Below are 230,686 nucleotides of genomic sequence, written 5' to 3'. Positions count from 1 at the left end.
CAGGGTCGATGAGACCACCGCGCGCACCGCGCGGGAGCGCGCGCTCCAGCGGGGCATGAGCGTGAACCGTTACATCGAGGACCTGGTCCGCAAGGACGCGGGCGAGGTCGGCCATACGTTCGTCGAGGCCGCGGCCGACTTCATGAAGCAGTACCGCGACGTGTTCGCGGAGGAGTTCGGACAGCAGGGCGACGTACGCCGTTGACGCTCCGCATCGATCTGGCCTGGCTGCTCATGATCGCCGAACGCAACATCCCCGGCGATCCCCAAGTCGCGGACTACGGCGCGCTGGTGGCCGCCGTGGCGCGCCATGAAGCCGAGATCTTCGGCACCCCCATCTACCAGGACCCGCAGGCCCGCGCCGCCGCCCTGCTCCAGCTCCTGCTGCTGGTGCCCGCCCTGGAGCGCTCCAACGCCCTGTTCGCGTGCGCCGTCGCCTACGCCTACCTCGTGGCCGGCGGAGTGAAGGTCACCACCTCGCCCGAACGGGTCCGGGACCTGGCGCGCTTGGTGAAGGACGGCTCCGCCGACGTACGGGTCATCGCCGAGTACCTGCGAGGCTGGAGCCGCCCCTCCGACTAACCGGCGCCCGGATTCCCCGGCCATCGGCCCGGCGCTCGCCGAAGGGGCTTCGGCCCGGTGTTCGCCGAAGGGGCTGGGGAACACCCCCGGTACGCCTCAGCCCTGGGCCGCCGCGAACGCCGCCGCGTCCCACGTGCCGGCCAGCTCCGGGGCCAGCCAGTCCGCCGCCTCCTGGCGGAACCGCGCCGGCGGCAGCGCGGCCGCGCCCTCGGGGACCGCGCCCAGCAGCGGGGCGCCCGCGGCCTCGGGCAGGTCGGCCAGGTTGCAGCGGTCGGCCAGGCCAGGCGCGGCGGGCCAGCTGCCGATGACCACCCCCCGGCAGGCGAGGCCACGCGCGCGCAGCGCCTCCGCGGTCAGCGTGGTGATGTTGAGCGTGCCCAGCCCGGCCTGCGCGACGACCAGCACCGGCGCGTCGAGCAGGCCGGCCACGTCGGCGAGCGTCGCGCCCCGGTCGTCTAGGCGTACCAGCAGGCCCCCCGCCCCCTCGACCAGGACCAGATCGTGCTCGGCCGCCAGCCGCTTGACCGCCGGCTCCACATCGCCGGGGCGCACCGGGGCCACCCCGGCCCGCAGCGCGGCCCTGTCGGGGGCCAGCGGCTCGGGGAAGCGGGCCAGTTCCACGCCGGTCACCGCGTCCCCGGCGAGCCGCCGCACCTCCGCGACGTCGCCCGGCTCGCCCTCCGCGACGCCGGTCTGCGTGGGCTTGACCACGGCCACCGACCGCCCCTGCGCCAGCGCGGCCGCCGCCAGCGCGGCCGTCACGACGGTCTTGCCGATCTCCGTGTTCGTACCCGATACGACGAGTACCGACATCGCTCTTCCACGTCCTTCGTGTTCTCGGTGGCTTACGTTCTCGGCACGCGCGGCCCGACGAGCCCGTGCGGGCGTCCCCAGGGAACGTCGCCGGCGTCAGTCGGCCGCGGCCGCGGCGCGCACCGCCGCGCAGATCCGCGCCAGGTCCTCGTCGCCGGTGACGAACGGCGGCATGGTGTACAGCAGCTCGCCGAACGGACGCAGCCAGACCCCTTCCCGGGCCGCCGCCCGCGTCGCCGCCGCCATGTCCGCCGGGTGGTCCAGCTGGACGACGCCGATCGCGCCGAGGACCCGCACGTCCCGTACCCCGGGCACGTCGGCGGCCTCCGCCAGCCCGTCTCGCAGCCCGGTCTCGATGCGCTTGACCTCGCCCTGCCAGTCTTGCGACAGCAGCAGGTCGATCGAGGCGTCGGCGACCGCGGCCGCGAGCGGGTTGCCCATGAACGTGGGGCCGTGCGCCAGGACCGGCACCTCGCCGCTGGAGATGCCCTCCGCGACCCGTGTGGTGCACAGCGTCGCGGCCATCGTCATGTATCCGCCGGTCAGGGCCTTGCCGACGCACATCACGTCGGGGGAGACCCCCGCGTGGTCCGCCGCGAAGAGCGCGCCCGTACGGCCGAAGCCGGTGGCGATCTCGTCGAACACCAGCAGGACGTCGTGCTCGTCGCACAACTCGCGCAGCACCCGCAGATAGCCGGGCGAGTGGAACCGCATGCCGCCCGCGTTCTGCACCACCGGTTCGACGATCACCGCGGCCACCTCGTCGGCGTGCCGCGCGATCACCTCCCGCAGATGCGCTACGTACGACGCGTCCGGCTCGGCGTCGAAACCGGTCGGCGGCGCGTCCGCGAAGACCTGCCGGGGCAGCACCCCGGACCACAGGTCGTGCATGCCGCCGTCCGGGTCGCACACCGACATCGGCTGCCAGGTGTCGCCGTGGTAGCCGCCGCGCCAGGTCAGCAGCCGCTGCTTGCCCGGCCGGCCCACCGACCGCCAGTACTGCATGCACATCTTCACCGCGACCTCGACCGAGACCGACCCGGAGTCCGAGAGGAAGACGTGCCGCAGGGGCTCGGGGGTGATCTCGACCAGGCGGGCGACGAGCCGCACGGCGGGCTCGTGCGTGAGCCCGCCGAACATCACATGGCTCATCCGCTCCAGCTGGTTGCGGGCCGCGTCGTTGAGCACCGGGTGGTTGTAGCCGTGCACGGCCGACCACCATGACGACATGCCGTCGATCAGCTCGGTCCGCCCCTCCACCGGGGCGGCAAGCCGCAGCCGCACCCCGGCCGCGGACTCCACCAGGAGCGGCTCCTGACGGCCGGGCATCGGGCCGTACGGATGCCAGACGTGTTCGCGGTCGAGTGCGAGCAGTTCACTAGGCGTCAGGTGCTCAGGCATTGGGCGGCAGCTCCGTCCCCGCGCCCCGGCGGCGCACGGCGACCAGGTCGGTGCGCGCCTCACCGGCGTCGGCCGGTACGGGCGCGTCGGCGGTCGTGGCTGCCGTGGAGGCGTCGGCGGAGTCGTCCACCTCAGCCGCGGCAGCCGGCTCCCCGCCGCCGCACGGCCCGCAGCCGCCGTCGCCGTGACCGCCGCAGCCGGACCCGGCATCGACGTGGCCCCCGCAGCCGGACCCGGCGCCGGCCGCGGCGTCGGCGCGGTGCGTGGGCAGCGTCGTGGTGCCGGTGCCCTCCACCTCGAAGCCCGCGTCGGCGATCATGGCCAGGTCGTCCTTGCCGGCCTGGCCCTCACTGGTCAGATAGTCGCCCAGGAAGATCGAGTTGGCCAGGTGCAGGGCCAGCGGCTGCATCGAGCGCAGATGCACCTCGCGGCCGCCCGCCAGCCGTACCTCCACGTCCGGGCAGACGAACCGGACCATGGCCAGGATGCGCAGCGCCCGCTGCGGGGTGAGGTTCCACTCCTTGGCCAGCGGGGTGCCCTCGAACGGGATGAGGAAGTTGACCGGCACCGAGTCCGGGTCCAGCTCGCGCAGCGAGAAGACCACGTCGACCAGGTCCTCGTCCGTCTCGCCCATGCCCGCGATCAGCCCGGAGCAGGCGGACATGCCCGCCGCCTGCGCCTGCTGCACGGTCTCCACCCGGTCGGCGTAGGTGTGCGTGGTGGTGATGTCCCCGTAGGTGGCCTCGGAGGTGTTGAGGTTGTGGTTGTACGCGTCCGCGCCCGCGTCCTTGAGCCGCGACGCCTGGCCGTCGGAGAGCAGGCCCAGACAGGCGCACACCTCGACGCCCTCGTTCTCCTCCTTGACCGCCGCGATGGTCTTCGCGACCCGATCCACGTCCCGGTCCGTCGGACCGCGGCCGCTCGCCACCAGGCAGACCCGCTTCGCGCCCCCGGCGACCCCCGCGCGCGCGGCGGCCGCCGCCTCGTCCGGCTTCAGCCAGGTGTACTTCAGGATCTCGGCCTTCGAACCGAGCCGCTGCGAGCAGTACGAGCAGTCCTCGGGGCACAGCCCCGACTTGAGGTTGACCAGATAGTTCAGCTTCACCCGCCGCCCGAACCAGGCGCGGCGCACCTTTCCGGCCGCGGCCACGACGTCGAGCAACTCGTCGTCGGAGGTCGCCAGGACGGCGAGCGCCTCTTCGCGGGTCGGCGACTCGCGCCGCAGCCCCTTGTCCACCAGCGTGTTGAGCAGGTCCATGGCGCTGATCCTTTCCTACGGCACCGCCCCCGGCCAATGGAGACTTCGCACAAGTCGGCCTGCCAAGGGTGTGTCTATTGCCACACGCTGACCCCGCATGGACACCGCTACGTTCTAGCCAGTGCATACAAAGGGCCCGCGGGCCCGTGGCGAGACGCGTGAAGGACGGCCCATGCCCCAGGACCGCCAGGACGGCCCGGTCGACAGCCAGGACGACCCGTTCGGCTGGATCGACACCGACCGCGAGCGGCGCCGCCGCGCCGGGCTGGTCCGCGAGCTGCGGCCCCGGTCGGCCGACTCACCGCTGCTGGACCTGGCGGGCAACGACTACCTCGGCCTGGCCCGCCACCCGCGGGTCACGGCCGCCGCCGCCGAGGCGGCCCAGCGCTGGGGCGCGGGCGCGACCGGCTCCCGGCTGGTCACCGGCAGCACCGAACTCCACGCTGAGCTGGAACGCGAACTCGCCGCCTTCTGCGGCTTCGAGTCCGCGCTGGTGCTGTCCTCCGGATACGCCGCCAACCTCGCCGCCGTCACCGCCCTGAGCGGCGCGGACGCGCTCATCGTCTCCGACGCGGGCAACCACGCCTCCCTCATCGACGGCTGCCGCCTCTCCCGCGCCGAGACCGTCGTGGCCCCGCACGCCGACCCCGCCGCCGTCGCCAAGGCACTCGACGGGCACGAGGGCCGCGCGCTGGCCGTCACCGACTCGGTGTTCTCCGTCGACGGCGACGCCGCGCCGCTGGCCGACCTCGCCGACGTCTGCCGTGCCGCCGGCGCCGCGCTCGTCGTCGACGACGCGCACGGCCTGGGCGTGCTCGGCGCCGGCGGCCGAGGCGCCCCGTACGCCGCCGGACTCGCCGGGGCCCCGTACGCCGTGGCCACCGTGACCCTGTCCAAGGCCCTCGGCAGCCAGGGCGGCGCGGTCCTCGGGCCCGCCCGGGTCATCGAGCACCTGGTCAACACCGCCCGTACGTTCATCTTCGACACCGGCCTCAACCCGGCCGCGGTCGGCGCGGCGCTGGCGGCGCTGCGCCTGCTGCGCCGCGAACCGGAGCGCGCCGAACGCGTCAGGGCGGTGGCGACCGCCCTGCACACGGGCCTGACCGCGGCCGGCCTGACCGCCGTGCGGCCCGACGCGGCGGTGGTGTCGGTACGCGCCCCCTCGCCGGAGCGTGCGGTGCGCTGGGCCGCGGACTGCCGCGCCGCCGGACTCGCGGTCGGCTGCTTCCGGCCGCCGTCCGTCCCCGACGGGATCTCCCGGCTGCGGCTGACCGCCCGCGCGGACCTGACGGACCAGCAGGTCGCCCAGGCGGTCGAGGTGATCACGGGGACCGCACCGCGAGACTGAACGGGAGCCGATGCCCTTGACCGCGGCGCCGCGGAACCGGCCCGCCGAGCGGACGACAGCCTTCCGTACCCCTGGTGACGGCCTTCCATAGCAGAGTTCACCGCATCGGGCGACAGGTATATGCATATCTTGGAGGATCGCCGGGGACCCGGGCAGCATCGGTGGCACTCTGACGCGAAGAGCCGTCCGGGTCCGTCGGCGACTTCTCCGCAAGCCGCGCCACACGTCGGCGCCCGGTCGGTGGAAAGGGAACAGGGCCACCATGGCAGACCATCAGGAAGCGTCCGTCACTCTGCCGAGCGCTCCCGCCTCCGTCGCCGAGGCCCGCAGCTATGTGACGGGCGTGCTCGCCGACTGGGGGCTTCCGGCGGCCGCCGAGGCCACCGACACCGTACGGCTGATCGTCTCCGAGTTGGCGACCAATGCCGTCCAGCACACTTTCGGCCAGTCGCCCACCTTCACCGTCGACGTGCGGCTGGACCGCGACCGGCACCTGCGCATCGGGGTCACCGACAGCCACCCTCGGTGGCCGAAACGATTGCCCGCCGCCGTCCAGCAGGACAACGGCCGCGGCCTGGTGATCATCCGCAGTCTCACCGCGGAATCGGGAGGCAGGTTCTTCGTCACCCCGACCCCCGAGGGCGGCAAGACCGTGTGGATCGCACTGCCCTGGACGGCGCCGGCGGCCTGATCGGTCAGCGGACCCCCCGCCGTTCCCGCGCGCCCGTCCCCGACCCGGCCTTCGGCAGACTGTGGGCCATCCAACGGGGCAGCACGCCCCACAGCCCGGCGCACACCGCGAACGTCCCCGCCGCCGCCGCGATTCCGGCCCCGCGCCCCAGCACCACGTCGACGACCAGCAGCACCGACGCGGTGAACGCCAGTGCCAGCACCACCAGCCCAGCGCTCGCCAGCCGGGACGAGACGTCCACGATGCGGCGCTTGACGTGTTTGCGGAACAACGCGCGGTGCAGCGCGGCCGGTGCGGTGAACAGCGCGGCGGCCAGCATCGACAGCAGCAGGGCCGTCACGTACGTCCCGCGCTGCCACTCGTCCAGCCGGGGGAAGCGCGGCAGGAAGGCGAGCGTCAGCAGGAACGCGAAGAGGATCTGCACACCGGTCTGGGTGACCCGGAGCTCCTGGAGCAGCTCCGCGAAGTTCCGGTCGGCGCGCTCCAGAGGTGTCTCATGACGGGCGGCGCGGGGCACGTGATCCAGCCTACGACCCGGTCAGGCCGCGCTCCACCGCGCTGCGCTCCACACAGAACTCGTTGCCTTCCGGATCGGCCATCACCACCCATCCCAGCCCGTCGCCGGTCCGCCGGTCGTCGACGACCCGCGCGCCCAGCCCGAGCAGCCGCTCCACCTCGGCGTCGCGGGTGCCCGTGGGCGGCTGTATGTCCAGATGCACGCGGTTCTTGACGGACTTGGAGTCCGGCACGCGCAGGAAGAGCAGCCCCGGAACCCCCGGCCGGCCCGCCTCGATCAGTACCTCGTCGTCACCCGGCGCGTCCTCCGGGGTGATGGTGTAGCCCGTCAGGGCGGCCCAGAACCGGGCCTGTTCGTACGGGTCGTGCGCGTCGAAGGAGATGTGCCGGACAGGGTTCAGATAGGTCATGGCCGAACGCTACCGCCGGGCACTGACATCACCGAGTGCCCACGAGCGCCGGCCGGCATCCGGCGGTGCGCCCAAGTACCAGCCGCCGTCCGGCCGTTCAGTGGACGCGTCCGTAACTCACGCTCTGGGTCCAGATCCGTTCCAGCCGCACCACCGCGCCCGTCTTGGGCGAGTGCCAGATCCGGCCGTGGCCCGCGTAGATACCCACGTGGTAGACGTGGCTGCCGGCGTGGAAGAAGACCAGGTCGCCGCGCCGACGGGCGGACGCCTTGACGTGCCGGGTGTGGTTGTACTGCTGGGCCGCCGTGCGGGGCAGTTGCTTTCCTGCCCGTTTGAACGAGTACAGCGTCAGGCCGGAACAGTCGAAGCGGCGCGGGCCCACGGCGCCCCACTGGTAGGGCGCGCCCTTCTTGGAGGCCGCCACCTTCAGGGCGCGCACCGAGACCGCGGCCGCCTCGGCCTCCGGTGCGAACCCGGGCACCAGCAGGGTGCCGCCGAGCGTGGCGGCGGCGAGGGCCGAGACGGTGCCGGCCCGCACGAGCCCGATGGGAACTGATGTGCGCGCAGTCATGCGCACCCCTTCGTCAGCCGCCTGTGAAGGGAGTCCTGTCGGGTTCGGGCAGGCGAAGATGCCCGGCCGCCGCGGCGGCTTCACCCCAAGGGCGGCCCGTGATCCCGAGCCTGCCCGGCGTGCCTGGGTCCTCCACTCCCGCCGGTCCTCATGTCGACCAGACGCCCGTGCGGCGGCGGGACTCGGCGTCCGCCCGGACCGCCTCGCCGCTGCGGCGAGGGCTTGTCGTCCCACGGATCGTCACGCACGAAATTGGTAATTTTGGGTAGAAACGGCGGTATGTGATGTTCGTCACGCTTGCATCGTTAGGGGCGTTATCGCGGCAGGGGTGGGTGCGCCGGAGCCGGCGCGGGACCCGTACCAGCGGCGACGCGGCACCCAGCCCGCCGCCATCGCCTGTGCGGCGCAAGTCGGGGCTCGCGCCGGATCGTTGCCGCGCTGGGCTGTTGGGGCGAGCCCGTACGGAGGACCCCCGGCGTGCCGGGGTGCGCCAGCGCCCGAGGGCTATGAGGGAGGTACGGCCACCCGGCCTGCGCGCCGCTCCCCGTCCAGCACCCGCAGCGCGCGCCCCAGCGTCGCCGCGTGCAGCTCGCTCTCGCCGCGCTCGTGCATCAGCGCCAGCGCGTCCCGCAGTGCGGTGGCTTTGACCGCCAGTGCCTGCGCGGCGCGCAGCCCGCTGTAGGTGTCGCGGCCGCGCGCCGGATTGATCCGTCCCAGCAGGTCGACCACCTCCAGGTAGCGGTCCACCAGTTCTCCTTCGGCGCGTGTCAGCGCGGGCAGGGGAGGCAGTTCGGGTACCACCGCGGCTCACCGCGCCCCGAGCGGCGCCAGCGGGCCCTTGCGGCTGCGGGTGACGCCGTCCACGAGGCCGTATGCCACCGCGGCCCGCGCGTCGAAGATCTTGTCGCGCTCGATGTCGGCGCGCACCTGCTCGGCGGGCTGCCCGGTGTGCGCCGTCAGCATCTCCTCCAGCAGGGCCCGGGTGCGCAGCATTTCCTCCGCCTGGATGTGCAGATCGCTGATCTGGCCCTCCATGGGTTCGGCGGCCGACGGCTGGTGGATCAGCACCCGCGCGTGCGGCAGGGCGAGCCGCTTTCCGGGCGTCCCGGCGGCGAGCAGGACCGCGGCGGCGGAGGCGGCCTGACCCAGGCAGATCGTCTCGACGTCGCACGACACGAAGCGCATCGTGTCGTAGATCGCGGTCATCGCGGCGAACGAGCCGCCGGGGGAGTTGACGTACAGCGAGATGTCCTGCTCCGGCGCGGCGTGTTCCAGGTGCATGAACTGGGCGATCACGTCGTTGGCCGAGGTGTCGTCGATGGGCGTGCCCAGGAACACGATGCGCTCGGACAGCAGCTTGGAGTACGGGTCCATCGTGCGGATCCCCGTGCTGGTCCGCTCGGTGAACTCGGGCAGGACGTAGCGCGCGGTCGCAGTCGGTCGGGCCATCACAGCACCTCACATCGCCATCTGTGAAAAATGTACAGGACGTACATCTCGTTATGATGGGGAGCATGGCCTATGAGATTCCGGTGACGCAAGCCCGGGCAGAGCTCGCGGAGCTGATCAACCGCGTCGTCTACGGCGGTGAACGGGTGGTCGTGACGCGCCACGGGAAGCCCCTCGTGGCCCTGGTGTCCGCGGCTGACCTGCAACGACTCGAAGAGGAGCAGGCCGAGGCAGAGGAGCAGGTGATCAGTACGGTCTCGAGCGTGCGCCCCACGGCGTCCGCTCCCGGCGAACGGCGGCGCTTCGGTATCGCGGCGGAGCACCGCAGCCCGGCCGCCGGGGATCGGCGACCGGGCTGCGAGAGGTGACGGCGGGCAGGGCCCGCGTCACGTGCTGAGTCGGTCAGGCACTCAGTCGGCAGGCTTAACCGTCAGCTGCTGAGCTGCCAGATGGCGTGGGCGATGGCGTCGGTGTTGGTGTCCAGCGCCTTGTCGTCGATGTTCTTCGGGGAGTCGCAGGACGAGTGGTAGCAGGGGTCGAAGGACTCGCCCGCCTTGCCGCCCCACTTGTCCGCCTGCGCCTGGCTCTTGGTGGCCTCGGCGCCGGTGAACAGGCCGCCGACCGGCACGCCCGCCTCCTTGAACGGGGCGTGGTCCGAGCGGCCGTCGCCCTCCGTCTCCGGCTCGGTGGCGATGTTCTTGGTGGCGTAGTAGTCGGTGAAGACCTTCTCCAGCGCCGGGTCGTCGTCGTAGACGAAGTAGCCCGGGTTGGGGGAGCCGAGCATGTCGAAATTCAGGTACGCGTCGAGCTTGCCCAGTTCGCCGGAGCCGAGCTCGTTGACGTAGTGCGTCGAGCCGACCATGCCGTACTCCTCGGCGCCCCACCAGGCGAACCGCAGGTGCTTCTCCGGCTTGAGGTCGGCCTTGGCGACCGCGAGTGCGACCTCCAGGACGGCGGCCGAGCCGGAGCCGTTGTCGTTGATGCCGGGACCCTCGTCCACCGAGTCCAGGTGCGCGCCGGCCATGACGACGTTCTCCGCGTCGCCGCCCGGCCAGTCGGCGACCAGGTTGTAGCCGGTGGCTCCGCCGTGGGTGAACTCCTGGATCTTCGTGGTGAATCCGGCGGCGTCGAGCTTCTTCTTCAGGTGGTCCACAGACGCCTTGTAGCCGGCCTGGCCGTGGGCGCGGTTGCCGCCGTTGGCGTCCGCGATGGACTGGAGCTCGGCCAGATCGGCCTTGACCGCTGCGATGTCGATGTCGGGGGCGGCGGCGCTGTTGGCCGCTCCCGCGCCGGTGGCGCCGCTGATCAGCAGCGAGGCGACGGCGGTGCAGGTGCCGGCCGCGAGCGCGGCACGACGCCATGGTGCTATTCGGGACATTTTGGCTCCGTAACTGATGTGGGGGGTTGGTGCGGAGCGATGTATGCACGCGGTCAAGAGGATCGGCGGTTTGTCGGCTGATCGTCAAGAGCGAATACCGGACGAGGTGTTCCGGCATCCGGTACCGGGCGTCCGATACCGGGCCTTCGGTACTGGGCTTTCGGCCGGGCCCGGCCCGGGAGGACGGCGGCGTCATGGGCGGGCAAAGCGCCAGTTAACGCGTTGGAAAAGCTTCGGCTCTAATCTGCAATACCTTGCGGCCCAGCGGAGAACCGCAGGTCACATGCGTGCGGACGTCGACTAGGGTCCGGCGACGGCAGACGACGAGGATGAGGTGGAAGCGTGCAACTGACCCCGCACGAGCAGGAACGGCTGCTCATCCATGTCGCGGCCGACGTAGCCGAGAAGCGCCGGGCCCGCGGTGTGCGCCTGAACCACCCCGAGGCCATCGCGCTCATCACCGCCCACATCCTCGAAGGCGCCCGCGACGGCCGCACCGTCGCCGAGCTCATGTCCTCCGGCCGCAAGGTCGTCACCCGCGACGAGGTCATGGACGGCATCCCGGAGATGATCCACGACGTCCAGGTCGAGGCGACCTTCCCCGACGGCACCAAGCTCGTCACCGTCCACGAGCCCATCGCCTGAGGAGGCGCGTCCGTGATACCCGGAGAGATCCTGCACGACCAGGCGCCCGTACGCCTCAACGAGGGCCGGCCCGTCACCCGCCTCACCGTGCTCAACATCGCCGACCGGCCTGTCCAGGTCGGCTCGCACTACCACTTCGCCGAGGCCAACCCCGGGCTCGACTTCGACCGCGCCGCCGCCCGCGGCAAGCGGCTGCACATTGCCGCGGGCACCGCCGTCCGCTTCGAGCCCGGCATCCCCGTCGAAGTCGCGCTCGTGCCGCTCGCCGGCGCCCGCGTCGTCCCCGGCCTGCGCGCCGAGACCGGAGGCCCCCTCGATGACTGAGACGACCGACGACATGACCGCACTGAGCCGCCCCGCCTACGCCGCCCTCTTCGGCCCCACCGCCGGCGACCGGATCCGGCTGGCCGACACCGACCTGCTGATCGAGATCGAGGAGGACCGCAGCGGCGGGCCCGGCCGGGCCGGGGACGAGGCCGTCTTCGGCGGCGGCAAGGTGATCCGCGAATCCATGGGCCAGTCCCGCGCCACCCGCGCCGAGGGCACCCCCGACACCGTGATCACCGGCGCCGTCGTCCTCGACCACTGGGGCGTGGTCAAGGCCGACGTGGGGCTGCGCGACGGCCGGATCACCGGCATCGGCAAGGCCGGCAACCCCGACACCATGGACGGCGTCCACCCCGACCTCGTCATCGGGCCCGAGACCGAGGTCATCGCGGGCAACGGCAAGATCCTCACAGCCGGGGCCATCGACGCCCACGTCCACTTCATCTCCCCGACCATCGCCGACGAGGCCCTCTCCGCGGGGATCACCACCCTCGTCGGCGGCGGCACCGGCCCCGCCGAGGGCACCAAGGCGACCACCATCACGCCCGGCCCCTGGCATCTGGCCCGGATGTTCGAGGCCCTGGAGGCGTACCCGATCAACATCGGGCTGCTCGGCAAGGGCAACACCGTCAGCTACGAGGCCATGTGGTCCCAACTGCGGGGCGGCGCACTCGGCTTCAAGATCCATGAGGACTGGGGGGCCACCCCCGCCGCCATCGACGCGTGCCTGGGGGTGTGCGAGGAGAGCGGCGCCCAACTGGCCATCCACACCGACACGCTCAACGAGGCCGGATTCGTCGGCGACACGCTGGCCGCCATCGCCGGGCGCACCATCCACGCGTACCACACCGAGGGCGCGGGCGGCGGCCACGCACCCGACATCATCACCGTGGTCTCCCAGCCCAACGTGCTGCCGAGCTCCACCAACCCCACCCGGCCGCACACCGTCAACACCGTCGAGGAGCACCTCGACATGTTGATGGTCTGCCACCACCTCAACCCCGCCGTCCCCGAGGACCTCGCCTTCGCCGAGTCCCGCATCCGGCCCAGCACCATCGCCGCCGAGGACATCCTGCACGACCTCGGCGCGATCTCGATCATCTCCTCCGACTCGCAGGCCATGGGGCGCGTCGGCGAGGTCGTCCTGCGCACCTGGCAGACCGCGCACGTCATGAAGCGGCGGCGCGGCGCACTGCCCGGAGACGGCCGCGCCGACAACCACCGGGCGCGGCGCTACGTCGCCAAATACACCATCAACCCGGCCATCGCCCAAGGGCTCGACGGCGAGATCGGCTCCGTGGAGCCGGGCAAGCTCGCCGACCTGGTGCTGTGGGACCCGGCGTTCTTCGGCGTCAAACCGCAGCTCGTCATCAAGGGCGGCCAGATCGCGTATGCGCAGATGGGCGACGCGAACGCCTCCATCCCCACCCCGCAGCCGGTGCTGCCACGCCCCATGTTCGGCGCCATCGGCCGCTCCCCGGCCGCCAACTCGGTCAACTTCGTCACCGCCACCGCCCTGGAGGACGGCCTGGCCGAACGGCTCGGCCTCGGCAAGCGGTTCGCCGCGATCCGCGGCACCCGCGGCCTCACCAAGGCCGACATGCGCGGCAACGACGCCCGGCCGCGGGTCGAGGTCGACCCCGACACGTTCACGGTCACCATCGACGGCGAGGCCGTCGAACCGGAACCGGCGGCCGAACTGCCCATGGCCCAGCGCTACTTCCTGTTCTGACCATGGAAAGGGGTACGGAGACGAACGGCTCACCCGCCTCGGCGGGCCAGCGCGGTCCTGCGCAGCCACCGCCGGGCGGGGCCGAGCGACCGCCCGCCGCGGCCGGGCCACGGCCAGGCGGGGCGGCGGGCGGCAGGACGCCCGCACCGTACGCCGGTGCGGCGCTGCCCGCCGCCTCCGGGACCGAGGCACGGCACGCCGCCGCACGCCAGGGGGCGCCGGCCGGCGCCCGTCCGTGCCCCGGTGACCACGCGCCCGGCGGCGCACCCCACCCGTCCGCCGACGTGCCCGGCACGGTCGCGTCGGTCCGCACGCCCGATGCCCCCGCCGCCGCACCCGGGACGCGCCCCGAGCCCGAGCCCGGCGCGGTCGCCGGGCCCGCCGACCGCCAGGTGCACGTGGCCGCATCCCAGCCGTCCGCGGATGCGCCCGGTTCCGCTGGCGCCGCGCCGCGCGAGATGCCGCACGGCGCCGACGCGCCCGGGGGCGGCCACGCCCCGGCGCGGGCAGCCGATGCCCCTGCCGCCGTAGCGGGGGCGCGTTCGGGGCCAGGGCCCGGCGCGGCCAGCGGGGCCGCAGACCAGCCCGGCAGCGTCGGCACTCCCGGACACCGCGAAGCGCCCGCCTGCGGCGCCGCGGCCGGCTACGGTGGCGAGCCCACCGCCGACGTGCCCGCCGCCCACACACTCGGACCGGCCCACACCTCCAGCGCATCCAGCCCCGCCGACGCGCCCGGCGCGTCGGCGGCCCGTGCCGCGCTGCTCGTGCTCGCCGACGGCCGCTTCCCGGCCGGTGGGCACGCGCACTCCGGTGGCGCGGAGGCCGCGGTCAAGGCGGGCCGGATCCACGACGCCGCGTCCCTGGAGGCGTTCTGCCGCGGGCGGCTGCACACCGCCGGGCTCACCGCGGCCGGGCTCGCCGCCGCTGCCGCCGCCGGGGTCGACCCGCTGCTGCTGGACGAGGCGGCCGACGCCCGCACCCCGGTGCCCGCGCTCCGCGCCACCGCCCGCCGCCTCGGCCGCCAGATGACGCGCGCGGTACGCGCCGCCTGGCCGTCCCCCGAACTCGCCGCCCTCGCCGCCGCCCGCCCCCGCGGCGCCCACCAGCCGATCGTCCTCGGCCTCGCCGCGCGCGCCGCCGGACTGGGGCCCCTGGACGCCGCCCACGCCGCCGCGTACGAGGCGGTCAGCGGCCCCGCGACCGCCGTCGTACGGCTGCTGAGCCTCGACCCGTTCGACGCCACCGCCGTCCTGGCCCGCCTGGCGCCTGACCTGGACCAGGTCGCCCGGCGCGCCGCCGACGCCGCCCACCGGGCCCGCCACGAGGGCGTCGACGCGCTGCCCGCCGCCTCCGCCCCGCTGCTCGACATCGCCGCCGAAGCGCACGCCACCTGGCCCGTACGCCTCTTCGCTTCCTGACCCCGACCTGACCCCGACCTGACCCCGAACGTAAGCGCTCCCGACCACAAGCACTGCCGACACCACCAGCACTCCCGACGCCCGTACCCCGACCCACCCGCGAGACCACCCCTCACCAGAGCCGGAGCCGCCGCCATGCACCTGGACCACGCGGAGACCTTCCCGCACCGCCACACCTACAGCGCCGCCGACCCGCAGCGCCCCGACGGCACCCGGCGCGCCCTGCGCATCGGACTCGGCGGCCCCGTCGGCTCCGGCAAGACCGCCACCGTCGCCGCGCTGTGCCGCGCGCTCCGCGACGAGCTGCGCATCGCGGTGGTCACGAACGACATCTACACCCGCGAGGACGCCGAGTTCCTGCTGCGCAACGCCGTGCTGCCGCCCGAGCGCATCACCGCCGTCGAGACCGGCGCCTGCCCGCACACCGCCATCCGCGACGACATATCCGCCAACCTCGAGGCGGTGGAGGACCTGGAGGACACCGTCGGGCCGCTCGACCTGGTGCTGGTCGAGTCCGGCGGCGACAACCTCACCGCCACCTTCTCCAAGGGGCTGGTCGACGCGCAGGTCTTCGTCATCGACGTCGCTGGCGGCGACGACATCCCGCGCAAGGGCGGGCCGGGCGTCACCACCGCGGACCTGCTCGTGGTCAACAAGACCGACCTCGCCCCCTACGTCGGCTCCGACCTGGACCGCATGGCCCGGGACGCCGCGGCGCAGCGCGGCGATCTCCCCGTCGCCTTCACCTCGCTGGTCGCCGAGGACGGGGTGAAGCCGGTCGCGGACTGGGTGCGCGAGCGGCTCGCACGGTGGGCGGCGGGCACGCCATGACCGTCACCGCGCACGCCGCCGCCGAGCCGGGCTCGCGGGGCGGCGGCCTCACCGCCATCGCCCGCCTCGTCGCCGCTCCCGACGGGCGCGGCGGTACCGCGCTGCCCGTCCTGGAGGGGGCGGGCCCCTTCGCGCTCCGGCGCGTCGGTGGGCGCGGCACAGTGGCGTACCAGGCGCACGAGACACACCAGGTGGACGAGGCGCACCACGCCCACCAGGCACCGGGCGCGACCGAGGCGCACGTCGCCCTCGTCGGCGCCATGAGCGCGCCCCTTGGCGGCGACCGCCTGCGGCTGACCGCGGCCGTAGAGGACGCCGCCGCACTGCGGGTGACCAGCACGGCGGCCACCATCGCGCTCCCCGGCCGCGACGGCGCGCCCGCCACGTACGACACGCTGCTGAGCGTCGGTGACGGCGCCCGGCTGCGCTGGCTGCCCGAACCGCTGATCTCCGCCCGCGGCAGCGACCTGACGATGACCACCCGGGTCACGCTCACCCCGACCGCACGTCTGGTGCTGCGCGAGGAACAGGTCCTGGGCCGCGCCGGCGAGCCACCCGGCAGGCTCACCACCCGGCTGACCGTCCACCGTGCCGGACGCCCGCTGCTGGACCAGGAGTTGGCCTACGGGCCCGGCGCGCCCGGCTGGGACAGCGCGGCCGTGCTCGGGGGCCACCGGGCCGTCGGCCAACTGCTCGTCGTCGACCCGGCGTTGGCGGGCCGCACGCCGCGCCCCGTGCTGCTCGGCGAGACCGCGGTGCTGACCCCGCTGGCCGGACCGGCGCTGCTCGTCACGGCCGTCGCGGGCGACGCGCTCCGGCTGCGCCGCTTGCTCGACGACGCTGCCGAGCTCACGGCTTGGTAAAAAAACACGGCTTTGACCTGTACTGATCGGCAAATGAGAAGCGAGGATCCTCTTGACCACCGCCGCCGCGAGCGGCGCACCCAGCAGGGGGAGTTACCTACGTGAGACGTACAGCTATCTTCGGCGCCACCGGTGGCGTCGTGACCGGCGTACTCATAGCCGGGGCGCTGGCCGCGCCCGCGGCCAGCGCCGGCCAGCGCGCGCCCGGCGGCGACGCCGAGGCCCGCGGCGTGAAGCTCGCCGCGGCCCGTGCCGCCAAGGCGGGCATCGACTGGCGGGACTGCCCGGCGGACTGGGGACTGGAGAAGCCGATCCAGTGCGGCTTCGTCAGCGTCCCGCTGGACTACGCCAAGCCCAACGGCCGCAAGATCAAGATCGCCGTCGACCGGATCGGCAACACCGGCACGGCCGAGGAGCGCCAGGGCTCGGTCCTGTACAACCCGGGCGGACCGGGCGGTTCGGGCATGCGCTTCCCCAAGCGCGTCACCACCAAGAACCCGCTGTGGGCCAAGACCGCGAAGGCGTACGACTTCGTCGGCTTCGACCCGCGCGGCGTGGGCCATTCGACCCCGATCTCCTGCGTGGACCCGCAGGAGTTCGTCAAGGGCCCGAAGCTCGACCCGGTGCCGGACAGCGAGGCCGACAAGCGCGTTCAGCGCAAGCTCGCCAAGGACTACGCGGCAGGCTGCAAGAAGCGCAGCGGCTGGATGCTGCCGCACATGACCACGCCGAACACCGCCCGCGACATCGACGTCATCCGTGCCGCGCTCGGTGAGAAGAAGCTCAACTTCATCGGCGTGTCCTACGGCACCTACCTCGGCGGCGTCTACGCCACGCTCTTCCCGACCCACGTGCGCCGGATGATCGTGGACAGCGTCGTCAACCCCGCGCAGGAGAAGATCTGGTACCAGGCCAACCTGGACCAGGACGTGGCCTTCGAGATGCGCTGGAACGACTGGAAGAAGTGGGTGGCCAAGTACGACGCCGCCTACCACATCGGCGACACGCCCGAGAAGGTCCAGAAGCAGTGGGAGACGCTGCGCGCCGCCGCCAAGAAGAAGCCGATCGGCGGCAAGGTGGGGCCGGCCGAGCTGCTCGCCTTCTTCCAGAACGCCCCGTACTACGACTCGGCGTGGACCGAGGTGGCCCAGGCGTGGAGCGCCTACCTCGCCGGTGACGAGAAGCCGCTGATCGAGGCCGCCGCACCGGACATGTCCGACACGAAGGGCAACATCGCCTCGGAGAACGGCAACGCCGTCTACACCGCGGTGGAGTGCGCCGACGCCAAGTGGCCGACCAGCTGGAGCCGCTGGAACCGGGACAACACCCGGCTCCACAAGGACTATCCGTTCCTGACCTGGTCCAACGCCTGGATGAACCTGCCCTGCGCCACCTGGGGAGCCCCGCAGCAGACCCCGCTGGACGTCGGTGCCGACAAGGGCCTGCCGCCGGTGCTCATCGTGCAGGCCGAGCGTGACGCCGCCACCCCGTACGAAGGCGCCGTCGAGCTGCACAAGCGCCTCAAGGGCTCGCGCCTGATCACCGAGAAGGACGCGGGCTCGCACGGCGTCACCACCGAGATCAACCCGTGCATCAATGAGCGGGTGGACGCCTACCTGCTCAAGGGCAAGGTGGACGCCAAGGACGTGACGTGCGGCCCGCACGCCACGCCCAAGCCCGAGGCCAAGAAGTAACCACCGCTCACCGCACCGCGCCGCGCCCCGCTTCGTACCCCGGAGCGGGGCGCGGCACGTCGCCAGCCGAACGTGTCAGCCGAACGCGTCCGCGAAGGCGGCCCTCGTCGGTGAGTCCGTACGGCGGTCCAGCACCGCGAACACCACCCGCTCGAAGCGCCCCGCGAACCGCCCCGCCCCTGTCAGCTCGCCCGCGAACGCCGCCGCCACCTGCGCCGGGTCGTTCTGGAACACCCCGCACCCCGCACCCCCACGCCCCCAGCACCAGGGCCCGGTAGCCGTGCGCGGCCGCGACCTCCAGCACCCGCCCGGCGCGGGACGCCAGCGCCGCCGGGATCCGCGCGACCGCCGCCGGGTCGCGCCGGGCGATGACCCCCGCGTTCGGCGCGGGCGAGGTGAGGAAGCCCACCGTGTACGGAGCGGCCAGCAACTCGCCCCGGTCGTCCCGGAAGACCGGCACGGCGGGGGAGTGGATCACTCTGTCGCTGTAGAACGGGCTGGGGTCCGCGCGGTGCGCGGCGTAGAACTCCGGCACCTGACGCAGACACGCGTACAGCGCCGAGGACCGGCACAGGGCCTCTTCCTGCGCCTGCGCGCCGTTGAGGAACCCGCCGCCGGGATTGCGGGCCGACGCGAAGTTGAGCACACCGACGGGATCTCCCTCGGGTACCAGCCTGCGCGCGGCCGCCAGACTGCTCTCCGCCGTCACCTCGAAGGCGGTGGTACGGGCCGGGGCGCCCGGCTCGTACGCCACCGGACCCGGACCGTACCCCCGGGTCCCCGCCCTCGCCTCGGCGACGGCCTCGGCGATCACGACCTCGCCGCCGCCCGGCGCGGGGTAGCGCCCGGCCGCCACGATCCCCTCGGTCTCCTTCGCGATCTGCCGCAGCCGCGCGCTCATCCCCGTACCCCCGTATCGTCCCTCGTCAGGGAATGTCCCTCTTTCACGGCCCCGAGGCTACGTGCGCGATGATCACCGCGCGACGGAATATCCCTGCCCGGCCAGCCAGGCGTCCTCCGCCGCGTAGTCGAAGAGATCCAGGTGCGGGTCGTACGCCTTCGCCATCTCGGGGAACGCCGCGCGCCAGTCCGGCTCCTCGGCCAGTCGCCGGGCGAGCCCCTCGGCGGTCTCCGGCAGGGACGCGGCGTAGTCGGTAACCGGCCGGTAGCCGAGCTCGCGCTGCGCCGCCGACATGTCGCACACCACCGGCCGCGCGGCGCTCCACGGCGTCTGCCCCACCGGGCCCGTCTCCGGCGCGCCGTCCATCAGCACCAGCTCGCTCTCCGGGGCGCCCAGGGCCGCGTCCACCGCCGCCGAGATCTCCGCCACCGTGGGCGCCTGCGGATCGGCCGCGTTCAGTACTCGCGAACCCGGCCGCCGTGCCGCCAGCCGCACCAGCTCCGCGATGTTGGCGACATGCACCGGATGGAACCTGCTCTCGCCGCCGTGGGCAAGGATCCGCGCCCGGCGGCCGTCCACGACCCGCTTGACGAAGTACAGCTCGCGCGGCGTCCTGCTGTGCGGGCCGTGGATCGCCCCCGCGCGCAGCAGCGTCGCCGGCAACCGGCCGTCCGCCAGCAGCTCCCGCTCCAGTGCCGCCTTGCGGGTGGCGTAGGTCCCCTCACCCGGCTCGACCGTCGGCTGCGACTCGGGGATCGGCACCGGGTACGCGGGGGACCCGTCCGGTTCGTTCTGGGTGTCGAGGCTGCGGCCCTGCCCGTCCTCGTACACCGCGACGCTGGAGATCACGACGGCCGACCCGATCCGGTCCGCCAGTCCGAGCAGCTGCCGCGCCTCGTCGCGCCCGTACGCGACGCAGTCCACCAGGACGTCGCAGCCCTCCCCGAGGGCGCCCGCCAGGGCCGCGTCGTCCGCGCGGTCCAGCCGCACCGCCCGTACCTCCGCGGGCCAGCTCTCGTCGCGGCCACCGCCGCGCGACGCCGCCCGCACCTGGTATCCGTCCGCCGCCAGGGCACGCACGGTCGCCCGTCCGACCTGCCCCGTCGCCCCGATCACGAATGCGCTCTGCTGAGTCATGCTCGGGACGCTACGGGGCGCCGTGCCCCGCGCCCGCGGAGTTCGCCCTGCGCTAATACGCCGTCGGCTTAACAGGCGCGCCCGAACGGCGCTCAGGTCCGGGTCGCCAGCACCCCGAGCGTCAGCAGCCCCAGCACGACCCAGGTGAACCAGAGCCAGCCGCTGCTGCCCAGGGTCACGGTGTACGCGGTCACCGCGACCAGGCTCCCCACGGTGAACCCCGCCATCGCTTTCACGGATCCGGGCATTCCGGGCATCCCCGCAACCTCCTCGACGAGGCCAGGCGGCGCCCCGCCCGGACCACGGTTCAGGAGGCCATCGTCCCCCGTCGAGCCCCGCGCCGCTAGCGGCTGCGTGCCTGCAGTGAGGCGAGGTAGGCGTTGTAGGCCTCCAGCTCGCGGTCGCCGTCGCGGTCCGCGACCCGGTCCTTGCGCCGGGCCTGGCGCTGCTCGGACCGGTACCACTGGTAGACCAGCGCCAGCAGCACCACCACCGACGGGATCTCGCTGAACGCCCACGCGATACCGCCCGCCGCGTTCTGGTCGGACAGCGCGTCGATCCCCAGCGACGCCGGCGGGTTCTTGTACGTGTCGATCATCGGTTCCGACGCCATCATCAGCGAGATCCCGAAGAACGCGTGGAACGGCATGCCCGCGAACAGCTCCAGCATCCGCATCACATAGCCGGGCCGGTGCGGCCCCGGGTCCACGCCCATGATCGGCCAGAAGAAGACCAGGCCCACGGCGAGGAAGTGCACCATCATCGCGATGTGCCCGGCCTTGCTGCCCATGAGCGTGGAGAACAGCGGGGTGAAGTACAGCGCGTACAGGCTCGCGATGAACAGCGGGATCGTGAACGCCGGGTGCGTGACGATCCGCATGTACCGGCTGTGCAGCAGCGCGACCAGCAGCTCCCGCGGCCCCTTGCGGCCCCGCCCCGCCGCCGGCAGCGCGCGCAGCGTCAGCGTCACCGGGGCGCCCAGCAGCAGCAGGATCGGGGACAGCATGCTGATCACCATGTGCTGCACCATGTGCACGCTGAACATGACCATGCCGTAGTCGTTGAGCTTGGTGCACATCACCAGCGCGACCGACAGCACGCCGGTGACGAAGGCGATCGTGCGCGCCACCGGCCAGGCGTCGCCGCGCCGCCGCAGCCGGAGCACGCCCCAGCCGTACAGCGCGATCCCGAGCGAGCAGCTGATCAGGAAGAACGGCTCCCCGCTGAACTCCAGCCCTCGCGACAGCGTGAACGGCGGCAGATCCATCATCATGCCGTGCCCACTGTGCCCGCCGTGTTCCATCGCTTACGCTCCCTCTTTGCACCTAAACCGGCGCCGCTCTCGCGGACCTGGTTGCTCGCCGTCGTGGTTGCGCAATTGATGGTCGCGGTGCAAACCGGTCGTTTCTCACCTGTGGGGCACTACAGTACGCACTCGGACTCGGTGTACCGCTCGGCGGGTACCGTCTTGAGCGTCTCGACCGCCTCGGCCAGCGGCACCAGCGTGATGTCCGTGCCGCGCAGCGCCGTCATCATCCCGAACGCGCCCTGGTGCGCGGCCTCCACCGCGTGCCAGCCGAACCGGGTGGCCAGCACCCGGTCGTACGCCGTCGGGGTGCCGCCGCGCTGCACATGGCCCAGGATGACCGGCCGCGCTTCCTTGCCCAGCCGCCGCTCCAGCTCGACCGACAGCTGCCGGGCCACCCCCGCGAACCGCTCATGGCCGTAGACGTCCTTGCCGCCGGTGTCGAACTCCATGGAGCCGGCCCGCGGCTTCGCGCCCTCCGCCGCGACCACGATCGCGAACTTCTTGCCCGCCGCGAAGCGCTGCCCGACCACCTCGGTCAGCTCGTCGATGTCGAAGGGCCGCTCGGGCACCACGATGGCGTGCGCGCCCGCCGCCATGCCCGAGTGCAGCGCTATCCAGCCGGTGTGCCGCCCCATGACCTCCACGATCAGCACTCGCTGATGGGACTCCGCGGTGGTCTTGAGCCGGTCCAGCGCCTCGGTCGCGACCCCGACGGCCGTGTCGAAACCGAACGTCACATCGGTCGCGGCGATGTCGTTGTCGATGGTCTTCGGTACGCCGACGATCGGCAGCCCGGCGTCCGACAGCAGCCGGGCGGCCTTCAGCGTGCCCTCGCCGCCGATCGGGATGATGGCGTCGAGGCCGAGCTCGGCGACATGGCCCCTGGCGCGCTCGACCCCGTCCCGCAGATGCGCGGGCTGGACCCGCGAGGAGCCCAGGATGGTGCCGCCGAGCGCCAGGATGCCGCCCACCGCGTCGAGGTCGAGCTTGCGGTAGTCGCACTCCAGCAGGCCCTTCCAGCCGTCCTGGAAGCCGATGACCTCGTCGCCGTGATCGACCACGGCGCGGTGCACGACCGACCTGATGACGGCGTTCAGACCGGGGCAGTCGCCGCCGGATGTGAGTACACCAATTCGCATGTGTACGGGTACCTCTGCAACTCAACAAGGCGTGCCCGGACCCCGTCGTCCGGTCGGATCCCGGTCACCCTAAACCAGCCCGTCCAGCGGTCGGGGACGTGCCCGCGTGCTGGACGGGCCGTCGTCTCCCCTTCGGCCGCCGGGCCGTCAGGACGACGACTGCGTGGCCGCGGCGATCCGCTCCGCGCGCAGCGCGTCGTACCACTGGTCGTTGACCGGCGGCAGCGCGTTCACGTCCAGCGCCAGCTTCAGCAGCAGGTCCGCGATGAGCGGGTTGCGGGCCAGCACGGGGCCGTGCATGTACGTGCCGAAGACGGTGTCGTTGTACGCGCCCTCGTAGCCGTCGCCCGTGCCGTTGCCGTTGCCGAACCGCACCCGCGCGAACGGCCGCGCGGTCGGGCCCAGATGGGTGACGCCCTGGTGGTTCTCGAAACCGGTCAGCGGCGGCAGCCCCAGCCGCTCGTCGATGTCGGCCAGCACGTCGCCGACGCACCGGGCGCCCTCGCCGCGGGTGCTGACCACGTCCAGCAGGCCCAGGCCCGGCTCGCGCTGCCCCAGGTCGTTGATGAACTCGTGGCCCAGGATCTGGTAGCCGGCGCACACAGAGAAGACGATGGCGCCGTTGGCCACCGCGCGGTTCAGTCCGCCGTCGCGCCGCAGCCGCTCGGCCGCCAGCCGCTGCGGCCGGTCCTCGCCGCCGCCGATCAGGTAGATGTCACCCGAGGTGGGGATCTGCTGGTCGGAGCGGACGTCGACGCGGGAGACGTCCAGACCGCGCTGGCGGGCGCGGCGCTCCACGACCAGGGCGTTGCCCTGGTCTCCGTACGTGCTCAGCAGGTCGGGGTAGACCCACACCAGCCGCAGGCTGCCGTTCTGGCTCATGCTCGCAATCCTTCTCCGTACTGCGTACGGGCTCGTACCTCGTACGGGGGTCAGTTGCCGACGCGGCGGCGCAGGTCCTGGAACGCCGTGTAGTTGGCGATGGTTTCGATCCGGCCGGGCGGGCACATCGCCACGGCCTCGTCGACGCTCTCGCACACCCGGAAGTCGAGCCCGGCGACCTCCAGCCGGACCGCGAGGTCGAGCTTGCGGTCACCGATGACGCAGATCGGGTGCCCGGCGAGCCGGGTGTAGTCCACGTCCCACAGCCAGGAGGTGTCCGTACCGTCCGCGCCGCGCGCGTTCACCGACAGGATCACGGGCGCGGGCGGCCCGTCGATCAGGGAGAACGTCTCCAGCCAGCCGGCCGGGTTCTTGGCCAGCAGCAGCCGCAGCTCCCGGTTGTTGAAGGTCACCACGTCGTACCGGCCGGCCACCGCCTGCACCTGGTACATCCGCTCCAGCGCCACCTGCGGCGGCACCCCGAAGACCGCGGCGACGGCGGCGGAGGTGGCGGCGTTCGCCTTGTTGGCGCGGCCCGGGAGCTGGAGGTGGATCGGCCACGCCGAGCCCTGCGGGTCCAGGACGTAGTCGCCGTTCAGCGCCCAGCTGGCCTGGGGGCGGCGGAAGCCGCACGCCTGGCAGCCCCAGTCGTCGCCCGGGCGGGACAGCACGCCGCCGCAGGACGGGCAGGACCAGGCGTCGTCCTTCCACTCCTGGCCGGCCGCGACCCAGACCACGTTGGTCGAGGAAGACGCGGCCCACACGATCAGCGGGTCGTCCGCGTTGGCCACCACGACGGCCTTGGTGCCGGCCAGACCCTCGCGCCACTTCTCGGCGAGCATGCGGGTCTCCGCGGCCCGGTCGAGCTGGTCGCGGGAGAGGTTCAGCAGTGCGATGCACTTGGGCTCGGTGTCCCGTGCCACCCCGGCCAGGTACTTCTCGTCGACCTCGATGACGCCGAACCGGGCGTCGGAGCCCCCGGCGAGCGCGGAGGTGATGCCCGCCGGCATGTTGGCGCCGAGCGCGTTGGAGACCACCGGGCCCGCGGCCCGCAGCGCCTCGGCGATCAGCCGGGTGGTGGTGGTCTTGCCGTTGGTCGCCGAGACCAGGGTCACGTCCAGGTGGTGCGCGAGCCGACCCAGCAGATCCGGGTCGAGCCTGAGGGCCACCTTGCCGCCGATCACCGAGCCACTGCCGCGGCCCGCGGCCTTCGATACCGCTGCCGCGGCCTTGCCCGCCGTCACGGCCAGCTTGGCCCGTGGCGACAGCGGCGCCGAATTGCCTGCCATCGTCCTAGATCCTCCTTGCGTCCAGCGCCGCGCCCTCCCCCTGGGCCGCCGGTGGATACGCCCCCTCCGTGCCCATTGGCTTGTCGGGAGGCATCGGTCGTGGATCAGCCTATCGAGATCCGGCCGCCGACCCGAATCCCGCCACCTGTGAACATGCGGGCGGGGGAGGTTCCCCACCCCGCGGCCCGTACCCTGGCGGTCATGCGAAACGGCACGATTCCCGGCAGCACCGGCGTCGTCCACCCGATGCGGCTGCTGGGCGATCCGGTCCTGCGCGCACCGTGTGCGGACGTCACGGACTTCGACGCGACGCTCGCCACACTGGTCGAGGACATGTTCGCCACGATGTACGCGGCGCAGGGCGTGGGCCTGGCCGCGAACCAGATCGGGGTGAACCTGCGGGTCTTCGTCTACGACTGCCCCGACGACGAGGACCGGCGGCACCTGGGCCACATCGTCAACCCGCGGCTGGCCGAGGCCGACGGCGTCACCGTCGCCGGGCCAGAGGGCTGCCTGTCGCTCCCCGGCATCGAGGCGGCCACGCCCCGCTTCGACCGCGCGGTCGTGACGGGCGTCACGGTCACCGGGGAGCCGGTGCGGGTGGTGGGCACCGGGTTCTTCGCGCGCTGCCTGCAGCACGAGTGCGACCACCTCGGCGGCGGGTTGTTCGTCGACCGGCTCTCCGGGCTGCGGCAGCGCCGCGCCCTGCGCGCGGCCCGCCGCGCGCCGTGGGCCCGCCGGTCCGGGGCGTCCGAGGACTGAGGCCCCAAGCTCGGGCCCGGGGGGCGTGGCCGGTAGCCGGGGCGGGCCCGGGGCCGCGTCAGAAGCCCGGCCCGTCCGCCCGGTCGCCCGCCGCGGCCAGCTGGCCCCACAGCAGGTCCGTGAGGTGGCGTACCAAGTCCTCGCGCGGGCAGGGGCGTTCGCGCAGCCACCAGTCGCCGGCCGCGTACATCATGCCGACGATGCCGTGGCCCCAGGCGCGGGCCAGGTCCATCCCGCCCGGTCCGAGGTCGACGCGCTCGGCGATCACCTCGGCCAGCTCCTCGCCCATGCGGCGCAGCAGCGGCGCGGAGTGCCGGCCGACGTCGAACCCCTGCTCCGCCTCGACCTGCTGCTCGGCGTCGGCCGGGTGCATCAGGAACCGGTACACCTGCGGCCGTGCCTCGATCGCCGCCAGGTAGGTGCTCAGGGTGGACTCCACCCGTTCGCGGCGGTCGGCCGGGGCGTCCAGCGCGGCGCGCAGTGAGGCGAGCAGGGCGTCAGTGTGGCGCTCGGCCAGGGCCCGGTACAGCCCGCCCTTGTCGCCGAAGTGGCGGTAGAGGATGGGCTTGGTGATGCCCGCCTCGGCGGCGATGGCGTTCATCGAGGCGCCCGGTCCGTCGCGCAGCACGACCCGGTCCGCCGCCTCCAGCAGTTCTCTGCGGCGCTGCCGCGCGGCCTGGCGCTGGTCGTCGCGCTGGCTGGTCCCGGTGTTCATGAGTGCCTCCCCGCCCCCTGGTGCTTCTGTGCCGCCCGTTTCGCGCCGCCGCACCTGTCCACGGCGCCGCGCGCCTGCGAAACGTAACACTCGCCGCAGGTCGCAGGCTTCTCGGCGGTGGGAGTTGACATTCGATACTCGCCGGTAACAGACTCGTGTTACCGCTAGTAACAAGTGTCTGGGAGGGGCCGTGGCAGAGTTCGCGTTCGAGCTCAACGACGACCAGAAGGCCGTACGTGACTGGATTCACGGCTTCGCCGCGGACGTCATGCGCCCGGCCGCCGCCGAGTGGGACGAGCGCGAGGAGACGCCCTGGCCCATCATCCAGGAAGCGGCCAAGATCGGCCTCTACTCTCTCGACTTCTACGCCCAGCAGTTCTTCGACCCCACCGGGCTCGGCATTCCGATGACGATGGAGGAGCTGTTCTGGGGCGACGCGGGCATCGGCCTGTCCATCGTCGGCACCAGCCTGGCCGCCGTCGCGGTCCTCGCCAACGGCACCGAGGAGCAGATCGGCACCTGGATCCCGCCGATGTACGGGGACGCCGACGACGTGAAGGTCGCGGCGTTCTGCTCCTCCGAGCCGGACGCCGGTTCCGACGTCTCCGCCATGCGCACCAGGGCCGTCTACGACCAGGCCAAGGACGAATGGGTGCTGAACGGCACCAAGACCTGGGCGACCAACGGCGGAATCGCCCACGTCCACGTCGTCGTCGCCACCGTCGATCCGGAACTCGGGGCCCGCGGCCAGGCGTCCTTCGTCGTCCCGCCCAACACGCCCGGACTCTCCCAGGGCCAGAAGTTCAAGAAGCACGGGATTCGCGCCTCGCACACCGCCGAGGTGGTGCTGGAGGACGTCCGCGTCCCCGGCCACTGCCTGCTCGGCGGCAAGGAGAAGCTCGACGAGCGGCTCGCCCGCGCCCGGGAGCGGGCCCGCAGCGGTGGCGGGAGGGTGAAGAACGCCGCGATGGCCACCTTCGAGGCGTCCCGTCCGGCGGTCGGCGCCCAGGCCGTCGGTGTCGCCCGCGCCGCCTACGAGGTGGCCCTGGACTACGCCAAGACCCGCGAGCAGTTCGGCCGTCCGATCATCGACAACCAGGGCGTGGCGTTCCAGCTCGCCGACATGCGAACCCGCATCGACGCCGCACGCCTGCTGGTGTGGCGGGCCTCCTGGATGGCCGCCAACGGCAAGCCCTTCGAATCGGCCGAAGGCTCCATGTCCAAGCTCTTCGCGGGCGAGACCGCGAAGAGCGTCACCGCCCAGGCCGTGCAGATCCTCGGCGGAAACGGATTCACCAGGGAGTACCCGGTGGAGCGCATGCACCGGGACGCCGCCATCTTCACGATCTTCGAGGGCACCAGCGAGATCCAGCGCCTGGTGATCTCCCGCTCGCTTTCCGGAATGCACATCCGCTGACGGGGTAGGGCCTTTGACCAGGCGGGTTCCACGGCTGTGGGGGCCGTGGGACCCGCCTTCCGCCCCGCCCTCACCGTTCCCGGTGCCACAGGTGGTGCATCGCGTACGACCGCCACGGCCGCCACCCCTCGGCGTCCGCCGCGGTCGCGCCGGGCTCCCGCATCGCGCTCCGGATCGCCACATCCCCGGACAGCAGCACATCCGGATCACCCAGCGCCCGCATCCGGACGTAACCGGCCGTCCACGGGCCGACGCCGCGCAGCTCCAGCAGCCGCCGCTCCGCCTCGTCCCGGTCCACGCCCGCGTCCAGACGCACCGTGCCGTCCGCGAGCGCGGTGGCGACGGTGCGCAGCGCGGCACGCCGCGCCCCCGGCATCCCGATGTCCTCCAAGGACGCCTCCGCGAGCACCTCGACGGACGGGAAGAGCCGGGTCGGCCCGCTCCCCGGCGGAGTCGGCCCGCTCGGTCCGTCGCCGTCCGACCGGCTCGGTGCGCCGCCGTCCGGCCCTCCCCCTGGGGGCACCTCCCAGCGGTAGCTGGGGGACTTCGGCCGGGGGGACCCCCATCTCGCTTCGCTCTCCGCGCCGGGCAGCGGTTCGCCGTACGCCGCCACCAGGGCGGCACCCAGCCGCCGCCCCGCGGCCACCGAGACCTGCTGGCCCAGCACCGCCCGTACCGCCAGCTCCCGCGGATCGGCCGCACCCGGTGCCCGCATCCCCGGACGGCGTGCCACCAGCGGGCCCAGCACCGGGTCGCCCCCCAGCCGCTCCGCCACCGCGTACGGATCGGCGTCCAGGTCGAACAGCCGCCGCACCCGCTGCGTCGCGGTCGTCAGATCCCGCAGCTCGCTCAGGTGCAGCCGACACAGCAGCCAGCCGCGGTCCTCCGGCCCCTCGAAGACCTCCGCGATGCCCGTGCCGTGCGGCAGCCGCAGCGTCCGCCGGTACACCCTCCGCCCGGGTTCGCCGGTCACCTCCTCCACCCCGGGCACCGCCCGCCGGCCCAGGTAGCCGAAGACCTCCGCGGCCCCGTACCGGCCCCGGTAGGCCAGCCGCAGCGGCACCCCGCCGATGCCGCCCCCGGTGCGCTCCGCGGCGCGTCCCGCCCCCGGTGGGGCGGCCCGCAGCTGGCTCGGCGTGGCCGCGTAGATCTCCCGGACGGTGTCGTTGAACTGCCGTACGCTCGCGAAACCCGCCGCGAACGCCACGTCGGCGGCCCGCAGCCCGGTCGTCTGGAGCAGCACCCGCGCGGTGTGCGCCCGCTGCGCGCGGGCCAGGGCCACCGGCCCGGCACCCAGCTCCGCGTTCAGCTGCCGCTGCACCTGCCGGGCGCTGTAGCCCAGCCGTGTCGCCAGCCCCGCCACGCCTTCCCGGTCCACCACGCCGTCGCCGATCAGCCGCATCGCGCGCCCGACCACGTCGGCGCGGGCGTTCCACTCCGCCGAGCCGGGCACGGCGTCGGGGCGGCACCGGCGGCAGGCCCGGAAGCCCGAGCCCTGCGCGGCGGCCGCGGTCGGGTAGAAGCGCACGTTCTGCCGCTTGGGGGTGACCGCGGGGCAGCTCGGCCGGCAGTAGATGCCGGTGGTGGAGACGGCGAAGAAGAACTCGCCGTCGAACCGCGCGTCCCGGCTGCACACCGCCTCGTACCTGCTCTCCTCGTCCATCACGCCTCCACTGTGCGGCACGGCGGGCCCCGGTGCTGGCGGAAATCGGACATGGCGCCGCTGCTGATGCGGGCCGCGGTGACCTGGAGGAACATGGGACAGCGGCCGGGCACGAGGCGGCCGGGCACGAGCGGGACACGGAGGCTGCTATGGCCGGAGGGCCGGGGGAAGGCCACCGGGACCCCGGCGGCCTGGACGAGCGCGCGGTGCCGCCGCTGCTCGGCGCCCCCGACTGCGAGTCCCTGCTCGCGGCGGCAATGGACGCCGTCGACCTGGGGCCGGGCACCCGTATCGAGGTGGGCGCGCTCTACCGGCTCGACGACGACGGGCTGATCCGACTGGCCGCCGCGATCGGGGCGCACGAAGACCTGGTGGAGCGCTACCGGGTGGTCTCCGCCGCGGCCGACCTGCCGTTCGCCCAGGTGATCCGCGACCACGAGCCGGTCTACGGCCCGCCCCGGGAGCCGCCCGGAGAGGGCCGGACGGCGCCCGGGCCCGACGAGCGCGCGGGGTCCGCCGGCGAGCCGTCCGCGCCGGCGGGCGCGGCGCACGGCACCGCGCCCGCCGAGTACGCCGTACTGCCCCTCCTCGTGGGCTCCCGCTGCGTCGGGTCACTCGCCCTGACCCTGCCCGGCGGCGTACCGCTGAACGCCGCCCGGCACCGCGCGTTCCTCACCGTGGCGGCCCTGTGCGCCCACCGCTTCGACGAACTGCTCGCCCGTACGCCGAGGGGGCGCGGACCGGGCGGCGGATCCCGCCCCGGCGACCCGATTCGGCTGCGGACCCGCGACCGCGCCACGATGCTGGAAATGGCCATGGCGAACGCCGGCATCGGCTCCTTCGACTGGGACTTCGCCTCCGGCCGCCTCATCTGGGACGAACGGCTGTGCCGGCTGTTCGGTATCGCGCCCGAGGAGTTCGACCAACGGATCGAGACCTTCCGCGCCGCCGTCCTCCCGGAGGACCTCCCGCGCGTCGAGGAGGCGGCGCAGGAGAGCCTCGCCACGGGCAGATACCACGCCCGCTACCGCATCGTGCGCCGCGACGACGAGGCGGTCCGGTGGATCGACGCCGAGAGCCGCGTCCTGTACGACACCGCGGGCACGCCGCGCGGAATGATCGGAGTCGCCCAGGACTGCACCGAAGCGCAGACCCGCGAGGACGAACGGCAGGCGCGCAAGGACTTCGTCCTGAACATCACCCGCGCGTTCACCGCCGCCTCCTCCATCGAGGACGTCGTCGCCACGGTGGCCGACACGGTCCTGCCCGCGCTCGGCGGCCAGCGCATGGTGATCTACGTCAGGGAGGACGACGGGCGGATGCGGCTCATCGGCTCCCACGGCTACGAGCCCGAACACCAGGAGCGGCTGCGGCACATCGCCGACATCGGGATCGAGAGCCCGTTCCTGGCCGGCGTGCGCGGCGGTGAGCCGATGTTCATCGGCAGCCGCGAGGAGTACCGCGAACGCATCCGCGACGAGCGGCTCACCCCGCTGCCGGGGCTCCACGCGTGGGCGATCCTCCCGCTGGCCACGGCCGACGGACTGGTCGGCGGCTGCCTGATCATCTACGACCATCCGCGCACCTTCTCCTCCGACGATCAGTTGGTCGTCGCGGGGGTGGCGGGCATCCTCGCCCAGTCCCTGGCCAGGGCCCGGCTCTTCGACGAACGCCGCGCGCACCTGACCGAGCTGCAGCGCATGATGCTGCCGGCGCGGCTGCCGTCGCCGCCCGGACTCGACGTCCTGGTGCGCTACCGGCCGGGCTCGGACCGGCTGGACGTCGGCGGCGACTGGTACGACGCCCTGCCCATGCCGGACGGCCGGATCACCGTCGTCATCGGCGACGTCCAGGGCCACAGCGTGCGCGCGGCGGCGGTGATGGGACAGCTGCGGATCGCGATGCGGGCCCACGCCGCCGAAGGACACGAGCTGTCGGCCTTGATGGCGCACGGCAACCAGGCGCTGTGCGACATGGACACCGACCTCTTCGCCACCTGCTGCATCGCGGACATCGACCCCGCCGACGGCGCGCTCCGGATCGTCCGCGCCGGACACCCCCACCCCCTGCTGATCGCCCCGGGCGGCGGCGTCGCCCTGCTGGAGAGCCCCGGAGGCCTCCCGCTGGGCTGCTTCGACGACGAGGTCTACCCCGTCACCGAGACGGTCCTCCCCGAGGGCGCCACGCTGCTGCTCTACACCGACGGCCTGGTGGAGCGGCCGGGCAGCGACTACGACGACGGGGTCGCCGAGCTGTCCGCCCGGCTCGCCGAGGGCGCCGCCGTGGCAACGGGCCCGGTCGGTCCGGCCGGCCTCGCGGACCTCGAACGGCTGGCCGACCGGGTCGTCACCCCGGCCGTCTCCGCCTGGAACGACGACGACGTCGCCGTCATGCTGGTCCGCCGCCGCCCCCGCGCCGCACCGGCGGGCTGACACCGGCACCCGCGCTCGTGCGTCAGCCGGTCAGCGCGTCGTGCAGGTCCCAACCCAGCGCTCCGGCGCACCCGCTGACGTTCCCCAGGATGGCGACGTCGGTGTCCAGCCGGGGGTAGTGGTAGAGGCGCGCGCTCACCCCGTCCTCCTCTCCGGTGTGGCCCCAGCGCACCACGGTGCCGTCGTCGTCCAGGAGGAACATCACGCCGTACCCGTACTTCCAGGTGTAGCCGCGCACCTTCTCCGCGCGCTCCAGGACCTGCGGGGTGAGCGCCCGGCGGGTCATGTCCGCGCCCAGGAGCCGGCCCGCGCGCAGGGCGCGGGCGAAGCCGACGAGATCGTCGGCGGTGCAGGTGGCACCGCCGTCGGCCGCCGCCGTGGGGGTGGTGGAGTAGACGTTGCGGCGCCAGCCGGTGCCCCGCCCGTCCGGCGTCTCCTCAGGGGGCAGATGGCCCTCGGCGACGCCCGGCACGACCTCGTCCAGCGCCACGAAGCCGGAATCCGCCATGGCGGCCCTGGCGAAGACCTGGTCGTGGATGGCGTCCGCGTACGCCTTGCCGGTCAGGGACTCCAGCAGCAGACCGAGAAGGATGTATCCCGCACCGTTGTACTGGTGGCGCTCGCCGGGCGCGAACAGCGGCTCCCTGCCGGCGAACAGCGGCAGATAGTCGGCGTTGTCGCGCAGCAGATACAGCGGATGGGCGGCGGTCAGCGCGGCCCAGTCCGCCGCCCAGTCACCGCTCTCCTCGAACCAGTCGGCGATGCCGGCCGTCATCGTCAGCGCATGACCCACCGTCACCTGCGGGGGCAGCCAGGCCCCGCGCTCCCCGAGCAGCGGCGCCAGCCGGTCCGCCAGCCCGACCCGGCCCTGCTCGACCAGCCGCAGGACGGCGACGGCGGTGAACATCTTCGACACGGAGCCCACCCGGAACCGGGTACCGACGGTGTTGGGAACCTGCCAGGCCCGGCTGGCCCAGCCGAACGCGCCGGTGAAGACCGGCTCTCCCGCCCGCGCGACCACCACGGCCCCGGAGAACCCGTGCTCCTCGGCCGACTTCCGGACGCGACGCGCCACCTCGCCTGCGTCGAACCCTGTGGGGCTACCTCCCATGTCCGAAAGGCTGTGGGGGACGGACATCGGCTGCTCCTCGCGAGATCCGGGGCCGCGGCCCACGCCGCGGCGCGCTCCATGATCCACAGGCGCGGCTCCGGCGGCGACCGAATAATCGTGGGGAACGGCACCCCCTGTCCCGTGAGAGGCACGACATGACAGGCACCATCGCCGTCGGCCTGGACGGCACCGACCCCAGCCTCGCCGCCACCGACTGGGCCGCCGCCGAGGCGTCCGCCCGGGGGATGGCGCTGCGGCTGGTGCACGCCTGGTCGTGGCACCCGCTGGACACCCCCACCGAGGCCGACACCCAGGGCCGGCGCGACTGGGCGCGCGAGGTGCTGCGCACGGCGGAGGACCGGGTACGGCACGCCCACCCGGAGCTGCCCGTGTCCGGCGAGGCGCTCTCCGACGAGCCGGTGCCCGCCCTGGTCGCGGCGGCCGCCGACGCCGATCTGCTGGTCCTGGGCTCACGCGGGCACGGCGCGCTGGCCGGCTTCCTGCTCGGGTCGGTCAGCCTCCAGGTGCTGCGCCAGGCCACCCGACCGGTCGTGGTGGTGCGCGGCGGACACGAGCCCGGCCCCGGCGGCCCGGGGGAGGTGATGGCCGGGGTGCGGGAGACCGGCGAGGACGGCGCCCCGGTGCTGGAGTTCGCGTTCGCGGCCGCCGCGGCGCGCGGCGCGACCCTGCGGGCCGTACGCGCCTGGCACCTGCCCAGCCCGTTCGAGCTGGGCACCCGCGGGCTGCGCGCGGCCGACGAGGCCGGCGGCCCGGAGCCGCTCAACCGGCGGCTGCTGGCCGACGCGCTGCGCCCCTGGCGGGCGCGCTACCCCGAGGTGCCGGTCACCGAGCACGTCGAGATCGGCGGCGCGCCGGAGGTCCTGCTGTCGGCCGGCGGCCGGGCCGGTCTGCTGGTCGTCGGACGCCGCGCCTCCGGCCGGAAGGGGATCGGCTCCGTCACCCACGCCGTCCTCCACCACGCGCCGTGCCCGGTGGCCGTGGTGCCGTATCCGTGACAGGTCGCTGCCAGCTCTGACAACCCCCTTGCGATGAATGTCGATTGACGCTTACTTATGACCCGTATGACGGGGGTGGCCGCAGGGGAGAGAGATGCGTCGTGAGTGGGCGGGGGAGTCCGAGCGGGATCAGGCCGTGGAGACGTATGTCCAGGACCAGCTGATCCGACCGTACGCACCCAGGCGACGGTTCTCCGCCTCGGGCGGCCGCCCGTCGGCTGTGACCCGGCTGGATGTCACGTTGCTGCTCGGCGCGCGCGGCAGCGGCAAGACCACCCTCCTGCGGCGGCTGGCCGACTGGGCCCGGCGCGCCCCCGTCGCACGGCTGGACCTGGCCGCGCTCGGGCAGGAGGGCGGCAAGCCGATCGACGCGCTGGCCGCCGCGGTCTTCGAACTCAACGCCCGCAAGAAGGACTTCCCCCGGCTCACCTTCCCCTCGTTCGGCCTCCTGGCCATCGCCGTGGCGACCGAGGTGGGCGGCGGCCGGGACGCCGCCGTCCGGGACATGGCCGACGCGCTGGGCGGCCCGGACAGCCGCCGCACCGAGGTGCTGGGCCGGCTGGCCGACGCCGCGGCCGCCCTCGGTGCCCCGGGCCTGGTCAACGCCGCCTTCCTGCTGCTGCCGGAGTGGCAGCGCGGCTGGGCCCGGCTGCGCACCCGCTGGCGGCTGTCCCGCATCCGGCGCGCCACCCCCGAACTCCCGCCCGGCACCTTCCTGCTGGCCCTCAACCAGCGCTACGGGGCCCAGGAGGAAGAGGAGCGCAAACGGGCCGAGGCCGTGCTGTTCGAGGCGTTCCTGGACGACCTGCGCCGGGCCTACGGGAGCCGTCGCGGCGCCCGCCGCCGCACCACCCGCTGCCTGCTGCTGCTCGACAACGTCGACAGCCCGCTCGGCAGCGACTTCCTGGAGCTCCTGCTGGAGGTGCGGCGCGGTACCGAAGCCCCCGACCCGCTGCTGGTGCTGGCCGCCGCGGGCAGCTACCCGAAGGCGCTGGAGGACCACGCCTGGGGCGGGGCGCCCCGGCACGGCGGCTACCCGGGGCGCTGGGACGGGGCCGAGGAAAGGTTCCGGCCGGAGCGGGTCGCCCGCGGCCTGCGCGTCGGGCAGCTGCGCGACCTGCACCGCCTCGAAGTGGAGCGGCAGGCCAAGGAGATCCTCCAGGAGGCGGGCCGCCGGGTGCCGCCGCCCCACGCCGACAGCGGCATGAAATGGCTGGGCTGGGCGGTCTACGAGCTGACCCGCGGCCAGCCCGCCGCGACCGCCGCCGTACTGGAGGCGCTGCTCGGCTTCGGCGAGCAGGTGGCGTGGGACGAGCGGCTGCGGCGCCTCTTCGAACCGTCCGGAACGCTGGTGGACGAGCTGCTGGAGCGGCTGCTGCCGGTCGACGCGGGCCGGGAGCTGGTCCGGGTCCTCACCCGCGCGGCCGCCGCCGCCGACCTGGCGCAGGCCGGGGCGGCGGGACAGCTGTGGGGCGAGGCGGACGCGGCGGTGCGCAGGGAGTTTGAGTCCTTCGCCACGGACGCGCTGCGCACCATGTACGCCGCCGACGGCGACCCCGCCACCGACGGCGGCGGCCGCGTCCTGCACCCGCTGCTGCGCTTCCTGCTGCTGCGCAAGCTGGCCGCCCAGGACTGCGGCGACGGCGCGAACGGAACCGCTAACGGAACCGCGAACGGAACCTCGAACGGCACCTGGGACGGTACGCACGCTGTGCTGCGGGCGCACGCCGAGGAGACCGGCGAGCCACTGCTCGTCGCCTACCACGCACTCGCCTCCGGTGACCTGGCCGCCGCCGCGGGCTATCTCAACGAGCGCTTCGGGCGCGGCACCCCGCAGGAGTGGTGCGCCGACCTGAGCCGACTGCGCAGGGCACCGGTGCACACGCCCGGCGGCGCCCTCGACGGCCCGCCGTGGGAACGCTATGAGCAGCTCGTCGCGTTCCTCGGCGAAGGCGTCATCGAGAGCCGGCTGCGCACCGTCACCCGGCTGCTGGCCGCCGCCTGGATCAGCCCCGAACCGCCGTCCGCCGCGGCCGCGGACCGCACCGGGGACCCGTACCGCAACCCGCTGGGAGACCTGTACGCCGAGCTGTACGGGGAGATCGCCGCCCGGTTCCGGACCCTGGCCGCGCACACCGACAGCGTCTCGTGGAACCCCGTGCTGCTCGGCAAGGCGGCACAGTACGAAGGGAAGCCGTGGTGATCCGCCCTCCACTCGTACCGCCCGCCCCGCCGTCGCGGTGGCGGCTGTGGGCCGTGCTCGGCGTGGTGCTGGCGGTCGCGGTGACCGCGGGCGCCGTGTGGCTGATCGACGCCCGGCGGGAGTCGGCGCGCACCTGCTCCGAAGGAGTGGTCAAGCGCGGGCCCGGGGACGAGTGCGTCGGAGTCACCGGCGGCCGCTACGTCTTCAGCGAGGCGTTGCGGGAGGTCAGCGAGAAGATCCGGGCAGAGAACCAGAGGGTGGCCGACTCCGGCGAGGACTGGGTGGCCGTCGCCTACACCGAGCCCATGACCCTCCGCGGGGACGCGGCCGCCAGCAACGACCGGGGACCGGACGTCGTCCGGCAGGCCGTCGAGGGCGCGTACCTGGCCCAGATGGAACTCAACCACCAGGGCGGCCACGGCCGCACCCCGCAGATCAAGCTGCTGCTGGCCAACAGCGGGCAGGGCGGCGGGCAGTGGCGTCCGCTGGTGGACCAGCTGATCGGCATGAAGGGCGACGGCGACCACCGGCTGGTCGCGGTCGCCGGCTTCGGGCAGTCCCTGGCCACCACCGAGTCCGCGGTGCGCGCGCTGCGCGGCGCGGGGATCCCCATGGTCGGCTCCACGGTCGCCGCCGACCGCCTGTCCACGCCGCGGCCGACGTTCTTCCGGGTCTCCTCACCCAACCGCGACCAGGCGTCCATCGCCGCCGACTACCTCAAGCAGCGGCAGCGCGACCCCGGCTACCGCATCGACGTCATCAAGGACATCAAGGACGACGACGCGTACAACGAGTCGCTCGACGAGGACTTCGAGCGCGCCGCGGCCGCCCAGAAGCTGCGCCTGGAGACCGCCGACGGCTATCCGTTCGTCTCCGGCAGCTCCTCGGCCGCCACCGCGCTCGCCACCATCGCCGAGACCGTCTGCCGCCCCGAACGCCGCCTGGACGCCCTCTATTTCGCGGGCCGGGGACGGGAACTGAAACTGCTCGTCGAAGCCCTCACCGCCCCCGGCCGCGACTGCCCCATCACCGTGCTGTCCGGCTCCAGCGCCCTGGGCATGTTCTACGACCCGCCGGTCAAGGGCACCGGGGCCGTCGGCGGCGACGTCCTGGACCGCTGGCGGGCCGCCGATGGTGTCAAGGTCCTGTACACCGCCTACGCCCACCCCGACAGCACCCCGAAGATCTACCCCGGCCGCGCCGGCAACCCCTACCCCTCCTTCCGGAAGGCGTACGACCTCGCCTTCGGCGGGGACGGGGAACTGCTCAGCGGCCAGGCCATGATGGGACACGACGCGGTCCTCAGCCTCGGCGAGGCGATCCGCGACGCGGCGGGCCCGCAGGGCAGCGACGCCGTGGACGCCGCCGGGGTACGGAACATGCTGCTCCAGGTCGGCAAACGCGAGACCCTGCGCGGACTGAGCGGCCCCATCGCGTTCGACGAGCACGGCAACCCGCGGGACAAGCCGATGGCGCTGGTGGAACTGCGCCCGGAACCGGAACGCCGCTACACCTACCGGGAGACGGTCCGGCCCTGAACGCCCGAGTCCCGCGCGGCGGGCCGATATTCGATGGGCGCCGCGCCCACGCGCGGCTAACGTCTGCAGGCATGACCGACACCCCGCCACCCCCGCGCCGCACGCGCCTCACCTTCCACGGGCCCCTCTCCGAGGCGCGCGCCGACCGCATCGTGCGGCGGCTCACCCGCACCGGCCCCGCCACCGTCCTCGACATAGGCTGCGGCTGGGGCGAGCTGACGCTCCGTATCCTCGGCACCGAGGCCGGGGCGTCGACGACGGGTGTCGGCATCGACATCGACGCCGACGACCTGGCCCGGGGCAGGAGGAACGCCGAGGCCCGCGGGCTCGCCGACCGGATGGAGTTCGTCCGGGAATCCGCCGTCGGGACCACCCGGGGACCCGCCGACCTCGTCCTGTGCCTCGGCGCCAGCCAGGCCCTCAGCGACGCCGCGCCGCCCCTGCACCTCACCGTCGCCCTCGGCGAACTCCGCCGCCTGGTCGCGCCCGGCGGACGGGTACTGCTCGGCGAGGGCTTCTGGCAGCGCACCCCCACCGAAGCCGAGCTCTCCCGCATGTGGCCGGGCGCCCACGCCGGAGAGCACCCCGACCTCGCGGGCCTCGTCGACGCCGCCGTCGCGGCCGGATTCCGCCCCGAGTGGATCGAGACGGCCGATGAGGACGAGTGGGACGAGTTCGAGTCGGCGTACCAGGCGGACGCGGAGGAGTGGCTGGCGGCCCACAGCGGCCATCCGCTGGCCGCCGAGACCCGTGAACGCCTCGACCGGCACCGGGCGAGCCGGCTCGCCTACCGCGGCGTCCTCGGGCTCGCGTATCTGACGCTGATCCCGGTGGCCTGACCGGAGGCGCGGGCCCAGCCGGAGCCGACGGGATCCGCGATTGCCGCACCGCCTCAGGGGCCGTACCAGACGGTCGTGGTGTTGCAGAACTCGCGGATCCCGTACCCCGACAGCTCCCTGCCGTACCCGGAGCGCTTGACCCCGCCGAACGGCAGCGCGGGATGCGAGGCCGTCATGCCGTTGAAGTAGACCCCGCCCGCCTCCATGTCCCGTACGCACCGCTCCTGCTCGGCCTCGTCGCGGGTCCACACATTGGAGCTGAGGCCGAAGGAGGTGCCGTTGGCCAGGGCGAGCGCCTCGTCCAGGTCGTCCACCCGGTACAGGGCGGCGACCGGCCCGAACGCCTCCTCGCGGTGGATCCGCATCCGCGGGGTGACTCCGGCCAGCACCGTCGGCTCGTAGAACCAGCCCCGCTCCAGCCCCGGGGGACGGCGCCCGCCGCATAGGGTCCGCACCCCGTGCCGCACCGCGTCGTCGACCAGTTCCTCCAGGTCGGCGCGGCCCTTCTCGGTGGAGAGCGGACCGATGTCGGTGGACTCCGCCATCGGGTCGCCGACCGTCAGGGCCGCCATGCCCTCGGTGAAGCGGGCCGCGAACTCGTCGTAGACGTCGCGGTGCGCGATGAAGCGCTTGGCCGCGATGCACGACTGGCCGTTGTTCTGCGTCCGCGCCGTGACCGCCGTCCGCGCCGCCCGCTCGATGTCGGCCGAGGGCAGCACCACGTACGGGTCGCTGCCGCCCAGCTCCAGCACCGTCTTCTTGACCTCGTCGCCGGCGATGGCGGCCACCGACCGGCCCGCCGGCTCGCTGCCGGTGAGGGTGGCGGCCGCGATCCGCGGGTCGCGCAGGATGCCCTCGACGGCCGCCGCGCCGACCAGCAGCGTCTGGAAGCAGCCCGCCGGGTAGCCCGCCCGCAGGAACAGCTCCTCCAGGTACAGCGCGGTCCGCGGCACGTTCGAGGAGTGCTTGAGCAGCCCGACGTTGCCCGCCATGAGCGCCGGCGCGGCGAACCGGATCACCTGCCAGAGCGGGAAGTTCCACGGCATCACGGCCAGCACCGGGCCGAGCGGACGGTGCACGACCCGGGCCGCCGACGCACCCGAGTCCCGGACGTCGGCCTCCGCCGGCCGCTCCTCGGACAGCAGCTCCGCGGCGTGCCCGGCGTACCAGCGCATGGCCTTGACGCACTTGGCGGCCTCGGCCCGGGCGGCGGTCAGCGGCTTGCCCATCTCGGTCGTCACCTTGCGGGCGACGTCCTCCTGGTCCGCTTCCAGCAGTTCGGCGGCGCGGGTCAGGAGGGCGGCGCGCTCGGCGAGGCCGCGGGCGCGGAAGCGGCGGAAGGCGGAGTCGGCGGCGGTCAGCCGCCGCTCGATCTCCTCGGGCGCCAGCTCCTCGAAGGTCTGGAGGGTCTCGCCGGTCGCGGGGTTCACCGTCGCGATGGCCATGGGGCGCTTCTCCCTTTCGTCGACTGGCCCCCCATGGCCCCGGCCCTCACTCCCCGGACGGGTCGGCCGGCGGTACGGCGCGGTGCTCGGGCCTGCCGCGGGTCCGCCGGCGCTCCTTCATCTCGGACTCGTAGATGTGCCGGCGGCCCGCGGTGAGCCGCTCGCGGACCCGCTGCTCCATCTGGCGGAAGGTCCGGTAGTACCCGTCGTCGTACTCCTCCACGATCTGGAAGGTCCACCGCCCCTCCAGGACGTTGCGGCCCACCAGCTCCTGACTCAGGGTGTGGGCCAGTTCGTTCTCCCCGCAGGCGCCGAGCAGGGTCAGCACCTCGTCCAGGGCGAGGTCGGCGTGGCCGGTGAGCTGGTGGAAGGCGTACAGGTGCCCGCGCGCCCGCTCGACCGCCTCCAGCGCTTCCGACAGCTTGCCCGCCGCGGCCACGGCCTCGTCGGTGACCCCGTCGGGACGGCGGTGCCGCGGGGCGGGCAGGTCGTCGGTCGGCTCCCCGGCCATGTCCGGACCACCTCGCTCTCTGTCTGCCCCGCGCTCGGACCTTACGCACCGCATTCCCGCGCTACGGGGTCGGCGCCACCGCCCGTCGCGCCCAGTCACCCGATCGGGCCGCGGCCGACGTCCCGACCAGGTGCAGCCGCGCGGCCGAAGTGCCCGGTCCGGAAGGCCCGGTGAGCGGCAGGGACAGCCCGGTCCGGTGGTGGCGCAGCAGGGCCTCCTCCGTGTAGCGGCTCACGCCGCGGTGCCACACCAGGATCCCGGCCATCCAGTTCTGCAGCTCGGTCACATACCCGTCCATCACCCTTCTGGCCTCCTCGTCCAGGCCGAAGTCGTCGTAGAGCGGGGGCAGTTCGTGCTCGACGACGTGCTGGAACTCGCGCATCCGCCCGGTCATCAGGTCCTGGATGATGGCCACCCCGGTCGGGTAGTCGCAGTCGAAGAAGTTCTGGACGACCAGGACGCCGTTGTGCACCTCGCCCTCGTACTCGATCTCCTTCTGGTACGAGAAGAGATCGTTCATCAGGCACGCGTAGTCGGCCGCGGCGTTCTCCAGGGACCGCATCGGCCCGCTGCGGTAGATCTCCGGTGGCACCTGCTTGCCGTGCCCCAGCCGGGCCAGCGCCATCGTGAGGTCGGAGCCGAACGTCATCCGCCGCATCTCGATGTAGTCCACCGGGTCGGGGACGCGGTTCTGCGCGATGTTGGCGAGCTCCCACAGCCAGCTGTCGATCATGTCCTCGACCGTCTTGCGGAACACCGCCCGGGCCTCGGGCTCCATCGGCTCCGCCGTACGCGCCCACAGGTCGGCAAGGCCGCGCTCCATGGCGCCCACCGGCACCGCCGTGACGGGGCCCTCCAGCGGCATGAGGGCGGCGAGCCGCTCGTTCGCCAGCCTCGCGCCCGCCAGGTCCCGGGTGCGTCCGAAGACGACGGGGTAGTAGTCGTCGGCGTACGTCCCCCAGGTCAGCCAGGCCGAGGTGAGGTCGAGCTCCTCGAGCGTGGCGTCCGGGTGGATGCCCGCGGAGCACAGCGGGAAGTCGAAGTCGACGAGCTTCTCCTCGGTCCAGATGTGCGACCCCGGGATGCCCGGCTCCGGTTCGAGCATGCCCATCCGGTGGGCCCACTGGACCAGGTTGCGGCGCGACGCGTTCAGATGGGGGCTGAGCGTGGTGCTGTAGGGCATGTAGAGGTCGGGCACCAGCGACGGGCCGACCCGCTGGAACGGGACGTGACTGTGGCGGCGCGCCCTGGCCGCGGCGCCCACACCGGCCGTACCGGTGATCCGCTTCAGATCGGCGGCCGAGGTGCCGAGCCCGCCGAGGGCGAAGGGCGACCAGGGGGCCGGGGCGGACCCCTGCGCCGCGCCGTTCATATAGCGGCTGGAGCGCATGTGCCACTCGTGGCCGCCCGACTGCCAGTCCTGGAGCCCCTTGACGTACGCGGCCACCTCCGCGCACGCCCGCGGGTCCAGCCGGTGCTCGACCAGCAGCGGCGGGACCTCGGTGAGCGCGGTGCTCTCGAACTGCTGGAGCCGGGAGGTCAGCAGGTCGTTGACGGAGTCCGCGGCCTCCTGGGTGGTGCAGTCCAGGAACTTCCGCAGCACCAGGACGCCGTTGCTCAGCTCGCCCTCGTCCTCGATCTCCCGCTGGTATGAGAACAGGTCGTTGCGCAGGTGCACCGCGTCGGAGAAGCACTCCTTCAGCACGCGCATCGGGCGGGTGCCGGCGATCGGCGCGGGCACCTCGGCGTGCGCGGCGAACTCGATGAGCCCGGCCGACCACGGCGCCCCGCCGACCTTCCGGCGCATCTCGATGTACTCGACGGGGTTGGCGACGCGGTCGGCGTTGATGTTGGCGAGCTCCCACAGGGACTCGTAGAGGAGGTTCTCGGTGGCTTCCGCGAACCGCGCGCGCCAGTCCATCGACATCTCCGGCACGGTCCGGGCCCACAGGTCGGCGAGCCCGGCCTCCACCGGATTGGTCGGCTCCGGGGTCCCGGCGGACAGGTCCATCGGCATGAAGGCGGGCAGCCGGTCCAGATACGCCTTGCCGCCCGCCCGGTCCTGCGTCCGCTTGAAGACCTCAAGGAAGTGGTCGTCGAAGAAGAACACCCATACGTACCAGTCCGTCACCAGTGACAGGTCCGCCGCCGAGGCGTCCGGATGGGTGTAGCCGCACAGCAGCGCGTAGTCGTGGGCGTCGAGATCCTCCCGGGTCCAGACGCCGGAGCCCTCCAGCATCCCCATGCCCGACGCCCACTGGGCGGAGTGCTCCCTGGCCTGCCTGACGTGCGGGTTCAGCCGCGCGGGATACGGCATGTAGAAGTCGGGAAGTTCGAAGGGCTGGGTCACCTGGCGCGTGCCTTTCCTGAGGTCCGCAGAACGACTGGGAGGTCTTACCCGGACCTCTGGCAGGCCATCCGAGGCCCGAAATAGTCATACGAGTACGCGCGGAGCCGGGTCCGGCTCGGGGCCGGACCCGGGTCCGCGCCCCGGACGCCCCGTCAGCCCAGGCCCGGCACCGTGGAGATCACCAGGTCGATCAGCTTGATGCCGACGAAGGGCAGCACGAGCCCGCCGAGCCCGTAGACCGCCAGGTTCCTGCGGAGCAGATCGTGCGCGGACGCCGGGGTGTAGCGGACGCCGCGCAGCGCGAGCGGGATCAGCGCCACGATGATCAGCGCGTTGAAGATGATCGCCGAGGCGATCGCCGAGGTCGGGCTGTGCAGGCCCATGATGTTGAGCGACTCCAGGCCCGGGTAGGCGGAGGCGAACATCGCGGGGGTGATCGCGAAGTACTTCGCGACGTCGTTGGTGATGGAGAAGGTGGTCAGCGCGCCGCGCGTGATGAGCAGCTGCTTGCCGATCTCCACGATGTCGATCAGCTTGGTCGGGTTGGAGTCCAGGTCCACCATGTTCCCGGCCTCCTTGGCGGCCGAGGTGCCGGTGTTCATGGCCACGCCGACGTCCGCCTGCGCGAGCGCCGGGGCGTCGTTCGTACCGTCCCCCGTCATCGCGACGAGCTTGCCCTCGGCCTGCTCCCGCTTGATCAGGGCCAGCTTCTCCTCGGGCGTGGCCTGAGCGAGGAAGTCGTCCACGCCCGCCTCGTCGGCGATCGCCTTCGCGGTCAGCGGGTTGTCACCGGTGACCATGACCGTACGGATGCCCATCCGGCGCAGCTCGGCGAACCGCTCCCGGATGCCGTCCTTGACCACATCCTTGAGGTGGATGACGCCGAGCACCCGGGGCCCGTCGCCGTCATGCACCGCGACCAGCAGCGGCGTGCCGCCGGAGGCCGCGATGGAGTCGGTGAACATCCGGGCCTGGGGCGGGACCCGACCGCCGTACATCTCCACCCAGCGGATCACCTCGGCCGCCGCGCCCTTGCGGACGTGGCACGCGCCGCCGCCCTCCCAGCGCAGATCGACGCCGCTCATCCGCGTCTTGGCGCTGAACTCCACGTACCGCGCCTGCCGCAACTCGCCCTCGGCCGGCTCCCGCAGCCCGTACTTCTTCTGGGCCAGCATGACGATCGACCGGCCCTCGGGGGTCTCGTCGGCCAGCGAGGCGAGCTGCGCCGCGTCCGCGAGCCGCACCTCGTCCATCCCGGGCAGCGGCACGAAGGCGGACGCCTCGCGGTTGCCGAGGGTGATGGTGCCCGTCTTGTCGAGCAGCAGCGTGTCGACGTCCCCCGCGGCCTCGACCGCCCGGCCCGACATCGCCAGCACGTTGCGCTGCACCAGCCGGTCCATGCCGGCGATGCCGATCGCCGAGATCAGTGCGCCGATCGTGGTGGGGATGAGCGTGACGAGGAGGGCGACGAGCACGGTGGTGGACTGGGCGGCGCCCGCGTACCCGGCCATCGGCTGGATCGTCACCACCACCAGCACGAAGATGATGGTGAGCGCGGCGAGCAGGATGTTCAGCGCCACCTCGTTGGGCGTCTTCTGCCGGGTGGTGCCCTCCACCAGGGCGATCATCCGGTCCAGGAAGCTGTTCCCGGGGCGTGAGGTGACGCGTACGACGATCGCGTCGGACAGCACCGTGGTGCCGCCGGTCACCCCCGACCGGTCGCCGCCCGATTCGCGGATGACGGGCGCGGACTCACCGGTGACGGCCGATTCGTCGACCGCCGCCACCCCCGCGACGACCTCGCCGTCGGCAGGAATCGGCATCCCGGCCTCGACGAGCACGAAGTCGAACATCTGCAGCTTGTCGGCCGCGACCATCGTCAGCTCGGCGCGGTCCACGTCCATGCCCACCCGCCAGTGCCGAAGGCGCTGCGCGACCATGGCCGTACGGGCCCGGCGCAGCGACTCGGCCTGCGCCTTGCCGCGCCCCTCCGCGACGGCCTCGGCGAGGTTCGCGAAGACGACGGTCAGCCACAGCCAGCAACTGATCACCCAGGTGAAGACGGAGGGGTGGAACACCGCGGACAGCGTCGTCAGCCCGGCCCCCGCGGCCACCACGAACAGCACGGGATTGTGTGCCAGCGCCCGCGGGTGCAGCTTCCGCAATGCCTCCGGGAAGGCGGTGACCAGCTGCACCGGCTGGAAGAAGCCGGCCGCGCGGCGGCGGTGGGACCTGCCCTGCGGCCTGCCTTGCCGGGACATCGGATCCGCAGGGGCCGGCGGGCCCGCGGAGTCCGTCGGAGCCTGGTGCGCTGCAGCGGGGAGCATCGGGGAGACCTTCTTGTGGGGTGTCGGCCGGGGACGCGAGAACCCGGTCCGCCGGCGTCCCGGCGGCCGCCCCGGAATCTAGCCCCCCACATGCCCGCATACCCCGTCTGAGCTGCGGAAATTGGCGCCCCTTTGACGAACGGCCGTTCCTGCCGTCAAGCCCGCGTCAGGATTCGCCGGGCCGCCGTCAGAACCCCGTCAACGGCGGTCCGTACGAGCGTCACCAGTGCCGGGCGGGCTTGAGCGCGTCCACGTACTCGGGCAGCCGTGCCCATACCTCGGGCGTGTAGAAGTGGCCGCCGGGCAGCCGGGTCGCATGGCATCCGGCGCCCGCCAGGGAGTGCCACCCCTCCAGCCGCGCGGCTTCCAAGTCGTGGTCGTGCTCCCCGTGGAGCACCTGGAGCGGCACGCTGACCCGCGCGTCCGGCGCGCACCGGTAGCTCTCCAGGGCGCGCAGGTCCGCGCGGAAGGTGTCCGCGGCGATCTCCACCAGCTCGGGCTCGGCCAGCAGCGCCTCCGGCAACTGGCCCACCGAGCACATCCAGTCCACCAACTCCTCGTCGGTGTCGGACAGCATCGGCGTCACAGTGCGCGGGTTGGGCCCCGGGAGCGGGGCGTGCGCGCCCGAGACCACCAGCGCCTGCGGCGGGGCGACGCCCGCCCGCTCCAGCCGCTGCGCGAGGTCGAAGGCGACCCAGGCACCCATGCTGTGCCCCAGCAGGACATAGGGGCGGTGGGCCACGGTGCGGACGGACCTCAGGGCATCGCCGAGCAGTTCGTCCCAGTCCTCCGCGAAGGGGGTGCGGAACCTCGACTCCCGCCCCGGGTAGCAGTGCACCACCAGCTCGACGTCATGGGGCAGGACGTGGGCCCACGGCCGGAACGTCCTGGTGCCGCCCCCGCCGAAGCTCATGCACACCAACGTCCGTCCGGCGTCCGGCCGGGGCAGCGGGCGGAGCAGCGATGTGGGCACCTGAACTCCCGTTGTAAAGAGGGCGAAGAGCAAGTTGTAAAGAGGGTGAAGAGCAAACCGATCGTACTTGCTCCCGCCGGGCGTCGCCGAAGCCGCCGGGATTTCCCCGAGGTTGGGGCATCAGTAGGCGACGGTGAACCTGGCCCGGTGGTGCCGGGGCCGCTCGGCCTCGTCCAGCAGCGCCACGGCCAGATCCTCCATGGAGATCGCGGAGTTGCCCTCGGCGTCGACCAGCAGCTCGTCGCCGCCCAGCCGGTAGCGGCCCGTGCGCTCGCCCGGCTCCAGCAGCATGGGCGGGCTCAGATACGCCCAGTCCACCGCCGTCTCGGCGCGGCACACCTGGTGCTGGTCGGCGCACGCCAGCGCGATGGCCCGCAAGTCGGCCGGGAAGTCCGGACCGTCGACCACGGTGAGGCCGCCGGTGCCCGGCAGGGTCAGGGTGGCGGCGCCGCCGACGACCAGCAACCGGACGCCGGTCCCGGCCAGCCCGGCCAGCAGCGCCTTTGCGGTAGCGGCGAGTTCGCGCTCGCTGCCGGGGACCGGGCGGGTCGCGCTGATCACGACGTCCTGACCGGCGCTCAGCGCGGCCACGTCCTCGGGGATTCCGGCGTCCCCGACGCGGGCGTGGGCGGCGGCGGGCAGTTCGGGGAAGCGGGCAGGGTCGCGGACCACGGCGGTGACCTCGTGGCCGCGCGACAGGGCCTCGGCCACCACGCGGCTTCCCACGGCTCCGGCCGCTCCGAACACGGTGATGCGCATGGTTCTCTCCTTCTTCTGGATGGGGCGGGGTTTTCTGGACGGGAGTTCTTCCGGACGGGAGTTCTTCCGGCCGGGGGTTGTCATGGCCGGGGGTTGTTATGGACGCGTCGAGGCGACGGGGTCACGCCGCGGCGCGACGGGCGTGCGGGGGCCGCGGGTGCGGTGGGACTGCGCCGCGACGAGGGCGGCGAGGACGATGAGCCCGCCCAGCGCCTGGACCGCGGTCAGCTCCTGGCCCAGCGCGAGCCAGCCCAGTGCGGTCGCGACCAGGGGGCTGAGCAGACCGAGGAAGGTGACGTCGGTGGGGGACAGGACGCGGATCCCCCGGAACCACAGGGCGTAGGCGACGGCGGCGCCGATGACCGTCAGGTAGCCGTACCCGGCCAGGTTCGCCGCGCTCAGCGTCGCCGGCGGCGGTCCTTCCACCAGCAGGGCGACCGGGAGCAGCAGCAGCCCGCCGGCGACCAGCTGCCAGCCGGTCGTCGCCAGCAGGGGCGCGGGCGGCGCCCACCGCTTGCTGAGGACGACGCCGGTGGCCATGACGACCGCGCCACCGAGCGCGGCCGCGACACCGAGCCAGTCCAGCCGCGCGTCGGCGCGGAGCACGAGCAGGCTGACCCCGGCCACGCCCGCGGCTCCGGCGAGCACGGTACGCCGGGACAGCCGCTCACCGAGCAACCCGGTGGCGAGCCCGGCCACCAGCAGCGGCTGGATCGCGCCGATCGTGGCCGCGACCCCGCCGGGCAGCCGGTAGGCGGCGACGAACAGCAGGGCGAAGAACGCCCCGATGTTGAGGGCGCCGAGCAGCAGCGATCGCCACCACCAGATCCCCTGCGGCAGGCGCCGGGTGACGGCGACCAGCGCGAGGCCGGCGGGGAGGGCGCGTACCACCCCGGCGAGTAACGGCCGGCCGGGCGGCAGTAGTTCGGTGGTGACGAGGTAGGTGGTCCCCCATATGGCGGGAGCCAGCGCGGTGATGAGCAGGACCCCGATTCGATTGCTTAGCACTAAGCCAATGTATCTCAGCGCTAAGCTATCTGGCGGGGGTGGGCGGGTGATGTATCTCACCGCTAAGAGATTGGGCTAGTCTGGTGTCGTGGCAGACCATGTCGACCGTGTACTGGAGCAGTGGGGCAGGCAGCGCCCCGACCTGGACGTATCGCCGATGGCGGTGATCGGACGGCTGGGGAGGCTCCACCGGCTGGTAGACGCTCAACTCGGCCAGACGTTCGCCAAGCACGGACTGGACCGGGCGTCGTTCGACGTCCTCGCCACCCTGCGCCGCAGCGAACCACCGCACCGCCTGACCCCCGCCGAACTGATGCGGTCGTCCATGGTCACCTCAGGGGCCATCACCCAGCGGCTCGACCGCCTGGAGGCCCGCGGCCTGGTGGCCCGTACCCCCAGCGCGTCCGACGGCCGCAGCGTACAGGTCTCGCTCACGGACGAAGGCCGCGCGCTCATCGACCAGGCGCTGCCCGACCACATCGCCACGGAGAACCGCCTGCTCGCCGGCCTCACGGAGCCCCAGCGCGACCATCTGGTCGACGCGCTCCGCACCCTGCTGGAGTCCCTGGACGACACCAGGCGCTGAGAGGGGCCGACCCGCGCGGATGCGCGGGTCGACCCCTTCGGATGTTGCGTCGATCAGGCCGGCAGCTTGATACGCAAGGGGCCGCAGCCCACGCGGTCGGCCTCCGCGGCCACGTAGCGGGGGAGGAGCGCGCGGATGTCGCCGGGCTGCCTGCCGTCCCTCGCCCGGACGAGGAAGGTGACCGGACCGGTCGGGCACGCGGCCTGGAAGAGTCCCAGGTCGTCCCGGATGACGCCGTGCCCGTCGCTGTCGCCGGCCTTGATCGGCTTGCCGCCGTCGAAGGCGAGGTCGCCGTAGAGCGCGGCCAGCCGGGGATCCTCGACCGTCATCAGCCGCAGCTGGGGATGGTCGAACAGCACATGGCGGTCGCAGGTGCGCACCGGCCCCGCGCCCCTGGTCACCAGGGGCATGTAGTGCGCGTAGTCCTTCCGCCCCCCGGGGAGCCGCAGTCCCTTGATGCCGCAGACGGCGTCCGTCTTCTCGTCCTGGAACCGCGCGGGCGCCGGCATCCGGTCCACGGGGTCGGCGATGGTGCCGTCGCATCCCTCGTCGGCCATGAAGTCGTTGACGAGCTTGACCACGGTCCGGGCGAGCTGATCGCGCTCCTGGGCCCTGACCTCGTTGTCGTAGACGGTCCAGCCCGTCTCCACGTCGATCACGACGGGGCCGTCGTCCTCCTCCGGTCTGCCGAGGCAGCCGTCCGGCACCGCGAGCCAGGCGCGGGTGTCCGAGGCCATGCCCAGCAACCCGCCGCTCATCGGGGTCAGCCGGGCGGACAGGAACTCGTCTGCCCACTGGTCGCCCGCGCCGCCGAACCGGGTGTCGAGCTGATGGACCTGGGCCGTGATCCGGCGGCCGCGGGGGGACTTCAGGACGCACAGCCCCGACGGGCCGTCGTCGCCGATGTGGCCCGTGGTGACGGGCACGTCGGAGGCGTCGATGTCCCGCTTGCCGCCGAACAGCGCCGCCACGTCGTCCTCGCCGAGCGCACCCCAGCAGGCCCGGTTGTCGCCGGTGAACGGGCCCACGTCCGTCTGCCAGGCCACGACCGCGCCGCCGAGCAGCGCCCCGGCCACGGCCGCGGCCAGCGCGGGCCGCAGCCGGCCGCGCGTCAGCCGCCGCCAGTGCCACCAGGGCCTGCGCGGCGTGGGAGCGGCGCCTTCGGTCGCGTCTTCGGCGACGTCTGCGGTGTGCTCGGGAACGTCCTTCTCGGTGTCGGTCATCGTCCCGAACCCCCAGGTGCGACGGGTGCGCAACCGAGGCGTTGCGTCACGGCGTTGGTGAAGGCGACGAAGTACCGCGTCGTCTCGCGGGTGCCCGGGGCGAGCGCCATGAGGGTGACGGGACGCCCCGCGCATTCGGCCCGTACGACCTTGTAGCCGCCGATGTCGGTGAAGACGCCGGTGCCGCGCCAGCCGCGCGCGGGCGGTTCGCGTCCCGGCACGCCGTCGAGGAGCGCGGCGAGCCTCGGCTGGGCGACCATCAGGGCGTCGAAGTACCGATCGCCGTCCCGCCTCAGCCGCACCGAGCACGACTGGAAGTCCCGGGTCACCGCGCCGACCTGGTATTCGAGGCCGTTCGTCCCCTTGCCGAACTCCATGCCCTTGATACGGCACGCGCGCGAGAAATAGTCCTCGTCCTTCTCGGCCAGCGTGAGCACGGGCGAGGTGACGCGCAGCGGCCTCCCGGGGGCGCAACCCGCAGCAGCCATGCCCCGGTTGGCGGCCGAGACCAGCAGCTCGGCCACCGAACGGGCGCCGCCGAGCTCCGCGCCGTCCGACAGGGACACGCCGTCGCTCCAGTCCGTCCCCGACTCGGAGTCGATGGTGACCGCCGTCGGCCGGCCGTCCGGGGTGTCGCACCGCTCGGGCAGCACGAGCAGGCCGCGGTCCTCGTCGACGGCCCCGGGGAGCCCGTCGGGCAGCGGCACGGCGCTGCCGCCGAGGTAGGTGTCCAGCCACTCCACGCGCTCCGCGGCGTCCCGGGGCGCCGGGCCGTACGTCACCGTGACCTCGGCCTTCCTGACGTAGTCACCGGTACTGCTGCTCGTGCCCTCGGAGCGGATCGCGACGGTGCATCGGCCGCGCGGCCGCTTCGGCGTCGGCGCGGTCTCCTCGGACGTACGGCTGCCGCCCCCGTCGCCCAGGAACTCGGGCCCGCTGCCCTCCTCCCAGGCGCCCCAGCAATAGCGGTCCCTGCTCTCGAACGGCCCGGTGCCCGCAGCCCACGTGCCGAGCCCCGCCGCCACCAGCGCCACGGCGGCGGTGACGGCGAGAGCGGTCTTCGGCCGGGCGCGGACGAGCCGCTTCACCCGGCCCGGCCACGCCCGGCCGCCGCCGTCGGCCGGTGAGGTCTCGTCCGTCATCCCCGTCCCCCTGTCCCCGCGTGGCGGTAGATCTGTCCACCGGGCGTGTGATCGTATCGACCGGGTGTGACGGCGGGTCCGCCGCCCCCTTTGCCGTCGGCGTCAGGCCGCGCCGGGTGCCGCCGCGGTTCTCAACGGGCCGGAACCACGTCCCCGTCCAGCGGCACCGTCGGCAGCCGGGTGTTGGTGACCAGGGCCAGTTCATGGGCGCGGTCACGGCCCGGCCGCCACTGCCCGCCGATCAACGGGACCAGGGCGATGTTCGGGGTGGGCCCGCTCGTCCAGTCGAGCGTGCCGGCCATGGTGGCCAGCCGCAGGCGGCCGATGGCGTCGGCGACCGAGCGGCGGTCCGTGGGGTCCTCGGCGGTGGCCAGGGCGTGCGCGGCCACCTCCAGCAGGGCGTGGGCCAGGCCCAGCGGCTGGAGCCACGGCTTGCCGGTGTGCCGCTCGTAGGCCTCCGCGAGCGCGGCGGCCGACGTGCCGTCCAGCGAGGAGCGGTACGGGTGGCGCGGGGACCAGTAGACGAGTGTGGCCACGCCCGCGCCGTCCAGCCCCGCGGCGGCGCCGTGCGGGTAGGCCAGCCACCGTGAGCAGGTGAGCAGCCGGGGCCGCAGCCCGCGCTCCCGGGCCTGCCGGTGGAACAGCGCCAGATCTTGGGCGGTGGACGCGCTGGTGACGATGTCGCACCCGCGGTCGCGGAAGCGGTCGATGTATGCGCCGAAGTCCTCGGCCGGTTCGCGGTAGGCGCCCGGATCGACCATGGTGTGGCCGCGCGCGGCCGCGACGGGTGCGAACCCGTGCTCCCCGTCGCGCAGGAGCCGGCCCTGCAAGCCGTCGTTCCACAGGCAGCCGACCGTCCGCGCGGGGCCGACGCGCTCCCACATCTCCGCGAAGACCTCCGCGATGTCGTCCAGGCCCCAGGCGAAGTGGTACGTCCAGCGAAACGGCCGCCCCGGGTCCGCGCCCCGCCCGTACACATACGCCTGCCAGGGGAACGTGGTGGACACGCAGGGCACCTCCAGCTCCTCGCAGGTGTCGGCCACCGCGGGCAGCACCTGCGTGCCGGCCATGGTCACCACCAGCCGCGCTCCCTCATCCCGCGCCAGCTCCCGCGCCGCCCGCCGCGCCGCCGCCGGATCGGAGCGGCTGTCGCGGCAGGCGATACGGATACGCCGGCGGCGGGCGCCGTCGCCCAGGACCGGCAGCCGCTGCCCGAGCCACCGCACGACGAACGACAGCGGGTCGCCCAGCTCCGCCAGCCGGCCGGTCCGCGGCACCACCGCACCGATGCATAACCCGCCGTCTCCCGCACCCGCGATCTCCGCCATGGTCAATCCCCTTCCGCGCTGGGCCTGGTGCCCTCAGGCCACGTTCACTCCTTCAACGCGGGCGACTTCGCCCCATGTGCCGGGTCGAGCCCCAGATCACTCGAACGGATGAACGATCAGGTCGATAAACCGGTTGCCGACCGCCCGTGTGTCGGGGAAATGTCGCGTGCATGGATGAGATGGCCTTACTTCAACGCTCCGGCGGTCCTGTCACCCGCGGTCGGCTCACCCGGGACCTGACCGCGCTCGGCCTCACCAAGGGCGACATCGTGATGTTCCACACCCGGATGTCGGCGATCGGATACGTGGCGGGCGGCCCCGCGACGATCATCGGTGCCCTCGGCGATGTCGTGGGCGAGCGGGGAACCCTGATGGTGACCTGCGGCTGGAACGACGCTCCGCCCTACGACTTCACCGACTGGCCGGAGGCCTGGCAGGAGGCCCTGCGCAGGGAGCATCCCGCGTACGACCCCGACACCAGCGAGGCGGACCACAACAACGGCCGGCTCCCGGAGGCACTGCGCCGCTGGCCGGGCGCCGTACGCAGCCGGCACCCCGACGCCAGCTTCGCGGCACTCGGCGCGGCGGCGACCGCGCTGATGGCCGACCACCCCTGGGACGACCCGCACGGGTCCGAGAGCCCGCTGGCACGACTGGTCGCCATGGGCGGCCGGGTCCTCCTGCTGGGCGCGCCGCTGGACTCCCTCACGCTCCTGCACCATGCCGAGGCGCTCGCCGAGGCCCCGGGCAAGCGGTTCGTGGAGTACGAGCAGCCCATCACCGTCGACGGGGAGCGGGTCTGGCGGCGCTTCCACGACATCGACTCGGAGGACGACGCCTTCGACTACTCCTCCGTGGTGCCCGAGGGGCAGTGGCCGTTCGAAGCCATCGCCCAGGACATGCTCGCCGCCGGGATCGGCGCCCGCGGCATGGTCGGCGCGGCCGAGAGCCACCTGTTCGACGCCGGCGACGTGGTGGACTTCGGTGTCGCCTGGATCGAGGAGAAACTGGGCGGAGGAGCGTGACCGTCACCAGGTGACGCGCGGCGGGGCGTTCACCATGGAGGCGCCGGCCACCGCACGGCCCGCCACCCCGCGGGGTCGGGCCTGTGCGGGGTGCCGATGTCGATGGAGTCGAACTCCTCAAGGCTCCCCGGAGGCTGGTGCCGGTAGGTGCAGCGGATCGGGTCCTCGTCGTCGAGGCAGACCCACACGCCCGGCCATTCGGGGTGGCGGCAGGTGACGAACCGTCCGCACACCGCGCACGTGACCACGGGGAGCCCGGCGTCGCGCAGGTGCCCGATCGCGGTGTCGTCCGCGTCCGCCGCCCCGTCGAAGCCGTACTTCAGCGCCTCGAAGAGCGGCATGAAGGGTTCGCTGAGAGCGTCCACGTCGTCCCAGGTCATCGAGCCGGACAGCGGCAGGGTGTAGCGGTATCCGAAGCGCGGCAGGGCGCCGGTCGACGCCTCGCTGACGCAGTCGATGCCGTCGTGCCACAAGGCGGCCGGCACCAGATTGGGCATGGCGCCCAGGATCACCGCTCGCGCCGCCTGGGGATCACGGTGGTTGAGCAGTCCGGTGAGGGCGGCTTCCCGCAGATCCATGTCCAGGTACAGGGTGTCCTGGACCACCGGCTCACGGCCGCTGATCAGCACGCGCCGGTGCACGGGGGCGTGCTCGTTGCTGAACGACTCGACGGACTCGCCGGCGGCGACGGCGCAGATGGCGTCGGCGACGGTGGGGAAGCCGGCGAGGAAGGCGGCCCACTCGGGCGGCCGACGCCCGATCGGCGACGGCGGTGCGGTGGCGGTGCCGAGGGCGCTCGTGTCGGCCCCGGTACGCCAGTTGACGCCCCCCGCCGCCCAGAGCGTCTCCAGCAAGAGAGGGACAGCGGTCGAGAAGAGGTGCGACCTCGAACGTGGTAAGGGGCGGCTCACGAAAGGTCCTTTCGTGGCGGGGAAATGTTTGGGATCCGCGATTCGCCCGCGGAGGATCCGACGGATCCGAGCAGCCTTTCCGTGCCCATCCTGGTAGGGGAGGAAGGCGTTCGGAAGGGGTTGACTGGTGCGGATGGGAACGCGATTGATGCCCTTGACTGTATGAACGGGATGATAATTCAACCCGGGCCTCGGGAGGCATTCTTGGCATGTTGTCCTGGCGACGGGACACGTAACCGGTGGTGCGCGCCTGTCTGAATGCTGACGCTTTCTCTCCTCGCGGTCCGCCGGTCGAGTGGAATTGGTGGCATGGAGCGCCAAATTGGCGTAGCCGTGCGCCAAATTGGCGCGGATTCACGTCGGGTGACCCTTCGTCTGACGTTCAACCACTGGGAGATGGTCGCTGTGTGCTCTTCCGAGCAGGACTGGCCGCGGGGCGGTCGCCGGTGCGGATGCTCCCCGCCCGGCGACGCGAAGCGGGTGGTTCCGATATCGGCGGCCAATGCCGTGTACGTCATTCACACCCAGAGGCCCAGGGGGACGCATGGCGTCGCCGCCGACGACCGACGACGAGCCCGCTCAGGTGTGGAGGAATGATGACGGATATACAGAGGGCCGGCCCCGCGCGGCTCGCCGTGCTCGGCGCGGGCGTGATGGGGGTGGGCATCGCGACACTCGCCCAGGGCCACGGCGTCCCGGTGGTGCTGGTCGACATACGGGAGGAGGCCTTGGAGCGGGCCGTCGGCACGATCCCGCGCCAACTGCGGCTGGCCCGGCTGCACGGCAAACTGCCCCGCGAGGCGGCACCCGCCGGGCTGCGCACCACCACCTCGCTCGCGGACGTGGCCGACGCGACCGCGGTCGTCGAGGCCGTCACCGAGCTCCCCGACGCGAAGGCGAAGGTCCTGGCCGAGGTTTCGGCGCTGATCGCGCCCGGCACACCCGTGGTGTCGAACACCTCCGCCATCCCGATCGACGAGTTGGCCGGGCACGCCGCGCGGCCCCAGGACGTCGTCGGCGCCCACTTCATGAATCCGCCCTACCTCATCCGTACGGTCGAGGTCATCCGCGGCCCGCGGACCTCCGACGCCGCGCTGGACGCGGTCCTGAGCCTGCTCGCCGCGCTGGACCGTGAGTCCGTGGTGGTCGGCGACGGACCCGGCTTCGTGATCAACCGGATCCTGCAGCGCGTGATCAACGAGGCGGCCCGCGTGGTGGAGGAGGGCGTGGCCTCGCCCGAGTCGGTCGACGCGCTGTTCAAGGGCTGCCTAGGGCACAGCACCGGGCCGCTGGCCACCGGCGACCTGATCGGCCTGGACAACGTGGTGGACAGCCTGCGCGTCCTGCGCGACCGCACCGGCGACGCCGGCTACGAGCCCTGCGACCTGCTGCTGGCCAAGGTCCGCGCGGGTGACTTCGGCCGCAAGACCGGCCGAGGGTTCTATGCCTACGACTCCCTTCACTCCTGAGACGAACCGCTTCACTCCTGAGACGAACTGCTGCCCCTGAACCCCTGAACCCTGAACCCCTGGAACCCTTGAGAGGTATCCCGTGACCGCTTCCTCCGCCCAGGTGCCGAGTGCCGCCCAGATGGAATCGGAGCTGCTGGCCTTCCTGGAGAACCGGGTGAAGATCGCCGTGGCCCCGGACACCGACCTGTTCGCGTCCGGAGCCGTCAACTCGATGCTCTCCCTTGAACTTGTCGTGCACCTCGAGACGACGTACGACGTCGCCGTGGCCGGGGACGAGCTGAATCTGGACAACTTCCGCACCGTGAAAGCCATGACCGCGCTCGTGACCCGGCTGCGCGCGGCGGACGGATCGGCCCACGCACATGAGTGACGCGCACCATCTGGTCACCCGACTGGCCGCCGGGCGGGCCGAGGAGTGGGACCTGCGCGGCGAGTTGCCGCGCGAGGTCATCCGCGAGCTGGGCGCCAAGGGCCTGTTGTGCGCGCAAGTGCCGCAGGACCTGGGCGGACTGGGCCTGTCCAGCCTGGCCAACGGCGAGCTGACCGCGCACACCGGCACGCTGTGCAGCTCGCTGCGGAGCGTGATGACCTCACAGGGCATCGCCGCCTGGACGCTGAGCCGCTTCGGCTCCCGCGAGCAGCGCGCCGACTTCCTGCCCCGGCTGACATCCGGCGAGAGTGCCGGGGTCGCCTTCAGCGAACCCGAGGCGGGCAGTGACCTGTCCGCCATGCGCACCGAGATCACCCGCGACGGCGACTCGGTCGTCGTACACGGCGCCAAGGTCTGGGTGACCGGCGCCCACTACGCCCAGTGGCTGGTGGTGTTCGGCCGCGTCGGCCGGAAAGCGGGCGATGAGCCGGGAGCGGGCGACGGCCGGACGGGTGGCGACAAGCAGGGAGCGGTCGACGGACGGGGAGTGGGCAGCGGCCAGGGAGGCGCCATCGTCGTCGTACCGACCGACGCGCCCGGTGTACGGATCGACCGCGTGCCCGATCCGCTCGGCTGCCGGGCCGCCGGACACGCGCACGTGACACTCGACCGGGTGCGGCTGCCGGCCCGGCACCTGCTGGGCGGTGCCGGCATGCCGCTGTCGATGCTGGTCGCCTCCGCACTGACCTACGGCCGGATCTCCGTGGCGTGGGGCTGCGTCGGCATCCTGCGGTCCTGCCTGAGCGAGGCCGTACGGCACGCCGGGCGGCGGCGGACCTTCGGCGCGCCGCTCGGCGAGCACCAGCTGGTGCGGCGCCATCTCGCCGAGCTGCACGCCGCCGAGCGCACGTCGACGTACGCCTGCCGGGAGGCGAGCCGCCACTGGGACGAGAACGCCGCGGAGCAGATGCACTCGGCCGTGCTGGCCAAACACGTCTCCGCGACGGCCGCGGCCCGCGGCGCTTCGGCGGCGGCCCAGGTGCTGGCCTCGGCCGGGGCCCGGGACGGGCATGTGGTGGCGCGCGCGTACCGCGACACCAAGCTGATGGAGATCATCGAAGGCAGCAACGAGATCAGCCAGTTGATGCTCGCCGACCAGGCACTGGCGGTCTGGGCATGAGGAGTCACCCCGAACGGCCGCCGGTCACCGGCGGCCTCCGCGCGGGCGACCACGTCCTCCGTGTGGGCGACCACGTCCCGGTCCTGAACACCAGCCCCGTCGCCGCCTGGGCGGCGCCCCTATGGGAGGTCTGATCATGCCGCACACCCCGGGCACGCCGCATATCCCGGGCAGGACAAGCTCTCCGGACAAGGCGGCCGACTCCGCCGCGGCACCCGTCGTCAAGTGCCTGGTGTGGGACCTCGACGGGACGCTGTGGCCGGGCACCTTGCTGGAGGACGGCGAGGCCGAGCTGCCCGAGGAGATCCGCCGCACCGTCGTCGAACTGGACGCGCGCGGCATCCTCCAGTCGGTGGCCAGCCGCAACGACCACGAGCACGCCTGGGGGTGGCTGGAGAAGCTCGGCATCGCCCAGTACTTCGTGCTGCCCAAGATCGGCTGGGGCCGCAAGTCGGACTCGATCCTCGCCCTCGCGGAGGAGCTCCAGTTCGCCGCGAACACCATCGCGTTCATCGACGACCAGCCCGTGGAACGGGCCGAGGTCGCCTACGTACTACCCGAGGTGCGCTGCTACGAGGCGAGCGAGGCCACCACCCTGACGCGGCGGCCCGAGTTCAGCCCCGCCACGGTCACCGTCGACTCCGCCAACCGGCGAGCCATGTACCAGGCCGGGTTCCGGCGGGAGGACGCCCGCACGCAGCACCGGGGCTCCGACGAGGAGTTCCTGAAGTCGCTGGAGATGGAACTGACCATCCAGCACGCCACCGACGAAGAGATCTCCCGGGTCGAGGAACTCACCCTGCGCACCAGCCAGATGAACGCCACCGGTGTGCACTACTCCGACACGCGGCTGCGCGCGCTGCTCGCCGACCCCCGCCACGACGTGCTCGTCACCACCCTGGCCGACCGCTTCGGCCGGCACGGTGCGGTCGGTGTGCTGCTGCTGGAGCGGCTGGAGCGGCGATGGCACCTGAAGCTGCTGGCGACCTCGTGCCGGGTGGTCTCCTTCGGTACGGGATCGACCATCCTGCGCTGGCTCATCGACGCCGCGGCCGCCGCCGGTGTGCACCTGACGGCCGACTTCCGGGCCACCGAACGCAACCGGATCATGGAGGTCACGTACCGCTTCGCCGGCTTCACCGACCTGTCGTGCCAGGACTGCGGAGCCCGGTCCGGCGACGCCACGGCGGCCCGGTGCCTGCACCTGCTGCCGACCCCCCAGGAGCCCTCGCCGACCATGCGGGTCGTCGCCCCCCGGTTGGGCGGCGGCGCCGAGCGCTGAACCGGCGGCGCCACCGTCGAGCCGGCGTATGCCGGTGCCTCAACGCGGCGGCACCGGCGCCCCAACGCGGCGGCACAAGTCGAGCACAGGCACAATCGCAAGCCCGACAGAATGGAGCGGCCTGAGCCATGCGGCACATCGAGTTCGAGCGTCTGCACAACTTCCGGGACATGGGCGGCTATCGGTCCGCCGACGGCCGCACGGTCGTGTGGGGCAGGCTCTACCGGTCCGACTCGCTGGGCAAGTTGCGGGGCGCGGACTGGGACCGCTTCCTGGCCCTGGGCGTGCGTACGGTGGTCGACCTGCGCTATCCGTGGGAGATCGAGGCGAAGGGCCGGGTACCCGAGCCCCAGCGCTTCCGTTACGCCAACTTCAGCATCGAGCACCGCCCCTACGACCAGGCGGAGATCGACCCGGCCCTCGACCCGTGGCGCTTCCTGGCCGACCGGTTCGCCGAGGTGGCCGAGGACGGGACGGAGGAGATCCGCCAGACCATCGAGCTGATCGCGGCCGGCGACGGCCCGGTGGTCTTCCACTGCACCTCCGGCAAGGACCGCACCGGCCTGATCGCGGCCCTGCTGCTGACGCTGCTGGACGTCTCGCGTGACCAGATCCTGGACGACTTCGCCCTCACCGAGCTGGCGACCGAGCGTCTGATCGCCGACTGGCGGGCCGCCAACCCGGACCGCGTACTGAAGTGGCCCGGCTACGGGCGGGCACCCGCCGAGGTCATGCGGCTGGTCCTGGACGACCTGACCGAGCGCCACGGGTCGGTGCGCGGCTACGTCACCGGCCACCTCGGCGTGGCGGACGACGTGATCGCGGCACTGCGAGAGCGCTTTCTCACCGGCCCTGACGGAGAGGTCGCGTGAGGGGCACCCGGCTCAACCCCCGAGCATCCCTGGCGGACGGGCCGCACCGGACGGGGGTCGTCACCACGGGGCGGAGCCGGTGATCGGACGGGGCCGCTGACCGGACGGGGCCGTCACCGGACGGGAAAGAGCAGTCCCCGCTCGGTGGCCGGTCGCGTCCCGAAGACGCGTCGCTCAGCCTCCGTGATGCGGACGTCGTTGATGCTGGCCTCTCGGCGGCACATCAGCCCGTCTCCGGTGAACTCCCACAGCTCGTTCCCGTAGGCGCGCCACCACTGGCCCGCCGCGTCGTGGAACTCGTACTGGAACCGCACCGCGATCCGGTTGCCATGAAACGCCCACAGTTCCTTGCGCAGGGCGTAGTCGAGTTCCCGGGCCCACTTCTCGCGCAGAAAGGCCGTGATCTCGTCCCGTCCGGTGACGAACCGGTCCCGGTTCCGCCAGACGGAGTCCTCGGTGTAGGCGAGGGCGACGTGTTCGGGATCGCGGGTGTTCCACGCGTCCTCGGCGGCCTGGACCTTCTCCAGGGCGGTCTGCTCGTCGAACGGCGGGGATGGAGGCCGTGGCGCCATGGTGGGCTCCTCGTGTCGTGACCTGTTCGGGAGAACGGTCGTTCTCCCGATGTCGGCTACTATAGAGAACGATCGTTCTCGGCGGTAGTGGGAGGTAGTGCGGTGGGAGGTGCCGTGGATCACGACGAGGCCCGCGCGCGACTGCTCGACGCCGCTGAGCGGCTGTTCTATGAACGCGGCATCCAGGCTGTGGGTATGGATGAGCTCCGGTCCGCCGCCGGGGTGTCGCTCAAGCGGCTGTACCAGTGTTTTCCCTCCAAGAACGATCTCGTGGAGGAGTACCTGCGCCGCCGCGACGACCGCTGGCGCACCGCGCTGTCCGACTACGCCACCCGGCATGCGGCCACACCGGAAGGCAGGCTGCTGGCGGTGTTCGACTGGCTGCAGGAGTGGTTCGCCGCCCCTGGCTTCCGGGGCTGTGCCTTCGTCAACTCCTTCGGCGAGCTGGGCGCCGTCGCGGACGGCGTGGCGCGTGCCGCCCGCGACCACAAGCACGCCGTGCGGGAGTACATGGCCGATCTCGCCCGCGACCTGGGAGCCGGCGATCCGTCCGCGCTGGCCGGGCAACTGGTGCTCCTGGTCGACGGTGCGATCACCACCGCCGCGATCAGCGGCGACCCGGCCGCGGCCCGGCATGCGCGCACGGCGGCCGAGACCCTCATCGCGGCGGCGACGGCACCTGTGCCGCCCCGCGCATGAGCACCGGGCGAGGCCGCCTTCGTTTCAGTTCTGGCCGGCCCTCTGAGCTGGAACTCTGACCTCGGGCCCCGAGTTTCGCCCCTGACCGGCGGTCACTGGCCGCTGTGTGCGAGTGGCCCATCCGTCAGGCGTCGAAGCGGCGGCGGGGCGGCCAGGCGCCGGGCGAGGTCGATGAGGTCGGGCAGGCGCAGGACACGATCTCCTGAGCCCGGTAGAGGCACATGCAGTGGCTCCGTCCAGCGAGTGGGGACGGCGTCGTATCCGTGGACGGCTCCGGCGAGGCCACCGGTGACCGCGGCGACGGTGTCAGTGTCCCCACCGAGGTCGATGGCCGCACGTACGGCGTCTTCGTAGGAGGTGGTGGAGCGCAGAGCCCACACGGCGGAGGCCAGGCACGGCCAGACCGCGCCGTTGAACTCCGTGGCCTGGTCCGGATCCCAGTGCGCGGCCAGCACGGTCGCGTACCGCTCGCGGTGGTCGGGACGCACTTGGGCGAGCGTGTCGGGAAGGGCGGCGAGGGGGTCGGCACCGTCCAGCGCCACACGCAGGAGTTCGTGGTAGATCGCGGTGCCTTCCCACGCCGCCGGGTCGCCGTGGGTGAGGGCCGCGATCCGGCGGGCGGCGTCCATGGTCGCCTGCCGCCCCTGGGAGGCGAAGTAGACGGCGGAGGTGGTCGCACGCATGAGGGCGCCGTTCCCGGCGGCGTGAGGATTGACCTGGAAGTGCGCCGCGGCGGCGAGATTCCAGGGTGCGCCGTTGGTCAGGACGTCCTCGGTCTGGAGGCCGATGTCCTTCGGCCCGGCAGCCGCCCACCGCTGGAAGCGGGCGAAGACGTCCGGCAGGTCCAGTCCACCGTGCTCCAGCAGCGATTCGCCGACATGCACGGCCATCTGCGTGTCGTCGGTGGCCTCACCGCGTTCCCAGCCGCCGCCCCCGCACATCTCACCGCTTCGGACGGAACCCGGAAACCGGGCGGAGAACGTTCCCGCGAGGCCGAACTCGAAGGGAGCACCGAGCGCGTCCCCAACGGCCGACCCGACGACCGCGCCGATGGCGCGCTGCGCATTCATCCGGCCAGCGTACCCACACCCCGTTCGCCGACCGCTCCACGTAGCCTTTCGAGCTCGGGCACTCGGCAACCGCCTGGTCATCGGCGTGCTCGGAGGGAGTTCGGCCGCGTCGACGAGGTGGGATGCCACGTGGCCGGCGGACGGACGAGCTGACGAAGATCCCGAGGGGGAGCGATGGGTGGGACCTGGACAGGGGTACGGGAGCGCGTGCTCGCGCTGCGGGACGCGCCGCGGTGGTGGGCGGTGTTCGGCGCCGACTACCCCGGCTACGGCCACGACTTCGAGCTGCTGCCCGTCCTCACCGAGGAGCAGCTGCATGCGGTGGAGCGGCGGCTGGGGGCCGGACTCCCCGAGGAGTACCGCACGTTCCTCCTGGAGGTCGGCGCGGGCGGCGCGGGCCCCGACTACGGGCTGTTCCCGATCAAGCCGCCCGAGCCCGGCGCCCCGCCCGGCACCGGTCACTGCGCGCTGCCCTTCCGCCCCGGGCTCACGGCGGAACTCGACGAGCACGAGTACGCGGAGCCGCGGCACGCCGACCACCCGGACGACGAGGCCTTCGCCGCCGCGTACGCCGCCTGGGACGCCCGCCACGACGAGCTGTACGACGCCCTGACCGAGGGCACCCTCTGCGTCAGCTCCCAGGGCTGCGCGTACTACTCGCTCCTCGTAGTAACGGGCCCTGAACGCGGCACCATGTGGGAGGACGTACGGGCCGCCGGTGAGGGCGTGGCGCCGGTCGAACTGCGTGGCAGGACGGGGCACGTGACCTTCGCGGAGTGGTACCTGAACTGGCTCGACCGCGCGGAGCGCCGCGCCTGGGACGAGACGACCGAACCTCCGCCGCGCCTCCAGTTCGCCACCCGCCAGGAAGACGCTCCATGACCGTCACCGACGATGGTCGGCGGAGGGCACCCTTGCTACTCGACGGCCCGTTCGGCATCGCTCACGCATCAACCTGAGACTCAGCTGTCACAGACGTACGGCAAGATGGCGCCCCGTGATCGATTACCAGCGCCGCCAGTCTCCGAACCAGCCGTACGCTCCACCGCCCTCGTACCCGCATCCGCAGCCGACCCCACGGCCGCCCTCCGTGCCCGAGGGGGTCGGTGACACGCGCCGCATGCTCTTCGCCGGGATCGACGGCGCGATCACGATCGTCGGCGGTATCGCCCTCGCCCCACAGCTCACGGACAAGACCGGCGGCACCTTGGCGCTCTACGGCGTCGCGTGTGTTCTCGGCGTGTCCTTCGTCCACCATGTGCTGGGAACCTTGTTGTTCCGGACGACCGTGGGCAAGTTCCTGCTCGTGACGCGCGTGGTGCGCGAGGCGGACGCGGGCCGGCCCCGCTTCTGGCAGACCGTGGGCCGCTGGCTCCTCGGGCTGACCTGGCTCCCGATGCAGCCGCTGCGGGCGTTGGTCCTCTCGGACGGCGACCCGTACGAGGACGCCTGCGGGCTGCGATACGTACGGAGCAGGGACCTGCGCCGCTGACCGGGCCGGACCTGCGCCGCTGACCGGGCCGCAGCCGGGCCGGTGGACCCCGGCGAGGTGGTCTGTCCCCCCGATCTTTGCCCGTGCACCGGCTTCCGGCATGATCGATAAGGCGCCGTGCTGCCGCGGGGGCCGTTGCGACAAGGAGAGGGGTGGGGACGGGTCATGGATGTTGATGCCGCCGTGTTCGATGTCTTCGGGACGCTGACCGACTGGCGGTCCAGCGTGGCCGACGAGCTGGCCGGCGTCGGGAAACGGGTCGGACTGCGTGCCGACTGGCCCGCCGTCGCCGACGCCTGGCGACGCCGCTACCGACCGGTCCTGGGCAGGGTCTTGGACGGAGAGCTGTCCTGGCGGCCGCTGGACGACCTGCACCGTCTCGCGCTCGACGAGGTGTTGGACGAGGGGTTGACCGAGGTGTCGACCGAACACGGGCGCGACGCCCTCGGCGAGGCCGAGCGGGACGAGCTCGTGCGGGCCTGGCACCGGCTGCGGTCCTGGCCCGACGCCGCGCCCGGCCTGGAGCTGCTGCACAACACCCCGGTGGTCACCGCGACACTGTCCAACGGTGGAGTCGGCCTGCTCGCCCGCCTCGCCAAACAGGCCGGTCTCCGCTTCGACTGCGTCCTGTCGGCCGAGCTGGCCAGGTCCTACAAGCCCGACCCCGAGGTCTACCTGATGGCCGCCAGGTTGCTGGAGGTCGAGCCGCGACGGCTCCTGATGGTGGCTTGTCACCCTGACGACCTCGAAGCGGCGGCCAAGGCCGGGCTCCGTACCGCGTACATCCCGCGCCCGCTGGAGTGGGGCCCGGACGCCGACCCGGTCGATCCGCCCGCCGGGGTCGACCTCGTCGCCGACGATGTCATCGACCTGGCCCGTGCGCTGGGCTCGCACGGCTGACACCTGCCCTTGCGGGGGCCCGGTGCGGGACCTGGGCCCCCAGGCCCCCGGCCAGCGACCGCCGGGTGGTGGTCGAGGCGGCCATCGCGTGGTTCAGCGATCGCTCTGCCGCTGATCCTGACCGGGCCTTGGACGTCGTTCTACGCTCGGCCGGTCCGCGGCCGCTGATGACCGAGTGGGTCCGCCGGTTCTGCCGGAACGGGCCGGCTGATCCGGCCCCCACCTCGGCCGCCCGCTGGCACGCGTGAGGCCCAAGCGGCTGGTCGCGGCGGTGGTGCCATGCCCTCAGCCCTCCGCCGTGTGGTCCCCCTCCAGAGCCGTGCGCCGGCGGCCGGGCAGGCGTGTCACCACGGCGAAGGCCCCCAGAGCCACCAGGCTTCCCACCCCGAAGCCGATGCAGTCGGCCCAAGCAGGGGCGATGCCCCCATACGATCCGGCACCCGCGCCCTTTGCCGCCGCCCATCCGGCGACTGACCCGGTCGCGAAGGCCGGCCAGCGATGGCGCACGCCCTTGATCACGTCGTCGAGCATCCCGAAGACGACCCCGACCACGACGATCTGCGACGACACCGCCTCCCAGCCGAGGGAGGTCGCGCCGGCCATGAGCACCAGGCCGCCGAGCCAGACCCTGGACAGCGGAACGACCGGGGCGGCGCACCGCACGCCACCCGGCGGCCACCAGAAGAACCGCCGAACATGCTCGGCGAAGCTGGGGTTCCCGACGTCGCCTCTCACGTCTGCCCCCTCCGAACCGAGCGCAGCCTCCAGCGTCGCTCACCTTCAGACTCCAGCCTCTGCTCAACGGTTGTAAGGCGCTTCCTCAAAGGGCGGCCTTCTCCCATCCCGGTCTCCCATCCCCGTCCTCGGACTGGTCGACCTCAGACGGGCCACGGGAACCCGAGGGCCTCGGCGTGCTCGCGGCTGCCGCCCCTGACCTCCGCGTAGGCCTTCGGGTCCGCTGCGGCGAGTCGCCGCAGCGCGGCGGCGGCCCGCTCCTCGGGAGGCGTGCCGTCCTCCGGGACGCTCCAGACGAACTGCAGCCAAGGCCCCTCCCTGTTCCGGCGTCCGGCGGCGAGCCCCGGCCAGAACGTGAAGGACAGCACGGCCGTGTCCGGGTCGGTGAAGTCGGTGCCGACCCAGCCCGGTTGAGCGTCCCACCGGGTGAGGAGGTCGGGCCGGTTCCGCAGTCCCGCGGCGATCAGACGCGCGGTGCTCCGGGCCGGCCACGCCCATGAGTGGTCGTTCTCGGCACGCGTGATCTCGGCGTCGTACTCGGCCGCGTCGAAGCGGTACTCGGGAAGTTCGGGCGGCGGCTGCTGAGAAGGCGGCGTGGCCGGGCGGCGCCAGTCGCGCCATACGACGTGTTCCCCGTCGCGGCAGATGGTGACATAGAGCGCTCCGCAGCAGCCCTCGGTGCAATAGGCCTCGGCGAGCCGCACCTCCCGGGGTGCGGTCGATGCCCGCAGGCGGCCGCTGTCGAGCAGGTACTCCGGGGAGCCGGCCGGGCCTCGGCCGAAGGCCTCGGGGACCAGGGGGCGGCCGTCGATCAGAAGCCGGGTCTCGACGATGTCCGGGTCCGCCGGATCGCGCACGGTGACCTCGACGCGGAGTCGGGCGGGCGTCGCCCGGCGGGCGAAGGGCTGCCGCGCTGTGCGGCGTATCCAGTGGGCCCGGCGGCGTTCGGCGGGATCGGCGGGCTCGCCGGCCGCCATGGCGGCCCAGGCCGGCGCCGTCAGTACGGACTCCAGGGCGTCCAGCAGCGCCTCGCGCTGTCCGGGCCGCCAGCCGAGGAGCACACTGGGGCCGCTGTACAGGTCGAGGGCGAGGGAGAGCAGCGTCGCGCAGTGGTCGAGGGTCGGGGGCAGCCGGGAGGCTCGGGCGATGAGCGCCTCGTACGCGGCGACGGCCTGCCGGTACGCCAGGATCTCGGCGTGGTAGTCACGCGGACTGGCCATCCTGCACAGCAGACGCCCCGCCTGGGCCAGGACGCCGATGTCGACGGGATCCGCGCGGAGGACGTCCGCGAGCCGGACGGCCTCGGCGATCCTGCGGGCGGTCGAGGGCCCCACGGCACGGGGTTCGAGGGGAACCGCCAGCAGCCAGCTGCGAGCGGCTTGGTCATCGCGTGCGGCGAGGGCGTCGACCAGGTGCCGCAGTCCCCGGCCCCCGACGCGATCGCCCAGCCACACCAGGGCCGCGGTCGGGCAGTCGAGGGCGGTGAGCGCTTGCACGGCCGGGGCGGCGAAGCCGCGCAGGAGACCGAGGAGTTTGAGGTACGGCACATCCTCCGGCTCGCCGACGCGGGCCAGGAGGCCGATACCCATGCTCACGGCCGCCGTGCTGGTCCCCGTACGCGTCAGGCAGCGGCCGAGAGCACGGGCTGTCGCCTCGTCCTCCACGGGCAACTCGGCTGCGACGGCCCGGATATGACGGTCTCGTACGCCCAGTTCCTGGAGACGGCGGTGGACTTCTTCGGCAGCCCGGGCCGTGTCCGGGTCGGCCATCAGCGGGACGAGGGCCTCTCTCACGGCCGCTTCCGCCTCGGCCCAGCCGAGGCCGCCGCGCCGGGGAGGCAGGTCCAACGGGGGACAGCCGCCCTCGGGCAGGCGGCCGTTCGGGTCCGCGCGATGGAGGCGCAGAGCGTGTTCGTAAAGGGATCGCAGGGGGATGAGCGCGCCGCGCTCTTCCGGGGCGCTCACCAGGTGGGGTGGGGCTCGATTCCGTAGTTCATACGGGGATCCTGTCAGGCCCGTCCGGCCGGGCGCCAGAGGTTTTCGGAGGCCGGGGGAGACCCGCGAGCGTCGTGGTCGACGCGCCCTTCACGCGGGCGGCGATGTCCGCTTCTCGCGTCCAGAACAACGGGCTACCTGACGGGCTACTTGATCGAATGGGCACGCCCTCGGGTGAGGAAGGCCGCGACGGTCTGCGTGAAGCGAACCCGGTCGTCAAGCCATGGGTAGTGGCCGGCGCCCGGCTGGATGGTCAGTTCGGCATGGGGGAACAACGCCGCGATGCCAGCGGCGACACGGGGGCGCGGGCCGCTGTCCAGTTCACCGGCGAGTACCAGCACCGGCGCGTCCAAGCTCGCCATGGCGGCGCGGGTCGCGGCGGGGTCGAAGGCGCCGGAGGAAGCGTAGATGCCCGCTGCCGGCTCATTGGTCTGTTCGGCCTCGGCTGCGGCATGCGCCTGGGCGGCGGCGTCCCAACGGCCGTAGAGGAAGGGGGCGGCAGCGTCGAAATCGGCGTCGGTGGGGTCTCCGAACCAGACGGCTTCATAGGCTTCATGGGCTGCCTCGAACCACGACTCGGCCGTGCGCAACGCGGTTATCTCCCGGCGGTGCTCCTCGGTGAAGTCGACACCGAGGGCGCGAGCGCGGGCTGTGATCAGGCTGAGGCTACGGATGCGCTGTGGGTATCGGGCCGCGTAGAGGATGGCGAGATCGCCGGTGCCGCGTAGGTCGAGCATGACCAGCTGGCAATGCGGACTTGTGCTGCGCCCTGCCTGCCGAGATGATCATCGGTCGTGCATCTCGATGAACTCACCCCTTGTGAAAGGCAGGTGTGGAACTCCTTCCCCAAGGGCCGCACCGTCGACGTCCGGAGCGGATCGCCGGAACCGGTCATCCGGGCCGGGGTCCTGGCGGCGTTGCTGCTCGGTGCCGTGGACGCCGCCCCGGGCGACCGCCCCGCGCTTCGCGTGACCGGCGCACTGATCACGGACATCCTGGACCTTCGCTTCGCGGAGATCCCCGTACCGGTCGTCCTGACCGACTGCCGTTTTGACCAGACCCCCCTCTTGCAGGGCGCCTCCACGCGCGAGCTGCTGCTCACCGGATGCGGCGCGCCGGGCCTCGCCGCCGACGGGGCCCAGATCGACGGCCGGTTCGTCCTGTCCGGCTGCCGCCTCACCGGCCCACTGGTGCTCAACCGGGCCCGGATCCAGGGCGACGTGAACCTGTGCGACACCGCGATCACAGCACCCGGCGCCACGGCCGTCTCCGCTGTCGGCGCCGACGTGGGCGGCGATGTGCTGTGCACGAACCTGGTCGTCGAGGGCACGTTCCGACTCTCCGGCGCGTCCATCGCCGGAGAGTTCGATCTGGAAGGCGCCACTTTGACCAACCCAGGAGGCCACGCCCTCGACGCCTACCGCGTCCAGTGCAACGGGGACTTCACCTTCCACCCCGGCTTCCGCGCCGAGGGCCGCGTCATCCTGTCCGGTGCCTCGACCTCGTCGGCGATCGGCTTCTGCGGTGCCCGGCTGAGCAATCCCGGGAGCATCGCTCTGGAGGCGGTCGACGTCGGCGTCGCCCGGAACTTCGACCTCGGCAGGGGCCTCACCGTCGACGGAGGCATCCAGCTCGACGGCAGCCGTATCGGTACGGTCCTCAGCTTCCGCGACGCCGAGTTGGCCCACTCCGGCGGAACCGCCCTGTCCCTGAACCTGACCCAGGCCCGGGAGACCGACCTGCGGACCACCACGCCGGTCGACGGCGCAGCCGATCTGCGCGGTGCCCAGCTCGGCATCCTCCACGACAGCCCGGAAACCTGGCCCGCCGACCTCCGGCTGTCCGAGACGACGTACGACTCCCTGTCCGCCCCCCTCGCGGCCACCGAGCGGCTCGAATGGCTCCGCCGCGGCACCGGCGGCTACCTGCCGCAGCCGTATGAACAACTCGTCGCGGCCTACCGGCGTCTGGGACACGAGGACGAAGCACGCACCGTGCTGCTCGCCAAGCAGCGTCACCGCCGCACCACGCTCCCCCTGCCCGCCCGGTTGTGGGGGCACGTCCAGGACGCGAGCGTCGGCTATGGCTATCGGCCGCTGCGCGCGGGCCTGTGGCTCATGGCCCTGCTCGCCGTCGGCGCGCTGTTCTTCAGCCTGCGTGCCCCCGCGCCACTCGAGGCGGGAAAGGCACCGGCGTTCAACGCGTTCTTCTACACGCTGGACCTGCTGGTGCCGGTCATCACCTTCGGCCAGGAACCCGCATTCGCACCACGCGGCGCCGGGCAATGGCTCGCCTACGGACTCGTCGCGGCCGGATGGATCCTGGCCACCACGGTGACGGCTGGAATCTCCCGGGCCCTCAGCCGGCAGTGACCAGACGGGGGCTGGAACCGAATTCCGCCTCGGCGGGAGGACCGAATCGGCAGCGCGCTTCGGGGTGAGAATCCCGCGGTGCTCCGGCGGCTGAACGCGGGATTCGCGGTGATCGGGGACGTCCAGTTCCTCCCCGGATACTCTGTACTCCTGACGGATGACCCTTCGGTGCAACGGCTGTCGGACCTTCCGAAGAGCAAACGGCTGGACTTTCTGTCCGACATGGACCGGTTGGGCGAGGCCGTCGAACGCGCCTGTCGGCGGCTCGACCCGGCATTCCGGCGGGTGAACCTGGAAATCCTGGGCAACACCGACGGGTTCCTGCACGCGCACGTGTGGCCGCGGTTCGCGTGGGAGCCCGCCGATCTCGTAGGTCTGCCGGTGTGGCTGTATCCGCGAGAGAGGTGGAACGACGAGCGGTGTGCGCTCGGTCCGCGGCATGACGCCGTGCGGGAGGCGATCGGCGCGGAGCTGGACCGGCTGTCGGAGTGAGGGTACGGGCGTCGGCCGTGCCGATCAGGCGGTCATGGCCGTGCCCACCCCGGCAGCGGCCGCCAGGCGGCTGAACTGGGCCCGGTAGGCACTCGGGGTGAGCCCCGTGCGGCGCGCCAGATGGCCGCGGAGGGAATCCGCCGTGCCGAGGCCGCAGGCTCGGGCCACCTGGTCCATCGGCAGCGTCGTGGTCTCCAGCAGTTCCTTCGCCCTCTCGATGCGCTGATGCAGAAGCCACTGCAAAGGGCTCACGCCGCTCTCGGCGTGGAAGCGGCGGGTGAGCGTGCGTACGCTGACGCCCGCGTGCCGGGCCAGGTCCGTGAGCGTGAGCGGCTCGTCGAGGTGCCGCATCGCCCAGCCGCGGGTGTCAGCGCAGGCGTTGCCGCGCTCGGGCGGGAGCGGGGTCTGGGTGAACTGGGTCTGGCCGCCGGGCCGCACAGGCGCGACCAGGGCGGCGCGAGCCACCCGGTTGGCGACGGCGGCGCCGTAGTCGGTACGGATGATGTGCAGGCACAGATCGATCCCGGCGGCGTACCCGGACGAGGTCATGATCGACTCGTCATGGACGTAGAGGACGTCGCCCTTGAGGTCGAGCGCGGGGTAGCGGGTGCGCAGCTCCTCGGCGAGCTCCCAGTACGTGGTGGCGCTGCGCCCCGCCAGTAGCCCCGCCTCCGCGAGGACGAACGCACCGCTGCAGATCGACGTGATCCGCCTGCCCGCGGCGGCGGCCTCGCGGACGGCGGCGACGGTCAGCGGATCGGGTTCGTAGCGGTGCCCGGTGCCCGCGACCAGGACGGTGTCGGCGTCGTGCACGGCGTCCAGGCCGCGGTCCACCTCCAGCGAGAGGCCTCCGGTGGTGGCGATCCGGCCGGGCACCGGCGTGCAGACGATCACCTCATAGCCGGGATGCCCGTCCACCTCGGCCTTCCCGAAGAGCATCTCGGGGATGGCGAGGTTGAACATCGACACCGGGGACGGGGCGATCACGGCGACGCGGTGCGCTCGGTGCGGCTGGGGCTGCGGCATGGCCAGAACCTCCGGATGTATGGCATTCAGGCCACTACTGTACGCCGCCGGAGATCGCCAGAGTGAGGGCATGGCTACGGACACCACCACCGAGACCCCTCAACTACCGGCAGAACAAGGCGAGTTGGCCACCAGGTCGGATACGTCCGGTGCGCATCGGCCCGGATCGCATGAGCCCGGATCGCGTCGGCTCGGATCACATGGGCCCGGCGCGCGCCGGCCGTCACCCGGCCTCACCCTGGCCGCCGCCCTGCTGGGCTTCACACTGACCTGCCTCGACGCGTCCGTGGTGAACGTGGCGCTGCCCTCGATGGAGTCCTCGCTGGGCGGCGGGACGTCGGGGCTGCAGTGGGTGGTGGACGCCTACACCCTCGCGTTCGCCGCGCTGATGCTGTCCACCGGTGCCTTGTCCGACCGGGCGGGTGCCACCCGGACGTACGCGCTCGGGATCACGGTGTTCGCCCTCGCCTCCGCGGCCTGCGGCCTCGCCCCGAACCTGCCGTTCCTGATCGGGGCCCGGGTGGTGCAGGGTGTCGCGGCCGCCGTGATGCTGCCGGCCTCGCTCGCCCTCGTACGCCAGGCGTACCCGGACGACGCCGCCAAGCGGGCGCGCGCCGTGGCGCTGTGGACGGCCGGAGGCTCGGCGGCCGTCGCGGTCGGCCCGGTCGCGGGCGGGATCCTGACCACCGCGTGGGACTGGCGTGGGATCTTCTTCGTCAACCTGCCGCTGGCGGCACTGGCCCTCGCCCTGCTGGTCCGCGCACCCCGGTCGGAGCGCCGGCCCGCACCCCTGGACCTGCCGGGGCAGCTGACCGCCGTCGTCGCCCTGGCGGCACTGGCCTTCGCGGTGATCGAGGGCGGTACGACGGGCCTGATCGCGCTGGCCGTCGCGGTGGCGGCGGGTGCCGCGTTCGTGTGGGCGGAGGCGCGCCAGCCGCATCCGGTCGTCCCCCTGGGGCTGTTCCGCGACCGCACCGTGGCGATCACGGTCGCGGCGGGCGCGGCCGTCAGCGTGGCCTTCTACAGCATGATCTTCGTCTTCAGTCTCTTCTTCCAGCAGGTGCAGGGGCGTTCGGCCCTGTCGGCAGGGCTGATGTTCCTCCCCATGACCGGCGTGATCGCGGTGACGAACGTCTTCGCGGGCAAACTGGCCGCCCGCTTCGGGCCGCGCCTGCCCATGCTCGTGGGCCAGCCGCTGGCGGCGGCGGGACTCCTGCTCCTCTTGCAGGTCGACGCGAATACCCCCGCGCTCCTTCTGGCCTTCCTTCTGGTCCCCCTGTCGCTGGGCTGCGCGCTGACGGTGCCGCCGCTGACGACCGCCATGCTGGACGCCGTGCCCGCCGAGCGGGCCGGGCTCGCGGCGGGCGTGCTGAACGCCGCTCGCCAGGTGGCCGGCGGCCTGGGCATCGCCACCTTCGGAGCGCTGGTCGCGGACGGGTTCGCGGCGGGGATGCGGGTGAGCCTGCTGATCAGTGCGGGGCTGCTGGCGGTGACGGCCGCGGCCACGGTGTGGATGCGGACGGGCGCGGGACGGGCGTGAAGTGGGGCGTGAAGTGCGGGAAGTGGGGACGGCGGGCACCCGTCAGGAAGCGGGGGACGGCGGGTGCCCGTTGGGAGCGGGGGACGGCTGTGCCCGTCCGTCCCCCGCTCGGGCTCCGCTACCGGCGCGCGGTCAGCACGGATCCGGGACCCACCCACTGGGAGCCGGTGGTCGGGTAATGGCCGGTGACGTCAATGGTCCGGCCCGAGGCCGAGACGTCTATCGCGTCGAGCGGCTTGGCACCGTCGGACGGCAGGTTCATCGACACCCACGTTCCGCCGGTGCGGCGGAGCACCGCGCTGCGGGTGTCATCCGTCCCCTTAACCACGACGACGGGGTCACCCTGGCTGACCGTGACCGATCCGAGTTCCCCGGTCCCCTTCGGCAGCGGGACGTTGGTCCACTTCTTGCCGTCGTACTTCAGCACCAGCCCCTCCGGGGAGCCGTCGGGCTTCTTGGATCCCCCCACGGCCCAGACCTGTCCGTCCGGCCCGGCGGCGACCGCGTTCAGGCCCGCGCGCGCGGCACCGAGGCCGGGAGCGGCGACCTTGCTCCAGCGGGTGCCGTCGTAGTGCAGCAGCAGCGGCTTCGCGGCGCTCTCGTTGTACGTGCTGCCCACGGCCCACACGTCATCGGCGGCGAGTGCTGCGACGCTCTCCAAGCTCCAGCCGCCCTCTCCTTCACCGAAGTCCGGGAGCTTCTGCGCCTTCCAGCGGGTGCCGTCCCAGTGCTGGAGCATCCCCACGTAACGAGAGTCGTCCTCGGTGACGGGGACCTGCGCCCAGCCCGCTCCCCAGGCGTCGTTGGGGGCGCGGGTGTCGACGGAGAGGAATCCGGCCTCCATGGTCCCGCGGGGCACCGGAGCGATCGCGGACTTCCAGGCCGTGCCGTTCCAGCGCTGCGTCACCACACCGCCGGCCTGCTCGGCGTAGTCACCGCCCAGGATGGCGTTACGCGGCGAAGACGCGTCGACGTCATTGAACCGGACGTCGTAGGACTGGGGCACGGGCGCGGTCCGCACCTGCTTCCACCCGGGGCCGTTCCGCTCGTCGCGCTCCCACAGGGTCGGCGCGAAGTCGAAGCTGTCCCCGCTGGGGATGAACCGCATGCCGGCCACCCACGTGGTGTGCGCGTCGGGCCGGGTCGAGCTGATGAGTGTGGCGTTGCCCGGCGTCACCTTCGACTCGCTCCAGCCGGAGGCGCGCTGCGAGGTCCCGGACGGCGAGGTTCCCGACGAGGTCGAGGGGGCGGCGAACGCCGACGTCGTGCCCGCGGCCACCAGGATCGCGGCGCTCACCGCGATCGCGCCGCGGACGCCGCGGCTGCTGTGCAACATCTTCACGTTACGGCCTTTCACTGGACGTCAGATACGGCTCCCGGACTGCGCTTCCGAGAAATGCCTCATCCTCAACTGTCCGCTGGAAGAGACCGGTTCCCGCTCGGGTCGGGGCGGGCGGCACGGCCGGACCGGCTCTCACGGCGAGGCGAGTGGTTCAGCCTGGTAGGCCCGGTGAAGCAACTCCAGGAAGGCGGGCGCCTCGGGCAGGGCAACCGAGCCGATCCGGTGTACGGCCACACCCGGCGTCCATGAGTTCATGACGGCACCACCGGCCAGCGCGGGCAGGTCGGCCAGCGTGACCTCCTGGTCGCGCTGGGGGACGCCGAGGCGATCCAGCTGTCGCCGGACGATGCCCATCGTGGTTCCGCCCAGCATCTCGGCCACGGGCCACACCACCGCGGCACCGTCCCAGAACGCCAGATTCCAGATCGAGCCCTCGCTGAGCCGGCCCCGGCGGTCGACGAAAGCGGCGTCGTCGAAGCCCTGGCGGGCGGCCTGGCGGAGGAAGTACGTCTTCGCCACCTCGCCGACATGCTTCACGGCCGGGAGGACCCGTTCGTACTCGACCGCCGACAGCGCCAGCGGGCCCTCCGGGCCGGTCGCCGCGGGCCCGGTACGGACCAGGACCTCGGGCTCCACGTCGGCCCCGGCCACGGTGAACTCACCCGCCGGCGAGTACACCGTGGCCATCAGCGAGAGGTCGGCCGGACCGGCCTCCAGCGCCGCCCGCAGACAGGACCGCACCCGGTCGTCGGGCAATGCCTGGCCGAACAACTCCACCGAGGCGAACCGCAGTCGCTCCAGATGGAGGTCGAGGCCGCGGACCCGGCCCCCGCGCACCTGCATGGCGGTGAAGTGGGCGTAGCCCGCGAAGGCGAGCGGTGCCAACTCCCCGGCGGTCGCCGCCCGGCCGTCACGTTGAACAACGAACGAGGTCATGTGTCACTCCAGCGGTACGGAATCGATGGGACGTGATGGCGGGCCCGGCGTCGTCGACGCGGCCGCCATCACTGTGCGCGAGCAGCGGCCTGACGCCGGGACGCCGGGATGCCGGTACCGCGGACGACGTCCGCGGAATGTCTGCTCACGGGGTGACGTTAAGGCTTCACATCGATGGGAAGGTCAACCTCAGATGGGGCGGGTCACATGCTGATCGGGGAGTTGTCCCGGCGTACCGGGGTCAGCCCGCGGTTGCTGCGGTACTACGAGGAGCAGGGGCTGCTTGACGCCGGGCGCGGTCCGAACGGCTACCGCGACTACGACGAGGGCTCAGTGCTCACCGTGCGGCAGGTTCGTGCCTTGCTGAACGCGGGCCTGTCCACCGAGGTGATCCGCTCGGTGCTGCCGTGCGCTCGGGGCGAGCGGCCGGAGTTCGACATGTGCGTGGACCTGCGGGCCATCTTGGACCGGGAGTTGGCGGCCGTGGACGAGCGCATCGACAGCCTGCAACGCAGCCGCAGCGCCCTCGCCGACTACCTGGCCCAGCCCTGAACCGGCCTGGCGCAGTCCTGAACCGGCTTGGGGTAGGCCTGAGCCGGCTTGGGGTAGGCCTGAGCCGGCCTGGGGCAGGCCAGAGCCGGTTCGGGCGAGCGTGGCGCGCGGGGTCTGAACGGCCCCGCCCACCACGCCGTCGGGGCAGGGCGGCTCAGGACACCTCCAGGACGATCTTGCCGCGGGCCCGGCCCTCCTGGCTGCGGCGGAGGGCTTCGGCGGCCTGGGGGAGCGGGAAGGCCGCATCGACCGGCACGGTCAGCTTCCCGGCGTCCGCGAGCGCGGCGAGCGCGGTCAGATCGGCGGTGTCCGGGCGCACCCACACCATGTGGCCGCCCTTCTGCGTGACCTCGCCGTCGGCCACGGACGCCACCCGGCCGCGGTCCTTGAGCAGCTCCTGCGAGACGTCCACGACACCACCGCCGACGAAGTCCAGGGCCACATCGACTCCCTCGGGCGCCAGCGCCCGCACCCGCTCGGCGAGGCCGTCGCCGTAGGTGACCGGCTCGGCGCCCAGGGAGCGCAGGAAGTCGTGGTTGCGCTCGCTGGCGGTGCCGATGACGCGGGTGCCCTGGGCGACCAGGATCTGGACGGCGAGCGAGCCGACGCCACCGGCCGCGGCGTGCACCAGCGCCGTCTCGCCGGCCTTCGTGCCGACTCGCTTGATCGACTGATATGCCGTCAGTCCGGCGAGCGGAAGCCCGGCGGCCTGCTGCCAGCTGAGCGCGGCGGGCTTGCGCGCCAGGGTCCGGACCGGCGCGGCGACCAGTTCTGCGTAGGTGCCGTGCTGGACCGCGTCCTTGCGGACATAGCCGATGACCTCGTCACCGATCTCGTACTCGGTGGCGTCGGCGCCGACCGCCTCGACCACGCCCGCCACGTCCCACCCGGGGATGAGCGGGAAGTGCGCATCCATCATCGGGTCGAGATAGCCCGCGAGGATCTTCCAGTCCACGGGATTGATCCCGGCTGCCTTGACTCTGACCAGGACCGCGTCGGGGCCCACCTTCGGGTCGGGCAGGTCGGTGTACTCGAGGCCCTCGGGGCCGCCGTAGCTCTTCGCGCTGATTGCCTTCATGGTCCGCCACAACACGTGACGGCCCGGGGTCATTCCAGGCCCTGAGGAAGGTCACCCGATCGGCGTACGGCGGCGCCGATCCCGGTTCAGCCCTGATGGGCCCCCAGGGCGCGCAGCAGGAACGGGAGGAGCTCGTGGATCGCCGCCTCGCCGGACGAGGTGCCGTCCGCGGGGGCCCGGTGCGCGGCGTCGGGGGTCAGGAAGAGGCGGCTGACCATCGAACCGACGACCAGGTCGGCCAGCACGTGCGCGTTCTCCAGCGGCGGGATGTCGCCGCGGTCGACGGCGCGGCGCACCACGGTGGCGGCCCGGTCGCGGACCGGCTCGATGATCGCGGTGTCCAGCACGCGGGCCAGCGCCTCGTTGTGCGCGGACTCGCCGATCAGGACGTGCAGCAGCCGCCCGCCGGGGCCCTCCAGCGTCTCGGCCTTGTCCCGGAGCAGCGCGGTCAGGTCGCCTTCGAGGCTGCCGGTGTCCGGCTGCGGGCCGAGGTCGCTCGCCCAGCGCACGGCGGTGCCCACGACCAGGTCTTCCTTGGAGCGCCAGCGGCGGTAGAGGGTCGCGGTGGACACCCCGGCCCGTTTGGCGACCGCGGCCGTGGTGAGCCCGCCGTACCCGCTCTCCTGGAGGACCTGGACGGTGGCCTCCAGCAGGGCACGGTCGCGTTCGGCGTCCCGCGGGCGGCCCCGGGCGGCCGCCCGCCCGGCCGCCGCGGTCTGGTTGCTCTCGGTGTGTTCGCCCACACCGGGAGTCTAACGGCCCTCCATTACGAAACGAAAAGTTTTCGTTTCCTGTAGTCTTGTGGCCATGGCATCGCACACCCCCACCCCTGACCTGGACGCGGCCGACGTCGTCGGCCGGCTCCGCACCACCTTCGCCACCCGCCGCACCGCCTCCACCGCCTGGCGGCGCGGCCAGCTGTCGGCCCTGCGCACTCTGCTCACCGACCACCGCGACGACCTCATCGCCGCGCTCGCCGCCGACCTCGGCAAGGGACCCGAGGAGGCGTACCGCACCGAGATCGGCTTCACCCTCAACGAGATCGACCACACCCTCGACCACCTCGACGACTGGCTGGCACCCCGGCCCGCGGAGCTCCCCGAGCGGCTGCTCCCGGCGACCGCCCGGGTCGTCCGGGAACCGCTGGGCGTCGTCCTGGTGATCGCGCCCTGGAACTATCCGCTGCAGCTCGCGCTCGCCCCGCTCGTCGGCGCGCTGGCCGCGGGCAACTGCGCCGTCGTCAAGCCCAGCGAACTGGCCCCCGCGACCTCGACCGCGCTCGCCCGCCTGCTGCCGCGCTATCTGGACGCCGAGGCGGTGGCCGTCGTCGAGGGTGCCGTTCCGGAGACCACCGCGCTGCTCGCCCAGCGCTTCGACCACATCTTCTACACCGGCAACGGCACCGTCGGCCGGATCGTGATGGCGGCCGCCGCCCGGAATCTGACGCCGGTCACGCTGGAACTGGGCGGCAAGAGCCCGGCCGTCCTCGACCCGGGCACGGATCTGGCCGCCGCCGCCCGGCGGCTGGTCGCCGGCAAGTTCCTCAACGCCGGCCAGACCTGCGTCGCCCCCGACTACGTCCTGGCGATCGGCGACACCGCCCGGGACATCGAGCCGCACCTCGCCGAGGCCGTACGCGAGGCCTACGGAGCGGATCCGGCCGCCGCGGCCGAGTACGGACGGATCGTCAACGAGCGCCACTTCGACCGGCTGACCGCGCTCCTCGACAGCGGCCGTACGGTCATCGGCGGCACCCATGACCGCGCCGACCGCTACCTGGCACCCACCGTCCTCGCCGATGTCTCGCCCGACGCCCCGGTGATGCGGGAGGAGATCTTCGGCCCGATCCTGCCGATCGTGGCGGTGCCCGACCTGGACGCGGCGATCGCGTTCGTCAACGACCGGGACAAGCCGCTGGCGCTGTACGCGTTCACCGACTCCGACGAGACCAAGCGCAGGCTGCTGACCGAGACCTCCTCCGGCGCGCTCACCTTCGGCCTGCCGGTCGCCCATCTCACCGCGCCCGACCTGCCGTTCGGCGGGGTGGGCGAGAGCGGGATGGGGCGCTACCACGGCGAGTACTCACTGGAGACCTTCAGCCACACCAAGGCGGTGCTGGACAAGCCGCTGGGGTGACCGAGGCCGCGCCAGGACTGCTGAGCCGTGCTTCGGGGCGGGCGGCTCGGCGGGCTTTCTTCGCGGTGCGTCCGTGACGTCCGTCAGGGACGCCAACCGGCATTGTCAGTGCCCTCCGCTGGTTTGCGGGGTGAAGCCGGCCGCCTCCAACTCTCCTCGCTCCTCTTCGCCGCTCTGGGCATACCGGAAGCGCGGCCGGCCGCGCCTGCCGGCGGCCTGGTACGTGGGCCCGGGCCGCGATAGGAAGATCGGATGAGTGGGATCCCCGTCTGCGGCCCGGAAGGGCCCATCCGTGCCACGACCGCCTCGTTAGCACCCCGTTCCGCCGTCCGAGCCGTACTCTTCGACTTCTCCGGCACACTCTTCCAGGTCGGAACGTACGCGGACAGAATCCGCGCGGCGCTGCCGCGGCCGGTGGACGACGCGGCGATGGACCTCATCCTGAGCCGGCTCGAAGCCGGGCTGTCCGACCCCGCCGTGGTGGACGCCCAGCGCGCCCGGGACGTGTCGTCGACAGCCCATCGGCGCGCCTTCACCACCTGGTATTCCTCGGTCCCCGAACTGGCGCCGGTCGCCGAGGTTCTCTACGAGCAACTGAAGGCCCCCGAGCACTGGGTGCCGTATACGGACGCCGAGTCCACCCTGAGCCAACTGGCGGGCAGTGGGGTGGCCCTGGGTGTGGTCAGCGACGTGGGATGGGATCTGCGCGCCACCTTCGCCCATCACGGCTTGGACCACTACTTCTCCTCCTGGGTGCATTCCTACGAGCACGACACCGAGAAGCCGGATCCGCTGCTGTTCCATCACGCGTGCCGCGAGCTGGGCACCGAACCGGCCACGACGCTCATGGTGGGTGACCACCCCGCGAAGGACGGCGGCGCGGCCGGCGCCGGACTGCGCTCCTATGTGCTGCCCGCGGGAGCCGCTCCCGGCTCGTATCGCGGGCTGGACGCCGTCCTGCGGCTGGCTGGGCTCCACCCCGTCCGTACTGCTCCGCGCGGGTGAATGTCGGCGAGCCGACACCGAAAGCGGAGGCTGACACGGAACCAGTCAGAGGGTGAACGTTGGCAGGGATGCTTCGCGGCGGCTGGCGCAGCAGGGATACGACCGGGCCCGCAAATGGCGGGTCCGCAAGAGCGGCTGGTACCTCCCGTTACTCGCACTCACCTTCCTCGGCGCGCTCGTCCTGCTGTTCCTGGCCGCCTTCGCCGTGATCACCCTGGTGGAAGGAGCGGACAAGGACTTCCGGTCGCCCCTCACATGGGTCGACGATCAGTGCGGTAAGAGCGGTCAGTCCTGTGCCATCCTCCAGACCGTCTCCATGCCGTTCCTCACTCTCGCCCTGGCCACGATCGCGTACCTCTTCTTCCGGTTCACCCACGTGCGCAGGACGTACTTCAAGAAGGCCCGGGAGGCTCCGCACGAGCTGGTGGAGACGGCAGGCGGCATCTTCGGCAAGGTGGTGGGCCGAGACCAGCTCTGCGAGGTCCTCATGGAGGACCTGCGGAACAGCCGGTGCCGCCGTACGCACCTCGTCGTCGGCGGCGTCGGAGCCGGCAAGACGGCCCTGGTCGTGCTGCTGACGGAGCAACTCGCCCGGCGCAACGCCGTGCCCGTGCCACTGAGGCTGCGCAGCGCCGAGAACGACCTGGACTTCCGGAAGCTGGCGTTCGAACGGTTCTCCCGCGAAGTCCAGGGGCGCATCCGCTCCGACGCCGAGGGAGAGAAGGTGTGGCGGCGGCTGTGCCAGCAGGGGCGGATCGTCGTCCTCGCGGACGGTCTGGAGGAGGCGCTGACCGGTGAGGAGCTCGCGGAGGAGCGCGATACCATCATCCGACTGGCGATCCGCCGGGCCAACGACGAGCGGCTGCCGCTCCTCATCACGTCGCGGCCGCACAACTCGCTGAGGGGGATGGAGGCGTCCCTCACCGATCTGGAGCCGCTGAGCGAGGAGGCCGCCCTCAGGTACATCTCCTCCGGTAGCGCCTGGGAGGACCGCCAGCGCCTGGACTGGATCGTGGAGAAGGCCGGCATCGCGGAGGCGCCCACCTATCTGCAGATCGCCAGCGAACTGAACGAGGAGGGCCTGCTGGAACGCGCCCTCACCGGCCACGCCCAGGAGGAGCCGGTGGAGACGCGCGGCGGGGACCGGGCCGCGCTGCGCTTCCATCTCCTCGACACCTGGATCAACGCCCTCATCAGCGGGCGCATCCGCCCTGAGGTGCCGCTCAGCGAGGAGGAGCGGCGGGGGGCGATCCACTACCTGTCGGCGCTGGCGTGCGCCGGACTCGCCGCGGACTCCTCCGAGGTGCGCTTCACCGACCTGGTGGACGAGCGGAACCCCTCGCGGCCCCGCTACCCCGAGATCATCCGGGAGCTGGCGAGGAGGGTCGAGGGAAGCCAGCTGGACATCCGCCTCGCCGCGCACTGGGGCACGCGGATGGGCCTGCTGGAGCTCGGTGGGGACCGGGTCCGCTTCCAGCACAGCGTGATCCAGGCCCACCTCGGGGCCCGGTTCATGAACGCCGTGATCCGCCCGGACGTTCCCGGCGAACCCAGGGACGGGGCCTACTTCCCCGCGGCGCTGGAGAACCCCGGGCGGGAACTGCTCATGGCCATGGTCCTGTACTCCCGTACGCCCGAAGGGTCGTGTGTCCACCCGGAGGCACACGGCGACGGGGAGCCCTGGTGTCCGGTGTCCGCGGCGCGCGACCTCCTGCTGCGTGCGGCCTGCCGGGCGCAGACAGTCAGCGGCGACCAGCCGGGACCCCCCGACGGACAGACCTCGGGTGCGCGGACTTCGGACGTACGGCGCCTCTTCGGCCGCACCCTGCACACGAAGGCACTGGAGCTGTACGCGGCGGCCCTGGAGATCGACAGCGCCGATGCCGAACCGCAGCAGCACCTGATCGCCATGCAGCTGGCCACCTCCTGGCCGGACCTGCGCGCACGCGATCCGCGCACCCTGCGAACGGCCAAGGCGCTGCTGGTGTCACGCTTCGGCGACGCCATGCGAGCCGTCGCCCGCAGGCACACCCTGCAGCCCGCCTACCTGGAACTGTTCGAGATCGCGCGGCTGGAGCCCTCGTACCCCGTCCGCGTCGCCATCGCGCAGGAGATCGGGGCCGGCGGCGACAGCGCCTTCGCGGCGCTCCAGCCCCGCCTGCGCGGACCGCAGATCGTCCAGGACCAGCGGGTGGAACGTGAGCCGGACTGGAGGGAGAGGCTGTGGGGCGGTCAGCAGCCGGAGGCCGTCGCGGATCAGGAGACCAGGACCCGCCGTCAGGCGGAGGGCGAGGTCGCGCGCACCAAACGGGAACTGCGGGAACGGGAGGAGCAAAGGCGCCAGGAGCGCCGCCAGGAGGGGGAGGAGCGCGAAGCCGAGGAGCGGGAGTGGCGGGACGACACGATGTGCGCCTGGCTGGTCCCCCTTCTGGTGGGCTCGGTCACCACCCACCGCCATCAGGACACCCCCTACGAGTTCCTCGAGAGCTGGGTGCGGCGGGTGGGTGTGCCGGAACCGGCCGACGCGACCGCTCTCGACCTCAGCTTGGAGGTGGCCCTGGCCCAGGGCTTCAAGTACGCGGCCAACCGCCGCCACAGCCATCCACACGCCCGGCCCGAGGCCCGGGAGTACCTGAGCGAGCAGGCCTGGAACATGCTCAAGCGCACCCGGTTCTGGTTCACCCGCCTCACCTTGCTGCACGCGCTGACCCTCTGGGACCTGCCCGACGGCCCCGCGGTGACGCCGCCCGAGCGCGGAAAGGGCTCCGATCCCGCGGAACAGGTCCGCCAGTGGCTCGCCCTCCCCGGCGGCGAGCCGCAGCACCCTTTCGTCGACGCGGCCGCCGAACTCTGTGTCTGGGCCATGGAGACCCGGCAGCCGGCACGGTTCCTCTGGATCGACGAGTCCGGTGTCGCCGCCCAGGTCGGGTCGCAGACGGCCCCGCGGGGCGAGGCGCGCAAGCACCGCCTGTGGATCCCGCCCTCCACGGGGTGGAGCACCCTGCACCCGCGCGCCCGGCAACTCCTCGCCGACGTGCTCCTGCTGCTCAACCTCGCCGAGCGGGGCGACTGGCCCAAGGACCGGCTCCGGCGACTTCAGCGCACCGCCCGGTCGGACCTGCCACCGTGCCTCACGCGGGACCGCGGCCCCCTCGACCCGGGCCGCAGTGTCGTGCGCACGGCGGCCTCACAGGCGGGCTCCAACTGCCGGGACGACTGCGCCTTCGAACTGTGCCCCTACCCGCCCACGGGCCTCGACAGCCACCGGGTCGAGCTGAGCGAGGCCTTCTGCCGGGCGCAGTCCACCCTGCTGTCGCGGTCGCGGTCCCTTTTCCGTCCCCAGGCCGGGTGGCAGCAGCGCACGGACGTCACTGAACTCAGGCAGTTCTGGGAGCGCATGGGGCAGCGGACCCAGAACGACGCCAGGCCCAGATGAGACGGCGCAGAAGGCGCGGCGGGCCGTGCGCCTGCCGGCAGTGGGCCGCCTGGCTCAGCGCGCCGTCTTGGACCACTTCTCGTCCGGTGCGCCGTTGCAGGTCCACTGGACCAGCTGGGATCCCTTGGTGGCGTTGGAGCCGAGGCCGAGGCACTTGCCGGAGTAGACGTTCCGCAGTTCGTGCGTGCCCGGGTCGTACCACCACTTCTCGTCGACCTTGCCGTTGCACGTGTACTGGATCATGCCCGCCCCGTTGGCGAGGCTCGACGCGGAGCCCATGCACTTGCCCGAGTACGCGTTCTGCAGGAAGTAGGCGCGTTTGCCGTTGGAGTCGGTGGTGTCCTCGAATGTCCAGCGCTCGTCCTGGGCGTTGTTGCACCCCCACTGGATGACCTTCGAACCGTCGGTGATCTTGCTGCCCGCGCCGGCGCAGAGCGCGCTGTAGTCATTGCTGAGGTAGGTGGCGCTGTCGAGCCGCCTGGGCAGCAGTGAGAAGACGACGCGGTAGCTGGTCTTTTCGTTGCTGCCCCACAGACGGCCGGACTGGGGCGCGTAGTTCAGGTTCTGGGTGAGCGGCGGTGTGCGGGTCAGCACCGTTGTCTGGCCGCCCGGCTTGGCCTGCCAGATGCAGGAGTAGCTGCCGTCGTCTCCGGGCCTGTGGTCCCTCATGTAGTCGACCGGGCACTCGGCGGACAGGTAGAAGTAGGTGCCGTCGGTGGCCACGCCCTGGAGCTGGCGGACCGGAGCGACATGGGCGGATGTGGCCTTGACCGGCGACGTGCCCCCTTCGCCGATGTGCTGGAGGGGCCAGGTGATCACGCGCGCCGGGCGCTCGTCGATGGCCTTCGGCGGATTCAGGTATTGCAATTCATCGGAGTTGTTCCGGTACTCCCCGGACACCAGGCTCCCACTGCTGCGGTCCAGGCTCAGGGAGCTCAGGCAGCCGATGAGGTAGCGGTCGCCGGGGTCGCCGCAGAACCGGGGGCTCTTGTTGGCGGACGCGCCTTCCTGAGCCTTGGTGCGCGTCGAGTAGCGGGCGACCATGGGCAGGGCCCATTGGTGATTGCCTGCCGACGAGACACCGTCCTTGATCCCCACACGGTCGGAGACGGACTTCATCTTCCACAGGTGATTCAGGTCGTAGATCTGCAGCTCGCCGCCGTTGGCCACGAACAGCCTGTTCCCGTACCACACCATGCCGTCGGCGTGGACCTTGTCGACCGCGGTGAAGTCGGGCTTGGCCCGGCTGCCGGTGGGCTTGACGAGGAGCACGTGCCCGTAGCTCCAGTCGTTGCCGGTGGACTCGAGGATGGAGACGCGGGCCTTCTTGTCCCGGTCGTCCGGCTCACCGCCCACGCCGTAGTACCAGGCCTGCATGTACAGGTGGTGGCCGTCCATCGTGCCGCTCTCGTAGGCCTCGTGCGAGGCCGACATGCCCTGCGGATGCCAGCCCTTGTGCCAGGCGCTGGTGTCGTCGTCCGTCTTGTCCCAGCAGAACCCGTTGTACTTGAGTGCGCCGTTGATACCAGTCGTTTTGCACAGCTTGCGGCCGACGTGCTGCCGTGACTGGGCGACGCTCAGCGGCGAGGCTTTGGTGACGGCGTTCGCCGCCTCCACGCCCTCGATCACCGACCTGGCCGTCTGGTCTCCGTTCGAACCGGGGTCGACTCCCGGCATCTCGCGCGGGTACAGGACGAACTCGGATTCGTCCACCTTCGCGAACGTACCGCCGTTCGGGCCGCCGTCCCCGGCGGCGGCCTGCTGGGTGCCCGTCATGACGGCCGCCAGAGAGGACACTGCGAGCAGTGCCGCCCTGAGCCGGCCCCTGCGGCGTGTGCGTATGTTTGATTCCACGAGGTGAAACAGTAATCGCCGGTCAATATGGGAACAAGCTCGGTTAATTCCGTGCTGAGTGGGCCGAATCGGATGCGTACCGGCAGCGTCCGTCACCGAGTTCTACCCAGAACCGGCCCCGGCCGTGCCGGGGCCGGTCTTCGGTGCCGGGACGGAGAACAGCGTGCGGAAGTACGAGGAATCCGCCTCCTCTTCGACCATGCGGCCCTCCGCCTCGACCCAGGCGTGCGCGCCGAACGGCGGACGGGCCCGTACGCCCACGGTCCAGGCCGGCCAGGTGCCGCCCGCGCGGCACAGCAGGACCGTCGCCAGCGAGCGGGGCACGCAGCCCTCGGGTGCGGCGCAGCGCAGACTCACCGCCACCACGGCCTCCCGGGCGGCCTGTGCCTCGGCGTAGGTCGCAGGGCGGGCGCCCTTGCGCAGCCGGGCCAGTACGACACGGATACGGGCCGGCGGCTTGCGCGCCAGTCGCTTGGCGGCGGCCACCGCGAGCAGGGTGAGCAGACGCCGCCACGGCGACAGCCGGACCCGCACGCGGTGCGGTACGACCGCGCTCACGCCTGCACCACCTTCGCGTCGATGAGCTTGGACAGCAGGCGCTCCACGTCGTCGCGTGCCCGCGCCGCGTCGACGTCGAATTCGGTGGTCAGCCGGTGGGCGGCCGCCTCCACCGTGCCGCCGTCGAGGAGGGCATGGAAGGCGGCGGACGCGGTGGCGTTGAGCTGCCAGTAGCGGCCGCCGGCCCCGTCGAGCAGCACTGTTCCGTACTCGGTGTCGGCTGTTGAGATGTCGGGGTGCAGTCGCAGTGCCATTGTCCTGTCCATGTGTCACGTCGGCTGACGGTGTCCGTAGGCGTGGGCGGTGGTGTCTCAGCGGTGGGCGGGGGTGCTCGTGGCGGCTGCTCGTGCCCACAGTTCGCAGCTGAGCGTCACCGGCATGGCTCCCTCGTGGAGTCGGGCCGTGTAGGGGCGGCGGAACAGCTCGCGCAGCGGTTGCGGACGGATCAGCCCCAGTTCGGCCAGTCGGGAGGTGTCCCACAGCGCCGCGAGTTCCCGCCGGCCGCGTTCGAAGCCCTCCGCCGCGATCATCGAGCCGGAGGCCTTGGTCCGCCGCTGGAGCAGCTCGGAGGGCATGACGTCGGCCATGGCCGCTTTGACGAGCGGCTTGAACTCCCATGGAGTCACGCGCTGATCGGGTCTGACGGCCAGGCAGGCGTTCAGGACCAGGTCGTCGAGGAAGGGCGAGGCCTGCGTGTACTCCGGCGTTTCCACCAGCTGGTGGAACTGGCGGATCATGCGTCCGGCTTCCTGGATCGCCAGCAGATCGCCGTGCCTTCCCCGGGTGGGTGCCAGCGGTTCCGCGGTGCCGGCCGCCTCGTGCAGGGTCTCGGCCAACAGGTCCGTCGCGTCAGGCGCGAGCCACTCCGGCACGCGCAGGGCCCCGCCCCAGTCGAACGTCTCGTTCCGCGGGCGGCGCGCCTGGCCGCGGGAGAGCGCGTGGACCTCGGCGGCGAGCCAGCGGCGGTAGGAGCTGCCGTCCAGCAGTGTCCGTACCGAGCTGCCCAGGGGGAACCCGGTGAGCAGACGGACGGTGCGCAGTCGCCTGACGGCACGCCACGGACGGCTGCGCAGCAGATCGTGGTAGTAGGCCGGAGTGCCCGACAGGACCTGATCGCCGCCGAATCCGTCGAGGTGGAGGCGCGCGTGGGCGATGGCCCGCTCCCGCCCGGCACGCAGGCGGGGGGCGCTGAGCATGGCTATCGACGGCTCATCGGGGACGTTGTCGACCCCGAGCAGGTCTTCGAAGAAGCCGGGGAGTTCACGGCCCGGGAAGACGACGTGGTTCACCCGCGGCAGGTGCGCCGCGGCCTTCCGTGCCCAGTACGCGTCGTCGTCGGCCTGGTCGTCGTTCTCCATGGTCAAGGCGGTCACCCGAGCCTGCTCCCGGGCGGCCAGCACGGTCAGGGAGGTGGAGTCCATGCCGCCGGACAGATCGCAGCTGACGGCCTGAGCCCCACGGGCGCGTACCGCGACGGCGTCTTCCAGCGCCTGCCGCAGCGCGGTCGCCCCCTCCGCGAGGGACAGCACCGGCTCCGGGGGCCGCCACCAGCGTGTGACCGCGTGCCGCCGCCCGTCCGGGGACAGGGTCAGACGGGAGCCCGGAGGCACCGTCGCGATGTCCCGCCACAGCGGCCGTTCTCCCAGCGGGTGCGGTACGGCGGTGAGTAGCCGCAGCGCGAGCGAGGACCGGTCAAGGGGGGCGTCGAGCAACGCGGCCAGCGCATCGGCACGGTCCGCGGCGATGACCAGTCCGCGAAGGGACGCGTGGAACACGCGGCGCAGCCCCGAGGCGCTGCCGCGGACGTACAGTCGGCCGGCCACCGAGGCGATCAGGTGGTGGCTTCCCGCCCACGACGCCCCGAGCCCGTCGAGCTGCGCTGCGTCGCTGATACGGGCGGCGGCCGCCGCCAGTTCGGCGGGCGTCGCCGAGCAGTGGCCGACGACGGCGAGCCGGGTGTCCCCGTTCTCGGCGAGGAGGACCCGCTCAGCGGCCAGCCGGCCGGCCACCCAGGGCCGGCCGGACCGGTGCCTCATGATCTGCGTGCTGCCCGCCGGAAGCCGGTCGACGGCCGCGGCCGCGGTCTCGTGATCCGGCAGAACCACGAAGTACTGCATCCCGGGACCGACCATTTCGACCTCCTTACCGGGCTCTGCACATCAGGCGGCGATTACCACCAGCTCTTCGGGAGATGGGCGATCGGCTCCACACCCGCGGCGCCGATGTAGCCGGTCTCCTCCTGGAAGGAACCGCACTCGAACATCTCCGGGGCCTCGTAGGCCTGGAGCTCACGCTCCTCCATACGCTCGTCATTTCGCATCAGATAGTCACCTCCTCTTTTTCTGGCATGGCAACACAGGGTGCAGTGAGTTCTGCAAACGGGGGACTCACGTGGAATCGAAGTACATACTCCAGCGGCCTGAAGAAAAGCAGGCAACGTCCCCCGTGATGGTTTTCCCTGGTGCTTGATCGACAATAACCACGACTGATCGCAAGGAGCAACCCCGCAATCCGCCGCGCTGCTTGAAGCATGGGGAATGCGCCATCTCACTTGTTCTCCCGTCGCTCAGCCGGCCCTTGCGGCAGTGGTGAATTCTGCAAAGAGTGGTATCGGGTGGGTCAGGTCCCACTGTCATGTCAGCGGGACATCAGCCTGCTGTCTCGCCGCTTCGCCGGCACCAGAAAACGGGGTTTCGCGGCTTCTGACTCTCCCTGTCGTGGGCACTGGCCGTGTACGGTCTTGGAAGTGGCGGCGGCCTGGAAGGGGAACTCCGCGCGTGCCATTCGTACTGACGCACCTTCATTTCCCCATTTGAGGAAGGCGGCGGCAACAGCCCGGCACCGTTGGAATTCGGCCCGTTGAAGGGAGCGGCCCATCGGGCCTGCTCCGGCGTGCGACGAACAGGAGCGGACTCAGGTGGTCCCTTGGCGCGGCACGAGGGCTGCGTGCGGTGGTCGCCCAGGATGCCGATGAGCCGGGGCTGAAGCTGTCGCTGGAGCGGACGGCCGAGGGGCGGGAGGAGTCGGCGTCCGGGAACTGCGCGGGCAGCGGGTGGAACCCGCCGAGATCGAGCGGGTGCTGATGTCGCACCCGCGGGTGCGCGAAGCGCTCGTCCTCGCCGCGGAGCAGCCCTCCGGCGCCCAGGTCCCGGTGGCCTATGTCGCGGGCGAGCGGGTGCCGGACGAGGCCGAGCTGACGGAGTGGGGGCCCGCGCGCTGCCGCGCTGCATGGTGCCCGGCCGCGTGCTCCGCCACGACGACCTGCCCAAGACGAGAGACGGAAAGCTCGACCGCAACATGATGAGGAAGAGCGAGATGCCCGACCGTGACAGGACGAACGAGATGACATCGGTGACTGCGACCCTGGCCCCGGGGGTGGTCGCCCGCGGGACCGGAAGCGATGCCGAGCGGATCCTCGGCAGGATCGGGGCCGACCTGCTCGGCCTCGCGGAGGTGGCGCCGGGCGACAGCTTCTTCCCGATCGGCGGCGACTCGATCCTGACCGTCGCCATCGCCACGCGCGCCGCGCGGGCGGGGCTGCACGTCACCCCGCACGACGTGCTGAGCAACCCCGTGCTGCGGGAGCCGGCCGCCGTCGCGGTCAAGGTCCCCGCCGCGCCGGCGGCGCCGGAGCAGCCCGTCGCCGCCGCGGACATGGAGGCCTTCGCCGACCGGCTCGTCGAGGCGTTCACCGAACTCGCCGAGCCCGCGCCCGCCGACGCCGACGGGAGGCGGTGACCATGGCACCGGCGACGACCGCCCTCAAGGCGGCGGCCTGCTACCAGCCGGACGGCGTGCTGCGCGTGGCGGAGCTGCCGGGCCTCGACGGACTCGGCGAGGCCGAGCGGGAGAGCTGCGCGCAGCTCGGCATCGACGAGGTCCGCGCCGACGACACGCTCTCCGCCTTCGACCTCGCGGCCCGCGCCGCCCGTCGCGCTCTGGCCGACGCGGGCCTGGCCGCGGAGGACATCGGCGCGTTGATCCTGATCGACGCCCGCGCCCCGGAGACCCTGATGAGCTCGGCGGCCACCCGGCTCCAGGCCCTGCTCGGCGCGCGGCGCGCGGTGACGTTCTCGGTGGGCGGCCTCGGCTGCGTCTCCCTCACTCCAGCGCTGCTCGCGGCCCGCGGGCTGCTCGCCGCCGACGGGGACCTGGAGCACGTCCTGGTGGCGCACGGCAGCAAGCCGCCGACGCCGCTGCGGTACCGGCACCCGGTGACCGTCAGCGGCGACAGCGGCGCGGCCGCGATCGTCTCCCGGCGCGGACCGGTCCGCGTCCTCGACATCGTGCAGGAGACCGACGGCGACTTCTGGGACCTCTTCCACGTCGACTACCGGGGCCGGCCCGTCGCCGACTGGCGCGAGGAGTGCCGCGACATCCCGGAGTACTCCTTCCGGCTCGCCGTGGAGACCCGCAACCGCCTGCGCGCGCTCCACGAGCGCCTGCTCGAACGCAACCACCTGCGGCCGCAGGACATTTCCTGCTACCTCAGCCACAACCTGTCCGTGGGCGCCTTCCGCTTCACCGAGGAGGCCCTCGACATCAAGATCAGTACGACGTGCTTCGACAACCTCCGGCAGTACGGCCACCTCGGCCCGAACGACGTCCTGCTGAACCTCCACACGGAGCTCGCACGCGGCGGGCTGGGGGACGGACAGCGCGCGGTGCTGCTCAGCGCCAGCCCGGTCGCCGCGTGGAGCCTGCTGCTCGTCGAGATCGGAGACGGTGCCGCCACCCACTACCTGTGAGACAGGGGAGGGGCAGGCGCCTTCGGCGAGCTGCCCGCCTCCGCCGCCACCGCGACGGAGGCGGGCAGCGGTCTTAAGGCCGCTCGGGGTCGGGGGTGACCGTCAGGACGATCTTCCCGGTGGTGCGGCCCGTTTCGCCCAACGCGTGTGCCTGAGCGGCCTGTTCGAGGGGGAACACCGCGTCGACGATCACCCGCAGGCGGCCGTCCTCGACCAGGGCGCTGATCTCGCGCAGCCCCTGGTGGTCGGGTTCGACGAGCATGAACACCGCTCGTACCCCGGCTTCCTCGGCCTGCTGGATGGGGAAGGTGTCGTCCGGCGGCAGCAGGGAGACGAGGATGCCGCCCCGGCGCAGGGTGCGCAGGGAGCGTGTCCAGTTGGGTCCGCCGATGCCGTCGAGGGCGACATCGACGTCGCGAACGGTGTCGGCGACGTCCTGGGTGCGGTAGTCGATGAGTTCGTCGGCGCCGAGCGTGCGCAGCAGGTCGTGCTTGGCAGCGCTGGCGGTGGCGATGACGTACGCGCCGTGGGCCTTGGCGATCTGTACGGCCAGGTGGCCGACACCGCCGGCCGCGGCGTGGATCAGCACGCGCTGCCCCGTCTGGACATGAGCGGTGTCGACCAGGGCCTGCCAGGCGGTGAGCGAGGCCAGTGGCAGGGCGCCGGCCTGGATGGGGCCGAGGCCGTGTGGGCGCGGGGCGAAGTGGCGGGCCGGTGCCGTGACGTACTCGGCATACGCGCCTGCCGGGTGCGGGAAGCGGGGCATCCCGAACACCTCGTCGCCGGGCTGGAAGATCGTCACGCCGGCGCCGACGGCCTCGACGACTCCGGCCACGTCGTAGCCGAGGGTGAAGGGAGGCGTCGCTCCGGTGGCGAACACGCCGCGCTCGCGGGTCTTCCAGTCGGCGGGGTTCACGCCCGCCGCGCGCACGCGGACCAGGATCTCGCCCCGGCCCGGCTCCGGTCGCTCGGTCTCGACGACCTTGAGGACGTCGGGGGCTCCGGCCCTGTCCTGGGACACGGCGCGCATGGTCGAAGGGGCGGTGACGGGCTGGGGCATGGAGGCGTTCCTTCTCCGGGGAGGTGTCTCGGGTTCTCGTGCCGGTGGTCTCGGGCACGGCGCAAGACTGTCTGGTGGGCAACGCCCCCGGTGGTGGCGTGATGGCCATGTCCTGAAAGGATCTGGCCATGCATCGTGTCGGCGTTCTGGCCCTGGACGGTGTCGTCCCCTTCGAGCTCGGCATCCCGGCCCGTATCTTCAACGCCGCCCGCGGCAGCGACGGCAACCCGCTCTACTCCGTGGCCACCTGCAGCCTGGACGGCGGGCCCGTGCGCGCCGAGGGCGACTACGACCTCGCCGTCTCCCACGACGCCTCCCTGCTGGCCACCGTCGACACCGTCGTCGTCCCGCCCTCCCACCGACTGGGACCGATCCGGGAAGAAGGCCGCCTGCCCGGCCCGCTGCGTCAGGCCCTGGCCGCCATCCGCCCCGGAACGAGGATCGTCGCGATCTGCACCGGCACCTATGTCCTGGCCGCCGCCGGCCTCCTCGACGGCCGCCCCGCCACCACCCACTGGCGCGAAGCCGACCGGCTGCAGCGGATGTTCACCAGCACCCGCATCGACCCCGACGTCCTGTACGTCGACGACGGCGACGTCCTCACCTCGGCCGGAGTCGCCGCGGGCATCGACCTGTGTCTGCACATCGTCCGCCGCGACCACGGCAGCCACATCGCCAACGAGGTCGCCCGCTCCTGCGTCGTACCGCCGTGGCGTGACGGCGGCCAGGCCCAGTACATCCAGCGCCCCGTCCCCGATCCGTCCACCGGCAGCACCGCCGCCACCCGGGCATGGGCCATGCAGCACCTGGCCGAACCGCTGACCCTGTCCGACCTCGCCGCCCACGCCAACATGAGCGTGCGCACCTTCAGCCGCCGCTTCCGCGACGAAGTCGGCGCCACGCCCGGACAGTGGCTCACCCGGCAACGCGTCGACCTCGCACGCCACTTCCTGGAGACCACCGACTGGCCGATCGACCTGGTCGCCCACCGGGCTGGATTCGGCACGGGCGCCTCCCTGCGCCAACGCCTCCACGCCACCCTCGGCGTCAGCCCCCAGGCGTACCGCCGCACCTTCCGTCCCCATCAGGCAGCCGGCCTTGGTAGGTGGCCGTCCCTGTCTGCTGAGCGATGAGGGCGAGGACTTCGTCGTAGAGGCGCAATCCTGCCCGATTCCGGGCAGGAAAGTAGAGATTCCGCGGCCCCTGGCATATGGTGACCGTTCATGATCACCATTGACGCATTGTGGACGTTCTCCTTGATGGTGGGACTTCTCACCCTCACTCCCGGGCTGGACACCGCGCTCGTCCTGCGCACTGCCGCGCTCGGGCACCGCCGTCGGGCCTGGGGCGTGGTGCTCGGCATCCAGAGCGGCACCCTGGTCTGGGGCGTGCTCACCTCGCTCGGTGTCACCGCGCTGCTGACGGCGTCTCACCTCGCGTACGAGACGCTGCGCTGGGTCGGCGCCGCGTACCTGGTGTGGATGGGTGGCAGGCTGCTGTGGGCCACCTGGCGCCGCTCGGTGGACGAGTGCCCGAAGACGGCCGGGAGCGGGGCCGAGGCCGGGACAAGGGCAGGCGCCGGCGACACCCTGCTCGGCGGCTGGCGCCAAGGGATCGCCACCAATCTTCTCAACCCGAAGATGGGCGCCTTCTACGTCGCGGTGCTCCCGCAGTTCATCCCCGCCGACGCCCCGCACCTCGCCGCGGGCGTGCTCCTGGCCGGAGTGCACATCCTTCTGGCCGTCATCTGGGCCTGCGCACTGATCGCCCTCGCGCACGTGCTCCGAGACCGCCTGCAACGGCCCTCGGCGCGCCGCTGTCTCGACCGCGTCACCGGTACGGTCATCGCCGCCTTCGGTCTCCGCCTCGCGCTCGGGGAGTGAGGGCACATCCATGCGCTCCCTCCCCACCACCGCCGAAGCCGTGGTCTTCGACTGCGACGGCCTGCTGGTCGACACCGAAGTCTGCTGGACCGTCGCGGAAACGGCCATCTTCGCCGCGCACGGCCACCCCTTCGGCCCCGAACAGAAAGCGCTGGTCATCGGCCGTACCGTGGAGGCTGCGGGAGAGGCCATGGCGGACCACTTCGGGCGGCCGGGAGCCGGTGCCGAACTCGCCGCCGAACTCCTCGACAGAGTCCGCAAGGAGCTGGCCCGGGGCGCCGCCGCCCTCCCCGGGGCAGCGGAGCTGGTGCGCGCCTGCCGGGCGGCCGTGCCCATAGCAGTCGCCAGCAACAGCCCCCGGGAACTGCTGGACACGGCGCTGGGATCGGCTGGTCTCGCCGAGTACTTCACCCACTCGTTCGCCGCCGACGAGGTGCGTTCCCCCAAGCCCGCACCAGACCTCTACCTCACGGCATGCGAGGCACTCGGCGCGGCCCCGAAGCGTTCCGTCGCCTTCGAGGACTCGGCCACGGGCATCTCCTCGGCCCGTGCCGCCGGGCTCTATGTCGCGGTCATACCGTCCCTTCCGGGCGTCGGCCTCGACCACGACTGGCTGGGCGCAGGCCTGGGCGAACCCGAATTGCTGGACTGGGTCAGGGAACTGGGGCAGGGAGCTGTCCGCTGACCCATGCGCCATCGTGGACGGGCGGCCGGGATGACGGGGCGGGTCCTGCTCAGTGGTTGAGCAGCCGCCATGTGGTGAGGGCGAGTCTGGCTCGTAGCAGTGCGGTGGGTTCGGTGAGTTCGATGCCCAGGGTCTTCGAGAGGTGTTCGAGTCGGCGGGCGACGGTGCTGTGGTGCAGGTGGAGGAGGTCGGCGGCCCGGCGCAGGGAGCCGGTGGCGCAGTAGGTGTCCAGGGTCTCCAGGTCTTCTGGGCTGTCGGCGATGCGGGCGACCGCGGCGACGTCGGCGTTGTCTCGTACGGCGTCCTGGGGTATCTCGGCCAGCAGCGCCAGCGCGCCCAAGTCGTCGTAGCCGATGACCGGTTCGCGTGGGGTGGTGAAGCGCAGGGCGGTGCGGGCCTGTTGCCAGGATCGGTCGGGGCTTTCGGCGGCGCCGATGCCCGCGCGTACGCCTGCTGGAAACCGGGCCCGGTCCACGGTGGTGGCCAGGATGACGCCCACGTCGGCGAGTGGCGCGGCCTTCACCGGGCGGGCCGGGCAGAGCAGGCCGCCGACCTGGTCGAGTGGAAGCTGTGAGCGTACGGCGACGACGTGGACGGGCAGGTCGGCGGTGAAACCCAGGAGGCGTAGCGCCCGGGCTCTGGCCGCCTCGTCGCTGTCGGCGCTGATGACCAGTTCGACGAGGGCGGGGTCGGCCATGGTGGTGCGGGCCGGGCCGTACCGCTCGGCGACGGCCGCGGCGGCGATGGCGAGCCGGTCAAGGAGCGCTTCGTCGAGGGGATTCGGCGGGCCGGGGCGTTCCAGCCACACCGTGCCGATCTCCTCCTCGTCGAGGGTGATCGGCATCGTGGTGGACGGGGACGAGGGCGGCGCGGACGGCGGCGGCGCGGAGGCTTCCCTGCCGTCGGGTGAGACGCGGATCGTCCGTCCCGTGCCGTGGAGCCGGATCCCGGCCACGCACTCGGCCAGGCCCGCCGAGGCCCGGGCGAGCGCCGGGAGATCCACCCGCCGGCGCATCAGTGTGTCGTAGAACATGACGACGCGGATCGCGCCTTCGGCTTGGGAGTCCAGTCCCGACAGCCGTACGGCCAGTGCCTCCATGACAGGAGGATAGGGCTTTCACGGCAGGAGCACAGGCGCCGATCGGTGCGTGATCCGGGCCCGATCCCCGACAGTTGGCGGATGATCCCGGGGCGGCCGACCGCGAGGATGGCCGACATGGATCCCGAACTCGAAGCATTCATCCCGCTGTTCCCCCGTGCCAACCTGACCGACCCGGCCGCCGACCGCAAGAGCTTCGCCGAGTTGGCCGCCGCGGTGCCGCCACCGGACACCGCGGGAATGGACATCGAGGACCGCACGGTGCCCGCCGATCCCGATGTGCCGGTGCGGATCTACCGGCCGCACCAGGCGCGGGGCGGCGCCGTCGTCTGGCTGCACGGCGGCGGATTCGTGATGGGTGATGTGGACACCGAGCACCCGTGGGCCACCCGGATCGCGGACAGCTCCGGCGTGGTGGTGGTCTCGGTGGGCTATCGCCTGGCCCCCGAGCACCCGTTCCCGGCCGCCCTCGACGACGCGTACGCCGTGCTGACCTGGACGGCCGAGCACGCCGCCGAGCTGGGCATCGATCCGGAGCGGATCGCGGTCGGAGGGCACAGTGCCGGCGGCGGGCTCGCGGCCGCGGTGGCATTGCGGGCGCGTGACCAGCAGGGGCCGCCGATCCGCTTCCAGCTGCTCAACCAGCCCGGACTCGACGACCGGCAGGAGACATGGTCGGCACGGAACTTCACCGACACGCCCTGGATGAACCGCGACAAGATCACCGCAGCGTGGCGGCACTATCTGGGCTCCCAGCCCGCCACGCCGTACGCCGCCCCCGCACGGGCCACCGACCTGTCCGGCCTGCCACCCGCCTACGTCGCCACCGCGGAGCTCTGCCCGAACCGCGACGAGAACATCGACTACGCGCAGCGCCTGCTGCAGGCGGGCGTGTCGGTCGAGTTGCACCAGTGGCCCGGCACCTTCCACGGCTCGCAGGCGATCCTGTCCGCCGAGGTCTCGCAGCGGCAGATCGCCGAACTCGCCGCCGTCCTGCGCCGCGCCCTGGCCGAGTGAGCCGTGGATGTCGAAGAGCACGGGGGACAGCCCCCGTCGCACTCATTGATCACGAGAGGACGGATGACGTGAAGACCCGACTGGTGGTATGCGGAAGCGTGGCCGCGCTGAGCGTTTGCGCGGGCACGGTGGCGGCAGTTCCCGCGCCCGACGAGACAAGGGCCGTACCGGCGGGCGGCACGAGCCCGTCGACCGGCTTCGATGCTGCGGGGCTGAAGTCGGCCATGGACGGTGTCCATCGCGCGGGCATGCCGGGGGTGTACGCCGAGGTGCGCGACGCCGGTCGGACATGGCGCGGCGCGTCCGGGGTCGCCGATGTCTGGACCGGCCGTCCCGTCAGCCCCGGCATGCGGCAGCGCGTCGGCAGCATCACCAAGACCTTCACCGCGGCCGCGGTCATGCAGCAGGTCGAGCGGGGCCGGATCCGGCTCGATGCGCCGATCGGCGGCTATCTGCCGCGGCTGGTGCCGGGAGAGCGCGGCCAGAAGATCACGGTTCGGATGCTGCTCAACCACACCAGCGGCATCCCCGATTACATCCGCTATGCGTTCCCGTCCCTCAAGGAGTTCCCTTCGCTGCCGGACATCTCGCCCGAGAGCCTGGACGACAACCGGTTCAGGCAGTTCAGCCCGGCCGAGCTGATCGAGATGGGGCTCACGGCGCCTGCCGCAGGCGAGCCCGGAGCCACTCCGGGGGTGTACTCCAACACCAACTACCTGCTCCTCGGCCAGCTCCTGGAGCAGGTGACCGGCACCACGGCCGAGGAGTACATCACCCGGAACGTCATCGAGCGCGCTGGGCTCCGGCACACCGGGTTTCCGGCCGGGCCGCGTATCAAGGGACCGCACTCGCGGATGTACGAGGCCTTCTACGGCTTGATCGACCCGCCGCGCGACTACAGCGTCTACAACATGTCCTGGGTGGGGCCGGCGGCCGCTCTCGTGTCGACCATGGAGGATCTCAACCGCTTCTACGGCAGGCTGCTCGACGGCGAGATCGTCAACCGGTCGTCGCTGGCGCAGATGCAGCGCACGGTCCCGGTCATCGCCCTGGACGGGACGACGATCGAATACGGCCTCGGTCTGCACAAGGTCGGCGTCCCGGGCTGCGGCACCTTCTGGGGCCACGACGGCTCGGCCTGGGGGGCCGGAACGGTGTCCTTCACCCGGGCGGACGGCAAGCGCCAGATGTCCGTCGCGATCAACCTCATGAGGTGGAACAAGCCGGACTCCTCGGGGAAGCCGCAGCACCACCCCATCGACGATGCGCTGGAGACCCTGTACCGGCAAGCGAGGTGCGGTGACGGAAACGCCCAGGCCGAGTGAGGCGGACGCGGCCGCGGCCGACCGGTCCGGCCACCGCGAATGCCACGACCCACCAGCTGAAGAATCACCACAGGAAGGACATCCCGGCATGACTGCCACTCCGATCGATCTCTTCGCGTCCTTTGTCCACCTGAAGCAAGACGGCCAGGTGCACGCCGAGCAGCCCGTGTTCGACCCCGAGCGGGACGGCTGGCAGTTGATGGCCTTCCATGTGGAGACCGACGCCGACGTCCACGGCGACCATTGGGAAGTCCACCCCGAAGCGGACGAACTCGTCTCCTGCCTCACCGGCGGGATACGCCTCTCCTTCCGCCCGGAGCGGCCGGGAGAAGAGGAGGAGGAGATCAAGCTGGCGGCCGGAACCGCGGCCATCGTGCCGCGCGGCCGATGGCACCGCATCGCGCTGGACGCCCCCAGCGACATCATGTCGGTCACCCTGCCACGCGGCAGCCGCCTGGAGAAGCGGACCGAGGCCTGGACCGGGGACTCGCACCCGACGAGGGCTTGAGAGTCCCGCAGTTCGGTGTTCGCTCCGGGGGCCGGCGGGGGTCAGTGCCAGTGGATGTTGTCGTACCTCAGAGGGAGTCCAGCCAGGCGGTCAGCCGGGCTCCCTGCCGGGCCATGATCTGCGGATCGCGGAGCGCGTTGGTCAGGAGCGACATGCCCTGGTACGCGCCCACCAGTGTGAGCGCGAGCCCGTCCGGGTCGGGCAGGCCCATTTCCCGGAACTGGCGCTCCACCCAGTCCAGCAGCAGACGGATGACATGGCCCGCCTCCGCGTCCAGCCCGCCCTCTGCGCGCTTGTCCAGTTCTGCGGCGAGCGTCCCGGTGGGGCAGCCGTAGCGTGCCGCGAGCTCGCGCTGTCCGACCCAGCCCTGCACGAGGCCCTTGAGGCGCTCGCGCGGATCCGGTAGCCGGTCCAGCTCGCCGGTGAACATCTCCAGCTGGCGCGTGTGCTCGGCGAGCGCCGCCGCGACCAGTTCGTCCTTGGTCTTGAAGTAGTAGTAGACGTTGCCCGTCGGGACGTCGGCGGCGCGCGCGATGTCGGCGATGGTGGTGCGCTCGACGCCCTGCTGGTGCACCACCTGGGCGGCGGCGGCCATCAGGCGCCGCCGCTTGGCCCCGGCGGCCCTTGCTCTCGGATTCTGTGAGTCAGTCACCCGACTGACTATAGGCGGCGCGATGTGCTACGGTCCTTTTAAGTCAGTCAACTAACTAACTCGCTCATCAACTCTTGGGGGCATCGTGATCGTCGTTACGGGCGCTACGGGCAACGTCGGCCGGACTCTGGTGCGGCTGCTGGTCGAGGCGGGCGAACGGGTGACCGCCGTGGCCCGCCGCATCACCGAGGCGGACGTCCCGCCGGGCGTGCGCGTGGTCGCCGCGGACCTGGGCGACGTCGAGAGCCTGCGTCCCGCGTTGGAGGGGGCGGAGGCGGCGTTCCTCCTTGTCGCCGGGGAGGATCCGCAGGGGATCGCGGGAGCGGCCGAGGCGGCGGGCGTCCGCAGGCTCGTCCTGCTGTCCAGCCAGGGCGCCGGTACGCGGCCGCAGGCGTACGGGCACGCCGGCCGGTTCGAGGCCGCCGTGCGTGAGTCGGGCCTGGAGTGGACCATCCTGCGCTCCGGCGGGCTGGCGTCCAACGCCCTCGCCTGGGCCGAGCCGGTCCGCCTCCACCGCACGGCCGCCGCTCCGTTCGGCGACGTCGGCCTGCCCTTCGTCGACCCGGACGACGTCGCCGCCGTCGGCGCCGCCGTCCTGCGCGAGGACGGGCACGACGGCGCGACCTACACCCTCACCGGACCTGCGGCGGTCACCCCGCGCGAGCGAGCGGCGGCGCTCGCGGCCGCGCTCGGCGAAGCCGTCCGCTTCGCGGAGCAGACCCGCGAGGAGGCCCACGCGCAGATGGCGCAGTTCATGCCCCTGCCGGTCGTCGAGGGCACGCTGGCGATCCTGGGTGAACCCACGCCGGACGAGCGGCGCGTCAGCCCCGATGTCGACCGGGTTCTGGGGCGCGCCCCGCGCGCCTTCGACGAGTGGGCCGCACGCAACATCGCAGCCTTCAGGTGAGCCAGGCCCCGTCGGCCGCACCTACGGCGTCGCGCTGAGTCGCCGAGCGCGACCACTGTTTCGGCGAGTGCTCCACCCATGAACCGGGCTACGGAGCCGTGCACTTCGGGTTTGGCTTCCGGGCCGGAGTGTCAGCTGTTGGTCAGGGTGCGGTTGAGCAGGGGGAGCAGGCGGTCCCAGTGGCGCTGCAGTGCGGCGGGGTTGAAGGCGTCGGTGTCGGACATGGTGAAGCCGTGGACGGTGCCGGGGTAGATCTCGGAGGTGTAGTCGACATCTGCGGCATCCAGTGCCTGGTTGAGCTCGCCGAGCGCCTCGGGTGTCATGTCGGTTTCGGCGTGGCCGAGGTGGACCTGGGCGGTGATCTTGGAGAGGCTGTCGGGCCCGTCGGCGCCCACGGGGCCGTGGAATGCGGCGATGGCGGCTACCTGGCCGGGGTGGGCCGCGGCGGTGCGCATCGCCAGGAGGCCGCCTATGCAGTAGCCGGTCACCGCGACCGGCCCGGCGCCGACCTCGGGCTGAGTGGTGAGGAACCTGAGGTAGGCGTTGGCGTCGCTCAGGACGCGTTCGGCGGTGTGCGCCTCGATCAACGGCATCAGCTGGGCCATGACCGCGGGCCGGACCTCTTCTCCGATGTGCTCGGGAAGTTCGATCACCGGTGCCGGGCCGTGCCGGTAGAAGAGGTTGGGGACGAGCACGTAGTACCCGTGCCCGGCCAGTTCGCGGGCCATCTCCCGCAGCACGGGCCGGATGCCGAAGCCATCCGCGTACATCAGCACCCCTGGGTGCCGCTCGCCGTGGTCGGGGAAGGCGGCGAAGGCGTCGGCCTGGCCGTCTGTGGTGGGAATCTGCAGTGTCTTGGTGGGCAAGTTCTTCCTTCCTCGGAGTTCACTCCATCGTTTATTGCACTAACGGTTTCGGCGCGAACGAACGTACATCGTTAGTCGCACTAACGCAACGAGTAGGATGGGCGCCATGACCAGAGCCGAAGCCGCGGACAGGCCCGACGACGGCGCGCCCAAGACGCCCGACAGGCTGCGTCGACGGGCGAGCCGACTGTTGTCGCAACTGTCCGCGCGGTCGGACCGGCTGATAAACGAGGGGCTGGCCCAGGTCGACGCCCGCAAGTGGCACTACGCCGTGCTCGCCTCACTGCAGGATTTCGGGCCGGGGAGCCAAGCGGCGCTGAGCGGGCGCACCGGCATCTACCGCAGCGACATGGTCGGCGTGCTCAACGAACTGGCCGAGCGTGACCTCGTCGAGCGGGCGCCGGATCCCGACGACCGGCGCCGCAACGTCATCACGATCTCCGACCGAGGCCGCCGTCGCCTACGCCGCCTCGACAAGGTCCTGGACGACCTCCACGATGAGCTGCTCGCGCCGCTGAGTCCGGCCGAGCGCGACCAGCTCGTGCAGCTGCTCACCCGCTTGTTGGACCACCACGCCCGGGCCTCCTGACCCCGCGCAGCGGCATCCGACATCACCGCGCGGGCAAGTTGCCGTCCAGTCATCCAGCGGGCGGCGGCCCGAGTCTCGGAGCGCGGAAGTCGGCCGTATGTCTGGGCTCGCCGCCTCAGGACGGCTGGGAGTGCTCGAGGGTCATGGGGAACGTCGTACCGGTGAGTTCCTCGGACATCGTCCACAGGCGCTTGGCGGCTTCGGGGTCGCTGGCGGCGGGTGAACGACCGACCAGTGTCGGGGTGCCGCGCAGCTCGGCGAAGCCCTTGGGGCCGACGTAGCAGGCTCCGGGCAGATCGTGGGTGGCGGCGTACAGGGTCGGGAGTGCGCCGGCCTCGGGGGCCTGGGCCATCAGCTTGTTGCCGATGAGCAAGGACAGGCGAGCCAGCGGATTGCCGACGTGGCCTTGCAGGTTGGTCGAGGCCCAGCCGGGGTGTGCGGCCAGGGCGCGTACGGGTGATCCCGCAAGGGTGAGGCGGCGCTGGAGTTCCAGGGTGAACAGCAGATTGGCCAGCTTGGACTGGGCGTAGGCGCGCGTCGGGTCGTAGCCGCGGGTGTGGTGGAGGTCGTCGAAGTCGATGGCGCCGATCCGGCGGTGGGCTATCGAGGCCAGGGTCACGACGCGGTCGGTTATGTGCGGCAGGAGCAGGTTCGTCAGCGCGAAGTGGCCCAGGTGGTTGGTGCCGAACTGCATCTCGAAGCCGTCTTTGGTCTGCCGCTGCGGGAGCATCATCACGCCCGCGTTGTTGATCAGCACATCCAGGGGGCCCTGCCAGGAGGCGGCGAACTGCCGCACCGAGGCGAGGTCCGCCAGGTCGAGCCGGCGGACTTCGGTGCTGCCGGTGACCGTCGCGGCGGCGGTGCGGCCCCGGTCGGGATCGCGGACGGCGAGGACGACGTGCATGCCGGCGCGGGCGAGCGCCTGGGCGGTGATGATCCCGAGGCCGCTGTTGGCCCCGGTGATGACGGCCGTGCGGCCGGAGAGGTCGGGGAGGTGGGTGGCGTTCCAGTCGGTACTCATACCTTGAATGTAGGCGTCGACAACAATGGTGTCAACGACAACAATGGTGACGTCGTCAACAATGATGGCGGCGGCAACATCCGGGGTATGCTGGCGGGCATGGTCAAACGCCCCTACCACCACGGAGACCTCCGCTCCGCCCTGCTGATCGGCGCGGAGCGCACCCTGCGGGAGAAGGGCGCCGCTGCGCTTGCCCTGCGGGAACTCGCCCGCGAGGTCGGGGTGAGCCATGCCGCACCAGGGCGCCACTTCAAGGACAAGCAGGCGCTGCTCGACGCGCTGGCGGTGGTCGGCTTCGAACGCCTGGCGAGCTCCCTGGAAGAAGCCGACAACGCCCAGGAAACGCTCGAGCGCCGGCTCGTCGCGTTCGCCAGGACCTACGTGGACTTCGCGCTCCACAACGCTGAACTGCTGGACGTGATGCAGACCCGCAAGTACGACCCGAACGCCCCGGAAGAGCTGACCGCGGCCGTCGACCGCATCATGGCGGCCTTTCTGCGGATGATCGCGGACGGGCAGGACCGGGGCGAAGTCATCCCGGGGGATCCCGCCCGGGTCTCGCTCGTCGCGGTCGCCACCCTGCAAGGCATCGCGACCCTCGTGGCACACCGCTCATTCCCGGACGCCGCCCTGGAGGGCCTCGACGAGGTCGTTCATCACCTGGTCCACGGGCTGGCGCCCCGCTGAAGCCCGGTCCGGTCCGGGGCGGTGAAGCCTGGACCGCAGGACCGTTCCTTCAGGGGACCCCTTCGTCATGCGGGTCGAGACGCTTGAGGATGTCAGCGGCAGGCCGAACCGCCGCTCGGCGATGCCGAGGGTACGCCGGTAGGCGTCTTCTCCTCAGCGTCCGCCAGCCAGAAGAGCAGCGGTGACAGCACCAGCTCGACGACTGCCAGCGCCACCTGGAACCAGTGCGGCCATCCGTGCGCGGCGAGCGACAGCAGCCGCCCGAGCGCACCCAGCAGGAACACCCCGGCCAGCCATCGCACCGCCGTCGCGGGGATCGGTGACTGCCGGGCCGCCCAGAGCCAGCCGAGGCCGTACCCGGTGAAGATCGCGCCGAAGAACCGCCCGAGGCTGTCGACCGTCGGGCCGGCCGAGCCCGCGCCCGGGATCGAGGCGTTCCCGAGCAGTACGTGGAAGAGCCCGATCGCCACGCAGGCGTACCCCATCGCCAGTACGAGCACCCGGAGCACCTTGGCCTTGACCATCACCGGCCATCACCCCTCCGTTAGTAGACGCGTGTCCATCAGGCTACGGCGGACTAGTAGACACGTGTCAAGTAACATGCAACTCGTGCCTCCCCGTCAGCGACTCAGCCCCGCCGAACGCCGCGCCCAGCTCCTCGGCGTCGCCGCGCGGCTCTTCGCCGCGCACCCGTACGACGAGGTGCTGATGGAGGACGTCGCCGAGCGCGCCGGGGTCTCCCGCGCGCTGCTCTACCGGCACTTCCCGAGCAAGCGCGACCTCTTCGCCGCCCTCTACCAGCAGGTGGCCGGGCAACTGCTCGCCAAGACCCGGCTCGACCCCGCCGACACCCTGGTAGAGCAGCTCACCGAGGGCTTGGACGCCCATATCGAGTACTTCGCGGAGAACCGCAACACCGTGCTGGCGGCGAACCGCGTGCTCGCCGGCGACCGCCTGGTCCAGACGATCATCGCCGACGAACTCGACGCCCTGCGCGAGGGGTTGCTCGGCGTGCTCCCGCTCGCCGACGACAGCACCCGGGAGGCCGTTTCGGGCGTTCTGAAGAGCTGGCTGGTGTTCGTCCAGGTGCTGTGCGTGGACTGGCTCACCAAGGAGACCTGCACCCGTGCCGAACTACGTGACGTGTGTATCGGTGCGGTACTGGGCGCCATCCGGCCCCTTCTTGACGAGGACCCGGCTCCGGACTGGCCCCGCTGAAGACGAGATCGCCGGCGGGGTTGTGTCGTCGTCGCGCGGAGCCTCCAGCGTCGCTCGCGGCTCACGTAGAGTGTCCGGACGCGCGTCCGCGCGCGCCGGGCCGTCGTACGGCGGACGCGGAGATCAACGCGGACAGGGACGCGGTGGGCAAACAGGGAAGCGGTGTGGACGAGGGCGGGAAGAGCGGGCGTCACGGCCCCGGCGGCGACGGCGGGAGGAGCCCGGGTGGCCTGCTCGCGGCGAGCCCTGGCGGCCTGCTCACAGCGCTTCTCCCTGAGGACGTGGCGGTGTCCGAGCTGTTCACCGATCCGCCGGATGTCGCCTTGTTCCCGCAGGAGGCCGAGGTCGTGGCGGGCGCCGTCGCGTCGCGGCGAAGGGAGTTCGCGACCGTACGGCGCTGCGCGCGCACCGCGCTGGCCCGGATCGGGGTGGCGCCGGGGCCGATCCTGCCGGCCCGGGAAGGCCCGCCGTGGGCGCATCGCGCGCCGCGCTGGCCGGACGGCGTCGTGGGCAGCATGACCCACTGCGACGGCTACCGCGCCGCGGCGGTCGCCCGGCGCACCGCGGTCGCCTCGGTGGGCGTGGACGCCGAACCGAACGTCCCCGTGCCGCGGCGTGTGCTGGAGCTGACCGCGCTGCCCGAGGAGCGCGACATCCTTCACCGGCTCGCCGCGGCCGCCCCCTCGATCGCCTGGGACCGGCTGCTGTTCAGCGCCAAGGAGAGCGTCTTCAAGGCGTGGTACCCGCTGACCGGGCGGTGGCTCGACTTCAGCGAGTGCGTGATCGTCCCCGATCCGGACCGCGGGACCTTCGCCGCGATCCTCAAGGTCCCCGGACCGGTGCTCTCCGGTGTGCACGTCGACCGCTTCGACGGGCGGTGGCGCGGCCTGGCCGCCGAGGGCACCGGCCCCGGCCACCTGGCCACGGCGGTCGTCGTGCGCGACGAGGGCGTGGCGCGCGTTCAGCCGACGTAGGCCGGCGGCTGCCGGTCCTGCCACGGTACGGCCTGCTCCAGCTGGGCGGCCACCTGGAGCAGGAGGTCCTCCCTGCCGTGGGCGGCGACGAGTTGCACCCCGATGGGCAGCCCTTCGACGCTCTGGCCGAGGGGCAGGCTGATGGCCGGGTTCCCCGAGACGTTGAACGTGGCGGTGAACGGGCCGTACGTGAAGATGCGGCTCAGCCATGAGCGGACCGAGTGGCCCGGGTCGTCGTAGTCCAGGGTGCCGTGCGGGGCGGGCAGCGCGGCCAGCGTCGGGGTCACCAGCACGTCGTACTCCTGGAAGAACCGGCCCACGGGGCGGGTCACCCGGTTCTGGGCCTCCATGGCGGTCATCACATCGAGCGCGGTGAACGCCTCGGTCTCCGCGAGGACGCGCCGCGACACCGCTTCGAGTGACGAGGCGTCAGGCCTGCGGGGCGCGCCCTTGAGCACCGCGCCACCCGTGGTGACGGCGGTCAGCATGGCGGCTTCGACGACCGCCTCGCCGTCGACGTCCAGCCGCGTCTCGGTCACCGTGTGACCGATCCATTCCAGGACCTTGCCGACGGTCACCGCCGTCTCGGCGACCTGCGGGTCCACGGACCCGCCCGTCCACGCCGAGGTGGTCAACGCCACGCGCAGCCGCCCGGGGTCGGTACGGACGGCCTCGGCGTACGGGCGTGCCGGGGGAGGCGCCTGGTACTTGTCGCCGACCGCCGGTGCGCAGACCGCGTCTAGCAGGAACGCCGTGTCCCGCACGGTGCGGGTGACCGCGAACTCGACGAGCTGCCCGAAGGCGACCTCGCCGCCCAGCGGGCCGCACGGGGTGCGGCCGAGGCTCGGCTTGAGACCGACCAGGCCGCAGCAGGACGCCGGAACGCGGATGGAACCGCCCGCGTCGTTGGCGTGAGCCAGCGGCACCGCGCCCGCGGCGACCAGCGCGGCCGAGCCGCCGCTCGACCCGCCCACCCCGCGACCGGGATCCCAGGGATTGCGTGTCGGACCGTAACGCACCGACTCGGTCGAGAAGCTCAGCCCGAACTCCGGCGCGGTGCTCTGCCCGAGCGCCACCAGGCCGGCCGCGCGGAACCGCGCCATCAGGTCGTGGTCGACCACCGCGTAGGCGCCGTTGATGCTGCGGCTGCCGATGGTGAACGGCACACCCTGCGCGAAGGGGCCGCTGTCCTTGATGACGAACGGAACCCCGCCCAGCGGCCCGTCGGGCTCATGAGCCAGCGACGGGTCGAACAACGGCCGGGTCAGCGCGTTGAGATCGGCGTCGGCCCGCTCCAGCGCGCGCCGCGCGGCCTCCTCCACCTCGGCCGCGCTCACCTGCCGCGACCGGATCAGCTCACGCAGACCGACCGCGTCGAAGGACGCGTATTCGTTGAGTTCCAGCGGTCCCAGCTCCTTGCTTCTGTCGCCGACGGACGGTCAGCGCCGCGCCGCCGCGGCGTCGATGTGCGCGGCGATCTCCTGGACGACGGTCTCGGCGTGGGCGGTGATGAAGAAGTGCCCACCCGTGAAGACCCGGAGACGGAACGGTGCCACGGTGTGCCGCGCCCAGGCCCTCGCCTCACCGAGCTCCACCAGCGGGTCGTCATCGGCCGTCAGCACGGTGACGGGGCAGTTCAGCGGCGGCCCCGGCCGGTAGCGGTAGGTCTCCACGGCACGGTAGTCGCCGCGCATGGCGGGCAGAACCAGGCGCAGCATCGTCTCGTCGGCGAGCACCCCGGCGTCGGTGCCGCTCAGCCGCCGGAGCTCGCTGATCAGCCCCTCGTCGTCGCGCAGATGGACCTGCTCGTCGCGATGGGTGGAGGGGGCCCGGCGCCCGGAGGCGAACAGCCCCAGCGGGACGATGCCTCGCGCTTCGAGCCGCCGCGCCACCTCGAAGGCGATGGTGGCACCCATGCTGTGGCCGAACAGGGTCATCGGGCGGTCCGCCCAGGGCGTCAGCTCATCGGCGATGAGGTCCGCCAGCGTCGGGATGTCGTCGACGCAGGGCTCGTTCATGCGGTCCTGCCGGCCCGGGTACTGCACCGCCAGGACGTCGACCCCGGGAGCCAGGGCGCGGGAGACGGGGAAGTAGAACGTGGCGGACCCGCCTGCGTGCGGGAAGCACACGAGCGAGGTGCCCGCCTCGGGGGCAGGGTGGAACTGCCGGATCCAGGCACGACTCATGGGTAATCCCCCACAATCTTTACCTCTTCTTCATATAACTGGTCGCCGGGCAGCGGCTACCCTAGGGCCTTGGTCAGGGCGGCGTGCCGTCGGAGGGGGGGCCTCCCGTCGACGCGCCAATCCGGCCATCGGTTACGATTGGCGCAGTTCGCATCTAGGGTACATTTCGGACTTGTTGCATCTTCTGCGGGCTTCCCCGTGATTCCTGCCTGGTCTCACCAGGGCGCGACTCCGTCGCATCGACGGCATCAAGATCAAAAAGTGGGAACAGTTCGCGATGGGCCGACTCGTATTCGGGGAAATGCTCGCGCGGAGTTGACCGGAACAGCCCTTCGGGGCGAGAAAGAAAGAGGGGCGTTCGGCCACGACCAAGTGCCGGGCGCGGGGGGTAGGGGGCGGACTCAGTCATGCTGCACGAGCGCAATGGTACGATTCGTCATGCCCGGCTCTCCGATATTCCGCGGCTTGTGGAGCTGGAAAAGCTCTGCTGGTCCGAGGAGCTGCGGGTCTCCGAACAGACGGTCAGGCAGCGGCTTTTCTCGCACCCCATCGGCCAGTTCGTCGTCGAATCCGAGGACGAGGTCTGGGGCATCATCTATTCCCAGCGCATCGAAAGCGCGGACGACCTGCTCTCCGTACGGTTCGACACGGCGGACCGATTGCACCGGCCCGATGGTGCCATCGCCCACGTACTCTCCCTCAACATCGATCCCCAGAAGCAGAGCTTCGGCTTCGGTGACCTGCTGCTCGAGCATCTGCTGACGTGGTGCCACGAGAGCGGGACCGCGGAGACGGCCGTGGGAGTGACCCGGTGCAGGGACTTCAGCAGACACCCGGGGATCGCGCTTCCTGATTACATACGCGCGACCAACGCGCAGGGGCGCTGCCTCGACACCGTTTTGCGCATGCATCAGCTGCACGGGGCTCAGATTCGCCGCCTCGTCCCGGGATATCGGCCCGGTGATCTCGTCAATGAAGGAAACGGCGTCCTCGTCGCGTACGATCTCCCGCGCCGTTCGGAGCGGGTCCGGCAGCTCACGCGGGACGCCGTCACGGCCCCTCGCGACATTCCTCCGGCCGACCGGGTGGCCGCCGACCTGATCGAATTCTTCGACGAGATACTCGGTGGCGCCGGTGAATACGAGGGAATTGAGCGCCCGTCGGAAAACCCGCTGGAGAGCCCGCTTTTCGAGCTCGGCTTCGATTCCGCGAGCCTTCTGGATCTACAGGAGAAGATCCAGACCCGATATGGAATCCCGCTCGAATCACTCTTCTTCTTCGAGCACAGCACCGGCGCGCGGATCATCGAATACCTCGACGGCCTGAGGGGCGAGGAGCCGCGTCCCCCGGCCACCGCCGCGCCCACCGCTTCCGGAGCCGCGCGGGACGGGGACGGGGCCCAGGCGCAGGACGACGCCCGCGACATCGCGATCATCGGCATGGCGTGCCGACTGCCCGGCGGCATCGAGGACCCCGCCGGCCTGTGGCGGCTCCTCGAAGAGGGGCGCTGCGCGGTCGGGACGCTCCCCGAAGGCCGCTGGCAGTGGCCCGACGGGACCGGCCCCGACACGCACCCCGGCATCGACCGCGGCGGCTTCGTCGCCGACGCCGGGTGCTTCGAGGCGGGCCTGTTCCGGATCACGCCCCGCGAGGCACAGCGCATGGACCCGCAGCAGCGCTGGATGCTGGAGCTGTCCTGGGCCTGCCTGGAGGACGCCGGATATCCGGCGAGCAAGGTCGCGGGCGCGCCGATGGGCGTGTTCGTCGGCGCCAGCGGCTCGGACTACCAGCGCGCCATGGACACCCAGCGGCTCCCCACGCGGGCGCACAGCGGACTGGCGACCTCCATGGCGGTCATCGCCAACCGCGTCTCGTACTTCTACGACCTGCGCGGCCCGAGCGTCCAGCTGGACACGGCGTGCTCCAGCTCACTGGTGGCCGTGCACACCGCCGTCCGCGCGCTGCGCTCCGGGGAGTGCGAGACCGCCCTGGTCGGCGGCGTCAACGTGCTGTGCCACCCCGCCAACAGCGTCGCGTACCACCAGGCGGGCATGCTGTCGCCCGACGGCCTGTGCAAGACCTTCGACGCGTCCGCCAACGGCTATGTGCGCTCCGAGGGCGGTGTCGTCCTGCTGCTGAAGCCGCTCGCCACGGCACTGGCCGACGGCGATCACGTGTACGCCGTCATCAAGGGCAGCGCCACCAACCACGGCGGTCAGGCCGGCGGCCTGACCGTACCCAGCGCCGCCATGCAGGCGAGCCTGGTCGAGGCGGCGCTGGCCGACGCGGGGGTGACCGCCTCCGACATCGGTTACGTCGAAGCGCACGGCACCGGAACCGCACTCGGCGACCCGATCGAGGTCCAAGGGCTCACCCGGGCCTTCGCCGGCAGCGGCGGCGCGCCCTGCGCGATCGGATCGGTCAAGACGAACCTGGGGCACCTGGAAGCGGCCGCGGGCATCGCAGGACTGCTGAAGACCGTGCTGTCCATGCGGCACAAGACGCTGCCCGCCTCGCTCCACTACACGCGGCGCAACCCGCAGATCACCTGGGACGGCACGCCGTTCACCGTCGTGGAACGGCTCACCGACTGGGAGCACGGCGGCCGGACGGCACGCCTCGCCGGGATCAGCAGCTTCGGCTCGGGCGGCAGCAACGCCCATGTGATCGTCGCGGAGCCGCCCGCCGGCACCCACCGGCCGAGCGCCGCCGAGGACGAGGAGCCCGGCGCGGCCGCCGCCCTCCGGCCGATCGTCGTGCTGTCGGCGGAGAGCGAAGCGCAACTCGTACGGCAGGCGGAACTCCTCCTCGCCCATCTGCGGGCCGAGCGGTCGGCAGGAACAGGACCCACCGACGCCGACCTCATGGATCTGGCGTACACGACCCAGGTGGGCCGAGAGGCCCTGACCGTGCGGCTCGGCCTGCTGCCGACGGGCGTGGCCTCGCTCGAATCGCTCCTGGAGGCCGTCGTGCCGGGAGCCGACGTGCCGCCGACCGCCGTCCTGCGCGGACGGAGACGGCCACGGCGGAACGGCGCGACGGCCCAGACCGCCGCCGTCCCGGGCGCCGATGCCGAGAAGCTGCTCGCCGCCTGGGTCCAGGGGGAGAACGTGGACTGGGAGCGGCTCTACGAGGGCGCCGCACGCCCGAGACGCGTACCGCTGCCCACCCACGCCTTCGCCAAGAAGCACTACTGGCTCGACCTCGAAACGGCCGCGGACGCACCGGGGAACGACCGGCGGCCCCCGCTGCCCCGACTGCTCCGACGCGAGCCCTCCTCCGCCACGACGCACGGCGCGGACGGCGCCGCCTTCGCCGCCACGTTCACGCCGCGCGACTTCTTCCTGCGCGACCACCGGGTGGGCGGCGAGCCCGTACTGCCCGCGGTCGCCTACCTGGAGATGGCCCGTGAGGCCGTCGCCCGCACGCTGCCCGGGGCGGACGACGGGACCGCGACGCTGTGCCTGGAGAACGTCGTGTGGTCGCGGCCCATCGTCGTCGGTGACGAGGACCGCACGGTGCGCACCGTCCTCACGCGGGAGGCGCCCGGCTCGTACGGCGGCGGGGACGGCACCGACGAACGGGTGTCGTACGAGATACGCACCGGCCCGCCCTCCGGCGAGGCGCACGTGGTGCACTCACGAGGCGTGGGTACGCGCCGACGCCCCGCCAGCCGGCCACCAAACCTGGACATCGAGGCGCTGAAGTCCCGTACGGACACGGTGGTGCTCGACATCCAGGAGTACTACGAGAGGCTGCGCGCCGCCGGACTGGACTACGGCGACGCCCACCGCGCGCTGCGGGACATACGCCTGGGCGACGGCGAGTCGCTCGCCTCCCTCGCCCTGCCGGACTCCGTGGCCGACACCCGGCACGACTTCGTCCTGCACCCCAGCATCCTCGACGGCGCCCTTCAGGCGGCGTTCGCTCCCGAGGTCCACGCGGCCCGGGAGGCCGGGACCTGGAGCGCCCCCCTGCCCTTCGCCCTCGATCGCCTGGAGGTGTTCGGGCCCACCCCGGCTTCCGCGTACGTGTGGATACGCGAGGTGCCGAGCGCATCGCGTCACGCGCGGCGGTGGGACCTCGACCTCTGCGACGAGCAGGGCGGGATCTTCGCGACTCTACGGGGCTACTCCATGCGGAAGACCACGGAGCCGGCCGAAGCTGCGGCCACGGGTGAAGTGACGGCCACGGGTGAAGTGACGCTGTTCCGGCCCGTATGGCGTGCACAGCCCGCCGTGTCGGCACCGGGTACGGACCCGGGCCACACGGTGCGCCTGGTCCTCGCCTGCGGCTTCGAGGACCAGCTGGCCGACCTCCGGGCACGCGCGCCGCACCTGACCTTCCTGGAGCGGCCCGAGGACATCGAGTCCGCCGCACACGGCGCGGAGGCCGTCACGGCCCACGCCGTGGAACTGCTCCGCGTGGTCAAGGGCCTGCTGCTCGCCAGGCCGGCCGACCCGGTCCTCCTTCAGGTCCTGACGCCCGCGCACGGCGAGCCGGCGCTGCACCAGGCGCTCTCCGGCCTGTTGAAGACGGCGCAACTGGAGAACCCCGCCCTCAACGGGCAGGTCATCGCGGTACCCGCCGACTCCCCGGCCCCGTATCTGGCCGAGAGACTGGAAGAGGACGGCCGCGCGCCGAAGGACCAGCGGATCAGCCACGGCGACGGTCTGCGCAGGGTCCTCCACTGGGAGCCGCTCGCCGAAGTCGAAGTCGAAGTCGAAGCCGGGTCGGAAGACGACGCCGGAGCCGGAGCCGCGCCAGGGGCGAAGCCGGCGCGGCCGGTGCGGTGGCGCGCCGGGGGCGTGTACCTCATCACCGGTGGTGCCGGCGGCCTGGGCCTGATCTTCGCCGAGGAGATCGCCCGCCGCGCGAAGGGCGCCGTGATCTGCCTGACCGGCCGGTCCTCGCTCGACCCGGCCAAGGAGACGGCGCTCGGCGCCCTGCGCGCCATCGGCGCGAAGGCCGAATACCACGTCCTGGACATCTGCGACGAGCGCGCCACCGAGGAACTCGTCGCCGAGCTGACCCGGCGCCATGGCGGGCTCCACGGCGTCATCCACGCCGCAGGCGTGATCCACGACAACTTCCTGCTGAACAAGCCCGTCGCGGAGCTGCGCCGCGTGCTGGCGCCGAAGCTCGGCGGGTGCCGCAGCCTGGACGAGGCGACGAAGGACGCGGAACTGGACTTCTTCGTGCTGTTCTCGTCCATCATGGGCGCGACCGGCAACGTGGGCCAGGGCGACTACGCCCTCGCCAACGCCTTCCTCGACGAGTTCGCGCGGCATCGCGGCGCGCTCGTCGACGCGGGCGAGCGCGGCGGCCGAACGGTGGCCATCGGCTGGCCGCTCTGGCAGAGCGGGGGCATGGGCGCTGACGCCGCCACCCGTCGCGCCCTGCGGGTGCGCAGCGGGCTGCTTCCCATGACGACCGAGGCCGGTGTCATGGCCTTCCACCGCGCTCTGGACAGCGGTGAGACCAGCGTGGTCGTCGGAGCGGGGGAGGAGAGGCAGCTGCGTGCCCTCCTGGCACCGGAGCACGACCGGGGCGGACCGGCAGACGCCGACCAGCGTGGGTATGGCGACCAGCGGCATGGGCAGGACGACGACCGGCGCGGGCACCACGGCGACGGGCGGGGGTCCGATCGCGCCGGGACCGCGCATGACGAGTCGGCGCCCCGCGCCGGCGCGCCGGCCCCGCGCGACGACCGCGCGCTCGGAGCGCGGACGGTGCGCTTCCTCCAAGAGGAGCTCTCCCGGCTCACCGGGCTGCCGGCGTCCGAGATCGACGCGGAGGAACCGCTCGGCTCCTACGGCATGGACTCGATCCTGGCGACCGAGCTGACGGCCGGGCTGGAGAAGACGTTCGGCTCGCTGTCCAAGACCTTGCTGTTCGAGTACCACACCCTCGCCGAGCTGGGCACGTACTTCACCGAGCATCACCGGCCCGCACTGGAGGCGATGTTCGCGCCGTCCGACGCCGCCGACGTCCCGGCCCCCGCGCCGGCCCCGGTCCCCGAGGCGGCTCCCGCCGTCGCGAGCGCCTCTCTGCCCGCCGCACCACCGCCGTCGTCCGACGCGCTGGACATCGCGATCATCGGCCTGTCCGGCCGCTACCCCGAAGCCCGCGACCCGCGCGAGTACTGGCAGAACCTGCGGGACGGACGCGACTGCGTCGTCGAGGTCCCCGCGGACCGCTGGGACTGGCGCGCGTACTACTCCGAGGACCGCGCACTGCCCGGCCGCCACTACAGCAGGTGGGGCGGGTTCATCGCCGAAGTCGACCGCTTCGACCCGCTGTTCTTCAACATATCGCCGCACGAGGCCGATTACCTGGACCCTCAGGAGCGGCTGTTCCTGGAGCACGCCTGGACGGCCATGGAGGACGCGGGCTACACCCGCCAGCGCCTGCGGCGCGCGGACGGCGAAGCGGGCCCCGGCCAGGTGGGCGTGTACGCCGGGGTGATGTGGGGGCAGTACCAACTGCTGTTCCCGGGCGGGGCCGCCGCGGGGGGCAACCCCAGCGCGATCGGCAGCAGTTACGCGAGCGTCGCCAACCGCGTCTCCTTCGCGATGGACCTGCACGGACCCAGCATGACCGTGGACACCATGTGCTCCAGCTCGCTCACCGCGGTGGAGCTGGCCTGCCGCGACCTGTGGCAGGGCCGCACCACACTGGCGTTCGCGGGTGGCGTGAACGTGACTGTGCACCCGAACAAGTACCTGGCCCTCAGCACGGGAGGGTTCATCTCCGGCAAGGGGCACTGCGAGAGCTTCGGCATCGGAGGAGACGGCTACATCCCCGGCGAGGGCGTCGGTGTCGTCCTGCTGAAGCCGCTGCGCGACGCCGAGCGCGACGGCGACCACATCTACGGCGTCATCAAGGGCAGCGCCATGTCGCACGGCGGGCGCACCAACGGCTACACGGTCCCCAATCCACGGGCTCAACAGGCCGCTGTCCAGGGCGCGTTGGGCGAGGCCGGGGTGGACCCCAGAACCATCAGCTACGTCGAGGCGCACGGCACGGGAACCAAGCTCGGCGACCCCATCGAGATCACCGGGCTGAGCCAGGCGTTCAGGGCCGCCGGCGGTGGTGCGGGCGCGGGGACCGGAGCCGGTACGGACGCGGACCGGCGCCAGTACTGCTACCTCGGTTCGGCCAAGTCCAACATCGGGCACTGCGAGAGCGCCGCGGGGATCGCCGGGCTCACCAAGGTCCTGCTCCAGCTGGAGCACGGTCAGATCGCCCCTTCGCTGCACTCCGAGACGCTGAACCCCAACATCGACTTCGCCGACACCCCGTTCGTCGTCAACCAGGAACTGCGCGACTGGGAGCGGCCCGTCGTCGACGGGCGCACCCACCCCCGGATCGCCGGAATCTCGTCGTTCGGCGCCGGCGGTTCCAACGCCCACCTGATCGTCGCCGAGCACGTCGACCGGCGCCCGGCTCCGGCCGTGGTGGCGCGCACGCCGATGCTCTTCCCGCTCTCCGCCAAGAACGAGGACCGCCTGCGGGCGTACGCGGGTGAACTGCTGCGTTTCGCGCGCGAGGCGGAGTCCCCGGCCGCCGGGCCCGGGAAGGCCACCGCGGCGGACCTGGCGTACACGCTCCAGACCGGACGCGAGGCCATGGACGAGCGCCTCGGCGTCGTCGCGGACTCCTTCGGGGCGCTCGCCGAGAAGCTGGAGCGGCATCTGGCGGGCGACGAGTCCACCGAGGGCCTGTACCGGGGCAACGCCAAGCGTGACAAGGACGCGCTGTCGCTCATCCCCGCCGAGGAGCTCGCGGAGACCGTCGAAAGGCTGGTGGAGCGCGGCAAGCTGGACAGGCTCGCCGAACTGTGGGTGCGCGGTGCGGCACCGGACTGGCAGGGACTGCACGCCCGTACGCGTCCCGCACCCCGCGTGATCAGCGCGCCGACCTATCCGTTCGCCCGCGAACGGCACTGGATACCCGAGACGGTGGCGACCGCGGCGGGCACGACCGCGTCCGTCACCACCCCGGCGGGCACGACGGCATCGGTCACCACCGCGGTGGGCACGACGGCCGGGGCACCCCCGGCCGTGGGCGGGCCGGAGCGCGCGGGCGCGCCCGGCACGGTGCTCTTCCTGACCAAGCGGTGGCGCGAGACCCCGCTCGGTTCCGCCCGGGTGCGGCACACCTCGGTCATCGTGCTGCACGACCGTGCGACGCTGCGGCTCGCCGAGGCCCTGGCGGAGCTGTTCGACGACGCCACGCTGCTGGCGGCGGAGGCCTCCGACGCCGAAACCGTCCTCGCGCGGCACATCGGGGACCGCACCGCGTGGATCGATCTCACCGGGCTCACCGAGGGCACCGACGCCGCCCCGACCCACCCGGCCGGCGACCCCGGTCCCTCCGGCCGGCTCCTGGCCCTCCTGCAGAGCGCCCTCGACGCCAAGGCGTCGAGAGACATCCGCCTGCTGTTCGTGACCCAGGGCCTGGAGTCACCGCAGACGCGCGCCCGGGCGGACGCCGGTCACCGGGTGAACCTCGCCGGTGCCGCGCGCGCCGCGCTCTACCGGATGCTCCAGAGCGAGTACCGGGGCCTCACCTCCTGCCACGCGGACCTGGACCCCGCCGTGCGCGACGACGCCGAACTCGCGGCCGTCATCCACCGAGAACTCGGCGACGACGGCGGCGCGGCGGAGGTCTGCTACCGCGCCGGAGTCCGCCACACCCCCGTACTGGCCGAGACCGCACCGGGCGCGGCGCCGACCGCGCCGCCGTCCTTCGCCGCCGGTGAAGTCCTGCTCGTGACCGGTGGCACGCGCGGCCTCGGGCTGCTGTGCGCACGGCATCTGGTCGACCACTACGGCGTACGGCGGCTCGTCCTGACGGGCCGTGAGTCCCTGCCGCCGCGCCGCCTGTGGGCCGACCCCGACGCCTGCCCGCCCTCGGCCCGCGAGAAGATCGACGCCGTCCTGGCACTGGAGGCGAAGGGCGTCGAGGTGCGCGTCCTCGCGCTGCCGCTGGACCACGCCGACGAGGTCGCCTCGGCCATCGCGACGATCGAGTCGACACTGGGACGGATCGCCGGCGTCATCCACGCCGCGGGACTGGTCGACACCCGCAACCCCGCGTTCGTCCGCAAGCCCGTCGCCGACATCGCCCGGGTCGTCTCACCGAAGATCGACGGCACCCGGAACCTGCTGGCCGCCCTCGACGCGCGGGCGCTGCGGTTCGCCGTCCTCTTCTCCTCGGTCTCCGCGGTCGTCCCCACGCTGGGCGTCGGGCAGAGCGACTACGCGATGGGCAACGCGTACATGGACTACTTCGCCCAGGCGCACGCCGCGGACCTTCCGGTCACCAGCGTCCAGTGGCCGAGCTGGCGGGAGGCCGGTTTCGGCGAGGTCAGGAACCAGGCGTACACCGACAGCGGGCTGCTGAGCATCACGAACGCCGAGGGGCTGGCGTTCCTGGACGACATCCTCACCGCGCGACGCGGCCCCGTCGTCATGCCGGTCCGGGTCGACCCCGACCGCTTCGACCCCGGCGCGCTGCTCGGCGGCGCCCGGCCGGCGCCCGCGGCGCGCACCGGTGGCGCCGCTCCCCGCACCCCCGCTCCCCATACGCCCGCCACGGCCCCCGCCCCCGCCGCTCCCGCGCCCCACGCCGCCTCCCTCCGGGAACGGCTCACCGGCTTCCTCGGCAGTACGTTCGAAGGTCAGCTCGGGCTCAGGCCGGGCCAGTTGGACGAGGACACGTCGTACGCGGATTACGGCGCCGACTCCATCCTGCTCGCCCAGGTGCTCCAGCGGATCCGGCAGGGCCTGGAGATCGAACTCGACCCGTCCACCCTGCTGGAGTACCCGACCCTGAGCGAACTCGCGGCATGGCTGCTGACAGCGTACGAGGCGGAGATCGCCGCGCGGTTCGGTGACGACCCGCAGCCGGCCGGCAGCGACGACCAGCCGCAGTCGGCCGACGGCGGCGACGAGCCGCGTCCGGTCGGCAGCAGCGACGAGCCGGTGGTGGACGCACCCGGCGTACCGGACGCGCGGCCAGCGGCCGCCGGCGGCGCCGGCGGGCGCGACACGGCCGTCGCCGTCGTCGGCATGGCCTCCCGGCTCCCCGGCGCCCCCGACGTCGGCGCGTACTGGGACCTGCTCTCCCGGGGCCGCTCCGCCATCCGCGAGGTTCCCGGCAGCCGGTGGGGGCGGGCGACGGGCTTCCGCGCCGGACTGGTCGACGACGTGTTCGGCTTCGACGCCGGGTACTTCATGCTGCACGCCGAGGACGTCCGCGCCATGGACCCGCAGGCCCTGGTGCTGCTGGAGGAGAGCCTCAAGGCGGTCCACCACGCCGGTTACCGGCCCGAGGAGCTGGAGGGCACCCGCACCGGCGTGTACGTCGGGGCCCGCAGCCGGAGCCGCACGGACGACGCCCTCGTGGGAGAGGCCCGCAACCCGATCATGACGGTCGGACAGAACTACCTGGCGGCCAATGTTTCCCAGTTCTTCAACTGGCACGGCCCCGCCATGGTCATGGACACGGCCTGCTCCTCCTCACTGGTGGCGATGAAGGTGGCCGCCGACGCGCTGGCGGCGGGCTCGGTCGACCTGGCGCTGGTCGCAGGCGTCAGCCTGCTGGCGGACCCCTCCGCCCACGAACTGTTCCACCGCCGCGGACTGCTCCGGCAGGACGGGGAGTTCCACATCTTCGACCGCCGCGCGGGCGGCGTCGTGCTGGGCGAGGGCGCCGGAGTCGTCGTCCTCAAGCCGCTGGCCCAGGCCGAGCGGGACGGCGACACGGTGTACGCCGTGATCGAGGGCATCGCCATCAACAACGACGGCCGGACCGCCGGACCCGCCACCCCGAATCCGGCCGCCCAGAAGCAGGTCATGCGCGAGGCGCTGCGCCAGGCGGGCTGCCGACCGGACCAGGTCGGCTACCTCGACGTCAACGGCTCGGGCTCCGAGATGACCGACCTCCTCGAACTCAAGGCGATCGAGGCGGTGTACGGCGAGGGCCGCACCGCACCGCTGCGCCTCGGCTCGATGAAGCCCAACATCGGGCACCCGCTGTGCGCCGAGGGCATCGCCGCCTTCATCAAGGTCACGCTCATGCTGCACCACCAGCGGACGGTGCCGTTCCTGTCGGGCGAACAGCCCATGGAGCACTACACGATCGACCCCGACCGCCTGGACTTCCCCCGGCACGCCGCCGCGGTGGACCTGCCGTACGCGGCCTTGAGCAGCTTCGCCGACGGCGGCACCAACGGGCACGTCGTCCTCGGGCGCGGCGGGCCCGGCCGCCGCGGCCCGGTGGCGCCCCCCGAGCTCGACCGCAGGGACGTACGGGCGGGCGAGCGGGCCGACGGCTCCGCACGGCCCCTGGTGTGGACCCGGCGCGTCGACGCGCGGGACGCCGTCCTCGACGGCCACCGGGTCTACGGCCGGCGGCTGCTGCCCGGGCTGGCGTGGATCGACCTGCTGTACGGCTGCTTCGCGGAGCTCGCACCAAAGGTGCCGTACGCCGAGTTGGCCCTCCGGGGGCTCTCGATCTACCGGCCGCTGTCCGTGGACGCCGACGGCGCCGTGGAGATCCGGGTCGAGGCGCGCCCCGAGGGCCCGGACACCTGGCGGATCACGGTGACCGACGCCGCGCCGCACGGCTCCGGACCCGGCTCGGCCCACGGCACCACCCGTGACACCGCGCACGGCACCGCTGTCGGCCCCGACCCGGCCGCGACGCCGTACATCACGGCCGAGATGCGGCGGACCGGGGACGCCGCCGTCTACGACGCCACGGTCCCGGCCGAGGTGCTGGCCGTCCTGCGCGCCGCCGACGGGCGGACCCGCGACCTGGAAGAGGTCTATCGCGGCTTCCGGGCCGAGGAACTCGTCCACTCGGGGCTGATGAAGGCGGTCGGCGCGGCCTACACGGCGCCGGAGGACGTCTGGCTGCGCGTGGCCGTCGACGAGCACGCCGCGAGCGGCGACCCGGACCGGCGGGAGCGGCTGTTCCACCCCGCGCTGATCGACGGCAGCGCCGTGGCCGCCAGCGCGGTGGCCCTCGGCGGGGCGACGGCGGGCGATGCCCCGGCCGGCGGGGAGCGGCGCCTGTTCCTGCCGCTCTTCTACGGGTCGTTCCGGGCCGGCGCGCCCCTGGGGCGCGCCTGCTACACGCGCGTACGACGCGACGCGGTCGAACGGCGGGGCGAACTGCTCACCTTCACCATGGAGTTCTTCGACCCGGAGGGGCGAAAGATCGGCGAGCTGGCGGACCTCACCACGAAGGCGGTGCGCGACGCCGGGCACATCGACCCCGCCCGCCGCCGCGACGCATCGGCCGGTGCCGAGGCCGAGACCGGTGACCAGGCCGGGACCGGGACCGGTCCCGGCGCCGAGAACGGGACCGGTACCGAGGCCGGAACCGGTGACCAGGCCGGAGGCGGGGCCCTCTCCGCCGAAGCGGCCACCGCGGTCGTGGCCTCGGTCGTCGCCGACCAGCTCGGCATCCCGGCGGACCAGGTCGGCACGCACACGAGTTACTACGCGCTGGGCCTGGACTCGGCCACCCTGCTGCGGACGGCCCAGCAGATCGGGGAGCGGCTCGGGTCGGCGCTGTCGCCGACGCTGATGTTCGAGCACCCCACGGTCGCCGAGCTGGCCGCGCACCTCACGCACCACCACCGGCCGCCCGCGCAGCCCCCGGCGCCCGCGCCGGCCGCCCGCGTCGTGGAGCGGCCCGCAGTACCGGCGCCCGAAGCCGACCAGGGCGACATCGCGATCGTCGGGATCGGCGGCCGGTACCCGAAGGCGGGCAGCGCCGCGGAGTTCTGGGAGAACCTCAAGGCCGGACGCGACTGCGTCACCGAGGTGCCCGAGAGCCGGTGGCCGCGCGACACCTTCCAGGGGGAGCGCACCCCGTCGGGGCGGAAGATGTCCGCCTGGGGCGGGTTCCTCGACGACGCCGACTGTTTCGACGCCGAGTTCTTCGGGATCGCGGCGGACGAGGCGGCCCTCCTCGACCCTCAGGAGCGGCTGTTCCTGGAGGTGTGCTGGGAGGCCGTCGAGGACGCCGGACACACCCCTGCCGGTCTCACCGGGGCCGGCGGGGAGGGCCCGCGCCGGGCGGTCGGCGTCTTCGCCGGAGTCATGCACAAGGACTACGTGCTGGTGCAGCACGACGCGGCGGGCGGCGGCGCCGCGGGCGGCGGGAGCGGGCACGCCCCGCTGTCGTTGAACGCCGCGTCCATCGCCAACCGGGTCTCGCACTTCTGCGACTTCCGCGGCCCGTCCATGGCCGTCGACACCGTGTGCGCCTCCTCGCTGAGCGCCGTGCACCTGGCGGTGGAGAGCCTGCGGCGCGGCGAGTGCCACGCCGCCCTCGCGGGCGGTGTGAACCTCTCGCTGCACCCGGGCAAGTACCGGACGTACGGCGCACTGGAACTGCTCGCCGGTGACGTGCCCGCCCGGTCGTTCGGCGGCGGGGGAGACGGCTACGTCTCCGCCGAGGGCGTCGGAGCCGTGCTGCTGAAGCCGCTGAGCCGGGCGCTGGCGGACGGCGACGCCGTCTACGCCGTCATCAAGGGCACCGCCGTCAACCACTCCGGCAGGACCCCCGGCATCCGGGTTCCGTCGGTCGCCGCCCAGGCGGACCTCATCGAGGACTGCCTCGACCGGGCCGGGATCGACCCCGCGTCGCTCGGCTACCTCGAAGCCCACGGCACGGGTACCGAGATCGGCGACCTGATCGAGGTCCAGGCGCTGCGGCGGGCCTTCGAGAAGCACACGGACGCCAAGCGGTTCTGCGCGCTGGGCTCGGTCAAGTCCGCCATCGGGCACGCGGAGGCGGCGGCCGGGATCAGCGGCCTGACCAAGGCGGCGCTCCAGCTTCACCACAAGACCCTGACCCCCCTGGTGCGCGCGGAGCGGCCCAACCCGTACCTCGATCTGGACGACTCGCCGTTCCGCCTCCAGACCGAGCTGGCGGAGTGGACGGTGGAGGCGGCCGGGACCGGGTGGGGAGCGCCGCGCCGGGCCGGGGTGAGCGCGTTCGGCGCCACGGGCGCCAACGCCCATGTCGTCCTGGAGGAAGCGCCGCGCGAGCCCGGCGGCGCCGCGGCGAGCGGCATGCGGGACGGCGCACCGGCGCCCGTGCTCGTACCGCTGTCGGCGACGGACGGAGAACGGCTGCGCGCCTACGCCGAGAAGCTGCTGCGCTTCCTGGAGTCCAAGGAAGGCGCGGCGGTGGACCCGGTGGCGCTGGCGCACACCCTCCAGACCGGGCGGGTGGCGCTGGCGGAGCGCGCGGTGATCCTGGCGTACGGCCTGGACGAGGTGAAGGACGCCCTCGACGCCCTGGCACGCGGTGCCGACCCCGGCGGCGACACCGTGTGGCGCGGCCGCGTCGGCGAACAGCCCCTGGAAGCACGGCTGCTGGACGAGGACGACCTGCGGGCGGAACTGGTCGGCCGTTGGTCGGCGCAGGGCAAGTGGGGCAAGATCGCCGAGCTCTGGATCGGGGGCCACGCCGTGGACTGGCGCGCCCTGAACGGGGGAGCGGCACCACGCCGCCTGCACCTGCCCACGTATCCCTTCGCCAAGCGGCGCCACTGGGTCACGGAGTCCGGGAAGAACCGGACGCCCGAACCGGAGCGGCACGCCGTGCCCGAACCGGAGCGGCACGCCGCCGACCGGGCTCCCACCGACGGCGGGCCCGCGAGCGGCGCCGTCCGCTGGCGGTTCGTGCCGGAGGGCGAGCCGCTGCCCGCCCGGCCGGGACCGGCCGAGACGGCCCGCCCCGAGCCCTCGCCCGAGGAGAAGGCGCGCGGCTTCCTGCGCCAGCTGGTCGCCGCGCGCCTGGGGCGACCGGTCCGGGAGATCGGCCCGCACACGGGTCTGATCGAGCTGGGGCTGACGTCGCTGGGGGCCGTCGGGCTCACCAGGGACCTGGCCGCGACGATCGACCCCGCGTTCCTGCCCAGCGTCCTGTTCGAGCACGGCACGATCGCCGAGACGGCCGCCTATCTGGCCGCCCGGCGCCCCGCCGCGCTGGCCCGCCTGGTGGCCACGAGCACCGAGGAACCACCACGCCCCCAGCGGGTGGACGGCCCCCAGCCGGAGGTCCTGGCGGTGCTTGAGCGCCTGCGCACCGGCGCCCTGCACCTGGACGACGCCATCGCGCTCCTCGACACAGAGAGAAACGAGAAGTGAAGCACGAGATCGACGCTCTCATCGCGGAGTACCGGGCGGGCAGGGTCAGCGGCGGCGAGGTCGCGGAGCTGCTGCGCGAGCTGCGGCAGGGTTCGCGGGGGCGGGCGCTGCCCGGCACCGCGGCGCGCACCTACGGGCTCTCCGAGGCGCAGCGGGGCCTGTGGGCGCTCCAACGGGCGTACCCGGACATGGCCGCGTACAACGTGCCGCTGTGCTTCCGCGTCGCGGACCTCGATGTGCCGCTCTTCCAGGAGGCGTGCCGGGTGCTGGTGGCACGCCATCCGGTGCTCAGCACGGTGATCCACCGGGAGGGGGACACGCCGCTCCAGTCGGTCGACCCCGCCAGGGAGCCCGACTTCGCCAGGGTCGACCTCACCGGCGTCGCCGACGAGGACGAGGCGCTGGCCGTCGTCCGGCGCGAGAGCAAGCGGGCGTTCACCATGGACGGGACGTCGGCGGACGACGCGGAGGGCCTGTTCCGGGTCCGCGTCTTCGACCGCCCGCAGGGCGAGTCGATCGTCCTGATCACCGTCCACCACGTCATCTTCGACGGCAGTTCGGCGAACCTGCTGATGAGCACGTTGTTCGAGGCGTACGGGGCGCTGTCGGCCGGGTCCGGTGCGGCGCGGGCGCCAAGGGACGGGACCGGGGCGGGCCTCCACGACTTCGTGGCCGAGGAGCGGCGGACGCTGGCCGAGCGGGGCCGGGAAGCGCTCCCGTACTGGCGCGACCGGCTCGCCGGACCGCTGCCCGTCCTGGACCTGCCCACCGACCGCCCACACACGGCTCTGGCGGACCGCTTCGCCGGCGACACCCACGTCTGCCGGGTGCCCGCCGAGCTGGTCGCGCGGATCAGGGAACTGTCGGCCGCGCGGGGGGTCTTCGTCTCGACCGCCCTGCTCACCGCCTACGCGGCGACCCTGGCCTCGTACTCCGAGCAGAGCGAGCTGGTGGTCGGGATGCCGGTGAACGAGCGCGGGGAGGCGCTCGCCGGAGCCATGGGCCTGATGATCAACATGGTGCCGGTCCGGGTGGCGGTCCCGGCGGAGTCACCGTTCGAGCGGCTGGTCGCGGCCGCACAGCGGGACGTCGCCGACGACATGCTGCACGGTTACCCCTTCCCCGCGCTGCTCGGGGAACTGCCGTCGCAGACGCCCCCCGGGCGGTCCCCGGTCTTCCAGACCGCGTTCGTCTACCAGGACGTGCTCGACGGCATCGCCGGGCCCGACCGGCCGTACCGGCTCGTCGAGGAGCTGCACCAGGAGGGCGAGTACGAGCTCTCGCTGGAGGTGTGGGGCAGTGGAGACGCCTTCACCCTGTACTGGACGTACCAGCCGGAGCTGTACGGCCGCGCCTTCGTCGAGGAGTTGGCGGAACGTTTCCTGCGCGTCCTGACGGCCGTGTGCGACGAGCCGGCGACGTCCCTGGGCCAGCTGCGCGGACGACTCGCGGGGCCGGAGACCGGCGGTGACCGCTGCGTGCACGACCTGGTCGAGGCGGCGGCCCGCCGCACCCCCGACGCGGTCGCGGTGGCGAGCCAGGAGGAGGTGCTGACGTACGAAGCGCTCAGCGGTCGCGGCGACGCCCTCGCCGCCTGCCTCGTCGCCCGCGGAGTCACCCCGGGCGACCTGGTGGCCGTCCTGCTGGACCGATCGGCCGAGATGGTCGTCGTGCTGCTGGGGATCCTCAAGGCGGGCGCGGCCTATGTGCCCCTCGACCCTGAGCTGCCCGCCGCCCGGCTGACCGACATCGTGGCGGACAGCCGCACGGCCCTGATCGTGACCCAGGCCCGCCACAAGGACCGCGCCCAGGAACTGCTCGACGGCCGTCCGCGCGGCGGAGCCGACGCTCCGCCGCCCGCCTCGCTCCTGGTGCTCGACGAGCAGCGCGCGGAGCTCGCGGCAGCGGCCCGCACCGGGCCGGTCCGCGCCCCGGTGACCGGTGACGACCTCGCGTACGTCATCTACACCTCCGGCAGCACCGGACGCCCCAAGGGCGTGATGGTCCCCCACCGCGGCTTCACCGACCTGCTGGACGCGATGCGGCGCGAGCCGGGCATGAGCGCGGCGGACACCCTGTTCGCCGTCACCACCGTCAGCTTCGACATGGCCCAGGTCGAACTGTTCCTGCCGCTGGTCGGCGGTGGGCGCTGCTACGTCTGCGACAGCCCGACGATCAAGGACGCGGAGCGCCTCAAGGAACGGATCGGCCGGGTCCGGCCCACCGTCATGCAGGCCACCCCGGCGACCTGGAGCATGCTCTTCCACTCGGGCTGGCGCAACCGCGAGGGCGTGCGGGTCCTCAGCGGGGGCGAGGCGCTGCCGAGGACGCTCAAGGAGTACTTCCGCGACACCGGCACCGAGGCCTGGAACCTGTACGGGCCGACGGAGACGACGGTCTACGCGACGGGCGGACGCGTCCGCCACGACGCGCCCACCACCATCGGCAGGCCGATCGCGAACACCCGGGTCCTCATCCTCGACGAGCGGCTGCGCCCGGTTCCGGCGGGCGAGAGCGGGGAGCTGTGCGTCGCCGGGACCGGAGTCGCCCGGGGGTATGTGAACCGCCCCGACCTCACCGCGGAGAAGTTCATCGACCATGACCTCGTGCCCGGCGGCAAGCTCTACCGCACCGGCGACCTCGCCCGCTGGACCGAGGACGGCGAGATCGACTACCTGGGCCGGATGGACTTCCAGGTGAAGATCCGGGGCTACCGCATCGAACTGGGCGACATCGAGTACCACCTGAGCAGGCACCAGGACATCGCCGAGTGCGTCGTGGTGGCGCGCGGCGAGGACGGTGCCAAGCAGCTCGTCGCGTACTACGTCCCGCGCCCGGGGCGGCCCGCGGGCGACCCCTCCGGGGTCTTCAAGGAACATCTGCGGGCGCTGCTTCCGGCGTACATGGTCCCCGACTTCTTCGTCGCCATCGACGCCGTCCCGTTGACGGGCAGCGGCAAGGTGGACCGCAACGACCTGACGCGGCGCAAGGTGTCGCTGGCCCCCGCCGCGGCTCCGGCCGCCACGGAGCCGGTGACCCGCCCGGTGCCCGTCGCCGGCGCCGAGGACGAGGTCCTCGCCTGCTGGCAGGAGGTCCTGAAGGTGCGCGACCTCGCCCCGACCGCCTCCTTCTTCGACGTGGGCGGCAACTCGCTGTCGGCCGTGGTGCTCGCCGACCGGATCAGCCGGCGGCTGGGCGTGCCGTTCGCGGCCGCCGACCTTTTCAAGTACACCACCGTGCGAGCCATCGCCGCGTACGCGAACGCCGAGACCGCCCGGCGCGCCGGATCAGCCGACAGCACCGAGTCCGCCGGGACCGCCGAGTCCACCGACGCCGCCGGGACCGCCGAGTCCGCCGACGCCGCCGCGACCGCCGAGTCCGCCGACGCCGCCGCGACCGCCACGTCGCCCGCTCCCGCGTCCCCGGCCGTGGACGTGCCCGACGACGCGGTGGCGATCGTCGGCATCGCCTGCCGCTTCCCCGGCGCCCGCGACCACTGGGAGTTCTGGGAGAACCTCAAGCGCGGCGACGAGGCCGTGCGCCGCTGGACCGAGGAGGAGCTGCGCCGGGCCGGCGTCCCCGAGCGCGTGCTGCGCGACCCGGCCTATGTGCCGGTGCGCTCCTCCCTGGACGGCAAGGAGGAGTTCGACGGAGAGTTCTTCCGGCTCTCGCCGAACCACGTGGAACTGATGGACCCGCAGTTCCGCCAGCTCCTGCTGCACGCGTGGAAGGCCGTCGAGGACGCGGGGTACGACCACCGCGACATCCCGGACACCGCCGTCTACGTCTCCACCGGCAACCACTTCTACGGCGCTCCGGCCGAGACCGCCGAGACGCCCGCCGCCGTCCTGGAGGACCCCCGGCAGTACCTGTCATGGGTCATGAGCCAGAGCGGCACGGTCGCCTCGATGGTCTCGTACCAGCTCGGCTTCGGCGGCCCGAGCATGTCCGTCCACTCGAACTGCTCCTCCTCGCTGACCGCGATGGCGCTGGCGGCCCGCGCGGTGACCTCCGGCGAGTCGGAGTTCGCCCTGGTGGCCGCGGCCTCGGCGAGCAGCGCCGACGGCCTCGGCTACATCCACCAGCCGGGCCTCAACCTCTCCGGCGACGGCCGGGTCAAGGCGTTCGACGCCGACGCCGACGGCATGGTCGGCGGCGAGGGGGTCGTGGCGCTGCTGATCCGCCGGGCGGCCGACGCCGTCGCCGACGGCGACCACGTCTACGGACTGCTGCGCGGTATCGCGACCAACAACGACGGCGGCGACGCCACCGGCTTCTACAGCCCCAGCGTCAACGGGCAGAGCCGGCTCATCCGGACCGTTCTGGACCGGACCGGCATCGACGCCCGCTCCATCGGCTACGTCGAGGCCCACGGCACCGGCACGAAGCTCGGCGACCCCGTCGAACTGGCCGCGCTGACCGAGGCGTACCGCGAGCACACGGACGAGACCGGCTACTGCGGCATCGGCTCGGTGAAGTCGAACCTCGGCCACCTCGACACGGCGGCCGGGCTCGCGGGCAGCGTCAAGGTACTGCTCAGCCTCTACCACGGGCAGCTTCCGCCGACGCTCCACTACACCCGGCCGAACCCCCAACTGCGCCTGGAGAACTCGCCGTTCGAGGTCGTCGACCGGCTGCGCGACTGGCCGGCGGGAGCGGCCCCGCGCCGGGCCGCGCAGAGCTCCATCGGACTCGGCGGGTCCAACGCGCACGCCGTCTTCGAGCAGTACACCCGCGACGGCGGCGCCCGGGCGCACGCCGGTGCCGACGACGGGCCGCAGCTGGTGCCGCTGTCGGCCAGGACCCCGGACGACCTCCTCCGCGGCGCCGCCGAACTGCTGCGGCACCTCACGGGCCCGCGGGCGGCCTCGCTGCGCCTGGCCGACGTGGCCCACACGCTGCGGGTGGGCCGGGTACCGATGGCCTGCCGGGTGGCGTTCGTCGTACGCGACCTGCGCCAACTGGCGGCCGAGCTGGAGCGGTTCGTCCAGGACCCGCAGGGCGGGGACTCGCCCCGGTGCTTCACCGGCCGGGTGAAGGACGGCGCGGAGGAGGCGACGCGGCGCCAGGCGAAGCGCGCGCGCCACCTCGCCGACGGCAGGCTCAAGAAGGTGGCCAAGGCATGGGTCCGGGGCGCGGGCGTCGACTGGCGCCTCCTGCCCGGCCAGCACGCGGGCCGGCGCGTGAGCCTGCCCGGCTACGCCTTCGGGCCCGTAGCCCACCCGTGGCCCGCGCGGGCACCCCGAACGCGGCCCACCCCGACCGCGCAGGCGGCACTCCCCGCGGCGGCACGACCCCATCCGCTGCTGCACGAGAACGTCTCCCGGCCCGACGGCCAGCGCTACCGCTCGCACTTCACCGGCGAGGAGTACCTCCTGCGCGACCATGTCGTCGGCGGCCGGAAGCTGCTGCCCGCCGTGGCCAGCCTGGAGATGGCGTACACCGCCGTCCAGCGCGCCCTGCCCGGCGCGCACCACCCGGACCGCCGCACCGTGCTCAAGAACGTCACCTGGGCGCGGCCGGTCGTCGTCGGCGACGGCGGGCGCGACGTGGAGTTCACGCTCGCTCCCGAACGGCGGCGTGCGGACGCGGCGGACAGCGCCGGGGGAACCGGGCCGCTGCGCTTCGAACTCGCCAGCGGCGACGGCGGGCCGCACGTCCAGGGCCGGGCCGTGACCGAGCCCGCCGTGACCCCGCCGCGCGTCGAGCTGGACCGGCTGCGCGCGGGCCTGCGGCTGCGCTCGATGCCCGGCTCGGAGGCCTACGCGCACATCGCCCGCGCGGGCGTCGCCTACGGACCCGGCTTCCGCCTCGTACGGGTCCTGCACCGGGGCGAGCCCGACGGGCGCCGCGAGGTGCTCGCCGAACTGGTGCTTCCGGCGGAGCTGGCGGACCCGTCGGCCGACTACGCGCTCCACCCGAGCTTCCTGGACGCGGCGATCCACGCCTCGCTCGGCCTGGACGCCGGCTACGACACGGCCCGCCCGGCCGGCACCGCCGACCCTGCCGACAGCGGCGGGCTCGGCCGCGGCGCGGACGGCGCCGTGCCGGCGCCATCGCCCGACGCGGCCACCCAGGTCCCGTTCGCACTCGACCGACTCGACGTCCACCACGCCCCCTTCGGCCGGACGATGTACGCCTGGGTGCGCCCGGCACCGTCGCAGCGGGCCGGCGCGGGGCGGGTGCTCGACATCGACCTCGTCGACGAGCAGGGCCGGGTCTGCGCCGCGCTGCGGGGACTGGCGTTCCGCGCGCTCCAGGCGTCCCGGGACGGTCGGACCCCCGCCTCCGAGCTGCGGACCCTGCTGCCCGTCTGGGAGCCTAGGCACCCCGGCGACGAGACCTCGCCGGCCACCCCGGGCGAGGTGCTCGTCTTCGACTCCGGCCGCCGGCTCGGCGCCGGCCTGGACACGCTCCACCCCGGCCACCGGGTGATCGCGCTCCCGCCGGGCGCGCAGGTCCAGGAGATCGCCGAACTGATCCGCGCGGCGTGCCCGCGCGCCACGGGCTCCGGGGCCGCGGGCCGTATCGCGCAGATCGTGTGGGCCGCCCCGGCCGAGGACCCCGACGGCATGGTCGCGGGCCAGGAACGCGGCGTCATCGAGGTCTTCCGGATCGCCAAGGCGCTGCTCTCGCTGGGCCACGGCACCCGGGAGCTGGCCTGGACGGCGTACACCTTCGGCACCCAGCCGGTCCGCGAGCGGGATCGCGTGGCGGCGACGCACGCGAGCGTCCACGGTCTGATGGGCAGCCTGGCCCAGGAGCACACGCGCTGGACGATCCGCCTCGTCGACCTGCCCCATGAGCTGTCCGGCGAGCCGTACGGCGACCTGCTGGGCGGCGAGCGGCGGCTGACCGGTGTGCGGCCCGGCGCCACGCTGGCCCTGCGCGGTGGCCGGTGGTTCTCCCAGGAGCTGCTCCCGGTCGCGAACCTGGAGCCGGCCGCCGGCCCGTACCGCAGGCACGCCGTCTACGTCGTCGTCGGCGGCGCGGGCGGCATCGGTGAGCTGTGGAGCCGCTCCATGGTGGAGCGGTACCAGGCGTCGATCGTCTGGATCGGCCGGCAGCCCCTGAACGAGGGCATCGAGCGCAAGCTCGCCGGGCTCGCCGAACGCGCCCGCGCCGTCGGGGCGGCCGCCCCTCGTTACGTCCCGGCCGATGCCGCCGACCGCGACAGCCTGCTGGCCGCCTACCGGCGGATCAAGGAGCACCATCCGCGCGTCGACGGTGTGGTGCACTCCGCGATCGTCCTGGCCGACAGAACGCTGGCGCGCATGACGGAGGAGGAGTTCCGCGCCGCCCTGACCTCGAAGGTCGACGTCGGTGTCAACCTCGCCGACGTGTTCGCCGCCGAGCCGCTGGACTTCGTCTTGTTCTTCTCCTCGGTCGAGAGCTTCGTGCGGGCGGCGGGCCAGGCCAACTACGCGGCCGGATGCACCTTCAAGGACGCCCTGGCACACGAGCTCCGACAGCGCGGGCTGCCACTCGTCAAGGCCGTCAACTGGGGCTACTGGGGCGTGGCCGGCGCCGTCAGCGACCCCTTCTACCGCGAGCGGATGGCCGCCGCCGGCGTCGACTCGCTCGATCCCGACGAGGCGCTGACCGCCCTCGAATCCTTCCTCGCGGGCGACCACGCCCAGATCGCGCTGATGCGGACCTTCGGCGACGACGCGCTGCGCGGCCTCACACTCGACGAGCGACAGGGCAGCCACCGGCCCGCCCTGCCCTCCGTACGCGACGAGATCGTGGCGGCCCACCGCGCCCCGCGCGGCGAGGTGGAGCGGCTGCGCCGCTACCTGCCGCACCCGCGCATGTGCGAACTGGCCGCGCAGCTCCTCCTCGTGACGCTCCGGGACCTCGGCCCCGAGGGCGCGGGGAGCCCGGCGGACCCGGACGGACCGGGCGGCGGCCTGGACGGCCTGGAGCGGGAGGCGCTCGCCAAGTACGCGCGATGGATTCAGGAGAGCGACCGGCTGCTCATGGACGCCGGGCTCCTGGAGTACGCGGGCGGCCGGCGCCGCGTCGGGCCCGCCGCGCACGGCTTGGAGCGCGCGGAACTGTGGCGGCAGTGGGCCGCCGAGCGCGACGGCTGGCAGCCCAACGCCAACCAGCGGGCGCAGGTCGAGCTGGTCGAGTCGTGTCTGCTGGCGCTCGACGACGTCCTCACCGGCGCCCGGCAGGCCACCGAGATCCTCTTCCCCGGCTCCTCGATGTCGCGGGTCGAAGGCATCTACCGGGGCGACCCCGTCGCCGACTACTTCAACGACCGGCTGAGCGAGCTGGTGGCCGACGCCGTGCGCCGCTGGGCCCGCGCCGAACCGCGGCGGCCGCTGCGCGTCCTGGAGGTCGGCGCCGGTACCGGCGCGACCAGCGCCAAGGTGCTGGAGGCGCTCGAACCGTTCGGCGACCGCATCGCGGAGTACTGCTACACCGACCTCTCCAAGGCGTTCCTCTTCCGCGCGGAGGAGCGGCTGCGCCCCCGCTACCCGTACCTGACGACACGGATCTTCAACGCGGAGCACGCGCCCGGGCCGCAGGGTGTGGAGCCGGGCGGCTTCGACATCGTCGTGGCGACCAACGTGCTGCACGCCACCGCCGACATCTCCCGCACCCTGCGGCACGTCAAGGCGGCCATGCGGGCGGGCGGCCTGCTGTTCGTCAACGAGATGAGCCGCAACACGATCCTGGCCCACCTCACGTTCGGGCTACTGGACGGCTGGTGGCTGTACCGGGACGCCGAGCTGCGCATCCCGGGCAGCCCGGTGCTCGCGGCCGACCGGTGGCTGGAGGTCCTGGACGACGAGGGCTTCCGCACGGGCGCGCAGCCGGACACCGAGGCCCACGTCCTCGGCCAGCAGCTGATCGTCGCCGAGAGCGACGGCACGTTCCGTACGCCGTGCGGGTTCCAGGAAACGGCCGCCCCGGTCGCCCCGGCCTCTGCCGAGCTCCCGGTCCCGGTTCCGGCGCCGCGGCGACCGGCCGGCGGTCCGGCGGTCCGCACCGAGGACCCGGACGCCGAGCTGCGCGCGCACACCACCGCCTACTTCGAGCGGCTGGTGCGCGACGCGCTCCGCCTCTCCGACGGGGAACTCGACCCGCGCAAGGACCTGCACGACTACGGGCTGGACTCCATCCTGGTCTCCGGCATGAACAGCGCTGTCGCCAAGGACTTCGAGGACGTCAGCAGCACGCTCTTCTTCGAACTGCGCACACTCGACGACCTCGTGGGGTACTTCCTGGCGGAGCGGCGGGCGGAGCTGCGGCAGCTCTTCCCCGGCGACGCCGCCCCCGCGGGCGCCCCCCTCGCCGAACGCGCCACGGCCTACGTCACCCGGCTCGTCGCCGACACGCTGAAGCTGGCTCCCGAGGAGCTGGCCGACGACGCGGACCTCTTCGACCTCGGGCTCGACTCGATCCTGGTCATCCAGCTCAACAACGCGCTCGGCCGCGACTTCGACGACCTGAGCAGCACTCTCTTCTTCGACTGCCCGACGATCCGGGACGTGGTCGAGCACGTCATGGCGGCGCACCCCGACCGGCTGGCCGCGGTCCTGTCCGACGGCCCGGTCACCCCGTCCCGGGACCGCTCGGCCGTCGAGCCCGCCGCACGCGGACCGGTCGCCGAGGAGCCGAGCCCCGCGCCCGTGGAAGCGCCCCGACGCGCCCCGGAGCCGACGCGCCCGGCGCCGCGCACCGGGGACATCGCCATCGTCGGCCTCGGCGGGCGCTACCCGGGCGCCGACACGCCCGGGGAACTGTGGGACAACCTGGCCCGCGGCGCCCACGCCACCGCTCCCTACCCGGCCGACCGCTGGTGGTGCCGCTGGGAGGGCCGGGAGCGCCCCTGGGGCGGTTTCCTGGCCGACGTCTCGTCCTTCGACGCGGACTACTTCGGCGTCTCGGAACGGGAAGCCGCGGCCATGGACCCGCAGGAGCGGCTCTTCATCGAGACGGTGCACAGCGCCGTGCAGGACGCCGGCTACACGCCCGGCGCCCTGGCCGGCCAGGGCCGCGTCGGCGTGTTCGTCGGCGTCATGAACGCCACGTACAACGGACGCACCGCCTACTCGTCGATCGCCAACCGCACGTCGTACCTGTTCGACTTCCAGGGACCGAGCATCGCTCTCGACACAGCGTGCTCGGCCTCGCTCACGGCGGTCCACCTGGCCGTGGAGAGCCTGCACAGCGGGGACAGCGACTGCGCGGTCGCGGGCGGCGTCAACCTCCTCCTGAGCCCGGACCACTTCGACGTGCTCAAGGAGCACGGTCTGCTGTCCTCCGGTGACCGGTGCCGCCCCTTCTCCGACCGCGCCGACGGGTTCCTCGCGGCGGAGGGCGTGGGCGCGGTGGTGCTGCGACCGCTGAAGGACGCGGTGGCGGCCGGCGACCACATCTACGGTGTGATCAAGGGAACCGCCGTCAACTCCGGCGGCCGCACCAGCCGGTACAGCATGCCCAGCCTCACCGCGCAGCGCGACGTGGTGGTCCGGGCCCTGGAGAAGGCCGGTGTCACGCCCGACACGATCAGCTACGTCGAGGCGCACGGCACTGCGACCCTCCTCGGAGACTCACTGGAGATCTCGGCGCTGAGCCGGGCCTTCGGCACGGGGCGCCCGGGGCAGTACTGCGCGGTCGGCTCGCTCAAGTCCAACCTCGGCCACTGCGAGAGCGCCTCCGGCATCGCCGGGCTGACCAAGGTGCTCATGCAGCTGCGCCACCGCCGGCTCGCGCCCTCGATCAACGCCGAGGAGCTGAACACCGGCATCGTCTTCAAGCAGTCGCCGTTCCACGTCCAGCGCGAACTCGCCCCCTGGACACCGACCGACGCGGCCGGACGGCCCCTGCCGAGGCGCGCCGGAATCTCGTGCTTCGGCGCGGGCGGCTCGAACGCACATCTGATCATCGAGGAACACATGGCAGACGACGCCGCGGACCGACCGCTCGACGAGCAGGCCGACGAGACCTGCCTGGTCCCGCTGTCGGCACGCACCCCGGAGCAGCTGCGGACCGCGGCCCGGCGGCTGGCCGACTTCCTGGACGACTCCGCCCGCGCCGACCACCGGGTGCCCCTGCGCGACCTCGCCCACACCCTCCAGACGGGCCGCGACGAACTGCCCGTGCGGCTCGCGCTGCCCGTCCGCTCCGCCGCCGAACTGGCCGACGCGCTCGCCGACTTCCACGCCACCGGCCGGGCGGGCGCCGACCGGTACGCCGACCTCGGCGGTACGGCCCCATCGCGCCGCGCGGACTCCGGAGCGGAGCCGGGCGTGGCGGCGGGTGTCGCCGCCGGGGACCACCGGGCCCTGGCCAGGCTGTGGCTGACCGGCGCCACCATCCCCTGGCACGAGCTGTACGGCGCCCGTCCGCCGCGCCGCGTCAGCCTGCCGACCTACCCCTTCGCCAAGAGGGAGTTCTGGTACGAGGAGGCCGCGTCGGCGCCGTCGCGGGCGCACGCGGCCGGTGGCCGGGCCGCGGCCGACCCCGAGCGGGGCCGGGGGCGGGCAACGGCTCTCGATGATCCTTCGCCGGAGCCGACGCCGGCCGCGGAAGCCGGGGCACCGCCGCGTGAGCCCGCCGCCTCGGGGGCCCGCGACTGGCTCCGGCGCGCCGTCGCCGAGCAGCTGGCGACCCACGCCGACGGCGTCCGTACCGACCAGGACTTCCCCGCCCTGGGCCTGTCGTCGATGGCCCTCGTGCACATCGCCCGGCGGATCCAGCGCGAACTCGACCCGGCGTTCGAGTCGGCGTCGCTGTTCGAGTACACGACCATCGACCAGCTGGCCCGCCACCTGGGCGACACCGCTCGGGCGGACGCCCCCGACCCCGCCGAGGCGTTCGCCGCCCACCCCCTGTCCGAGGGCCAGCGGGGCCTGTGGGCCCTCCAGAAGGCGGCGCCCGAAGCCGGTGTGTACAACGTGCCGCTCTGCTTCCGGGCGACCGGACTCGACACCCAGGCGCTGCGCCGCTCCTTCGAGCGCGTACTCACCCGCCACCCGGAGCTGGGCGGCGTCGTCCAGGAGGTGCGGGGCCGGCTGCTGCTGGCCCGGCCCGAGGCCCCCCGGCCCGCGTTCACCGAGCGGGAGCTGCCCGCGATGGCGCGGGACGAGGTGTTCGCGCTGGTGCGCGAGCACGCCAAGGCCCCGTTCGACCTCGACCACGGGCCGCTGTGCACGCTCAGCGTCTTCCACACCCCGGGCGGCGAGTCCTGGGTGCTGCTCAACGCCCACCACCTCGTCCTGGACGGCGGCTCCGCCGTGGTCCTGGTCAAGGACCTCCTCGCCGACTACCGGGCCGCGGCCGAAGGCCGTCCGTCGCCCGGCGGCCCCCAGCCGGGTGACGGACACGCCCCGTACGCGGAGTTCGTCGCCGAGGAGGCGGCCCTCCTGAGCGGCGACGAGGGCGCGGCACGGCTCGCGTACTGGAAGGAGCAACTGGCCGGCCCGCCGCCCGCCCCCGCGTTCCCCACCGACCGGCCGCGCTCCACGCCCGGCCGCGGCGTGCACGGTGCCAGTGAGACCCTGCGGCTTCCGGCGGAGCTGAGCGACCGGATCAGGGAGTACGCCCGCGACCACGGCGGCTATCCGTCGGCGGTGTTCCTCGCGGCGTACAAGGTGCTGCTGCGCCAGTACACCCGGCAGGACGACATCGTCGTCGGCATGCCGGTCAGCACCCGGCCCGGCGAGCGCTTTCGCGGCACCGTCGGCTACTTCGTGACCATGGTGCCGGTCAGGAGCCGGATCTCGGGGCGGCAGTCCTTCACCGAGCTGTGCAAGGACGTACAGAAGACGCTCTTCACCGGTATCGCGCACAGCTACCCGTTCGGCCCGCTGGTCCGCGAGCTCGGCCTGGGCGCCGCGGACGGCTCCACGCCGGTCTTCGCCCACGCCTTCATGTACCAGGACTGGCACGAGGACGTCACCGCGGACACCGACTCCTTCACCTATGTCGAGGGCATCCATCAGGAGGGCGAGTACGAACTCGTCCTGGAGATCGTGGAGCCGGACCGGCCCGGAGACGGCTTCGGCCTCACCTGGAAGTACGACCCGGCCCTCTTCGACCGGGAGACGGTCGACCGGCTGCTGCGCCAGTACGTCCACCTCTTGGAGACCGTCCCGGGCGCCGCACCCCACCTGAGCGTGGACGACTGCTCGCTGGTCTCCCCGGAGGAGCTGCACACCCTCACCGCGGAGTGGAACGACACCGCGGTGGACCGGCCGGACCGGTGCGCGCACGAGCTGTTCGCCGAACGGGCCGCCCGCACCCCGGACGCGGCCGCCCTGGTCAGCGACGCCGAAACGGTCAGCTACGCGGAGCTCGACGATCGCTCGCGGCGGCTCGCCGCCCGGTTGCGCGGGCTCGGCGTCGGCCCCGGAAGCCTCGTCGCGGTGTACCTGGAGCGCTCGCCCGAACTGGTCGTCGCCCTCCTGGCGACGATGCGGGCGGGCGGCGCGTACATCCCGCTCGACCCCGCCTACCCCCGGGACCGGATCGCCCACATACTCGGCGACGCCGCGCCCCAGGCGGTCGTCAGCCACTCGGCGCTGCGCGACCGGCTGCGCGACCTGGACGCGCCGGGCCAGGCCACCCGCCCCCTCCTCCTGGTGGACTCAACCGACCCCGAAGGACCCCGCGCGGACGACCACCCGGACAGCCGGCCGACCGGGGCCGACCCGGCGTACGTCATCTACACCTCGGGCAGCACCGGCGACCCCAAGGGCGTGGTGGTGCCGCACCGCGCGCTCACCAACTTCCTGTGCGCGATGGCCGAACGGCCCGGGATGCGCGCGGACGACCGGATCCTGGCGGTGACGACGCACAGCTTCGACATCGCCGCCCTCGAGCTGTACCTGCCCCTGATCACCGGCGCGCAGTGCCATCTGAGCGACGCGGCCACCGCGCGGGACGCCGAGCGGCTCGCGGCGCTGATCGCCCGCGTGCGGCCGACCGTGATGCAGGCGACGCCCGCGACCTGGACCATGCTGATCCACTCGGGCTGGACCAACGACGAACGCGTCCGCGTCCTGTGCGGAGGCGAGGCGCTGTCCGAGACGTTGAAGGAACGGCTCGTCGTGCTCGGCTCCGAGGTGTGGAACCTGTTCGGGCCCACCGAGACGACGGTGTGGTCCACGGTGGCCCGCGTCGAGGCGGGCGAGCGGGTCACGATCGGCCGCCCCATCGACAACACCCGCATCCACATCGTGGACGCGCACGGCCGGCTCGCGCCGATCGGCGTACCCGGCGAGCTGTGCATCGCGGGCGACGGCCTGGCCCTCGGCTACCTCAACAAGCCCGAGCTCACCGCGGAGCGCTTCCCCGACAACCCGTTCCCGCCCGGCGGCACCCTGTACCGCACGGGAGACCTGGCGCGCTGGCTCGGCGACGGGACCATCGAGTGCCTGGGCCGGATCGACTCCCAGGTGAAGGTCCGCGGCTTCCGCGTGGAGCCCGGTGAGATCGAGCACGTCCTCGCCCGGCACCCGGCCGTGCGCGAGTGCGCCGTCGTCGCGCGGACCGGGGCGACGACGACCGGCACCCAGTTGATCGCCTACTGGACCCCGGCGCCCGGCACCGAGCGGGCGACCGCCCGGGACCTCCTGCGGCACCTGGGCCGCAGCCTGCCGGGCTACATGATTCCGGCGTTCGCGCTGCCGATCGACCGGCTCCCGCACACCCCGAACGGCAAGGTGGACCGTCTGACGCTGGCGCGCCGGCCCGTCTCGCTGCCCCAGGAGCCGGCCGGCGCCGGCACCGGGACGGCGGCGGACGAGGACGGCGTACTGGACGAGGGCGGCGTACTCGCCCTGTGGCGCGAGGTGCTGGACGTCGAGGGTCTCCGGGCCACCGACGCCTTCCTGGAGGCGGGCGGCAACTCCGTGCTCGCGGTGGTGCTCGCCGAACGTGTCGCCAAGCGGTTCGGTGTCGCCTTCACCGCGGCCGACGTCTTCCGTTGCGCGCACGCCCGGGGGACCGCCGTCCACCTGCGCACCGTTGTGGGAGCCGGCCAGGGCCGCCCGGAGGGCGGCCCGAGCGGGGCCCTGGAGCCGAGTCCGCGCCCGGCGTCCGAGGCGCGTCCGTCCTCCTCGCGGCCGCCGGTGGCCGCCCCTACCGCGGCCCCCGTACCGGCGGACGGCGAACTGCCCGGCTACCTCGCCGACAGCGTCGCCGTCATCGGGGTGTCCGTCGGGCTGCCCGGTGCCGACGACCACCACCAGTTCTGGCGCAACCTCCTCGCCGGCGAGGAGAGCGTGGAGCTCTGCTCGCCGGACGAGCTGCGCCGCCTCGGCGTCGACGAGCGGCTGATCCAGGACCCGGCCCATGTGCCGGTGCGCGCCAGCATGCGCGGCAAGGGCTTCTTCGACCCCGCCTTCTTCCAGATATCGGCGCGGGACGCCGAACTGATGGACCCCCAGCTGCGCCAGCTGCTCCAGCACTCGTGGAAGGCGATCGAGGACGCCGCGTACCTGCCCGCGGACATCGAGGACGCGGCGGTCTACATGTCCACCAGCAACGCCCTCTACCAGGCACCCGTCGCGGGCCGCGGCACCCGGCGCGACTCGGAGGCCCTGGTCGGCTTCCTACAGGCGCAGCCCGGCACCATCCCGACCACCGTCTCCCACCGGCTCGGCCTGCGCGGCCCCAGCCTGTTCGTGCACAGCAACTGCTCCTCCTCGCTCGCGGGGCTGGCCCTGGCCTGCCAGGGCATCCGGTCCGGGCAGACCACGCACGCGCTGGTCGGCGGCTGCGGCATGTACGGGGAGAACGCGGTCGGCTATCTGTACGAGGAGGGCATGACGCTGTCCTCCGACGGGCACTGCAAGCCCTTCGCCGCGGACGCCACCGGCATGATCGGAGCCGAGGGCGCCGTGGTCGTCCTGCTCAAGGACGCCCTGTCCGCCGTACGCGACGGTGACCACGTCTACGCGCTGGTGCGCGGCGTGGGCATGAACAACGACGGGGCGGGCAAGGCGGGTTACTACGCCCCCAGCGTCACCGGCCAGTCCGAGCTGGTCGCCTCGGTCCTCGAACGCACCGGAGTGCACCCCGAGTCGATCGCCTATCTGGAGGCCCACGGCACCGGCACCGTGATCGGCGACCCCATCGAGGTCATGGCCGTGTCCGAGGCGTACCGGCGGTACACCGGCGCGACCGGCTTCTGCGGCATCGGCTCGGTGAAGTCCAACCTCGGACACCTCGACGCCGCCGCGGGCCTCGCGGGCCTCGTGAAGTCCGCCCTCGTGGTCGGCCACCGCACGGTGCCGCCGACCATCAACCACGACGCGCCCAACCCCCAGATCGACTTCGCGGGCTCGCCCTTCTACGTCGTGGACCGGGTCACCAGGCCGGAGCGCGGCTCCGAACCCCTGCGCGCCGCCGTGAGCTCCTTCGGCATCGGCGGCACCAACGTCCACGCCATCGTGGAGGAGGCGCCGCCCCGGGGCGGGCAGGACGCGGTCTTCACCGGACCGCACCTCGTGCCGCTGTCGGCCAGGACCCCGGAGAACCTGCGGCGGTACGCGCGCGATCTCGCGCGGCGGCTGGCCGAGGAGGGGACCACCGGGACGAGCGCACGCCGCCTCGCGGACATCGCCTTCACCCTCCAGGTCGGGCGCACCGCGCTGCCGGAGCGGGCGGCCTTCGTCGTCCGTACCGTGCCCGAACTCGTCGCCGCGCTCGAGGACTTCGCCAGCCGGACGGACACTCCCGCCCGGACGGACGCCGCCGCAACGCCGTCCCCGCTCGACGAGGAGGACCGGCGGAGCCTGGTCCGGCGGTGGCTGGCCGAGCACAGGCTCGACAAGGTGGCGCGGCTGTGGGAGGCGGGCGACCCGGTCGAGTGGCACCTGCTGTACGCCGACGGCCCGCGGCCGCACCGGGTCAGCCTGCCGACGTACCCCTTCAGCGAGGAGTACTACTGGCTGTCCGGAGAGCCGGACGGCACGCCCGCCGCGCCGCGACCGGCCACGGCGGCAGAGCCGCCGGCTCCCGGCCCGCGCGGGGCGCACCTCCCGTCCGCGGCCGACGACGCCCCCGCGCCCCGCTTCTTCGAGGAGCGGTGGGCCGCCTGCGAACCGGAGCCCGTACCCGGCGGGACCGCGTCCACCGGACGGGTCACGGTGGTCTTCCTCTCCGACCGCGCGGCGCAGGAGTCCTACCGGCGCGCGGCGCGTGAGCGCGCACCGGAGGCCGAGCTGGTCTTCGTCGAGCGGACGGGACGCCAGGCCCCCGCGGCCTCCGCCCACCCGCTGGACCCGCGCGACGAGCCGGGCTGGCGGCGTGTGCTCGGCACCATCGCCGAGGCGCACGGGCCGATCGGCGCCATCCACTACCTGTGGCCCACCGAGCACGCGGACGGCACGTCCGCGCTGCGCGAACTCACCGACGTCGGCACCCTGGTACGCGCCCTGGCCGCCACGGCCGCGGACGTCCCCGACGTCCTGGTGGCCGGTCACTTCCGGGACGCCGTGGAGCAGGCGGCCCTGGACGCCCTGGTCGGCTACGAGCGTTCGCTGTCCGGGGTGCTGCCCGGCATCGGCCTCCGCGTGGTCCTGCACGACGGCGTCGCCCCCACCGACCGCTGGGCCGATCTGCTGCTCACCGAAGAGCGCCAGAAGCGCAAGGTCAGTGCCCTGTACCGGGCGGGCCGGCGCCATGTCTGCCGGGTGGAGAGCGTGCCGCTGCCCGAGCGGGGCGGCCCGGCGGTGCTGCGGGAGGGCGGGACGTACCTGGTCACCGGGGCCTTCGGCGGTCTCGGCCGGCGGCTCGCGGAGCACCTCGCCCGGACATACCGCGCGAACCTCGTGCTGCTCGGCCGCTCCCCCCTGCGCTCCGCCGACGAGGCGTGGGCCGCGAGCCTGCGGCGGCACGGCGGCGAGATCGTCTGCCGCCGCGCCGACGTCACCGACGAGGACGCCCTCGTCGAACTGCTGAGCACCCTGCCGACCCCGGTGCGCGCGATCGACGGCGTCGTGCACGCCGCCGGTACGGCACAGCCGGTGCCGCTGACCGAGAAGACGCCCGAGTCGTTCGAGGCGGCCATCGGCGCGAAGGTACACGGGACGCTCGCCCTGGAGCGGGCACTCGAACGCGCGCCGGGCGGGCGCCCGCCGCGGTTCGTCTGCCACTTCTCGTCGACCTCCGCCACCCTCGGGGACTTCGGCAGCTGCGACTACGCGGTGGCCAACCGCTTCCAGGCGGCGTACGCCCGCGCGCTGGGCGAGCGGCGGTCGCCGCACCGGACCGTGGCCGTCGAATGGCCGCTGTGGGAGGAAGGCGGCATGGGCGCCGCGGCGCAGCTCCACCGCGACCCCGACTTCGTCACGGCGTACCTGGACGCCAGCGGTCAGCTGCCGCTCGCCACCGACGCCGGGCTCGCCCTCTTCGAGCGGCTGCTCGCGGCGGCCCCCGCCGCCCCGCTCGTCCTGCACGCGACCGCCGAGCAGGCGCGGGCGCTCGTCGGCCGGGCCGTCGCCGGCAGCGTGCCGCGGCCCGCCGCGCCCGAGCCGGCCGACGGGACGGCGGCCGCGCGGGATCTGCGCCGTGCGGAACTGGCCGGCACGGTCCGCCGGATCGTGGCGCACGTCCTGAAGGCGCCCGTCGACACGCTCGACGATGGCAGCAACTTCCTCGACCTCGGCCTGGACTCGATCCGGCTCACGCAGCTCGCCCACCGGCTCTCGGAGCGTCTCGGAGTGCGGCTGCTGCCCACCGTTCTGTACGACCACCCGTCCATCGGGCGTCTGACGGACCATCTGGCCGAGCAGGCCGTGACGTCCGGCACGACGTCTGGCACGACCTCTGCCACGGTCTCCGACGCGGCCGTCGCGGCGGTGCGGGACGCGGTGCCGGACGTCGTGCACGACGCGGTGCCGGAAACACCGGCCCCCGGTGACGCTCCGATCGCCATCATCGGCATGAGCGGCATCTTCCCCGGCTGCCGTTCCGTCGACGACTTCTGGAACGCGCTCACCGAAGGCAAGGACCTGGTCACCGAGGTGCCGCCGGTGCGCTTCGGCACCGCGCCGCCCCAGGAGGGCGACGCGGCCGAGCACTACCCGTGGCTGGGCGCCATCGACTGGGCCGACGAGTTCGACGCGGCCTTCTTCGAGATCGCGCCCAAGGAGGCCCGCAGCATCGACCCGCGCCAGCGGCACCTGCTCCAGGAGTGCTGGAAGGCCCTGGAGGACGCCGCGCTGGGCGCCGAGCGGCTCAAGGGCCGCCGCGTCGGCGTCTTCGCCGGCGTCGAGCAGGGCGACTATCGCCTGCTGGTGGGGGACGGCGGCAACGTCACCTCCAACCACGACGGGGTCCTGGCCGCACGGCTGTCGTACTTCCTCGACCTCAAGGGACCCGTGCTGGCCGTCAACACCTCCTGCTCCTCGGGCCTGGTCGCTCTGCACCAGGCGTGCGCGAGCCTGCGCCAGGGCGAGTGCGACATCGCCGTCGTCGCCGCCGCCAACTTCGTCCTCACCCCGCAGTCGCTGGCGGCGATGGACCAGGCGGGCATGCTGTCGGCCGAGGGCCGCTGCGCCACCTTCGACCAGCGCGCCGACGGGATGGTGCCCGGCGAGGCGGTGACGGCGCTGGTGCTGCGGCCGCTTGACCGGGCGGAGGCCGACGGCGACCCCGTCCACAGCGTGATCGCGGCCAGCGGCATCAACTACGACGGCAGGACCAACGGCATCACCGCGCCGTCCGGAGAGGCGCAGCGCGACCTGCTGGAGACCGTCTACCGGCGGGGCGGCATCGACCCGGAGGACATCGGCTACATCGTCACCCACGGAACAGGGACGAAGCTGGGCGACCCGGTCGAGGTCAACGCCCTGCGCGAGGCGTTCCGCGCGCACACCGGCGAACGGGAGTTCTGCGCCCTCACCTCGACCAAGACCAACGTCGGCCACACCTTCGCCGCCTCCGGCCTGGTCGGCCTGGTCTGCCTGTCCGAGGCGCTGCGCCACCGCACCATCCCGGCCAGCCTGCACTGCGAGCGGGACAACGAGTACATCGACTGGAGCGAGAGCCCCTTCTACGTCAACAAGTCGACCAAGGAGTGGACCTCGCCCCGGGGCGGGCTCCGCACGGGCGCGGTCAGCGCCTTCGGCATGAGCGGCACCAACGCCCATGTGGTCGTCCGCGAGTACCCGGGCGGACGACCGGCGTCCGCTCCGGCGCAGCCGTACCACCTGCTGCCGCTCTCGGCCAAGACCGAAGCGGCCCTGGAGCGGCGCGTCCAGGCGCTGCTCGACCGCGTCGCCGACGGCTCACTGACCGACGCCGACCTGCCGGCGCTCAGCGAGACGCTGTTCACCGGACGCCATCACTTCCGCCACCGCCGCGCCGTCGTCGCGGCCTCCCTCGACGAGGCCGTCGCGCTGTGGACCGGCCGAGGCCGCTCGCGGCCCGGACAGCCCGACCCCGCACACGCCGAGGGCACGGTGCCGCGCGGCTTCACCGCCCGTGCGGCGGACACCGAACGCATCGGCACCTGGCTCGAACGCGCCCGGGACAGCCGACTCGACCCGGCGCGACGGCGCGAGGCGCTCGTCGAACTGGCCCGGCGCTACGTCGAAGGCCACACCGTGCCGAGCCCGGCCGCCCACCCCGGCGGGCCGCGCCCCACGCGACTGCGCATACCCGTGTATCCGTTCGCCAGGAACCGCTACTGGGTGGGCGGCGAGCAACCGGCCCGGCCCGCGGCAACGGCCGCGGCCATGGCCGCCGCGCCGTCCCCGGCCGCGGCCACGTCCCCCGTGGAGTCCCCGGCCGCGGCTCCGGCGTCGCGTCCCGTCGTCGGGAAGACGGGGCCGCAGCCGCGCGCCTCCGTCGTCCTGACCGACCCGGCGGCCGTCCCGCACCGGCTGGACGCGCCCCCACTCGACCGCGGCGAACGGCCGAGGGTGTCCCTGACGCCCCTGCCGCCCCTGACACCCCCCACCCCGCAGTCACCCCGGCGTGCCCGGGCCACGATCGCGGTGACACGCGATCACGACGTCCTGGAGGACCTCAAGTCGGCGGCCGACATCGACTTCGGCGGCATGGTCGCGACCCTGAACCGCACCGGCGTCATGGTCGAGCAGCTGATCCCGTACTCCTCGGACTTCGCCGACTATGCCGGTGAGCGCGGCGGTGAGGTGCTGGACCTGGGCTGCGCCTACGGCGTCGCCAGCATCGCCGCGCTGGAGCGCGGAGCCCGGGTCGTCGCGCTGGACATGGAGCAGAAGCACCTGGACATCCTGGAACAGCGCGTCAACGACACCAGCAGGGCGCGGCTCGTCCTGCGCCGGGGCACGCTGCCCGACGTCGACTTCGAGGACGGGCGCTTCACGGCCGTGCACGCCAGCCGCGTGATGCACTTCCTCGCCCCCGACGACGTACGGCTGATGCTCCGCAAGATGTTCCGCTGGCTGGCGCCGGGCGGAAAGGCGTTCCTCAGCACGGACTCGCCCTACTTCGGGTACTGGGCCTCCAAGGCGGCCGAGTACGAGGAGCGCAAGCGCGCCGGCGATCCGTGGCCCGGCTACATCGAGGATGTCGCCGCACACTTCGACCCGGCGTTCGTCGTCGGCGGGCCGAGCCTCATCAACGCCATCGACCCCGAGGTCTTCCGCAGGGAGTGCGAGGCCGCCGGGTTCGTCGTGGAGCGGGCCGGGTTCTTCGGCGCCGTGGGCGTGGACCGGGAGTCCTACGGAGCTCCCGCGCCCGACATGGAGCACGTGGGGATCATCGCTCGCAAGCCGACGGCCGTGCCAGAGGGGCACGGCCGCGAGCACGGGCGAGAGCGGGAGCACGGGCGAGATCAGGAGCATGGGCGAGATCAGGAGCATGGGCGAGAGCGGGAGCACGTGGCCGCGTCCGGTACGGGCCCGGTGCTGAGGTCGGCCGACGGAACCCCCCTCCACTACCGGGTACGGGGCAGCGGCCCAACTGCCCTGGTCTTCATCCACGGGCTCGGCTGCGACGCGTCGTACTGGGACCGGCAGGTCCCGTACTTCGAGGAGCGGTACACCGTCATCGCCCTGGACCTCGCCGGGCACGGCGGGTCGGGGAGGGACCGGCGCAGGTGGACCGTCGAGGCGTTCGCCCAGGACGTCGCCGCGGTCGTCGAGCGGGTGGGCGCCACCGACGCGGTCCTGATCGGCCACTCGTTGGGCGGCCCGGTGATGCTGGCCGCCGCACCCCTGCTGGGCGACCGGGTCCGGGGCATGATCGGCGTGGACACGCTGCACAACCTCGATCCGAAGCCGCTGGGCGCCGAGCAGCTCGACCGCTTCGCGCAGACCTTCGTCGACCAGCCGATGAAGGCCGAGGAGCTGTTCCTCGACACCGCCCGCCGGGATCTGATCGAGCTGGTGGAGCGCACGCGCGAACAGGTGGGCCCGTCGATCGTGTCGGCCGCGTTCCGCGAGATGCTGACGTATCTGCAGGACGTGCCGAAGCACTTCGACACGCCGCTGGTCCTGGTCAACTCGACCTCGTGGATGCCGACGAACCTCGCCGCCGCGCACCGGTACGGCGTGGAGGTGGATCTGGTCGAAGGTGTCGGGCACTTCGTGATGCTGGAGGCGCCGGACGTCTTCAACGCGTCCCTGGAGCGGCATCTCGACCGGATCGCTCCGCAGGTCGGGCGGGCCGGAGGGCAGGGGACGGTCGCGGAAGGGGCTGATGGATGATGCCCGAATCACGTATTAAGATCCCGACCCGTAACGACCTGCATCGGTTCTTGCGCGAAACGTTGGCCGGCGTCCTGGGAACCGAAGCGGCTCCGGGCTCCGACGACGTGTGTCTCGTGGAGTCGGGGCTGGACTCGATCAGCTGCGCCGTGTGGCTGCGCGAGATCAACCGAACCCTCGGGCTTTCCCTCACGGTGGCCGATGTCTGCGGTCACCCCACCTTCGGCGAATTGTCTGCCCTGATCGAGGGCGCCATGGGAGATCTGATGAGTGCCATGACCCCTGGGCCCTCGGCTGCCCTGAGCGGTTCCCCCTCCGGCCACTCCCGCATCGCCGGCTACCTGCGGGAGAGCCTGGCGGCCGAGCTGGAACTGGCGGCATCGGACATCGACGACGACACCCCGTTCGTGGAGCTGGGGCTTGACTCGATCACGGGCGTCACCTGGACCCGCAAGCTGAACACGCACTTCCAGCTCTCGCTCTCTGCCACCCAGGTCTACAGCCACCCCACGGTCGACGAACTGGCGGGCCACCTCGCCGGACTGCTCGGCGAAGCCGCGCCCGAACCTGCTTCGGAGACGGAGACGGAGGCGGAGACGGAGGCGGATACGGAGACGGAAACGGCGGCCGGGGTGGAGGCGGTGACGGAGGCCGCGATCGGCGCATGGCTGCGGTCGAGTCTCGCCAGGGAACTGGAGCTGGACGAGTCGGACCTCGACGACGACACCCCGTTCGTGGAGTTGGGGCTCGACTCGATCACCGGCGTCACCTGGACCCGTTCCATCAACACCCGGCTGCGGCTGTCGCTGTCCGCTACGACGGTGTACGGCCACCCGACCATCAGCGAGCTGGCCCACTACCTGGCGGGTCAGGACGGCGTGGCGCTGCCCGTCGACCCCGCACCCGCACCCGTGCCCGCGCCCGCACCTGAGCCGGCTCCGGCTCCGGCTCCCGAACCGGCACCGGATCCGGCACCCGCCCTGGCACCCGACCCGGCACCCGCACCGGCACCGGGCCCGCGCGGCGGCGTCGAGCTCGTCGACATCGCCGTCATCGGCATGTCCGGCGCGTTCCCCAAGGCCGAGAACCTCGACGAGTTCTGGCAGAACATCCGCACCGGCCGCGACTGCGTCTCCGAGGTACCGCCCTCCCGCTGGCAGGTGGGGGAGTACTACGACGAGCGGCCCGGCACGCCCGGCAAGTCGTACAGCAAGTGGATGGGCGTGCTGGAGAACGCCCACCACTTCGACCCGCTGTTCTTCACCATCTCGCCCGGCGAGGCGGAGTACATGGACCCGCAGCAGCGCGTCCTCCTCCAGGAGAGCTGGCGCTGCGTCGAGGAGGCCGGCTACAACCCCGAGGACCTCTCCGGCACGCGATGCGGCGTCTTCGTCGGCTGCTCCGTGAACGGCTACGGCGGCGCGCTCGACGAGACCGAGTTGAGCGCCCACCAGAACCTCGGCACCAACAGCGCCATTCTGGCGAGCCGAATATCCTACACGCTCAACCTCAAGGGCCCCTGCCTCTCCATCGACACCTCGTGCTCGTCGTCGCTCGTGGCCATCGCGGCCGCCTGCGACAGCCTCTGCCTGGGCGACAGCGACACGGCCTTGGCCGGCGGGGTCTGGGTGATCCCCGGGCCCGGCGTGCACATCGCGATGAGCCAGCTGCGCGCCCTGTCACCGGACGGGCGCTGCTACGCGTTCGACGAGCGGGCCAACGGCTTCGTACCGGCCGAGGGAGTGGGCGTACTGCTCCTCAAGCGCCTGAAGGACGCCCAGGCCGACGGGGACCGCGTCCACGCCGTCATCAGGGGGTGGGGCGTCAACCAGGACGGCAGGTCCAACGGCATCACCGCCCCCAGCGCCGAGGCGCAGACCCAGCTCCACAAGCGGGTGTACGACAGGTTCGGCATCGACCCCGCGGACATCGAGCTCGTCGAGGCGCACGGAACCGGTACCGCCCTGGGCGACCCGGTCGAGGTCGACGGCCTCGTGGGCGGCTTCACGGCCCTCACCGACCGGCGCGGCCACTGCGCCCTGGGCTCGGTGAAGAGCAACATCGGCCACAGCGCGTGCGCCGCCGGAGTGGCGGGCTCCCTCAAGGCGATCCTGGCCCTGAAGCACGAGACCCTCCCGCCGACCGTGCACCACGAGCGGCTCAACGAGCACATCGACCTGGACGGCACGCCGTTCTACGTCAACACCCGGGCGCGGGCCTGGCAGCGCGGGGACAGGCCGCGCCTGGCCGCGGTCAGCTCGTTCGGCTACAGCGGCACCAACGCCCATCTCGTCCTGGCGGAACCGCCCCGAACCCCCGGGCGCCCGCACGCACAGAGGCAGGAGCACACACCCGCACGGGAGCCGGAGCGGGGTGCGCGGCTGATCGTGCTGTCCGCCCGGACCGCCGCACAGCTCGAAGAGCAGGCCCACCGGCTCGTCGTCCACCTCGACGCCCATCCCCGGGAGAGCCTGCGGGATCTGAGCTTCACCCTGCTCCAGGGCCGCAAGCACTTCCGCCACCGCCTCGCGCTCGTGGCGAGCACTCCCGAGCAGGCCGCCCGGACGCTGCGCACCTGGCTGGAGACGGGCGGCGCGCCCGCCTTGTGGACCGGCGACGGCAAGCCGAGCCGTGCGCTGAGGGATCCGGCCGGTACGGCCGGCGAACAGACCGATCCGCGCGCCCTGGAAGCGCTCGCGCAGGAATACGCGCGGGGCGAGGCCCTCGCGTTCCAGCGGCTGTTCGCGGCCGGGCGGCGGCCGAACAGGATCTCCCTGCCCACCTATCCGTTCGCCAAGGACGCCTACTGGCTCCAGCCGGCCGGCGGCGCCGCGAAGGCCGACCGGTCCGGCCCCGGCCACGACGCGGCACAGACGGACGGGTCCGGAAGCGGGCACGGCGGTGACTCCGCCGCGACCGGCCGGCCGGGTGCGGCGGACCCCGGCGGCGGGGCCGTGCTGACCCTGGAGCCGCACTGGGAGCCTCGACCCGCCCCCTCCGGCGCCGCCACCGCGCCGATCAGCCGCACCGTGTGGCTGGTCGGGCCCGGCGCGACCGGTGAACGGGCGGGCGCCCTGCGCGCCCTGCTACCCCCCACCACCGCACTGCGGACGTTCGACCTCGCCGCGGACCGTCCACTGGACGCCGAGTACCTGCGGCTGACCCAGACCCTGCTGACCTCGATCCGCACCGCGGTCGGCGAGCGCGGCGCGGCGGGCGAGGACCTGCTCCAGGTCGTGGTGCTGGGCCATGGGGCGCCGGCCGCCCGGGTCATGACCGGTGTGTCCGGGCTGCTCCGGACGGCCACCCTCGAGTACCCGTGGCTGCGCGCCCAGTGCGTGGAGTACCTCGACCGCTTCGACCACGGCGACCCCGGCTCCACCGCCGCGCTCGCCGACGCCGTCGAGGCGGGTGCGCGCGACTGCGCCGAGCAGGACATCCGCCACCACGACGGACAGCGGTACGTCCGGCGCCTGATCGAACAGCAGCCGCAGTCGGAGGCCGGGCCCACGGCCACCCCGTGGCGCGACGGCGGCGTCCACCTCGTGACCGGCGGGCTCGGCGGGATCGGGCTGATCCTCGCCGCAGAGGCGTCCCGGACACTCCGTCAGGGCACCGTCGTCCTCGTCGGCCGCTCCGCGCCCGACACCACCCGACTGCGCGCGCTCACCGCTCTGGAGAGGCCGGGCGTCACGATCGAGTACCGCCGGGCCGACGTCACCGACCGGCGGGCCGTCGACGCACTGGTCGAGGACGTCGTGGCGCACCACGGCGCGATCCACGGGATCGTCCACTGCGCCGGGGTCCTCCACGACGGCTACCTCGCCACGAAGACCGACGCGCACCTGCGGGCCGTACTCGCCCCCAAGACGTCCGGTCTGGTCAACCTCGACGAGGCGACCAAGGACCAGCCCCTGGACCACCTGATCGTCTTCTCGTCCACCGCGGCGGCCCTCGGGAGCGCGGGCCAGGCCGACTACGCGGCGGCCAACGCGTTCCTGGACGCCTACACCGAGCACCGCGGCGAACTGGCCGCGCGGGGCGCCCGGCCCGGTCGCGTCCTGTCGATCGGCTGGCCGCTGTGGGCTGATGGCGGCATGCGCGTCGACGACGCGGCGCGCACCGGGCTGCGTCGCATCGGCGTGACCCCGCTCGCCACCGAGGACGCGCTGCGCGCCCTTTCGGCCGCGGTCGCCACCGGTCGCCGCCGCACGCTCGTGCTCTCCGGCGACCGCCGGCTGCTGCTCACCCGCCTGGCGGCGCAGACCGGTGCGCGGCCGCCCGCCGCCGATCTCGCGCCCGACCCTGACCTCGCCACCTCCACCGCCACCTCCGCCTCCGCGACCCGGCAGACCTGGGAGCACCGACTCGTCGCCGAGGTGTCGGCGCAGCTCAAGGTCCCCGTCGAGGAGATCGATGTGGACGGTGAGTTCGGTGAGTACGGCTTCGACTCGATCAGCCTGACCGAGCTGGCGAGCCGGCTGGCGGACGGCTACGGGCTGACCCTGGCGCCCACCGTCTTCTTCGAGCACACCACCCCGGCACGGCTGGCCGCTCACCTGGCCCAGCACGACCCGCGGCCGGCTCCGCAGCCGGCCGTGGCGGCCACCGCCCCGGCCGCCGATCCGCGAACGGCCGCCGATCCGCGGAACCTGCGGGACCTGGCCCGGCAGGCCCTCGTCGCCGAGGTGTCGGCGCAGCTCAAGGTCCCCGTCGAGGAGATCGACGTGGACGGTGAGTTCGGTGAGTACGGCTTCGACTCGATCAGCCTGACCGAACTGGCGCGCCGGCTGGGAGACCGCCTCGGCGTGGACCTGGCGCCCACCCTGTTCTTCGAGCACCGCACCGTGGACAGCGTCGCCGCGCATCTGGCCGCCACGTACGGCGACGAGATCGCGTCGACCCGCTCCGAGCCGGTGCCCGTCCCCGCGGCCGTGCCCTCACCCACTCCCACGCCCTCAACCACGCCCGAGCCCACACCCACCCCGGCGCTCGCGCCCGCGGCGCCGATCGCCATCATCGGGATGAGCGGCAGCTTCCCGCAGGCCCCGGACCTCGCCGCGTTCTGGGAGAACCTGCGCGACGGCAAGGACTGCATCACCGAGATCCCCGAGGACCGCTGGGACTGGCGGGCCATGCACGAGGACCCGGCCACACCGCAGAGCAACAAGCATGTGCGCTGGGGCGGATTCCTCGACGGCGTCGACCGCTTCGACCCCCTGTTCTTCGGCATATCGCCGCGCGAGGCCCTCGCCATGGACCCGCAGCAGCGCCTGCTGCTGACCCACGCGTGGCAGGCCCTGGAGGACGCCGGATACGCGCCGTCGAGCCTGGCCGGCAGCGACACCGCCGTCATCGTCGGCACCGCGCCCAGCGGCTACGGCAGCCTGGTCCTGGCGGAGCGGCAGGGCGAGGACGGCTACGCGGCCACCGGAGTATCCGGTTCCGTCGGTCCCAACCGGGTCAGCTATCTGCTGGACCTGCACGGGCCCAGCGAACCGGTCGAGACCGCGTGCTCGAGCTCGCTGGTCGCGATCCACCGCGGCGTCGAACTGCTGCGCGCCGGCCGGAGCGGCCTCGCCCTCGTCGGCGGCGTGAACACGATCGTCAGCCCGGACCTGCACATCGGCTACAGCCGCGCCGGCATGCTCTGCGAGGACGGCCGCTGCAAGACGTTCTCCGCCCAGGCCAACGGCTATGTGCGCGGTGAGGGCGTCGGCATCCTCGTCCTCAAGCCGCTGGACCGGGCGGAACGCGACGGCGACCGGATCCTCGGCGTCATCCGCGGTACGGCCGTCAACCACGGTGGCCGCGCGCACTCGCTCACCGCGCCCAACCCGAACGCCCAGGCGGAACTCCTCAAGGCCGCGTACCGCGAGGCGGGCGTCGACCCCCGCACCGTGACGTACATCGAGGCGCACGGCACCGGCACCGAACTGGGCGATCCCGTCGAACTCAACGGGCTCAAGAGCGCCTTCGGCGCGCTCTACGAGGAGACCGGGCAGGCACCGGGCACCCTCCCCGAGCCGGCCCGCTGCGGCCTGGGCTCCGTCAAGAGCAACATCGGGCACCTCGAACTGGCCGCGGGCGTCGCCGGCGTCATCAAGGTGCTGCTCCAGATGCGGCACGCCACCTTGGCCCAGAGCCTGCACTGCGAAGAGCTCAATCCCTATCTCGACTTCCGGGACAGCCCCTTCGAGGTGGTGCGCGAGCAACGCCCCTGGGAGCGGCCGCGCGACGCCGAGGGCCGGGCCGTCCCGCGCCGGGCCGGAGTCAGCTCCTTCGGGTTCGGCGGCGTGAACGCCCATCTCGTTCTGGAGGAATACGACGCCCCCGTGCCGTGCGCCGAGGACGCCACCGGCTCCCCGGCCGTGGACGAGCTCTCCGCTCCGCGCCACCCGGCCCTGATCACCCTGTCGGCCCGCACCGGACCGCACCTCGTCGAGCAGGCCCGACGGCTGCGCGACCACCTCCGGAGCCCGCACCTGGGAGCGGCCCGCCCGACCGACATCGCCTTCACACTGCACGTGGGGCGCGACGTGATGGAGGAACGGCTGGCGACGCGCGTCACCTCCGTCGCGGAACTGGAGCGCAGGCTCACCTCCTTCGTCGACAGCGTCGACAGCCCCGGAGGCCACGAGGGCTGGTACCGCGGCACCGTGCCCCGGCGCGCGTCGGCGGCCGCGGACGCCCGGCCGGACGCCGCCCGGCTCGCCGAGGCGGACCGCTGGCTCGCCTCGGGGGAGTACGACCGCGCCCTCGCCGAATGGGCGGCGGGCCACCCCGTCGACTGGCGGCGGCTGTACGCGGACGGCCCCCGGCCGGTGCGGATCGCCCTGCCGACGTATCCCTTCGCCGAGGAGAGCTACTGGGCCGGACGCGACGCGTCCCGCCCGGCGGCCCCCCTGCCGGCTAGCGCACCCGATTCCGCACCCGTGCACGCGCACCCGATGCTGCACCGGAGGTCCGGTGACGCCGCCACGGCGTCGTACGACGCCGTCTTCGACGGAGCCGAGCCCTTCCTGAAGGACCATCAGGTGCAGGGGATCCCCGTCCTGCCCGGTGCCGCACATCTCGAAATGGCGCGGGCGGCGGTCCTCCACACGGCGGGCGAGGAGAAGACCACCGAACGGGTACGGCTCACCGACATCGTCTGGCTGCGGCCCGCCGCCTGCGGTGCCGACGGGCTGGAGCTGCGGCTGGGCCTTCGGCCCCTCGCCGGCGGAGCCGACGCGACCGGGCCCGGTTACGCGTACACCATCCATCGCGTCGACGCCGACGGCGAGCAGACCCTCTGCAGCCAGGGACGCGCCGGCCTGCCGCGCGCGCTCGCCGAGCGCCCGGTGCTGCCGCTCGGCGAACTGCGCGGCGCCTGCGCCGGGTCCGCCCTCTCCAAGGCGGAGCTCTACGGCCTGTACGACAGGGTGGGCATGGGGTACGGCCCGGCGCAGCGCTCGCTGGCGGGGCTGACCGTGGGCACCGACGCCGCCGGACGGCCGCAGGTGCTCGCCGAACTGCGCCTGCCGGAGCCGGTGGACGCGGCCGAGGCGGCGCTCTACGGCCTCCATCCGAGCATCCTCGACGGAGCGCTCCAGGCCACCATCGGCCTGGGCATGGGCCCCGGCACGCCAGGGGAGGGCAGCCACCCCGCCCGCCCGGCGCTGCCCTTCGCGCTCCAGGAGCTGGAGGTGTTCGCCGCCACCCCGGCGACCGCGTTCGCCTGGATCAGGTACCAGGGCGGCAGCCGCCCCGAGGACACCTCGGCCAAGCTCGACGTGACACTCGTCGACGAACACGGGCGTGTGTGCGTGGAGCTGACCGGACTGAGCGCCCGCGTGCTCCCCGGTGAGCCGGTGGCCGAACCGGCCCCGGCCCCGGCCGAGCCGGGCACGCCGGGCGCGTCGCCGCTCGCCGACCTCGCGCTGCCCTATGTGCGCCGACAGCTCGCCACAGCGCTCCAGGTCGGCGTCGAGCGGCTGGACGTCGACACGCCGCTGGAGTTCTACGGCATGGACTCCATGATGGCGATGGAGCTCACCCGCCATCTGGAGGACACCTTCGGCGTCCTGCCCAAGACCCTGTTCTTCGAGGTGCGGACCATCCGCGCACTGAGCGAGCACTTCGCCGAGGAGTACGCGGAGCGGCTGCGCACCGCGCTGGGCTCCGCCGCGGACGCCGACGCGCGGTCGGCGGAGGAGCCGCCGGCGGACGAGCCGCCGGCGCGCGAGGCGGACCGCCCGAACGCCCTGGCCGGTCCGGACAGTCCGGCCGTTGCCGACGCTTCCGTCACCACCGCTGAACCCGCCACCATCACCGAACCCGTCACCGACATCGCCATCGTCGGAGTCAGCGGCAGATACCCGCAGGCCGAGGATCTGGACCAGTTCTGGCAGAACCTCCGCGCCGGACGCGACTGCGTCACCGAGATCCCGGCGGACCGCTGGGACCACCGCGACCACGGCGCCGCGGCGTGCAAATGGGGCGGGTTCCTCGACGGCGTCGACCGCTTCGACCCGCTCTTCTTCCGCATCTCGCCGCGTGAGGCCGAGTACCTCGACCCCCAGGAGCGGTTGTTCCTGGAGTGCGTCCACCACACGCTGGAGGACGCCGGTTACACCGGTGAGCTCCTGGCCCGCCAGTCCGCCGAGCGCGGCGGTGCCGACGCGGCCATCGCCCGCGCGGGCAAGGTGGGCGTCTTCGTCGGGGTGATGTACGAGGAGTACCAGCTGCACGGTGCCCAGGCACAGGCGCGCGGCCACCAGGTCGCGCTCTCGGGCAGCCCGTCCTCCATCGCCAACCGGATCTCGTACTTCTACGACTTCCACGGGCCGAGCATGGCCGTCGACACCATGTGCTCCTCCTCGCTCACCGCGATCCACCTCGCCTGCGAGGCGATCAGGAGCGGCCAGTGCGAGGCGGCCATCGCCGGGGGCGTCAACGTCAGCGTCCACCCCAACAAGTACCTGATGCTCAGCCAGGGCAAGTTCACGGCCAGTGACGGCCGCTGCCGCAGCTTCGGCGAGGGCGGCGACGGCTACGTGCCGGGCGAGGGCGTCGGCGCCGTGCTGCTCAAGCCCCTGGAGCGGGCCATCGCGGACGGCGACCACATCCACGGAGTCATCAAGGGCACCGCGCTCAACCACGGCGGAAGGACCCATGGCTTCTCGGTGCCCAGCCCCGTCGCCCAGGGCGACGTCATCGCCCGGGCGCTCGCGCGGGCCGCGGTCGACCCGCGCTCGATGAGCTACCTGGAAGCGCACGGCACCGGTACCTCGCTGGGCGACCCGATCGAGCTGGCGGGCCTGGTCAAGGCGTTCCGGCAGGCGGGCGGCGGCGCGCTGCCCGCGCAGAGCTGCGCGATCGGCTCGGTCAAGTCGAACATCGGCCACTGCGAGAGCGCTGCCGGTATCGCCGGGGTCACCAAGGTGCTGCTCCAGATGCGGCACGGCGAGCTCGTGCCGAGCCTGCACTCCAGCACCCTCAATCCGCACCTCGACTTCGACGGCACGCCGTTCCGGGTGCAGCAGCACCTGGGGCCGTGGCACGGTCCGCGCGTCGCAGGGGTCTCCAGCTTCGGCGCGGGCGGCTCCAACGCGCATGTGGTCATCGCCGAGCACCGGCCAGGTACGGGTACGGGCACGGCCGCCACCGCCTCCGGGTACGCGTCCGGTCCTCGCCCGGTGGCCGTCCCGCTCTCGGCGGCGACCGAAGAACAACTGGTGGAGCAGGCCCGGCGGCTGAGGGCACGCGCCGAGCAGCTGACCGACGACGACCTCGCGTCCCTCGCCTGGACGCTCCAGACGGGGCGTGTCGCCCTGGAGGAGCGGCTGGCCTTCACGGCGGACTCGCTGGAGGCCGTCAGGCAGCGCCTCGACGCGTTCCTCGCCGACCCCGCGGGACCCGGCGACTGGGCGCGCGGCACCCTCCGGCCCGACCAAGATGCACCCTCCGCCGGCGACGAGGACGGGCTCGACGGCCTTGTGGACCAGTGGGTCCGGGGCGCGGCCGTCGCATGGGAGCGGCTGTACCCGGAGGACGGCACGCCGCGCCCGCGGCGCATCGGCCTGCCCGGCTACCCCTTCGCCAGGGAGCGCTACTGGCTCGACCTCGGCTCGGATCCGGAGCCCGGTCCGGCGCCCGGCCCTGAGACGGCGCGGGTGTCCGGCCCCTCCGAGGGCGCCCTGCACCCGTTGCTGCACCGCAATGACTCGACCGCCTTCGCGCTGGCCTTCCGTACCCGGTTCGACGGTTCGGAGCCCTTCCTGCGCGACCACCGGATCGGGGACAGCCCAGTGCTTCCGGCCGTGGCGCAGCTGGAGATGGCCCGCGAGGCCGTGGCGCGCGCCTTCGAGGTCACCGAGCCCGGCCGCGTGCGCCTGCACGACGTGGTGTGGCTGCGGCCCGTCGCCCTGACAGGCGGCGAGCTGGTGCTCAGCCTGCGGCTTCGGGCGCTGAGCGGTGACGAGGCCGAGTACGAGCTGTACGTCACCGACGCGGGCCCCGCCGCCGGCGGCACCGGCGAGGAACTGGCCGGGCGGGGCAGGGCGACCGTGCTCCGGGAGGCCCCCGAGCCGTACGAGGTGTCCCTGGACGCCCTGCGGGAGCAGTGCGCACAGGACCGCCTCGACGGGGCCGAGGTGTACGCGGCCTTCGCCGGCAAGGGGCTGCACTACGGCCCGGCGTACCGGAGCATCGAGCGCCTCGCGCTCGGCGACGGCGACCACGGTGCGCAGGTCCTCGCGGATCTGCGCATACCGGCGGGTGCCCGCGCGGCGGCAGCGCGGCTGTGCCTGCACCCGAGCGCGCTGGACGGAGCCCTGCAGGCAGGTATCGGCCTGGCCCCGCATTCGACGGCCACGATGGTGCCGTTCGCCCTGGACAGCGTGCAGGTGTACGCCGCCACTCCCGAGCGCGCCCACGTCCTAATCCGCTCCGGCGCGCGGACGTACGACATCGACGTGTACGACGAGCACGGCCGGATCTGCGTCGAGCTGCGGGGACTGGCTCTGCGCGAGCTGCCCGCGCCGGCCGAGGCCGGGGCCGGGCAGGGGACCGAGCCCGTACCGGGCCATCTGCTGCTGATGCGCCCGGTGTGGGAGCCGAGCGAGGAGAGCAGCGAGGAGAGCGAGGGCATCGCGGCCGACGGGGAGCCCGCCGAGCGCCATGTCATCCTCATCGGCCGGTCCACGGCCGCGGAGCGGGACGCGCTCGCGACGGCGCTGCCCGGCTCCGTGCACCACGAGGCCGTGGACCTGCCGGGCGACGACCCACTGGACCGCCAGTACCTGACGGCGACCCAGCGGGTGTTCGCGCGGGCCCGCGACCTGCTGGAAGGCGGCGTACGCGGTTCGGCGCTGCTCCAGGTCGTGCTGGTCGGCGACCCGGACGCGGACGAGCACGAATCCCGGGCCGTGTTCGCCGGGCTGAGCGGCCTGCTGAAGACGGCGTCGCTGGAGAACCCGCGGCTGCGCGCCCAGTTCATCGACTGCTCGGACGGCGCCGCCCCCGCGGTCGTCGCCGAACGGCTGCGGGCGGAGACCGCCCCGGAGGTGCGCTACCGCGCCGGCCGTCGCCAGGTCAGGCGCCTGGAGGAGGCCGCGCTCGCGCCCGGCGCGGCGGCCGCGCCGTCCTGGCGCGCGGGCGGCGTCTATCTGATCACCGGCGGCACCGGGGCCCTGGGCCTGATCACGGCCGAGGAGATCGCCGCCTCCGCCGCGGGCGCCACCGTGGTCCTGACGGGGCGCTCCGCGCTCACCGACGAGCAGCGGCACGCCCTCGACGCCCTGCGGGCGGCGGGGCTCCAGGTGGACCACCAGCGGATGGACGTCGCCGACCGCGGCGCGGTCGAGCGGCTGATGGAGCACATCGAACGCGCCCACGGGCCGCTGACCGGCATCGTGCACGGCGCGGGAGTGCTGCACGACAACTTCGTCATCAAGAAGACCCCGCAGGAGCTGGCACGGGTCCTCGCGCCCAAGGTGGCGGGCCTGGTCCATCTCGACGAGCTGACGCGCGACCAGCCGCTGGAGCTCTTCCTGTGCCACTCGTCGACGACCGGCGCACTGGGGAATCCGGGCCAGGCCGACTACGCGGCGGCGAACGCCTTCATGGACGCCTACGCGACCTACCGCAACCGCCTCGTGGCCGCCGGACTGCGACGCGGCCGGACCCTCTCCGTCAACTGGCCGCTCTGGGAGGACGGCGGTATGCGGGTCGACGAGGCGACCAAGGAGCGGCTGCGGCGGATGGACCTCCTGCCGCTGGACACCGAAAGCGCCCTCCACGCCCTGCGGAGCGGTCTGGCGGCCCGGGACACCGTCCTTGAGGACGGCAGGCTCCTCGTCGTCGCCGGGCGGCGCGAGGCGCTGCTGCCCCGGCTGACCGGGCGGCGCGCCGAGTCACCAGCCACTGAGCCCGGCACGCGGGCACCCGAGAGCCCCCGGGCCGGCCAGGGGCTCCAGGACAAGGCCGTACGCCACCTCCGCCACCAGCTGGCCGCAGCCCTCAAGCTGGGCCCCGACAGACTGGACGCCGACACGCCGCTGGAGCGCTACGGCATGGACTCCGTTGTGGCGATGAACGTGATCGCACAACTGGAGAAGACCCTCGGCACCACCCTGTCGAAGACCCTCTTCTTCGAAGTCCAGACGGTCCGCGCGCTGGCCGAGTACTTCACCACCCACCACGGGGACGAGCTGCGCGCCGAGTTCGGCGACACCGGTACCGCCGGCCCGCGGCCGGAGCACCCGGCGCCGGTTCCGCCCGCTCGGGCCGCGGCGGCCGCACCCGTACGGGACGAGCTGCGCGCCCGCCCGGCCCGCTCCCGGGCCGACCGCGAGGACATCGCGATCATCGGCATCAGCGGCCGCTACCCCGGCGCCCCGGACCCCGACGCCCTGTGGGCCCGGCTCCGCTCCGGCGACGACTGCGTCACCGAGGTCCCGGCCGACCGCTGGGACCACGGCGCGCTGTTCGACACGGACCGCGACGCACCCGGCAAGAGCTACTGCAAGTGGGGCGGCTTCCTCGACGGGGTCGACCAGTTCGATCCGCTCTTCTTCGGTGTCTCGCCGCGCGAGGCCGAGACCATGGACCCGCAGCAGCGGCTCTTCCTGGAGACGGTCTGGCAGCTCCTCGAACACAGCGGCGTCACCCAGGAGGCCATCGAGCGGCGCTACGACCGGCGCGTCGGCGTGTACGTCGGATCGATGTACCAGATGTACCGGGCCGACGCCGAGGACGCCGTGCGCTCCGCGCTGACCTCGGCCGCGTCGTACAACCTCATAGCCAACCGGGTCTCGTACTTCTTCGGGCTCGAAGGGCCGAGCCTGGCCGTGGACAGCATGTGCGCGTCCTCGGCGACCGCCATCCACCTGGCCTGCGCCGATCTGTTGCGCGGCGAGAGCGAGCTGGCGATCGCCGGAGGCGTGAACCTGACGATCCATCCGGACAAGTACGTCGCCCTGTCCCAGGCCCAGCTGCTGGGCAGCCACCCGGGCAGCCGCAGCTTCCGCGACGGGGACGGCTACCTGCCCGCCGAGGCGGTGGGCGCGGTGCTGCTCAAGCCGCTGGCCGCCGCCCAGCGGGACGGCGACACCGTCCACGCCGTCATCAAGGGCAGCGCGTCGCTGCACGGCGGCCGGGCCAACCGGTTCATGACCCCGAGCCACAAGACGCAGGTGAACGTCATGCGGCGGGCGCTGGAGCGTGCCGGTTGCGACCCCGCGTCGATCGGCTACCTGGAGGCGGCGGCCAACGGCTCGGCGCTCGGCGACGCCGTCGAGATCAGCGCCCTGCGCGAGGTGTTCGGCACGGTCGAGGAGCCCATCGCGCTCGGCTCGGTGAAGTCCAACCTCGGGCACCCCGAGGCGGCTTCCGGCATCGCCCAGCTCACCAAGGTCGTCATGCAGCTGCGGCACCGGGAACTGGCCCCGCCGGCGTCCGTCGGCACCCCCAACCCCGACCTGCGGCTGGAGGAGGGCCCCCTGCGGCTGTGCGAGACGCTGACGCGGTGGGAGCCCCGCCGCCACGGCGGCGGACCCCGGCGCGCGCTCGTCAACTCCGTCGGGGCCGGCGGCAGCCACGTCAGCATCGTCGTGGAGGAGGCACCCGGCGCCGGGGCCCCGGCCGACGACCGGGCGCGGCACGCCGAAGCCGGCCCGCACGACGGTACGGAACAGCAGGTGATCGTGGTCTCCGCACACGACCCCGAGCGGCTGCGCACGGCGGCCAGGCTGCTGCACGACTTCGTCGGGCGGGACGACTGCGTCGCCCTGGCCGATCTCGCCCACACCCTCCAGGTGGGACGGGAGCCACTGGCGGAGCGGCTCGCCTTCGTCGCCGGCTCCCGCACCGAGCTGCTGCGGACGCTCGCGGACTTCCTGGAATCCGAGCCGCCGTACGCCCACCTCCACCTGGGCAACGCCGAGGACACCGCGGGCCCCCTCGGGGACCTGCTCGCGGGCAGCCACGGTGAGGCCTTCGTCTCGGGGCTCTTCGCCGACCGGGACCTGGACCGGCTCGCCGCCCTGTGGGTGCGGGGCGGCCGGGTCGCCTGGGGCGATCTGTACCAGGGGCGGGGTCGCCGAGTGGTGCCCCTGCCGACGACGGCGTTCCGGCGCAAGCGCTACTGGGTCGGGCACACCGGCGCGCCCCAGCAGCCCCAGCCCCAATCCCGGCCCCAGAGCCCATCGCCCGCACAACCCGAACACGCGGGCGACGACATCACCCGCTACCTGGCGGACTACTTCACCGGCGCGCTGGGCCTGGACACCGGTGAACTCCCCATGGACAAGGACCTGCACAGCGTCGGAGCGGACTCCATCCTGTGGGCCCGGCTCCAGCGCGCGATCGAGGCCGACCTCGGCCTGACGCTCACCACACGGGAGATCGTGGAGCTCGGCACCCTGGAGCGCATCGCGGCACGCCTCGCCGCCAAACGGGCCCCGAGCGAGGAACGGGCTCCGAGCGAGGCGGCCCCCGACGCGCACACCAGCGGCGACGCCGTACGGGAAGCCAGGGCCGAGGCCCTGGAGGCGTTCCGGCAGGGCAGCGTCGGACTCGAAGATCTCAAGGCACTCATGAAGGAAGCACGCGCGTGAACGAGGATCAGATTCTGGCGGGCTTCAAGGCGGGGCTCTACTCCGCCGAGGACGTGCTCGCGTTCTACGAGCGGCTCCAGGACGCGCCGGAGGTGGACACCCCCGGCAGGCGCCCCCTGTCCGAAGGGCAGAAGGGACTGTGGCTCCTCCACAAGCTGCGCCCGGACTCGGACGTGTACAACGTCCCGGTCTGCTTCCGCATCTCCGCACCGTTCGACGTCTCCGTCTTCCAGGAGGCGTTCGAGCTGGTGGTGGCCCGCCACACCCCCCTGTCGAGCGTGATCGTGGAGGACGAGGGCACGCCCTACCTGGTGCGGGGCACCCCGGGCGCGGTCGGCTTCCGCCACCAGCCGGTGCCCCCCGGCCTCCCCGACGACGTCCTGCTCGCCCTCGTGCGCGAGCAGGCCAAGGCGCCGTTCGACCTGGCCGGCCAGTCGCCGGCGCGTGCCGCCGTCTACTCGGTCGGCTCGGCCGAGGCACCGGAGACCCTCGTCCTGCTCGTCTTCCACCACCTGGTGTTCGACGGCGCGTCCACCCCGGTCCTGCTGCGCGACCTGTTCCAGGCGTACGAGACGCTGCTCCAGGGCGGCCGGCCGAAGCCCGCCCCGGGGCAGCGGGACAACTACGACGCGTTCGTCCGCTGGGAGGCCGACTTCCTGGCCGGACCCGAGGGCGCACGCCACCGCGCCTTCTGGCAGGAGACCCTCGCCGGCCCCCTCCCCGTGCTGCACCTCGACATCGAGCGCGGCCCGGCGCCGGGCGCCGCCGCCGAGGGCAGGACGGCCAGGCTGCCGCTGCCCCGGGCGCTCGCCGCCCGGGTGCGCGACCTGTGTGCGGCACGCGGGATCAAGCCCGCGGTCCTCTTCCTCGCCGTGTACGAACTGCTGCTGCACCGCTACAGCGCTGAGCGCGACGTGATCGTCGGCGTGCCGTCCATGGGCAGGCCGGGCGCCGCCTACGACCAGTCGGTCGGCTACTTCGTCAACATGGTGCCCATCCGCCACGGGGTGCGCGCCGACCAGCCGTTCACCGACTTCGTGCGCGAGCTGACCCTGGTCATGGCCGACGGCCTCGACCACGCCGCCTACCCGTTCCCGCGCATGGTGCAGGACCTGAACCTGCGCACCGACCCGGACGACTCCCCGGTCTTCCAGGTCAGTTACGTCTTCCAGAACAAGCGCATGATGCATGTGGCGGACGACGTCCTCGGCCTCGACCTCGCCCGGTCCCTGCGGTTCGTCGACGAGATCTCCCAGGAGGGGGAGTTCAAGCTCCACCTGGAGGTCTTCGAGAACGCCGCCGACGACTACACGCTGCACCTCAAGTACGACGCCCAGCGCTTCGACGCCGAGGCGGTCGAGCGCCTCCTCGACCACTACCGGCTCCTGCTGGACGCGCTCGTCGCCGCCCCCCAGCAGCCGGTGTCCGAGGTCTCCCACCTGTCGGACCGCGAACGCGCGCAGCTGCTCGGCGAGTGGAACGACACCCGCCGCCCCTACTCCGACGACCGCGGTCTGCCGGACCTCCTCGACGCCGCGGTGACCCGGCACGGCCACCGCACCGCCCTCGTACTCGGCGAGCGGTCGCTGACGTACACCGAGCTCGGCGACCGGATCGACGCCCTCGCCCGCGAGCTGCGCCGCCTCGGCGTCACACCGGACACCGTGGTCGGCGTCTGCATGGAGCGCTCCGTCGAGATGGTGATCGCCCTGTGGGCGGTCATGAAGGCCGGCGGCGCCTACCTGCCCCTCGAACCGGGATACCCGGCCGAGCGCCTTCGCTACATGATCGAGGACTCGGGCGCCGACATCGTGCTCACCCAGGCCGCCGCCGAAGCCGTCGACACCGCCGCCCTGTCGGGGGTGCGCCACGTGCTGCGACTCGACGCCGACGGCAGGCCGCCGGGCGGGCCCGGCGACCGCACCGCCGCCCCCGCCGCCACCCGGGTCCGTCCCGAGCACCTGGCGTACGTCATCTACACCTCCGGCTCCACCGGACGCCCCAAGGGCGTGATGGTCGAGCACCGGGCCGCCGTCAACCGCATCGAGTGGATGCAGAACGAGTACGCCCTCGGCACCGACGACGTCGTCCTCCAGAAGACGCCGTTCAGTTTCGACGTCTCGGTGTGGGAGTTCGTCTGGCCGCTCATCACCGGCGCCCGCCTCGTCCTCGCCGAACCCGGCGCCCACAAGAACCCCGACCACCTCGTCCGGCTCATCCGCTCGGCCGGGGTCACCACCTTGCACTTCGTCCCGTCCATGCTCCGCCTGATGCTCGACCACGACGGCTGGGCCGGCTGCACCTCCGTGCGCCAGGTCTTCTGCAGCGGCGAGGCACTGCCCGCGGAGCTGCCCGCACGGCACCACGCCGTGCACGGCGCGCGGCTGCACAACCTCTACGGGCCGACCGAGGCGGCCATCGACGTCAGCCACTGGGAGTGCCCGCCCGGCGAGCCGTCCGGCACGGTGCCGATCGGCAGGCCGATCCAGAACATCCAGCTCCATGTGCTCGGTGAGCACGGCCAGTTGCAGGCCGTCGGCTGCGCCGGTGAGCTGCACATCGCCGGGGTGGGGCTGGCCCGCGGCTACCTGAACAACCCAGGCCTGACGCGGGAGCGGTTCGTCCCGAACCCGTTCGCCCAGGACCCCGACGCGCGCATGTACCGGACGGGCGACCTGGTCCGCCGGCTGCCGGACGGCGGCCTGGAGTACCTCGGCCGGATCGACAACCAGGTCAAGCTGCGTGGCTTCCGCATCGAACTCGACGAGATCGAGGCGTGCCTGGCCGGCCACCCGGCGGTCCGGGCCTGCACCGCAGTAGTCCGCGAGGACACCCCCGGCGATCCGCGGCTCGTCGGCTATGTGGTCCTCGACCGCGCGCACACCGGGGACTTCCACGAGGAACTGGCCCAGCACCTCGGACGGGCCCTGCCCGAGTACATGGTCCCCGGTGCCCTGGTCCGCCTGGACGAGCTGCCGCTGACCCCGAACGGCAAGCTCGACCGCAAGGCGCTCCCGGCGCCCGGCGTCAGCGCGTACGCCGTCGCCGACGAGCGCGTCGCCCCCGCCACCGCCACCGAGCGGGTCCTGCTCGCGGTCTGCGCGGACCTGCTCGGCTTCGACGAGCGGCGCATCGGCGTGCACGACAACTTCTTCGCCCTGGGCGGCCACTCGCTGCTCATACCGAAGCTGACCGCGCGCCTGGCCGACCAGGGACTGGACTGCGACCTCCAGAGCGTGTTCGGCGCGCCGACGCTCGCCGACCTGGCGGCCACGATCGACGCGGCCGCCGCCGATGCCGCGACGGCCGCGGCACCGCGGGACGGCGCGGCGGCGACCGGTGGGCCGGCGGCCGAGCCGTTCACCGTTCCGCCGAACGGCATACCCGACGGCTGCACCCGGGTCACGACCGACATGCTCCCCCTGGTCTCGCTGACCGAGGACGAACTGGCCACCGTGGTGGCCGCCGTACCCGGTGGCGCCGCCAACCTCCAGGACGTCTATCCGCTGGCGGCCCTCCAGGAAGGCATGTTCTTCCACCACCTCAAGGAGAGCGGCCGGGACCCGTACGTGCTCTCCGGAGTGTTCTCCTTCGAGAGCCGGGCCCACCTGGACGCCTTCGTACGCGCCCTGCGCGCAGTCGTCGCACGGCACGACGCGCTGCGGACAGCGATCCTGGCCCAGGGGCTGCCGCAGCCCCTCCAGGTCGTGGTGCGCCACGCCGAACTCGAACTGGAGGAGTTCGAGGTGCGCCCCGGCGCCGACATCCAGGACGAGATCCGCGAGCTGCTCGCCGGCTCGCAGGCGATGAGGCTGGACCGCGCGCCGCTGATCCGGCTGCGTGCCGCCCGCCACCCCGGCACCCCGGAGTGGTTCGCGGTGCTCAACCTGCACCACGTCATCGACGACGCCACCTCGCTCGGCCTGCTGTTCCAGGAGCTCGTCGCGCACATGACCGGCCGCGAGGCGGACCTCGCGGAACCGGTGCCGTACCGGAACTTCATCGCCCACGTCCGCCACCGCGCCCGGAACCTGGACCCGGCCGCGTACTTCCAGGCCCAGCTCGGCGACGTCACCGAGCCCACGGCGATGTTCGGCCTGCACGACGTCCACGGCGACGGCCGCCGGGTCCTCGACCTGCGCAGGCCCCTGGAGGCCCGGCTCGGCCGGCGGATCAGGGACCGCGCCAAGGAGTTGCGGGTCAGCCCCGCCACCCTGTTCCACGCGGGCTGGGCGCTGGTCGTCTCGGCGTGCAGCGGACGCGACGACGTGGTCTTCGGCACGGTGATGTCCGGGCGGCTCCAGGGCCCCCGGGGCATCGAGCGCATGCTCGGCAACTTCATCAACACGCTTCCCGTGCGCGTCGACCTCGACGGCATGAGCGTCCGCGACCTGGTACGCACCACCGACCGGGCGCTGCGGGAGCTGGTGGGGTACGAGCAGACCCCGCTGGCCGTCGCCCACGGCCAGAGCGACGTGCCGCGCGACACCCCGCTGTTCAACGCGATCCTGAACTACCGCCACCTGGAGGCCGGCGACCGCGTCGACGACTCCGAACTGGAACGCGCGGGCGTCACGTCGCTGGCCGGCGTCATCGAGCGCAGCAACTACCCGGTGGCCCTCTCGGTGGACGACCTGGGCCACTCCTTCTCCCTCGACGCGCAGATCGACGAGGCGCAGGACGCCGAACTGGTCATCGGCTACCTCGAGGCGGCCATGGCGGGCCTGGTCGACGCGCTGGCCGACGAGGAGTCAGCCCAGGGCCAGGCCCTGGAAGTGCCCGTCATGAGCGACGCGACGCGCCGGCGGATGCTCGTCGACTGGAACGAGCGGCCACCGTCCCGCGCCACCGACGACCGTTGCCTGCATGAGTGGTTCGAGGAGGTCGCGGCCGGGTCGCCGGAGGCGGTGGCGCTGGAGTGCGAGGGGCGGACGGTCTCGTATGGGGAGCTGAACGCGCGGGCCAACCGGCTGGCGCGCTATCTGCGGGTCCTGGGGGTGGGGCCGGATGTGCTGGTGGCCCTGTGCCTGCCGCGCACCGAGCACATCGTGGTGAGTGTGCTGGCGGTACTGAAGGCCGGTGGCGCCTATCTGCCGCTGGATCCCGCGTCGCCGGCGGACCGTCTGGCCCATCTGCTGGACGACGGTGCGCCGCGTGTGGTGCTGACGGACGGTCCCCTGCCCGAGGGGCTGGCGGTTCCATCGGTCCCGGTGGTGGATGTGCGGTCGGACGCCGGTTTGTGGGCTGGTTTCCCGTCGGACGATGTGCCGGTGGCCGGTGTGTCGCCGTCGGGTCTGGCCTATGTGATCTACACGTCGGGTTCGACGGGGACGCCGAAGGGGGTGATGGTCGAGCACCGTAATGTGACGCGGTTGTTCACCTCGACGGATGAGTGGTTCCGTTTCGGTGCGCGGGATGTGTGGACGCTGTTCCACTCCTTCGCGTTCGACTTCTCGGTGTGGGAGATCTGGGGCGCGCTGTTGCACGGTGGGCGTCTGGTGATCGTGCCGCAGGCGATGACCCGTAGCCCTGGTGACTTCTATCGGCTGCTGTGTGCGTCGGGTGTCACCGTCCTGAATCAGACGCCGAGTGCGTTTAGGCAGTTGGTGGCGGCGCAGGGCGAGGATCCGCGGCCGCATGCGCTGCGGGTGGTGGTATTCGGTGGTGAGGCGCTGGATGTGGCGTCGCTGAAGCCCTGGATGGGCCGCGCGGCCAATCGGGGTACCGAGCTGGTCAACATGTACGGGATCACCGAGACCACCGTGCACGTGACCTATCGGCTGTTGACCGAGGCCGACGCCGAGCGGACGGTCAGCCCCATCGGCGCGCGCATCCCCGATCTGCGGACCTACATCCTGGACCATCGCGGTCGGCCGGCGCCGATCGGTGCGGTGGGCGAGCTGTACGTCGGGGGCGCGGGTGTGGCGCGGGGCTATCTCAATCGTCCCGGGCTGACTGCCGAGCGTTTCCTGGATGACCCGTTCTGCGGGGAGGCGGGTGCTCGGATGTACCGGACGGGGGACCTGGCGCGCTGGCTGCCGGACGGCTCGTTGGAGTACCTGGGCCGCAACGACGACCAGGTCAAGATCCGGGGTTTCCGCATCGAACTCGGCGAGATCGAGGCGAGGCTCGGCGAACACCCCGCCCTCCAGGACGCCCGCGTCGTGGTGCGCGAGTACGACGAGCACGACCGCCGCCTGGTCGCCTATCTGGTGCCGTCCGCCGAGCGGGCGCCCGCCGTGCGGGAGCTGCTGCGCATCGGCCGCACCGAGCCGGAAGCGCTCGAGCGCACGTATGAACTCCCCAACGGCATGACGGTCTTCCAGCAGAACAAGAGCGAGACCGACTTCGTCTACGACGAGATCTTCACCAACCTCGAATACCTGCGGAACGGGATCACCATCCGCGACGGCGACCGCATCTTCGACGTGGGTGCCAACATCGGCATGTTCACGCTCTTCGCGGGCAGCCGCTGCCCCGACACGGAGATCCACGCCTTCGAGCCCATCCCCCCGGTCTTCGACTCGCTGCGCCGCAATGTCGAGCTCCACGGCCTGAACGCCAAGGTGTACGACTGCGGCCTCGCGGCGGAGGCCACGGAGGAGACCTTCACCTTCTACCGCCACAACACGGTCATCTCCTCCAGCGTGACCACCGCCGAGCAGGCCCACGAGATGGTCCGCTCCTACCTCCGCAACCAGGAAGAGCTCACCGAGGACGGCACGGCCGGCACGGCGGCGGGCGACGAGCTCGTCGACGAGCTGGTCGACGCCCGGCTCGACAGCGAGCAGTTCACCTGCCGCCTCAGGACCCTCTCGGAGATCATCAGCGAGGAGTCGATCGACCGGATCGACCTGCTGAAGATCGACGTGGAGAACGCCGAGTACGAGGTGCTCAAGGGCATCCACTGGCGGGACTGGCCCAAGATCCGGCAGCTGGTGGTGGAACTCCACGACGTCAACGGCCAGCTGGAGAAGATCGTCACCCTGCTCAAGGCCCTCGGCTACGACGTCGTCTGCGAGCAGGACAACCGACTGCTGCGCAACACGACGCTGTACAACGTCTACGCCCGCCGGCCCGACGCACCACCGGCGGAGGGCCACGGCTCACCGGGCGACGGCGCGCCCCGCTGGTCCAGCCCGGCCGCCCTGCTCGCGGACGTGCGCAGCGCCCTGTGCGACACCCTGCCCGAGTACATGGTCCCCGCCGCCCATGTCCTGCTGGAGGAGCTGCCGCTGACGCAGAACGGCAAGCTGGACCACCGCGCCCTCCCCGCGCCGGAGAGCCACCGGCGGCACAAGGAGCACCGGACGGCGCCCCGGACGGAGTCGGAGCGGACCGTCGCGGCCGTCTGGGCGGAGCTCCTGCGCACAGACGCCGGCGACCTGGGCACCGACAGCGACTTCTTCTCGCTGGGGGGCAATTCGCTGCTGGTGACCCGGCTGGTCAACCGGCTGGCGCAGACGACCGGCGCGGAGCTGCCCATCCAGGCCGTCTTCGACGGGCCCACGCTCGCCGAGATGGCCGCTGAGCTGGAACGGCGTACTCCCATGGACGCCGGCGGGGGGACGCTCGACATGGCCAGGATCCTGGAGAGCATCGACCTCATCGAGAACATGAGTGAAGAAGAGCTGGACGCGTTGGAAGGCCAGATCTAGTGACCACGGGGCCGATGATGAGCATGACGAACGACGACAACCCGCTGGATCTGATCAGGAAGATCAAGTCCCTGCCGGCCAGGCAGCAGCGCGCCCTGATAGCGATGCTCAAGAAGCAGGGCGTCGACCTGTCCGCCCTGGAGGCGATCAGGCCGCACCCCCGCTCCGACGATCAGCCCGTCCAGCTGTCCTTCGCCCAGCAGCGGCTGTGGTTCCTGGCCAAGCTGGACGGCACCAGCGCGTACTACAACATCCCGATGGCGATGCGGCTGCGCGGACCGCTGGACCGCGCGGCGCTGCTGCGCGCCCTGGAGGAGATCGTCCAGCGGCACGAGGTCCTGCGGACCCGCTTCGTCGAGCGGGACGGAGTCCCGTACCAGCACATCGGCGACGGCCGGGACTTCGCCGTCCGCGAGGAGGAGCTCGCCGACCCCGCCGAGCTGCCCGCGATCTGCGAGCGGGAGGCGGTGGCGCCCTTCGACCTCGAACGCGAAGCGCTGATCAGGGTCCGGCTGCTGCGGCAGTCCGCGCGGGAGCACATCCTGCTCGTGACCATGCACCACAGCGTGTCGGACGGATGGTCGCTCGGCGTCTTCTTCCGCGAGATGGTCGCGCTCTACGAGGCGTTCTGCGCGGGCGATCCGTCGCCGCTCGAACCGCTGCCCATCCAGTACGCGGACTACGCGCACTGGCAGCGCCAGTGGCTCGTCGACGAGGTCCAGGCCCGCCAGGTCGACTACTGGAAGCAGCAGCTCGCCGGGATCGACCCCCACCTGTCCCTGCCGGCGGACCGGATACGGCCCGCGATCAAGACGTACCAGGGCGCGCACGAGCGGTTCCACCTCCCGCAGGAGCTGCTGCGGCGGCTGAAGGAACTCAGCGCGCAGCACGACGTCACGCTGTACATGACCCTCCTGTCGGTCTACGCGCTGCTGCTGAACCACTACAGCGAACAGACCGACATCGCCATCGGCACCCCCGTCGCCAACCGCAACCGCATCGAGGCCGAGGGCCTGATCGGCTTCTTCGCCAACACGCTGGTCATGCGAGCCGACCTCGCGGGGGACCCGACCTTCGCCGAGCTGCTCGGGCGGGTGAAGGACGTCGCGCTCCAGGCCTACGGCCACCAGGACGTTCCGTTCGAGGCCGTGGTGGACGCCCTCCAGCTGGAGCGCAGCCTCAGCCACTCACCGGTCTTCCAGGTGGCGTTCGTCCTCCAGGAGGCGCAGGCCGACAGCCGGGTGAGGCTGGGCGAGCTCGACGTCTCCCTCATCGAGTTCGACTTCGACATCACGAAGTTCGATGCCACGCTCGACCTGCGCGAGACGCCGGACGGGCTGGTCGGCGCCGTCGAGTACAACACCAGCCTGTTCGACCGGGAGACCGTCCAGCGGTTCGTACGCCACTACACCGCCCTGCTGCACGCCGTCGTCGCGGAGCCGCAGGAGCGGATCTCCCGGCTCAGCACCCTGGACGAGGCCGAGCGGCGTCAGGTGCTGCACGAGTGGAACACCGTCCCCCGCACCGAGTCCGACGACCGTTGCCTGCATGAGTGGTTCGAGGAGGTCGCGGCCGGGTCGCCGGAGGCGGTGGCGCTGGAGTGCGAGGGGCGGACGGTCTCGTATGGGGAGCTGAACGCGCGGGCCAACCGGCTGGCGCGCCACCTGCGCGCTCTGGGGGTGGGGCCGGATGTGCTGGTGGCCCTGTGCCTGCCGCGCAGTGAACACATCGCGGTCAGTGTGCTCGCGGTGTTGAAGGCGGGCGCCGCGTACGTCCCGCTGGACCCGGCCTCGCCCAAGGAGCGCCTGGCGTTCCAGATCGAGGACAGCGCCCCCCGCGTCCTGCTGACGGACGGTCCGGTGCCGGACGGCCTGGACGTCTCGGCGATCCCGGTGGTGGATGTGCGGGCGGACGCCGGGCTGTGGGCGGGGCTTGCCGCGGAGGACCTGACGGTGCCGGGCCTGACGCCCTCGCACGTCGCGTACGTGATCTACACGTCGGGTTCGACGGGGACGCCGAAGGGGGTGATGGTCGAGCACCGTAATGTGACGCGGTTGTTCACCTCGACGGATGAGTGGTTCCGTTTCGGTGCGCGGGATGTGTGGACGCTGTTCCACTCCTTCGCGTTCGACTTCTCGGTGTGGGAGATCTGGGGCGCGCTGTTGCACGGTGGGCGTCTGGTGATCGTGCCGCAGGCGATGACCCGTAGCCCTGGTGACTTCTATCGGCTGCTGTGTGCGTCGGGTGTCACCGTCCTGAATCAGACGCCGAGTGCGTTTAGGCAGTTGGTGGCGGCGCAGGGCGAGGATCCGCGGCCGCATGCGCTGCGGGTGGTGGTATTCGGTGGTGAGGCGCTGGATGTGGCGTCGCTGAAGCCCTGGATGGGCCGCGCGGCCAATCGGGGTACCGAGCTGGTCAACATGTACGGGATCACCGAGACCACCGTGCACGTGACCTACCGCCCGCTGACCGAGGCCGACGCCGAGCGGACGGTCAGCCCCATCGGCGCGCGCATCCCCGATCTGCGGACCTACATCCTGGACCATCGCGGTCGGCCGGCGCCGATCGGTGCGGTGGGCGAGCTGTACGTCGGGGGCGCGGGTGTGGCGCGGGGCTATCTCAATCGTCCCGGGCTGACTGCCGAGCGTTTCCTGGATGACCCGTTCTGCGGGGAGGCGGGTGCTCGGATGTACCGGACGGGGGACCTGGCGCGCTGGCTGCCGGACGGCTCGTTGGAGTACCTGGGCCGCAACGACGACCAGGTCAAGATCCGGGGTTTCCGCATCGAACTCGGCGAGATCGAGGCGAGGCTCGGCGAACACCCCGCCCTCCAGGACGCCCGCGTCGTGGTGCGCGAGTACGACGAGCACGACCGCCGCCTGGTCGCCTATCTGGTGCCGTCCGCCGAGCGGGCGCCCGCCGTGCGGGAGCTGCTGCGCATCGGCCGCACCGAGCCGGAAGCGCTCGAGCGCACGTATGAACTCCCCAACGGCATGACGGTCTTCCAGCAGAACAAGAGCGAGACCGACTTCGTCTACGACGAGATCTTCACCAACCTCGAATACCTGCGGAACGGGATCACCATCCGCGACGGCGACCGCATCTTCGACGTGGGTGCCAACATCGGCATGTTCACGCTCTTCGCGGGCAGCCGCTGCCCCGACACGGAGATCCACGCCTTCGAGCCCATCCCCCCGGTCTTCGACTCGCTGCGCCGCAATGTCGAGCTCCACGGCCTGAACGCCAAGGTGTACGACTGCGGCCTCGCGGCGGAGGCCACGGAGGAGACCTTCACCTTCTACCGCCACAACACGGTCATCTCCTCCAGCGTGACCACCGCCGAGCAGGCCCACGAGATGGTCCGCTCCTACCTCCGCAACCAGGAAGAGCTCACCGAGGACGGCACGGCCGGCACGGCGGCGGGCGACGAGCTCGTCGACGAGCTGGTCGACGCCCGGCTCGACAGCGAGCAGTTCACCTGCCGCCTCAGGACCCTCTCGGAGATCATCAGCGAGGAGTCGATCGACCGGATCGACCTGCTGAAGATCGACGTGGAGAACGCCGAGTACGAGGTGCTCAAGGGCATCCACTGGCGGGACTGGCCCAAGATCCGGCAGCTGGTGGTGGAACTCCACGACGTCAACGGCCAGCTGGAGAAGATCGTCACCCTGCTCAAGGCCCTCGGCTACGACGTCGTCTGCGAGCAGGACAACCGACTGCTGCGCAACACGACGCTGTACAACGTCTACGCCCGCCGGCCCGACGCACCACCGGCGGAGGGCCACGGCTCACCGGGCGACGGCGCGCCCCGCTGGTCCAGCCCGGCCGCCCTGCTCGCGGACGTGCGCAGCGCCCTGTGCGACACCCTGCCCGAGTACATGGTCCCCGCCGCCCATGTCCTGCTGGAGGAGCTGCCGCTGACGCAGAACGGCAAGCTGGACCACCGCGCCCTCCCCGCGCCGGAGAGCCACCGGCGGCACAAGGAGCACCGGACGGCGCCCCGGACGGAGTCGGAGCGGACCGTCGCGGCCGTCTGGGCGGAGCTCCTGCGCACAGACGCCGGCGACCTGGGCACCGACAGCGACTTCTTCTCGCTGGGGGGCAATTCGCTGCTGGTGACCCGGCTGGTCAACCGGCTGGCGCAGACGACCGGCGCGGAGCTGCCCATCCAGGCCGTCTTCGACGGGCCCACGCTCGCCGAGATGGCCGCTGAGCTGGAACGGCGTACTCCCATGGACGCCGGCGGGGGGACGCTCGACATGGCCAGGATCCTGGAGAGCATCGACCTCATCGAGAACATGAGTGAAGAAGAGCTGGACGCGTTGGAAGGCCAGATCTAGTGACCACGGGGCCGATGATGAGCATGACGAACGACGACAACCCGCTGGATCTGATCAGGAAGATCAAGTCCCTGCCGGCCAGGCAGCAGCGCGCCCTGATAGCGATGCTCAAGAAGCAGGGCGTCGACCTGTCCGCCCTGGAGGCGATCAGGCCGCACCCCCGCTCCGACGATCAGCCCGTCCAGCTGTCCTTCGCCCAGCAGCGGCTGTGGTTCCTGGCCAAGCTGGACGGCACCAGCGCGTACTACAACATCCCGATGGCGATGCGGCTGCGCGGACCGCTGGACCGCGCGGCGCTGCTGCGCGCCCTGGAGGAGATCGTCCAGCGGCACGAGGTCCTGCGGACCCGCTTCGTCGAGCGGGACGGAGTCCCGTACCAGCACATCGGCGACGGCCGGGACTTCGCCGTCCGCGAGGAGGAGCTCGCCGACCCCGCCGAGCTGCCCGCGATCTGCGAGCGGGAGGCGGTGGCGCCCTTCGACCTCGAACGCGAAGCGCTGATCAGGGTCCGGCTGCTGCGGCAGTCCGCGCGGGAGCACATCCTGCTCGTGACCATGCACCACAGCGTGTCGGACGGATGGTCGCTCGGCGTCTTCTTCCGCGAGATGGTCGCGCTCTACGAGGCGTTCTGCGCGGGCGATCCGTCGCCGCTCGAACCGCTGCCCATCCAGTACGCGGACTACGCGCACTGGCAGCGCCAGTGGCTCGTCGACGAGGTCCAGGCCCGCCAGGTCGACTACTGGAAGCAGCAGCTCGCCGGGATCGACCCCCACCTGTCCCTGCCGGCGGACCGGATACGGCCCGCGATCAAGACGTACCAGGGCGCGCACGAGCGGTTCCACCTCCCGCAGGAGCTGCTGCGGCGGCTGAAGGAACTCAGCGCGCAGCACGACGTCACGCTGTACATGACCCTCCTGTCGGTCTACGCGCTGCTGCTGAACCACTACAGCGAACAGACCGACATCGCCATCGGCACCCCCGTCGCCAACCGCAACCGCATCGAGGCCGAGGGCCTGATCGGCTTCTTCGCCAACACGCTGGTCATGCGAGCCGACCTCGCGGGGGACCCGACCTTCGCCGAGCTGCTCGGGCGGGTGAAGGACGTCGCGCTCCAGGCCTACGGCCACCAGGACGTTCCGTTCGAGGCCGTGGTGGACGCCCTCCAGCTGGAGCGCAGCCTCAGCCACTCACCGGTCTTCCAGGTGGCGTTCGTCCTCCAGGAGGCGCAGGCCGACAGCCGGGTGAGGCTGGGCGAGCTCGACGTCTCCCTCATCGAGTTCGACTTCGACATCACGAAGTTCGATGCCACGCTCGACCTGCGCGAGACGCCGGACGGGCTGGTCGGCGCCGTCGAGTACAACACCAGCCTGTTCGACCGGGAGACCGTCCAGCGGTTCGTACGCCACTACACCGCCCTGCTGCACGCCGTCGTCGCGGAGCCGCAGGAGCGGATCTCCCGGCTCAGCACCCTGGACGAGGCCGAGCGGCGTCAGGTGCTGCACGAGTGGAACACCGTCCCCCGCACCGAGTCCGACGACCGTTGCCTGCATGAGTGGTTCGAGGAGGTCGCGGCCGGGTCGCCGGAGGCGGTGGCGCTGGAGTGCGAGGGGCGGACGGTCTCGTATGGGGAGCTGAACGCGCGGGCCAACCGGCTGGCGCGCCACCTGCGCGCTCTGGGGGTGGGGCCGGATGTGCTGGTGGCCCTGTGCCTGCCGCGCAGTGAACACATCGCGGTCAGTGTGCTCGCGGTGTTGAAGGCGGGCGCCGCGTACGTCCCGCTGGACCCGGCCTCGCCCAAGGAGCGCCTGGCGTTCCAGATCGAGGACAGCGCCCCCCGCGTCCTGCTGACGGACGGTCCGGTGCCGGACGGCCTGGACGTCTCGGCGATCCCGGTGGTGGATGTGCGGGCGGACGCCGGGCTGTGGGCGGGGCTTGCCGCGGAGGACCTGACGGTGCCGGGCCTGACGCCCTCGCACGTCGCGTACGTGATCTACACGTCGGGTTCGACGGGGACGCCGAAGGGGGTGATGGTCGAGCACCGTAATGTGACGCGGTTGTTCACCTCGACGGATGAGTGGTTCCGTTTCGGTGCGCGGGATGTGTGGACGCTGTTCCACTCCTTCGCGTTCGACTTCTCGGTGTGGGAGATCTGGGGCGCGCTGTTGCACGGTGGGCGTCTGGTGATCGTGCCGCAGGCGATGACCCGTAGCCCTGGTGACTTCTATCGGCTGCTGTGTGCGTCGGGTGTCACCGTCCTGAATCAGACGCCGAGTGCGTTTAGGCAGTTGGTGGCGGCGCAGGGCGAGGATCCGCGGCCGCATGCGCTGCGGGTGGTGGTATTCGGTGGTGAGGCGCTGGATGTGGCGTCGCTGAAGCCCTGGATGGGCCGCGCGGCCAATCGGGGTACCGAGCTGGTCAACATGTACGGGATCACCGAGACCACCGTGCACGTGACCTACCGCCCGCTGACCGAGGCCGACGCGGAGCGGACGGTCAGCCCGATCGGCCGGCGCATCCCCGACCTGCGCACCTATGTGCTGGACCGGCACGGGCGGCCGGCGCCCATCGGAGCCGTCGGTGAGCTGTACATAGGCGGCGCGGGTGTGGCCCGCGGCTATCTCAATCGTCCCGGGTTGACCGCCGAGCGTTTCCTGGATGACCCGTTCTGCGGGGAGGCGGGTGCTCGGATGTACCGGACGGGGGACCTGGCGCGCTGGCTGCCGGACGGCTCGTTGGAGTACCTGGGCCGCAACGACGACCAGGTCAAGATCCGGGGTTTCCGCATCGAACTCGGCGAGATCGAGGCCGGACTCGACGCGCACCCCGCCGTGCGCTCCTGCGCGGTCCTGGCCCGTGAGGACCAGCCCGGCGACAGACAGCTGGTGGCCTACGTCGTCCTGGCGGACACGCCCGACACCGCCGACCACTCCGCCGAACTGGCCCGCCATCTGCGGCGGACGCTGCCCGACTACATGGTCCCCAGCGCCTTCGTGGCCCTGGAGCGGCTGCCCCTCACCGCCAACGGCAAGCTCGACCGCAAGGCGCTGCCCGCACCGGGGATCGACGCCTACGCCCGGCGCGCGTACCAGGCGCCGAGCACCCCCACCGAGCGGATCCTCGCCACCGCCTGGGCGGAGCTGCTGGACTTCGACGAGGCACGCGTCGGCGCCAACGACAACTTCTTCGCGCTGGGCGGGCACTCGCTGCTCATCACCGTCCTGATCGCCCGACTGAAGGAGCACGGGCTCGACGTCACCGTGCGCGGCGTCTTCAACAGCCCCACGCTGGCCGACCTGGCGGCCGAGATCGACCGCGGCGAGACCACCGGCCCCGGCTACGAGGTCCCTGACAACCTCATCCCGCGCGCCTGCGAGCGGATCACGCCGGACATGCTCCCGCTGGTCCGGCTCACCCAGGCCGAGATCGACTCGATCGTGGCCGAGGTGCCCGGCGGCGCCCCCAACGTGCAGGACATCTATCCCCTCGTGCCGTCGCAGGAAGGCATCCTCTTCCATCACCTGATGGACCCCGCGCACGACCCGTACGTCATCCCCATCCTGCTCGCCGCCCCGGACCAGCGCGTGTGCGACACCTTCGTGGCCGCGCTCCAGGCGCTGGTCGACCGCCACGACGTCATGCGCACCGCCGTCATCACCGGCAGCGCGCCCGAACCGGTGCAGGTCGTGCTGCGCGACGTCCGCCTCGACGTCGAGCGGCTGACCCTCGACCCCGGCGAGGACGCCGAGCGGCAGGCCCGCGCGTGGCTGGCCGAGCCCGGCGGCATGCGCCTGGACCGGGCGCCGCTGCTGCGGCTCGCGGTCGCCGCCGATCCGCACTCCGAGCGGCGCTTCCTGCTGCTGAGCGTCCACCACCTCATCGAGGACGCCACCTCGCTGCGGCTCATCCTCGAAGAGCTGGCCGCCCACATGGCCGGCCGCTCGGCACAGCCGGCGCCGCCCCCGGCCTACCGCGACTTCGTCGGCCACACCCTGCACCAGCTGGCGTCGAACGACGCGGAGGCGTACTTCCGCGGCCGGCTGGGCGACGTCACCGAGCCGACCACGCCGTTCCAGCTGGTGGACGTGCACGGCGACGGCAGCCGGGTCCGCGACCTGCGCCGCTCGCTCCCGGCCGGGCTGACACGCGACCTGCGCGCGGCGGCCCAGCGGCTGCGCATCAGCCCGGCCGGCCTCTTCCACGCCGCGTGGGCCCTGGTGGCCGCGGCGAGCAGCGGACGCGACGACGTGGTCTTCGGCACGGTCCTCTCCGGGCGCCTCCAAGGCGTCCCGGGCGTCGAGCGGATGCTCGGCAACTTCATCAACACCCTGCCCCTGCGGGTCCCGCTGCGCGACCGGACCGTCAAGGACCTCGTCCGCGAGGTCGACGCCGGGCTGAAGGAACTGATCGCCTACGAGCAGAGCGCCCTGACCCTCGCCCAGCGGTCCAGCGGACTCGACAGCGACACCACCCTGTTCAGCTCCATGATCAACTACCGCTACTTCGAGCCCCGGCACGGCGACGAGGGCCCTGCCACGCTGGAGGACCTCGGCATCCGCTGGCTCGGATCGCTGGACCGCACCAACTACCCGGTCGGCGTGTCGGTCGACGACACCGGAACCGAACTCTCGCTGAATGCACAGGTCGACGCGGTACTCTCCCCGGACGCGGTGCTCGGCTACGTGGAGGCCGCGGTGGCGGGGATCGTCGCCGCCCTGGCCGCCGACGACGGCGCCGGCACCCTGGCACTCGACATCGACATCGTGCCCCCGCAAGAGCGCCACCGCCTCCTGACCGAGTGGAACGACACGGCCAAGCCGTACCCTGACGACCACTGCCTGTTCGAGCTGTTCGAGGAGCAGGTGCGGGAGCGGCCGGACGCCGTCGCCGTCGAGTACGGCGACCAGCGGCTCACGTACGCGCAGACCAACGCCCGGGCCAACCGCGTGGCGCACTACCTGCGCGGCCAGGGCGTGGGCCCGGACACCCTCGTCGGACTGTGCGCCCAGCGCTCGCCGGAGATGGTGGTCGGCCTGCTCGGCATCCTCAAGGCCGGCGGGGCCTACGTCCCCATCGACCCGGCCTACCCCCAGGAGCGCGTACGCGCCCTCGTCGACGGCTCCGGGGTCGGCATCGTGCTCAGCCAGTCCCGGCTGCCGGGGTCACTCTTCGACGGGACGGGTGACGGCGACCGCCCCCAGGTCGTCCACCTGGATACCGGTGAGCGCGCCGAGGACCGGACCCGGCCCGGCGGCCAGGTCCTCGCCGACCAGCCGGAGCACGACCTGTCGCGGGCTGAGCTGGGCCTCACGCCCGGCCATCTCGCCTACGCCATCTTCACCTCGGGCTCCACCGGGCTGCCCAAGGGCGTCCTGGTGGAGCAGCGGGGCGTCGTCCGCCTGGTGCGCAACCCCGACTACTTCCCGACGAGCCACCGCACCGTCATGCTCCACCACTCGTCGATCTCGTTCGACGTGGGCTCCCAGGAGGTGCTCGGCCCGCTGCTGTCCGGCGGGCGGCTGGTCCTGCACGACGGCGACTCCAAGGACGTCGGCCTGCTCCTCGACCGCGTCGAGCGCTCCGGCGTGACCATGATGGCCCTGTCGGCCGCCTTCCTCCCCGCGTTCGCCGACGCCGCGCGGGGGCGGCGGCTGCCGCTGGAGTACCTGGGGGTGGGCGGCGAGGCGTTCTCCGCCAAGGACGTCCGCAGGCTCCACCGGGACCACCCGGGGCTGACGGTCGTCAACGCCTACGGCCCCACCGAGAACAGCATCGCCTCCACCTGCCATGTGATCCCCGGGGACCTCGCCGAGGACGCGGTCATCCCGATCGGCCGGCCGATCGCCCAGTCGACCGCCTACGTACTCGACGAGAGCCTGCGGCCGGTCGCGCTCGGTGTCGTCGGCGAACTGTGCGTCGGCGGCGCCGGGGTGGCGCGCGGCTACCTTGGCAACCCCGAGCTGACCGAGCGGCGGTTCGTCGCCGACCCCTTCGCCGCCGAGCCCGGCGCCCGGCTGTACCGCACGGGCGACCTGGCCCGCTGGCTGCCCGACGGCACCCTGGAGTTCATCGGCCGGATCGACAACCAGGTCAAGGTCCGCGGGTTCCGCGTGGAACTCGGTGAGATCGAGAACGCGCTGCTGTCCCATCCCGCCGTGCGGAGCACCGTGGTCACCACCCGGGCCACCGGCGAGACCAAGCAGCTCGTCGCCTACGTACGGCCCACGGGGGACTGGCTGGACAGCACCGCCCAGGAGCAGAACGCCGAACGCCTGGAGCAGTGGCAGGACCTCTTCGAGGACCAGTACTCCGCGGACGGCGCGGAGCCCGCCGCCCGCGGCGGCGCCACGGAGGCGGACACCGCCGACGACCTCAACCTCGTCGGCTGGAACAGCAGTTACACCGGGGACAACATCCCCGAGGCCGAGATGCGCGAATGGATCGACGGCACGGTCCGGCGGATCGAGGCGCTGCGCCCCCGGCGGCTCCTGGAGATCGGCTGCGGAACCGGACTCCTGCTCTTCCGCTACGCGGGCGCCTGCGAAGAGGTGCACGCCTTCGACATCTCCGCCTCGGCCCTGGCCGGTGTCCGGCGCGGCGTGGACCGCCGGGGCTGGTCGCACGTCACCCTCGGCCAGGGCGACGCCCGGTCGGTGGCCGTGCCCCCCGGAACGGAGAAGTTCGACACCGTCGTCATCAACTCCGTCGTGCAGTACTTCCCCAACCGGCTGTACCTGGAGGAGGTGATCGAGCGGCTGCTGCCCCTCGTCGCCGACGGCGGCCGCATCCTGATCGGCGACGTCAGGAACCTCGACCTGTTCTCCGCCCACGTGGGCGCGATCGAACGCGGCCGCCTGTCCGCGCGCGTCCCGGCGGCCACCCTGGCTCGCCACGTGCAGCGCCGCCGCCAGCAGGAGACCGAGCTGCTCGTCAGCCCCAGCTACTTCGCCGGGCTCCCCGAGCGGCTGCCGCGGATCGGCTCGGTCGACCTCGCCGTCAAGCGCGGACTGGGCGAGAACGAGATGCTCAGCTACCGCTACGACGTCGTCCTCACCAAGGGCGCGGCCGCGCCCGCCGAGGACCTGCCGTGGCTCGAAGCCGACACCCCGGAGCGGCTGCGCGCGCTCCTCACCGACGGCCGGCACCGCCGGTTCGGGGTGACCGGCCTGCGCAACCCGAGGGTCGCCGACGACGTCCGGGTGAGCCAGGGCGTCACCCGCTGGCCCGCCCAGCGGCAGGTGGAGCCGCTGGCCGGCGCCTCCCGCCTGTCCGACGAGGCGGCCGCGCAGGTGCGGGAGCTGGAATCCGCGCTCCAGTACGCCGAGGAGCTCGGCTACCACGTCGCGGTGACCTGGTCCCAGGACCGGCTGGACGGACTCGACCTGATCCTCGCCAAGGACGAGCCGCCGCGTGCCCGGGCCCGTGCCCCCTACCGGCAGTCCTCTCTGGCGAACGTGCCGCAGATCGCGGGCACCGGCCGGGCGCTGACCCGGACGCTCAAGGAGCACCTGTCGAGCAAGGTGCCCGAGTACATGGTGCCCAGCGTCTTCGTGGCGCTCGAGGAGCTGCCGCTCACCCCCAACGGCAAGGTCGACAAGCAGGCGCTGCCGGCGCCGGACGAGGCCGATGTCCACAAGGAGGTCTACGTCGCACCCCGCAGCGACGCCGAGCTCGTCCTGTGCCGACTGGTCCAGGACGTCCTCGGGCTGGAGCGCGTCGGCCTCCAGGACAGCTTCTTCGACCTCGGAGGCCACTCCCTGCTCGCCACCCGGCTCACCATCCGCGTGAAACAGGAGACCGGTAAGGAGCTGCCGCTCCAGACGATCCTCGCCGGGGCCACCATCGGCGAGATGGCCCAGGTCCTGGAGACGGCGCCCCGGAACACCCCGGCGGATGCCGTCCCGCTGCTGCCCGTCACCGACGGCGGCCCGGACGCCCCGCTCGCCTTCCAGCAGAGCGAACTGTGGTTCCTCAACCCGCTCGAGCACCTGGGATCGTCGTACGACAACGTGCAGATGGCCTACCGGATCATCGGCAGGCTGGACCGCCAGGCCTACGCGCGCGCCTTCGAAGCGCTCGTCGCCCGCCACGCGATACTGCGCACGAGCTACGTCCGGCACCCGGACTCCACCGTCACGCAGCGGGTGAACGACGCCGCCGGCTTCGCCGTCGCCTTCGAGGACGTCAGCGGGGACGGCGCCGTCGCCGAACTGCTCCGCGCCGAACAGGCACGGCCGTTCCGGCCCGACGACCGGAACATGCTGCGCGTCCACATCCTGACCCTCTCCGAGCACGAGCACGTCGCCGTGGTGACCCGGCCCTGGGGCATCTTCGACGGCTGGTCGACCGGCGTCTTCGTGGCCGAACTGAACGCCGCCTACCAGGCGCTCAGCCGGGGAGACGAACCCGATCTGCCGGAACTGCCCGTCCAGTACGCCGACTTCGCACACTGGCAGCGGCGCGCCGTGGACGAGGCGGCCCGCCGGCGGCAGCAGGAGTACTGGCGCTCACAGCTCGCCGGGCTGCCGTCGTGCCTGTCGCTGCGGACCGACTACCAACGGCCCCCGGTGAAGTCGTACCGAGGATCGTCGGTCGAGGTGAAGGTCCCCGCGGAGCTGCTCGGAGCACTCCAGCGCTTCAGCCAGGAGCAGGGCGGCACGCTCTACATGACGCTCCTGTCGGCGTTCGCCGCGCTGCTCGGCGCGTACACCCCGGACCGCGAGCTGGCGATCGGCTCGCCGGTGACCAACAGGCCGCGCCCGGAGCTGGAACGCCTCGTCGGCTACTTCATCAACGTGCTGGTGATGCGGCTGGACGTGACCGCCGACCAGGGCTTCGGCGAGCTCCTGACGCAGGCCAAGCGGGTCACCGCGGCCGCCCACGAGCACAAGGACATCCCCTTCGCCGACCTGGTCACGGCGCTCGCCCCGAAGCCCGACCCCGCCCACTCGCCGCTCTTCCAGGTCATGTTCAACCTGGTGCCGGCGGCCGGACCCGCGCCGGAGGTCGAGGACGCCGGGCAGCTGGCGTTCTTGCCGCTGCGGACCGACAACGGGGTGGCCAAGTTCGACCTCAACCTGGTCGTCCGGGAGACCCCCGCGGGCCTGCACGGCTATCTGGAGTACAGCACCGACCTGTTCGCCAGGAAGACGATCGAGGACATGGCGGCGACCTATGAGAGGTTGCTGCTGAAAATCGTGACCCAGCCGGGAGCCGACCTCTCCCAGTTGCGCCGGTCAGCGGCGGACCACGCCCTCGGATGACCCGGTCACCCAATCCCTATTCGCCAAATTTCCCAAGTGATGGTGGGCACATGACGAAAGAAGAAACCTTCTCCCTGATCGCCGAGGCGATTCGCGAGATCCTCCCCGAACTCGCCGACCGCGATCTGACGGACGCCGACACCCTGGACGACCTCGGCGCGGACTCGATGGACCGCGCGGAGATAGTGATGACCGTGCTGGAGGGAATGGACCTGGACATACCCCTGGTCGAGACCCACGGCCCGCGGAACCTGGGCGAGCTCGCCCAGCACCTCAGCGGCAAAGCAGCGGTCAAGGCCGGGTGACGTGAGGGACTCCGCCGGCATCGCCGTCACCGGGCTGGGCGTCACCACCGCCATCGGCCAGGGCAAGGCCGCCTTCGCACAGGCCCTGTTCGCCGGGGCCCACCGGTTCGCGGTCATGGACCGCCCCGGCCGGCAGCTCGGCACCCGGTTCGCGGGCGCCGAGATCGCCGCGCTGGAAGCCGGCACCCGGCTGGGCACCCGCGAACTGCGCACCGTCTCCCTCACCGGCCAGGTCGCCCTCGCCACCCTCGAAGAGGCGTGGACGGAGGCCCGGCTGGACGAGTTCGACCCCGACCGCATCGGTCTCGTCGTCGGAGGCAGCAACCTCCAGCAGCGGGAACTGGCGCTGGCGCACGACCGCCACCGGGCCAAGCCGCGCTTCCTGCGACCCAGCTACGGCATGTCCTTCCTGGACACCGACCTGTGCGGCCTGTGCACCTCCGCGTTCGGCATCCGGGGCTTCGCCCACACCGTGGGCGGAGCCTCGGCCAGCGGCCAGCTCGCGATCATCGAGGCGGCGGAGGCGGTCGCCTCGGGCCGCGTCGACGTCTGCGTCGCCCTCGGCGCGCTGATGGACCTGTCGTACTGGGAGCTGCTGGGACTGCACTCGATGGGGGCGATGGCACCGGAGGAGTGCGCCGACGCGCCGGCACTGGCCTGCCGGCCGTTCGACCGGCAGCGGGCGGGCTTCGTGTTCGGCGAGGCATGCGGCGCACTGGTCATCGAGCGCCTGGGCGCCCGGCCCGACCAGGAGCGGACCCGCTACGCCGACCTCAGCGGCTGGTCCGTGCGGCTGGACGGCAACCGCAACCCCAACCCCTCCCTGCACGGGGAGACGGCGGCCATCCGGCAGGCCCTGGACCGCGCCGGGCTGACGGCCGGGGACATCGACTACGTCAACCCCCACGGCACCGCCTCCCCCGTCGGCGACGAGACCGAGGTGGCGGCCCTGCGGGCCTGCGGGCTCACCCACGCCGCGATCAACGCGACGAAGTCGATCACCGGTCACGGCCTGACGGCGGCCGGAGCCGTTGAGGCCATCGCCGCGCTTCTCCAGATGAAGCACGGACGACTGCACCCGACACGCAACCTCACGGACCCGATCGACACCTCCCTGCGCTGGGTGCGTGACGAGGCCGTGGAGGCCGAGGTGCGTCACTGCCTGAGCCTGAGCATGGGGTTCGGCGGCATCAACACCGCACTGTGCATGAGCACAGGCGACTCATAGAGAGCAGAAGAGCGTACGTCATGTCCCGCGTCGGTATCGAAGCGATGAACGTGTTTGGCGGATCGGCCGTGCTGGACGTCATGCAGCTGGCGAAGCACCGGGAGCTCGACCTCCCCAGGCTGAACAACCTGCTGATGAAGGAGAAGACCGTCGCGCTGCCATTCGAGGACCCGGTGACCTTCGGGGCCAACGCCGCAAGGCCCATCCTCGACCGGATGAGCGCGGCGGAGAAGGACAGCATCGAGCTGCTGATCACCTGCACCGAGTCGGGCTTCGACTTCTCGAAATCGGCCAGCACCTACCTCCACGACCAGCTGGGACTGAGCCGCAACTGCCGGATGTTCGAGCTGAAGCAGGCGTGCTACGCCGGGACCGCCGGGCTCCAGATGGCCTGCAACTTCATCCTCTCGGGGACCTCCCCGGGCGCGAAGGCCCTGGTGATCGCGACGGACATCTCGCGCTACATCCTGGAGGACGGTGACGAGGCAGCCGCCCAGGACTGGGCCTACGCCGAGCCCAGCGGCGGCGCCGGAGCGGTCGCCATGCTGGTCAGCGACGTCCCGCACGTCTTCCAGCTGGACGTCGGAGCCAGCGGGTACTACGGCTACGAGGTCATGGACACCTGCCGTCCCGCGCCGGACAGCGAAGCCGGCGACGTGGACCTGTCCCTGATGTCGTACCTGGACTGCTGCGAGAAGGCCTACCTGGCGTACGAGGCGAAGGTCGCGGGCGCCGACTACCGCGACTCCTTCCAGTACCTCGCCTTCCACACGCCGTTCGGCGGCATGGTCAAGGGCGCCCACCGCACGATGATGCGCAAGGTCGCCAAGGCCAAGGGCGCCGAGATCGCCGAGGACTTCGAGCGGCGCGTCATGCCCGGCCTGACGTACTGCGGCCGCGTCGGCAACATCATGGGCGCGACCGTCTTCCTCTCCCTGGCGGGCACCGTCTGCAACGGCGGCTTCGACACACCCAAGCGCGTGGGCCTCTTCTCCTACGGATCGGGCTGCTGCTCCGAGTTCTACAGCGGCGTGGTGACCCCGGACGGCGCGGCCCGGCTGAAGGGCATGGGCATCGCGGACCACCTGGACGCGCGCTACCAGCTCTCCCTCGACGAGTACGACACGCTGCTCAGGGAGAGCGAGTTCGTCCGCGTCGGCACCCGCGACACCGTCGTGCGGCAGGACCACCGGGCCCTCGCCGGGCGCGGCACCGGGTCGGCCCCCCGCCTCGTACTGAAGGCGATCAAGGACTTCCACCGGGAGTACGCATGGATCGACTGACCTTCACCACACTGCGGGTCACCGAACAGGAGAACGTGCTGTTCGCGCGGATCCACCGCCCCGAGGCGGGCAACGCCATCAACGCCGACCTCGTGCACGAACTGAACGACGTCTACATCAGGGCCTCCGCCTCACCGACCACCACCGTCGTCGTCCTGGAAGGGCTGCCCGAGGTCTTCTGCTTCGGCGCGGACTTCCAGGCGATCAGCGACGCGGCGCGCCAGGGCCAGGACACGGCGTTCGACCCTGAGCACATGTTCGAGCTCTTCCGGCGGATGGCCTACGGGGACGTCCTCACCGTCGCGCACGTCCGGGGCAAGGCGAACGCGGGCGGGGTCGGCCTGGTGGCGGCCAGCGATGTCGTGATCGCCGACGAGAGCGCCTCGTTCAGCCTCTCCGAGCTGCTCTTCGGGCTCATCCCGGCGGTCGTGCTGCCGTATCTGATCCGCAGGACCGGCTTCCAGCGCGCCCACTACCTCGCCGCGACCACCCAGACCATCGACGCCCGCCAAGCCCACGAGTGGGGCCTGGTCGACGCCCTCGACACCGACAGCCAGGCGCTGCTGCGCCGCCATCTGCAACGGCTGGGCCGGCTGTCCAAGAAGGGTGTCGCGCGCTACAAGGCGTACCTGCGCGAACTGTCCCCGATCCCCGAGGACACCAAGAGCGTCGCGCTGGCCACCAACCGGGAGGTCTTCGCGGACCCCGGCAACGTACGGGCCATCCGGCGCTACGCCGAACAGGGCGTCTTCCCCTGGGAGGACGCGGCCTCCTCCGACGACGCCCGGCAACCCGCCGCGCGGATCCAGCACACCGAGGGCACCGTGGAACCACAGCACCACCACCGCGCGGGAGGGCTCGCCATACCGCCCCAGGCGCTCGGCAATCCCCGCTTCCGCGAGGCGCACGGCACCGAGTACAACTACGCCGCGGGCGCGATGTACAAGGGCATCGCCTCCGTCGAGCTCGTCACCGCCCTCGGCAACGCCGGGATGCTCGGCTTCCTCGGCACCGGCGGGCTGTCCCTGGACGCCATCGACGACGCGATCACCCGCATCAAGCGGGAGCTGCGCCCCGGCCGCGCCTACGGAGCGAACCTGCTCAGCAATCCGCAGGAGCCGGAGCTGGAAATGCGGACGGTGGAGCTGTACCTGCGCCACGGCGTGCGCTCCGTGGAGGCGTCGGCCTACCTGAGGCCCACGCTCCCGCTGGTGCGCTACCGGCTGGCCGGCCTCGGCACCGACGCGCAGGGCGGGATACGGCAGGACCACCACATCGTCGCCAAGGTCTCCCGCACCGAGGTCGCCGAGCGGTTCCTGCGCTCCGCCCCCGCGCAGCTGATCCGGGAGCTGCTGGACCGCGGCCTGGTCACCCCCGAGCAGGCCGAACTCGGGGCCCGGCTCCCGCTCGCCCAGGACCTCTGCGTCGAGGCCGACTCCGCGGGCCACACCGACGGCGGCAACGCCTATGTGCTGATGCCCGTGATGCGGGCGCTGCGCGACCGCGTGGCCCGCGAGGAGGGCTACCCGCGGACGGCCGAGGTACGGGTCGGCGCCGCGGGCGGGATCGGTGCCCCCGAGGCGGCGCTCGCGGCCTTCACCCTGGGCGCCGAGTTCATCGTGACCGGCTCCATCAACCAGTGCACGGTCGAGGCGGGCACCAGCGACGCCGTCAAGGACATCCTCCAGGACCTCGGCGTGCACGACACCGACTACGCCCCGGCGGGGGACATGTTCGAGGTCGGCGCCCGGGTGCAGGCGGTGAAGAAGGGCTCCTTCTTCACCGCGCGCGCCCAGAAGCTGTACGAGCTGTACCTGCGGCACAACGCGATCGACGAGCTGGACGCCCGGACCCGGGCCACGCTGGAGGGCAAGTACTTCAAGCGCTCCATCGACGAGGTGTGGGAGGAGACCCGAGCGCATCTGGCCCGGCGCTTCCCCGACCGGCTCGCCGAGATCGAACGGAGCCCCAAGCAGAAGATGGCGCTCATCTTCCGCTGGTACTTCGTCCACTCCACCCGGCTGGCGATGAGCGGCAGCACCGACCAGCGGGTCGACTACCAGATCCACTGCGGCCCGGCCATGGGGGCGTTCAACACCTGGGTGAAGGGCACCGACCTCGAACCCTGGCGCAGCCGGAGGGTCGACGTCATCGCGGAGCGGCTCCTGCGGGAGACCGCGGCGCTGCTCGGGCAGCGGATCGGCACGTACAGCGAACCGGTAACTCCTGCGGAAACGGCTGAGTGATCACATGAAATCGGTGTACGTATTCCCCGGGCAGGGCTCGCAGCGCAGAGGCATGGGCGAAGACCTGTTCGCCAAGTTCCCCGACCTGGTGGCACAGGCCGACGAGATCCTCGGCTACTCGCTCCGCAGACTCTGCCTGGAGGACCCCGACCGCGTACTGGGCAGGACGGAGTACACCCAGCCCGCGCTCTACGCCGTCAGCGCCCTGCAGTACCTCGACCGCGTCGCCTCCGGAGAAGAGCTTCCGGGCGCCGTCGCCGGGCACAGCCTGGGGGAGTACTGCGCCCTGTTCGCCGCGGGCGCCTTCGACTTCGCCACGGGACTCGACCTGGTGCGCGAGCGCGGCGAGTTGATGAGCCGGGCCCCGAAGGGCGCGATGGCCGCGGTCGTCAACCTGGACCAGGAGCGGGTGCGCGAGATCCTGGCCGGGCTGCCGTACCGGAACATCGACATCGCCAACATCAACGCGCGGCAGCAGTGCGTCCTCTCCGGCGCCTACGACGAGGTCCGCGCGCCCGAGGTCCGCGCCGCCTACACCGAGGCCGGAGGCTCCTTCATCCCGCTCAACGTGAGCGCGGCCTTCCACTCACGCTGCATGACCGACGTGGAGGAGGCGTTCGCCCGCTACCTGTCCGGGGTCGAGCTCGGCGAACTCCGCATCCCCGTGGTCGCCAACTGCACCGCCCGCCTCTACCCGGCCACCGGCTACGCGGAGCTGCTCTCCCGGCAGATATCGAGCCCCGTCAGGTGGTACGAGTCGATCTCCTGGCTGATGAGCCGGGGCCACCAGGAGTTCCACGAGATCGGCCCGGGCAACGTCCTGACCAAACTCACCGACAGGATCCGCCAGGACCCCCTCCCGGTCCACGACCCCGCCCCCGTCCAGGAGCGCCTCCTGGTCCAGGCGCCCGTCCCCGCCCAAGAGCGGCTCGTGGTCCAGGAGGAACCGCGCGCCCCGCGCAGGACGCGGCAGCGGCCCGAGATCGTCTTCATGTACGGAGGACAGGGCACCCAGTACCACCGGATGGGCCGGGAGCTCTACGACACCCACCCGGCGTTCCGGGGCGCGATGGACCGGTGCAGCGCCCTGTACGAGGCGGCCAACGGCACCTCGCTGGTCGCCGCGATCCTCGACGACGCGCGCCGCGGACAGGACTTCGACGACATCCTGCAGACGCACGCGGCGCTCTACAGCATCGGCTGGAGCCTCACCGAGGCACTGCGCGAGGAGGGCTTCCACCCCGACGCGGTGCTCGGGCACAGCCTGGGCGAGTACATCGCCGCCACCGTCGCCGGGGCGATGTCCTTCGAGGACGGCCTGGACCTCGTCATGAAGCAGGCACACATGCTGAAGCTGCGCTGCCGCACCGGCGGCATGCTCAGCGTCCTCGCCGACCCGGGCCTCTACCAGCGGCGCCGGGACCTGTTCGGCGGCCTGTCCCTGGCGGGCGTCAACTACGCGGGCGGGTCCACGGGCAACTTCGTCGTCAGCGGCGCGAGCGAGCGGCTGGCCGAGGCACGGGCCGCCCTGGACGAGGAGGGCCTGATCGCCGTCCGGCTGCCCGTCCGGTACGCCTTCCACTCGGGGCTGCTCGACGACATCCGGCACGAGTGCCGGAGCATGGGCGGGGCCGTTCCGGTGAGCAGGCCCCGCATGCCCGTCTACTCTGCGGCCTACGCGGGTCCGCTGGAGGACGACTCGCTGGAGCGGTGGGACACGTACCTGTGGGACGTGGTCCGGGGGCGGGTGCGTTTCGACGAACTGATGGCCACCTCGTTCCGCACGCCGGAGCACCACTACTTCGTCGACCTCAGCCCCAGCGGCTCCTTCGTCAACTTCCTCAGGCACGGCTACGGGCCGGACTACCGGGGCGCGTTCGCGATCAACCAGTTCGGGAACAACACCGCGTCGATGCGGAAGCTGCGCGAGGGCCTTGCCTCCGCCACCGGGGCAGCCACCCGGACCGCGCCCGCACTGGTGTGAGGGAACGACGTGTGGGGGCTCACCGGACCCCGGTCCGGTGAGCCCCCACGGCAGCCGTCGGCGCGCTAGCCGACGGACACCGGCAGCGAGGCCGGGCCGCGGACGTTGATACGGCCGTTCCACGCCACCTCGCCGTCGAGGGCCAGCTCCGGGAACCGCCGGAGCATCCGCTCGAAGGTGATGCTCGCCTCCAGCCGCGCCAGGGACGCGCCGAGGCAGTGGTGCGAACCGGAGCCGAACGACAGGTGCCCGCGGGCGCCCTCACGGTCCAGGCGCAGCGTGTCCGCGTCCGGGCCCCAGTGCAGCTCGTCCCGGTTCGCCGAGGCCAGACCCGCGATCACGAACGACCCCGCCGGGATCTCGACCCCGCTGAGCACGGTCGGCTCGACGGTGATCCGCCGGCTGGACTGGAGCGGGCTGTCGTAGCGGAGCAGCTCGTCGATCGCGTTCGGCATCAGCGAGGCGTCCGCCCGCAGCGCGGCGAGCTGGTCCGGGTGGCGCAGCAGCGCCAGCGTGCCGCCGGCGAGCAGGTTCACCGTCGTCTCATGGCCCGCGATGTAGAGCAGCAGCACCTGGGCGACCAGCTCGTCGTCGCTCAGCGCGTCGCCGTCCTCCTCGGCCTCGATCAGGGCCGTCATCAGATCGTCGGACGGGTTGCGGCGCTTCCAGGCGATCATCTCGGCGGTGATCCCGGCGAGCTCCTCGTCCGCCGCCTCGATCGCCTGCATCAGACCCGGATCGGCGACGGGCTCCAGGGAGCGGACCATCGTGCCGCTCAGCTCGCGGATCCGCGCGTGGTCGGTCGGCGGCGCACCCAGCATCTCCGCGATCACGGTGAACGGCAGCGGAGACGCGAGCTCGGGCACCAGGTCCGCGCGCCCCGCGTCGGCGATGCGGTCCAGCATCTCGTCGACGAGCTCGCCGATGCGCGGCGCGAGCGCCTGGATCGACCTCGGCGTGAACGCCTTCTGCACCAGCTTGCGCAGTCGCGTGTGGTCCGGCGCGTCCCGGTCGATCATGGAGAAGCCGTCGATGAGCGGGGTCTTGCGCGACTCGTCCTTCTGCCGCAGGTTGACCATCGCCCCCGAGGTGACGTTGCGCAGCTCGACCGACGCGCCCGAGCGTAGGAGCGCGGAGACGTCCTGGTACCGGGTGATCACCCAGAACCCCATCGGGTGCGCGTAGACCGGTGCGGCCTCCCGCAGCAGGGCGTACTGCGGGTATGGGTTGTCGGTGAACCCCTCGGCGAAGGGATTGAACAGAGGCATCTGTTCGTTCGGGAGAGCGCCCCCAGCCATCGCATGCTCCTCATTTGTCGCACAGTCTGTATCAAGCGGATGTCGCAAGTCAGACTAATGCGCCTCGCGAGTCGGCCCTACGGGGGGTGGCAGACCGATGCCGCTACGTGGCGGACCTCGTCAGGAGGCCCAGTGCGCCGGACGCTGGAGGCTCGCCGGGATCCTGGTCGCCTTGTCGCCCCTGGCCGCGTTGAGCTGCGGCTGAGTGAGGAAGAGGGCACCGGTCAGATCCGCGCCGCACAGGTTGGCGTCGCGCAGGTCGGCGCCGATCAGGTCGGCGTCGCGCAGGTCGGCGCCGGAGAGGTCGGCGGCGATCAGATAGGCACCCCGCATGCTGGCCCCACGCAGCTTGGCGCCGCGCAGGCGCGCGCCCATGAGATCGGCGCCCCGGTGGTTCTTCTTCCGCCCCGGCACCGCGGCGCGGGCGAGCTCGCTGGCGCGCAGCAGCAGCGTGTTCACCTCCCCACGCAGCGCGGCGACATCCACGGCGAGGAGGGTTTCGGGGGTGTCCCGGGTCAGCGCGTCGATCTGGTCGTAGGCACGGCGCAGGTCCCGGTGGACGGGCCGGGCCGCCGCGAGGTCCAGGGCCTCGGCGGTGTACCGCAGCAGCTCGTGCAGCTGCCGCATGACGGGGAACACCTCGTACATCGTGCGGGCCGACTCCGGCTCCTCGCGCCAGCTGCGGCCCTTGAACGTGACCTGGGAAACCTTCTGACCTGCCCCGAAGCAGTCGAACACCGTGCAGCCCGTGTAGCCGCTGTCGCGCAGCCGCTCATGGATTCCGCAGCGGAAGTCCTCCTGGAGGTTGCCGCACGGGGTGCCCGCGGCCTTGTTCGCGGCGAAGTCCGCCGAGCGCGCGAATGGCAGCGCCACGCAGCACAGACCGAAGCAGTTCCCGCAGTCGGCCTGCAGGTCGGGGTGGGCGGCGCGCGGGGTGTGCTGTGACAAGGCGGTGGCTCTCCTGGTACGGCGGGCGATGGACGTGCACCACCCATTGTCCCCCTTGTGGCGCCCGGGACGGTGCGCGGGGGAAACGAGCAAAAAATTATACACTCGCGGGATTATCGGGGCAAGCCGGGCGGATCGGGGTGTGTGGGTCAGGCCGTCAGGGGGACCGCCCGGGCCCCTCCGGGAAGGGCCGCCCGGGGGTCACCGGGGCCACCGGCGCCGGGCGGACGCAAGAGCGGCCTTCGCGTCATCCTGGGTGAGCTGACCGCCGTCACCATCCCGGTCTCTCCGGTACGCCCCGTCAGGGCTTCGGCATCCCAACTCGCCTGGATCCGGGCCAATCTCAACACACCCCTCGCGCCTCCGTTCGAGCGGGGAAGAATCCGCCGATATTCAACAGTGGCCGGATCGGGCCGAGATGACCGATCAACCGCCAACACGGCGTTTCTGTCCGGAAGGTCGGAGGAAGTCTCACCGGCATGACATCAGAGAATCCTGGGCCCCCGTTCTACGTCTCGAAGGCGGAAGAAAGGGAGCTGCGTGTCGCTGCCGAAAAGCTGACACCCGCCCTGGTCGTCGACCAGGCGTCGTCGTTCGACGAGTACGTGCGGCAGCTCATGGTGCCACCCGCGGTCATGGACCTGGCCCGCAAGGCGGCCGACATCCGACTGGCCTCCTGGGAGGTACAGGCCATCCGCGAACTCCTCGATCCGGACACGGTCACCAAGCCGCGGCTGCTGCGCGAGATCCTGATCGACAAGGCGAAGAACGACCCGAGCCACCCCCCGTACATCCGAGTGGCCTGCACAGGCAAGGGGCACTACGACGACGACGCCAAGGCCCACGGCTACGAGGAAACCGACGAGGGCGACTTCGGATCCCCGGTGGTACTGGAGATCTGGCCGGCACAGCACTACTCACCCATGCACTCGCACGGCGACACCACAGGCATCGTCTACTGCCTGGCGGGCCAGATCGATGTGATGTCCTACGGCAGCCTCGACTGGAACGCCGAAAAGCGCGGCCTGGTCACCCTCACTCCCGGTCAGTGCGCGTGGCTGAGCAAGGACACCTACGCGGTGCACAAGGTGTACTGCCCCTTCGACGGCGGCCCCAACCCGACGCCCCTGATGAACGACACCGGTGACTTCGGGGCCAGCTTCCACGTCTACCTCAACGAGAACGAACTGTCCGTGGAAGCGCACGACCCGGAGTCCCGTGACGCCTTCGACTACATCGACGAAGTCGCGCCGCACGAGAAGAAGTCGTTCACGACGTACTCCGACCTCTCCTGGCGTGCCCTCCGCAGCGTCCTCGCGAAGACCGCCGCCAGCTGGTGACCGGGCGCTGACCCCGCCCCACTGACCGCGGCTCCCCGCGCCCGTCGTCTCCGCCCGCCCCCGAGGAGCGGTCGTCGACAGGCGCGGGACTTCCGCAGGCACCGGCACCGAGCCGCCAGCCCGTTCCGTCAAGCCGGGACGGGCTCGCTCATGCGATCGGCGAGTCCTTGGCTGTACCGGCGCAGGAGGAGTACGGCGGTGGTGGCCAGGCCGGTGAGCAGGCCGAGCCAGATGCCCAGGGTGTCCAGGCCCAGCGGGTAGGCGAGGAGCCATGAGGCGGGGAGGCCGACGGCCCAGTAGCCGATGAGGGTGATGCGGAAGCCGCTCTTGGTGTCGTCGAGGCCGCGGAGGAGTCCGACTCCTATGTTCTGCGCGCAGTCGAAGAACTGGAGGAAGGCGGTGACCATCAGCAGATGGGTGGCGGTGGTGAGCGCCTGGTCGGAGTCGGAGTCGAGGAACGGGGCCAGGACGAGCCGCGGCAGCGCGAAGTAGACGATGCCGACGACGGTCATGACGACTGCCGCGCAGGCCAGTGCGGTGTTCCTGATGCGGCGTGCGTCGTCGGGGCGGCCGAGGGCGAGTTCGCGGCTGACGTTGATGGACGCGGCGTGGGAGAGGCCGACGGCGACCTGGAAGACGATGTAGACGAGCTGGTTGACGGCGGTGTGCGCGGCGAGGGCGGCCGGGCCGAAGGATCCGGCCATCAGGGCGGTGAGGGAGAAGAAGCCGGCTTCCGAGCCGTAGGTGGCCGCTATCGGTACGCCGAGGCCGATGAGCCGCTTGACGGTGGCCGGGTCTGCCTTGGCGGGGTTGAGGGTGAGCAGGGGTGAGAGTTCGCTGTCCCTTCTCGCCGATATGTACAAGGCGAGGAAGGACAGCAGGTAGACGGTGGAGGTGGCGACGCCGATGCCGGTCAGGCCCAGGTGGGGCAGGCCCCAGGTGCCGTGGATGAGGACCCAGTTCAGACCGGCGTTGACGGCTACGGAGGCGATGGTGATCTGGAGCAGGGCCTGGGGGCGCCGCATGCCGACGGTGAACTGGCGTATGGCCTGGAACCACAGGCAGGGCAGCAGGCCGGGGGCCAGAGCCAGGAGCATGCTCTGAGTGCGTTCGACGACGTCGGCGTCCTGGCCGAGCCAGGTCAGGGCCTGGCCGATGAGGATCATGAGGACGGCTCCGGCGAGGCCGGCGAGTGTGGCCACGGCCATGCTCGCGCGGACGATCGCACGGACTTCCTCGCGCTCCGCTCCTCCTGCTTTCTCCTCCTTGCCGGTGGCGGCCGAGGCCCGCTCGACGCGGGCGGCGGCCGAGGCTATCTGGTTGCCGACGGAGGTGACCAGGCCGACGCCCATGGTGCGCAGCTGGTTGAAGATGACGATGGCCAGGCCCCCGGCGGCCAGCTCCTGAGTGCCGAGCACGCCCATCATCACGGTGTCGGTGGTGGTCAGGGCCACCTGGGCGAGCTGAGTGAGGATGAGTGGGACGGCGAGGGTGGCCAGGGCGCGGCTGTCGCGGAGGAGAGTGGTCAGCATGGGGGTTACCGGTTCCTGCGGAGTTTGGTGAGGAGCTCGTCGACGTCCCGTTCCGCTTCGGGATCGAGGAGGCCGCGGGATTGCATCCAGTCGTCGTTGAAGACCGTGTCCATGTACTTCTCTCCGCCGTCGTTGACGAGCGCGACCATAGTCGTACCGGGCGGCAGGGAGGACAGCCGGGTCAGGGCCTCGTAGACGACACCCCCTGCCGAGCCGCCGATGAGCAGTCCGGTGCGGGCGACCGCGCGGCAGGTGGCGAACGCTTCGACGTCACCGACCTTGACGCCCTCGTCGATGAGGTCGAAGTCGACCAGGGCGCCGATCTCGGCGCCCTCCGGGGTGCCGGTGCCGGACTGGTAGTAGTCGTGGGCGGGGCCGCCGAAGGCGATGGAGCCCTTGGGCTCGACGCCGATGGTGGTGAAGCCGGGTATGAGTTTGCGCAGTTCGCGGGTGGTGCCGCAGAGGCATCCGCCGGTGCCGACGGCTCCGATGAGGACGTCGATGCCGCCGTCGAGGGCCTCGTTCAGTTCGTGGGCGACGGGGAAGTAGCCGACGCCGTTGCTGGGGTTGTTGTGCTGCTCGGTGAAGATGGTGTTGTCCTGGCCGCGGGCCATGTCTTCGGCGAGTTCCTCGCGGGCGGCGGTGGCGAGTTCTTCGGTGCCGTCGTCGACGACGTAGACGAGCTCGGTGCCCAGGGCCTTCATACCGCGCAGCTTGTCCGCGCAGGCATGGTTGTCCACGACGGCGGTGAAGGTGTAGCCCCGTTCGGCGGCCACGACGGCGAGCCCGAGGCCGGTGTTGCCCGAGGTGGACTCGATGATCCGGCCACCGGGCCGCAGCTCGCCGCGCTCCTCCGCGTCGAGGACCATCTGGCGCGCCATGCGGATCTTCGCGGTGCCGGTCGGGTTGAACATCTCCAGTTTCAGCAGCAGGCGGCTGCCGGTATCCGTGGTGGCCAGTTCGAGCAGGGGGGTGTAGCCGATGAGGTCGGACACGCGGGAGACCACGGCGGGGCGCTGAAGTGCTCCAGGCATCGAAAGCTCCTGTGAGGGGACGGTACGGGGGGCGGCTCAGGTGAAGTGGCGGTCCAGCCGCCAGCGGGGGCGCGCCCGCTCGGTGTGATCGATGACGACCTTCGGCGGCAGGGCCAGGTCGTGGAAGGGCGACTCGTTGGAGTCCATCTGGTAGCCGGCCGTGTTGGGGTAGACCAGCAGGTCACCGGTGCGGGGCCGGCGGGGGAGGGGGATCTTCCGCCAGGTGAGCATGTCCGACTCCAGGCATGTCGCGGCTCCGATGCTGGCGGGCCACGCTCCGGCCGGGGCGTCCGCACTCTGGGAGAGCAGGTGCGGGTCGGGCAGGTACTCGCTGTTGAACCACTGCTCGGACAGGCTCAGGCTGGTGCCGTCGACGGTCAGGAGCTGATAGCCGTCGCGGTCCTTGACGCCCTGGATCCGGAACACGGTCGCGCCGGCCCGGTCCAGCAGCGCGCGCCCGGGCTCCATCAGCAGGGCGACGCCGGAGTCCTTCAGCAGCTCGGCGAGGCTTAGACCGCGGCCCTCGGGGTGGGCCGCGAGCAGGGCCCGCAGTGCCCCGGCCCCAGCGGCCGGGGAGTGGTACGGGTAGAAGTCGGCGGTGCTGAACGACTTGCCCGCGTGGTAGTGGCCGCTGTTCTGCTCGCTGAGGAAGGTGTGCCAGCTGTCGGCGTCGGTGTAGCTGATCGCCAGTCCGCCGCCGATGCTGATCCGGCTGGCCTCCAGGCCCAGGACGCGGGCCTTGAGACACAGGTCGACCAGGTGGCCGGCGAGGTCGGCGCGCGGCTGGATGGCGTAGCCGGACAGGTGGAAGCTGAAGCCCTCCATGCGTACCGCGTCGCCCGCCCGCACACAGCGGCCCATGGCGGTGGTCAGCTCCGCGTGGTTCATGCCGAAGCGGCTGTGCGGCTGGGACGGCGGCAGGCAGCGCAGGAGCAGCCGGGCGGGACGCGCCGTGCCCGTCATGGCCGTCGTGATGAGCGTGTCGAGTTCGTCGAGCGCGTCGACGGCGATCAGCGCGCCGTGCCGGAGCGCGAGGCGCAGCAGATCCGTGCCCTTGGCCGGGCCGGTGACCACGAGGTTCTCGCCGCGCACCCCGTGCCCGAGGGCTTCGCGCAGCTCGCCGACGGAGGCGACATCGACGCCCGCGCCGCTGGCGGCACAGCGTTCGATCCACACCGCGGCCTTGTTGGCCTTCTTCGCGTAGTACACGAAGCCGTCCACGCCCGCCTCGTCCAGAGCCTCCCGCATCGCGCGCAGGTTGGTGTCGAAGGCGTCCGGCAGCAGGAAGTGGAACGGGCCGCCGAAGGCGTACGACAGCTCCTCGATCAGTCCGCTGGCCAGGACCGCGTCCGTGGCGGGGTCGGGGAGGACGGGCAGGGTCGGCCAGCTGGGTCCGCTCAACTCCACAGCGGCACCTCGGTGCCCAGGCCCTGGTCCAGGGCGAGCTGCGCGAAACGGTGGCCGAGAGCGATGTCGGTGACGACCAGGCCGCTGTTGTAGGCGAAGATCCGCTCCTCGGCCGTGCGGCGGCCGGCAGCGATGCCTGCGATCACGGGCGGGAACTCGGCGTCGACGGCCGGGAGCTTGCCGTCCGCGTCGGCCATGTCGGTGCCGGTGACGTTCATCTGCGCCTCGCTGGTGGCGATGACGCGGTCGGCCTGGTGCAGGGTCGAGGGGGCGAGACCGTGGCCGACGAGGATGGACAGCGCGCCGGGTTTGAGCCAGCCCGCCTCGACGGCGGCGGGCGTGTGGCCTCCGGCGGTGGCGACGATGACGTCGGCGTCCGCGGCGGCGGCCCGCAGATCGGTGACGATCTCGACGTCCCGGTCGGGGAAGTGGGCGCGCAGCTGCTCGCGTACGGCGGCGATGCCCTCGGCGTGGGTGCCGAACAGCATCAGCCGGTCGAGATCCGGGAGGGTGGTGAGCAGGAACGGCAGGGCGAGGCGTCCTTGGGTTCCGGTGCCGATGACCAGGGCGCTGCGGGCGCCGGGCGCCGCGCATTCGCGGGCGAGCAGCGCGGAGACGGCCGGGGTGCGCAGGGAGCCGATGCGGGAGCAGTCCATCATCGCCACCGGCAGGCCGGTGACGTCGTCGTAGATGCTCAGCGTCGTGTAGTAGTGCTGCTCCTCGCGGCCCTTGTCCAGGCCGTGCTTGTACGAGGTTTTGATCGCGACGACGTTGCGGGTGCCGTCACGGCCCAGCATCGCGTAGGAGACCGAGTGCTCGTCCTGAGGCTTGACCGTCAGCTTGCGGGGGTTGTCCGACTGGCCTGCGTGGAGGGTGCGGTAGGCGCCTTCCACGGTGGCGACCACGTCGGACAGGGATATCTCTATCCCGGCCAGGTCTGTCTTCGACAGTATCCGCAGGTGTGTGTCGTCGCCGGATGCGATGGTGCCGGCGGAGGTGGTCGAGGTGTCGGTCATGGTGTTCCTCCGGTCCGTGGGCGGGTGTTCAGGCGGCGTGGGCTTCGAGGGCGGCCTGACCGTAGCCGTGCTCGCCGGCTTCGGCCAGGGGGCGGGTGCGCCGTCCGGGGACACGGACGGAGGCGCGCTTCAGCCATCGGTCGGCGCCGTCGTAGCGGGCCTGGAAGGGCACCCGGCCGTGGACGACCAGGTCGTTGTCGACGACGAGGACCTCGCCGGGATCGAGGCTGACCGCGACCGAGACGCGGGCGAGTTCGGCCTCCAGGCGCTGGTAGGCGGCCCGGTAGGTCTCGTCCGCTTCCTCCACCGGCGTGTAGGCCGGGTCGAAGCGCAGCGTCAGGCCGTCCTCGGTGGCGAACAGGGTGGGTACGGCCGGGGCGACTTCGTCGGCGTAGCCCTGGGCCTCGGCATAGGCGTCGTCGGGGAGGATCGGCAGCGCCGGGCGCGTGAGGATGTCGACGTCCTCGTCCGAGAGGCGGACGTTGCGGATGCTGGCGGCGGTGGTGGCGATGTTGTCGTGGTTGCGCATGCAGCCGAGCATCAACAGGTGCGCTCGGCCGGGGTGGAAGGCGTCCTCGGTGTGCGGGCTGAGGAGCACGGTGCTGCTGGCGCCGGTCTGCTCGGTCTCGTGCCCGGGCGACGGGACGATGTTGTGGACGAACCGGCCGTTCTGCTGGCCTTCCCAGGCGATGGGGTTGCCCATCACGGTCGCGAGCAGCAGCAGCGTGATGTCGTGGATGGCACCGCTGTCCCCGGCGGTTGACCAGCTGGCAGGCGTCGGGCCGACGGCGGCGTCGTCGACGTCCAGGCCGCGCAGGACGAAGAGGCCGTCCGCGGTGTCGACGGGCCGGCAGTGATGGCGCAGGGTGTCGCCGAACTCACCGGCCACCTCGGCGACCCGCTCCAGGAGCTGGGGAGATGTGGCTGAGGTGCCGAATTCGTCGAGTATCTTCTCCGCGGCTTGGCGCAGTTCGTCCACCGTGCGGGCATCGAGCTGGCGAACAGGTGCGATTGCCGTGCTCATGGCAAGGATCCGTTTCCGTCGAGCGGCGGGGGGAGTCGAGGAGGCTGGGACGCCGAGCCGTCACGTGCGTTGGGGGCCGCGAATCCGTAACGGGCAGGCCAGGCGGCCGCATGACACGACCGCAGGAGGCTGCGGTACTGGCGAACGACCCGAACCGTAGCAGGGAACCAAGGTTAGGCAAACCTTACTGGCTGGTCGCCGTTGTATCTGATTTCGGATCAAGCCGGGGCACACGGCGCATACTCCGGCGTGCGACAGTGCGGGTCACTATTCGATCATTGGTTCGATCATGACGCAGGCCCTTGCGGTAATGGTTGTCATTAGGGTAGGCAAACCTAAGCACCCCCCGTTTGACCCGAAGTGGATCGAGGACCTACGTGAACATGAACAGGCGCCAACTGCTGTGGGCCGGCGGAGCGATAGGCACGACGGCACTGCTCGCCGCGTGCTCGGGGAGCGATGACGCCTCGTCCAAGTCCGCCACCGCGGGCGGCAAGCCCAAGAAGGGCGGCACGCTCCGGGTCGGCGCGCTGGGCCGCGCGTCGGCCATCACCCGGGACCCGCACGGCAGCCAGGCCAACGAGAGCGACTACCTCATCATCGCTCTCGTCCATGACACCCTCACCACCCCTGGAGCCAAGACCAACACCGTCCCCCGCCTGGCCTCGAAATGGCAGGCGTCCGACGATCTGAAGACCTGGCGGTTCACCATCGCCAAGGGTGCGAAGTTCCACGACGGCACCCCGGTCACCGCCGACGACGTCGTCTGGTCGCTGCGCCGGCTGCGGGGCACCCCCTCCGGCGCCTCCCGCCTGCCCGGCATCAAGGCGGACAACATCAAGGCCGAAGGCGCCGACACCGTCGTCCTGGTCTCCGACTACGCCAACGCCGAACTGCCGCTCCTGATGCGCCTGACGACCTTCGTGCTCAAGAAGGACACGAAGGACAAGGAGCTGGACAAGGCGCCCGGCACCGGCCCGTTCAAGCTGGAGTGGTTCCGCAACGGCAACGCCCGTCTCGTACGCAACGAGGACTGGTACGGCGGCGAGGTCTTCCTCGACGCCATCGAGGTCAAGATCTTCGAATCCCCGCAGGCCATGTCCAACGCCCTGCTCTCCGGCCAGATCGACGTCGCCTCCAACGTCGGCGCCGTCGCCGCCCGGACGGCCGAGAAGCGCAAGGACATCCAGATCGTCCGCCGCCCCAACGACATGGCGATGCCGATCGTCATGCGCACCGCCGACGGGCCGTTCGCGGACGCGAAGGTCCGCGAGGCGCTGCGCCTGGCGGTGGACCGGGAGGCCATGGTCAAGCAGGTGCTGTCCGGCTACGGCACCGTCGCCAACGACATCCTCGGCACCGGCGACCCCGCCTACGCCAAGGACATCGCGCAGCGCGCCCGGGACCTCGCCAAGGCGAAGGAACTGCTGAAGGACGCGGGCTTCGACACCTCCAAGACGTACAAGCTGATGACCAGCGAGGACATCTCCGGCCTGGCCGAGTCGGCGACGCTGTTCGCCACCCAGGTGCGCGAGGCCGGGGTGAAGATCGAGGTGGTCAAGCAGGAGTCCGCCACCTTCTGGGACAAGACCTGGCTCAAGGGCGACCTCTACACCACCTACTGGGGGACCAACGACTCCGTGGTCTTCTTCGCCAGCAAGACCATGGTCTCCGACTCGGGGACCAACGAAGCGGGCTGGAAGAACAAGGAGTTCGACACCGCCTACCGCAAGGCCATGGCGACCAAGGACCCGGCCGCCCGGGCCAAGCTGCTCCACGACGTCCAGCGGATCGAGCACGAGGCGTCCGGCTACCTGCTGTGGGGCATGGCCGACGGCATTGACCTGGCCGCCGCCCCGGTGCGCGGCCTGCCGACCCTGCCCGGCTACGGACGCGTGCAGCTCGAGCGGGCATGGCTGGCCCGCTGAGCCGTACGGCGACGCAGCCCGCGACCGGGCCGACCGGAGGCCCCGCCTCCCGGTCGGCCCGGCCCACGCTGTCCGGGGGCACGTGGCTGGGTCGCGTGGTGACCCTGCTCGCGCTGCTCGCCCGCCGGGCCCTGCTGCTCGCCGTACTGCTCGCCACCGTCTTCGCCGCCGTCGAACTGCTGCCGGGCGACGCGGCCACCGCCACCTCCGAACGCGGCGAGAGCGCCGCCGACCTCGCCCAGCGGCGCGAACTCCTCGGCCTCGACCGCCCCCTCCTCAGCCGCTTCGCCGACTGGATGACCGGCCTGCCCACCGGCGACTTCGGCACCTCCGCCCACGGGCAGCCCGTCGCCGACCTGCTCTCCCGGCCCTTCCCCAACACCCTGCTCCTGGGCGGCCTGGCGCTGCTCGTCACCCTGGTCATCTCGCTCGCGCTCGGCTGCTGGGCGGCGCTCAAGCCAGGAGGCAGGACCGACCGAACCATCTCGGCCACGGCCACCGGTGTCCTCGCGCTGCCCGAGTTCGTCGTCGCCGTCGCCCTCGTACTCGTCTTCGCGCTGTGGACCGACTGGCTGCCCGCCGTCACCCTCACCGACGCCGACGGCCGGCCCGCCTCCTGGGAGATGCTCGTCCTGCCCGTCCTCGCGCTCGCGATCCCGCAGATCGGGTGGAACACCCGGATCGTACGAGCCGCCCTCGCCGACGAGGCCAAGGCCCCGCACGTGGAGACCGCTGTGATCGATGGACTGCCGCGCCACCGCATCCTCACCCACCACCTGCTGCCCGGGGCGATGCCCACCATCGCGGCAGGCATCGCGACCTCGACCGGCATGCTGCTCGGCGGCGCCGTCGTGGTGGAGACCATCTTCAACTACCCGGGTATCGGCTCGGTGCTGGCCGGTGCCGTCACCGACCGCGACAGCCCGGTCGTCGCCGCGGTCGTCGCCCTCACCGGAGCCGTCATCACCGGCGTACTCCTGCTCGCCGACCTGGTACGTGCCTGGTCCTCGGGAGGCCGAATATGACCGCACCGGAGTTCACCCCCGTGAAGCGGCCCGCTCGCCGCCGGCCCCGGCCCGGCGTCGTCCTGCGCGTCCTTCCCGCGCTGGTGCTCGTCACCCTCGCCGTCGCCGGGCCGTGGCTCGCCCCGCACGCCATCGACACACCCACCACCGCCCCGTACGCCGAACCGGGCGGCGGGGCACCGCTCGGAGGCGACCAGCTCGGCCGGGACGTATTCACCCGCCTCCTCGCCGGAGGACGCGAACTCATCGCAAGCTCCCTGCTCGTGGCCGCCCTGGTCACCACGACGGCCGCCCTGCTCGGCGCGGTCAGCGCCCTGCGGCCGACGGTCGGCCGGATCGTCGAGCGGTGCGCCGACGTACTCATGCTGCTACCCGCCGTCCTCGGCATACTCCTCGTCGCCCTGTCCTGGCCGGACGGCGGCCGGTTCGCGGTGATCGCCGCATCGGCCGTGGTGGGGGCGCCGTACGCGGTGCGGCTCGTGGCCGGCGCCGCGGCGCCCGTCGCGACCTCCGGCTACATCGAGGCGGCAGCCGTCGGCGGCGAAAGGCTCTGGCACCTCGTCGTACGCGAGGTCCTGCCGAACCTGCGCGCCACCCTCCTCGCGCTCTTCGGGCTCCGCTTCGTCGCCGCCGTGTACGTCGTGGCCACCGCGAGCTTCCTCCAGGTCGGACCACAACCGCCCGCCGCCGACTGGGCACTGATGATCCGCGAGAACGCGCCCGGCATCGTCCTCAACCCCTGGGCCGTCCTGGCTCCCAGCATCGCCATCGGCCTCCTCGCCATGAGCGTCAACCTGGCGGCCTCGGCACTCGTTCCCCAGACCGGCCGGAAGGCGGTGACCGAACTGTGAACCACATGCCCGACTGGTACCCCGAGGGCCAAGTCCGCGACACGGAAGCGGCGGTGAGCGTCACGGACCTGACCATCGCCGCCCCGGACGGCCGTTTGCTCCTGGACGGCGCGCGTCTGGAGGTTCGTCCGGGCCGCGTCACCGCGCTCACCGGCCCCTCCGGCTGCGGCAAGACCACGCTGCTCCGGGCAGTGGCCGGCATCCTGCCGCCGGGGGCCCGGCGCACGGCCGGGCGCGTCGAGGTCCTCGGCCAGGACGTCCTCACACTGGGCACCTCCGACCTCCGCAGCCTGCGCCGCCACCACCTCGCCTACGTCGGCCAGGACCCCGGCTCCGGCCTCAACCCCCGGATGAAGGTACGCCGCCTCCTCGCCGAAGTGGCCGTGGACCGCAGCACCGAGGCGCTGCACGCGCTGCTCACCGAGGTGCGCCTGCCCACGGACGACGGCCTGCCCGGCCGCCGCACCGGCGGACTCTCCGGCGGCCAGCAGCGGCGCGTCGCCCTGGCCAGGGCACTGGCCCGACACCCGGCCGTACTGCTCCTCGACGAACCCACCGCCGGACTCGACCCGGCCTTGCGCGACGAGATCGGCGAACTCCTGCGCCACCTGGCCGTCAACCACCGTCTCGCCGTCGCACTGTCCTGCCACGACACTGACCTGGTCTCCCGACTCGCCGACGACGTCGTGGACCTGACCCGAGGCACCGCCACACCACCGCGCCCGGCCAGTCGAACGATCCCCGCCCCCCGCACCGCCGACCGACCACTCCCCACCAAGGCTCCGACGCTCGAAGTGTCCGGCCTGCACGCCGCCTTCGTACAGCGTGGCCGCCGCACACCCGTCCTCCACGACATCGACCTCACCGTCGCACCAGGATCCAGCACCGGCATCGTCGGAGCCTCCGGCTCGGGCAAGACGACCCTGGTACGTGCCGTCGTCGGACTCCACCGCCCCACCGGCGGAACAGTCAGACTCGACGGCGCGCGCCTGGCTCCCTCCGCCCACCGCCGCACCCGTGAACAGCGCCGGCGCCTCCAGCTCGTACCGCAGGACCCCCTGGGCACCCTCAACCCGAGCCGCACCGTCGGCGCGACGATCGGCCGCCCCCTGCGCCTGCACCGGCGTGCCGGCCGCGCCCAAGCCGCCGCACGTGTCCTGGAACTCCTGGAACAGGTAGGCCTCCCCGCCCACTTCGCGGACCGCTACCCCCACGAACTCTCCGGCGGCCAGCGCCAACGTGCCTCCATAGCCCGCGCACTGGCGGCCGACCCCGACGTCCTGGTCTGCGACGAAGTCACCTCCGCCCTCGACGACGGGACCGCCACCGCCGTCATGGACCTGCTCGCAGAGCTACGGGACAGCCGCGGTCTTGCTCTGGTCGTCATCAGCCACGACCTGCGCCTCGTCGCGGACCGGACCGACAACCTCCTCGTATTGTCAGCAGGCAAGGCCGTCGAGTCGGGACCCACCGCGCAGCTTTTCGCCTCTCCCACTCACCCGGTGACGGCCGGCCTGGTAGAGGGAGCTGTTCAGCCCGCCTGAGAGGCGCTGTGCCCTGGATGTGCCCACTGAGGGCACATCCAGGGTTGTGCGTCTACGCGGGAACGGCGGCGAGGGGGCTTTCGTCGCTCAGTGCGCGGCGAGGTAGCGCTCGGCCTGAGCCCGCATGTTCTCCATGAGCTCAGGGCCCTGGACGCCCTGGGGTAAGCCGGGGAGGTTCTCGGACACGCTCATGCCTCCTGCTTGGCACCGATCTCGGCGATCAGGGCCTCAATGCGCTTCTTGATCTCGTCGCGGATCGGGCGCACGGACTCAACTCCCTTGCCTGCCGGGTCCTCCAGCGCCCAGTCGAGGTACGTTTTGCCGGGGAAGATCGGGCAGGCGTCGCCGCATCCCATGGTGATGACGTAGTCGGACGCCTGGACGGCCTCGGTGGTCAGCACCTTCGGCTTCTGCGCGGAGATGTCGATGCCGACCTCCGCCATCGCCTCGACCGCGGCCGGGTTGACCTGCTCGGCGGGCACGGAGCCGGCGGAGCGGACCTCGACGCGGTCACCGGCGAGGTGGGAGAGAAATCCGGCGGCCATTTGCGAGCGCCCGGCGTTGTGAATGCAGACGAACAGCACGGAGGCGAGCGGAGTGGTGGTCATCGTGCGTTCCTTCTTGAGGTTCGGGGATGGAGCTGATGGGGACGGGGTGCGGGCCTACGGCAGCGTGGCCAGCAGGTCGGCATGTGGGCGTCGATCGCATCGCGGATAGTGCGTGCGACGGCGATCTGCGAGCGGCCGGCGTTGTGGCCGCACACGAACAGCACCCGCGGCAGCCCGGACCCTGGGGCGCCCTCTCGGCCTTCGCGAGCGCGTCCAGACGCTCCCGGCACCTCCCCGTCGCCGGGCTGGGGGAGGGCGACACCGGGGAAGAGGCGCTGGTCGGGCAGAGCGGGGGACGGGGATGCGGACACGAGAACCCTCCACGGGGCCCAAAAGATCAGCCCAGGCTGGTATCAGTTCGGGGTGATGTGAGATTATCAGCACATGATGACGTCAGTCGACACTGACCTGATTCGGGTGCTGGCCGACCCGCTCAGGCTCCAGATCGTGACCCTGCTCGCGCGCGAGACGCTCTGCACCACGCACCTGGTCGAGGAGACCGGCGCGAAGCAGACCAACCTCTCCAACCACCTGCGGGTGCTGCGCGAGGCGGGCGTGGTCGAGACCGAGCCGTGCGGACGCTTCACCTACTACAAGCTGCGCCCGGACGTCATCGCCTCCCTCGCCGGTCAGTTCGCCGACCTCGCGGAGACCGCGCGCGCCACCGCCGAGGCGAACCTCAAGCGGTCCTGCCCCTGATCACCTGCGCGCCGCCGCGACTGCACCAAGGAGTCCCGTTGACCGCCCCCGAGGCCGCCTTCCCCGAGGCCACCCCGCAGATGGCCATATCCGCCACCGACCCCCAGCCCGCATCCGCGGACACCGCGCCCCCGCTGGTCGCCCGGGCGGCCGCCGAGCTCGTCGGCACCGCCGCCCTGGTCGCGGTGGTGGTCGGCTCCGGCATCCAGGCCACCGAGCTGACCCAGGACGTCGGCCTCCAGTTGCTGGCCAACTGCCTGGCCACCGTCTTCGGGCTCGGCGTCCTGATCACCCTGCTCGGCCCGGTCTCCGGTGCGCACTTCAACCCGGCCGTGACGCTGGCCGAGTGGTGGACCGCCCGCCGCAGCGGCGGCTCCGGGGTCACCCTCCGCGAGACGGCCGTCTACATCCCTGCCCAGATCGCGGGTGCTATCGCGGGCGCCGTGCTGGCCGACGCGATGTTCGGCGAGCCGCTGGTGAAGTGGTCCACACACGACCGATCCGACGGGCGTCTGCTGCTGGGTGAGGTCGTGGCCACCGCCGGGCTGATCCTGCTGATCTTCGGCCTCGCGCGCACCGACCGCCTGCGCTTCGCGCCCGTGGCCGTCGCCTCGTACATCGGCGCCGCGTACTGGTTCACCTCCTCCACCTCCTTCGCCAACCCCGCCGTGACGGTTGGCCGGGCGTTCACCGACACCTTCGCGGGCATTGCCCCCGCCTCGGTCTCCGGCTTCATCGGCGCCCAACTCGCGGGCGCCGTGGTGGGGCTCGCCCTGGTGGCGGTCATCTTCATGAACGGCAAGACCGACAGCGGGCTGCCCGCCGCATGACTCAGAGGGCGGATGCGGTGGTGATCGGCGGCGGCCAGGCCGGGCTCGCCGCCGGTTACCACCTGCGCCGCTTGGGCGTGGACTTCGTCATCCTCGACGCGCAGTCCACACCAGGCAGCGCCTGGCAGCGCACCTGGGACTCCCTGCGCCTGTTCTCCCCGGCTGCCCACTCCTCGCTGCCGGGCAGATAGGGGTCGCCGCCTTCGCCGCCGTCCTATCTCCGGCCGCTGCCTTCACCTACCTCACCGCGTGGATGCTGCCGGCGCTGGCCGGTCTGCTCTCCACGGCCCCCGCCGGTAGCAGTCAGTCGATCACCTGGCTGCGGCGCTCGACCAGGACGACATCGCGCCAGCGGCCGTGGTGGCGGCCGATGCGCTCACGGGTGCCGATGATCCGGAACCCGGCCCGCTCGTGGACGGCGAGGCTGGCGGCGTTCTCAGGGAAGATCCCGGATTGGATGGTCCAGATCCCGGCCGCCTCGGTGGAGTCGATCAGCGCTTTCAGGAGCGCGGAGGCGATTCCTCGGCCGCGGGCGTCGGGGTGGACGTAGACCGAGTGCTCGACCACGCCGGCGTAGGCGCAGCGGTCGGAGACCTTGGTGGCCGCGACCCAGCCGAGCACGGCTCCGTCGGCGTCGAGGGCGGCGAAGCGATGCTCGGGCAGCTTGGCCGAGTCGAAGACGTCCCAGGTCGGGGCGGCCGTCTCGAAGGTGGCGTTGCCCTCGACGATGCCCGCCTGGTAGATCGTCAGGACCTCGGCGGCGTGCTCGGCGGTCAGCGGCACGATCACCGCACTCGTCGGATCGGCGTGGATGGACACGGCTGTACTCCCCCTCGTGGCTGTGGACGCTCAGGCTGCGGCTGCGGTGGTCAGGAGTTGCCCCATCGCGGCGAGCACCGACGGCTCGACCCGGTAGTACACCCACGTCCCGCGCCGTTCGGAGGTCAGCAGCCCGGCTTCCTTGAGCTTCTTCAGGTGGTGGGAGACCGTCGGCTGGGAGCCGCCGACGTCGGAGATGTCGCACACGCACGCCTCGCCGCCCTCATGCGAGGCCACCAGCGAGAACAGCCGCAGCCGGACCGGATCGCCGAGCGCCTTGAACATCTTCGCCGTCCGCTCCGCCTCCTCCGCGCTCAGCGGGCGCTCGGTCAGCGGCGGGCAGCACGGCACGGCCGCCTCGGACTCCAGCAGCGGCAGGACCTCGGCATTCGACATGCATCTATGTTGACACATGTCGAATCAGCGCACTCAGGGTGCGTCGTCCTGGAGGCCGGGCCGTCCGCGGGCACCGCGGTGCGCGAGTGGAGCCATGTGCGGCTGTTCTCCCCCTGGTCCGAGGTCACCGACCCCGCCGCCGAGAAGCTCCTCGCCCCTACTGGCTGGACCCGGCCCGACGGCGCCGGCTACCCCTCCGGCGCTGACTGGGTCGAGCGCTACCTCCAGCCACTGGCCGAGGTACTGGGCGAGCGGGTCCGCTTCGGCGCGCGGGTGACCGGTGTCTCCCGCGCCGGGCGCGACCGCGTCGTCGACGCCGGACGCGACGAGCAGCCCTTCACCGTCCACATCGTCACAGCCGACGGCCGCGAGGAGCGGATCCGCGCCCGTGCCGTCATCGATGCCTCCGGCACCTGGTCCACCCCCAACCCGCTCGGCGGCGACGGACTGCCCGCACTCGGCGAGCACGCCGCCGCCGACCGCATCTCCTACCGGGTGCCCGACCTCAAGGACCCTGCGGTCCGGGCACGTTACGCCGGGAAGCGCACCGCCGTCGTCGGCACCGGCGCCTCCGCCTTCACCGCGCTCGCCTACCTCGCCGACCTGGCCAAGGAGGCTCCCGGTACGCACGCGGTGTGGATCCTGCGCCGCTCCATCGGCGCCAACACCTTCGGCGGCGGCGAGGCCGACCAGCTCCCCGCCCGCGGCGCGCTCGGCCTGCGCGCCAAGGCCGCTGTGGAGGCCGGACACGCCACCGCCGCCACCGGATTCCGTACCGAGGCAGTGGAGCGGGAGGACGGACGGTTGGCTTTGGTGGCCGAGGACGGCCGCCTCTCGATCCGGTCGACGAGGTCGTCGTCCTCACCGGCTTCCGTCCCGACCTGTCCTCCCTCGCCGAGCTCCGCCTCGGCCTGGACGAGCGGCTCCAGGCTCCGGTCGAGCTGGCCCCCCTGATCGACCCCAACGTCCACTCCTGCGGCACCGTCTACCCCCACGGTGTCAAGGAGCTCTCCCACCCGGAGAAAGACGTCCACCTGGTCGGTATGAAGAGCTACGGCCGGGCGCCGACCTTCCTGGCGATGACCGGCTACGAGCAGGTCCGCTCCATCGCCGCCGCCCTCGCCGGCGACCACGAGGCCGCCGACCGTGTGGAGCTGACCCTGCCGGAGACCGGAGTGTGCGGAGGCGCCGGCCTGTTCGACGACCCCGAAGCGGACCAGGCGGCCGGCGGCGGTTGCTGCGCGGCTCCCACCACCCTGCGGATCGGCGTGGGAGCCCCCGCTTCCACCGGCGGCTGCTGAACCGCTGTGACCGCCCTTCAGCCCGAGGCCGCGACCGGAACGGGGGACCGGTCGCGGCCCCGCGCTGCCCTTCCCGTCCTGTGCCTGACTCAGATCACTGCGTGTTGCTGCCGACGCTGGAGTGCGGCGTCTCCCTGGATGATCCCCAGGTCGGGCGACCTGTGTCCAAGATCCGGACAACGGCCCACCCTCGGCGGCACCCCATGTGACCTCTTCTCCGGCGCTGGGAAGCGCGAGGCCCCCCGCTCCCACTGCTGAAGAACGCCGGCCCGGCGCGGCCGCAGCCCACGGCCAGCGAGGGCCGGGCTGGCAGTGTGGCCAGGTCAGGTCGTCAAGTGCACCGCCGTGTTCCGCTTGAGGTCGATCGCACGGGGCAGCGCGCCGATATGACGCAGAGGCATGTGGCACAGAATCAGATGACAGGGAGTCATGTGATGTGAAATCACGCAGCACGTAGATCGCTTGCACACACCCCACATCGTTAATTAGGTTAGCCTTACCTAGGAAAATGGGGGAGGGGAGAGCATGCCGACTTGGAATGCGGGGGGCGCGGGCTCGGTCGCCCTGGTTACCGGGGCGGCCAGAGGGATCGGCGCGGCCGTGGTCGACGGACTGGTCCGCGAGGGCGCCACCGTCGCCGCCGTCGACATCGACGCGGACGGTCTGGCGGATCTCGCGGACCGCTCACACGGGCGGGTCGTGCCCTTCACCGCCGACGTGGCAGACGCTTCCGCGGTCGCCGACGTCGTCGACAGGACCGAGCGCGACATCGGACCGATCGGCATCGGGGTGTCTGTGGCGGGCATTCTGCGGCCGGGACCGCTGTGCGAGACCACGGACGAGGACTGGGCGGACACCTTCTCGGTGAACACCACCGGGGTGTTCGTCGTCCTGCGCGAACTGGCCCGCCGGATGGTGCCCCGCGGGCGCGGCTCGCTGGTGACCGTCACGTCCAACGCCGCGGGCGTGCCGCGCACGGGTATGGGCGCGTACGCCGCGTCCAAAGCCGCGGCCACCATGCTCACCCGCTGCCTCGGGCTCGAGGTGGCCCGTCACGGCATCCGGTGCAACGTGGTCTCGCCCGGCTCGACCGACACCCCGATGCAGCGTCAGCTGTGGACAGACGAGACGGAGGGGGCCGATCTCGCGAGGGTGATCGCGGGTACCCCCGAGCAGTACCGGGTGGGCATTCCGCTGGGTCGCATCGCCGACCCCGCTGACATCGCCGACGCCGTGCTGTTCCTGGTCTCCGACCGCGCCCGGCACATCACCATGCAGAACCTGTTCGTCGACGGCGGCGCGACCCTGCGCGCCTGAGAAAGGAATCGCTGACGTGTCCATACCCGCGCTGGTGCGCCCCAGACCCGTGTACCGAGCGGCCGACCTGCTGGCCGCCTACCTGCCCGGCTCGTTCTACTTCTCCTCTCCAGGGGGGACGCTCCTCGCTGACGGCGTGCACGCTCGGGTCCGGCCCGAGGGCGGGGAGCAGGCCCTGGCCGCGGCCAAGGCGCTCCGTGCGGCCGCGGCGGCGGGGGTGTCCGAGCCCGTGGTCGCCGGGGCGGTCGGGTTCCGCCCCGAGGCGGAGGCGGGCCTGGTGGTGCCCGCCGTGGTGCGGCGTGCGGGCGCCCCCGCGGGCGTGCGGGCCCCCGACGCCGAGTCCGGGACGGCCTGGACGGTTGACCCGCGCCCCGAGCCCGCGGACTACGCCGACGGCGTCCGCCGGGCACTGGAGCTGATCGACCGTGGCGACCTGCGCAAGGTCGTGCTGGCCCGCTGCCTGGAGCTGACCGCCGACGCCCCTGTGTGGGTGCCCGCGTTGCTGGCCCGGCTGGTGCGGGCGGACCCGGCAGCGTACGCCTTCGCCGCCGATGTCACCGCGCCCGGCGACTCCGCCCCGCGCACGCTGGTCGGGGCCAGTCCCGAGCTGCTGGTGTCCCGGCGCGGCGCGACCGTGGTGGCCAACCCGCTGGCCGGGTCGGCCCCCCGGTCGGGCGACGAGGCGCTCGACCGCGAGCGGGTCGCGCGGCTGCGTGACTCGGCCAAGGACCTCGGCGAACACGCCCACACCACCGCGCAGGTGGCCGAGGTACTCGGCCGGTTCTGCGTCGACCTGGAGGTGCCCGCACAGCCCGAGGTGATCGGCACGCCGACGATGTGGCACCTGTCCACCCGGATCACCGGACGGCTGGCGGACCCGACCGACCCTGCCTGCTCGGCGCTGGGGCTGGCCGAGGCGCTGCACCCGACCCCCGCGGTATGCGGCGTGCCCGAGGCCGGGGCACTCGCGGCCATCGCGGACCTGGAACCGGAGGACCGCGGCTACTACGCGGGGATGGTCGGCTGGACCGGTCTCGACGGCGACGGCGAGTGGGCGGTGACGATCCGCAGCGCCGAGGTGTGCGACCGGACGGTCCGCCTATTCGCCGGGGCCGGGATCGTCGCGGGCTCGGACCCCGCGGCCGAACTGGCCGAGACCAGCGCGAAGTTCCGTACGCTGCTGCGTGCCCTCGGCCTGGAGGATGTGGCGTGACCGCGGACCACGTGCCCTGGCCGTCGGAGGTCGCCGCGCGCTACCGGGCCGCGGGCCACTGGCGCGGACAGACCTTCGGAGCGCTGCTGACGTCGCTGGCCACCGCGTACGCCGACCGGACCGCCGTCGTGGGCGGGGACAGCCGGTGGACCTTCGCCGAGCTGGACGAGCGGGCACACCGGATCGCGGCGGGCTTGGTGGAGTCCGGGCTCGCGCCCGGCGACCGGGTCGTGCTGCAACTGCCCAACATCCCGGAGTTCCTGCCGGTGGTGTTCGGCATGTGGCGTGCGGGCGTGCTGCCGGTGTTCGCACTGCCCGCGCATCGGCACAGCGAGTTGCGGCACTTCGCCGCGCACAGCGAGGCCGCCGCCATCGTCACCGTCGGCGAGCACGAGCGACACGATCACGCGGCGACCGCCCGTGCCGTCGCGGCCGAAGTGGACTCCGTACGGCGGGTTCTGGTGGTCGGGTCGGAGGAGTTCGACGGGCTGGCCGCGACGGCACCGCGCGAGCTGCCCGACCCTGACCCGGAGGGCGTGGCGTTCCTTCAGCTCTCCGGTGGGAGCACCGGGTTGCCGAAGCTGATCCCGCGCACCCACGACGACTACCTCTACAGCGTCCGCGAGAGCGCCCGGATCTGCGCGCTGCGCCCGGACAGCGTCTACCTGGCCACGCTGCCCGTGTCGCACAACTATCCGCTCAGCTCGCCGGGGGTGCTGGGCGCGCTGTACGCGGGCGCGGCCACGGTCATGGCGCCGCGGCCGGACGCGGACACCGCGTTCCGGCTGATCGAAGCCGAGGGGGTCACGATCACCGGGGTGGTGCCGCCGCTGGCCGCCGCGTGGGTGCAGGCCGCGGCCCGCACCGACCGCGATCTGTCCTCTCTGGAGGTGCTGCTGGTCGGCGGGGCCAAGTGCGGGCGCGAGTTGGCCGAGCGGATCGGCCCCGCGCTGGGCTGCCGGCTGCAGCAGGTCTTCGGGATGGCGGAGGGTCTGGTCTGCTACACCCGCCTGGACGACCCCGAGGAGATCGTGCTCGGCACCCAGGGCCGCCCCATCTCGCCCGACGACGAGATCCGCGTCGTCGACCCGGACACCGACGCCGACGTGGCGCCGGGGGAGACGGGTGCGCTGCTGACCCGCGGTCCCTACACGATCCGCGGCTACTACCGGGCCGAGGAGCACAACACCACCGCGTTCACCCCGGACGGCTTCTACCGGACCGGCGACCTGGTGCGGCGCACGCCCTCCGGGCAGCTGGAAGTCGTCGGCCGGGCCAAGGAGCAGATCAACCGGGGCGGGGAGAAGGTCGCGGCCGAGGAGGTCGAGAACCATCTGATGGCCCATCCGGGGGTGCTCGACGCCGCCGTCGTCGCGGTGCCCGACCCGTACCTCGGCGAGCGGACCTGCGCCTATGTCGTGCCCGCCGTGGGCGCGTCGCCCACCGGGCGGGAGCTGCGCGCGTTCGTGCGCGAGCGCGGGGTGGCCGCGTTCAAGGTGCCGGACCTGGTGCAGGTCGTCGAGCAGTTCCCGGTGACCGGCGTCGGCAAGACCAGCAAGCGCGAGCTGAGGGCGGCGCTGGCCGCGCTCGCGACGAAGGAGTGATGAGTGTGTCCCTGCCCGAGATCCGGCCCTATCCGCTGCCCGCGGCCGCCGAGCTGCCCGCGGGGCGGGTCGGATGGCGGCCTGATCCGGCCCGCGCGGCCCTGCTGGTCCACGACATGCAGCGCTACTTCCTGGCGCCGTACGCCGGGGCGCCGGTGCCCGAGATGACCGCGAACATCGCGCGGCTGACCGAGCTCGCCCGTGAGCGGGGGATTCCGGTCTTCTACACGGCGCAGCCAGGCAGGCAGGACGCCGCGGACCGCGGGCTGCTCACCGAGTTCTGGGGCGACGGCATCGGCGCGGTGATCGACTCCGACCCGAAGGCCGTGGACATCGTCGCCGCGCTCGCCCCGGCCGAGGCCGACACCGTACTGGTCAAGTGGCGCTACAGCGCGTTCCAGCGCAGCACGTTCGCCGAGCAGCTGGCCGCGCTGGGCCGTGACCAACTGCTGATCACCGGCGTCTACGCGCACATCGGCTGCCAGGCCACCGCTGTGGAGGCGTTCATGCGCGACGTCCAGCCGTTCCTGGTAGCCGACGCAGTCGCCGACTTCTCCCGCGAACGCCACGACCAGGCGTGCGAGTACGTCGCCCAGCGCTGCGGCGTCGTGACCACCACCGCCGACGCGCTGACCGCGCTGTCGGAGCCGATCCCCGCAGGAGCCACCCGATGAACCAGCCCCTGTCGCCCGAGCGTATCCGCGCCGACGTCGCGGAGCTGCTGGACTGCGACCCCGCCGAGATCGCGCCCGAGGAGGACCTGGTCAACCTCGGCCTGGACTCGGTGCGGATCATGACCCTGGTCGAGCGCTGGCGCGCCGACGGGGCGACCACACTGGAGTTCCCCGACCTGGCGGAGCGGCCCGAACTGGCGCACTGGACGGCGCTGCTGACCGGTGGGACCGCATGACCCGGGTGGACCACCGGCACCGGCACCTGGACCGGATCGCGGAGGTCCGGGTCGGCCGCCACGCCGAGAAGGTGGGCTACCCGATCCGCATCCGGGAGACCGAGGTCGTGCGCACCGCCATGGTCGGCGCCGGCCTGCTGCGGGTGACCCTGGGCGGGCCGGGAGTCGAGGGGTTCGAGGCCCACTCGCCGGATGAGCACGTGAAACTGATCTTCCCGGAGCCGGACGGCTCGCTGCGTCTGCCCGAGCCGAACGGGACGATGCTGCGCTGGCCGCGGCCGGCGCCCACCTCGCGGGAGTACACCGTGCGCCGCTACGACCCGGTCGCGGGCGAGATCGATATCGATATCGCTCCGCACGACGGCGGCCTCGCGTCGGACTGGGCGAGTGCGGTCCAGCCGGGCGCCGTTGTGCACGTCGCCGGGCCGCCCGGCGGGCTGATCGTCCCGCACGCCTACGACCGCTACCTGCTCGCGGGCGACATCACGGCGCTGCCCGCGATCGCGCGCTGGCTGGAGGAGCTGCCCAGGGGCGCTAAGGGCTGGGCGTTCGTCGAGGTCGCGGACGCCGCCCAGGAGATCGAGCTGGCCGCGCCCGAGGGCGTCGAGGTGCGCTGGCTGCACCGCGGAGACCGCCCGGCGGGCACCGGCGACGCGCTGGCACGGGCCGTCACCGTGGTGACCGTGCCCGAGGGCGAGCGGGTGTACGTGTGGGCCGCGGGCGAGGCGGGGCAGATCAAGCCGCTGCGTCGCTGGGTCCGCGACGAGTTGCGGCTGGAGAAGGCCGACCACGACATCACCGGCTACTGGAAGCGCGGCGTCGCCGACTTCGACGACGACGACCACTGACCGCCCGGCGGGCCGGCCGGGGACAGACGCCGTACCCCTGCCCGGTCACCCCACCCCAAAGGCCGTCAAGCCTTGGCTGAGCAACGCCGTCAAGCCTCAAAAGCATTGAGTATCAAGGAGCTTCGCATGTTCATACGTAGATCGTCGGGCCTGGTCGGTGCCCTGGCCCTCGCCCTGGCCCTGACCGGGTGCGGGTCGGGGGGCGGGGCGGACGCCTCCGCGAAGGGCAAGACCCGGGTGTTCGCCGCGGACAACGGCAAGATCACCATCCCCGCCGACCCCAAGCGCGTGGTGGCCACCGGCTATGCCGTGCCCGCCCTGATCGAGGCCGACGCGCCGCTGGTCGGGATCTCGTCATGGAAGCGCGGGGAGCCGATGATGAGCAAGGAGGACCTGGCCACCTACAAGAAGCTCCCCAAGGTGGCGGGCGAGCAGGCGGCCGAGACCAACTACGAGGCCGTCGCCGAAGCCGACCCCGACCTGATCGTCATCGGCGTGCCCGCCCCGGTGCTCGGCGACATCGACGTCAAGCGGCTGGAGTCCATCGCCCCGGTCGTGGCGATCGGCCCGACCGCGCCGTCCGCGTGGCGCGAGCTGTCCCACAAGCAGGCCGACGCCGCCGGCGCGCTCAAGCAGTTCGACGCCACGCAGGCCGAGTACAAGGCCAAGGCCGCCAAGCTGGCCAAGAAGTACAAGGCGGTGCTGCCCCAGCTCAAGCTGGGCCACATCGGCTCGTACGGCGAGGTCGCCAAGGGCACCTTCCAGCGCGAGTTCGGCGGTTCGTGGGGCACCAACGTCGCCGAGGACGTCGGCGCGAAGTACTACGGCAAGGTCAAGGAGTCCGGCCCCGGCTCGCGCTCGGTCAGCGAGTACCCGTCCATCGAGGAGCTCCCGGCCTCGCTCCGCGAGGCGGACGCCATCACCTACTCGGTCAAGGCCGACGGCAGCGTCCCCGAGGCGGTGCAGTACGCCATGGACTCGAAGCTGTGGAAGAACCTGCCCGCCGTCAAGGCCGGGAAGACCTTCCCGATCCGCTACACCGAGGCCGCGACCTACGGGCAGGCCATGCAGACCCTGGACGCGATCGACAAGTCGTTCGCGCCGCTGCTGAAGCGGTGACCGTCGCAGGCCGCGCGTCCGAGGCGGCGGGAACCAGGCGGGCCGTGTCCCAGGTCGGCCTGCTCGTCGGCGGACTGGTCCTGCTGGCGGCGGTCGCCGTGCTCAGCATCGGCGTCGGCGCCCGCTCGATCCCGCCCGCCGAGGTCGTGCGCGCGCTGCTGGACTTCCAGGGCACCGACGACCACGTGATCGTGCGGGACGTCCGGGCGCCCCGCGCGCTGCTGGCCATCGCGGTGGGCGCCGCGCTGGCGGTGGCGGGCGCGCTGATCCAGACGCTGGCCCGCAACCCGCTGGCCGAGCCCGGCATCCTCGGGGTCACCGCGGGCGCCGGGTTCGCCATCACCCTCGGCTCGGGGCTCGGCCTGGCCGCCGGGCAGGCGGGCGAGCTGGGCTGCGCGATCGTCGGCTCGGTGCTCGCGGCGCTGCTGGTCGCCGCGGTCGGGCGACTCTCGCCGCTGCGCCTGGTGCTCACCGGCGTGGCCCTGACCGCGGTGCTGAGCGGCGTCGCGATGGGCATGCGGCTGATGCACCCGGACCTCTTCGACGCGTACCGGTTCTGGTCGGTCGGGTCGCTGGCGGCCCGCGAACAGGCACCGCTGGCCCTGCCGCTGACCGCGATCGGGGTGTCCCTGCTCGGCGCGCTGCTGCTGAGCCGGGCGCTCAACGCCCTGGCGCTGGGCGAGAGCGTGGCGCACACGCTGGGTGCGGGCGTGGCCCGGGTACGGGCCGCCGCGCTGGTGCTGATCACCGTGCTCAGCGGGGCGGCGACGGCGGTGGCCGGGCCGATCCTGTTCGTCGGGCTGATCGTGCCGCACCTGGCCCGCAGGCCCGCGGCGGGCTCGGTGCCGTGGCTGATGCTCTACACGATGGTGCTGGGTCCGATCCTGCTGCTGGTCGCCGACATCGGGTCGCGGGTGCTGCTGCCCACCGGCGAGGTGCCGGTGGCCATCGTGACCGCGTTTCTCGGCGGCCCCATGCTGATCTGGGCCGTCCGCCGCTACGGGGCGGGATCGCTGTGAACGCGCTCGGACTGCGGGCCGAACGCCGCACGGTGGTGCTCGTCGCGGTGTTGGTCGCCCTGGTGCTGGGCCTGGGCCTGCTCGGGCTGTGCTACGGCGCGACCTGGTCCACCCCCGGCGAGGTGTTCGCCGTACTGACCGGGGCCAAGCCCTCCGTGGTCATCTGGGACTGGCGGCTGCCGCGGGTGCTGGCCGCCCTGGTCTTCGGCGCCGCGCTCGGTGTGGCCGGGGCGGTCTTCCAGAACCTCACCCGCAACCCGATGGGCAGCCCGGACGTCATCGGCCTCGACGCCGGCGCCTACACCGGCGCCCTGGTCGCCATCACCGTGCTGTCGGGCACATCCGCGCAACTGGCCGCCGGCTCGGTGCTCGGCGGGCTGGTCGTCGCGGCCATGATCTACCTGCTGTCGTTCGACCGGGGCTTCTCCGGGCTGCGGCTGGTGGTGATCGGCATCGCGGTCAACGCGATGGTGACCGCGATCAACTCATGGATCGTGCTGCGCGCCGAGCTGGAGGTGGCGATCGCCGCGGTCGGCTGGAGCGCGGGCTCACTCAACGGCGTGGGCTGGGACGACCTGGGGATTCCGTTCTCGGTGATCGCCGTGCTGCTGACCCTGATGGCCACGCGGGCGCACGCCATGCACCAGGCATCGCTCGGCGACGCGATCGCGGTGACCACCGGGGTCGGACTCGACCGGCTGCGGCTGCTGATGGTGCTGGTCGGCGTCGGCTGCACGGCCACGGTGACCGCGGTCGCCGGGCCGATCGCGTTCATCGCCCTGGCCGCCCCCCAGATCGGCCGCAGGCTCGCCGGCGCGGCCGGAGTGCCGCTGCTCCCGGCCGCGCTGACCGGGGCGGTGCTGCTCCAAGGCGCCGATCTGCTCGCCCAGATGCTGCTGGCGCCCGTCGCGCTGCCGGTGGGCGTGGTGAGCACCGCGATCGGCGGTTGCTACCTGATCTGGCTGCTGACCAAGGAGGTGAGGCGAGCATGACCGCACGCCTGACCGCGCGGGAGATCACCCTGCGCTACGGAGACCGGGTGGTGTCCACACGGCTGAGCCTCGACGTCCCCGACGGCGCGTTCACCGCCATCGTGGGGCCCAACGGCTGTGGGAAGTCGACCCTGCTGCGCGCGTTCGTCCGGCTGCTGCGCCCCGACAGCGGGCACGTGGAGCTCGACGGCCGCGAGGTCGGCGGCTACCCGGCCAAGGCCCTGGCCAAGCAGCTCGGCTTCCTGCCGCAGGACCCGCAGGCCCCCGACGACATCAAGGTCCGTCAACTCGTGGGCCGGGGACGGTTCCCGTACCAGTCGCTCCTCGCCCTGTGGTCGAAGGAAGACGAGGAGGCCGTCACCGGCGCGATGGCCGCCGCGGGTGTCACCGAGCTGGCGGACCGGCCGGTGCAGGAGCTGTCCGGCGGACAGCGGCAGCGGGTGTGGATGGCCATGGTGCTCGCCCAGGAGACGCCCTACCTGCTGCTCGACGAACCGACGTCGTTCCTGGACATCACCCACCAGTACCAACTGCTCGGCCTGCTGGCCACGTTGCGCGACCAGGGCCGCACGGTCATCGCCGTCCTGCACGACATCAACCAGGCCTGCCGGTTCGCCGACCATCTGGTCGCCATGAAGGACGGCCGGGTGGTCGCCGAGGGCGATCCCACGGACATCGTGGACGCCGGGCTGATCAAGGACGTCTTCGACCTGCCGAGCGTCATCATCCCCGACCCGGTGACGGACACGCCGATGGTCGTCCCCACCCTGCAAGGAGAGTGAGTTGAGCACCCCAAGCGTGTCCCCGGACGGACTGCTCGCCCTGACCAGCGCCCAGTTGGGCATCTGGAACGCGCAGCGCCTCGAGCCGGACTCGCCGTACTACCTGGTCGGCGACGTGGTGGAGATATCCGGCGGCGAGCCGGTCGACGTGGACGCGCTGGTCGAGGCGGTGAGGGCGACCACCGAGGAGGCCGAGACCCTGCGGCTGCGGGTGTACGACACCCCGGAAGGACCGCGCCAGCGGATCGGCGACGAGCCCGTGGAGCCGCCCCGGGTCGTCGACCTCAGCGACGAAGCCGACCCCGCGGCCGCCGCCGAGGCACTCGTGGTCGCCGAGCGGGCGCGCGCGGGCGAGGCGTGCCGGGAGATGGTGGACCGCCCGCTCTACTCCCGTACCGTCATCAAGCTCTCCGATCGCGAGGTCTGGTACACCCAGCTCGGCCACCACCTGGTCTTCGACGGCTACACCGCCGCGATGCTCGCCCGCCGCACCGCCGCCCGCTACACCGCCCAGGTGCGCGGCACCGCCGTGCCCAAGCTGACCTTCGGGTCCTTCGCCGACCTGGTCGCCGCCGACCTGGCCTACCGGGAGAGCGAGAAGTTCACCGAGGACCGCGCCTACTGGGTCGAGCGGTTCACCCCCCTGCCCGACCTCGGTGAGACGGACACCTCGGCCGGGCCGCCCGAGAGCACCTTCACCGCCCGCGCCGTCCTGCCGCCCGAGGAGACGGCCCGGCTGCGCGAGTTCGCCAACCAGCAGGGCGTCACCTGGGGCGAGGCGCTCATCGCCGGATACGCCGCCTTCCTGCACCGCGTGCTCGGCCGCACCGACGTGGTGTTCGCGCTGCCGCTGATGTGCCGCACCGGCTCCACCGAGCTGCGCACCCCCGCCATGGCGGTCAACGTGCTGCCGCTGCGGGTCACCGTCCAGCCCGGCGACGGGCTCGGGGAACTGAGCAAGCGGGTCGCCGCCGCCATGAAGGAGATGCGCGACCACCAGCGCTACCGCGGCGAGGACCTCCCCCGGGACCTCGGCGTGCCCGGCGCGGGCGCGCTGCTGCACGGACGCGGCATCAATCTCAAGGCGTTCGACCTGGCGATGGACTTCGCCGGGTCCACCGGCGTCATGCGCAACGTCGCGGGCGGACCGCCCGAGGACATGGGCCTGAGCGTCCTGCCGACCCGCGACGGGGGACTGCTGCTCGGCTTCGAGGTCGACGCCAGGGGCACCGACCAGTCCATGGTCGACGCCAAGCTCTCGGGGCTGCGCGCCCTGCTGACCGGGCTCACCGACGGGCAGCCCGTCGGGCAGATCGCCCTCACCGACGACGTGGCCGCACTTCTCGCGGACTGGGCGCCGCCCGCCGTGCCCGGCACCCCCATCGACGTGCCCACCGCCTTCGACGCCATGGTCGATGCCGACCCTGGGCGCACCGCCCTGGTGAGCGGCGACGACCGGCTGTCCGCCGCCGAACTGGCGGACCGGGTGCACCGGCTGGCCCGCGCGCTGCGGGCCCGCGGCATCGGGACCGACGACATCGTGGCGCTCGCCCTGCCGCGCTCGGCCGACTCCGTGGTCGCGCTCCTCGCGGTGATGGACGCGGGCGCCGCGTTCCTGCCGCTGGACGCCGCGCACCCCGTCGAGCGGCTGCGCGAACTGATCGACGACGCGCGCCCCGCGCTCGTCCTCACCGACGGCACCGTCGACGGACTGCCCTGGGCCACCCTGCTCGACGAGGCCGCCGCGCTGTCCGGCGCGCCGCTGAAGAGCAGCGAACTGGCCGCGCCCCGCCACCCCGAGCACCTCGCCTACGTGATCCACACCTCCGGCTCGACCGGACGCCCCAAGGGCGTGCTCGGCCGCGTCGGCGGCCTGGCGAGGCTGCTGCACCACCAGCGGTCGACGGTCGTCGCGGAGGCCGAGCGGGCCGCGGGCAGGCGGCTGCGCGCCGCCCACACCTACTCGTTTGCCTTCGACTCCGCGTTCGACCACCTGGTGTGGCTGCTGTGCGGGCACGAACTGCACGTGTACGACGCCGAGACCACCCGCGACGCCGACGCCCTGCTTGCCGCGTACGCCCGCGACGGCATCGACATCGTGGACACGACGCCGTCGATGGCCGCGCCCCTGATCGACGGCGGCCTCCTCGACCGCCGCCCGACGCTCCTCGTCCTCGGCGGGGAAGCCACCCCGCCCGCGCTGTGGCGGCGGGTCGCCGAGTCGGGGATCACCGCGCGCAACATGTACGGGCCGACCGAGGCGACCGTGGACAGCACCACCGCTCGGATCGACGGCGACGAGCCGACGATCGGCCACCCACTCGCGGGCACCCGGATCTACGTCCTTGACAACGCGCTGCAGCCGGTGCCGCACGGCACGGCGGGCGAGCTGTACCTGGCCGGGCCGCACCTGGCCCGCGGCTACCTCGGCGCGCCCGGGGCGACCGCCGAGCGCTTCGTCGCCGACCCGTTCGGCGCGCCGGGTGGGCCCCTCCTGCCCGAGGGTGGGCGAGGAGGGAGGATGTATCGCACGGGCGACCTGGCCCGGTGGGTGCCCGGCCGGGGCCTGGAGTACCTGGGCCGCGGCGACGGGCAGGTCAAGATCCGCGGCCACCGGGTGGAGACCGGCGAGGTCGAGGCCGCGCTCGGCGCGGTGCCCGGCGTCACGTCGGCGGCGGCCGTGGTGCGCTCCTCGCGCCTGATCGGCTACGTCGTGTCCGCTTCCGTCACCGGCGACGAGGTCCGCGCCCAGCTGGCCGAGCGGCTGCCCGAGCACATGGTGCCCGCGGCGGTGGTGGTCCTGGACGAACTGCCCGTCACGCCCAACGGCAAGCTCGACCGCGCCGCCCTGCCCGCGCCCGCCGCCACCGGCGGCGGCCGGGAGGCGAGCACCGAGCGGGAGCGGCTGCTGTGCGCCGTACTCGCCGAGGCGTTCGAGCTCGAACGGGTCGGCGTGGACGACGACTTCTTCGCGCTCGGCGGCGACAGCATCACCGCGATCACCGTCAGCAGCAGACTGCGGGCGATGGGCGTCGAGCTGCGGCCACGGGATCTGCTGGCGCGCCGCAGCTTCGCCGCTCTGGCCGCCTCCGCCGGGCTGGTGGAGGACGTTCCCGAGCCGGTGGACGACCCGACCGGGCCCGTGCCCGCGCCGCCGATCGTGCGCGGCCTGCTCGACCCGCATCCGGACGTGGACGTCGTCGCCGGCTACGCGCAGTGGACCGCCCTGCGTGTCGACGAACTCGCCTACGACGACCTGGCCACGGGTGTGCAGGCCGTGCTCGACCACCACGACGCGCTGCGGCTGCGGGCAGGCGACGGCCTGGAAGTACTGCCCAGCGGCGCGGTGCGGGCCGTCGTCGGCGAGGCCCACGGCGAGAGCGTGACCGCGCTGGCCCGGCGACTGGCGGGGGAACTCGACCCGCGGTCGGGCGACCTGCTGCGGGCAGTTCTGCTCCGGTCCGGCGACGACACGCCGGACCAACTGGTCATCGTCGTACACCACCTCGCCATGGACGGCGTGTCCTGGCGCATCCTGCTGCCCGACCTGTACACGGCCTGCACGGGCGGCTCTCTCGATCCGGTCGGGACGTCGTGGCGGCGGCACGCCATGCTGCTCGCCGATCAGGGGGAATCCGGCGCGCGACGGGGCGAACTCGACCACTGGCGCACCGCGCTCGCCGCCTCGTCCCGCATCGGCGCCCGGCCCCTCGACCAGACGCGGGACACCGTGTCCACCGCCCACCGGTCGGTCACCGTGGCCTCGCCCGAGGTCACCGAGGCGCTGCTGACCACGCTGCCCGCGGCTTACCGCGCCGGCGTCGACGAGGTCCTGCTCGCTGCGCTCGTGCTCGCCCTGCGGGACTGGGGCGTGTCCGGCGACGCGATGACCGTCACGATGGAAGGCCACGGCCGCGAACACCTCGACCTGGCCCGCACGGTCGGCTGGTTCACCAGCGAGTACCCGGTGCGCGTTCCCGCCGTCGGCGACGTGGGGCGGGTGCTGCGCGCGGCCAAGGAGGCTCGGCGCGGCGTTCCCGACGGCGGCATCGGCTACGGCGTGCTGCGCTCCCTCGACCCGGCGGTCGACGCCGAGTTCACGTCGGCCCCTCCGCCGGACGTACTCCTGAACTACCTGGGCCGGTTCGCCGCGCTGCCCGCGGCGGGCTGGCGCCTGCCGGAGCGCGACGCCTTCTCGGTCGTCGAGCCCGACACCAAGGCTCTCGAACAGGTCCTCGCCCTCAACTGCTTCGTCCACGAGGAAGGCGCCCCGCAGCTCGCCGTCGAGTGGACGGCCGCGACCGAGGTGCTCGGCACCGACGCCGTGGCGGCCCTCCAGACCGCCTGGGCCGAGGCCCTGGAAGCGCTGGCCGAGCACGCGCGCCACACCACCGGCGGGCTCACCCCCTCTGACCTGCCGCTGGTCGACCTCGACCAGGCCGCGATCGACGCCCTCGAACGCACCGGCCGCATCGCCGACGTGCTGCCCGCGACCCCCCTCCAGGTCGGGCTCTCCTTCCACACCCTGGTCCGCGACGACCAGGACACCGACGTCTACGTCGTCCAAGCCGTGACCACCCTCGTCGGTGAACTCGACCCGAACCGCATGGCCGAGGCCGCGCGCGAACTGCTGTGCCGCCACCCGGCGTTGCGCGTCTACCTGGGCACGGCAGGGGACGACGTGGTGCAGGTGATCCCGGCCGACGTCGCCCTGGACTGGCGGCAGGACGACCGCTTCGAAGAGGCCGCCCGCGCCGAGCTGGCGCGGCCCTTCGACCCGGCGAAGCCGCCGCTGATCCGCTTCCTGCTGTCCCGTATCGGCCCCGACGAGCACAAGCTGGTGATCACCAACCACCACGCCCTGCTCGACGGCTGGTCGATGCCGCTGGTCGGCCGCACCCTGCTCGCCATCTACGCCGAGCTGGGCGGCGGCCCCGCCGCTCCCGCCGCCCCGCCGCTGTCGGAGTACTTCCGCTGGCTGGCGGGCCGGAACCGGGAGGCGTCGCTTGCCGCGTGGCGGGACGCTCTGTCCGGCGTCGACGACTCGACGCGACTGGCACCCGCGAGTACCGAGACCGGCGTCGAGCGGCCCGGCCGCGTGACCGTGGGGCTGGGCCGCGCGTTCAGCGACCGGCTGCGCGCGTTCGCCCGCGAACAGGGCGTCACCCTGACCACGGTGCTCCAGACGGCGTGGGGCCTGCTGCTGGGCAGGCTCACCGGACGCCGCGACGTGGTGTTCGGCTGCCCGGTGTCCGGGCGGCCCGCCGAAGTCGACGGCGTGGAGTCGATGGTCGGCCAGCTCGGCACCACGATCCCGGTGCGCGTCCGGCACACCCAGGACCAGACCGCGCGGGACCTGATGGCGCACGTGCACGCCGAGAGCGTCGCCCTGACCGAGCATCACCACGTCGGCCTGCCCGAGATCCAGCGGGCGGTGGGCGTCGGTGAGCTGTTCGACACGATGCTGGTGATGGAGAACTTCCCGCTGTCCAGCCGGAAGCGCACCCCGCTCGCCCCCGGCCTCGACCTGGCCGGGGTGGACATCACCGACGCCACGCACTACGCGCTGACCGTGATCGTGATTCCCGACGACGAGATCACGATCGGCCTCGGCTACCAGCCGCGCGCCTTCGCCGAGGCGACCGTGAACGACTACGGCCGCTGGCTGCACAACCTCCTGTGGGAGATCGTCGACGACCCGGCACGGCCCGCGATCCGGCTGCCCGCACTCGATCCCGACGAGCGGGAGCGGATGCTGCGTACCGGCACCGAGGTCGTCCCCGCCAAGGCCCGCGGCCACTGGCTGGACGAGTTCGCCGCCTGGGTGCGCCACAAGCCCGACGCCGAGGCCCTGGTCTGCCGCGACCGCAGCCTCAGCTACGCCGAACTCGACCGGCAGGCCAACCGGCTCGCCCATGCGCTGATCGAGCGCGGGGTACGGCCCCAGGACCCGGTCGCGGTCCTGCTCGGACGTGACGTCGAGATGACCGTGGCACTGTTCGGCGTGGCCAAGGCGGGCGCGGTGTACGTACCGATGGACGCGAGCTACCCACGGGACCGGCTGGCGTACATGCTCGACGACAGCGCCCCGGCCGCCGCCGTGACGACCGGGGCCGAACTGCCCGCCGACCGCGACATCCCGGTCCTGCGGCTCGACGACCCGGCCACGCTCGCGTCCGCACCGGACACCGACCCCGCCGAGGCGCGCGCCAGGCTCACCGAAGACGCGCTCGCCTACGTCATCTACACCTCCGGCACCACCGGGCGCCCCAAGGGCGTCGGCGTGACCCACCGGGGCGTACCCGACCTGATCGCCCTCCAGGAGGAGGTCGTCGGGATCACCGAGCACGACCGGTACCTGCACTTCGCCTCGACCAGCTTCGACGTGGCGTTCTGGCAGACCATGGTGCCGCTGCTGTCCGGCGGCACGTCCGTGATCGCACCCGAGGAGGTGCGCGTCCCCGGCGACGAACTCCTCGACTACATCGCCGAGCACCGGGTGACCGGAGTCAACCTGCTGCCGTCATTCCTGGCCGCGATGCCCGACGACCGCACCGTCGACCCCGACGTGTTCTTCATGGTCGGCGCCGAGCGGCTGGACCCCGAGCTGGCCCACCGCTGGGGGAGGGGGCGCAAGGCGCTGTTCAACGCCTACGGCCCCACCGAGGTCACCATCAACTCCGTGACCTGGCGCTACGACCCGGACGACGCCGGGCCGCTGCCGATCGGCCGCCCCGACCCCAACGTCCGCGCCTACGTCCTGGACGGCGGGCTCCAGCCCGTCGGCGTCGGCGTCACGGGCGAGCTCTACCTCGGCGGACCCAGCGTGGCCCGCGGCTACCTCGGCCGCCCCGGCCTGACGTCCGAGCGCTTCGTCGCCGACCCGTTTGGCGCGCTGGATGGGCCCCTGCTGCCCTGGGGGTCCCCCCGGACGGAGTCTGGGGGAGGGCAAGGAGGGAGGATGTACCGCACGGGCGACCTCGTGCGGTGGCGGCCCGACGGACAGCTGGTGTTCCTCGGCCGCGTCGACCACCAGGTCAAGATCCGCGGCTTCCGGGTCGAGCTGGGCGAGATCGAGTCCACGCTGACCCGCCACCCCGACGTCCGCGCCAGCGCGGTCATCGTGCGCGAGGACCGGCTCGTCGGCTACGTCATCCCGACCGACGGCGCCGACCTGGACATCGCGCAGGTGCGCGAGTATCTGGCAGGCGAACTGCCCGACCATATGGTGCCGACGGCGTTCGTGGAGATCGACCGGTTGCCGCTGACCCCCGGCGGCAAGCTCGACCCCACCGCGCTGCCCGCCCCCGAGACCGCGGTCGCCGCGCGCCGCGAGCCCGCCACCGAGGCCGAGGCGGTTCTGCTCGGCGTGTTCCAGGACGTCCTGGGCACCGATGACATCCGCCCCGACGACGACTTCTTCGCCATCGGCGGCGACAGCATCGTGTCGCTGCAAGTGGTCTCACGGGCCCGGCGCCAAGGCCTCGGCCTGACCGCGCGGGACGTGTTCGAAGGAGAGACGGTCGCCGGCATCGCGGCGCGCGCCCGCGCCCTGGACGGCGATACGGCACCCGCGACCGGGGACGCACCGCTGACCCCGATCATGCGGGACCTGCTGCGCCGCGCCGGGTCCGCCGCGGACGGGTTCTGCCAGTGGGTGGAGATCTGTGTCCCGCCGGGCGGCGACGAGACGACCTGGCGGGCCGTGCTCGACGCGCTCCTGGCCCGTCACGACGCGCTGCGGGCCCATCTGGCCGGCGACGTGCTGCGCGTCCCGCCGGTCGGCGCCGTGACCGGAGCCGAGGTGCTGACCCGCGTACAGGCGACGGACGACCTGCGCGACCTGATCGACTCCCACGTCGCCGCGGCCCGCGAGTCGATGGATCCGCGCACCGGTCCGCTGCTGCGCGCGGTGTGGGTGGACGCCGGGCCCGACCGTCCGGGCAGGCTCGTCCTGATCGCCCACCACCTGGTCGTCGACGGCGTCTCCTGGCGCGTCCTGCTCGACGACGTGGAACACGCCTACTCCGGTGGAGCGCTGGCCCGGCACGGCCAGTCGTTCCTCGGCTGGGCGCGTTCGCTGCGCGACGCCGACCGGCGGGCCGAACTGCCGCACTGGCAGCGGATGACCGCCACCCGGGCGCTCACCCGGCCGCTGGACCCCACCCGGGACACCGTGGCCACCGCGGCGCACCACGAGATCTGGCTCGACGCCGACGCGACCCGTGCCCTGATCACGACCCTGCCCGCCGCCAACCGCACCACACCGGACGCCGTGCTGCTCACGGCGCTTGCCCAGGCGATACGTGCCTGGCGCGGAACGCCGGAGCTGTTGGTCGCGCTGGAGAGCCACGGCCGCGCGCCGCAGGTCGACCTGTCCCAGACCGTCGGCTGGTTCACCGCCGTTCACCCCGTACGGCTCGACGCGGGCGACGACGTGCGGGCGGTCAGGGAGCGGCTGCGCGCCCAGGGCGACGGCCTCGGCTACGGCATCCTCACCTCGGCGGGTCTGCTTGACCCCGTGGAGCCGGAGGTCGCCTGGAACTACCTCGGCCAGTTCCCCGGCGCCCCGACCGACGAGACGCCGTGGCAGCCGGCCCCGGACGCCGACCCGCTCGGCTCCGGCGGCACCGGCGAACTGCCCCTGCCGCACAGCCTGATGGTCAACGCCCTGGTACGCGATGACGCACTCGGGATCCGGATCACCTGGCCGTCCGCGCTGTTCAACGCAGCCGAGATCGAGGAGCTCGCCGAGCACCTGCGGACCGCGGCCGAGCGCACCGCCGCCGCACCGGAGATCAGCGCGCTCGGCGGCGACCGCCCGGTCGCCGAGGTCCAGCCGCTCACCCCGCTCCAGGAGGTGATGCTGCGGCACTCGCGCACCGAGCGCCCCGACCCGTACACCGTGCAGTCGACGTTCTCCCTTGCCGGTCCGCTCGACATCGAGGCCCTGCGGGCCGCGGGTGCGGACCTGCTGGCCCGCCACCCGAACCTGGGCGCGGTGTTCCCCGCCGACCTGGCGATGATCCCCGAGTCGCCCCGGCCGGACTTCCGGGTGTCCGACGGGCCCGCCGACGAGGTGCTGGCGGCCGATCTGGCCGAGCCGTTCGACCTCGCTGAGGGCCCGCTCGTCCGCCTGACCGTGATCCGCCGCGGCCCCGAGCACGCCGACCTGGTCCTGACCAGCCATCACGTGCTCTCCGACGGCTGGTCGGCCCCGCGCATGCTCACCGAGCTGTTCACCCTCTACACCGCGCGCGTCCAGGGCCGGGAGCCGGACCTGCCCGCACCGGTGCCGTTCGCCGACTACCTGAACTGGCGCGCCGAGCACGAACCCGATCTCGGCGCCTGGGCCGCCGAGCTGGACGGCCTGCCCGAGGGCGACTACCTGGTGGGCGCCGCCGATCCCGGCCCAACCTGGCAGGAGCCCGAGCTCATCGAGTTCGACGCGGCCCTCGTCGCCGACCTCACCGACCTCGCCGCCCGGCGCGGCCTGACGCTCAACACGCTGGTGCAGGGCACCTGGTCCGTGCTGCTGGCACGGCGCTCCGGCCGCGCCGACGTCTGCTTCGGCGCCATGGTCGCCTGCCGTCCGCCGGAGCTGGAGGGGGTCGAGGAGATCATCGGTCTGCTGGCCAACACCGTTCCCGTACGGGCACGGCTCGACGGCACGCTCGCCGAGACGCTCGCGGACCTGCAGGCCCGGCAGCGGACACTGGTCGAGCACCACCACGTCGCCCTCACCGACCTGGAACGGCTGACCGGGCGGGCGAGGCTGTTCGACAGCCTCGTGGTGTTCGAGAACTACCCGGTCGACCCGGACCGTCTCCGCGAACCCGCCCCCGGGCTGACCGTCGTCGGGACCCGCTTCCGCGAGGCCACCCACCACCCGGTGACCCTGACGGTCATGCCGGACGGCGACGGCTGGACGGGCGTGCTCGCCCACCGGGCCGGGGTGGACGTCGACGGTCTGGCCGCCGAACTGCTCGGCCTGCTGCGCACCCTGGGCGGCCACCTCGACGCCGACGTGCTCGACCTCCTGGAGCGACGGTGAGCGAGAAGACCGCACCACCGCCCGCCAAGGTCGACGCGGACCTCCTGCGGATCGCGTTCATCCTGGTCCTGGGCACCTTCATGGCCACGATCGACGCCACGATCGTCAGCGTCGGCATCGACACCCTGGCGGAGGACTTCGGCGCCTCCGTCACCGAGATCCAGTGGGTCTCCACCGCCTACCTGCTGGCGGTCGTGGCCGCCGTGCCCGCGTCCGGCTGGCTGGCCGGCCGGTTCGGCGGCCGGCGCACCTGGCTCGCCGCCGTCGGCGTGTTCCTGCTCGGCTCGCTGCTGTGCGCGCTGGCCTGGTCGGCGACCAGCCTGATCGTGTTCCGGGTGGTCCAGGGCCTCGGCGCCGGGTTGCTGCCCGCCACCGGACAGGCGCTCCTCGCCCGCATCGCGGGCAAGGAGCGCACCGGGCGGGTGATCAGCATCGTCTCGGTCGTCCCCCTCCTCTCCCCGGTGTTCGGCCCGCTGGTCGGCGGCTCCATCCTGGCCGTGGCGCCCTGGCCGTGGCTGTTCCTGGTGAACCTGCCGATCGGCGCGGCCGCGATCCTCCTCGCCCGCCGGTACGTCCCCGAGGTGCCGCCGGCACCGCAGCGGACGGCGTTCGACCTGCGGGGGGCGGCGCTGCTCTCGCCCGGCCTTGCCGTGCTGGTGTTCGGGCTGACCGAGGTCGCCCACGGCCGCACCCTCCCGGCCGCGCTCGGCGTCTCGGCGGGCCTGGCGATGCTGATCGCCTTCACCATCCACGGCCTGCGCACCCGCGCCACCCCCTTGGTCGACCCCCGGCTGTTCACCCGGCCGCCCTTCGGCGCCGCCGCCCTCGCGCTGCTCGTACTGGGCGCGTCGGTGTTCGGCACGATGTTCCTGCTGCCGCTGTACTTTCAGACCGGCCGCGGCCTTTCGGCGTGGGAGGCGGGCCTGCTGCTCGCCCCCCAGGGGCTCGGCGCGGCGGCCGGGTCGGTCCTCGTCAACCGCACCATCGACAAGGTCGCGCCGCGGACCCTGGTCGTCACCGGCATCGGGCTGATCCTCGCGGGGACGGTCCCGTTCACCCAACTCGGCCATCAACCCTCGGACTTCGTGATCGCCGCGGCGCTGGCGGTCCGGGGCGTCGGGATGGCCATGATCGGCGCGCCCGTGATGAACATCGTCTACAGCCGCATCGAGCCCGAACACCTGCCCCGCGCGGCCGGAGCGCTCAACCTGCTCAACACCGTGGGCGGTTCGGTCGGCACCGCGGCACTCGCCGTGGTCCTCCAGAACCGGCTGGCCGCCCGCGGCCCGGACATCTCCTGGGCCTTCGCCGACACCTTCTGGTGGGTGCTCGGTTTCTGCCTGCTCGCCGCCGCCGGGGCCACGAGGCTGCCCCGAACCCACGTCAGGAAGTCATGATGCACCCACTGCCCACACCGGCCGATCTCGCCACAGCCCACCCCCTGCCCCAGGCGACAGCCGAAGCCGTGGCCCACCATCGCGACACCATCGCCGCCGTCCTCGCCCGCCGGGATCCTCGTCTGCTCGTGGTCGTCGGCCCCTGTTCGGTCCACGACACCACCGCCGCGCTGGAGTACGCCGGCCTGCTCGCCACCGCCGCCCGACGCTTCGCCGACGACCTGGTCATCGTCCTCCGCGCCTACCTGGAGAAGCCCCGCACCGTCACCGGCTGGACCGGCCTGCTCACCGCTCCCACGCTCGACGACAAGGGCGACCTGGCCACCGGTCTGCGCCTCGGCCGGTCCTTCCTTACCGAGGCCGCCGCCACGGGTCTGCCCCTGGCCTACGAGTTCGTCGACCCCGTCCTCGCCCCGTACGTGGCCGACACGGTGTCATGGGCCGCCATCGGCGCGCGAACCGTCGCCAGCCAGCCGCACCGCCACCTGGCCTCCTGGCTTCCCATGCCGGTCGGCATGAAGAACTGCGTATCGGGCCGTACCGACACCGCCGTCGCCGCCATCCAGGCCGCCGCCCACCCCCACACCTTCCCCGCCGTGTCCTTCGACGGCCGCCTCGCCACTCTCCACAGCACCGGGAACCCCGACACCCACCTGGTGCTCCGCGGCGGCCCGACCCCCAACTACGACAGGGCGAGCGTGGCGCAGGCCCGCTCGGCCCTCGCGGCAGCCGGCCTCCCTCAGCGCATCGTCGTCGACGCCTCACACGGCAACAGCGGCAAGGACCACAACCGCCAGCCTGCCGTCATCGCCGATCTGGCCCAGCAGATCAGCGACGGCGACCCCTCCCTGGCCGGTGTCATGATCGAGTCCTTCCTGTCCGATGGCAGGCAGGACCCCGCGGCGGAAACACTTCGCCCTGACCTCAGCGTCACCGACTCCTGCCTCGGCTGGTCCCGCACCATTCCGCTGCTCGAGACCCTCGCGCTGGCCTCCCGCCGCCGGTAGCCGCCTCGGCGGCTGGTTCGTGTCGACGGGGCGATGCCGCGCTCGCCGAAAAAGCATCGCCGCCGTGCGGAACGAGATCCGCACGGCGGCGACGACCGGTGCCCCGGGGCCATGGCGGGGCACCGGTGGATCAGTCGGCGGAACGCAGCTCGTCAGGGACGGCTGGTGAGGTAGCCGCCCATCGAGGGGAAGTAATCGGTCGCGGGCATCTCGTGGCCGTCCTCGGTGCGTACGCGCGTGATGGCCAGGCCGTGGTTGCGCCCGGTGCGCGCGTCGGCTCCGGCGACGATCACCACCCCGTCACCCTCGCGGTAGAAGATGCGGCCGGGAGTACCGCCGTAACGGCCCTGGGACACGACCGCGGCCAGGACCTCCAGACGCTTGCCCTTGTGGAAGGTGAACGCGCTCGGGTACGGGGCGGACTGGGCCCGGACCAGGCGCTCCAGGTCTTGTGCGGGCCAGTTCCAGTCGATCCGGATGTCGTCCTCGGACCGCTTGTGGAAGAAGCTCGCCTTTGACCGGTCCTGCTTGGTGAACTCCGTCTGTCCGGAGGCGATGAGGCCGAGCGCGCCGGTCGTGACCGGGGCGATGAGGTCGACGGTCTTGTGGAACAGATCGGTGGCCGTGTCCGTCGGCCCGACCGTCACGGCCCGCTGGAGCACGATGTCACCGGCGTCGAGCTCGTCGTTCATCATGTGTGCGGTGACGCCCACTTCGGGCTCGCCGTTGATCAGGGCCCAGATCAGCGGGGAGAAGCCGGCGTATGCGGGCAGGAGCGAGTCATGGACGTTGAGCGTGCCGCGGCGGGGCAGGTTGAAGATCCGCGGGGGAATCCACGTCCGCCAGTTGTTGGCCACGATGATGTCCGGGTCGGCGTCCTTGAGCCGCTCGAACAGCTCCTCGTCGTCCGGGCGGTTGCGGATCAGTACCGGAACACCGTGCTCTGCGGCGAGGTCGGCGACCGAGTCGCTCCAGATCTTCTCGTAGGCGTGCTCGCTCTTGGGGTGGGTCACGACCATCACCACGTCGTGCTCGGAGTCCAGGAGCGCTTGCAGGGTGCGGTGGCCCCAGGTCTGATAGCCGAACATGACGACCCGCATCGGGTTCCTCCTCTGAAGAGCGATCGATCAGGGCCAAGTAAAGCAAGCCTTACCTAAGGGTGCAACGCGCCCGATCCCCAGCGTGATTGCCGTCATGAACTACGACTTATCTGCTTTTGACGTGTCGACAGGTTGGCCAGATCAGGTTAGCTTTGCCTAAGTTCTGCTGGGACGCCGCTCGTCGGCGTGCCCTCCTCCCGACTCTCTTC

General features: G+C 72.5%; 145 protein-coding genes and 4 pseudogenes (1 of these 149 running past the window's edge). 85 read left to right on the top strand and 64 right to left on the bottom strand.

Annotated elements, in window-relative coordinates:
- Positions 1-205, top strand: partial view of an antitoxin gene (locus ACQUSR_RS01480; RefSeq protein WP_304465246.1) — the 3' portion only. The gene continues 23 nt to the left of window position 1, outside the view; 205 of the gene's 228 nt are visible here — the last part of the coding sequence; the start codon falls outside the window, past its left edge; the stop codon is at positions 203-205.
- Complete coding sequence (locus ACQUSR_RS01475; RefSeq protein ID WP_431040687.1) at positions 202-582, top strand: fic family toxin-antitoxin system, toxin component; 381 nt, start codon at positions 202-204, stop codon at positions 580-582. Before ACQUSR_RS01480 ends, ACQUSR_RS01475 begins: the two co-directional genes overlap by 4 nt.
- A 96-nt stretch (positions 583-678) precedes the next feature.
- On the opposite strand, the gene bioD is transcribed toward ACQUSR_RS01475, so the two are convergent.
- From bioD to bioB, 3 genes are all read right to left on the bottom strand, one after another.
- Positions 679-1,395: a dethiobiotin synthase gene (bioD, locus tag ACQUSR_RS01470; protein ID WP_431040686.1), complete on the bottom strand. Its 717-nt coding sequence runs from the start codon at positions 1,393-1,395 to the stop codon at positions 679-681.
- 96 nt (positions 1,396-1,491) lie between these two features.
- Entirely contained in the window at positions 1,492-2,796 is a 1,305-nt protein-coding gene (locus ACQUSR_RS01465) for an adenosylmethionine--8-amino-7-oxononanoate transaminase (RefSeq protein WP_431040685.1), read from the bottom strand.
- Positions 2,789-4,054 carry a biotin synthase BioB gene (bioB, locus tag ACQUSR_RS01460; protein WP_431040684.1) on the bottom strand — a complete coding sequence of 422 codons (1,266 nt, stop codon included), beginning with the start codon at positions 4,052-4,054 and terminating at the stop codon, positions 2,789-2,791. The genes ACQUSR_RS01465 and bioB overlap by 8 nt, the downstream gene beginning before the upstream one ends.
- 172 nt (positions 4,055-4,226) lie before the next feature.
- On the opposite strand from bioB, the gene ACQUSR_RS01455 reads away from it, so the two are divergent.
- On the top strand, positions 4,227-5,402 hold the full coding sequence (locus ACQUSR_RS01455; RefSeq protein WP_431040683.1) for an 8-amino-7-oxononanoate synthase: 1,176 nt from the start codon (positions 4,227-4,229) through the stop codon (positions 5,400-5,402).
- 262 nt (positions 5,403-5,664) lie between these two features.
- Positions 5,665-6,093, top strand: a complete 429-nt coding sequence (locus tag ACQUSR_RS01450; RefSeq protein WP_431040682.1) for an ATP-binding protein — start codon at positions 5,665-5,667, stop codon at positions 6,091-6,093.
- A gap of 4 nt (positions 6,094-6,097) precedes the next feature.
- Here the strand turns inward: ACQUSR_RS01450 and ACQUSR_RS01445 are convergent, their stop codons facing one another.
- The 5 genes from ACQUSR_RS01445 to ACQUSR_RS01425 form a co-directional block, all read right to left on the bottom strand.
- Positions 6,098-6,619, bottom strand: a complete 522-nt coding sequence (locus tag ACQUSR_RS01445; RefSeq protein WP_431047317.1) for a DUF6328 family protein — start codon at positions 6,617-6,619, stop codon at positions 6,098-6,100.
- Between the two features lies 1 nt (position 6,620).
- Positions 6,621-7,019: a VOC family protein gene (locus tag ACQUSR_RS01440; protein ID WP_431040681.1), complete on the bottom strand. Its 399-nt coding sequence runs from the start codon at positions 7,017-7,019 to the stop codon at positions 6,621-6,623.
- A 97-nt stretch (positions 7,020-7,116) separates the two neighbouring features.
- Entirely contained in the window at positions 7,117-7,590 is a 474-nt protein-coding gene (locus ACQUSR_RS01435) for a C40 family peptidase (protein ID WP_431040680.1), read from the bottom strand.
- Between the two features lie 504 nt (positions 7,591-8,094).
- Positions 8,095-8,391 carry a hypothetical protein gene (locus ACQUSR_RS01430; RefSeq protein ID WP_431040679.1) on the bottom strand — a complete coding sequence of 99 codons (297 nt, stop codon included), beginning with the start codon at positions 8,389-8,391 and terminating at the stop codon, positions 8,095-8,097.
- Positions 8,392-8,397: 6 nt separating this feature from the next.
- Positions 8,398-9,039 carry an ATP-dependent Clp protease proteolytic subunit gene (locus ACQUSR_RS01425; protein ID WP_431040678.1) on the bottom strand — a complete coding sequence of 214 codons (642 nt, stop codon included), beginning with the start codon at positions 9,037-9,039 and terminating at the stop codon, positions 8,398-8,400.
- Positions 9,040-9,104: 65 nt separating this feature from the next.
- Between ACQUSR_RS01425 and ACQUSR_RS01420 the strand changes: the two genes are divergently transcribed.
- Positions 9,105-9,407 carry a type II toxin-antitoxin system Phd/YefM family antitoxin gene (locus ACQUSR_RS01420; RefSeq protein WP_431040677.1) on the top strand — a complete coding sequence of 101 codons (303 nt, stop codon included), beginning with the start codon at positions 9,105-9,107 and terminating at the stop codon, positions 9,405-9,407.
- A 62-nt stretch (positions 9,408-9,469) separates the two neighbouring features.
- Here the strand turns inward: ACQUSR_RS01420 and ACQUSR_RS01415 are convergent, their stop codons facing one another.
- A complete protein-coding gene (locus tag ACQUSR_RS01415) occupies positions 9,470-10,417 on the bottom strand; it encodes a M28 family metallopeptidase (protein WP_431040676.1) in 948 nt (315 codons plus the stop codon).
- A gap of 342 nt (positions 10,418-10,759) precedes the next feature.
- Between ACQUSR_RS01415 and ACQUSR_RS01410 the strand changes: the two genes are divergently transcribed.
- The 7 genes from ACQUSR_RS01410 to ACQUSR_RS01380 all read left to right on the top strand — a co-directional run bounded on the left by ACQUSR_RS01410 (position 10,760) and on the right by ACQUSR_RS01380 (position 17,927).
- Positions 10,760-11,062, top strand: coding sequence for an urease subunit gamma (locus ACQUSR_RS01410; RefSeq protein ID WP_431040675.1), 303 nt, complete (start codon positions 10,760-10,762; stop codon positions 11,060-11,062).
- A gap of 12 nt (positions 11,063-11,074) precedes the next feature.
- Positions 11,075-11,386 (top strand): urease subunit beta, encoded by a 312-nt coding sequence (locus ACQUSR_RS01405; protein WP_431040674.1) that lies wholly within the window; start codon positions 11,075-11,077, stop codon positions 11,384-11,386.
- A gap of 13 nt (positions 11,387-11,399) precedes the next feature.
- Positions 11,400-13,121 (top strand): urease subunit alpha, encoded by a 1,722-nt coding sequence (locus tag ACQUSR_RS01400; RefSeq protein WP_431047315.1) that lies wholly within the window; start codon positions 11,400-11,402, stop codon positions 13,119-13,121.
- Between the two features lie 758 nt (positions 13,122-13,879).
- On the top strand, positions 13,880-14,539 hold the full coding sequence (locus ACQUSR_RS01395) for an urease accessory protein UreF (RefSeq protein WP_431047313.1): 660 nt from the start codon (positions 13,880-13,882) through the stop codon (positions 14,537-14,539).
- A gap of 135 nt (positions 14,540-14,674) precedes the next feature.
- A complete protein-coding gene (gene ureG, locus ACQUSR_RS01390; protein WP_431040673.1) occupies positions 14,675-15,370 on the top strand; it encodes an urease accessory protein UreG in 696 nt (231 codons plus the stop codon).
- Complete coding sequence (locus ACQUSR_RS01385; protein ID WP_431040672.1) at positions 15,367-16,233, top strand: urease accessory protein UreD; 867 nt, start codon at positions 15,367-15,369, stop codon at positions 16,231-16,233. The genes ureG and ACQUSR_RS01385 overlap by 4 nt, the downstream gene beginning before the upstream one ends.
- A 101-nt stretch (positions 16,234-16,334) precedes the next feature.
- Positions 16,335-17,927, top strand: a complete 1,593-nt coding sequence (locus ACQUSR_RS01380; RefSeq protein ID WP_431040671.1) for an alpha/beta hydrolase — start codon at positions 16,335-16,337, stop codon at positions 17,925-17,927.
- 75 nt (positions 17,928-18,002) lie between these two features.
- On the opposite strand, the pseudogene ACQUSR_RS01375 reads toward ACQUSR_RS01380, so the two are convergent.
- The 7 genes and pseudogenes from ACQUSR_RS01375 to ACQUSR_RS01345 form a co-directional block, all read right to left on the bottom strand.
- Positions 18,003-18,828 (bottom strand): annotated as a pseudogene (locus ACQUSR_RS01375) (TIGR02452 family protein).
- A 72-nt stretch (positions 18,829-18,900) separates the two neighbouring features.
- Entirely contained in the window at positions 18,901-19,965 is a 1,065-nt protein-coding gene (locus ACQUSR_RS01370) for an NAD-dependent epimerase/dehydratase family protein (protein ID WP_431040670.1), read from the bottom strand.
- Between the two features lie 92 nt (positions 19,966-20,057).
- Positions 20,058-20,213: a hypothetical protein gene (locus ACQUSR_RS01365; RefSeq protein ID WP_431040669.1), complete on the bottom strand. Its 156-nt coding sequence runs from the start codon at positions 20,211-20,213 to the stop codon at positions 20,058-20,060.
- A gap of 95 nt (positions 20,214-20,308) precedes the next feature.
- A complete protein-coding gene (locus ACQUSR_RS01360) occupies positions 20,309-21,268 on the bottom strand; it encodes a cytochrome c oxidase assembly protein (RefSeq protein ID WP_431040668.1) in 960 nt (319 codons plus the stop codon).
- Between the two features lie 119 nt (positions 21,269-21,387).
- Positions 21,388-22,413, bottom strand: coding sequence for a 6-phosphofructokinase (locus ACQUSR_RS01355; RefSeq protein WP_431040667.1), 1,026 nt, complete (start codon positions 22,411-22,413; stop codon positions 21,388-21,390).
- A gap of 147 nt (positions 22,414-22,560) precedes the next feature.
- Entirely contained in the window at positions 22,561-23,295 is a 735-nt protein-coding gene (locus tag ACQUSR_RS01350; RefSeq protein WP_431040666.1) for a type 1 glutamine amidotransferase, read from the bottom strand.
- A 50-nt stretch (positions 23,296-23,345) separates the two neighbouring features.
- Positions 23,346-24,584 (bottom strand): MurT ligase domain-containing protein, encoded by a 1,239-nt coding sequence (locus ACQUSR_RS01345; RefSeq protein ID WP_431040665.1) that lies wholly within the window; start codon positions 24,582-24,584, stop codon positions 23,346-23,348.
- Between the two features lie 201 nt (positions 24,585-24,785).
- Between ACQUSR_RS01345 and def the strand changes: the two genes are divergently transcribed.
- A complete protein-coding gene (def, locus tag ACQUSR_RS01340) occupies positions 24,786-25,346 on the top strand; it encodes a peptide deformylase (RefSeq protein ID WP_431040664.1) in 561 nt (186 codons plus the stop codon).
- 58 nt (positions 25,347-25,404) lie between these two features.
- On the opposite strand, the gene ACQUSR_RS01335 is transcribed toward def, so the two are convergent.
- Complete coding sequence (locus ACQUSR_RS01335; RefSeq protein ID WP_431040663.1) at positions 25,405-26,061, bottom strand: TetR family transcriptional regulator; 657 nt, start codon at positions 26,059-26,061, stop codon at positions 25,405-25,407.
- Between the two features lie 190 nt (positions 26,062-26,251).
- Between ACQUSR_RS01335 and ACQUSR_RS01330 the strand changes: the two genes are divergently transcribed.
- Positions 26,252-27,478 (top strand): acyl-CoA dehydrogenase family protein, encoded by a 1,227-nt coding sequence (locus ACQUSR_RS01330; protein ID WP_431040661.1) that lies wholly within the window; start codon positions 26,252-26,254, stop codon positions 27,476-27,478.
- 70 nt (positions 27,479-27,548) lie between these two features.
- Here the strand turns inward: ACQUSR_RS01330 and ACQUSR_RS01325 are convergent, their stop codons facing one another.
- Complete coding sequence (locus tag ACQUSR_RS01325; protein WP_431040660.1) at positions 27,549-29,141, bottom strand: DNA-3-methyladenine glycosylase 2 family protein; 1,593 nt, start codon at positions 29,139-29,141, stop codon at positions 27,549-27,551.
- A gap of 149 nt (positions 29,142-29,290) precedes the next feature.
- Here ACQUSR_RS01325 and ACQUSR_RS01320 point away from each other — a divergent pair, with 149 nt between their 5' ends.
- A complete protein-coding gene (locus ACQUSR_RS01320) occupies positions 29,291-31,573 on the top strand; it encodes a SpoIIE family protein phosphatase (protein ID WP_431040659.1) in 2,283 nt (760 codons plus the stop codon).
- A 22-nt stretch (positions 31,574-31,595) separates the two neighbouring features.
- Here ACQUSR_RS01320 and ACQUSR_RS01315 read toward each other — a convergent pair whose 3' ends face one another.
- Positions 31,596-32,684 carry a serine hydrolase domain-containing protein gene (locus tag ACQUSR_RS01315; RefSeq protein ID WP_431040658.1) on the bottom strand — a complete coding sequence of 363 codons (1,089 nt, stop codon included), beginning with the start codon at positions 32,682-32,684 and terminating at the stop codon, positions 31,596-31,598.
- 155 nt (positions 32,685-32,839) lie between these two features.
- Here ACQUSR_RS01315 and ACQUSR_RS01310 point away from each other — a divergent pair, with 155 nt between their 5' ends.
- From ACQUSR_RS01310 to ACQUSR_RS01295, 4 genes are all read left to right on the top strand, one after another.
- Positions 32,840-33,700 (top strand): universal stress protein, encoded by an 861-nt coding sequence (locus tag ACQUSR_RS01310; RefSeq protein ID WP_431040657.1) that lies wholly within the window; start codon positions 32,840-32,842, stop codon positions 33,698-33,700.
- 94 nt (positions 33,701-33,794) lie between these two features.
- Positions 33,795-35,903: an ATP-binding protein gene (locus ACQUSR_RS01305; protein ID WP_431040656.1), complete on the top strand. Its 2,109-nt coding sequence runs from the start codon at positions 33,795-33,797 to the stop codon at positions 35,901-35,903.
- Positions 35,900-37,441 carry an ABC transporter substrate-binding protein gene (locus ACQUSR_RS01300; RefSeq protein ID WP_431040655.1) on the top strand — a complete coding sequence of 514 codons (1,542 nt, stop codon included), beginning with the start codon at positions 35,900-35,902 and terminating at the stop codon, positions 37,439-37,441. The genes ACQUSR_RS01305 and ACQUSR_RS01300 overlap by 4 nt, the downstream gene beginning before the upstream one ends.
- Before the next feature lie 71 nt (positions 37,442-37,512).
- Complete coding sequence (locus ACQUSR_RS01295) at positions 37,513-38,280, top strand: SAM-dependent methyltransferase (RefSeq protein WP_431040654.1); 768 nt, start codon at positions 37,513-37,515, stop codon at positions 38,278-38,280.
- A gap of 53 nt (positions 38,281-38,333) precedes the next feature.
- Here the strand turns inward: ACQUSR_RS01295 and ACQUSR_RS01290 are convergent, their stop codons facing one another.
- The 7 genes from ACQUSR_RS01290 to ACQUSR_RS01260 all read right to left on the bottom strand — a co-directional run bounded on the left by ACQUSR_RS01290 (position 38,334) and on the right by ACQUSR_RS01260 (position 47,653).
- Positions 38,334-39,725, bottom strand: coding sequence for an NADP-dependent succinic semialdehyde dehydrogenase (locus ACQUSR_RS01290; RefSeq protein WP_431040653.1), 1,392 nt, complete (start codon positions 39,723-39,725; stop codon positions 38,334-38,336).
- 46 nt (positions 39,726-39,771) lie between these two features.
- The gene (locus ACQUSR_RS01285) at positions 39,772-40,236 is read right to left on the bottom strand and encodes a hypothetical protein (RefSeq protein ID WP_431040652.1); all 465 of its coding nucleotides are present in this window, start codon (positions 40,234-40,236) and stop codon (positions 39,772-39,774) included.
- Positions 40,237-40,297: 61 nt separating this feature from the next.
- Positions 40,298-42,586, bottom strand: coding sequence for a family 2 encapsulin nanocompartment cargo protein terpene cyclase (locus tag ACQUSR_RS01280; protein WP_431040651.1), 2,289 nt, complete (start codon positions 42,584-42,586; stop codon positions 40,298-40,300).
- 152 nt (positions 42,587-42,738) lie between these two features.
- The gene (kdpB, locus tag ACQUSR_RS01275) at positions 42,739-44,913 is read right to left on the bottom strand and encodes a potassium-transporting ATPase subunit KdpB (RefSeq protein ID WP_431040650.1); all 2,175 of its coding nucleotides are present in this window, start codon (positions 44,911-44,913) and stop codon (positions 42,739-42,741) included.
- Positions 44,914-45,133: 220 nt separating this feature from the next.
- Positions 45,134-45,886 (bottom strand): thioesterase II family protein, encoded by a 753-nt coding sequence (locus tag ACQUSR_RS01270; protein WP_431040649.1) that lies wholly within the window; start codon positions 45,884-45,886, stop codon positions 45,134-45,136.
- Positions 45,887-46,006: 120 nt separating this feature from the next.
- On the bottom strand, positions 46,007-46,645 hold the full coding sequence (locus ACQUSR_RS01265; protein ID WP_431040648.1) for an NAD(P)-dependent oxidoreductase: 639 nt from the start codon (positions 46,643-46,645) through the stop codon (positions 46,007-46,009).
- A 96-nt stretch (positions 46,646-46,741) separates the two neighbouring features.
- Complete coding sequence (locus tag ACQUSR_RS01260) at positions 46,742-47,653, bottom strand: EamA family transporter (RefSeq protein ID WP_431040647.1); 912 nt, start codon at positions 47,651-47,653, stop codon at positions 46,742-46,744.
- A gap of 88 nt (positions 47,654-47,741) precedes the next feature.
- Here ACQUSR_RS01260 and ACQUSR_RS01255 point away from each other — a divergent pair, with 88 nt between their 5' ends.
- A complete protein-coding gene (locus ACQUSR_RS01255; protein WP_431040646.1) occupies positions 47,742-48,239 on the top strand; it encodes a MarR family winged helix-turn-helix transcriptional regulator in 498 nt (165 codons plus the stop codon).
- Positions 48,240-48,292: 53 nt separating this feature from the next.
- Here ACQUSR_RS01255 and ACQUSR_RS01250 read toward each other — a convergent pair whose 3' ends face one another.
- From ACQUSR_RS01250 to ACQUSR_RS01240, 3 genes are all read right to left on the bottom strand, one after another.
- Positions 48,293-49,462: a hypothetical protein gene (locus ACQUSR_RS01250; RefSeq protein WP_431040645.1), complete on the bottom strand. Its 1,170-nt coding sequence runs from the start codon at positions 49,460-49,462 to the stop codon at positions 48,293-48,295.
- Positions 49,459-50,604: a hypothetical protein gene (locus ACQUSR_RS01245; RefSeq protein WP_431040644.1), complete on the bottom strand. Its 1,146-nt coding sequence runs from the start codon at positions 50,602-50,604 to the stop codon at positions 49,459-49,461. The genes ACQUSR_RS01250 and ACQUSR_RS01245 overlap by 4 nt, the downstream gene beginning before the upstream one ends.
- A 131-nt stretch (positions 50,605-50,735) precedes the next feature.
- Positions 50,736-51,932, bottom strand: a complete 1,197-nt coding sequence (locus ACQUSR_RS01240) for an ABC transporter substrate-binding protein (protein ID WP_431040643.1) — start codon at positions 51,930-51,932, stop codon at positions 50,736-50,738.
- Positions 51,933-52,102: 170 nt separating this feature from the next.
- Between ACQUSR_RS01240 and aac(3) the strand changes: the two genes are divergently transcribed.
- Positions 52,103-52,957: an aminoglycoside 3-N-acetyltransferase gene (aac(3), locus tag ACQUSR_RS01235; RefSeq protein WP_431040642.1), complete on the top strand. Its 855-nt coding sequence runs from the start codon at positions 52,103-52,105 to the stop codon at positions 52,955-52,957.
- A 29-nt stretch (positions 52,958-52,986) separates the two neighbouring features.
- Here aac(3) and ACQUSR_RS01230 read toward each other — a convergent pair whose 3' ends face one another.
- The gene (locus tag ACQUSR_RS01230; protein ID WP_431040641.1) at positions 52,987-53,811 is read right to left on the bottom strand and encodes a hypothetical protein; all 825 of its coding nucleotides are present in this window, start codon (positions 53,809-53,811) and stop codon (positions 52,987-52,989) included.
- A 650-nt stretch (positions 53,812-54,461) separates the two neighbouring features.
- Between ACQUSR_RS01230 and ACQUSR_RS01225 the strand changes: the two genes are divergently transcribed.
- From ACQUSR_RS01225 to ACQUSR_RS01200, 6 genes are all read left to right on the top strand, one after another.
- Positions 54,462-55,337 (top strand): 3-hydroxyacyl-CoA dehydrogenase family protein, encoded by an 876-nt coding sequence (locus ACQUSR_RS01225; protein WP_431040640.1) that lies wholly within the window; start codon positions 54,462-54,464, stop codon positions 55,335-55,337.
- 82 nt (positions 55,338-55,419) lie between these two features.
- Positions 55,420-55,710, top strand: coding sequence for an acyl carrier protein (locus ACQUSR_RS01220; protein WP_431040639.1), 291 nt, complete (start codon positions 55,420-55,422; stop codon positions 55,708-55,710).
- Complete coding sequence (locus tag ACQUSR_RS01215) at positions 55,703-56,890, top strand: acyl-CoA dehydrogenase family protein (protein WP_431040638.1); 1,188 nt, start codon at positions 55,703-55,705, stop codon at positions 56,888-56,890. The genes ACQUSR_RS01220 and ACQUSR_RS01215 overlap by 8 nt, the downstream gene beginning before the upstream one ends.
- The gene (locus tag ACQUSR_RS01210; protein ID WP_431040637.1) at positions 56,887-57,024 is read left to right on the top strand and encodes a hypothetical protein; all 138 of its coding nucleotides are present in this window, start codon (positions 56,887-56,889) and stop codon (positions 57,022-57,024) included. Before ACQUSR_RS01215 ends, ACQUSR_RS01210 begins: the two co-directional genes overlap by 4 nt.
- Before the next feature lie 2 nt (positions 57,025-57,026).
- Positions 57,027-58,172 (top strand): HAD-IIIC family phosphatase, encoded by a 1,146-nt coding sequence (locus tag ACQUSR_RS01205; RefSeq protein WP_431040636.1) that lies wholly within the window; start codon positions 57,027-57,029, stop codon positions 58,170-58,172.
- A gap of 128 nt (positions 58,173-58,300) precedes the next feature.
- Positions 58,301-59,044: a tyrosine-protein phosphatase gene (locus tag ACQUSR_RS01200; protein ID WP_431040635.1), complete on the top strand. Its 744-nt coding sequence runs from the start codon at positions 58,301-58,303 to the stop codon at positions 59,042-59,044.
- A gap of 113 nt (positions 59,045-59,157) precedes the next feature.
- On the opposite strand, the gene ACQUSR_RS01195 is transcribed toward ACQUSR_RS01200, so the two are convergent.
- Positions 59,158-59,616: a nuclear transport factor 2 family protein gene (locus tag ACQUSR_RS01195; protein WP_431040634.1), complete on the bottom strand. Its 459-nt coding sequence runs from the start codon at positions 59,614-59,616 to the stop codon at positions 59,158-59,160.
- Positions 59,617-59,730: 114 nt separating this feature from the next.
- Between ACQUSR_RS01195 and ACQUSR_RS01190 the strand changes: the two genes are divergently transcribed.
- Positions 59,731-60,315, top strand: a complete 585-nt coding sequence (locus ACQUSR_RS01190) for a TetR/AcrR family transcriptional regulator (protein WP_431040633.1) — start codon at positions 59,731-59,733, stop codon at positions 60,313-60,315.
- A gap of 92 nt (positions 60,316-60,407) precedes the next feature.
- Here ACQUSR_RS01190 and ACQUSR_RS01185 read toward each other — a convergent pair whose 3' ends face one another.
- On the bottom strand, positions 60,408-61,385 hold the full coding sequence (locus ACQUSR_RS01185; RefSeq protein WP_431040632.1) for an ADP-ribosylglycohydrolase family protein: 978 nt from the start codon (positions 61,383-61,385) through the stop codon (positions 60,408-60,410).
- A 174-nt stretch (positions 61,386-61,559) separates the two neighbouring features.
- On the opposite strand from ACQUSR_RS01185, the gene ACQUSR_RS01180 reads away from it, so the two are divergent.
- The 3 genes from ACQUSR_RS01180 (at position 61,560) to ACQUSR_RS01170 (ending at position 63,777) form a co-directional block, all read left to right on the top strand.
- Positions 61,560-62,267 (top strand): SMI1/KNR4 family protein, encoded by a 708-nt coding sequence (locus tag ACQUSR_RS01180; RefSeq protein WP_431040631.1) that lies wholly within the window; start codon positions 61,560-61,562, stop codon positions 62,265-62,267.
- A gap of 115 nt (positions 62,268-62,382) precedes the next feature.
- Positions 62,383-62,877 (top strand): RDD family protein, encoded by a 495-nt coding sequence (locus tag ACQUSR_RS01175; protein ID WP_431040630.1) that lies wholly within the window; start codon positions 62,383-62,385, stop codon positions 62,875-62,877.
- 165 nt (positions 62,878-63,042) lie between these two features.
- Positions 63,043-63,777: a haloacid dehalogenase type II gene (locus tag ACQUSR_RS01170; protein ID WP_431040629.1), complete on the top strand. Its 735-nt coding sequence runs from the start codon at positions 63,043-63,045 to the stop codon at positions 63,775-63,777.
- A 285-nt stretch (positions 63,778-64,062) separates the two neighbouring features.
- Here the strand turns inward: ACQUSR_RS01170 and ACQUSR_RS01165 are convergent, their stop codons facing one another.
- The 3 genes from ACQUSR_RS01165 to ACQUSR_RS01155 form a co-directional block, all read right to left on the bottom strand.
- Positions 64,063-64,512 carry a hypothetical protein gene (locus ACQUSR_RS01165; protein WP_431040628.1) on the bottom strand — a complete coding sequence of 150 codons (450 nt, stop codon included), beginning with the start codon at positions 64,510-64,512 and terminating at the stop codon, positions 64,063-64,065.
- A 143-nt stretch (positions 64,513-64,655) separates the two neighbouring features.
- Positions 64,656-66,305: a hypothetical protein gene (locus tag ACQUSR_RS01160; protein ID WP_431040627.1), complete on the bottom strand. Its 1,650-nt coding sequence runs from the start codon at positions 66,303-66,305 to the stop codon at positions 64,656-64,658.
- A 347-nt stretch (positions 66,306-66,652) separates the two neighbouring features.
- Positions 66,653-67,243 (bottom strand): alpha/beta hydrolase, encoded by a 591-nt coding sequence (locus tag ACQUSR_RS01155; protein WP_431040626.1) that lies wholly within the window; start codon positions 67,241-67,243, stop codon positions 66,653-66,655.
- Positions 67,244-67,300: 57 nt separating this feature from the next.
- On the opposite strand from ACQUSR_RS01155, the gene ACQUSR_RS01150 reads away from it, so the two are divergent.
- A complete protein-coding gene (locus ACQUSR_RS01150) occupies positions 67,301-68,878 on the top strand; it encodes an oxidoreductase (RefSeq protein ID WP_431040625.1) in 1,578 nt (525 codons plus the stop codon).
- A 78-nt stretch (positions 68,879-68,956) separates the two neighbouring features.
- The gene (locus ACQUSR_RS01145) at positions 68,957-69,370 is read left to right on the top strand and encodes a diadenosine tetraphosphate hydrolase (protein WP_431040624.1); all 414 of its coding nucleotides are present in this window, start codon (positions 68,957-68,959) and stop codon (positions 69,368-69,370) included.
- Between the two features lie 24 nt (positions 69,371-69,394).
- On the opposite strand, the gene ACQUSR_RS01140 is transcribed toward ACQUSR_RS01145, so the two are convergent.
- Entirely contained in the window at positions 69,395-70,396 is a 1,002-nt protein-coding gene (locus ACQUSR_RS01140; RefSeq protein ID WP_431040623.1) for a GlxA family transcriptional regulator, read from the bottom strand.
- A 70-nt stretch (positions 70,397-70,466) separates the two neighbouring features.
- On the opposite strand from ACQUSR_RS01140, the gene ACQUSR_RS01135 reads away from it, so the two are divergent.
- Positions 70,467-71,936 carry an MFS transporter gene (locus tag ACQUSR_RS01135; RefSeq protein WP_431040622.1) on the top strand — a complete coding sequence of 490 codons (1,470 nt, stop codon included), beginning with the start codon at positions 70,467-70,469 and terminating at the stop codon, positions 71,934-71,936.
- 118 nt (positions 71,937-72,054) lie between these two features.
- Here the strand turns inward: ACQUSR_RS01135 and ACQUSR_RS01130 are convergent, their stop codons facing one another.
- Both ACQUSR_RS01130 and ACQUSR_RS01125 read right to left on the bottom strand, forming a co-directional pair.
- Positions 72,055-73,278 (bottom strand): hypothetical protein, encoded by a 1,224-nt coding sequence (locus tag ACQUSR_RS01130; protein ID WP_431040621.1) that lies wholly within the window; start codon positions 73,276-73,278, stop codon positions 72,055-72,057.
- 132 nt (positions 73,279-73,410) lie between these two features.
- On the bottom strand, positions 73,411-74,214 hold the full coding sequence (locus ACQUSR_RS01125) for an aminotransferase class IV family protein (RefSeq protein ID WP_431040620.1): 804 nt from the start codon (positions 74,212-74,214) through the stop codon (positions 73,411-73,413).
- 207 nt (positions 74,215-74,421) lie between these two features.
- Between ACQUSR_RS01125 and ACQUSR_RS01120 the strand changes: the two genes are divergently transcribed.
- Positions 74,422-74,766, top strand: a complete 345-nt coding sequence (locus ACQUSR_RS01120) for a MerR family transcriptional regulator (RefSeq protein WP_431040619.1) — start codon at positions 74,422-74,424, stop codon at positions 74,764-74,766.
- Positions 74,767-74,920: 154 nt separating this feature from the next.
- On the opposite strand, the gene ACQUSR_RS01115 is transcribed toward ACQUSR_RS01120, so the two are convergent.
- Positions 74,921-75,844, bottom strand: a complete 924-nt coding sequence (locus tag ACQUSR_RS01115) for an NADP-dependent oxidoreductase (protein ID WP_431040618.1) — start codon at positions 75,842-75,844, stop codon at positions 74,921-74,923.
- 86 nt (positions 75,845-75,930) lie between these two features.
- A complete protein-coding gene (locus tag ACQUSR_RS01110; RefSeq protein WP_431040617.1) occupies positions 75,931-76,587 on the bottom strand; it encodes a TetR/AcrR family transcriptional regulator in 657 nt (218 codons plus the stop codon).
- A 64-nt stretch (positions 76,588-76,651) separates the two neighbouring features.
- On the opposite strand from ACQUSR_RS01110, the gene ACQUSR_RS01105 reads away from it, so the two are divergent.
- The 3 genes from ACQUSR_RS01105 (at position 76,652) to ACQUSR_RS01095 (ending at position 82,421) form a co-directional block, all read left to right on the top strand.
- Complete coding sequence (locus tag ACQUSR_RS01105) at positions 76,652-77,980, top strand: aldehyde dehydrogenase family protein (RefSeq protein WP_431040616.1); 1,329 nt, start codon at positions 76,652-76,654, stop codon at positions 77,978-77,980.
- A 252-nt stretch (positions 77,981-78,232) separates the two neighbouring features.
- On the top strand, positions 78,233-78,985 hold the full coding sequence (locus ACQUSR_RS01100; RefSeq protein WP_431040615.1) for an HAD family hydrolase: 753 nt from the start codon (positions 78,233-78,235) through the stop codon (positions 78,983-78,985).
- A 52-nt stretch (positions 78,986-79,037) separates the two neighbouring features.
- On the top strand, positions 79,038-82,421 hold the full coding sequence (locus tag ACQUSR_RS01095) for an NACHT domain-containing protein (RefSeq protein ID WP_431040614.1): 3,384 nt from the start codon (positions 79,038-79,040) through the stop codon (positions 82,419-82,421).
- A gap of 54 nt (positions 82,422-82,475) precedes the next feature.
- Here the strand turns inward: ACQUSR_RS01095 and ACQUSR_RS01090 are convergent, their stop codons facing one another.
- The 5 genes from ACQUSR_RS01090 to ACQUSR_RS01070 form a co-directional block, all read right to left on the bottom strand.
- Positions 82,476-84,197 carry an RICIN domain-containing protein gene (locus ACQUSR_RS01090; RefSeq protein WP_431040613.1) on the bottom strand — a complete coding sequence of 574 codons (1,722 nt, stop codon included), beginning with the start codon at positions 84,195-84,197 and terminating at the stop codon, positions 82,476-82,478.
- Between the two features lie 180 nt (positions 84,198-84,377).
- Positions 84,378-84,833 carry a lasso peptide biosynthesis B2 protein gene (locus ACQUSR_RS01085; protein WP_431040612.1) on the bottom strand — a complete coding sequence of 152 codons (456 nt, stop codon included), beginning with the start codon at positions 84,831-84,833 and terminating at the stop codon, positions 84,378-84,380.
- Complete coding sequence (locus ACQUSR_RS01080) at positions 84,830-85,087, bottom strand: lasso peptide biosynthesis PqqD family chaperone (protein WP_431040611.1); 258 nt, start codon at positions 85,085-85,087, stop codon at positions 84,830-84,832. The genes ACQUSR_RS01085 and ACQUSR_RS01080 overlap by 4 nt, the downstream gene beginning before the upstream one ends.
- A 57-nt stretch (positions 85,088-85,144) precedes the next feature.
- Positions 85,145-86,965, bottom strand: a complete 1,821-nt coding sequence (locus ACQUSR_RS01075; RefSeq protein WP_431040610.1) for an asparagine synthase-related protein — start codon at positions 86,963-86,965, stop codon at positions 85,145-85,147.
- Positions 86,966-87,003: 38 nt separating this feature from the next.
- Complete coding sequence (locus tag ACQUSR_RS01070) at positions 87,004-87,153, bottom strand: hypothetical protein (protein ID WP_431040609.1); 150 nt, start codon at positions 87,151-87,153, stop codon at positions 87,004-87,006.
- Between the two features lie 732 nt (positions 87,154-87,885).
- Between ACQUSR_RS01070 and ACQUSR_RS01065 the strand changes: the two genes are divergently transcribed.
- From ACQUSR_RS01065 to ACQUSR_RS01055, 3 genes are read left to right on the top strand one after another with little or no spacing between them, the layout of a single operon-like run.
- Positions 87,886-88,134, top strand: coding sequence for an AMP-binding enzyme (locus tag ACQUSR_RS01065; protein WP_431040608.1), 249 nt, complete (start codon positions 87,886-87,888; stop codon positions 88,132-88,134).
- A 41-nt stretch (positions 88,135-88,175) separates the two neighbouring features.
- The gene (locus tag ACQUSR_RS01060; RefSeq protein WP_431040607.1) at positions 88,176-88,571 is read left to right on the top strand and encodes a phosphopantetheine-binding protein; all 396 of its coding nucleotides are present in this window, start codon (positions 88,176-88,178) and stop codon (positions 88,569-88,571) included.
- 2 nt (positions 88,572-88,573) lie between these two features.
- Complete coding sequence (locus ACQUSR_RS01055) at positions 88,574-89,581, top strand: 3-oxoacyl-[acyl-carrier-protein] synthase III C-terminal domain-containing protein (RefSeq protein ID WP_431040606.1); 1,008 nt, start codon at positions 88,574-88,576, stop codon at positions 89,579-89,581.
- Between the two features lie 73 nt (positions 89,582-89,654).
- On the opposite strand, the gene ACQUSR_RS01050 is transcribed toward ACQUSR_RS01055, so the two are convergent.
- The gene (locus ACQUSR_RS01050) at positions 89,655-90,641 is read right to left on the bottom strand and encodes an NADP-dependent oxidoreductase (RefSeq protein ID WP_431040605.1); all 987 of its coding nucleotides are present in this window, start codon (positions 90,639-90,641) and stop codon (positions 89,655-89,657) included.
- Positions 90,642-90,769: 128 nt separating this feature from the next.
- On the opposite strand from ACQUSR_RS01050, the gene ACQUSR_RS01045 reads away from it, so the two are divergent.
- The 3 genes from ACQUSR_RS01045 (at position 90,770) to ACQUSR_RS01035 (ending at position 93,209) form a co-directional block, all read left to right on the top strand.
- Positions 90,770-91,774: a GlxA family transcriptional regulator gene (locus tag ACQUSR_RS01045; protein ID WP_431040604.1), complete on the top strand. Its 1,005-nt coding sequence runs from the start codon at positions 90,770-90,772 to the stop codon at positions 91,772-91,774.
- A 90-nt stretch (positions 91,775-91,864) separates the two neighbouring features.
- Complete coding sequence (locus ACQUSR_RS01040; protein ID WP_431040603.1) at positions 91,865-92,524, top strand: LysE family translocator; 660 nt, start codon at positions 91,865-91,867, stop codon at positions 92,522-92,524.
- 10 nt (positions 92,525-92,534) lie between these two features.
- Complete coding sequence (locus ACQUSR_RS01035) at positions 92,535-93,209, top strand: HAD family hydrolase (protein WP_431040602.1); 675 nt, start codon at positions 92,535-92,537, stop codon at positions 93,207-93,209.
- 49 nt (positions 93,210-93,258) lie between these two features.
- Here ACQUSR_RS01035 and ACQUSR_RS01030 read toward each other — a convergent pair whose 3' ends face one another.
- Positions 93,259-94,308 (bottom strand): PucR family transcriptional regulator, encoded by a 1,050-nt coding sequence (locus ACQUSR_RS01030; protein ID WP_431040601.1) that lies wholly within the window; start codon positions 94,306-94,308, stop codon positions 93,259-93,261.
- A gap of 117 nt (positions 94,309-94,425) precedes the next feature.
- Between ACQUSR_RS01030 and ACQUSR_RS01025 the strand changes: the two genes are divergently transcribed.
- The 3 genes from ACQUSR_RS01025 to ACQUSR_RS01015 all read left to right on the top strand — a co-directional run bounded on the left by ACQUSR_RS01025 (position 94,426) and on the right by ACQUSR_RS01015 (position 97,158).
- The gene (locus ACQUSR_RS01025; protein WP_431040600.1) at positions 94,426-95,325 is read left to right on the top strand and encodes an alpha/beta hydrolase; all 900 of its coding nucleotides are present in this window, start codon (positions 94,426-94,428) and stop codon (positions 95,323-95,325) included.
- A 224-nt stretch (positions 95,326-95,549) separates the two neighbouring features.
- On the top strand, positions 95,550-96,650 hold the full coding sequence (locus ACQUSR_RS01020; protein WP_431047312.1) for a serine hydrolase domain-containing protein: 1,101 nt from the start codon (positions 95,550-95,552) through the stop codon (positions 96,648-96,650).
- 88 nt (positions 96,651-96,738) lie between these two features.
- Positions 96,739-97,158 (top strand): cupin, encoded by a 420-nt coding sequence (locus tag ACQUSR_RS01015; RefSeq protein WP_431040599.1) that lies wholly within the window; start codon positions 96,739-96,741, stop codon positions 97,156-97,158.
- A gap of 67 nt (positions 97,159-97,225) precedes the next feature.
- Here the strand turns inward: ACQUSR_RS01015 and ACQUSR_RS01010 are convergent, their stop codons facing one another.
- Positions 97,226-97,810 carry a TetR/AcrR family transcriptional regulator gene (locus ACQUSR_RS01010; protein WP_431040598.1) on the bottom strand — a complete coding sequence of 195 codons (585 nt, stop codon included), beginning with the start codon at positions 97,808-97,810 and terminating at the stop codon, positions 97,226-97,228.
- Positions 97,811-97,895: 85 nt separating this feature from the next.
- Between ACQUSR_RS01010 and ACQUSR_RS01005 the strand changes: the two genes are divergently transcribed.
- Positions 97,896-98,717, top strand: coding sequence for an SDR family oxidoreductase (locus ACQUSR_RS01005; RefSeq protein ID WP_431040597.1), 822 nt, complete (start codon positions 97,896-97,898; stop codon positions 98,715-98,717).
- Between the two features lie 131 nt (positions 98,718-98,848).
- On the opposite strand, the gene ACQUSR_RS01000 is transcribed toward ACQUSR_RS01005, so the two are convergent.
- A complete protein-coding gene (locus tag ACQUSR_RS01000; protein ID WP_431040596.1) occupies positions 98,849-99,583 on the bottom strand; it encodes a dienelactone hydrolase family protein in 735 nt (244 codons plus the stop codon).
- 106 nt (positions 99,584-99,689) lie between these two features.
- On the opposite strand from ACQUSR_RS01000, the gene ACQUSR_RS00995 reads away from it, so the two are divergent.
- Positions 99,690-100,172, top strand: a complete 483-nt coding sequence (locus ACQUSR_RS00995; protein ID WP_431040595.1) for a MarR family winged helix-turn-helix transcriptional regulator — start codon at positions 99,690-99,692, stop codon at positions 100,170-100,172.
- 115 nt (positions 100,173-100,287) lie between these two features.
- Here ACQUSR_RS00995 and ACQUSR_RS00990 read toward each other — a convergent pair whose 3' ends face one another.
- Positions 100,288-101,193: an oxidoreductase gene (locus ACQUSR_RS00990; protein WP_431040594.1), complete on the bottom strand. Its 906-nt coding sequence runs from the start codon at positions 101,191-101,193 to the stop codon at positions 100,288-100,290.
- Positions 101,194-101,292: 99 nt separating this feature from the next.
- On the opposite strand from ACQUSR_RS00990, the gene ACQUSR_RS00985 reads away from it, so the two are divergent.
- Positions 101,293-101,880: a TetR/AcrR family transcriptional regulator gene (locus ACQUSR_RS00985; protein WP_431040593.1), complete on the top strand. Its 588-nt coding sequence runs from the start codon at positions 101,293-101,295 to the stop codon at positions 101,878-101,880.
- A gap of 92 nt (positions 101,881-101,972) precedes the next feature.
- On the opposite strand, the gene ACQUSR_RS00980 is transcribed toward ACQUSR_RS00985, so the two are convergent.
- Positions 101,973-102,404: a DUF4345 domain-containing protein gene (locus ACQUSR_RS00980; protein ID WP_431040592.1), complete on the bottom strand. Its 432-nt coding sequence runs from the start codon at positions 102,402-102,404 to the stop codon at positions 101,973-101,975.
- An 85-nt stretch (positions 102,405-102,489) separates the two neighbouring features.
- Here ACQUSR_RS00980 and ACQUSR_RS00975 point away from each other — a divergent pair, with 85 nt between their 5' ends.
- Positions 102,490-103,098, top strand: coding sequence for a TetR/AcrR family transcriptional regulator (locus tag ACQUSR_RS00975; protein WP_431040591.1), 609 nt, complete (start codon positions 102,490-102,492; stop codon positions 103,096-103,098).
- A 254-nt stretch (positions 103,099-103,352) separates the two neighbouring features.
- A complete protein-coding gene (locus ACQUSR_RS00970; RefSeq protein ID WP_431047310.1) occupies positions 103,353-104,072 on the top strand; it encodes a 4'-phosphopantetheinyl transferase family protein in 720 nt (239 codons plus the stop codon).
- Here ACQUSR_RS00970 and ACQUSR_RS00965 read toward each other — a convergent pair.
- Together ACQUSR_RS00965 and ACQUSR_RS00960 are read right to left on the bottom strand one after the other, a co-directional pair.
- A pseudogene (locus ACQUSR_RS00965) lies at positions 104,060-105,304 on the bottom strand (amidase); the annotation flags it as partial. The gene ACQUSR_RS00970 and the pseudogene ACQUSR_RS00965 sit on opposite strands and share 13 nt — an antisense overlap.
- A 207-nt stretch (positions 105,305-105,511) precedes the next feature.
- Positions 105,512-106,258, bottom strand: a complete 747-nt coding sequence (locus ACQUSR_RS00960; protein WP_431040590.1) for a thioesterase II family protein — start codon at positions 106,256-106,258, stop codon at positions 105,512-105,514.
- 467 nt (positions 106,259-106,725) lie between these two features.
- On the opposite strand from ACQUSR_RS00960, the gene ACQUSR_RS00955 reads away from it, so the two are divergent.
- From ACQUSR_RS00955 to fabD, 11 genes are read left to right on the top strand one after another with little or no spacing between them, the layout of a single operon-like run.
- Entirely contained in the window at positions 106,726-121,443 is a 14,718-nt protein-coding gene (locus ACQUSR_RS00955) for an SDR family NAD(P)-dependent oxidoreductase (protein WP_431040589.1), read from the top strand.
- Positions 121,440-144,110 carry an amino acid adenylation domain-containing protein gene (locus ACQUSR_RS00950; RefSeq protein WP_431040588.1) on the top strand — a complete coding sequence of 7,557 codons (22,671 nt, stop codon included), beginning with the start codon at positions 121,440-121,442 and terminating at the stop codon, positions 144,108-144,110. The genes ACQUSR_RS00955 and ACQUSR_RS00950 overlap by 4 nt, the downstream gene beginning before the upstream one ends.
- A 50-nt stretch (positions 144,111-144,160) precedes the next feature.
- Positions 144,161-159,211, top strand: coding sequence for an SDR family NAD(P)-dependent oxidoreductase (locus ACQUSR_RS00945; RefSeq protein WP_431040587.1), 15,051 nt, complete (start codon positions 144,161-144,163; stop codon positions 159,209-159,211).
- The gene (locus ACQUSR_RS00940) at positions 159,208-166,869 is read left to right on the top strand and encodes an amino acid adenylation domain-containing protein (RefSeq protein WP_431040586.1); all 7,662 of its coding nucleotides are present in this window, start codon (positions 159,208-159,210) and stop codon (positions 166,867-166,869) included. The genes ACQUSR_RS00945 and ACQUSR_RS00940 overlap by 4 nt, the downstream gene beginning before the upstream one ends.
- A 23-nt stretch (positions 166,870-166,892) precedes the next feature.
- A complete protein-coding gene (locus tag ACQUSR_RS00935; RefSeq protein WP_431040585.1) occupies positions 166,893-171,209 on the top strand; it encodes an amino acid adenylation domain-containing protein in 4,317 nt (1,438 codons plus the stop codon).
- A gap of 23 nt (positions 171,210-171,232) precedes the next feature.
- Positions 171,233-180,469 carry an amino acid adenylation domain-containing protein gene (locus ACQUSR_RS00930; RefSeq protein ID WP_431040584.1) on the top strand — a complete coding sequence of 3,079 codons (9,237 nt, stop codon included), beginning with the start codon at positions 171,233-171,235 and terminating at the stop codon, positions 180,467-180,469.
- Positions 180,470-180,519: 50 nt separating this feature from the next.
- Positions 180,520-180,774 (top strand): acyl carrier protein, encoded by a 255-nt coding sequence (locus ACQUSR_RS00925; protein WP_431040583.1) that lies wholly within the window; start codon positions 180,520-180,522, stop codon positions 180,772-180,774.
- A 1-nt stretch (position 180,775) separates the two neighbouring features.
- On the top strand, positions 180,776-182,002 hold the full coding sequence (locus tag ACQUSR_RS00920; RefSeq protein WP_431040582.1) for a beta-ketoacyl synthase N-terminal-like domain-containing protein: 1,227 nt from the start codon (positions 180,776-180,778) through the stop codon (positions 182,000-182,002).
- A gap of 20 nt (positions 182,003-182,022) precedes the next feature.
- Entirely contained in the window at positions 182,023-183,285 is a 1,263-nt protein-coding gene (locus ACQUSR_RS00915; RefSeq protein ID WP_431040581.1) for a hydroxymethylglutaryl-CoA synthase family protein, read from the top strand.
- Positions 183,273-185,531: an enoyl-CoA hydratase/isomerase gene (locus ACQUSR_RS00910; protein ID WP_431040580.1), complete on the top strand. Its 2,259-nt coding sequence runs from the start codon at positions 183,273-183,275 to the stop codon at positions 185,529-185,531. The genes ACQUSR_RS00915 and ACQUSR_RS00910 overlap by 13 nt, the downstream gene beginning before the upstream one ends.
- A gap of 4 nt (positions 185,532-185,535) precedes the next feature.
- Positions 185,536-187,515: an ACP S-malonyltransferase gene (fabD, locus tag ACQUSR_RS00905; protein WP_431040579.1), complete on the top strand. Its 1,980-nt coding sequence runs from the start codon at positions 185,536-185,538 to the stop codon at positions 187,513-187,515.
- A 65-nt stretch (positions 187,516-187,580) separates the two neighbouring features.
- On the opposite strand, the gene ACQUSR_RS00900 is transcribed toward fabD, so the two are convergent.
- Together ACQUSR_RS00900 and ACQUSR_RS00895 are read right to left on the bottom strand one after the other, a co-directional pair.
- Positions 187,581-188,783 carry a cytochrome P450 gene (locus tag ACQUSR_RS00900; protein WP_431040578.1) on the bottom strand — a complete coding sequence of 401 codons (1,203 nt, stop codon included), beginning with the start codon at positions 188,781-188,783 and terminating at the stop codon, positions 187,581-187,583.
- Between the two features lie 150 nt (positions 188,784-188,933).
- On the bottom strand, positions 188,934-189,761 hold the full coding sequence (locus tag ACQUSR_RS00895) for a pentapeptide repeat-containing protein (RefSeq protein WP_431040577.1): 828 nt from the start codon (positions 189,759-189,761) through the stop codon (positions 188,934-188,936).
- A gap of 479 nt (positions 189,762-190,240) precedes the next feature.
- Here ACQUSR_RS00895 and ACQUSR_RS00890 point away from each other — a divergent pair, with 479 nt between their 5' ends.
- Positions 190,241-191,101 carry a hypothetical protein gene (locus tag ACQUSR_RS00890; RefSeq protein ID WP_431040576.1) on the top strand — a complete coding sequence of 287 codons (861 nt, stop codon included), beginning with the start codon at positions 190,241-190,243 and terminating at the stop codon, positions 191,099-191,101.
- A 128-nt stretch (positions 191,102-191,229) separates the two neighbouring features.
- Here ACQUSR_RS00890 and ACQUSR_RS00885 read toward each other — a convergent pair whose 3' ends face one another.
- From ACQUSR_RS00885 to ACQUSR_RS00865, 5 genes are read right to left on the bottom strand one after another with little or no spacing between them, the layout of a single operon-like run.
- Positions 191,230-192,633, bottom strand: a complete 1,404-nt coding sequence (locus ACQUSR_RS00885) for an MATE family efflux transporter (protein ID WP_431040575.1) — start codon at positions 192,631-192,633, stop codon at positions 191,230-191,232.
- A gap of 5 nt (positions 192,634-192,638) precedes the next feature.
- The gene (locus ACQUSR_RS00880; protein WP_431040574.1) at positions 192,639-193,667 is read right to left on the bottom strand and encodes a cysteine synthase family protein; all 1,029 of its coding nucleotides are present in this window, start codon (positions 193,665-193,667) and stop codon (positions 192,639-192,641) included.
- A gap of 36 nt (positions 193,668-193,703) precedes the next feature.
- A complete protein-coding gene (locus ACQUSR_RS00875) occupies positions 193,704-195,068 on the bottom strand; it encodes a Y4yA family PLP-dependent enzyme (RefSeq protein ID WP_431047308.1) in 1,365 nt (454 codons plus the stop codon).
- Positions 195,065-196,090 (bottom strand): ornithine cyclodeaminase family protein, encoded by a 1,026-nt coding sequence (locus tag ACQUSR_RS00870; RefSeq protein WP_431040573.1) that lies wholly within the window; start codon positions 196,088-196,090, stop codon positions 195,065-195,067. Before ACQUSR_RS00870 ends, ACQUSR_RS00875 begins: the two co-directional genes overlap by 4 nt.
- 28 nt (positions 196,091-196,118) lie before the next feature.
- Positions 196,119-197,114, bottom strand: coding sequence for a TauD/TfdA family dioxygenase (locus ACQUSR_RS00865; RefSeq protein WP_431040572.1), 996 nt, complete (start codon positions 197,112-197,114; stop codon positions 196,119-196,121).
- Between the two features lie 383 nt (positions 197,115-197,497).
- Between ACQUSR_RS00865 and ACQUSR_RS00860 the strand changes: the two genes are divergently transcribed.
- Genes ACQUSR_RS00860 through ACQUSR_RS00845 form a run of 4 tightly spaced genes read left to right on the top strand, consistent with a single transcriptional unit; the run spans position 197,498 to position 202,462 of the window.
- A complete protein-coding gene (locus ACQUSR_RS00860) occupies positions 197,498-199,042 on the top strand; it encodes an ABC transporter substrate-binding protein (RefSeq protein WP_431040571.1) in 1,545 nt (514 codons plus the stop codon).
- Entirely contained in the window at positions 199,027-200,067 is a 1,041-nt protein-coding gene (locus tag ACQUSR_RS00855) for an ABC transporter permease (protein WP_431040570.1), read from the top strand. The genes ACQUSR_RS00860 and ACQUSR_RS00855 overlap by 16 nt, the downstream gene beginning before the upstream one ends.
- Complete coding sequence (locus ACQUSR_RS00850; RefSeq protein ID WP_431040569.1) at positions 200,064-200,918, top strand: ABC transporter permease; 855 nt, start codon at positions 200,064-200,066, stop codon at positions 200,916-200,918. The genes ACQUSR_RS00855 and ACQUSR_RS00850 overlap by 4 nt, the downstream gene beginning before the upstream one ends.
- Complete coding sequence (locus ACQUSR_RS00845) at positions 200,915-202,462, top strand: ABC transporter ATP-binding protein (RefSeq protein ID WP_431040568.1); 1,548 nt, start codon at positions 200,915-200,917, stop codon at positions 202,460-202,462. The genes ACQUSR_RS00850 and ACQUSR_RS00845 overlap by 4 nt, the downstream gene beginning before the upstream one ends.
- Positions 202,463-202,650: 188 nt before the next feature.
- Here the strand turns inward: ACQUSR_RS00845 and ACQUSR_RS00840 are convergent, their stop codons facing one another.
- Positions 202,651-203,070: an arsenate reductase ArsC gene (locus ACQUSR_RS00840; protein ID WP_431040567.1), complete on the bottom strand. Its 420-nt coding sequence runs from the start codon at positions 203,068-203,070 to the stop codon at positions 202,651-202,653.
- A 384-nt stretch (positions 203,071-203,454) separates the two neighbouring features.
- Here ACQUSR_RS00840 and ACQUSR_RS00835 point away from each other — a divergent pair, with 384 nt between their 5' ends.
- The 3 genes and pseudogenes from ACQUSR_RS00835 to ACQUSR_RS00825 form a co-directional block, all read left to right on the top strand.
- On the top strand, positions 203,455-203,769 hold the full coding sequence (locus ACQUSR_RS00835) for an ArsR/SmtB family transcription factor (protein ID WP_431040566.1): 315 nt from the start codon (positions 203,455-203,457) through the stop codon (positions 203,767-203,769).
- Positions 203,770-203,849: 80 nt separating this feature from the next.
- Positions 203,850-204,599 (top strand): aquaporin, encoded by a 750-nt coding sequence (locus ACQUSR_RS00830; protein WP_431047307.1) that lies wholly within the window; start codon positions 203,850-203,852, stop codon positions 204,597-204,599.
- A pseudogene (locus ACQUSR_RS00825) lies at positions 204,596-204,787 on the top strand (FAD-dependent oxidoreductase); the annotation flags it as partial. The gene ACQUSR_RS00830 and the pseudogene ACQUSR_RS00825, both read left to right, overlap by 4 nt.
- 115 nt (positions 204,788-204,902) lie before the next feature.
- On the opposite strand, the gene ACQUSR_RS00820 reads toward ACQUSR_RS00825, so the two are convergent.
- Together ACQUSR_RS00820 and ACQUSR_RS00815 are read right to left on the bottom strand one after the other, a co-directional pair.
- The gene (locus ACQUSR_RS00820; protein WP_431047305.1) at positions 204,903-205,412 is read right to left on the bottom strand and encodes a GNAT family N-acetyltransferase; all 510 of its coding nucleotides are present in this window, start codon (positions 205,410-205,412) and stop codon (positions 204,903-204,905) included.
- Positions 205,413-205,448: 36 nt separating this feature from the next.
- Positions 205,449-205,814, bottom strand: coding sequence for an ArsR/SmtB family transcription factor (locus ACQUSR_RS00815; protein ID WP_431040565.1), 366 nt, complete (start codon positions 205,812-205,814; stop codon positions 205,449-205,451).
- Between the two features lie 42 nt (positions 205,815-205,856).
- Between ACQUSR_RS00815 and ACQUSR_RS00810 the strand changes: the two are divergent.
- From ACQUSR_RS00810 to ACQUSR_RS00745, 14 genes and pseudogenes are all read left to right on the top strand, one after another.
- A pseudogene (locus ACQUSR_RS00810) lies at positions 205,857-207,115 on the top strand (FAD-dependent oxidoreductase); the annotation flags it as partial.
- A gap of 525 nt (positions 207,116-207,640) precedes the next feature.
- Entirely contained in the window at positions 207,641-208,432 is a 792-nt protein-coding gene (locus ACQUSR_RS00805) for a 2,3-dihydro-2,3-dihydroxybenzoate dehydrogenase (protein ID WP_431040564.1), read from the top strand.
- Between the two features lie 16 nt (positions 208,433-208,448).
- Complete coding sequence (locus ACQUSR_RS00800; protein WP_431040563.1) at positions 208,449-209,645, top strand: isochorismate synthase; 1,197 nt, start codon at positions 208,449-208,451, stop codon at positions 209,643-209,645.
- On the top strand, positions 209,642-211,249 hold the full coding sequence (locus tag ACQUSR_RS00795; protein ID WP_431040562.1) for a (2,3-dihydroxybenzoyl)adenylate synthase: 1,608 nt from the start codon (positions 209,642-209,644) through the stop codon (positions 211,247-211,249). Before ACQUSR_RS00800 ends, ACQUSR_RS00795 begins: the two co-directional genes overlap by 4 nt.
- Positions 211,250-211,254: 5 nt before the next feature.
- The gene (locus ACQUSR_RS00790) at positions 211,255-211,923 is read left to right on the top strand and encodes an isochorismatase family protein (protein WP_431047303.1); all 669 of its coding nucleotides are present in this window, start codon (positions 211,255-211,257) and stop codon (positions 211,921-211,923) included.
- Positions 211,920-212,159, top strand: coding sequence for a phosphopantetheine-binding protein (locus ACQUSR_RS00785; protein WP_431040561.1), 240 nt, complete (start codon positions 211,920-211,922; stop codon positions 212,157-212,159). The genes ACQUSR_RS00790 and ACQUSR_RS00785 overlap by 4 nt, the downstream gene beginning before the upstream one ends.
- Complete coding sequence (locus tag ACQUSR_RS00780) at positions 212,156-213,007, top strand: siderophore-interacting protein (protein ID WP_431040560.1); 852 nt, start codon at positions 212,156-212,158, stop codon at positions 213,005-213,007. Before ACQUSR_RS00785 ends, ACQUSR_RS00780 begins: the two co-directional genes overlap by 4 nt.
- Positions 213,008-213,133: 126 nt before the next feature.
- Positions 213,134-214,126, top strand: coding sequence for an ABC transporter substrate-binding protein (locus ACQUSR_RS00775; protein WP_431040559.1), 993 nt, complete (start codon positions 213,134-213,136; stop codon positions 214,124-214,126).
- On the top strand, positions 214,123-215,145 hold the full coding sequence (locus tag ACQUSR_RS00770; protein WP_431040558.1) for a FecCD family ABC transporter permease: 1,023 nt from the start codon (positions 214,123-214,125) through the stop codon (positions 215,143-215,145). The genes ACQUSR_RS00775 and ACQUSR_RS00770 overlap by 4 nt, the downstream gene beginning before the upstream one ends.
- Positions 215,142-216,137 (top strand): FecCD family ABC transporter permease, encoded by a 996-nt coding sequence (locus tag ACQUSR_RS00765; protein WP_431040557.1) that lies wholly within the window; start codon positions 215,142-215,144, stop codon positions 216,135-216,137. The genes ACQUSR_RS00770 and ACQUSR_RS00765 overlap by 4 nt, the downstream gene beginning before the upstream one ends.
- Complete coding sequence (locus ACQUSR_RS00760; RefSeq protein ID WP_431040556.1) at positions 216,134-216,919, top strand: ABC transporter ATP-binding protein; 786 nt, start codon at positions 216,134-216,136, stop codon at positions 216,917-216,919. Before ACQUSR_RS00765 ends, ACQUSR_RS00760 begins: the two co-directional genes overlap by 4 nt.
- A gap of 1 nt (position 216,920) precedes the next feature.
- Complete coding sequence (locus ACQUSR_RS00755) at positions 216,921-226,973, top strand: amino acid adenylation domain-containing protein (protein WP_431040555.1); 10,053 nt, start codon at positions 216,921-216,923, stop codon at positions 226,971-226,973.
- Entirely contained in the window at positions 226,970-228,370 is a 1,401-nt protein-coding gene (locus ACQUSR_RS00750; protein ID WP_431040554.1) for an MDR family MFS transporter, read from the top strand. The genes ACQUSR_RS00755 and ACQUSR_RS00750 overlap by 4 nt, the downstream gene beginning before the upstream one ends.
- The gene (locus tag ACQUSR_RS00745) at positions 228,367-229,377 is read left to right on the top strand and encodes a 3-deoxy-7-phosphoheptulonate synthase (protein WP_431040553.1); all 1,011 of its coding nucleotides are present in this window, start codon (positions 228,367-228,369) and stop codon (positions 229,375-229,377) included. Before ACQUSR_RS00750 ends, ACQUSR_RS00745 begins: the two co-directional genes overlap by 4 nt.
- Positions 229,378-229,529: 152 nt before the next feature.
- On the opposite strand, the gene ACQUSR_RS00740 is transcribed toward ACQUSR_RS00745, so the two are convergent.
- Entirely contained in the window at positions 229,530-230,477 is a 948-nt protein-coding gene (locus ACQUSR_RS00740) for a methionyl-tRNA formyltransferase (protein ID WP_431040552.1), read from the bottom strand.
- Between the last annotated feature and the right edge of the window lie 209 nt (positions 230,478-230,686).

It is taken from the genome of Streptomyces sp. P1-3 (assembly GCF_050613155.1).
Lineage (GTDB): Bacteria > Actinomycetota > Actinomycetes > Streptomycetales > Streptomycetaceae > Streptomyces.
This window is presented reverse-complemented; position numbering and strand designations above follow the sequence as displayed.

Bases quoted from the DNA above. Each gene is read 5' to 3' on its own strand.
- ACQUSR_RS01125 (WP_431040620.1), bottom strand. From the start codon at position 74,214: ATGACCTCGTTCGTTGTTCAACGTGACGGCCGGGCGGCGACCGCCGGG.
- ACQUSR_RS01090 (WP_431040613.1), bottom strand. From the start codon at position 84,197: ATGACGGGCACCCAGCAGGCCGCCGCCGGGGACGGCGGCCCGAACGGC.
- ACQUSR_RS00780 (WP_431040560.1), top strand. From the start codon at position 212,156: ATGACCCGGGTGGACCACCGGCACCGGCACCTGGACCGGATCGCGGAG.
- ACQUSR_RS01435 (WP_431040680.1), bottom strand. From the start codon at position 7,590: ATGACTGCGCGCACATCAGTTCCCATCGGGCTCGTGCGGGCCGGCACC.
- ACQUSR_RS01245 (WP_431040644.1), bottom strand. From the start codon at position 50,604: ATGACGGACGAGACCTCACCGGCCGACGGCGGCGGCCGGGCGTGGCCG.
- ACQUSR_RS00880 (WP_431040574.1), bottom strand. From the start codon at position 193,667: ATGCCTGGAGCACTTCAGCGCCCCGCCGTGGTCTCCCGCGTGTCCGAC.
- ACQUSR_RS01040 (WP_431040603.1), top strand. From the start codon at position 91,865: ATGATCACCATTGACGCATTGTGGACGTTCTCCTTGATGGTGGGACTT.
- ACQUSR_RS01400 (WP_431047315.1), top strand. From the start codon at position 11,400: ATGACCGCACTGAGCCGCCCCGCCTACGCCGCCCTCTTCGGCCCCACC.
- ACQUSR_RS00760 (WP_431040556.1), top strand. From the start codon at position 216,134: ATGACCGCACGCCTGACCGCGCGGGAGATCACCCTGCGCTACGGAGAC.
- ACQUSR_RS01120 (WP_431040619.1), top strand. From the start codon at position 74,422: ATGCTGATCGGGGAGTTGTCCCGGCGTACCGGGGTCAGCCCGCGGTTG.
- ACQUSR_RS00815 (WP_431040565.1), bottom strand. From the start codon at position 205,814: ATGTCGAATGCCGAGGTCCTGCCGCTGCTGGAGTCCGAGGCGGCCGTG.
- ACQUSR_RS01370 (WP_431040670.1), bottom strand. From the start codon at position 19,965: ATGACTCAGCAGAGCGCATTCGTGATCGGGGCGACGGGGCAGGTCGGA.
- ACQUSR_RS01155 (WP_431040626.1), bottom strand. From the start codon at position 67,243: ATGCTCGACCTACGCGGCACCGGCGATCTCGCCATCCTCTACGCGGCC.
- ACQUSR_RS01465 (WP_431040685.1), bottom strand. From the start codon at position 2,796: ATGCCTGAGCACCTGACGCCTAGTGAACTGCTCGCACTCGACCGCGAA.
- ACQUSR_RS01100 (WP_431040615.1), top strand. From the start codon at position 78,233: ATGAGTGGGATCCCCGTCTGCGGCCCGGAAGGGCCCATCCGTGCCACG.
- ACQUSR_RS01050 (WP_431040605.1), bottom strand. From the start codon at position 90,641: ATGCCCCAGCCCGTCACCGCCCCTTCGACCATGCGCGCCGTGTCCCAG.
- ACQUSR_RS00805 (WP_431040564.1), top strand. From the start codon at position 207,641: ATGCCGACTTGGAATGCGGGGGGCGCGGGCTCGGTCGCCCTGGTTACC.
- ACQUSR_RS01205 (WP_431040636.1), top strand. From the start codon at position 57,027: ATGCCGCACACCCCGGGCACGCCGCATATCCCGGGCAGGACAAGCTCT.
- ACQUSR_RS00995 (WP_431040595.1), top strand. From the start codon at position 99,690: ATGACCAGAGCCGAAGCCGCGGACAGGCCCGACGACGGCGCGCCCAAG.
- kdpB (WP_431040650.1), bottom strand. From the start codon at position 44,913: ATGCTCCCCGCTGCAGCGCACCAGGCTCCGACGGACTCCGCGGGCCCG.
- ACQUSR_RS00860 (WP_431040571.1), top strand. From the start codon at position 197,498: ATGAACAGGCGCCAACTGCTGTGGGCCGGCGGAGCGATAGGCACGACG.
- ACQUSR_RS01320 (WP_431040659.1), top strand. From the start codon at position 29,291: ATGGCCGGAGGGCCGGGGGAAGGCCACCGGGACCCCGGCGGCCTGGAC.
- ACQUSR_RS00925 (WP_431040583.1), top strand. From the start codon at position 180,520: ATGACGAAAGAAGAAACCTTCTCCCTGATCGCCGAGGCGATTCGCGAG.
- ACQUSR_RS01425 (WP_431040678.1), bottom strand. From the start codon at position 9,039: ATGGCCCGACCGACTGCGACCGCGCGCTACGTCCTGCCCGAGTTCACC.
- ACQUSR_RS01060 (WP_431040607.1), top strand. From the start codon at position 88,176: ATGACATCGGTGACTGCGACCCTGGCCCCGGGGGTGGTCGCCCGCGGG.
- ACQUSR_RS00980 (WP_431040592.1), bottom strand. From the start codon at position 102,404: ATGGTCAAGGCCAAGGTGCTCCGGGTGCTCGTACTGGCGATGGGGTAC.
- ACQUSR_RS00910 (WP_431040580.1), top strand. From the start codon at position 183,273: ATGGATCGACTGACCTTCACCACACTGCGGGTCACCGAACAGGAGAAC.
- ACQUSR_RS00890 (WP_431040576.1), top strand. From the start codon at position 190,241: ATGACATCAGAGAATCCTGGGCCCCCGTTCTACGTCTCGAAGGCGGAA.
- ACQUSR_RS01200 (WP_431040635.1), top strand. From the start codon at position 58,301: ATGCGGCACATCGAGTTCGAGCGTCTGCACAACTTCCGGGACATGGGC.
- ACQUSR_RS00740 (WP_431040552.1), bottom strand. From the start codon at position 230,477: ATGCGGGTCGTCATGTTCGGCTATCAGACCTGGGGCCACCGCACCCTG.
- ACQUSR_RS00870 (WP_431040573.1), bottom strand. From the start codon at position 196,090: ATGACCGACACCTCGACCACCTCCGCCGGCACCATCGCATCCGGCGAC.
- ACQUSR_RS01070 (WP_431040609.1), bottom strand. From the start codon at position 87,153: ATGCGAAATGACGAGCGTATGGAGGAGCGTGAGCTCCAGGCCTACGAG.
- ACQUSR_RS01080 (WP_431040611.1), bottom strand. From the start codon at position 85,087: ATGGCACTGCGACTGCACCCCGACATCTCAACAGCCGACACCGAGTAC.
- fabD (WP_431040579.1), top strand. From the start codon at position 185,536: ATGAAATCGGTGTACGTATTCCCCGGGCAGGGCTCGCAGCGCAGAGGC.
- ACQUSR_RS01310 (WP_431040657.1), top strand. From the start codon at position 32,840: ATGACAGGCACCATCGCCGTCGGCCTGGACGGCACCGACCCCAGCCTC.
- ureG (WP_431040673.1), top strand. From the start codon at position 14,675: ATGCACCTGGACCACGCGGAGACCTTCCCGCACCGCCACACCTACAGC.
- ACQUSR_RS01140 (WP_431040623.1), bottom strand. From the start codon at position 70,396: ATGCCGCAGCCCCAGCCGCACCGAGCGCACCGCGTCGCCGTGATCGCC.
- ACQUSR_RS01355 (WP_431040667.1), bottom strand. From the start codon at position 22,413: ATGCGAATTGGTGTACTCACATCCGGCGGCGACTGCCCCGGTCTGAAC.
- ACQUSR_RS00935 (WP_431040585.1), top strand. From the start codon at position 166,893: ATGACGAACGACGACAACCCGCTGGATCTGATCAGGAAGATCAAGTCC.
- ACQUSR_RS01285 (WP_431040652.1), bottom strand. From the start codon at position 40,236: ATGGCCGGGGAGCCGACCGACGACCTGCCCGCCCCGCGGCACCGCCGT.
- ACQUSR_RS00915 (WP_431040581.1), top strand. From the start codon at position 182,023: ATGTCCCGCGTCGGTATCGAAGCGATGAACGTGTTTGGCGGATCGGCC.
- ACQUSR_RS01250 (WP_431040645.1), bottom strand. From the start codon at position 49,462: ATGACCGACACCGAGAAGGACGTTCCCGAGCACACCGCAGACGTCGCC.
- ACQUSR_RS01365 (WP_431040669.1), bottom strand. From the start codon at position 20,213: ATGCCCGGATCCGTGAAAGCGATGGCGGGGTTCACCGTGGGGAGCCTG.
- ACQUSR_RS01455 (WP_431040683.1), top strand. From the start codon at position 4,227: ATGCCCCAGGACCGCCAGGACGGCCCGGTCGACAGCCAGGACGACCCG.
- ACQUSR_RS00775 (WP_431040559.1), top strand. From the start codon at position 213,134: ATGTTCATACGTAGATCGTCGGGCCTGGTCGGTGCCCTGGCCCTCGCC.
- ACQUSR_RS01385 (WP_431040672.1), top strand. From the start codon at position 15,367: ATGACCGTCACCGCGCACGCCGCCGCCGAGCCGGGCTCGCGGGGCGGC.
- def (WP_431040664.1), top strand. From the start codon at position 24,786: ATGCGAAACGGCACGATTCCCGGCAGCACCGGCGTCGTCCACCCGATG.
- bioB (WP_431040684.1), bottom strand. From the start codon at position 4,054: ATGGACCTGCTCAACACGCTGGTGGACAAGGGGCTGCGGCGCGAGTCG.
- ACQUSR_RS01350 (WP_431040666.1), bottom strand. From the start codon at position 23,295: ATGAGCCAGAACGGCAGCCTGCGGCTGGTGTGGGTCTACCCCGACCTG.
- ACQUSR_RS00850 (WP_431040569.1), top strand. From the start codon at position 200,064: ATGACCGCACCGGAGTTCACCCCCGTGAAGCGGCCCGCTCGCCGCCGG.
- ACQUSR_RS01035 (WP_431040602.1), top strand. From the start codon at position 92,535: ATGCGCTCCCTCCCCACCACCGCCGAAGCCGTGGTCTTCGACTGCGAC.
- ACQUSR_RS01215 (WP_431040638.1), top strand. From the start codon at position 55,703: ATGAGTGACGCGCACCATCTGGTCACCCGACTGGCCGCCGGGCGGGCC.
- ACQUSR_RS01290 (WP_431040653.1), bottom strand. From the start codon at position 39,725: ATGGCCATCGCGACGGTGAACCCCGCGACCGGCGAGACCCTCCAGACC.
- ACQUSR_RS01075 (WP_431040610.1), bottom strand. From the start codon at position 86,965: ATGGTCGGTCCCGGGATGCAGTACTTCGTGGTTCTGCCGGATCACGAG.
- ACQUSR_RS00990 (WP_431040594.1), bottom strand. From the start codon at position 101,193: ATGAGTACCGACTGGAACGCCACCCACCTCCCCGACCTCTCCGGCCGC.
- ACQUSR_RS01135 (WP_431040622.1), top strand. From the start codon at position 70,467: ATGGCTACGGACACCACCACCGAGACCCCTCAACTACCGGCAGAACAA.
- ACQUSR_RS00885 (WP_431040575.1), bottom strand. From the start codon at position 192,633: ATGCTGACCACTCTCCTCCGCGACAGCCGCGCCCTGGCCACCCTCGCC.
- ACQUSR_RS01225 (WP_431040640.1), top strand. From the start codon at position 54,462: ATGATGACGGATATACAGAGGGCCGGCCCCGCGCGGCTCGCCGTGCTC.
- ACQUSR_RS01185 (WP_431040632.1), bottom strand. From the start codon at position 61,385: ATGAATGCGCAGCGCGCCATCGGCGCGGTCGTCGGGTCGGCCGTTGGG.
- ACQUSR_RS01360 (WP_431040668.1), bottom strand. From the start codon at position 21,268: ATGGAACACGGCGGGCACAGTGGGCACGGCATGATGATGGATCTGCCG.
- ACQUSR_RS01335 (WP_431040663.1), bottom strand. From the start codon at position 26,061: ATGAACACCGGGACCAGCCAGCGCGACGACCAGCGCCAGGCCGCGCGG.
- ACQUSR_RS00830 (WP_431047307.1), top strand. From the start codon at position 203,850: ATGGCCATATCCGCCACCGACCCCCAGCCCGCATCCGCGGACACCGCG.
- ACQUSR_RS01240 (WP_431040643.1), bottom strand. From the start codon at position 51,932: ATGGCGGAGATCGCGGGTGCGGGAGACGGCGGGTTATGCATCGGTGCG.
- ACQUSR_RS01170 (WP_431040629.1), top strand. From the start codon at position 63,043: ATGGATGTTGATGCCGCCGTGTTCGATGTCTTCGGGACGCTGACCGAC.
- ACQUSR_RS00900 (WP_431040578.1), bottom strand. From the start codon at position 188,783: ATGCCTCTGTTCAATCCCTTCGCCGAGGGGTTCACCGACAACCCATAC.
- ACQUSR_RS00960 (WP_431040590.1), bottom strand. From the start codon at position 106,258: ATGAGTCGTGCCTGGATCCGGCAGTTCCACCCTGCCCCCGAGGCGGGC.
- ACQUSR_RS00865 (WP_431040572.1), bottom strand. From the start codon at position 197,114: ATGAGCACGGCAATCGCACCTGTTCGCCAGCTCGATGCCCGCACGGTG.
- ACQUSR_RS01195 (WP_431040634.1), bottom strand. From the start codon at position 59,616: ATGGCGCCACGGCCTCCATCCCCGCCGTTCGACGAGCAGACCGCCCTG.
- ACQUSR_RS01055 (WP_431040606.1), top strand. From the start codon at position 88,574: ATGGCACCGGCGACGACCGCCCTCAAGGCGGCGGCCTGCTACCAGCCG.
- ACQUSR_RS01180 (WP_431040631.1), top strand. From the start codon at position 61,560: ATGGGTGGGACCTGGACAGGGGTACGGGAGCGCGTGCTCGCGCTGCGG.
- ACQUSR_RS01315 (WP_431040658.1), bottom strand. From the start codon at position 32,684: ATGGGAGGTAGCCCCACAGGGTTCGACGCAGGCGAGGTGGCGCGTCGC.
- ACQUSR_RS01105 (WP_431040616.1), top strand. From the start codon at position 76,652: ATGGCATCGCACACCCCCACCCCTGACCTGGACGCGGCCGACGTCGTC.
- ACQUSR_RS00840 (WP_431040567.1), bottom strand. From the start codon at position 203,070: ATGACCACCACTCCGCTCGCCTCCGTGCTGTTCGTCTGCATTCACAAC.
- ACQUSR_RS01345 (WP_431040665.1), bottom strand. From the start codon at position 24,584: ATGGCAGGCAATTCGGCGCCGCTGTCGCCACGGGCCAAGCTGGCCGTG.
- ACQUSR_RS00855 (WP_431040570.1), top strand. From the start codon at position 199,027: ATGGCTGGCCCGCTGAGCCGTACGGCGACGCAGCCCGCGACCGGGCCG.
- bioD (WP_431040686.1), bottom strand. From the start codon at position 1,395: ATGTCGGTACTCGTCGTATCGGGTACGAACACGGAGATCGGCAAGACC.
- ACQUSR_RS01015 (WP_431040599.1), top strand. From the start codon at position 96,739: ATGACTGCCACTCCGATCGATCTCTTCGCGTCCTTTGTCCACCTGAAG.
- ACQUSR_RS01450 (WP_431040682.1), top strand. From the start codon at position 5,665: ATGGCAGACCATCAGGAAGCGTCCGTCACTCTGCCGAGCGCTCCCGCC.
- ACQUSR_RS01020 (WP_431047312.1), top strand. From the start codon at position 95,550: ATGGACGGTGTCCATCGCGCGGGCATGCCGGGGGTGTACGCCGAGGTG.
- ACQUSR_RS00930 (WP_431040584.1), top strand. From the start codon at position 171,233: ATGACGAACGACGACAACCCGCTGGATCTGATCAGGAAGATCAAGTCC.
- ACQUSR_RS01045 (WP_431040604.1), top strand. From the start codon at position 90,770: ATGCATCGTGTCGGCGTTCTGGCCCTGGACGGTGTCGTCCCCTTCGAG.
- ACQUSR_RS01030 (WP_431040601.1), bottom strand. From the start codon at position 94,308: ATGGAGGCACTGGCCGTACGGCTGTCGGGACTGGACTCCCAAGCCGAA.
- ACQUSR_RS01440 (WP_431040681.1), bottom strand. From the start codon at position 7,019: ATGACCTATCTGAACCCTGTCCGGCACATCTCCTTCGACGCGCACGAC.
- ACQUSR_RS00785 (WP_431040561.1), top strand. From the start codon at position 211,920: ATGAACCAGCCCCTGTCGCCCGAGCGTATCCGCGCCGACGTCGCGGAG.
- ACQUSR_RS01265 (WP_431040648.1), bottom strand. From the start codon at position 46,645: ATGCGCATCACCGTGTTCGGAGCGGCCGGAGCCGTGGGAAGCCGCGTG.
- ACQUSR_RS01305 (WP_431040656.1), top strand. From the start codon at position 33,795: ATGCGTCGTGAGTGGGCGGGGGAGTCCGAGCGGGATCAGGCCGTGGAG.
- ACQUSR_RS01210 (WP_431040637.1), top strand. From the start codon at position 56,887: ATGAGGAGTCACCCCGAACGGCCGCCGGTCACCGGCGGCCTCCGCGCG.
- ACQUSR_RS01325 (WP_431040660.1), bottom strand. From the start codon at position 29,141: ATGGACGAGGAGAGCAGGTACGAGGCGGTGTGCAGCCGGGACGCGCGG.
- ACQUSR_RS01295 (WP_431040654.1), top strand. From the start codon at position 37,513: ATGACCGACACCCCGCCACCCCCGCGCCGCACGCGCCTCACCTTCCAC.
- ACQUSR_RS01115 (WP_431040618.1), bottom strand. From the start codon at position 75,844: ATGAAGGCAATCAGCGCGAAGAGCTACGGCGGCCCCGAGGGCCTCGAG.
- ACQUSR_RS01415 (WP_431040676.1), bottom strand. From the start codon at position 10,417: ATGTCCCGAATAGCACCATGGCGTCGTGCCGCGCTCGCGGCCGGCACC.
- ACQUSR_RS00835 (WP_431040566.1), top strand. From the start codon at position 203,455: ATGATGACGTCAGTCGACACTGACCTGATTCGGGTGCTGGCCGACCCG.
- ACQUSR_RS01025 (WP_431040600.1), top strand. From the start codon at position 94,426: ATGGATCCCGAACTCGAAGCATTCATCCCGCTGTTCCCCCGTGCCAAC.
- ACQUSR_RS00745 (WP_431040553.1), top strand. From the start codon at position 228,367: ATGATGCACCCACTGCCCACACCGGCCGATCTCGCCACAGCCCACCCC.
- ACQUSR_RS00985 (WP_431040593.1), top strand. From the start codon at position 101,293: ATGGTCAAACGCCCCTACCACCACGGAGACCTCCGCTCCGCCCTGCTG.
- ACQUSR_RS01420 (WP_431040677.1), top strand. From the start codon at position 9,105: ATGGCCTATGAGATTCCGGTGACGCAAGCCCGGGCAGAGCTCGCGGAG.